Consider the following 227,195-nt stretch of genomic DNA (forward strand, 5'->3'; position numbering starts at 1 on the left):
GTTCATCACCCCGAAGCCGGGCCACGTCCACGTGTTCAACGCGGAGTCGGGCGAGCGCCTCGGCGGAGCTGTCGTCGACTAAGGTCCAAGAAGCGATTCCTCACTCTGCCGCAGTCCGGATCGGGCTGCGGCAGAGTGCTTTGCGCCAGACAACACCGCCCCACCACCGACCGGAGGACCACCGTGGCCGGATCCGTCAACATCACCGCAGCGACCGTCGACCCGGCGCTTCTCGACCTCCCGTGGAACGTGCCGCTCGACGAGTGGTCGAACGAGCACATCGCGGTGCTTCCGAAGGGCATCAGCCGTCACCTGGTGCGGTTCGCGAATCTCTCCGGCTACGTCATCGCCATCAAGGAGACGACGGCGGAGATGGCGCAGCGCGAGTACGACATGCTGCGGACGCTGCAGCGCCTCGACGTGCCCTGCGTCGATCCCGTCGCGGTGATCAAGAACCGGACCGACGACAACGGCACGCCCCTGAACGCGGCCCTGGTCACCCGGCACCTGAAGTTCTCGCTCCCCTACCGGGCGCTGTTCTCGCAGACGCTGCGGCCGGACACCGCGACCCGCCTGGTCGACGCCCTGGCCGTCCTGCTGGTGCGCCTGCACATCGTCGGCTTCTTCTGGGGCGACGTGTCGCTATCGAACACCCTGTTCCGTCGCGACGCGGGCGCTTTCGCCGCCTACCTGGTGGATGCGGAGACCGGTCAGCTGTACGAGGGCGGGCTCTCGAACGGCCAGCGCGAGAACGATCTCGAGATCGCGCGCGTCAACATCGCCGGCGAGCTGATGGACCTGGAGGCCGGCGGCCGGGTGGATGAGGAGCTCGACCCGATCAGCCTCTCCGACGGGATCGTGGCGGCCTACCGCAAGCTCTGGAAGGAGCTGACGGGCAGCGAGTCGTTCTCGTCGTCGGAGCGGTGGCGCATCAGCGAGCGCGTCGAGCGTCTGAACGAGCTGGGCTTCGACATCGAGGAGCTGGCGATCAAGACCTCGGAGGAGGGCACGAAGGTGCGCATCCAGCCGAAGGTCGTGGATGCGGGTCACCACCAGCGCCGCCTGCTGCGCCTCACCGGCCTCGACACCGGAGAGAACCAGGCTCGTCGCCTGCTGAACGACCTGGACTCGTACGCGGCGACCCTCGGCAAGGAGGGGCTGGACGAGGAGGCGATGGCCCACGAGTGGCTCATGCGCGTCTTCGAGCCCGTCGTCCGCTCGATCCCCGCCGACCTCAAGGGCAAGCTGGAGCCGGCGGAGGTCTTCCACCAGCTGCTCGAGCACCGCTGGTTCATGTCGCAGAAGGAGGGACGCGATGTTCCCCTGGCGGAGGCGCTGACCTCCTACATCAACGACATCCTGCGCCATCGGCGGGACGAGGCGACCGTGATCGCCCCGCCGACCGAGACCATCAGCATCCCGGTGCTGGGCAACGGGGCCGCGGCGGACGACGAAGACGAAGACGACTGGCGCTCGAAGGTCTGACGCCGGGCCCGTCCCCGGCTACTTCGCCGCGCGCGCCTCGGCTCGCAGCTTGGCGATCTCGTAGAGCGTGACGCTCGCCGCGATTCCCGCGTTGAGCGACTCGGTCGCCGCGCTGATGGGGATCGAGACGACCGCGTCGCAGGTCTCGGTCACCAGGCGCGACAGTCCCTTGCCCTCGCTGCCGACGACGATCACCACCGGCCGGTCGGCGAACGACAGACCGGGAAGGCTGACGTCGCCGCCGCCGTCGAGGCCGAGCACGAAGACGCCGGCCTTCTTGAAGTCTTTGAGGGTCTGCGTCAGGTTGGGCGCCATCGCGACGGGCGTACGCGCCGCCGCGCCCGCCGACGTCTTCCACGCCGCCGCCGTCATGCCGACCGACCGGCGCTGCGGCACGATCACGCCCTGCCCGCCGAATGCCGCCGTCGACCGGATGATCGCACCCAGGTTGCGCGGGTCGGTGATGCCGTCGAGCGCGACGAACAGCGGGGTCTCGGATGAGCGCAGAGTCCGGTCGAGCAGCTCGCCGGGGTGGGCGTACTCGTAGGGCGGTACCTTCAGGGCGACGCCCTGGTGGACCGCGTCGCGCCCGGCGAGCCGATCGAGCTCGGGCCGCATCACCTCGAGGATCGGGATGCCCCGGCCTGTCGCGATCGACAGGATCTCCTTCATCCGGTCGTCGAACTCCACCCGGGCCGCGACGTACAGGGTCGAGGCCGGGATGTCGGCGCGCAGGGCCTCGAGCACCGAGTTGCGGCCGGTGACGATCTCGCTCTCGTCTCCGCTCTTGGCCCGGCGCGACGCGCCGGAGGCGCCGCGCGGCGCGGTGTCGCGCCCGCTCCGCGCGGCCTTCGCCGCCGCGCGCTCGCGCAGCGCCTTGGCCTTGCCGGCGGGGTGATAGTCGCGGTCCTCCGCCTTCGGCGTCGGGCCGCGGCCCTCCAGCGCCTTGCGGCCGTGGCCGCCGGTGCCGACCTGGGCGCCCTTCTTGCTCTTGCGCACCGCCCCGGCGCGGGGCTTTCCACCCGAGTTCTTCATGATCCGATGCTCCAATGCGACCCCGTCGGGGTGTCTTCGATGGTGATTCCTGCCGCCGCCAGCTCGTCGCGGATGCGATCGGCTGCGGCGAAGTCGCGTGCGGCCCGTGCCGCCTGCCGGTCGGCGAGAAGCCGCTCGATGAGCTCGCCGAGCGCCGACTCGGCGACCGACGAGCCGCCGGTGCGCCACTGCGGCGACAGCGGGTTGATGCCGAGCACCTCCGTCATCGCGAGGACATGCCCGCGCGCGGTGGCCGCCGCCTCCAAGTCTTCCGCATCGAGCGCCGCGTTGCCTGAACGCACGGTGTCGTGCAGCACGGCGAGCGCTTGCGGCACGGCGAGGTCGTCGTCCATCGCCTCCGCGAAGGCCTCCGGAACGATCTCGACGCCGTGCCCGGCGAACCGCGTGCCGGACAGCCGCCGCTCGACCCGCTCGAAGAAGCCGGCGATGCGGTCGAGCGCCGCCTCGGCCTCGCTCAGCGAGCCGTCGTGAAAGTCGATCGTCGATCGGTAGTGCGCCGACCCGAGGTAGTAGCGCACCACCAGCGGGCGGGCGGCGCCCAGCAGATCGGCCGCGTAGACCGAGTTGCCGAGCGACTTGCTCATCTTCTGACCGTTGACGTTCACGAGGCCGTTGTGTACCCAGTAGTTCGCGAACGCGTCCCCCGCTGCCGTGGACTGCGCGAGCTCGTTCTCGTGGTGCGGGAAGCGCAGGTCGAGGCCGCCGCCGTGGATGTCGAACTGCGGCCCCAGATAGCGGCGCGACATGGCCGAGCACTCGATGTGCCAGCCGGGACGGCCGTCGCCCCACGGCGACGGGAAGGCCGCCGACGGCGGCTCGTCCTCTTTGCGGCCCTTCCAGAGGGCGAAGTCGCGGGGGTCGCGCTTCGCTCGCGGATCGGCGTCGGCCGCCGCCTCCATGTTGTCGATGCTCTGCCGGGTGAGCTCGCCGTACGACGGCCAGCTCTTCACGTCGAAGTACACGTCGCCCGAGCCGTCGGCCGCCGCATAGGCGTGGCCGGCGTCGATCAGGCGCTGGATGAGCTCCTGCATCTGCGGGATGCTGGCGGTCGCCCGCGGCTCGTACGTGGGCGGCTGGACGCCGATAGCACGGTAGGAGTCCGTGAACTCCAGCTCGAAGCGGTAGGCGAGCGCCCACCACTCCTCGCTGCCGCCCTCGGCCTGCCCGGCCGCGGCGTTGACCAGGATCTTGTCGTCGATGTCGGTGACGTTGCGCACCAGGGTGACGTCGAGCCCGCGGTAGCTGAGCCACCGCCGGAGCTGGTCGTAGACGAGGGCCGATCGCAGGTGCCCGATGTGCGGCGACGACTGCACGGTGGGCCCGCACACGTACATACCGACCTCGCCGTCCCGCAACGGGACGAAGTCGCGCAGAGCGCCCGCCTTGGTGTCGTAGAGCCGAAGAGTCACGGCATAAGCCTACGGGCCGCACCGCGGCCGCCGCTCCGCCGTGACCGAGTTGGGGAAAACAGCGCCTCACCGCGGGCTGTGGACGGATTCAGCCCAGCAGCAGCGCCGTCGCCTGCGCGGTGACGCCCTCGCCGCGTCCGGCGAAGCCGAGGCCGTCGGTCGTGGTGGCCCCGACCGACACCGGCGCCCCGAGGATCGCGGACAGCCGGTCCTGCGCCTCCTGCCGCCGCGGAGCGAACTTCGGCCGGTTGCCGACCAGCTGCACCGCCACATTGCCGATCCGGAAGCCGGCTCCCTCCACCAGCCGCCGCGCCTCTGCGAGGAACACGTCGCCGTGGGCACCGGAGAACCGAGGATCGCCCGTCCCGAACACCCCGCCGATGTCGCCGAGACCGGCGGCGGACAGCAGCGCGTCCACGATCGCGTGGGCGACAGCGTCGCCGTCGCTATGACCCGCGAGTCCCGGCTCCCCCGGCCAGTGCAGCCCGGCGAGCCACAGCTCCGCCGTCGGGTCGAAGGCATGCGTGTCGCTCCCCGTTCCCACCCTCGGGGTCACCGAGCCCGCGAGCAGCTCCTCGGCCCGCCGGAGGTCCCACGGCGTCGTCACCTTGAAGGCGTGCGCGTCGCCCGGAACCACATCCACCCGGAAGCCGGCGGCGGCCACGAGGCCGGCGTCGTCCGTCTCGTCGCTCTCGGCGAGCGCGTACGCCGTGAGCAGCTGCTCGCGTGGGAAGCCCTGCGGCGTCTGCACCGCCGACAGCGCCGACCGGTCGACGGTCTCGTGGACCTGACCGTCGCCGCCGATGCGCTTCACGGTGTCGCTCACCGGCAGACCGGGGACGACCCCGTATCCGCGCTCGACCACCGCATCCACGACGGCGTCGAACAGCGCGGAGGGAGCGAGTGCCCGCGCCGCGTCGTGCACGAGGACGATGTCGGCGTCCGCATCCACCACGACCAGCCCTTCGGCGACCGACGCCTGCCGGGTCGCACCGCCAGCGACCACGGCGACCGTGCGGCCCATCACCGCCGCCGCAAGGACTCCGGCCTCCTCCACCCGGTCCGCCGGAGCGACCACAATCGGGTCGGCGACGTGCCGCATGCCGCGGACGGCATGGAGCGACCGCTCCAGCAGGGTGAGCCCACGCAACGGCACGAAGGCCTTGGGGAGTTCCGCGCCCAGGCGCGTGCCCGATCCTGCTGCGACGACGACGACCGCGACGCGCGGTCCGGGGATGCTGTCCACCCGTCGAGCGTACCCGGCGGCCCGCCCTCCGGACACGACGAAGGCCCCGCCGCACGGAGCGACGGGGCCTTCGAATTCGTCAGGAGCGCCTAGGAGGCCAGCACCTCGTCGAGCAGGCTGGACGCCTTCTCGTCGTCGGTCTTCTCGGCGAGCGCGAGCTCGGAGATCAGGATCTGGCGGGCCTTGGCGAGCATGCGCTTCTCGCCGGCGGAGAGGCCGCGGTCCTGATCGCGACGCCACAGGTCGCGGACGACCTCGGAGACCTTGATGACATCGCCGGAGGCGAGCTTCTCCAGGTTGGCCTTGTAGCGACGGGACCAGTTGGTCGGCTCCTCGGTGAACGGAGCGCGCAGCACCTCGAAGACGCGGTCGAGACCCTCGCGGCCGATGACGTCGCGCACACCGACCAGATCGACGTTCTCGGCGGGGACCTCGATGGTGAGGTCGCCCTGCGTCACGTTGAGCTTGAGGTACAGCTTCTCTTCACCCTTGATGATTCTCTTCTTGACTTCGGTGATCGTTGCGGCACCGTGGTGCGGATAGACGACGGTCTCGCCAACCTCGAAAAGCATAGATTTGTTGTCCCTTCAGCAATGAATAGGATACCACACGAGGCACATGCTAAGGTTCGCCCTCACGCCTCCCGACGGCCGGGAAGACCCCTCCTCATGGGATAGAGTTGCAGGGGAAAATCACCGGGAGGGTCATTCAGTGAAAGCTCGAGTCGCGGCGTCCGTCGCCCTCGCCCTGGCCGTCGCGTTCGGCACCGCGGGATGCGGTTTCATCGCCCCACAGGCCACCACCAAGCACTACGACGCGAGCGATGGCGTGAGCGGGAACGTCGGCTCGATCGACGTCCGCAACGCGATCATCGTCACCGACGCGAAGAACGGCACGGTCGGCAACCTCGTGGTGACCCTCGTGAACACGGACACCAAGAGCCACCGCGTCGCCATCAGCGCAGGAGACCAGAGCTCCAGCGCGGCGTACGTCACCGTCCAGCCCGGCCAGGTCAAGCAGCTCGGCCAGGACCCGGAGAACGGCGGCCCGAGCAACGTGCTGATCCCCGAGTTCACGACGAAGCCGGGCGCGCTCTTCCCCGTCTACTTCCAGTACGGCGACGAGACCGGCGTCAACCTCAAGGTGCCGGTGCTCGACGGCCAGCTGCCCGAGTACTCCAGCCTCGTGCCGCCGACGATTCTTCCGGCCGCGCGGTAACCACCGCCCGGCGTCCCGGACAGCAGAAGCCGCCCCGCGCATCGCGCAGGGCGGCTTCTCTCGTCGGTGGCCCTCAGGCGTTGAAGCGGTACCCCAGCCCGCGCACGGTCACCAGCATCCGCGGCTCCGAGGGGCTCTCCTCGATGCGCGACCGGATGCGCTTGATGTGCACGTCGAGCGTCTTGGTGTCGCCGAAGTAGTCGCTCCCCCACACCCGGTCGATCAGCTGGCCGCGCGTGAGCACGCGTCCGGCATTCCGGAGCAGCAGCTCCAGCAGCTCGAATTCCTTCAGCGGCATGGAGATCTCGGCGCCGTTGACGGCGACGGTGTGGCGGTCGACATCCATGCGCACGGTGCCGGCCTCCAGCACGCCGTCGTCCTGCTGCTGCTCCTCGTCGACCCGGCGACGGAGCACGGCACGGATGCGCGCGAGCAGCTCGCGCGACGAGTACGGCTTCGTGACGTAGTCGTCGGCGCCCAGCTCCAGCCCCACCACGATGTCCACCTCGGAGTCCTTGGCGGTCAGCATGATGATCGGGACGTTGGACCGGGTGCGGATCTCGCGGCACACCTCGGTGCCCGGGATGCCGGGGAGCATGAGGTCGAGCAGGATGAGGTCGGCGCCGTCGCGGTCGAACGCGGCCAGCGCGGAGGGGCCGTCCTCCGCGATCTCCACCTCGTAGCCCTCCCGCTTCAGCAGGTACGCGAGCGGCTCGCTGAGCGAGGCCTCGTCCTCGACGAGCAGGATGGATGTCACTGGTTGTCTCCTATCGGGGGTCGGACACTGGATGCCTCGGGCAGCCGGATCGTGAACGTGGAGCCGCGGCCCGGCTGCGACCAGACGCGCACTTCGCCGCCGTGATTCTGGACGGCGTGCTTGACGATCGAGAGGCCGAGGCCGGTGCCGCCGGTGTTGCGCGACCGCGCCTGGTCGACGCGGAAGAAGCGCTCGAAGACGCGGTCGAGGTCCTCCTCGGGGATTCCCTCTCCCTGGTCGGTCACCGCGATCTCGACCACCCCTCCCGTGCTGCGCACGCCGATCCCGATGCGGGAGTCGTCCGGCGAGTACTGGATCGCGTTCGAGATCAGGTTGTGGACGGCCGTGACGAGCAGGTTCTCGTTGCCGATGACCTGGGCCTCCTTGTCGCCGCGCATGGCGATCTCGATGTTGCGGGTCTCGGCGGCCACGCGGTTCTGGTCGATGGCGGCTTTGACGACCTTGCTGGCGGACAGCTCGGTCGCATTGCCGAGCGCGTCCGTCGCCTGCAGCCGGCTCAGCTCGATGATGTCCTGGGTGATGCGGGCGAGCCGCTGCGCCTCCTCCGAGAGCCGCATGGCGAACCGGCGCACCTGCTCGGGGTCGTCGGATGCCCCGTCGAGCGCCTCGGCGAGCAGGCTGACGGCTCCGATGGGCGTCTTGAGCTCGTGGCTGATGTTGGCCACGAAGTCCCGGCGCACCGCATCCAGCCGGTACGACTCCGTGCGGTCCTCGGCGAGGAGCAGGATGTAGCGCGAGCCGAGGCGGGCGACCCGGACGCTCAGGTGGATGCCGGCGTCGCCGAACGGTCCGCGCGAGAGCTCGCACTCCTCGGTGAGCGACTCGCCGCTCCGTCTGACCCGGTCGACGAGGTCGACGAGGTGCGGATGCACGAGCGCGCCGTTCCAGACCAGGCCGATGGCGTGGGCGCCGGGCGACGCCTTGATAACGTTGTTGGACGGGTCGAGCACGACTCCGGCCGACTCGAGCGCGTCCAGCACCTGGTCGACGCCGTCGGGCACCGCCGGGTTCACCACCTCGGCGGCGTGGTGACCGCGTCGGGCTGCGATGTGCAGGATCCACACGAAACCGGCGCCGACGGCGAGCCCCAGGCCCAGCGACAGCAGCACCAACCAGGTGGAGTCCATGGCCCCAAGCGTAGGTGATGCCGATGCACGCGCATGGACGGATACCGCCACCGGCCGCGTGTTTTCGCGGGTACGTTAGACAGTGTTCAGCCGCGCGGCACCGTTTGTTAACCTGCCGCGGCGAACATGCAATACGGGGTCAGAAGGCCCCGACATCCCGCGTGCCCGCGCACGCCAGGAAGGACCACACCCCATGCGCGAAGTCTTCCAGCAGGAGCTGGCGGAAGTTCAGGACCGCCTCGTCGAGATCGCCGAGCTGGTCGTCCGCTCCATCCAGAATGCGACGGCTGCGTTCAACGAATCCGATGTGACGCTCGCCGAGGACGTCATCGCGAACGACCACCGCATCGACGAGCTGACGGTTCTGCTCGACGAGCTCTCCATCCAGATCCTCGCCCGGCAGCAGCCGGTCGCGCGCGACCTCCGCATCGTCGTGAGCGCGCTGCGGATCAGCGCCTCGCTCGAGCGGATGGGCGACATGGCCGAGCACATCGCGCAGCTCGCGCGGTACCGGTTCCCGGACAAGGTGGTTCCGAAGAGCCTGCGCTCGACGTTCGCCGAGATGGGCCGCCTCGACGTGCAGATCGCGCAGAAGCTGGCCGAGCTGCTCCGCTCGCAGGACATCCGGCTCGCCGACGAGATCCGCAATGACGACGACGACATCGACGAGCTGCACATCAGCGTGTTCGACAAGGTGCTCGGTGAGACGTGGAAGGGACAGGCGGTCGACACGGTCGACGCGACCCTCGCCTCCCGCTACCACGAGCGCTTCGCGGACCACGCGGTCTCGATCGCGAAGAAGGTGCAGTACCTCGCCACTGGCGACTGGGCTCCCGAGCTCGCCTCCTGACCTCACCACCTCGGCGACCCCCGTCGAGTACGCAAAAACTGCACGTCGACACGGCATGTCGCGTGCAGTTTTTGCGTACTCGACGGAGGGTGTGCGGGACTACTTCTTGCCCTGCGCGGCGACCGCGGCGGCACCGGCGGCGGCGGCCTCCGGGTCGAGGTAGTACGACGGCTCGAGCGGAGTGAAGTCCTCGCCGAGCTTGTAGACCAGCGGGATACCGGTCGGGATGTTCAGGCCGGCGATGTCCTCGTCGGAGATGCCGTCGAGGTGCTTCACCAGGGCGCGCAGCGAGTTGCCGTGGGCGGTGACGAGCACCGTCTTGCCGTCGGCGAGATCACGCGTGATGTCGGACTCCCAGTACGGCAGCATGCGGGCGATGACGTCCTTCAGGCATTCCGTCCGCGGGAGGTCGTCGCCGAGGCCGGCGTAGCGCGGGTCGCCGACCTGCGAGAACTCGCTGTCGTCCGGCAGGGGCGGCGGCGGAACGTCGAACGAGCGGCGCCACAGCTGGAACTGCTCCGGGCCGTACTTCTCCAGCGTCTCCGCCTTGTCGAGGCCCTGCAGCGCGCCGTAGTGGCGCTCGTTGAGGCGCCAGGAGCGCTGAACCGGGATCCAGAGGCGGTCGGCGACATCCAGCGCGTAGTTCGCGGTCTGGATCGCCCGCGTCAGCACGGACGTGTGCAGCACGTCCGGCGTGAGCCCGGAGTCGCGGAGCAGTTCGCCCGCCCGCTTCGCCTCGGCGACGCCGGTCTCGCTGAGACGCACGTCGACCCAGCCGGTGAACAGGTTCTTCTCGTTCCACTCGCTGCTGCCGTGGCGCAGGAGGATCAGGGTGTAGGGAGCGGCCATGCCCCCAATCTATCGCGTCGCGGATGGCCGCGAGCGCCGCGGGGACCGGTCCGCTGGCAGGATGGAAGCATGGCTTCCGGTGCGGTCGGCACGGTCACCCGCGGCACGACCAACACGAACCGGCTGCGCCGGGTCGACCGCTGGATCGCCGCGCAGCCGGCGCTGCGCCGCACCGCGGACCCGGTGGTCGTCGACCTCGGCTACGGTGCGAGCGGGGTCACCGCCCTGGAGCTTCAGCAGCGGCTGGCCCGGGTGCGCCAGGACGTCGAGGTGGTCGGGCTGGAGATCGAGCCAGGCCGGGTGCGGACGGCGAACGAGCAGCTGGCGGCGGTGCGCGACGGCCGCACGGGCTTCGCGACCGACGCGCGCATCCGGTTCGCCCTCGGCGGGTTCGAGGTTCCGCTGCCCGCCGGGCGGAAGGCCGCCGTGATCCGGGCGTTCAATGTGCTGCGGCAGTACCGCGAGGCGGATGTCGCCGGGGCCTGGGATCGGATGCGCGAGCGCCTGCAGCCGGCCGGCATTCTGGTCGAGGGCACGTGCGACGAGATCGGACGCATCTCGAGCTGGGTGGAGCTCGGCCCGGAGGGCGCCCGCACGCTGACCGTGTCGCTGCGGCTGCGCGATCTCGACGCCCCGTCGATCGTCGCAGAGCGGCTGCCGAAGGCGCTCATCCACCGCAATGTGCCGGGCGAGCGCGTGCACGACTACCTGGCGGAGCTCGACCGGCTGTGGCGCATCCACTCGCCGCTCGCCGCCTACGGCCCGAGTCAGCGCTGGATCGCGGTCGCCCAGGGGATGCGCGACGCCGGCTGGCCGGTGACCGGCGGCCGCTCGCGCTGGCGGCTGGGCGAGCTGACCGTGGCGTGGGATGCGGTGGCGCCGAACCCCTGAGCCCGCAGCGGCCGCGACCGGCCGGCACCTCCCCGCACCGGCTCGCTCACGCCTCCGCCCGGGACCTCCACAGCAGCCACAGGAAGTACGGCGCGCCGATCACGGCCGTGACGAGCCCGACCGGGATCTGGGCGGGGGCGATCAGCGTCCGCCCGACCGTGTCGGCCACGCTGACGAGGATCGCTCCGAGCAGCGCGGCGACGGGGAGCACGCGGGTGTGCCGCTGCCCCACCAGCGACCGGGCCGCATGCGGCGCGACCAGGCCGACGAAGGCGATGACGCCGACGGCCGCCACCGCCGCGGCGGTCAGCGCGACCGCGATGGCGAGCAGAGCGAGCCGTGTCCGGCCGAGCCGCACGCCGAGCACACGCGGGGTGTCCGGGTCGAGGCCGACGATGTCGAGTTCGCGGGTGGCCGCGGCGAGCAGGGGAACGGCGACGAGGAGCACCACCAGCACCGGGAGGACCTGCGGGAACGTGCGCCCGTAGGTCGAGCCGGAAAGCCAGACCAGCGCCTTCGCGCCGTTGAACGGATCGGTCAGCACGATGAACAGGCTGGTCAGGGCCGTCGCCCCGGAGGAGACCCCGATGCCGATCAGGATGAGGCGGTTCTGCTCCAGCCCCCGGCGCGCGGCGAGGCCGAACACCAGCAGGGCCGCCGCGGCAGCACCGGCGAAGGCGGCCCCGCCGACGAGCCAGAAGCTCGCCAGCGGCACAGCCGTGATGACGGCGATCGCCCCGACCCCCGCTCCCCCGACGACGCCGAGGATGGCGGGCTCGGCGAGCGGGTTGCGCGAGACGGCCTGCACGATCGTGCCGGCGAGCGCCAGCGCGGCGCCGGCCAGCAGCGCGGCGGCGACCCGTGGGAGGCGCGTGTCGAGCACGAACGACACCACCCGTCCGGCGCGGCCGGTGATGCCGTTCCACACGTCGCCGAGCAGGAGGCGCGCATCCCCCAGCAGGACGGCGGCGATCACGGCGGCGACGAGGGCCAGACAGCAGACGACGAGCGTGATGACGAAGGCTTGTCTGCTGCGCAGCCGCACGGCGGCGTTCGTGGCGGTGTTCGAGGACGAATCCCGCGATCGGTAGGCGAGGAAGACGAGCACTCCCGCTCCGAAGACGGTGGTCACGATCCCTGTGGGCACCGCGACCCCGGCCTGCCCGCCGAACACCGCGCGGAGCAGCACGTCGGCGATGAGGACGACGAGCATCCCCGCCACCGCCGAGGCCGGAAGGAACGCCCGATGGCGCGCCAGCCCGGGCACGCGGGGGGCGAGCAGCCGCACGATCGCGGGCGCGCACAGCCCGACGAACGCGACAGGGCCCGCGATGGTCACCGCCACCGCCGAGAGCAGGACGGCCAGGACGACGACGGCGGCCCGGGTTGTGCGCGGGTTCACCCCGACCGAGACCGCGCCGTCGTCCCCGAGCGCGAGGATGTCGAGCCGGCGACCGAGCACCAGCAGCCCGGCGAAGGCGACGACGGCGAGCGGAAGGAGCTGCACGACGCCCTCCATCCCGGTCTGGACGAGCGACCCGTTGCCCCAGGCGAAGAGGCCGGTCGTCTCCTGCGCGTAGAAGAGCAGCAGCATCCCGCTGACCCCGCTCAGGGCGAGCGTCAGCGCGGAGCCGGCCAGCACCAGCCGCACGGGCCCGGCCCCTCCGCGCGACAGCCCGAGGACGACGACAGCCGCGATCAGACCGCCGCAGAAGGCGACCGCCCCGGCCGGCAGCACGGGCAGGGAGACGCCGAACGCGGCGACGGCCACGACGGCCAGGTAGGCGCCGGCGTTCACCGCCAGGGTGTCCGGCGCGGCCAGTGGATTCCGCGAGACCGACTGCAGGGCGGCTCCCGCCGCGCCCAGGACGGCGCCGACGACGAGGCCGGCGACCAGCCGCGGCATCCGGGAGGCGGCGAGCACCGCGTCGGCCTGCCCGGAGCCCGCACCCGTCAGGGCGCGCCACAGGACGTCGGGCCCGAGCACTGCCGTGCCCTGCGAGAGGTGGATGAGCGAGAGCGCCACCACCGCGACCGCGGCCGCGCAGGCGAGCAGCGCGAGCCGCCCGCCGGCCCGGCGGCGGACGGCGACGGCCCCGCTCACGTCGTGAGGGCGTCGACCAGGGCCGCGACGTACTGCGTCATCGACGCGGGGCCTCCGAACATCCAGATGCCGTCGGGCAGCCGGTGCACCTGCCCTGACTTCACGAACGGGAGCGACGTCCACACGGCGTTGTCCGTGAGGGCGCCCAGGAACGGGTCGCTGCCGTCGACGTCGTTCGCGATGTAGGTGAACTGCACGTCGCCGAGCGAGGTCAGGCCTTCGACGTCGGTCGCGGCGAGGCCGTACGCCTCGTCGCCCTTGAGGGTCCACGGATTGGTCAGGCCGAGCTTCTCGTTGACGTCGGAGATCAGCGAGCCGGCCGCGTACGGCCGGACCGAGACACTGTTGCCCTGGACCCATCCATCGGCGAAGGCGACCTTCGCGCCGGCGAGTCCGGCGTCGGCGAGCTTCTGCTTGCCGTCGGCGAGGGCGGTGTCGAACGACGCCAGCTCCGTCTTCGCGCGAGCCTCCGTCCCGGTCGCCTCGGCGATCAGGTCGACGTTGTCGGTCAGCTGCTCCAGCTGCCGGGAGGCGTCCGCGGAGCGGACGACCAGGACCGGCGCCACACGCTCCAGCTGGTCGATGGCCGAGTCGGAGAGGTCGGTGGTCGCCACCACCAGGTCCGGCTTCAGCGCGGCGACCGTGTCGACGCTCGGCTCGCCGCGCGTCCCGATGTCCTTCACGCCCTTCGGCAGCTTCTCCGCGGTGTCCCAGGCGCTGTAGCCCTTGACATCCGCGGCCCCCACCGGCTCGACGCCGAGCGTGAGCAGCATCTCCACCACGTTCCACTCGGTGCCGACGACCTTCTTGGCGGGCCCGTCGAGGCGGACCTTCTCGCCGCGGGCGTCGGTGATCGTCAGGGCGGCGCCGCTGTTCGTCTCGCCGCTGGCGGCTTCGGTCGTGCCGCAGCCGCTCAGCGCGATCACGGCGGCGACCGCCAGGGCGGCCACGGGCAGGTGACGTCGGATGTTCATCGGGTCCTTTCGGTTCGGAGGTGGTGGGCGCCGACGGCCCGCGTTCGCGGGGCGCCGGAGATCGGATCGGTCTCGACCTCGATACGGATGCCGTAGACGTCGGTGAGGAGAGCGGGGTCGTACACCTCGGCGGCGGAGCCGGCGGCGACGACGCGGCCCTCGCGGAGGAGCACGACGCGGTCGGAGACGGCCGCCGCCTGGTCGAGATCGTGCAGCACGAGACCGACCGTGACGCCGTGGAGGTCGGCCAGCTCGCGGACCAGGTCGAGGATCTCCACCTGGTAGCGCAGGTCGAGGTACGTCGTCGGCTCGTCCAGCAGCAGAACATCCGTCTCCTGGGCGAGGCAGCAGGCGAGCCACACGCGCTGCAGCTGGCCGCCGGAGAGCGACTCGACGCCGCGGTCGGCGAACGGCGCGACGCCGGTGAGCTCGAGCGCCCGATCCACGGCGGCGCGGCCGTCGGGGTCGGTGGAGCGGAAGCGCCGGCGGTACGGGTGGCGTCCGAATCCGACGACCTCGCGGACGCTGAGGCCGGCAGGCGTCGGACGGCTCTGGGCGAGCAGGGTGACGCGGCGGGCGAACTCCGGGCGGGAGAGGGCGATGGCGTCGATCATGGCGTCCGCCTCGTCGGTGTCGCCGGTGACGCCGGCGGCGGCCTGGGCCGGCAGCAGCACCGACCCGCTGCGCGCATCCTTCAACCGGGCGATGGCGCGCAGCAGCGTCGACTTGCCGCTGCCGTTCGGTCCGATGAGGGCGGTCACGCGTCCCCGCGGGAGCAGGAGGTCGGCGCCGTGGACGACGTCGACACCGTCGTAGGCGATGGTCACGTCGGAGGCGAGGAGGCCGGCGGTCGCAGTCACGAAGGTTAGGTTAGCTTAACCTAACTCGGTCGCCAAGCGACCGCGGAGGACAGCGCTCTCCAGCGGCCCAGCGGCCCAGCGAGACGGCGGGACGGCGAGACGACGGGACGAAAGCGCCAGGGACGCTGGGCTCTAGGAGCGCGGCGTCCGCGTGACGGCGCCCAGGCGCGGGATGCGCGGCACCTGCGCGGCCGAGCCGGCCTCCGGCGGCACCACGATCTCCTGTCCGGCCGCGACCTGCACGCCGTCCGCCGCAACGGTCAGCGTCGCGTCGGGGTCGGTCGAACGCTTCACCACGGCGAGGGCGATCGGCCCGAGCTCGTAGTGCACCGCCGACGACGTCACGGCGCCGACCTCGCGGTCTCCGGCGGAGACGACGGCTCCGGATTCGGGGAGCACGCCCTCCGATCCGTCCAGGTGCAGCATGACCAGCCGGCGCGGCGGGTGGCCGAGGTTGTGCACCTTCGCCACGGTCTCCTGGCCGCGATAGCAGCCCTTGCTCAGGTGCACGGCCGTGCGCAGCCAGTCAAGCTCGTGCGGGATGGTGCGCTCGTCGACCTCGGTCGAGAACCGCGGGCGCCACGCGGCGATCCGCAGGGCGTCGGCCGCCAGCGTCCCTGCGGCGGAGAGCTCGCCCGAGCGGACCCGGGCGACGAGAGAGGGCAGCGCGTCGCGCGGGACGAGACGCTCGCTCCACGACCATCCCGCTCCGGGATGCTCGCCGTGGGCGTACTGGTGGCCGCCCGGGGTCACCGCGCGCCAGGGATCGTGCCACACCAGCGGGACGCCGTTCGGCGCGGCGAGCGGCAGCGGAGGGTCGCCGAGGGTGCCGATCGTAGCGAGCTCCGCGGTGCGGTCGGCGAGCTCGACGCGCAGCATGAACCGCATCGAGTCGAGCCAGCCGAGAAGGCCCTCCGCCTCCGGACGGTCGACGAGCAGCCAGAGCGTCTCGCCGTCGTCGGCCAGGCGGACGGCGTGCTCGACGCGACCCGTCACATCCAGCAGCAGGGTCTCCGACGACTCCCCCGGCCGCAGCCCGGTGAGCGCCTGGCTCGTGAGGGAGTTCAGCCAGCTGAGCCGGTCGGGGCCCTGGATGGTCAGCACCGCGCGGTCGGACAGGTCGACGATCGCGCCGCGTTCGGCCAGCGCGCGCTGCTCGGAGAGCGGGCTGCCGTAGTGCGCGGGAACGCCCGTGCCGTCGGTGTCGACCGCGCCGGGCAGGTCGAGGAAGGGCGAGCGCTGTTCGGGCTCCGGGTGGTCGGACATCGGCGGCGCCTCTCAGTCGACCTTGGCGAGCCGGGCGGAGGCGTGCGTGCGCAGCTCCTGGCCCAGGGCGGCGATGTCCCACGCCCACAGCAGGTGGCCGTCCACCAGACCGTAGAGGCGGGTGGCCGCCGTGTACTCCTTCGCCCCGGCCGTGCGCAGCACTGCGTCGGTCGCCAGGTCGATGCGCGGGCCGGCCACCTGCCCGACGTAGAGCTCGCTCACGCCGTCGGGATGGATGATCGACACGTCGATGTCGAAGGCGCCGTGCGAGTTACGCAGCGCTTCGACGGACTGCGCGGTGCCGAACGGACGGGCGCCGACGCCGGGCAGCATCGCCGGACCGGCGTCGCCCTCGATGAGCTTGCGGCGCAGCCGCCAGTAGCCGGTCTCGGCCGCGAGCGGCGTGTTCTCCTCGTCGAGCACCCACGAGGTCGCCGAGTAGTTGAGGTAGCCCAGCCCGTCGTGGCTGAAGCTGACGCGCTGGCCGAACTCCAGCTGCGTGTGCTCCTCGCCGGCGGCGTAGTCGAGCACGCCCGTGCCCTCCCAGACGCCGATCAGCCAGGAGAGGGGGACCAGCTCGGCGGGGAGATCGGTGGGGATCTCGATCATGACGTCGGCCTCAGGCTCAGCGCTGACCGCGGAACAGGTTGTAGACCACGAGGCCCGAGACGCCGAGGATGGCGAGAGTGGCCAGGCCCAGAAGGCCGATGAAGAAGAGTTCGAGAGCGACCAGCATGGTGCCAGTCTACCCAGCACCCGCCGACACCAGGGCCAGGATGCCGCCGAAGAGTCCGAGGATCGCGAAGCTGCCGGCGAAGGTCACCGCGAGGCGGTCGATGAAGCCGTCCTTCTGCTGCGTCGCCAGCTGCGCGACGAACCCCAGCAGCACCGAGACGCCGAGCGCGAGCGACAGCCACGAGGCGTACTCCGACGGATGCGCGACCGTGCCGATGAGGATGCCGAGCACCAGGGAGACCACCCAGACCGACCCGATGCTCGTCAGCGTCGCCCACCGCGGCAGCGGCGGCTGCACGGGGCCGGCCGCGGCAGCCGGACCCATCGCGTGCATCGGAGGGGTGTCCGGGGTCTCGTCGCTCACGCTCCCATTCTGCCCCGGCGCGGGGCCCCAGCGGCTGCCGGACGGGGCGGGCGGCTGTTTCCGGTAGCATTACGGCACGGTTTCCCGGCGGGTGAGGAGGAATGTGTGGCGCAGCTTCTGATCCTGACCTCTGCGCCGAGCACCACCGCGCCCCGCACTCCAGGGGCGACCTCCTCGGTCGGCGACGCCGCCGGTCCGGGTGCCGAGGTGCTGCCGTCGCTCGCGCTGCTCAGCCACCGGGTGCGCCAGATCCCGGCAGAGCCCGCCTCGCTCGTCAACGCCCCGAGCTGCGACCTCATCTTCGTGGATGCGCGGCGCGACCTGGCGAGCGCGAAGTCGCTCTGCAAGATCCTGACGACGACCGGGGTCACCGTCCCGCTGGTCCTCGTGCTCACCGAGGGCGGCCTCACGGCGGTCAGCGCCGACTGGGGCGTCAGCGACGTCGTTCTCGACTCCGCGGGCCCGGCCGAGCTGGATGCGCGCATCCGTCTCGCGATCGGCCGCCAGACGCAGGAGCACTCGCAGTCGAAGATCCAGGCCTCCGGCATCACGATCGACGAGGCCAGCTACTCGGCGAAGGCCCACGGCCGCCAGCTCGACCTCACCTTCAAGGAGTTCGAGCTGCTCCGCTTCTTCGCGACGCACCCGTCGCGCGTCTTCACGCGCGAGCAGCTGCTCAGCGAGGTGTGGGGGTACGACTACTTCGGCGGCACCAGGACGGTCGACGTGCACGTGCGACGCCTGCGGGCCAAGCTGGGCGACCTGGAGTCGCTGATCGGCACCGTACGCAACGTCGGGTACCGGTTCAACGTGTACGAGGAGGAGAACGACCGCCTCCCCACCTCCGTCCGCCCCTGACCTCCGCGACCCCGCGCAGCCCTTCTCTCCACAGCCAGCGTTTATCCACCGTTTACGCAGGCCCGTCACGAGGGCTCCCTCACGGTGCCATGATGGGGGGATGGACGAGCGGACGACTCTGGAGAACGGCCTTCTCGACACGGGGCTGGGCGGGAGCCTGGGCAGCGACTTCGACGACGACTTCGCCCCCTTCATCTACGAGCCCGACCCGACCCTGCCGGACGACCGCTACCTCGACCGCGAGCTGAGCTGGCTCGCGTTCAACCAGCGCGTGCTGGAGCTGGCGGAGGACCCGCTGCTCCCCGTGCTCGAGCGCGCCAACTTCCTCGCCATCTTCGCGAGCAACCTCGACGAGTTCTTCATGGTCCGCGTCGCCGGCCTGAAGCGCCGCATCGCCACCGGCCTCGCGGTGCCCACCAATGTCGGGCGCGCGCCGCAGGACGTGCTCGCCGACATCTCCGAGAAGGCGCACGAGCTGCAGCTCCGCCACGCACGGGCCTACCACGACCTGGTCCTCCCTGCGCTGCGCGATGCGGGCATCACCGTCGTCACCTACGACCAGCTCGACGACGCCGACAAGGTGCAGCTCCGCGAGATCTTCTCGCAGCAGATCTTCCCTGTGCTGATGCCGCTGGCCGTGGACCCGGCGCATCCGTTCCCCTACATCTCCGGGCTCTCGCTCAACCTCGCCGTGCGTGTGCGCAACTCGCGTACCGGCAAGGAGCAGTTCGCCCGCCTCAAGGTGCCGCAGATGCTGCCGCGGTTCGTCCGCATCGACCAGCGAGAGACCGTCGGCCAGGTGCGCTTCATCACCCTCGAGGAGCTCATCGCCAACCACCTCGGCGACCTCTTCCCCGGCATGGAGATCCTCGACCACCACGTCTTCCGCGTCACACGCAACGAAGACGTCGAGATCGACGAGGACGAGACGGAGAACCTCATCCAGGCCCTGGAGCGCGAGCTGCTGCGCCGCCGCTTCGGTCCGCCGATCCGCCTCGAGGTCACCGACGACGTCGACCCGGTCACCCTCGGCCTGCTGGTGCGCGAGCTCGACGTGACCGATCAGGAGGTCTACCGCCTCCCGGCCCCGCTCGACCTCGGCGGCCTCTTCGACCTCGCGAAGATCGACCGGCCCGACCTGCACTACCCGAACCACGTCCCGACCACGCCGGCGCAACTCATGCCGAGCGAGCCGAACGCCAAGCCCGACATCTTCGCGGCGATCACCCGGCAGGACGTCCTCGTCCACCACCCCTACGAGTCGTTCGCGACCAGCGTGCAGGCTTTCCTGGAGCAGTCGGCGGCCGACCCGCACGTCCTGGCCATCAAGCAGACGCTGTACCGCACGTCCGGCGACAGCCCCATCGTCGAGGCCCTGATCGACGCGGCGGAAGCCGGCAAGCAAGTGCTCGCCCTCGTCGAGATCAAGGCGCGCTTCGACGAGCAGAACAACATCTCCTGGGCGCGGAAGCTCGAGAAGGCCGGCGTCCACGTGGTCTACGGCCTGGTCGGGCTCAAGACGCACTGCAAGCTCGCCCTCGTCATCCGCGAGGAGAAGGGCGTGCTCAAGAGCTACAGCCACATCGGGACGGGCAACTACAACCCGAAGACCTCCCGCATCTACGAAGACCTGGGGCTCTTCACCGACGACGACCAGGTCGGCAAAGACCTGACGCGCCTGTTCAACGAGCTCTCCGGCTACGCGATCGAGAAGAAGTTCAAGCGGCTCCTCGTCGCACCCCTGCACCTGCGCAAGGGCCTGCTGAAGCGGATCGACACCGAGCGGGCCAACGCCGAGGCGGGGCGGCCGTCCGGCATCCGCATCAAGCTCAACTCGATCGTCGACGAGGCCATCATCGACGCGCTCTACCGCGCCAGCCAGGCCGGCGTCCCTGTCGACCTCTGGGTGCGCGGCATCTGCGGGGTCGTTCCGGGGCGCGAGGGGCTGTCGGAGAACATCCGGGTGCGCTCGGTGCTCGGCCGGTACCTGGAGCACTCGCGCATCTTCTCGTTCGTCAACGGCGGCGACCCGCAGGTGTACATCGGCAGCGCCGACATGATGCACCGCAACCTCGACCGCCGGGTCGAGGCGCTCGTGCGCCTCACCGAGCCGGAGCACCTGCGGGAGCTCGGCGACCTCTTCGACCTCGCATTCGACGAGCGGACCGCAACGTGGAAGCTCGACGAGGACGGCGTGTGGACGCGCCACCACCTCGACGAGAACGGCAAGCCCCTGGTCGACCTGCAGAACAAGCTCATCCAGCAGTACAGCCACCGCCCGCGCAGCACCCGTACGGGAACGAGGCGGTGAGCCCGGCCATCTACGCCGCGGGCGCCCTCTGCTGGCGCGTCGTGGACGATCGGATCGTCGTGCTCGTCGTGCACCGCACCAAGTACGGCGATGTCACCATCCCCAAGGGCAAGGTCGACCCCGGCGAGACGCTTCCGCAGACGGCGGTCCGCGAGATCGAGGAGGAGACGGGCCTGAAGATCGGGCTGGGCGTGCCGCTCGGCGTCTCGACCTATCCCCTCAGTAGCGGCCGCGAGAAGATCGTGCACTATTGGGCGGCCGAAGTCGGCGAGAAGGCCATCCTGCGCTCCACCTTCGTTCCGAACAGCGAGATCGCGGCCATCGAATGGGTCACGATCAAGAAGGCGCGCGGCTACCTGACCTACGAGCGCGATGTCGAGATCCTCGACGCGTTCGACGCGCTCGTCCACCAGGGCATCACCTCCACGTTCGCGCTGATCGCCCTGCGCCACGGTAAAGCGGCGCCCCGCGACCGCTGGGACGGCTCGGACGCATCGCGCCCGCTCACCGAGCGCGGCGTCAAGCAGGCCGCTGCCGACGTTGCGACGCTCCAGACCTGGCGCCCGAAGCGGATCGTGACCAGCGACGCCGTCCGATGCGTGACCACCGTCGCCCCGCTCGCGGCCGCGACCGGCATCAAGCCGCAGCGCGACCACGGCATCAGCCAGGAGGCCTACGAAGAGGGCCGCGGGGAGGTGCGGGGTGTCGTCGGAAAGCGCGTCCGCTCCCGCAAGACCGCCGTGCTGTGCAGCCACGGCCCGGTCCTGCCCGAGATCATGCGCGAGATCGCGCTGGCGACCGGCACGATGCCCGGCGCCTACCTCGACGATGCGGCCGATCTCGACACCGGCGGCTTCTCGATCGTGCACCTGTCGGCGACGAACCCCGCGTCGGGCATCGTGTCGATCGAAACCTACGCACCGGTCGAGACCGCACCGTGACACGGAGCGGGTGCGCCGGGTTCACCGGCTGACCCGCGGATTCACAGGAGCACGAGGACAAGAGGACGCCCGGCGTTAACCTCCCGTTTACCACCGCGGGGGACTCTGGACAGACACCGGGAATAGCGTCTCACGCGGGTCGCACCGACCCCGTCCTGTTGTTACTGATCCCCGAAGGGACAACTGTGAAACTCAAGCGCATCGGCGCTCCCGTGGCACTTCTCGCCGCAGCCGCCATCTCTCTCACCGCCTGTGCGGCGAACGAGGGCAGCACGCCGTCCACCACGACGGCCAAGGCCTCGAACCTGTCCGGCACGCTGAACGGCATCGGCTCGTCCGCCCAGGGCGCGGCGCAGACGGTGTGGGCCGCCGGCTTCCAGCAGGCCAACCCCAAGGCCACCGTCAACTACGACCCGCAGGGCTCCGGCGCCGGCCGCAAGAGCTTCATCTCGGGCGCCGCCGACTTCGCCGGCTCCGACGCCGCCCTCAAGACGGAAGAGCTCGCCTCCACGTTCGCCGGCTGCGCCGCGAACAGCAAGGGCATCGACCTCCCCGTCTACATCTCCCCGATCGCCATCGCGTACAACGTCGACGGCGTGAAGGACCTCAAGCTCGACGCCGCGACCATCGCCGGCATCTTCTCGGGCAAGATCACCACGTGGGACGACGCCAAGATCAAGGACCAGAACTCGGGCGCTTCGCTCCCGTCGGCTCCGATCACGGTCGTGCACCGCTCCGACGACTCGGGCACCACCCAGAACTTCACCGAGTACCTCGCCGCGAACGCCCCCGACGTCTGGACGGCCCCGGCCGCCCAGACCTTCCCGTTCCAGGTCGGTGACGCGGCCAAGGGCACCTCGGGTGTCGCGGACGCCACCAAGAACGCGAAGAACTCCATCACGTACATCGACGAGTCGGGCTCGGCGGGCCTCAGCATCGCCCAGCTCAAGGTCGGCAGCAACTACGAGAAGATCAGCGCCGACGGTGCTGCCGCCGTGGTCGCCGCCTCCCCCATCGCCGACGGCCGCGAGGCCAACGACCTGGCCATCCAGATCGACCGCAAGGACACCAAGAAGGGCGCCTGGCCGCTCGTCCTGGTCTCCTACGTGATCGCGTGCCAGGAGTACAAGGACGCCGCCAAGGCCGACCTGGTCAAGGGTTACGTCGACTACATCATCTCGAGCGACGCCCAGAAGGCCGCCGCGGAGCAGGCCGGTTCGGCCCCGCTCTCGAGCGACCTGGCCGACAAGGTCTCCAAGGCCGTCGCCAGCATCAAGTAACACAACGCCGCTCGGCCTGGGCTGCCACGCAGCCCGGGCCGAGCGGTGCTCCCGTCCTCAGCCGCCCCCCACGGCACACCCGATGAGAGAAAGCAACGAATGACCGCCGGAACCGTAGGAGCCATCAGGCCGAAGGCGAAGGTCCGCCTCGGCGACCGGGTCTTCTCGACCAGCACCATCGTGGCCGGATCGCTGATCCTCGCCACCCTCGCCGCCGTTGCGATCTTCCTGGTCGTGCAGAGCATCCCTGCTCTGTTCGCCCACGCCGGCCAGCTGCCCAACAACGCGACGAACTTCTGGTCGTGGGTGTGGCCGCTCGTCTTCGGCACCATCTGGGCGGCTCTGATCGCGCTGCTGATCGCGACCCCGCTGTCCATCGGCATCGCGCTGTTCATCTCGCACTACGCTCCGCGCCGCGTCGCATCGGTGCTCGGCTACATCATCGACCTCCTCGCCGCTGTCCCCTCCGTCGTCTTCGGCCTCTGGGGCATCGCGACGCTGTCATCGTTCGTCCAGCCCTTCTACGTCTGGCTGGGCGACAACCTCGGCTGGATCCCGTTCTTCGCGCCGCCGGTCTCCGGCACCGGCCGCACCATCCTCACCGCCGGCCTCGTGCTCGCCGTCATGGTCATCCCGATCATGACCGCGATCTGCCGCGAGATCTTCCTGCAGACCCCGCGCCTCCACGAGGAGGCCGCGCTGGCCCTCGGCGCGACGCGCTGGGAGATGGTCAGGATGGCCGTCCTCCCCTTCGCCCGCAGCGGCATCATCTCCGCCATCATGCTCGGCCTGGGCCGCGCGCTCGGCGAGACGCTGGCCATCGCGATGGTGCTCTCCCCCGCCCTGATCGTGAAGTTCGCGGTGCTGCAGGCGCAGAGCCCGAACACGATCGCCGCGAACATCGCCCTGCAGTTCCCCGAGGCGACCGGCCTCGGCGTGAACGCGCTCATCGCCTCCGGCCTCGTGCTGTTCGTGGTGACCCTGCTCATCAACATGCTCGCCCGCTACATCGTCAACCGCCGCAAGGCCTTCTCTGGAGCGAACTGATGGCCACCACCACCGCCACCGCCCCACGCCCGCTCGTGAACTCGTACACCGCGGGCAAGCTGCCGCGCTGGGCGCCGTGGACGATGCTCGTCGTCTCCTGGGTCGTCTTCGGGGCGATCTTCGCCATGCTGGCCGCGAGCGGCGCGACCAAGGACTTCAACATCGTCGGCGCGATCTTCTTCGGGACCGTGCTGTTCGACGTCGCGATCTACACGACCTCGCTGCTGGTCGAGGGGTCCCGCAAGGCCGTGGACCGGCTGGTCACCTCGCTGGTCGCCACCGCGTTCATCGTCGCCCTCCTCCCGCTGATCTCCCTCGGCTGGACGGTCGTCTCGCAGGGCCTCGCCCGCTTCGACATCGCCTTCTTCTCGGAGTCGATGCGCAACGTCATCGGCGACGGGGGCGGCGCGCTGCACGCGATCGTCGGAACGCTCGAGATCACCCTCATGGCAGCGGTCATCTCCGTGCCGATCGGCCTGCTCACCTCCATCTATCTGGTGGAGTACGGCCGCGGCACTCTCGCGCGCGGCATCACCTTCTTCGTGGACGTGATGACCGGCATCCCCTCGATCGTCGCCGGCCTGTTCGCGTACGCCCTGTTCGCGCTGTTCTTCGGCCCCGGCATCCGCAATGGCTTCATGGGTGCCGTCGCGCTGTCCGTGCTGATGATCCCGGTCGTCGTCCGCTCCAGCGAGGAGATCCTCCGGATCGTGCCGAACGAGCTGCGTGAGGCATCGCTCGCCCTCGGCGTCCCCAAGTGGCTGACCGTGCTCAAGGTGGTGCTGCCGACCTCGCTCGCCGGCCTCGTCACCGGCGTCATGCTCGCCATCGCCCGCGTCATCGGCGAGACGGCGCCGCTGCTCATCGTCGCCGGCTTCACCACGAGCATGAACTACGACCTCTTCAGCGACCGGATGATGACCCTCCCGGTCTTCGTGTACACCCAGTACACGCAGGCCGCGGGCCTCCACGCGCAGGCGCAGATCGACCGCGCCTGGACGGGCGCACTCGCGCTCATCATCATCGTGATGCTGCTCAACCTGGCCGGCCGCATCATCGCGAAGGCCTTCGCCCCCAAGTACGGCCGCTGAACCCGCACCCCTCCACCCGACAGCCAAGGAATCAAGTGTCCAAGCGCATCGAAGTCAACGACCTCAACGTCTACTACGGCAAGTTCCGCGCCGTCGAGGGCGTCTCGCTCACCATCGAGCCCCGCTCCGTGACGGCCTTCATCGGCCCGTCGGGATGCGGCAAGTCGACGTTCCTCCGCACCCTGAACCGCATGCACGAGGTTATCCCCGGCGCGTACGTCGAGGGCGAGGTGCTCATCGACGGCAACAACCTGTACGGCCCGGGCGTCGACCCCGTTCTCGTGCGCCGCCAGGTGGGCATGGTGTTCCAGCGCCCGAACCCGTTCCCGACCATGAGCATCCGCGACAACGTTCTCGCCGGAGTGAAGCTCAACAACCGCCGGATGTCGAAGAGCGAGGCCGACGACCTCGTGGAGAGCTCGCTGCAGGGCGCCAACCTGTGGAACGAGGTCAAGGACCGCCTGAACCTCCCCGGGTCCGGCCTCTCCGGCGGCCAGCAGCAGCGTCTCTGCATCGCCCGCGCGATCGCCGTCTCCCCCGACGTGCTGCTGATGGACGAGCCGTGCTCGGCCCTCGACCCGATCTCGACGCTCGCGATCGAGGACCTCATCGAGGAGCTGAAGAACGACTACACGATCGTCATCGTGACCCACAACATGCAGCAGGCCTCGCGCGTCTCCGACCGCACCGCGTTCTTCAACATCGCGGGCACCGGCAAGCCGGGCAAGCTCATCGAGTACAACGACACGAACCAGATCTTCTCCAACCCGACCGTGCAGGCCACCGAGGACTACGTCTCCGGCCGCTTCGGGTGATCCGGGAGCGACCGGATGGTCGCAGCGCCGACGAGAAACGCCGCCGATCCGTGCGATCGGCGGCGTTCGTCGTCTCGTGGCCCGAGCCTGTCGGGGACGGGTCAGGACGCGATCGCGACGATGGGCGGCGTGGTCGGCTTGTCCGACCCGCCGCTCGGTTCGACCGTGACGCCGACCGCGTCGCCCGCCGCCATCTCGCCGGTGAGCACCCGCCAGGTCGATCCGGACTCGGCCGGGGTCATCGTCCCGGCCGGGATGGCCTTGCCGTCGCGCAGGTACCAGAGCTCGTAGGTCTTGTCGCCGGGAAGGGCCGGGAGGTCGTTGGCGACGAGCGCGGAACGACCCAGCTCGCCCGACCACACCAGGGTCGCCGTGCCGCCGCCCTCGACCCGCGCGGTCGCCCGCTGGACGTCGGGGGCCGCGTTGATCTCGGCCAGAGCGGATGCCTGCTGCGACTGGTAGGAGTTGCCGCCCGAGAGCGTCGAGCCGACGACGGCACCGCCGACGAACAGCACGATCGCCGCGGCAGCGGCGCCGAGGAGCAGGCCGGGGCGCTGGAACCAGCGGCGCTGCGCAGCGCGCTCTGCACGGCCCTGCGCCGGCTCGGGTGCAGCGGTGGGCGCGGGTGCAGCGGTGGATGCGGAGGTCGCGTCGGATGCAGTAGTCGCGTCGGCGGCCGGAGGAGCGTCCGGTGCTGCGTCCGGCCGGGCGGCATCCTGAGCAGGCAGCTGCGGGGTGCTCTGCAGCTGCGCGAACAGCGCCGCCTTGAGCTCGGGGCGCGGCTGCACCGGCTCTGCGGAGAGCGCGAGCTCGGCGGCGACCTCCTCGAAGGTACGGGCCTCCTGCTCGTCGTCCGCCCCCAGGCGGTAGCCGAGACGCCCGGTGTCGGGGTCGTCCTCGCGGGTCATGTCGTCACCCCCAGTTCCTCTCGCAGCCGTATCATCGCATCGCGCAGCCGAGTCTTCGCTGTGCCGAGCGGGATTCCGAGTTCGGCTGCGACCTCGGACTGGCTGAGTCCTCCGTAATAGGCGAGGGTGACGGCGCGCCGCTGCGGCTCGCTGAGTTTCGCCATGGCCACCTCCACCCTCTCGTGCTCGACCCGGACCTCCACCGTCTCGGCCACCTGGTCGTAAGCGGTCGGGAGATCGCGGATGCCCACGGCCGTGTCCCGGTCGCGCGATGCCTGCGATGCCCGGATCCGGTCGACTGCGCGCCGGTGGGCCATGGTCATGATCCACGTCTGCGCTCGACCCTTATTCGGATCGAACCGCGGAGCGGATTGCCAGGCCTCGAGGAAGACCTCCTGGGCGACCTCCTCCGACTGCGCTGCGTCGATGAGGAGGCGGCGGATCAGCCCGAGGACGCGCGCGGCGGTCAGGTCGTAGAAGCGCGAGAACGCCTCCTGGTCGCCGGTCGCGGTGCGGACGAGGAGGTCGTCGAGGTCGACCGCAGGGGCGTCGTCCACGTCGTCTCCGCTCTCATCCGGTCCGCCGGGGTTCGACCCGCCGATGTTCGAGCGGGCCTCTCCCGACAGGAGAGTGCCGGGCCGCAGAACGCCTCTCGGCGCGAGGCCGCTCGAAGCGGCTAGTTTTGGAGCCCGGGGTTACTGCGGCCCGGCGACATCCAGTGTACAGGAGCGTCCGCGCGCCCTCTCGGCGTGGCGTTCGCAGCGGGAGAACGCGGATGCCGGATCGGGGGTTGACCGCGTCGCCGCCGTGGCTTCAGTCGAGCGAGTCCGACCGCCACAGCCGCGCGCACGCCGTCAGCTCCTCCGCGGTGCGGGTGAACCGCAGTGCGCGCGTCGTCAGCTCGCTCGCCCGCTCGGGGTCGAGCACGTCACGGTCGTCGGCGACGGAGGCGGCGCCGGCCGCCGCGACCCGGCAGAACGCCGCCGCCCGGTCGAGCGCGACGGCGAAGTCGCCCTCGAACAGGCCGCGGAGGATGCGGTCGGCCAGCTCCGTGATCTCGGCCGGTCCCGTCGGGTCCGGCGCGCCCGCGACGACGGCGTCGATGGACCCGAGCACCTCGGTGCCGCGCTGGAACAGGTACGCAGTGCCCTCCGCATCCTGCCGGATGAGCAGCCGGATCAGGTAGATGCGCCACAGGGCGCCTGGCAGGCTCTTGGCGTTCGACCGCGACCACAGCTCGGCGAGCGCGTCGATGCCGTGCGCGTCGGTGAACGCGACCAGCCGGTCGACGACCTCCGGGTCCGGGTTCTCGCGCACGCGGGCGAGGAGCGCACGCGCGGTCTCGTGGGCGACCCTGCTGATCTGCGCGGGATCCTCCCCGCCCATGAAGGCCTCGAACATCCCACTCGTGAACAGCGCAGGCTTGTGGAACCGGTCAGACATCCCCCTATTCTGCCCCTGCCACGGGACGGGGTGAATCCACGCTAGATTGGAGGTGAGGGCCTGTAGCTCAGTTGGCAGAGCATCGGACTTTTAATCCGCGGGTCGTGGGTTCGAGCCCCACCGGGCCCACCCTCGTTCGGCGTTGTCCAGTGGTACGATATCTTGTACCATTTGGAGGAATCATGGCCATCACGGCAAGCGAGGCTCGCAGCGACCTGTTCGGGCTCATCGAGCGCGTCAACCTCGACCAGACCGAAGTCGAGATCACGTCCAAGCGCGGTTCGGCCGTACTGATGTCGAAGGACGAGTACGACTCCCTGCTCGAGACGACCTACCTCCTGCGCTCCCCCAAGAACGCACGCCGCCTCATCGATGCCATCGAGAGCGCCCGCTCGGGAGACACCACCGAGCACGACCTGACCAGTGAGTGAGCGCAAGCTCGCGTGGACGGCCGGCGGGTGGGAGGACTACCTCTACTGGCAGGGCCAGGACCGGCGAACGCTCAAGCGGATCAACCTCCTGGTCGAAGACATCCTGCGCGACGACCCATTCGAGGGCGTCGGCAAGCCGGAACCGCTGAAGCACGCGCTGGCCGGGGCGTGGTCGCGTCGCATCGATGAAGCCAACCGTCTCGTGTACGTGGTGGACGACGCCTACGTGATAATCCTGCAAGCGCGTTACCACTACTGACCTGCAGACATCTGACGACGTTTCGACCCTTCTGCGTTTCCGACCAGTGCGACGGATCAGTAACGGTGCGGAATATGACCGGCTGGCGGGTCCGTTTCGGGGATCTGCGGTGGACTCGCAGAAACAGCGCCATCGCCTCAATGAGCGTGACAAGTCCGGTACACACGGCGATGGAGTACCAGACGGGCGCCCTCCGCATCCCTTGGGAGGGGATCGCGCATTGATCCGGCACCTCGTGCGGGCGATCGACTCATTCCACCAGCGCGGATATCCGACCATCATCGGCCCCGTGACCTTGGCCCGGGCTACCGGGAGAGCCAGCCCGGAATCCCCGATTCGCCCGAGGGCGAACTCTATTGTCTACCTGTCCAATCGGTCAGGGCGAAGGGCACTCCGAACCGATCGAGGTCTGCGAGCAACGCAGCCTTGAACTTGCCGATGCCCAACAAGCCTTTGACGGACCAACGTGCGGACATCGGGCCGCCGACCCGACCGGTGAGCATCAGCGGCAGGAACACGCCGTCTTCCAGCGCAACCACCATTACCGCCCCTGCCTGACGGACGTCAACGCCGACGGTCGCTACAGCGTCGGTTGGAATCCGACCGATCAATTGCCCGCCCGATAGAAGGAAGATACTTCGGGGCGCAAGCACGAGGCGGCGGCGAGTAAATGGGGAGTCACCAAGGAAGTAGACGCTCAACGACTGGCTTGCTGCTTTTGGAGCGAATTTCCGATCGATGAGAACCGGGATGGCTGTGGCGACATAGATAGCCAGGAATGGAAGAATGAGCGCGATCGCGGGAAGCACCATTCTTGCCTCCACCGGAAGGTTCGCGGCCGCCGCTGCTCCAATTGTCAACAGGGGCAAGAGAACGCCAAGCGCCGAGAGCCCTGCTATCCAGAAAAGAGCGATACGACTCGGAACTGCTGCGGCCTTCACAGCCTCCGACAAATCATCAAAGACAGTCAAAGAGTCGCCGAGCCGCACTTCGTTTTCTTCACCGCCATCGTCAGTGAGTTGCGCTAGGAGTTCGTCGCTGAGAGTTCCTAACATGTCTGCCCGATTCTGCAGCCGACGCCGCCCGACCCACCCATGTCAAAACCCTCCCCGTACCCGGCGGTGCCATATCCCACGACCATCCACACGTACTTGCCCATCCTTCGTCACTCCGCTAGCGCATGTCGCAACTACGCCGATGCCTCGCCCGAAGCTACCCTGAGCCCCCACGCTCGCCTCGAAGCACGAGACTAGGGCGTGTCTCCCATATCCGCTCCAAGGTGGCGACAGCCTTGTGGGATGAGTTCTACGGGGTCGCGGTGTCGGGTTTTCACTGACGAGCAGTGGGCGTGGATCGAGCCGCTGCTGCCGACGAACTCCGGTCGGCGCGGTCACCCGTTTGGCGTTGGCCATGGTAGTCACCGGCGGGCAACGCAATGACAGCGCGCGGGGAGGTCGTCCTCTCGGGAACGACAAGGTCGCATACGGTGACCGGAACGTCATCGAGGGATACTACGCTTTCGCCAAGCAATGGCGCGGCATCGCCACCAGGTTCGACAAGCTTGCGATCACCTACCGCGGCGGGGTCACGTTCTGCGCGATTCTCACCTGGGTTGGACGTTTCGGCCGAAAGCGCCGCAGGTGTCAGTGGTGCCGTTGGCAGAGCATCGGACCTTTGATCCGCGGGTCGTGGGTTCGAGCCCCACCGGGCCCACCCTTGTCGTGACGCGGCTAACCCGGAGCCCGAGCGATCCGACATGACAGTATGAACGCGTGACGTCGCGCGCGAAGATCCGCTCAAAACTGAAGGCCAGCGTCGGTCGCGAAAAGATCATGAAGATCCGTCGGCGATCGCGTCCCGGCTACACGATCGACGGGTTCGTCCTCGCTATCGGACGAAGGTGGGTACTGCTGTCACAGACCTCCGATAGCGGGCACATGAACGGCTACGCGGCAATTCGGATCAGCGATGTGCAGAGCATCAGACCGGACCGGTCGTTTCGGTCCGAGTTCGCCAAGACGAGGCCCGACTGGCCTCCGACGCTGCCTCCCGTGAGCACGGAACTCGACCTCGACAGCACTAAAGGGATGCTGCGATCGCTCCTCGTCCCGGGGCACCTGCTCGGCATCGAGCGGGACCGTCGACCTGACGCGATGTGGATAGGCGTACCGGACGGCTTGAAGAAGAAGTTCCTCTATCTCTGGGAGGTCACTCCCCGCGCGACCTGGAACGAAGGGGCCCTGGGTTACAGACTCAAGACCATCACAAGTGTGATTTTCGGCGATCAGTATCAGGCCGCACTCGCGGCGATGGCGGGGGAACCACCCGCCCAAGCGGCGAGCGACTGGCTGCATGATCTCGTAAAGATCGGCTGAGGGATCGGATCGTGACCCAATCTCACAGCGCCGCGATCGACGAGCTGTGGGCCCTCCCTCAGCGGTCGTGGGGTCAGATCGCTCTGCTGAGCTGTCTCGAGCGTCTCCGTTCGGGCGGCCCGACTTCCACGGAGGAGGTCACCGTCGTCGACGCGTGGGCGTTCGACGACGGCTTCTGCGTCGTGTACGGATCACCGTGGGGTCCCACCGTGGGGCTGCGTGTCACGGCAGACGGCGAGCAGTACGACGGTGCTTACACCGACGATCCGACAGCGGAGGAGTTCGGGACGGACATCGCCGACTTCAGCATCGGCGAGCCGCTAGGGCGCTTCGCCGACCAACTCGTCTTCGACGCCGGCGGTGTGGGCTGGTGGGGCGATCAGCCGTTTCCGCGGGGACAACGCTGAACCCCATGCCCCTCAGTACCGCGTGCCGCCCTCCTCTTCGGCGAGTTCAGCCCGGTAGTCGAAGAGTGTCCACATCTCGTCGTTGAACCTGCGCCCAGCGCGTAGCGGCAGGTGTGTCGTCCACCAGCTTTCGCCGCGCGCGACCGGCATCGGAGTGAGAAGCCGCCGGAATTGCTCATCCAAGTCATCGACCTGGCGCGCGAACTCTTCGAACTCCGGGAACCGTTGAGCGGTGGGATCGCGGAGGACCTGCTCGATAAAAGTCTCGGGGCGCGAGATCGTTGAAATACTCGGCAACGTAGTCGTCGTAGCCGTCTGCGACGTTGGTGATAATCGCGTAATAGCCGTGGAGCAAGCTAGCGGGGTCGCGCTTCCTGCCAGTCCCTGGGTACGGCGGCACGACGTTCTCCACGTAGGTCGCGAATTCAGACACGCGCAAACGATACCGGCGGCTCAGGCCGATTGAGGCGAGTCAGCGACCCTCTGAGAGGCGGTCAGGAACAGCGCCACCGCTGCGCCGGCGCAGAACCCGACACAGGCTGCGACGATGATCACGCCATCAGCCCACAGGTGGGAGAAGATCCCAGCGAACCCTCCGGCCACAAGAAGACCGCCGCCGAGCGACACAAGGATCCGCCCGCGTCGCGACGCTAGGACGTGCCGCCTCGACCATCGGATGGCGAGCCCTAATACCACACGGAGCGGCACCGAAGTGGGTAGCTTCCACAGGAACAGAACAGCGCATAAAAGGGGACGACCATGGGCGGGGTCCTTTCCACCGACGGTGCCATCGCGATGGCGTGGGATAGCGCGCCGAGACCGGTACACACGGTGACGGAGTGCCAGACGGACGCCCTGCGCGCTCTCCGAGGGCGGTCATTGTCCATGATCGTGTTCCTCGATAGGGAGGGCCCGTCCATTCCGGCTGGTCGCTTATCCGCCGCGGCGGCAGCTAAGCCGAAAGGGTGCGCGAAGAACAGAGCGCTCCCGTCAACCAGCTGTCATCAGGCGGCGCTGTCGGCTATGGCAGGGACAACCTGCCCTGCGCGTCGACAGAGACATTGTCGGCGTACCGCGCGGTGAAGGCGGTATGCCATGTCGGCACCGCTTGCTGAACGCTTGCCAAGCCAAGGCTCAGGTCGGGTATCTCATCAGTCGGAGTGCTCCCCAACAGCAGTTGCAAAGCATCGGCCCAAAGTTCGATCCTTCCGTTACGCGGATTCATAGCCGTCAGCGTGAGGTGAAGCTGTGCCTCATCCACCGCCACGTCCATGCCGCCCAACTCCCAGTTGAAGACATCGTGACTCGTTTGTCGGCTCACGGTAGTGCGACGCACACCATCCACCAAAAGCAGACCCGAGTTGCAATCTCGGAACTCTCCCCACGCGAGCAGGAACCCGACGCGCTTCCGGTAGAAAATGTGGCGAGACTCGATGACGGACCATTCGCCTAGATCGGCCGCCATGCCCCAGTCAATTCGTGCGGAAGGCAAATCGGCCCTCAATTCAGAAGCCATCAGTTCTAGGCCGAATGACGCCATCTCAACCCCCTAGCTGTATGTGAGCGAACGGGTCACTTGGTTTGACCGTTTGCCCGGTGTAGGGATTGATCTTTTGACCAATGTCGTTGTAGTAAGCGACATAACCATTTGGATAATCTACTTGACCGCTCCTTCCGGGCGGCATGATGCGAATGGAGACCACCCTATCGGAGAGCGGTCCCACCGGCCCAGCAGGGAAAATGGTTCCACCTCCCTTTTTGCTCGGCATTCCCGGTCCGACTCGGATTCCCGTGGGAATTGCTCCGTCACCGGTCGGGTGGGGCACACTCAGTGGAGGGTTCGACTCGGTAAGTCGCGCCAATTCGATGATCTTCGAACCAACCCGGACAATCTTCCATGCCGCTCCGCCCATCCAAAAGATGCTCACCACATCCAGGCCAATCAGAGTCGCCTCAGTGAGCCCGTCCCAGTCGACCATCTGGCCTTGGGCAAATTTCGAGGGGCTGTTTCCGTAAGTCAGAAAGTCAGTGTTGATCGATATCACGCCACTTGTTGAGAGCTGCTTCGCTTTGCGAGCGGCAGCCGCAATCTGTCCCTCGGCCCGCTCGGGTGCGTTCCACTTCGGGAAGTAGTTTGTGGGCTGCCCCTGCCCGCCAGCACTGATTTGGGGAGCAGCTCCGCCTTTCCCTCCGCCACAATTGTTGTTCATGTTTAGAGCATCCTTGGCGCCTGCTACATAGCAACGCCCGTCGGGATCGCTATTTGTCACCGGGCTATTTGCCGAGTAGGCGTACGCGTTGTTTTGGAGCGGGTTGTCCGGGGCGAGGACCGGATCGACACTCAGGAACCTGCCGGTCGCCGGGTCGTAAACTCGAGCTCCAAGTTGAATGAGGCCGGTCAGGGTGGATTTCGGCTTGTTCAGGTACCCATGCTGGTCGACCCAGGTGACCGACGGCCCGCGCTCCGAGCCATAGGGATCGGCGAAACGACGGACCACCTTGCCAGAAGCGCTGTCGATCGCCAGATCGCGCGTGTGATTGAGGTCGCCAGAGAGCCAGGTAAGCGTCGATCCTGACGTGTTCGCTTTTGTGGACCGTTCGGCGATCGGAATACCTTCGATCGAGTAGGTACGGCCTGCGGTCACGGCGGACGATGCGCTCGCGGAACTCACCTCCGACTCTTCGAGGAACAACGTGGAGCCTTGATTCGGATCCGTTCGCAACAGTAGTTCGCCGTCGGCATCATAAATGTTTGACTGGCTGACTCCCGCGGCGGTGATCGCGACGGGTTTGCCGCTTTCGTCATAGTCAAGAACCTGGCCGGGCCGAACGAGTGTGTTTCCCGACGCATCATATGAATACGCCCCACCCGAGACCGCGGCGACCGCATGCGGATGAGGCTGGCCGGCAGCCGGATAGTTGTAAATGGAGGTGCTATCGCCCGCCGCCGCGTGGCTGGTCGTAGAGGTACGGTTTCCCGTCGCCGCATCGACCGCGTACGAGGTCCAGTAGGGCGCCGCTCCGCCGAGTCCCGCCACTGTCGGATCGGCGGCACAGTCCGTGGTGCTGGGCGTCCACGCTTCGGTGAGTGCACGCATGGCGTCGTACCGGAAGCACTGCGTGTCCGTGCCGGTGAGGCCCGTTGTTTGGATGCTCGTGACATCCCCGGCCGGGTTGCGCTTGTAGAGCCGGTTCGCTTGGGTGCCGGAGCCGGTCGGCGTAGACGCCGTGTCGATAACCTGATTGCGCTGCCCGGTGCTCGGGTCGTAGCCGAAGGTGGTGTTCAACGTGTAGCCGCTGGTGCCGCGCGTGATTGCGGCCAGCTGACCGGTCGGACTGTAGGAGGTGACCCCGTACATGGTCGCGCCCTGAACGTTGTCGACGCTGCCGATGCCGTTGTACCCGATGCGGATGCGCTCAAGCGGCAGCCCTCCGATCGCCGGGAGAGTGCGCTGTTGCGGCAGACCGGCGCTGTTGTAGGTCATCGTCACCGTGTACGTGGTGCCACCGAAGGCCGGGGCTCCAGCCGGGATCTTCACCGTGGTGGACGTCGGGTTGTAGAGGTCGTCGTAGCCGTCGGTCGACGTCACATAGGCGAGTCCCGGAGCGGCCGCCGTCGAGCCCGTGTAACTGGTTGCCGACGCCGGCTTGCCCTTCGCCGCCGTGTCGTAGGTCCACGACGCCAGCAGAGGGCCGGTAGGCGATCCGGAACGCTTCTCGGTCTTGCGGTTGAGGTCGTCGTACTTGTACGCGAGAACCTGACCTCGAGCATCCGTGGTGGAGAGGACGTTTCCCGCGAGATCGTACGTGGAGGTGGTGTGGCCGGAGTCGGGGTCGTCGGCGACGATCTGGTTGCCTTGCAGGTCGTACTGCCACGCCCACGCGTTTCCTGCCGGGTCCGTCATCCGGGCGAGCTTGCCCGCCGGCGTGTATGCGTAAGAGGTGGTGAGTCCGCTACCGGTCGGAGTGGGAGCCTGGTACTGAGTGAGTGCTGTCCTCTGACCGGCCGAGTTGGTGATCGTGCTGGCCGGGGTACCGCCCGCGGGCGGGGTGACGTCCACCCGATCGGCTCCGGGATACGCGGTGGTGGTGCGGTAGCTCTCGTTGCCGTACGCATAAAGGATCGACGCGGTTGTGCGCCCGGCGGCGTCGTAGACCGTGTCCGTACGGGAAGGCACCTGCGCCATGCTGGTCGGAATGAACAGGCTGCTCGACGGGGCGGCCGTTGCCCAGTACGGCAATGTGCTCGAAATCGCCCTGCCTTGGGAGTCGTAGGCGGTGTCGGTCATCACACCCCCGCTCTGTACCGCCTTGGCCTGGTGCTGCACGATCCGGCCCAGACCGTCATACAGGTCGTAGGCGGTGATGGTGCTGCCCGGGATGGTGGACTCGGTGGCCACCGTCGAAGCGAGGCTCTGGGACAGGTTGTACGTGTATTTCGTCGACGGGGCACTCGGATAGGTCGTCTGGGACTTGTTGGGAAGCCACACCCCCGTGCGCCGGCCGAGGGCATCGTAGCTGGCGGACGTGATCTTGCTGTTCTCATCCGTCGCTTTGAGCACGGCGCCCCATGCGGGGTCGAACTCCGTGCTGGAGGTCCAGCCGAGTGGGTTGGTGACGACCACCTTGGTCGTCGGCCCGCCGGTGCCGGCCGGCGTGTACGCCGTCTTGGTGATCCGGTTGAGGGCGTCCGTGACCTGCAGAGTCCGGCCCATCGCGTCATAGCCGGTCGTGGCGATGGTCGACCACGTCTTCGAAGTTCCGGTCATCGACGTGACGGTTTCGACCGTGGTCGGGTCACCGGTCGTCGGAGCCGCTCCTGCAGCTTGGCCGTCATAGCTCGTGCGCACATCGCTGATGAGCCGGTCGGCCTCCGCTGTGGCTGCCTGGTCACACGTCCCTGCAGTCGTGAGAGATTCCGCCACGCTTCCGATGAGGTAGCGGCTGGTGTTCGCCGGCGCGTACGTGGTGGTGACGCACGTCGCCGGCGCGTCCGTGTGGGTGGTCTGCACGCTCGTCGGCAGCCCCCAGGTGGGGTCGTAACTCGTTGTCGTGGTCGTGGATCGAGTCCCGCCGGTCGATACGGGCTCGACCACCACGACTTGAGAGTCGCCGGTGTACCACGAAGAATGCACACCGTCATTGGCGGTCGGTGCGGACCCCCACGGCGTGGTGGTCGTCGTCGAGAGGACTGCTCCCCCGACGCCGAGAGTGGCGACCTGTTCGCGGACCTTTCCGGCGAACGGGCGGTAGTCGGGGACGCCACCCACCTGGACGGACTTCACTCCGCCCGCGGGTGACGCTTTGTCGCCATCCAATCCACGGAAGAAGGTGTACTTGGTGACGTTCTGCTCGGACGGCTTCGTCGCCTGTCCGACGCGAACTTCGGTGGTGTCGAAACCAGCGAAGATAGACCAGGTCCGCTTTTCCGCCGGAGCGAGCGGAGAATCGTTGTACCGCCATGCGGGCGTGCCGTAGACGTAGTACTTCTCGACGGCAGGCGCACCGGCTCCCCCGGTGTTGGGGTTGTCGATGACGCTGGTGACGACGTACTTGTGGAACAGATCCTGCTGGGGTGCCTGCGGGGGCGTCACCGACGGCGACCACCACTGCGGGTAGCAGCGTTTGATGTTCGATTGCGGTGCTGCGAAGATCGCTGCCCGGTCGGCGGGCACGCACTCCTGGGCCGAGTAGTTGACGCTGACGGTCGAGCCGAGCTCGGTCTTGATGGATCCGATCCGCCACTTGTCCAGCGGCGCGAGGCCGTCAACGGCCCAGACCCGGTTCTGGAGGACCGCGCCGCCGAAGCTCACCGTCGGCTCGGTCAAGGTGGCTGTACCGGAATAGCCGGTGTGGGTGACACTGTCCAGCCACAGCGCAGGCGACGTCCCATCGCCCGGAGCAGGGAAGGACTGCTTGAGCGCCCACGAGTCGACGTCCTTGTAGGCGCCGGCCGACAGGACCTGCGTCTTCACCGTCGACAGTTTCGACGTCGTCCAGAATGTCGGCGAGACCAGGCCTGCGCAGGTGCCGGACGCGCACAGCTGGTCGAACGGGATGTCGGGATAGGAGGCGGCGTTCGCCGGCTTGACGGCGTTGCCGGCGGCCGGCTGCGTGGTGCACTGTGCGCCGCTGCCGTCGGAGCAGCGCCCGTTCTTGTCGTAGCTGAAGAACACCTTGCCGGACGCGGCGTTGGCACCGAAGACGGTGGAAGCGCTGAGGCCGTATTCGATGTGCTCGAGCTCACCGCCGCGCACATAGGCGGTCGCCGTCGACCCGTTCTTCGCGTACATGTTCGTCTGCGCGTTGTAGTAATACGCTTCTGCGTTGCCATGCACGTCGACGACATAGTCGAGGTTCCACCGCCACGCCAGCTGGCACGACGACGCCGCGAAGGTGTCGGCATGGCACGGCTCGCCCGCGTCGTTGCCGAACACCGGCACCGTCCAGGCCGAATTGGTGGTCGGCTTCCCCGCGACGTATCCGGGGAGCTGGTTCAGCCCGAAGAAGTACTGAGTGCCGTCAGTAGTGACCATCTGCCAGCAGGCGGTGTCGGCGGTGCCGTTGGAGGCGCACGGCGCTCCCTTGTACTCCGTGAAACGCGTGCCGTCGTCGGCGGCGAGGCGGTACTGATTGGTGGCACCGACCCGGATCAGCTCTCCGGAGTGGCCTGCGAAGGAGACGGTGGCGTTCGCGTTCTTGAAGCACAGATCACCCGAGGTCTTCACAGGCCCCGACGCGCCGTCGTCCACCGCGCAGCCGACATAGGAGCGCTCGATGAATCCGCTTCCGGCGAGGGACCAGCCCTCACCGATCGCGGATGGCTGGTTGTTGGTCGAGCCCGTGAGCCCATCGACGGACTGAGAGTCGTACGACAGCGCGAGGTCGGGGGCCGGGCCGGCAGGCGCCGGCGGGATTCGCAGCGGATACTTCCAGCTGAATGTCCCGGTTTGCGCTGACACATCCCATGCCGCCGATGGCTTGAGCGACGTAGCCGTGAAATCCCCTGTCCCGGACGCGCCCGTCGCGGTGGCGAGGGCCATCATCAGTACTGGTGCGCGACCGATCGTCGGGGCCGCTGTCACGGTTCCGGACTCGGAATCCACTTCCGACGGAACAGAGGTGGCCTTCTTCCGCAGGTCCTTCCCGGACTTGGGCAGCGCCGTCCCGTCGAGCTGAACCCAGTGGGCGCGGGAGGCGAAGTCCGCGCCATACGCCGCAGCCAGAACCTTCGTCGGAATCCGAACCCCGATCGCCGCCTCGGTCGCAGAACCGTCGGCGCGGCTCAGTTGCACGATCGGGCCGGCCGCGCCGAGCTTCTCGGCACTCGCGGACGGGAGGAACTTCACAGAGACCTTCTCGGCCCGGTCTTTGGCCTCGGCCTTCGCGGTCCCCTTCTTGGAAGCTTCGAGCTGCTTGCGCGCATCCGGCGCGGACTGGGTGTCTCCGGCGCTGGCGACCGTGAGTCCGGTGTCGCCGACCGGATGCCACTTCCCGTCGACGACGACGGCGGATCGACCGGCCGTGTCGTCGACCGCGATCGACTCGCCCTTCGCCCCGCCGTCGATATCGACCTGATAGTCGCCGGTTGGCGCGGGGGCGGTGGAGATCGCAGCCGACTCCGGGGGTGTGCCGCCCTTGCCGACGTGCTCTTTCGCGGCAGAGCCGGGCACGACCTTCGCCCACGCCGGAGGTGTCGGCGCCTCAGCGGCGGAGGAAGGCGCGCCCTGCAGGGTGGCTGCGACCAGCGTGGCGATGACGAGGCCGCCGAGCGCCGAGCTGCGAGTTAACCAAGTGGAGAATGTCACGTCGAATCCTCAGTTTCGTTGCAGCGTGTCAGGGAGCGGGGACGGGGACTTGGGACAGCGCGGTCCGTGGCAACGCCACCGGATAGAGAGACACGTCTGCGATCTGCCCGTCGAGGATCTGCAACGGTGTGGATCCCGAGCCGGCGGCCCCGAACACCACCGCGCCCGTGGCCGCCTTGTCGTCGGCCGGTGGGGTGTAAGTGGTCGTGGTCGCCTCAGTGAGGTCCTCGTCGTGAACGACCAGCATGACCTGCTTGTTGATCGCATCCCACACGCCGGATACGGTCACGAACCGGGGCGTCGCCGGAATCGCCGCACCCTTTGCGCACGCTGTCATGAGTGTCGCGCCCTGAGAGCGGACACAGAACTGCCAATAGCCGCCCGAGTTCTGGAGATAGAACCCGGCGTTGGCAGCCCCGCTGGCCGAGACGATCGTCTGGGCTTCGCTTCCACCGTTTGCCTTCACCCGGGCCGAGACCGTGAACGATTTGGTGGTGTCCACCACGCCTGCCGCCGTGGTGGTGGGGACGTAGACCGCGACGAAGCCCCGGCTTCCTTCGACGGCTGCGCCACCCTCACAGGCCGGAACGACGCTCACGAAGTAGTCCGTCCCGATCCGGCAACGGAAGATCTCCCGAGCCTGATACCCCGACGGAACGTCCGCCGCGGTCTTCCAGTCGTACCCGATCGGGCGCCCCGTGAGCCCCGTCCCCTCGCAGGTGGCGGACGTGGAGAGCATGTTGCCCACGCCGTACTTGCACGCATAGAGCACTTGCGAGTTCACGGGTTGTTTGCTCCCCGCACCGTATCGGGCGACGTGCCCGAGCGTAAATTCGAGCGTGTATCCGGGCACCTGCCCCCCGTCGACCTCGGTGGCGTGCCCGACTCCCGGCTTGATGTATCGATTCAGGGCGGTCAGCCCGACCGACGTCAACTGAGGGTCGTTCTCGCCGGCATCATTTCCCCACCCGTTGAAGCTCCCCATCGTGACAGAGGCCGTCCCGATCACATCAGAAAACCCGACTGGTGGATCCGTGTCCGCCTTCCACAGGTGGCCACTGGACAGATCCAGCGGCAGGGTCGTGTCCACCTGCGCGCCTGCCGCAGAGGAGTTCGTTGACGCATCGAACGAGACGTTGCCGGCTTTGTCGTACGCGGCCACCCACAGCGTCGAGGGATTCGCGATCGGCGCAACGGTGACGGTTGCTCCTCCGGAAGCGGAGGCGCAGATCACGCGCACTGTCCCTACCACTCCTGCGGCGCACCCCGGCAACTCGGTCGTGTACGAGGTGACCGGCGCCGCCGGGCTGGAACTCGTCTTCGCGGTGTCCGTCCACCAGAGTTGATATCCGGCGATCTGCTCACCAGGTGCCGGCGTGATCGTCGCCGTCAGAGGCGATCCGATCTGGGCACCCCCTGACGTATCGATGGAGACCGTCGGTAGTGCCGGCGCGCTCGAGTCGACGACGAAATAGCACCACGGAGAATCTGTCGCGGAGTCCTGGATGTTGTCGCTTCCTCTCGCCGACCACGCGTATTTCTCGCCGTCGATGAGCTTCTCCACAGCGCTCAGCGTCGTGGAGGCCGGATCGATCGTGTAGGTCAAGTTCGCGCCCTGAGCCTGGAAGGACGTCGGGGTGGTCTTCACGGCACCGGTCGAGATCCTCTTGAGGAAGAAGTTGGCGGCCGTCGGCTGATCGGTGTCCGGGTCGGTGACGTTCACCTTCATCGTGATCTTCGCTTTCCCATACACGTAGGAGGGATTGTTCGGATCGGTGCTGCAGCCTCGAGACGGCGCGGTCATTGCGGGATTCACCGGCTGATTCGGCCGGGAGTTATAGGTGACCGTGAGTTTTGCATCCCAGCGGAAGTGCTTCCGGGACAACGAATTCCCTTCGTCCGCGGTCCTGAGCGCCAACACGATGAACGGAGCCGAGTAGATCGCGGCGTCCTGCGCGGTGGGAGTGGCGGAGAACCCGACCCACGCCGGGTTGGGGCTGCACGGACCGCCGTTGTTGTATGCCTGGGCATCGATCGCACGCACCCACAGTCCGGGGTCAGTGTTCCAGGTGAAGCCCACAGCCGAGCCACCGTACTGCCAGAGTTGGGTCCACGTGCTCGCGCAGCTGTTGGCCCAGTTCTGCACGACATCGAAATGAGCGCTCGAGACAGATTTCCCAGCGAGGAATGTCGTATCGAACCGGTAGAAGGCGCGCGACAGATAGCCGACCCCGTTTTGGATGCCGTACCCGACGCTGTTCTCCGGGGGATTCAAGTACGCCTGGTTCGGGTAGGCCCGGTCTGTATACCAGTCGTACTGCAGGTATGCGCTCCAGTCCGGGTCGACGTACAGCGGATACGTGACGTCCCCGTCAGTCACGGCTCCGACGTCCAGCACCGACTGCGAGCCGTCCACTGTCGCCTCGACGGCTTTCGGCTCGACAGCCCCCGCGGACTCCGCGCTGGCGCTTTCGTGTGACGAATCCCACCACAGCGGCGTCGCGGCGACCACGGGGTCCCCCGTCCCGGTGTGGGCCTGCATGGTGTCCGTCTCGGTCGCCATCACCAGCCGGGCGCCCTTGATCGTCAGGCGAACCTCGTCCAGCCGCGGGTCCGCTGCCGCATCCGCCGTCTTCACGACCAGGACTTCACGCATACCGGCCTTCGTCGCGGTCACCCGCAGGTCGACGTCCGGCAGGACATTCGCGAACACGGCGACGCTCTTGCTCACGGTCGGCACGGGAAGATCGCCGTACGGCCAGCTCTCACTGACCCAGTCGCCCGACTCCGACTTCACAGAGACGATGAGCGCGGAACCGCCTTTGCCGATTCGCACCGGGACGGCAGCGACCTTCGGTTCGTAGCCGCTTTCCTTCTCAACAAGTGTCGTATCCACGGCAGTCCAGACGCCGTCGACTTCCGCCTGTTCGGGCACCTGACTGCTCACGGCCTCCATGTACCCGTCAGGGCGTGCCTTGACGAGGACGTTCGGCGATGACTGGTCTGCGACGACGACATCGTGGTTGTGGGTTGCGGCCACTTCACGTGCCGCCGCCTCGGACTCGGCCTGCTGAGAGTCGGCAGGCGCTTCAGCGGCCGGCGCGCTGTCCATGGCTTGTGCCGGCTGTGGGGCGGCGAGCGACCCGGCCCCGAATGCAAGGCACAGGCCCGCGGCGAGCAGAAAAGCGGGCAACCGGTATGAACCGGCAGCAGAAAACAACTTCACGAATAATCCCCCCGAGACACTGGCCGCCCCGGCGGCCAAGCCACGCCCTAGCCGCCCGGCGAATTCCTAATCAATTCTCATCGAACTGTATGGACCATCGTGGTATGCCCCAGTTCGGGGGCTTGACCGGAGGGGGACGTTATCCCGCCGTGGAGAAGTCCCTACAGACAACGCGTTCACCCTCGGCGCGGCGCTCGGGGAGCTCGCACTAGCACCGCGGTGAGGACGATGGTCATCAGGACGCTGTAGAGCCAGCTTCCGACGACCGCGAGCAGCACGAGCCAGCGCTGGGGCGACGGCGTCGCCGCGACGGACCAGATGGCGGCGCCGAGGAAGGCGGACATGACCAGGGTTGCCGACCACCGTGCGGTCAGCCGCCAGGCCATCCCCCACGTGCTCACCGGCCGCGCGGGCATCGTGACACCCACCAGCCATCCGCCAGGCTGCACGATGCCCGGCGCTCGGCTCTCTTTCACGGGCTGACCGCCAGGCGCCGTCCCGTCAGCAGGCGCGCGACCGTGCGGTCCCATCGTTGCCGCCGGGCCGGGTAGCTCACACGCCAAAATCTACACCGGAGCACGCGGCGAGCACTCAGCGGGTGGGCCAGTGCCAGGTGGGACGGTCGAGGAGGCCCTCCTGGCCGCGCACGAGCGTCTCCCCGAGCTGCTTCTGCAGCTCGATGTGACGCAGATCGTCGGCGACATCGCGGTCGGCCGCCGAGCGCTGGATCGCATCCTGCAGCTCGTGCGAGTGCGTGACGACCACGAGCTGCGCGTTGGCCGACGCGGCGACGATCAGGGAGCCGAGCGCGGGGAGCAGGTCGGGGTGCAGGCTCGTCTCGGGCTCGTTGACGACGAGCAGCTGCGGCGGACGCGGCGACAGCAGAGCGGCCGCCCAGAGCAGGAAGCGCAGCGTGCCGTCCGACAGCTCTGCGCCCGCGAGCGGACGGAGAAGGCCGGGCTGCCGGACGGCCACCGAGAACTGGGCGCCGTCGACCACGATCTCGACCCGGCTGCCGGGGAAGGCCGCATCCACCGCCGCATCGAAGGGGTCGCCCCCGCCCGACTCCCGGATGGTCTGGATGGCCGCGGCCACGTCCGTCCCGTCGGCGGCGAGCACCGGCGTGCGGGTTCCGAGCTGCGGAAGCCGCGCAGGGGCCGCCGTGTCGGTGCGGAAGTGGTCGTAGAAGCGCCACGCGCGCAGGTTCTCGCGCACTCTCAGCACCTCGGGGGCGCGAACGGGATCGACGACCTCGGTGAGGATGCTCTCGAACGTGCGCAGAGACGTGCCCAGCTCCGTCCAGTCGCCCTCGTCACCGCGGACGCGGACATGGCCGCCGCGTCGCTCGGCCGCCAGACTCGACGGTCGAGGCGCCGGGCCCGTCCACACGGTCTCCAGCTTCAGCTCGGGATCGCGGCCGAACGCGGTGTCCGTGCTCGGCTGCGGCAGCCCGAGGTCGAGGGCGTAGCCGAGTCCCATGCCGCCGTCGTCGAGCTGAACGCCCAACCGCAGCGCGACCGGATCACGACGGACCGTTCCCTGGACGGGCGCGTCGCCCTGGAGCATCGCCCGCCCGAGCCGCTCCGGACCGGCCCACAGGGTGGAGTCGAGTCCGCCCTCGCGCGCGACCGCGACGACCACCGCATCCCGCCCGCAGGCCGCCAGCAGCCGCAGCGCCCGGTAGAGCGAAGACTTGCCCGCCCCGTTCGCACCGGTCACCACGGTCAGGCGCCCGAGCGGGACGACGAGGTCGCGCAGCGAGCGGTAGCCGGAGACGGCGACGGTGGAGATCACTCCGGGATCGTATCGGGGGCTACCGACGCGGTCACCAGCGCCCGCACAGTGAGGTCAGACCGCGTCGACCCACGGAACGAAAGGATCGCCGGACCGGGCGCGCTCCACACGCTCGAGGGCGGACCCTCCCACCACGACCACGGTGCCGCCGAGGGGAAAGCGCGAGACCGATGTCCTCGCCTCGTACACGCGCCCCTCGGCCGCCGTCGCGATGGAGGTGATCGTCCAGCCCTCCACCGTCTCAGCGAACCGCCCGGCCGCGGCCGCGGCGACGAGGTCGCGGAGGACGGCGATGCCCGATTCGTCGTCGGTCAGCGCCCACTCCGCGTACTCGATCTCCGCCGTGAGCTGATCGAGGTCGGCGTTCCACCGCACAGCGGCTGCCCCCTCGCGGCGCGGCTGCAGCGTGACGGAGGCGTCGTCGCGGCCGCGGAGCACGTCCACGGCGTCTCCGAACTCGGACGCTACGTCCGTGATCAGCTTCGTCAGCAGGGGCAGCATCCGCGGCGGCGGCGGGCCATCGATGTCGAGCGTGGGCGACAGCTCGACCTCGGGAGCCGGATCGGGAAGGAGCGTTCCGGAGGGGATGCGCAGGCGCACCCGGTAGTCCGGGCCGCCATAGCCCGCCGGATGGTCCTCGGTCGGCACCCGGTCGACGTCGCGTTCGATCCGATCGTCGGGATCGTTGGTGCGGTAGTGAGCGCCGGGGACCGGGACCATCCGCTCGTACGACGCGACGATCCGCTCGACGCGCCCGGTGACATCGGCGAGAGGGACACGGTCGTCATGCGGATGGAGCTCGTGCGCATACGTGGGCACGCCGTCCTGGGCAGGCGAATCCTGGGTGAGAGCGCGGACCGTGAGGGTCACCTCCTCGCCTGCTGCGAAGGGCGTGCCGCAGCAGGCGAACTCCGCGGAGAACACGAGTACGTCGATGGCGGAGACGGCGTCCATGGAGCAACGGTACCGGGACGCCCCTCACGCGACCCCGGTCACCCGCGTCCGCTCCAGCACGTAGCCGACGGCGACCGCCCCGTGGCACGGACTGTGGCGCTTCGTAAAAGTCGCGCGCGGTATGGGTTCGACGCAGCATTTTCAAGCGGGGCGAACCGGAGACCGCTCGTCGGTGCGAGCATGCCCGAAGTACATGAGCTCCCAGATCGCGTCGTCGGTGAACGACTCCACGAGTTTCGCGCCTGACCATCGTTCGATGGTGAGCTGCCCGACGAAGCGCAGGTAGGCGCCGTCGAAGCGGATGAGTCGTGCGGCGAGCTTTCGGAGGCCCCCCATCTGCTCGACGAAGGTGTTGGCAACGAGGTCGCGCTCGCGCTTGAACGTCACGACATACCGATCAGTCCCGTCGTCGTAGTAGTACGACGTGACGTTCGCAACGGGCTTGCCCGTCTTCGGGTCCGTGTGGGCGTCTTTCGCGAGGAAACGCACGAACCGTGCGTCGTCGGCCACGATCTGACCCTCGCGGGCGAGCATGAAGATCGGGATCGGATCGTAGCCGTACTTCTCGTGCGCGGTGATGTACGAGGCGATGACGGCGTAAGGGCCGGCCTGGCCGCGCGCCCAGTACCAGTCGTGGATGATCGACATCATCCCGACGTTGCCCCAGTTGTGGTCGTGATATCCGACGCCCGTCACCTCGGTGCGGACCCCGCCGACCTCGTATGAGCCTTGGACTGCGCCTTGCGGTACGGCGGGCAACCAGGAGAACTCCAGGTCGCGCTTCTCACCGAACACGAGGTATCCGGTCTCTGGACGCCAGGGTCGTATCTGCGCGTCGAGGGTGACATGAACCTTCACGTCGTCGACCTCCGCGTCGATCTCGTAGTGGGTCAGGTCGCCGGTGAAGCGGTTCTCGCCGATCCGCACGTCGGCGTGGTCTGTGGCCGCTGAGAACGAGTCCGCCGGGTAGTCGCGGATGAAGTTCAGGCTGCGTCCGTCCGGTAGGTCGAGGTTCATGCGGATCATGGGACTGAGGGGGCGCTTGGGTGCGGAGAGGTCCTTCGTCATGAAGATCACGACGAGCTTCGCGCCATTGTCGAGATGGGCGTCGAAGTACCACCACTCGTAGGTTCCGCTGCGGCCGTCGGTACGAGCGCCGTCCTCCCAGGGAGTGATCTCGTCTCGGCTGATGCCGATGCGCCGATAGTCCTGGTCCTGATTCGCGATGCTCGCGGTGTGCGTCGTAGCCACGCGCTGTCTCCAATCGCGGCGCGCGGAGAGGCGCCGTCGATGAACAGGACCGGATACACGGAGGAGATGTGAGGTTCAGTTCCAGAGCGTGAGCTTGTCCGGGTTCATCATCAGACGGACGTCGGTCACGAGGCCGGCAACGACGTCGAGGGTGACGACGCCGATGATGCGGCCTTCGTCCCAGAGTGCGAACCCGAGCCCGTCGGGGGTCTCTTGGTCCAGAACCGCGGCGTTCGGGTTCTTCCGCAGCGCGCCGAACAGGAATCGAGCCACCTTGTCCGCGCCGAAGACCGGGTTGCGGGCCGCGGTGACGATGCCGCCGCCATCGGAGCGGAGTACCACGTCCGGGTCGAGGACGGTGATGAGACTGGCGATGTCGCCTGTCCGTGCCGCATCGGCGAACGCTCGCACGATCTCGTCGTGCTCAGCACGGGACGCGCGGCGGCGGCGGCTCTGTTGCACACGCCGACGAGCCGAGGTCGCGAGCTGCCGACACGCCGCAGGGGTGCGTCCGACGATCTCGGCGATCTCGTCGAAGGGCATTGCGAACACGTCGTGCAGGACGAACGAGACCCGTTCCGCGGGTGTCATTGCTTCCAGTACGACGAGCAGAGCGGTGCTGATCGACTCGTCGAGGGTGACACGTTCGAGCGGGTCCACGGCGGCATCCGTCACAGCAGGGAACGCGTATGCCGGGACCGGCTCTGGAAGCCACGGACCGACGTATCGCTCACGCCTGCGGCGTGCGGAATCGAGGATGTTCAGGCAGACGCGGCTGGCGACGCGGGTCAACCAGGCTCGTGGCACCTCGATCGCATCGCGCTCCTCCTGACTGAGCCGGTACCACCGGATGTACGTCTCCTGCACCGCGTCTTCGGCCTCGGCGACGGTGCCGAGCATCCGGAATGCGAGGGAGACCAGGTGTCGTCGCTCGCCCAACACCTCAGCATGGAGCGCCTCACGTTCTTCGGGGGTCATCACGTCCTCCTTTCGACTATCTGACCGGGCTACCGACCGATCTGTGAGGCAGAACCTCACATCCGGGCCGCCTGCGCTGTCGTGGAGGGTATGAACGGAAAACCTCACTCCCATCATCTCCCGATCCCGAATCACGCCGAGGTCTGGGAGGTGACACGATGAAGATCGTCGTCGCCGGTGCGACCGGCTCCCTGGGAACACAGGTCGTCGAGGCGGTTCGCGCCGCGGGCCACGAGCCGGTGTCGATCAGCCGAGAGACAGGTGTCGACCTCATCAGCGGCGTCGGACTCACGGAAGCACTTCGGGGCGCATCCGCGATCATCGACGCGTCCGCGACGAGCAGCACCTCCACGAAGGCGTCCATCGAGTTCTTCACGACCGTGACGCGGAATCTGCTCGCCGCCGAACGTGCGGCGGGCGTACCCCATCACGTCGCGATCTCCATCATTGGCGCCGCAAAGGTCAACGCCAACTACTACGCGGGCAAGGCCGCCCAGGAGGAAATACTGCGAGCAGAGCCGGATGGCTGGTCGCTGCTGCGTACGACACAGTTCCACGAGTTCGCCAGGCAGCTCGTCGGCCACGGCAAACTCGGCCCGTTCCAGGGTGTGCCGCAGATGCGGTCGCAGCCGGTCGCGGCCACTGAGGTCGCTGCCGAGCTCGTGGCCATCGCCTCCGGTGATCCTCGCGGGATCGAACCCGAGCTCGCGGGGCCGCAGGAGGAGAAGATGTCCGACCTGGTACGGCGATACCTTGCCGCGACCGGCCAGCGCCGGCCCGTCATCGAGCTCTCGATCCCCGGAGCCTGGGGTCGTGGCATGCGGGACGGTTCTCTGCTGCCGAAGGCGGGGACGCGTCGTGGACGGCAGACCTTCGATGAATGGCTCGCCACGCAGAGCCGCTGACTCAACGAGACCCTCTAGAAAGGACGACCAATGCGCATCTTCCTCGCCGGTGGCTCCGGCGTCATCGGAATCCGACTGATCCCGGCGCTTGCCGAGGCGGGACACGACATCACTGCGACGACGCGTCGCGCGGAGAACATCGACTACCTCAGAGATCGAGGCGCCCGCCCCGTCGTGGTCGACGTCTACGACGCCCCGCATCTGACAGCCGCCATGGCGGACGCCGCGCCCGATCTCATCCTGCACGAGCTGACCGACCTGAGCGACTTCGACACCGAGGCCAACGCCCGGCTCCGACGGGCCGGCACCGCGAACCTGGTCGCCGCAGCGCAAGCCGCGGATGTGGGCCGCATGATGGTCCAGAGCATCGCGTGGGCCTATGAAGAAGGCAATGCGCCGGCCGTCGAGGACGACCCGGTCCAGGCCGGCTCACCGATCGAGGTGATGGAAGACCTCGTGTGTCGCCTTCCCCACGCGACGGTGCTCCGCTACGGCATGCTCTACGGGCCCGACACCTGGTACGCGCCGGGCGCCCGCATGGCGAACGCTGTCACAGCCGGGCTTGTCCCCGCCACGCCGGCGATCACCTCGTTCGTTCACATCGACGATGTGATCACCGCGACCGTTCAGGCCATCGAATGGCCCGATGGGGCGTACAACATCGTCGACGACGAGCCGGCGCCCGCTACCGAGTGGCTTCCCTCATACGCCGCCGGGCTCGGTGCCCCCGCGCCGACGGTCGCGGACCTGCCGGCAGGTTCCCCTTTGGGTCGAGGGGCCTCCAACACGAAGGCCCGCGCCGCCGGCTGGAGCCCGATGTACCCGACCTGGCGCGAGGGCTTTCCTCGGGTTTGACGCGAAGGAGGGCGGGAGCACGACTGAGCCGTGCTCCCGCCCTCCTTGTCTGTCACACCGCCGGACGCGGATGACGCAGGTGCGCCCGCTCGGCCAGCTCCTCGTCGCTCACGAAGGTGAGCATTTCCTGATCCGGCGCGCAGACCATCACGGCAACGAAGACGGTGCGGGCGTCGGTGAGGTTGTTGGCAGCCTGGTAGTGGATGACGTCGCCGCCAGGCTCCCAGAACGCCTCTCCGGCGCGGATGACGCGCTCCGCTTCGCCCTCCAGCTCGAAGACGAGTTCGCCCTCGATGAGATAGCCGAAAACCGGACCGGAATGCCGGTGTGGCGGCGAGCCGGCCGAACCGGGTTCGAGCTCGATGGTCACCGTCATGACGTGCGACGGGCCGAAACCCTGACCCAGATTGGCCTGATCCAGCAGGCGGATGTTGGGGGCAGAATCAGCCATTCCTGATGCTCCATTCTGGACGACCAGATGTCGTCCCTTTTGCGAGTGCGACGGGCTGTCGCGTTGATGGTGAGGCGAGCGTGGTCACGGGAACCTTTTCGCCTCAGGGCGTCTACTCGACGAGCTTCCCGACTGTGGAGACGTCTCGGATGAGTTCGGTGATCTCATCGGGAACGGGCGGGATCGCTTCGCGGGTCACGCCGCTCGTCGGTGACCAGACGAGGTTGACCTGGAGCGACGGGTCGAGGTCCGGGTAGTCGCTGCGGTTGTGGCATCCGCGGGTCTCGCGCCGCCTGCGGCGAGGATCACCGCGTCGGCATGGATCAGGTAGCGGGTGCCGTCGGCGACATCGAACCCATAGGCGCCGAACACCGCATTGTCGCGGACCAGAAGCCGCGTGATGTAGATGCCCTCGAAGATCGGCACGCGAAGCTGCTCGACGCGAGCGACGAGCGCGCGCTGAATCTCCAGGCCGGTGTAGTCGCCAGCGAGCGCGGTGCGCCGCCAGGTGTGGGCACCGAAGAAGCGTTGCGAGATGCGCCCGTCCGTCTCGCGCGCGAAGGCCATCCCGTACCGTTCGAGATCGCGGATGCCTTCCTCCGCGCCGCGGGTGACGACCTCGACGGTGTACGGGTTGGCGAGGAAGTAGCTCTCTGTGATCGTGTCGGCGGCATGCTGCTGCCAGGTGTCGGCCGGGTCAATCGTGCCGAGAGCGGCATTGATGCCGCCGGCTGCGAGGGAGGTGTGCGCGTCCAGGCGAGGGCGTTTGCCGACTGCGATCACATCGACGCCGGTCTCCGCGAGCTCGATCGCGGCCCGAAGCCCCGACCCGCCGGTGCCGATCACCAGGACGGCGGTCGCCAGTCGGCGCTCGGTGTTATTCATGGTGTATCTCCTTCTGGCCTATAGCGGCCTTCTTTTCGTGACGTCCGTAGACCGTGATGAGCCCGTAGGCCATGTAGACCAGCGGTACGCCGACGACGACGAACGCGCCCACGAGCGCCCAGGACGCATCCGTGGCCGTCAGTACCGTGTCGAGAGGATTGGTGTCCGCGACCGCGGTCCCAAGGGTGAACCTGAGGACACCCGACATCGGCGCGCCGTCGAAGGAGACGACACTCCATCGAATCTCGTACCGGCCATCCGGGGCATCGGGCTTCACTGTGGCGGAAACGACCGTCCCGTGCTCCACGACCGCGGCCCCCGCCGTCCAGTCGCCCCCGTGCTCGTCGGCCAGGACGACGGTCGCACCGGACTCCTGCACGGCTGCTCCGAAAGTCAGGTCAATCTGCGCCGGCATCGTCGCGATGCTCGCCCCCGCCTCGGGGGTGCTCGACTCCAGCGGGCTATGCGCCGAAGCACGCTGCGCGGGCGACAGGAAGATCAGCACGAGAGACAGCACGACAGCACCAGCACGTCCCCATCGAGAGTGTCTGTGGCTTGATCGCTCCGCGGTGTGCATCTGGCTTCCTTCGTGTGGCTTCGTCTGCCGGTCTCATCAGTCACGACCGGGCAGCGCCTCGCGATGTGAGGTCTTGCGGCAGCGTCCTCACGAAAGGACCCCATACGCGGTCATATCCAGTGACACCCGAGCACGGCGCGGAGCGCGGGCGTACTGACCGTGCCGCCCAGATCGAAGGAGAAACCCCCAATGACCGTCTTCATCCGAATCGGACTCGCGATCTTGTTCCTCGACGAGTTCGTGGTCGGCGCGTGGAACGCGATCTCACCGGAGACCTTCTACCGCTACTTCCCGACCGTCGACCTGACCCCGCCGTTCAGCGAGCACTACGCCCGAGACTTCGGCGGCGCGACCCTCGGCATCGCGCTCCTGCTCGGCATCGCCTTCTTCAAGCCGAAGGCACACTTCGTGATCCCCGCAGCGCTGGCCTACTCGATCTTCGCCGTGCCGCACTTCTTCTTCCACATCGCACATCTCGAAGGCGCCACTGTCGGTGAGGCCATCGCTCTCACCGCCGCGAACGCATCGGTCGCCCTGCTCGGCATCGCGATCATCCTCGTCACGATTGCGCGCGACCGGCGCATCGCTGTGCGTCAGACGGAAGCCGCGGCTCACCCGACCTACTGACAGCGAGGAGTCAGAGCATGTCCAGGATCGTTGTCGTCGGAGGCACCGGCACCGTAGGCGCTCGGGGAGTCAGGTTGCTTCGTGACCAAGAACGCCCAGCCGCAGCGCGACCGGATCACGACGGACCGTTCCCTGGACGGGCACGTCGCCTTGGAGCATCGCCCGCCCGAGCCGCTCCGGACCGGCCCACAGGGTGGAGTCGAGTCCGCCCTCGCGCGCGACCGCGACGACCACCGCATCCCGCCCGCAGGCCGCCAGCAGCCGCAGCGCCCGGTAGAGCGACGACTTGCCCGCCCCGTTCGCACCGGTCACCACGGTCAGGCGCCCGAGCGGGATGACGAGGTCGCGCAGCGAGCGGTAGCCGGAGACGGCGACGGTGGAGATCACTCCGGGATCGTATCGGGGGCTACCGACGCGCCACACGCACCTGCGCTGAGGGCGTCACGCCACGCCGGTCACCCGCGTCCGCTCCAGCACGTAGCCGACGGCGACCGCCCCGGCGATGCACAGCATCACCGGGACGAGGAGGTCGGGACCCTGGCCGGTGAACTCCATCGTCAGCAACAGGCCCGTCACCGGGGCGCGCATCGTGACGGCGAGGAAGGCGGCGGCGGCGATCAGCGCGAAGGCCGGCAGCTCGGCGCCCGGCCAGAGGAGGTTCCACGCGGCGCCGCCCGCGAGCCCCAGTCCGGCGCCGATGGCCAGAGACGGGGTCAGCGTGCCGCCCGCCGCCCCCGCGCCGATCGTGCCGAGGGTCGCCGCCGCCTTGACGACGGTGGTGAGCAGGATGAGCAGCACCGGCAGCGCCGCCGCGAACGCGAGCTGGCCGAGCGCACGCCCGTTGCCGAGGATTGCGGGCAGCCAGAGCGCCGCCACCCCGACCGCGAGGAACGTCAGCGGCATCACGATGAGGATGCCCCACGAGCGCGGGCGGTGAGCCTGGGCGAAGCGCGCGGCACGCACGAAACCGACCGCCGCGCATCCGATCAGCGGCCCGGCGAGCACGGACCAGACCACGATCGTCGGGCTCAGGTGCAGCTCGGGAAGGACGTACAGCGGGTTCGCCGGCACCCAGATGCGCGCGACGAGCGCCGCGATCGCTGAGGCCGCGAAGGCGGGCAGCACCGTGGCGAAGCTGATCTCGGCCAGCAGGATCTCGACGGCGAAGACCGCTCCGCCGAAGGGGACGTTGTAGACGGCCGCGAGCCCCGCCCCGGCGCCGCACGCGACGAGGATGCGCCGCTCGCGCGCCGAGAGTCCCGCCCGCTCGGCGAGCCATCCCGCCCAGAGCGCTCCGACCTCCCGCGGCGCGACCTCCCGGCCGATGGAGGCGCCGAGGCCGACGATGACCACCTGCAGCCCCGCGTTCAGGAGCGTCACGACCGGCGGCATTCTGCGGCCGTTCACCGACTGCTCCACGGAGACCACCGCGTGGGCCGGTGACCGCTGCCCCCAGCGGCGGAGAGCCCACCAGCCGACGGCGCCCACGACTCCGGCGACGGCGAGCGCCACGACCCGGTTGACCGGGGGCGCGTTCAGCAGCCCCTCGAAGAAGTCGCCTTCGGAGTAGCCGAAGGCGAAGTGCTGGAGGGCGTGCAGGCCCAGGGAGACGAGGCCGCCGCCGATGCCCGCCCCGACGCCGACCAGCGCCGTGACGACGACGAGCCGGACGATCCAGCGCGGCGTCGCGGAACCGGTCGCGGATCGGGCGGGAGGCACGGAACCCAGCGTATCCGGACTGCTTCGCAGGCAGCGACCCGCAGGAATCGTGCAACGAACTGTTCACCCGTCGGCTCTAGCGTTACGCCTGTGACCCTCTCGCGCCAGAGCGGACCCGACGTCGAGGCGGACGTGGACGCGGCCGTCCTCCCCGCGCAGCCCCGGCTGCTGGCACGGGCCGTTCGACTCTGGCCGGGAGCGGCCGCTCTCACGCTGGGGTGCGTCGCGGCCGTCGCGATGCTCGCCATCGCGGCGGGTTCCGAGTTCCCCCTCTTCTCCGAGGCGTCGGCCGAGCGCGGCCGCGACTGCACGGCCGTCCGGAGCGCGCGGCATGCCCTCGACGCCGCGCTGGATGCGCACGTCGCGGCGCTCGGCGCGCATCCTGTGGAAGCCGGCACGGCCATCCAGGAGGCGGTGACGTCGTTCCGCGCGGCCACCAGCGACATCGCGACGGATGCGGTGGCGCGTGCCCTCGCCCCGGTGGACCGCAGCCTGGAGGGCCTGCAGGGCGCCGTCGACGGGGAGGCCTTCGCCGACGACCCGCGGCGGGCGGTCGCCGACGCGAATGCGGCCGTGGCGGAGCTGCGATCGGGCTGGTCCGGGCCGCTCGCGCGCGTCTGCCAGTGAACGCGACCGTCGGTGAGAACCCCGACCGCCGGCGAGAACCCCGACCGCCGGCGAGAACCCCGACCGCCGGCGAGAACCCCGACAGCCGGCGGGTCAGCCGGCGACCAGCGCCCCCACGGTGAGCAGCGTCACGGAGTCCTTCGTGCACGCGGTCACGTTCGCATCCTTCACGAACAGCGACTCGGTCGAGCCCGGCGGGTACACGCGGAAGCCGTCCGCCTGCTTCGGCTGGCAGTCGGCCTCGGGGTAGTTCAGCGCCTGAGTGATGCGCAGCGGCGCCTGCGCGGTCCCGCCCGGCTGCAGCACCACGGTGGGATGCGGCTTGCTGCGGTCGAACTCGGCCGCGGCTCCGAGCTGCGTACCGTTCCCGTCCCCGACGAACGACACGCCCGGCCAGCCCTGCAGCGAGCATTCGCCGGAGCCGTTGTTGGTGAGCACGAGCGTCACCTCCACGCTACCGGCCGCCCCTCCGCCGCCCCGCCCGATGGTCCCCGACAGGTCGCCGGTGTCGCACTGGCCGTCGATGGGCGTCGCGGTCGTGGTCGCGGTGGAGGTCGGACGCGGTGTCGTCGTCGTGGATGCGGAGGGCGATCCGGTCGGCGACGGGCTCGGCGTGGCACATCCCGCCAGGGCGAGAGCGAAGGTGACGGCGACGGCGCTCGCGGAGGCGGCGCGGAGAGTCCTGTTCCCGGTCATGAGCCCATCCAAGCGGTGCGCGGCGCGAGAACCGGCGGGACCCGCCGATAGCCGCCGACGGAATGCGCCCGACTGCTCCGGAGGGGCGTGCTGGCAGGATGGACGCATGAAAGCGATCGGCTCCTGGCTCGCACGATGGTGGACGATCGGGGTGCCGGCGATCGGCGTCGTGGTCCTCGTGGCGTTCTGGGCGGTGGAGCTGAACGGTGTCGCCGTCGCGATCATCGCCGTCGTCCTGGCCGGGACGGTGCTGGCCGCCGTGCAGCACGCGGAGGTGGTGGCCCACCGGGTCGGGGAGCCGTTCGGATCGCTGGTGCTCGCCGTCGCCGTGACGATCATCGAGGTGGCGCTGATCGTGACGCTGATGACCACCGGCAAGGACTCGCCGGAGCTCGCCCGCGACACGGTCTTCTCCGCCGTGATGATCACCATGAACGGCATCGTCGGGCTGTCCCTGCTGCTGAGCGCATCCCGCCGCGAATCCACGGCGTTCAACGCGCAGGGCAGCGGAGCCGCTCTGGCGACCGTGACCGCTCTCGCCACCCTGACGCTGGTGCTGCCGAGCTTCACGTCGACGCCCGGTCCGGTGTTCTCCGGGCCGCAGCTGGTGTTCGCGGCGATCGCCTCTCTGGCCCTCTACGGGATGTTCGTCTTCACCCAGACCGTGGCGCACCGCGACTTCTTCCTCCCTGTCGGCCGGAAAGGCCAACCGTTGACCGAGGACGACCACGCCGAGGCGCCCTCCAAGCGTGCGGCACTGATCAGCCTCGGGCTGCTGCTCGTGTCGCTGGTCGCGGTCGTCGGGCTGGCCAAGCTGGAGTCGACGCCGATCGAGCGGGCGGTGACCGCGATCGGGCTGCCGCAGTCGTTCGTCGGTGTCGTCATCGCGCTGCTCGTGCTGCTGCCGGAGGGCATCGCGGCGGCCAAGGCGGCCTCCCTCAACCGCACGCAGACCAGCCTGAACCTCGCACTGGGGTCGGCCATGGCGAGCATCGGGCTCACGATCCCGGCGATCGCGGTCGCGTCGATCTGGCTGCCCGGCGCCCTGCACCTCGGGCTCGGGTCGAGCCAGATCGTGCTGCTGGTGCTGACGGTGCTCGTCAGCATCCTCACCATCGTGCAGGGACGCGCGGTGCGGCTGCAGGGCGGCATCCACCTGGTGCTGTTCGCGGCGTTCATCTTCCTGTCGATCGCGCCGTAGCCCGGCGGCCCACACTCGTGCCGAATGTGCGGTGTGACGGCGTCAAAGCGCACATTCGGCACGAATGGCGGGGAGTCAGGCGGCGGTCGCGGCGTCGAAGAGCTGGGCGGCGGCGAGGCGCGCGGCGTCGGGCGTTCCGCCGCGCATGGCGGCGCTCGCTGAGGCGCCGTCGAACAGCAGGGTCAGCTGGATGGCGAGGGTGCGGGGGTCAGCGGCTCCGGCCTCCGCGGCCTGACGCTCGAAGTAGGCGGTCAGCCTGTCCTTGAACCCGCGGGCGACGACCGCGGCGGGATGCTCGCGGTCGCGCAGCTCGGTCGCCACGTTGACGAAGGGGCAGCCGTAGAAGTCGCTCGCCTGCGCAGCCGCCTGCAGGGCGTCGAAGACATGCAGCACCCGATCCCGCGGGTCCCCCTCCGCATCGGACTCGAAGTACCCCGCGACGACGCTCGGCCCGTACTCCTCGAGCATCGTGGCGACGATCGCATCCTTGCCGTCGAAGTGCTGGTAGATCGAGCGCTTGGAGACCTCGGCCTCCTGCGCGAGCCGGTCCACGCCGACCGCGTTGACGCCCTCGCGCACGAACAGGCGCGCAGCGGCGGCCAGCACGCGTTCCCGCGGCTTGGGCCTTGGGGAAACGGTGGCTGTGGACATGCCTCGATCCTAATCGGGCGCTTGCAGAATGTAAACCGATCTGTGTACATTGCAGGTACACAGATCGGTTTACTTTCGGAAGGATCCTCTCATGACCGACATCACCGGCCGCGTCGCCCTCGTCACCGGCGCCAATCGCGGACTCGGCGCCGCCTTCGTCGCGGCGCTCCTGGAGCGCGGTGCGACGAAGGTCTACGCCGCCGCGCGCCGACCCGAGACCATCTCCGCCGGCGACCCGCGCGTCGTCCCCCTCGCCCTCGACGTGACGGACGCCGACAGCATCCGGCGGGCGGCCGAGATCGCGACAGACGTCACGATCCTCGTCAACAACGCGGGCATCGCCGTCAACGAGTCGCTCGTCACCGGTGACCTCGCCGAGATCCACCGCGAGTTCGACACGAACTTCTGGGGACCGGTGCTCGTCACGCGGGCGTTCGCCCCCATCCTCGAGGCGAACGGCGGAGGCGCCATCGTGAGCATGCATTCGGCGCTCAGCTGGCTCGCCTTCGGCTCCTACAGCGCCACGAAGGCGGCGCTCTGGTCGGCCAGCAACTCTGCACGTGTGGAGCTCGCTCCCGCGGGCATCCAGGTCGTCGGCGTCCACGTCGGATACGTCGACACCGACATGGCGGCGGACGCGGAGGGAGTGAAGGTCCCGCCGCGGCAGGTCGTCGACGAAGCGCTCGACACGGTGCAGGAGGGCGGCGCGGAGGCGATCGTCGGCGAGGTGGCGCAGCAGGTCAAGGCGCACCTCCACGAGGATGTGCGCGTGCTCTACCCCCAGCTGGCCAGATAGGCCTCTCCGCCGAACCCCTCCGGACGGACGCCCCAGCTCACCGACCAGGTCTCGCCCGGCTCCAGCCAGCGCAGCCCCCGGCCCGAGTTGAGGGCGTTCGCAGGGGCGGTCATCGGCTCGATCGCGAGCGCCACTCCCCCGGGCTTGGTCGCGAACGACCGGTGCGTGAACACCTGCACGTAGCGGAACGCCTCATCGGCCCAGAGCACGACACGGCGGCCGTCGTCGGCGGCGAGGACGTGCTCCACCGGCCCGTCCGGCAGGTCGGCGAAGCCGGTGTCGAGTTCCAGTTCGCTGACCCGGCGTCCGGCCGACAGGTCGTACGGCGTTCCGGCGACCGGCGCCTCGCCCGTGACGTTGCTGCGGTCGTCCGTCTCGAACCGCGTGCGCGCCGCCACGGTGACGGTCAGCTGCTCCGCCGGGACGTCCGCGATGCGGAGGTAGGGATGCGCGCCGACGGCCACCGGTGCGGCGCTTTCCCCCGCATTGCTGATCGTGTGGGTGACCTGCAGCCCCTCGGTGTGCAGCTCGTGCGTCACCGTGGTGTCGAGGAGGAACGGATACCCCGGCTCGGGGTAGACGGTCGCGGCCTGCGTGACCATAGAGTCGGAGCGATCGACCAGCTCGTACGGACGACGTCGCAGCAGGCCGTGGATGGCGTTCCGCTTCGCCGGTTCGGTCAGGTCGAGCTGCCGCGCCTCCCCGCCGAGCTCCCACCGGCCGTCGGCGACGCGGTTGGGCCAGGGCACCAGGACGATCCCGCACGCGGAGGGCGGCTGCTCCCCGACCGGATACGGCTCGGTGAGGTCGGATTCCGCGAAGCGGAGCGAGCGGATGCCCGCTCCCACCTGCACGATGGTGGCGCTCAGATCGCCGAAGTCGAGTTCGTACTGTTCACCGGTGGCGGGTCGCATGGCACAAGATTAGGCCTCAGGCGACGATCACCGGGAGCCCCGCATCCCGCAGGGCCGCCACCTCGGGCAGGGGCGCGGACTCCCCCGTGATCAGCTCGGCGACCTCGTCAACCGCGGCGATCCGGCCGAGGTGCGTCCTGCCCAGCTTGCTGCCGTCGGCGACCACGACGGCGCGCTCGGCCGATCCGACCATGACGCGCTTGAGGTCGGCCTCCGGCAGGTTGACGTTGGTGACGCCTCCGACGGGGTGGACGCCGGTGCAGCCGATGAAGGCGATGTCGGCATGGATGCGACCCAGCAGCGCGGCGGCCAGGGGCTCCACGAGCGAGTGCTGCAGCGGCCGCAGCGTTCCTCCGGTGACGACGACCTCGAACCGCGGGATCGCCCGCTCCAGCTCGAGGGCGATCGTGAGCCCGTTGGTGATCACGGTCACGTTCTCGAGGTCGTCGCGCTCGACCAGGGCGCGGGCGATCGCGGCGGTCGTCGTGCCGACATCGAGCAGCACGCTGCTGCCGGAGGCGACCATCGCGGCCGCGGCCTGAGCGATCCGGCGCTTCTCGTCAGCCGACGACTCCAAGGCCTCCTCGAAGCTCGGCTCCCGCATCCCCGCCGTCCGCAGCACGGCACCGCCGTGGACCCGCCGGATGCTCTGCTCGCGATCGAGCGCGTCGAGGTCGCTCCGGACGGTGACGTCGGAGACCTGGAACGCCTCGCTCAGATCCGACACCCGGGCGAAGCCGGCACGCCCGATCAGCTCGAGCATCCGTTCGCGCCGGAGCGCCGCGGGGAGGGCTTCGCTCATACGCCCATGCTGGAACGCTTGCGATTGCTTGTCAATACGAAAGAAGAGACGGTATTCTCGCTTTCGCAATCGAAAGGATGGCATGGCCTCGATCACGAAGCGTCCCACCCGTCTCTCCGACGGCCGGGACCTCATCTACTACGACGACGCCGACACGACGCTCGGCGCGGAGCGCAAGCCCGACCTGCGCGAGCCGGCACCCCGTCCGGCCACCGCGACGATGCGGCAGGACCCGCTCACCGGCGAGTGGGTGTCCATCGCGGCCGCACGCCAGAACCGGGTGATGCTCCCTCCGGCCGAGCTCGACCCGCTCGCCCCGGCCACTCCATCCAACCCGTCCGAGATCCCGGACCTCTACGACGTCGCCGTCTTCGAGAACAAGTCGCCGTCGTTCGGTCCGCTCCTCGTCGACGACAACGCCCCCGAGGGGCTCGACGATCTCGCGCGGGTGGGGCTCGGCCGCACCCGCACCTCCGTCGGCCGCTGCGAAGTCGTCTGCTTCAGCCCGGCGACCGCCGGCTCCTTCGGAAGCCTCAGCCCGTCACGTGCGCGGACCGTCATCGAGGCCTGGGCGGACCGCACCACCGAGCTCTCCGCGCTGCCCGGCGTGCGCCAGGTGTTCCCGTTCGAGAACCGCGGAGAGGCGATCGGCGTCACGCTGCACCACCCGCACGGGCAGATCTACGCCTACCCCTACATCACGCCGCGGACGACGGCCCTGATCCGCTCGCTCGACGCGTACGGGCCGACGCTGTTCCCCGACCTCCTGGAGCGCGAGCGCGCCTCCGAGCGCGTGGTGCTCGCCGGAGAGCACTGGACCGCCTACGTGCCCTTCGCCGCACGCTGGCCGATCGAGATCCACGTGCTTCCGCACCGCCACGTCGCCGACATCGCGGAGACGAACGCCGCGGAGCGGGACGAGCTGGCCACCCTCTACCTGCGGGTGCTGCGCGGGGTGGATGCGCTCTACGACACCCCCACCCCGTACATCGCCGCCTGGCACCAGGCGCCCGTCGGCGTGCGGCGGGACGAGATCCGCCTCATGCTGCAGCTGACCTCGCCCCGCCGCGGCGCGGATAAGCTGAAGTTCCTGGCCGGCTCGGAGTCGGCCATGGGCGCCTGGGTGGGCGACATCCCTCCCGAGCAGGCGGCCGCGGCTCTCCGCGACGCCGTCGCCCGCGCCGACCGCGACAACCCGGTCGGCGATCTGCCGGTCTCCGTGACCGGGCTCGTCACCGGGCCCGTCGTGGCCCCGGCGGGCACCGCATCCCCTTCCGACCGAGAGGCTGACCGATGACCGACCTGCGCACCGGCGTCCGCGACGACTTCGCCGAGGTGTTCGGCCGCGAACCCGACGGCGTGTGGTCGGCTCCCGGCCGGGTCAACCTGATCGGCGAGCACACCGACTACAACCTGGGATTCGTCCTGCCGTTCGCGATCAACCGGCGCACCGTCGCCGCGGTCGGCGCGCGCGACGACCGCGTCCTCCGCGTCGGGAGCACGTTCGCGGACGAGGTGGTCGAGGTCTCCCTCGACGAGCTCGCGCCCGAGGTCCTCTCCGGCTGGTCGGCGTACCCGCTGGGCGTCGCCTGGGCCCTCGGCCAGTTCGGCGCCGACCTGGCCGCCGTGCCGGGCGTCGACATCCTGCTCGACTCCAACGTGCCCGTCGGCGCCGGCCTGTCGTCGTCCGCGGCGATCGAGGGGGCCGTCGCTGTCGCGCTCAACGACCTGTGGCGGCTCGGCTTCGACCGCCGCACCCTGGCGCGTGTCGGCCAGCGGGCCGAGAACGTCGCCGTCGGCGCGCCCACCGGCATCATGGACCAGTCCGCGTCGCTCCTCGGCGAGCGCGACGCCGCCGTCTTCCTCGACTGCCGGTCGCTCGACTCCGAGGTCGTGCCCCTCGGGCTCGAGGCCGCCGGGCTCGAGATCCTCATCATCGACACCGGCGTGACGCACTCCCACGCCACCGGCGGCTACGCCGAGCGTCGCGCCTCGTGCGAAGAGGGCGCGCGCATCCTGGGCGTCGAGGCGCTCCGGGATGTGTCGGTCGGCGACCTGGACCGCGCACGCGAACTGATGGACGACGTGACCTTCCGCCGCGTCCGCCACGTCGTCACCGAGGACCAGCGTGTGCTCGACACCGTGCGCACCCTGCGCGAGCAGGGACCGGGCGCCATCGGCGGACTGCTGGACGCCTCCCACGTCTCCATGCGCGACGACTTCGAGATCTCGGTCCCGGAGCTCGACCTGGCGGTGGAGACCGCGCAGGCGAACGGCGCGATCGGCGCGCGGATGACCGGGGGCGGCTTCGGCGGCTCGGCGATCGCCCTGGTGCCGACGGACGCCCTCAGCCGCGTGCTCGTCGCGCTCGACGGCGCGTTCGCCGAGCACGGCTTCGGCCAGCCCGACCTCTTCACCGTGCAGGCGTCGGAGGGTGCGCGGCGCGAAAGCTGACCGCATCCCGGGCCGGTTCACCTCCCGGTCACCCGCGGGTGCCACACTGTGACGCGTGAGTGGACAGGGAGTGAACGATCCGGTCGTCGTCTGGCTCGACGCGGACACCGTCCAGCTGCGGCAGCCCAAGACGTCGCACTGGGAGGCGCCGTTCCTCTACCTGCTGTTCGGGCGGGAGCGGGCGCTGCTCATCGACACCGGGGCGACCGCCGACGAGGCGGTGTTCCCGCTGCGCACGACCGTCGAGGGCCTCATCGCGGAGTGGCTGCGCCGCAACCCGGCTGTGTTCGTGCGGCCGTATCCCCTGGTCGTCGCCCACTCCCACGGGCACGGCGACCACATCGCGGGCGACGCGCTCCTGCGGGACCGGCCGGGCACCACGGTCGTCGGCACCAGCCCCGCCGAGGTGATCGGGTTCTTCGGATTCCCGACCTGGCCGGACGCGACGGTCTCGTACGACCTCGGTCGCCGGGTCGTCGACGTCATCGGCGGGCCCGGGCACGAGCCGTCGGCCGTCGTGTTCTTCGACCGGCAGACGGGAATCCTGTTCACCGGGGACACCGTCCTGCCCGCCCGGCTGTACGTGCGCGACCTCGGGCAGTACAGGGCGACGATCGAGCGGCTGATCCGGTTCCGCGACGACCCGCCCGCGCCGGTGCGCGAGCTGCGCGGCGCGCACATCGAGATGTCGTCGGAGCCGGGCGTCGACTATCCGGCGGGGACGGTCGAGCAGCCGGACGAGGCTCCGCTGCCGCTGCGGCCGCGCATCCTCGACCGCGTGCTGGCCGCCCTCGGCGAGCTGCGCGGCGTGCCCGGCGAGCGCATCGTCGCGAAGCGCTTCATCGTCGTCGTCGACCGCTGACGCCCGTCCCCCGTCCCCCCGTCCCCACCGTCGAGTCCGCGATCTTTGCACGCCGCGGGGGCGTTTCGCGTGCAAAGTTCGCGGACTCGACGGTGGGGCTAGAGGAGGGGCGGCTCGACGGGGGTGGGCTCGCCGCCGGTGAGGCGGATGAGTTCGTCGAAGGTCGTCGGGAACACCGTGTGGGCGTGGCCGGCGGCCGCCCAGACCTCCGGGTAGTCCGCGAGCGCCACATCCACCACGGTGCGCAGCGGTTGCGGGTGGCCGACCGGCGCGACGCCGCCGATGGTCTGGCCGGTCGCCGCCTTGACGGTCTCCGCGTCGGCACGGCGGATGCGGCCGCCGAGCCGCTCGCCGAGGAACGCGGTGTCGACGCGGTGCGCGCCGGAGGTCATCACGAGGAGCGGCTCGCCGTCGATCGTGAAGACCAGCGAGTTCGCGATCGCGCCGACCTCGACGCCGAGCTCGGCCGCGGCGGACGCGGCCGTCGGGGTCGCCGACGCGAACCAGCGCACCCGCGGCTCGACGCCCGCGGCGAGCAGCGCCGCCTCGACGCGTTCGACCGCGGGATGCGTCCGCTCGGCCGCGGCGTCGCTCACAGCAGCTCCCGCTCCGCCGACTCGACGACGTTCTGCAGCAGCAGCGCGCGCGTCATCGGGCCGACGCCGCCCGGGTTCGGGGAGATCCAGGAGGCGACCTCGGCCACATCCGGAGCCACATCGCCCGCGACGACGCTCTTGCCGGTCACCGGGTCCTCCACGCGGCTCACGCCGACGTCGAGCACGATGGCGCCCGGCTTGACGTTCGCCGCCGTGACGAGGCCGGCGACGCCCGCGGCGGCCACGATGATGTCGGCGCGGCGGAGGTGCGCGTCGAGGTCGCGCGTGCCGGTGTGGGTGAGGGTGACGGTCGCGTTGTACTCGCGGCGGGTGAGCAGCGCGCCGATCGAGCGGCCGACGGTGACGCCGCGCCCGACGACCACCACATCCCTGCCGCGGATGTCGATGCCGTGCCGCAGCATCAGCTCGATCACGCCGCGCGGCGTGCAGGGCAGCGGAGAGGTGATCGGCCGGTTGACGTTGAGGACCAGGCGGCCGAGGTTCGTCGGGTGCAGGCCGTCCGCATCCTTCGCCGGGTCGACGAGCTCGAGGATGGCGTCGGTGTCGAGGTGCCCGGGCAGCGGGAGCTGCACGATGAAGCCGGTGCAGTCGGGGTCGGCGTTCAGCTCCTCGACCACGGCCTCGAGCTCGGCCTGCGAGATGTCGGCGGGCAGGTCGCGGCGGATGGATGCGATGCCCACCTCCGCGCAGTCGCGGTGCTTGCCGGCGACGTACCACTGCGAGCCGGGGTCGTCGCCGACGAGGATCGTGCCGAGCCCCGGGACGACGCCCTGCTCACGCAGCGCGCTCACGCGCTCCTTCAGCTCCGCCTTGATCGCGGCGGCGGTCGCCTTCCCGTCCAGAATCTGTGCGGTCACGGTGTCTCCTTGCGTTTCCTCCGTCGAGTACGCGAAAACTGCACGGCGAACGCCTCGCGAACGTGCAAAGTTCGCGTACTCGACGGGGGGGGTGGGGTCAGATGGAGGAGGGGAGCTCGACTTGGACGGCCTCGGCGCCGGAGGGCGTGAGGCCGGGGTAGAGCGGGAACGCGGCGGTCAGCGCGTCGACGCGAGCCCGCAGGGCGCGGGTGTCGGCGCCCGGACGCAGGGCCAGCGCGATGATGTCGGCCACCTCGGTGAACTCGGTGTCGCCGAAGCCGCGGGTCGCGAGCGCCGGGGTGCCGATCCGGAGACCGGAGGTCACCATCGGCGGCCGCGGGTCGAACGGCACGGCGTTGCGGTTCACGGTGATGCCGACCTCGTGCAGCACGTCCTCCGCCTGCTGGCCGTCGAGCTCCGAGGTGCGCAAGTCGGCGAGCACGAGGTGCACGTCGGTGCCGCCCGTGAGCACGTCGACGCCGGCGGCGCGGGAGTCGTCGGCCGTCAGGCGCTCGGCGAGCAGCTTCGCGCCGCGGATGGTCCGCTCCTGGCGGTCTTTGAACTCCTCGGTGGCCGCCAGCTTGAACGCGGTCGCCTTCGCGGCGATCACGTGCATCAGCGGGCCGCCCTGCTGGCCGGGGAACACGTTCGAGTTGAGCTTCTTGGCGAGCTCGGTGTCGCGGCTCACGATGAAACCGGAGCGCGGTCCGCCGATGGTCTTGTGCACGGTCGAGCTGACCACGTCGGCGAAGGGCACGGGCGAGGGATGCAGCCCGGCGGCGACGAGACCGGCGAAATGCGCCATGTCGACCCACAGCTTCGCTCCGACCTCGTCGGCGATCTCGCGGAACGCCGCGAAGTCGAGCTGGCGCGGGTAGGCCGACCAGCCGGCGATGATGACCTGCGGCTTGTGCTCGATGGCCTTGTCCCGCACGACGTTCATGTCGACGAGGAAGGTCTCCGGGTCGACGCCGTAGGAGACGGCGTTGTAGAGCTTGCCCGAGAAGTTGAGCTTCATCCCGTGGGTGAGGTGGCCGCCGTGGGCGAGCTCCAGACCGAGGATGGTGTCGCCCGGTGTCGCGATGGCGGAGAGCACTGCGGCGTTGGCCGAGGCGCCCGAGTGCGGCTGGACGTTGGCATACTCCGCGCCGAACAGGGCCTTGGCCCGGTCGATCGCCAGCTGCTCGGCGATGTCGACGTACTCGCAGCCGCCGTAGTAGCGGCGGCCCGGGTAGCCCTCCGCGTACTTGTTGGTGAGGACGGAGCCGACCGCTTCGAGCACCGCGCGCGGGACGAAGTTCTCGGAGGCGATCATCTCGAGGTAGTCGCGCTGGCGGCCGAGCTCGAGCTGCAGCACCTCCGCGATCTCGGGGTCGACCTCCGCCAGAGGGGCGGTGAACGTCGAGGGGAGGGTATCGGTCATTGCCGGCTCCTTCGTACAGGGATGGACCATTGCGTGGCGACCCAGGCGCGCGGCCGCATCCATCCGTGTTCTCGAGGTTCCGTGTCGCTCCCCGATGGTGACCATCTGAGCGCCAGTCGCGACGGGCCAAGCATAGCAAAGCGCACGCCGGGCGGAACCCTTGCTCAACGCCGGACGCGCTGCGATACTCGCTGGTGGCCGACGCACGCGGGGCGGGCGGAGTCGGTCTCCTCCGCTCTGCCCCGACCCGCAAGGGAGCCCACCGTGGTCGTGCCCCGCCCCGTTCTCACCCAGCCGTCGCCGGGCTCCCCCTTCGTGCTGGGGCCGACCGCCCGCATCAGCGTGGCCGGGCCGGGAGCGGACACCGTCGGACGCCTGCTGAGCGATGCGCTCGCCGGCGACTGCTCGCGCGACCTGCCGGTCGTCGCGGAGCCTCCCGCGTTCGGCGACATCGCCCTGGTGATCGCGCACGGCGAGGGGCCGCACGACGACGGGTCGGACAGTGCGGAAGGCTACACGCTGGAGGTCGCCGCCGAGGGCGTGCGGATCGGCGCCGCCACCCCGGCCGGTGCGTTCTGGGGCGTCCAGACCCTGCGTCAGCTGCTCCCGGCCGACGGCGACGGCGACGGCGACGGGCTGACGGTCGAGCAGGTCCGCATCCACGACCATCCCCGATACGCGTACCGCGGCGCGATGCTGGATGTCGCCCGCCACTTCTTCACGCCCGCCGAAGTGAAGCGGTTCATCGACGCGATCGTTCTGCTCAAGGTCAACCACCTGCACCTGCACCTGACGGACGACCAGGGGTGGCGCATCCACATCGAGTCGTGGCCGGAGCTGACCCGCATCGGCGGCTCGACCGGCAGCGACGGCAGCCGCGGCGGCTTCTACACGCAGGACGAGTTCCGCGACATCGTCGCCTACGCCGCCGAGCGGAACGTCACCGTCGTCCCCGAGCTCGACATGCCGGGGCATACGAACGCGGCGCTCGCGTCCTATCCCGTGCTCAACCCGGACGGCGTGGCCCGGCCGCTGTACACCGGGTCCGACGTCGGCTTCAGCACACTGCGGACGGGGGATGCGGTGACCCGGCGATTCGTGCGCGATGTCGTCCGCGAAGTGGCCGCCCTGACACCCGGTCCGCTGCTCCACCTCGGCGGCGACGAGTGCCTGAGCACCGCGCCCGACGACTTCGTCGCGTTCGTCGAGGAGGCGGCCCACGTCGTCGCCGAGAACGGCAAGACGCCGGTCGGCTGGCACGAGATGGGCAAGGCGCACGGACTGCCCGCCGGGACCGTCGGGCAGTACTGGGACTTCACAACGCCGCGCGATCGCTCGGCCGAGTACGCCGTGTCCTTCGTCCGCGGCGGCGGGTCGCTCATCCTGTCGCCGTCGGACGCCGCCTACCTCGACATCGTCTACGCCGAGGGCGACCCGATCGGCCAGGACTGGACCGGCAAGCCGACCACCCTGCGCGATGCGTTCGTGTGGGATCCGGCGCGGGTGATCCCCGGCGTCGGGGATGCGCACATCCTCGGCGTGGAGGCCGCCCTGTGGACCGAGACGGTCGGCACCATCGAGGAGGTCGAGGAGATGGTCCTCCCCCGGCTGGCCGCGGTCGCCGAGGTGGGCTGGTCGCCGGCACCGGCCGACACCGAGCCCGTCGAGGCCGCCCGCGATCTGGACGAGTTCGGCGCGCGCGTCGCCCGGCTCGCCGAGCACTGGGATGCGACAGGCACCCGGTACCGGCGCGTGCCGGACGTGCCGTGGCCGGAGCCCGTCGGCTGAGCCGCCTCCCGGCACGGTCTCCCGGCAGGTCGCCCGGCAGCTCGCCCGCTGATCACGACCGGATCAGGGGTAGCCGATGAACCAGAGCAGCACGATCGCCACCGGCTGCAGCGCGATGCCGGCGATCAGCACCGCCTTCCGCGCCGTGCGATGGCGGGTGAGTCCCCGCGCCCCCGCCAATGGAGCAAGGGGCAGCAGCAGCCGGAACGTGCTCTGCTGCGGGAGGAACACCGCGAAGAGGTACAGGCCGTAACTCGCCGCGTAGGCGACGGTCTCCGTCCCGAGCGCCCGGACGGACGGCCGCGTCAGCACCCACGCGAACCCGGCCACGATCGCGAGGACGATCAGAGCGCCCAGGATGCTCAGGTAGCGCCAGCTGAGCAGGAACCACGGGGTCAGCGGGATGAACGCGACGGTGCCGATGAATCCCGTCCACCAGGAGAGCTCGGTGGCCACATAGGCATCGCCCGTTCCCGTCACCACGGCCGCGATGATCGGCCAGGCGAGGCCGGCCAGCGCCATCAGCCCGCCGGTCAGCAGCATCGTCAGGCGCTCCCGCGGCCGGAACGCGTCCGCGCCGCGCCGGACGAGCACCATCCGGACCACGAGGACGATCGCGAGCGCGAGCGGCAGGGCCAGCGCACCGGGCCGGGTGAACGCGGCGGCCACACCGAACGGCAGCATCAGCCAGTACTTCCGCTGGAGCATGGCCAGCAGCGCCGCGAACATGAGGAAGAAGAACATGCTCTCGGCGTAGGCGATCTGCAGCACGAACGAGAGCGGTCCGAAGCAGAAGAACGCCGTCGCCCAGAACGCGCTCGAGACGCCCGCCCGTGCTGCGACGAGCCGGAACAGCACGACGCTGGCGGCAGCCCCGAAGACCAAAGCGACGGCGAACCCGGCGGGATAGAAGCTCAGCCCGGTGAGGACCATCACGACCCGCACGACCATCGGGAACAGCGGAAGGAACGCCCAGGGATTCTGCTGCACGGAGCCGTCGCTGTCGCGCGGCAGGCTGGTGGGGTACCCCTGCTCGACGATCTGGCTGTAGTAGGAGCCGTCCCACGATCCCGAGAAGGTGAAGAACGTCGGGTTCATCCGCGGGCTCGCGTAGTCCCAGTGCGCCACGTTGGCGGTGATGAACAACGCCAGCATGAGGGTCGTCGTGAGCAGCCGCGAGACGGCGTACAGCACGAGCACGGCCGCCCACCAGGGCACATCGCGGCCCGCGAACCGCAGCCGCCGCGGTACCGCCATCGGGCGGCCCAGAAGCTCCGGCCGCCTGGTGCTCGTGGTCCCCGCTGTCATCGTCCCGTCCGTCGCCCGCCGATCCCCGACCGAGGACCGCCCCTTGGGATGGTACCCGCCGGAAACGGTCCTCCGGCAGCCGCCCGACGTCGCCTGAGAGAGTCCTCATACGGCGGGAGACGACCGCGTCGCGCCACACGCGCGGCGCCTCCCGCCGGGTCCGGGGGTGCCCTACTTCACGCTGCCGGCGGTGAGTCCGCCGACGAGGCGCTTCTCGATGAGCATGAACAGGATGACGACCGGGATGACAGCGACCACCGAGACGGCGAAGACATACTGCCACGCCGCGTCGTACTGGCCGACGAACTTGGTGAGCGCCACCGAGAGCGGCTGGTTCGCATCCGTGGACAGGATCACGAGGCTGGCCGCGAACTCGTTCCACGACGCCACGAAGGTGTAGATGATCGCCGTGACGATGCCCGGCCAGACCAGCGGCAGCTGCACGCGGAACAGGACGGTCCACTTGCCTGCGCCGTCGAGCTGCGCCGCCTCGTCGACCTCCTTCGGCACGCCCGCGAAGAAGCTGTGCATGATCCAGATCGCGAACGCGAGGTTGAAGGCGGCGTTGACGAGGATCATCGCCAGCCAGGTGTCGTTGATCCCGAGCGCCACCATCTCCTTGAAGAGACCCGTCGCGAGCACGGTCGGCTGGAGCATCTGGGTCACGATGACGAGGAACAGGAAGATCCCGCGGCCCGGGAAGCGGAACCGCGCCGTGTAGTACGCAGCGGGAACGCAGACCAGCAGCACCAGCACCGTCGCGAACACGGAGATGACGATGGTGGAGATGAGGTTGTACGGCAGCGGCGTCTCGGGCGTCGACCACATCGTGAGGTAGTTCTCGGGATGCCACTGCTCGGGCAGGTAGGTCGGCGGGACGGCGAGGATGTTGTTCCTGCTCTTGAACGAGCCGATCAGCATGATCAGGTACGGCGCGATGAAGACCAGGGCGATCACGATGCCGGCGACGGTCTTCCCGGCGACGCGCCAGGAACCGCCGGCCGACCGGGGGCGGCGGCGGCGCGGCGTCGGCGCTCCGGCGAGGGCGACGGGGGCTGGCGCGGTCACGAGACCTCCTTCATCGGCTTCACGACCCACAGGTAGATGCCGACGACGACGAGCACGATCAGGAAGTTGATCACGCTGAGGGCGCTGGACAGGTCGATGCGCTGTTCGTTCTGGAGCAGCTTGAACACGTAGGTGGTCGTCGTGTCCGCTTTGTATCCGGGGATGGACCCGGTCATCAGTTTCAGGATGGGCAGCGAGTTGAACACGTTGATGATGTTGATCAGCGCCGCGAGGGCGATCGCGCTCCGCAGGTTCGGGAGAGTGACGCTGAAGTAGGCGCGGAACGCTCCGGCGCCGTCCATCTTCGCCGCCTCGAGCATGTCGCCGGGGATCCCGGCCAGCCCGGCGAGGATCGTGTACGTCGTGAACGGCAGCGAGACGAACACCGCGATGCCGATCGACGAGATGAACGCCGGAACCGGCTCCTTCGTGAAGCCGAAGGGCTCGGCGAGCAGGTGGATGTCGACCAGGAACTTGTTGATGATCCCGTAGAACGGGTCGAGGCCGTAGACGAACACGGTCGTGGTCATCACCACGCTGGCGGCCCACGGGACGATGATCGCCATCCGCACCCAGCGCCGGCCGGGGAAGTTCTTGTCGAGGAACTGGGCCAGGGCGAGCGAGATCACCACGGTGATCACGACCACCGAGACCACCCAGACCAGGGAGTTGAGCAGGATGCCGGGGAGCTCCGGCCGCGACAGCACCGTGATGTAGTTCTGCAGGCCGACCGATCCGTGGTCCACCCCGGCGATCGAGATCTTCCGGGTGGAGTTGTAGATCATGTAGCCGGCCGGGAACAGCACGACGCCGAAGATCAGGATGAGGGCGGGCAGCGTCCACGGCACGGCGTGCCAGAGATCGGACGCCCCGCCGGTGGGCTTGGGGGACGCCCCGCGGCGGGGACGGCCGGTGGCCGCCCCCGCGCGGGTCGCTTCAGCGGTGCTGGTCATCCGGGTTACTGGCCGTCGGCCTTCGCCTGGATGGACTTCAGCAGGTCTTCGGGCTTGGCGCCCTGACCGAGCTGCCCGATCTGGCTCTGGATCGCGCCCTGCGCGGCCGACCAGTTCGGGTTGGTGGACGGGTAGAACTTGGCGTTCGGCAGCAGGTCGAGGAACGGCTTGATGGTCTCGTCCGAGCCCATCGCCTCCGCACCGGACTTGGTCGTCGGCAGGAAGCCTTCGGCCGTGACCCACTTGGTGTAGACGTCCTTCGAGTAGAAGTAGTCGAGGAACTTCTTGATCGAGGCCGTCTTGTCGGTCTTGTTCTTGAACGCCATCAGGTGGTCCGCGACGCCGAGGGTGAACGGCGAGCCGTCCTTGGTCGGGATCGGCGCGATGCCGTACTGCAGCGACGGGTTCTTGTCCTTGATCTGACCGACGGTCGGCGGCAGGCCGACCTGCATGCCGAGCTGGCCCTGGATGAAGACGTTCAGCAGCGGGGTGCGGTTGGTCGAACCGGGGTTCGCCTCCGTGTAGCCCTGCGTGATGATCTTCTGCATCTCGGTGGCGCCTTCGACGTTCTCCGAGCTGTCGATGGTCAGCTTCTTGGCGTCGCCGTAGCCGCCGCCGGCCCCGTAGAACCAGAGCGCGGTCTCGGCCTGCGCCTCCTCGCTGCCGAGCGGCATGCCGTACGGCGTGATCCCGGCGGCCTTCAGCTTGGCGGCCGCGTCCTCGAACTCGGCCCACGTCTTCGGCGGGGCGGAGATGCCGGCCTTGGAGAAGTCGTCCTTGTTGTAGAACAGCGCGCGGGCGGACGCGATGAACGGGAGCCCGTACTGGGTGCCGTCGATGCTCGCGTTCTTCTTGAAGGCGTCCTGGAAGTCGTCGAGCGTCGCGGAGGAGACGATGTCCTTCGCCGGGTAGAGCAGGTCGTCGGCCGCGAAGCCGGCGAACGCGTCGATGTTCAGGATGTCGGGCTGCTTCTGCGCCTGGATCCGCGTCTTGATGACGTTGTTGATGTCGGTCCAGGATTCGACGTCGAGGTTGACCTTGATATCGCTGTTCTTGGCCTCGAAGTCCTTGATGATCTGCTGCCACTCGGTCTTGGTGTTGTCCGAGTAGCTGGCGACCATCAGGTCGAGCGTCTGCGCGCCGCCGGACGAGCCGCCGGACCCGCCGCTGAAGCCGCAGGAGGCGAGCGTCATGGTGGCGACCGCCGCGGTTGCGACCGCCGCTCCCCACCGCAGTGACTTCTTCATTGACTTCCTCACTTCTCAAAGGGAATACGCGAACCGTCACTGCCGATGGAACCTGCGCGACGATGCGTAGCTGTTGATGCTTAGTGATTTGTTTCAGCTTGAAACAAGCACTTGCACTCAATGGATGATCGAAATCATGACGCGTCAGCACCGTCCCGTCAAGAACAATGCACAAGATCGTTACACGGCGTTTACAGGATGGCGGCTCTCTCCGAGGTTCACCCCGTGAAACGATTGAACATGATCACTAGACAACCAGTTCGATCATCAGTGATCATTGTTGCCAGACCTACACGCATTTCAGCAGCCGACGGCGCAGAACAGGAGCGATCAGTGACGCACGCACCAACCGCAGGAGCCCACATGGAGGCCGAGCTGCGGTCGCAGCCGGAGACGTGGGCGACCGCGGCCGGACTGCGCGAGGAGCAGTCGCTTCTCCCCGCGGCCGGCGAGCGCATCGCCGTCGTCGGCTGCGGCACCTCGTGGTTCATGGCGCAGTCGTACGCGGCGCTGCGCGAGACCGCCGGGCACGGCGTCACCGATGCGTTCGCCGCTTCCGAGGCGTTCGTCGACCGGGACTACGACGCCATCGTCGCCATCACGCGCTCGGGAACGACGACCGAGGTGCTCGAACTGCTCGACGCGCTGCGCGGTTCCGGCAACCGGGCCCGCACCGTCGGCATCGTCGGCGACCCGGACACCCCGCTCGTCGGACTGGTGGATGTGGCCATCCGGCTGCCCTTCGCCGACGAGCAGTCCGTCGTGCAGACCCGGTTCGCCACCACGGCCCTCGCGCTCGTCCGCGCCTCGCTCGGCCACGATCTCTCCCCCGCGATCGACCAGGCCGCCGCGGCGATCGAGGAAGACCTCGATGATGAGCTCGTCACCGCGGATCAGTACAGCTTCCTCGGCGCGGGCTGGACGGTCGGGCTCGCCCACGAGGCGGCGCTCAAGATGCGCGAGGCGTCGCAGTCGTGGACGGAGTCGTATCCCGCCAAGGAGTACCGCCACGGACCGATCGCGATCGCCGCGCCCGGCCGGGTCACCTGGATGCTCGGCGAGGCGCCGGCCGGGCTGGCCGGTGACGTCGCCGCCACCGGGGCGCGCTTCGAGGACCGCCCGATCGACGGGATGGCCGACCTGGTGCGCGCGCAGCGGGTCGCTCTGGCCCGCGCCCGTCGCGCCGGACTCGACCCCGACAGCCCCCGCAACCTCACCCGATCGGTCATCCTCCCCTCGTGACCGCAGAGCCCCTGACCCCGCTGCCGGCCGCCGCTCCGCTGGGAGACGGCGCACCGGTGCTCGCGTTCGACGTCGGAGGGACGGACACCAAGGCCGCCCTCGTGGATGCCGCCGGCCGGCTGGTGCAGGTGGTGCGCATCCCGACCCCGCACGCCGGCGATGCGACCGGCGACGCGGTGGTGGCGGCGATCGCCGCCGTCGCCGAACGGTTCCGGGCGGAGCACCCGGGCGTCGTTCCGCAGGCGGCCGGGCTGCTGGTGCCGGGCCACGTGGACGACGACGCCGGGGTCGGCATCTTCGCCGAGAACCTGGGCTGGCGCGACTTCCCGTTCCGCGACCGCGCTGAGGCCGCGCTCGGCGTCCCGGTGGCGTTCAGCCACGACGTCCGCGGCGCCGGCGAGGCGGAGCACCGGCTGGGCGCCGCCGCACCCTACCGCGACGTGGTCGTGATGGCGATCGGCACCGGCATCGCCGGGGCGATCTTCCTCGACGGCCGGCTGCACACCGGCGGCGGCCTGGCCGGCGAGATGGGCCACTCCCGGGTCGCCGACGGACCGCTCTGCGCCTGCGGCGGCATCGGCTGCCTCGAGGCCGTCGCGTCGGCCGCGGCCATCGCGCGGCGGTACAACGCGCTCACCGGTGCCGACGTTCCTGGTGCCCGGGAGGTGCTCGCCCTGGCGCAGTCCGGGGACGAGGCCGCCCGCGCGGTCTGGGACTCTGCGGTGGATGCGCTCGCGCTCGATCTCTCGCACACCGTCGCGCTGCTGGCGCCCGAGGCGGTGGTGATCGGCGGCGGACTGGCGCAGGCCGGCCCTGCGCTGTTCGAGCCGCTGGCGGAGAAGCTCGACGCCATCCTCACCTTCCACCGGCGCCCCGTGCTGCTGCCGGCGAGCATCGGCGAGAACGCCGGGCTGATCGGGGCGGCGCTGCGGGCGCGAGACCGCAGTGCCGGTTCGGCGGCGCGGTCGGTCGAGCCCAGCGCAGAGGTGGCGTCGTGATCCTCACCGTCACGCCGAACCCGGCGCTCGATCTCACGTACCGGGTGCCGCGGCTGCTCCCCGGCGAGACGCATCGCGCGGCCGCCCCGGCCGTCCGCGCCGGAGGCAAAGGGCTCAACGTCGCCCGCGTGCTGGCGCAGACCGGGAGCGCCGCATTCATCCTCACCACCGCGGGAGGCGCCCCCGGACTCCGGCTCGCCGACGATCTGGAGGCGTCGCAGCTGCCCTCGGAGCTCGTGCCGGTCGCCGCGCCGACGCGCAGCAGCGTCGCCGTCTTCGACGAGTCGAGCGGCGAGACGACGGTGATCAACGAGACCGGCGGCCCGCTCACCCCGGCCGAGTGGACGGCCCTGCACGACGCCGTCGACCGGCTCGTCGTTCCCGCGACCTGCGTCGTCGGGTCGGGCAGCCTCCCGCCGGATGCGCCGGACGACGTGTACGCCCGCCTGGCCGCCGCCGCCGACGCGCACGGACTGCCCAGCGTGATCGACGCGGTCGGGGCGCCGCTCGTCCGCGCGGCCGAGGCCGGCGCCTCCGTCGTGAAGCCGAACCGCCGCGAACTGGCCGAGACGACCGGCCTGGACGACCCGGTCGCCGGGGCGCGCGTGCTCCTCGACGCCGGAGCCGGGCTGGTCCTCGTCTCGCTCGGCGCCGAGGGCATGCTCGCGGTGCCGCCCGAAGGCGAGCCCGTCCACGCCCGCCTCGGAACGCCGCTGACGGGCAATGCCACCGGGGCCGGGGATGCGGCCGTCGCCGCGGTCGCGAGCCTGCTCGCCGCCGGTGTCTCCGATCCGTCCGCCCTGGTCCGCCGCGCCACCGCCTGGTCGGCCGCCGCCGTGCTCGCCCCGCTCGCCGGCGAGCTCGCGCCCGGCTTCCGGGACGTCGAGTCCCGGATCGAGACCGGCTGAGCCGGAGATCGCCCGCCGCCATCCCGCCGCCATCCTGCCGTCGTCCACCTCTTCGCCCATCAGCCACCATCCCGGAGCCGCCGCCATGCCCCTCGTCCCCACCGCCGACCTGCTGCACGCGGCCGTCGGCCGCCGCACCGGGCTGGCCGCCTTCAACGTCATCCTGCTGGAGACCGCCGAGGCCCTCGTCGACGCGGCCGAGCAGACCGGGCTCCCCGTCATCCTGCAGATCTCGCAGAACTGCGTCGCGTATCACGGCTCGCTCGACCCCATCGCATCGGCGACGCTCGCCCTGGCCAGGGAGTCGACCGCGCACGTGGCCGTGCACCTCGACCACGCGGAGGACGAGCAGCTCGCCCGACGCGCCGTCGAGAGCGGATTCGGCTCGGTGATGTACGACGGCGCCGCCCTCGACTACGAGCACAACGTCGCCGCGACGGTGCGGGTGGTCGAGCACGCGCACGCCAACGACGTGCTGGTGGAGGCGGAGCTCGGCGAGATCGGCGGGAAGGACGGCGCCCACGCGCCCGGCGTCCGCACCGACCCGGACGAGGCCCGGCGCTTCGTCGAGGAGACCGGGGTCGACGCCCTCGCCGTCGCCGTCGGCAGCTCCCACGCCATGACCGAGCGGACCGCCTCCCTCGACCTCGACCTGATCGCCCGGCTGCGACACGCCGTACCGGTTCCGCTCGTCCTGCACGGCTCCAGCGGCGTCGCGGATGAGACGATCGAGGCGGCGATCCGCGCAGGGATCACCAAGGTCAACGTCTCCACCCACCTCAACCGGTTCTTCACGGACGCGATCCGGGCGTACCTCGCCGCGCATCCCGACGTCGTGGATCCGCGGAAGTACGTGCGGGAGGGACGCTCCGCGGTGACCAGGGAAGCGGCACGCCTGATGACCCTGTTCGATGTGGCAGGCGGAACGGAGAGCGCACAGCGATGAACAGAGCCGAACGGCTGAACGCCGTGCTCGACCTGCTGGCCGAGGCCGGCCAGATCGAGGTCGACGACATCGTGGCGAAGCTGGATGTGTCGGCGGCCACCGCGCGCCGCGACCTCGACGCGCTGGCCTCGCAGCAGCTGCTGACCCGCACCCGCGGCGGCGCGATCGGGCAGTCGGTCGCCTACGATCTGCCGATCCGCTACAAGCGCGAGCAGCACGCGCCCGAGAAGCTGCGGATCGCGCAGGCGGCGAGCGCCCTCGTCCCCCGCGGCGCCGTGGTCGGGTTGTGCGGCGGCACGACCAGCACCGCCGTCGCGACCGTGCTCGGGTCTCGCCCCGACCTCATGGAGCCCTCGCCGCATCCCAGCCTCACCGTCGTCACCAACGCCATCAACATCGCTGCGCAGCTGGTGATGCGACCGCAGATCAAGACCGTGATGACCGGCGGCGTCGTGCACGCGCGCTCCTACGAGCTCGTCGGCCCGTACAGCGACGTCGTGCTGGAGAAGATCACGATGGACATCGCCTTCATCGGCGTCAACGGCATCGACCCGATCGTCGGAGCGACCGTGCACGACGAGGGCGAAGCGAGCGTCAACTCGCTGATGGCGCGGCGCGCGACCCGGGCCGTCGTGGTGGCCGATTCGTCCAAGATCGGCCGCAAGGCGTTCGCGACCCTGGGCGGCCCGAAGGTGCTGACGACGCTCATCACCGACGACGGCATCACCGACGAGCAACGGGCCGCGTTCGTCGAGCACGGCATGGAGGTGATCGTCGCGTGAGCGACGACCGGCTCATCCACTCGACGCGACTGATCCACTCGGCACGGCTGGTCGACGGCGGCACGGTGGTCGAGAACGGCTGGGTGCGCTTCGACGGCGACACCATCGGCGCGGTCGGCACCGGCGACGGGTGGCGCGACGAGCCCGGGGCGATGGATGCGGCGGGAACGGCGTCCTCGACCGTGACCGACGCGGCCGGGGCCTGGCTCACGCCCGGTTTCGTCGACATCCACGTGCACGGAGGCGGGGGCGCCTCTTTCGACGACGGCCCGGACGCGATCGCCCGCGCCCTCGAGCTGCACCGCCGCCACGGCACCACCCGCTCGGTGCTGTCCCTGGTGACGGCGCCCGTTCCGGAGCTCGCCCGGCGCGTCCGGGAGGTGGCGGCGCTCACCGCGGCCGACCCGCGCATCCTCGGCTCGCACCTGGAGGGGCCGTTCCTCGACGTCGGCCACAAGGGCGCGCACGACCCGGCGCTGCTCCGCCCGGCCACCCGCGCCGACATCGACCTGCTGGTGGAGGCCGCCGCCGGCACGCTCCGGCAGATCACCATCGCCCCGGAGCTGCCCGGCGGGATGGACGCGGTGCGCGCCTTCTCCGCCGCCGGTGCGGCCGTCGCGGTCGGCCACACCGCCGCCGACTACGATCAGGCGCTGGCCGCCTTCGACGCCGGGGCGAGCATCCTCACGCACGCGTTCAACGCCATGCCAGGACTGCACCACCGCGCGCCGGGGCCGGTCGCCGCCGCTGCCCGCACGCCCGGCGTCACGCTGGAGATCATCAACGACGGCGTCCACGTCCATCCCGAGATGGTCCGGATCGCGTTCGCCGCGGCACCGGGACGGATGGCACTGGTGACGGATGCGATGGCCGCGGCCGGCTCGGCCGACGGCGACTACATCCTCGGCTCGCTCGACGTCGAGGTGCGCGACGGCGTCGCCCGTCTCGCCGGCGGCGGCTCGATCGCCGGCTCGACCCTCACGCTCGACGACGCACTGCGCCGTGCGGTGCTCGAGGTCGGCATCCCCGTCGCGGAGGCGGTCCGCGCGCTCACCGAGACGCCGGCGGCCGCCGTCGGACGCGGCGGCGACCTCGGCCGTCTCCTCCCCGGCTACGCCGCCGACGCCGTGCTGCTCGACGCCGACTTCCGCGTCGTCCGGGTGTGGGCTGCCGGCGCGCCCGTCTCCACCTCCGTCACCGCCTGATCCGTGGGGCGCGACATGCCGTCATCCCCGGCGGATGACGGCATGTTGCGACCCACGGACGGCGTCAGGCGCGGGCGAGGGCGGTGCGGGACATGCGGCCGACGACCAGCACCAGGGCGACGGACACCACCAGCAGGCCGACGTACGCCCACGGCAGCACCAGCAGGCCGCCCGCGTCGAAGATCAGCGACCCGACGAGCGCGCCCCCGCCGATCCCGACGTTGAAGGACGTCGTATACAGCGCGCTCGCGGTGTCGCGGAACGCCGGGGACGACGTGTGCAGCATCCGCGTCTGCAGCAGAGGAGGGAGGGCGCCGAAGGCGAGCCCCCAGAGGATGAACGCGATCAGGGCCAGCACGATCTGCCCGGCCAGCACGGCGAGCGCCGCGACCGCGATCCCGGTCACGACGAGCGCGAGGATGAGCCCCAGCTGCGGCCGCGGGCCGAACACCGACCCGGCGAGCACCAGGCCGCCCGCCCCGGCGATGCCGTAGATGAACAGCAGGGCCCCGACGTTGCCCGCGGGAACGCCCATCGGCCCGGTCAGGAACGGCACGACGAACGTGTAGAACGCGTAGTGCCCGACCATGGTGACGGCCGCGATCACGCACACCATGACGACGAGCGGGATGGTGCGGTCGCGCGGACGCGGAACCGTGCGGTCGCGCTCGCGCCTCCGCTTGCCGTCCGCCTCCCGCTCGACCGCGGGCAGGAACTTCCAGATCACCACCGCGCCGACGACCATCAGGGCGGCCAGCAGACCGAACGACAGCCGCCAGCCGAAGACATGCCCGGCGAACGTGCCGAGCGGCACACCGAGCACGAAGGCCAGCGTGCCCCCGCCGAGCGTGATGGAGACGGCCCGGCCGATCTGCTCCTTGGGGACGAGGTGACCGGCGTACGCGCCGACGATCGACCAGAACATCCCGTGCGCGACGCCCCCGAGCACGCGCGAGCCGACCACGAACGCGTAGTCCGGCGCGATCGCGGTGAGCGCGTTCGACACGGCGAGCACGAGCAGGATGCCGATCAGCAGACCGTGGCGCGGCCAGCGCCGCGTCAGTGCCGTGAGCGGGGCACTGCTGACCACCACCGTGAAGGCGAACACCGTCACGAGCAGCCCGATCTGGGCCTCGCTCACCCCCAGGGATGCGCTCATGTCCGGCAGCAGACCAGTCGGGATCATCTCGCTGGTGACGGAGAGGAAGGTGGCCGCGGCGAGGGCGATCAGCCCGGTCCACGGGAATTTCGGCGCGATGCGCGCCGGAGTCGTCGAAGTGGCAGTCATACGGATCTGTCCAACGGACGGCGTTCCCCGGCCATTCCGCCGCGAATGCGGGCCGCGGCGCCTGTGCCTGAAGCTGGCTGCCGGGAGGGGATGGCGGGTCGACTACGCGCCCATGTGCGCGCCCAGGGCCGTGCGGGAACCGCCGACCACCGACGATTCTACCGGAGGCCGCCGAGAATGGCAGTGCTGTCGGAGATCTCGATGAGCGGCGCGTACAGCGCCATCGCATCCAGGGCGCGCTGGTGATCGGCGTCGCTGAGACCGGCGCACGCGTCGGCCGCGACGCGGATGCGGACGCCGGCGTCCGCGGCTCCCAGTGCCGTGCTGAGCACGCAGCAGTCGGTGGAGACGCCGGCGAGCACCACATCCTGCGACCCGTCCAGCGCCTCCCGCAGCGCAGGACCCCACTTGCCGAACGTCGTCTCGGTCACCACCGGGTGCCCGGAGTCGCGGAACGAGAGCACCAGGTCGTAGATCGGATCGTCGGCCGGGACGAGCGCGAACGGCCACTGCTCGTAGTACGGCACCCAGGCGCCTTCCGGCCGCTCCGGCGCGACGAAGCGCGTGAACACGACGCGGTCGAACGCGGGCACCATCCCGGCGATGACGGCCTCCGCCTCCGCGAAGCGCGGGGTGAACCACGGGCTCGCCGGGGCGCCGAACACCTGCTGCATGTCGACGACCACGAGGGTCGGGCCGGTCATCGCTCCTCCTGGCGGCGCACGGCGCCGCGGGAGAACAGCAGGGTGCCGAGGTATCCGATCACCAGCGCGACGAGCACGCCGAGGTTCGCGAACGCCCAGTCGCCCTGCTTGCCGCCGATCGGGCCGAGCAGGTAGCCCTGCCAGCTGAGCCACGACGCGGAGCCGTTGGTGACGAGCCCCCAGCCGATCGCGGTCCCGACCACGATGAGGGCGATCGGCAGCCAGCGCACGGCGCCGTAGCGCCCGCGGCGGTCGTAGAGCTCGGCCTCCGCGTAGTCGCGGCGGCGCAGCTGGATGTCGGCGATGAAGATGCCGCACCAGGCGGCGATCGGCACGCCCAGCGTGATGAGGAAGCCCTGGAACGGCCCGAGGAAGTCGGTGGCGAAGAACACGACGTAGACCGCCCCGGCGGTCATGATGACGCCGTCGATGCCCGCCGCGACGTAGCGCGGGACGCGGACGCCGACGCTGAGCAGCGCCAGGCCGGAGGAGTAGATGTCGAGCACCGCACCCCCGACCAGCCCGAGCACCGCGACGATGACGAAGGGCACCAGGAACCAGGTGGGGAGCAGCGACGCGAGCGCGCCGATCGGGTCGGCGGCGATGGCCTCGCTCAGCTTCGACGAGGAGCCGGCCAGCAGGATGCCGAAGATCAGCAGGACGACCGGAGCCAGCGACGAGCCGAAGGTCGTCCATCCCACGACTCCCCCGCTGCGGGCGCTGCGCGGCAGGTAGCGCGAGTAGTCCGCCGCCGCGTTCACCCAGCCGAGCCCGAAGCCGGTGAGCATGAAGACGAAGCCGCCGATCACGTGCGGCGCGTCCCCCGCCGGAAGCGCCGCCACGGCTCCCAGGTCGATGTGGTTCAGGACCAGCAGGATGTACACGACGGTCAGCACGCCGGTCACGATCGTGATGATCATCTGCATACGCATGATCAGGGTGAAGCCGATCACGCCGCCCACGATGACGAGCGCGACGACGACGATCAGCGCGACCAGCTTGGTGACGACCCCGCCCTCCCAGCCGAGCTGCTGGAACACGGTCGCGGTGGCGAGCGCCGCGAGCGAGACCAGGACGGTCTCCCATCCGACCGTCAGCAGCCACGACAGCGCCGAGGGGAGGCGGTTGCCATCCACCCCGAACGTGGCCCGGCTGAGCACCATCGTCGGAGCGGAGCCGCGCTTGCCGGCGAGCGCGATCACGCCGCACAGCAGGAACGACGCGACGATGCCGATGACGCCGACGATCGTGGCCTGCCAGAACGAGATGCCGAATCCGAGCAGGAACGAGCCGTAACTGAGGCCGAACACCGAGACGTTCGCGCCGAACCACGGCCAGAACAGGTCGCGCGGCCGTCCCTTGCGCTCGCTTTCGTGGATGGTGTTGAGCCCGTTCAGCTCCACGTCGAAAGCGGACGCCGCGCCCGTACGGGTATCGGGCGCATCCTCACCGGTGCTGGTCATGCACCGATCGTGGTGCACGCCGCCCCGCACGTCAACATCGACGCGCCCGGGGCTGCCGGGTGGGCCGCGGCCTGGGCTCATCACGCCGACCGCTACCCTGAACGGGTGACCGACTCCTCCACGTCCAACCACTGGGTGCTCACCTTCAGCTGCTCCGACCGTCCAGGGATCGTGCACGCCGTCAGCGGCGCGATCGTCTCCGCACGCGGCAACATCACCGAGAGCCAGCAGTTCGCGAGCACCGACACCGGCCGCTTCTTCATGCGGCTGCAGGTGGAGTCCGAGGCAGGACGCGACGAGTTCGAGCGCGCGCTCGCCCCGGTGGTCGAGGAGTTCGGGATGACGCACCGGGTCGACAACGTCGGCCGGCCGCTGCGGACGCTCGTGCTCGTGTCGAAGGCAGCGCACTGCCTCAACGACCTGCTGTTCCGGCAGCGCGCAGGTCAGCTGCCCGTCGAGATCCCGTTGGTGCTCTCCAACCACGACACCCTGCGCGACCTCGCCGGCTTCTACGGCGTCCCGTTCGAGTCGCGCACCGTGAGCGGCCCGGAGGCCAAGGCGGCGTTCGAGCAGCGCATCCTCGAGGCGGTCGAGGAGCACGACATCGAGCTCGTGGTGCTCGCCCGCTACATGCAGATCCTCTCGCCGGAGCTGTGCGAGCGGCTGGCCGGACGCGCCATCAACATCCACCACTCCTTCCTCCCCGGGTTCAAGGGCGCCAACCCCTACCGCCAGGCGCACGCGCGCGGCGTGAAGCTGATCGGAGCGACCGCGCACTTCGTCACGAGCGACCTCGACGAGGGCCCCATCATCGAGCAGAACGTCGTGCGGGTGGACCACAGCAACACCGTGCAGGAGCTGGTCGCCATCGGGCAGGACGAGGAGAGCAGGACGCTGACGCAGGCCGTGAAGTGGTTCGCGGAGGACCGCGTGCTGCTCGACGGCGCGCGCACCATCATCTTCCGGTGAGTTCGGCTGGGGAATCGCCCGCTGCCGCCGGGCCGCACGGCCTCGGTAGACTGCCGTGGTGACCTCCGCACCCGACCAGCACGCCCGGCTCACGGTGGGGCCGAACGACATCCTGCGCTTCGTCCTCGAACTGTTCGCCATCGTCTCGCTCGGCATCTGGGGCTTCCTCGCCTGGCCGCTCCCGTGGAACATCCTCGTCGGCATCGGCGCTCCGGTCGTCGCGATCCTGCTGTGGGCGCTGTTCCGGTCGCCGCGGGCCGTGCTGCACGTCGACCCCTTCGTGAAGGCGATCGTCGAGATCGTCGTGATGGGTTCGGCGGCGTTCGCCTGGTGGGACCTCGGTCAGCCCCTCGTCGCCATCGTCTTCGCCGTCATCGCGACCATCAGCGGCGTGATCAACGGACGGCGCGAGTTCTCGTGAGCGGCCTCGTCATCCACAGCGCCCGCAAGGTGGATGCGGAGGGGCTGGTCGACGACTTCTGGCTTGTCGCCGAAGGCGCGCACATCACCGCGACCGGCACCGGCGCGGGGTGGCGCGAGGCGGTGCGGAGCGGCACGGACGACGACGCGGCGGGCCTCGGCCCGTCCAGCACCGACGTGCAGGTCATCGACGCCCACGGCCACTGGCTGACGCCCGGCTTCATCGACCTGCACTGCCACGGCGGCGGCGGGCACCCCTACGACGACGGCATCGACCAGATGCGCGCTGCCCTCGCGACGCACCGCGCGCACGGCACCACCCGGTCGCTGGTCTCGCACGTCGCGAACCCGCTGGCGTCGCTGCGCGAGAGCCTCGCGGTCGTCGCCGAGCTGACCGCGAGCGACCCGCTGGTGCTCGGATCGCACCTGGAGGGTCCCTTCCTCGCCGCCGAGCGGCGCGGCGCCCACGACGCACGATTCCTCCGCGACCCCGAGCCGGAGGCCGTGGAGGAACTCATCGCCGCGGCCCGCGGGACGCTCCGGACGGCGACGATCGCACCGGAGCTGCCCAACGCGCTGGAGGCGATCGGCGTCCTGATCGAAGCGGACGTCGTGGTCGGCGTCGGGCACACCGCCGCCGGGTACGCCCAGACGGCCCGCGCCTTCGAAGTGGGCGCGCGGCTGCTGTCGCACGCGTTCAATGCGATGCCGGGCATCCACCACCGCGCGCCCGGGCCCGTGATGGCCGCGATCGACCACCCCGAGGTGACGCTCGAGCTCATCCTCGACGGGCTGCACGTCGCCCCGACGGTCGGGGCACTGCTGTTCCGGGAGGCGCCGGGCCGTGTCGCGCTCGTGACCGATGCGATGGCCGCGGCCGGCGCCACGGACGGCGACTACCGTCTCGGCGGCCTCAACGTCACCGTCCACGACGGGCTCGCCGTGCTCTCGGGCACCGACACGATCGCCGGATCCACCCTGACCCAGGATGTCGCCCTCCGGAACGCGGTCACGCTCGCCGGGCTCGATCCGGTCGTCGCGGTCGCCGCCCTCACGCGCACGCCCGCTCGGGTGCTCGGCGAGGGCCACCGCCTCGGGCGGCTGCACGCCGGCTACGTCGCCGACGCGGTCCTCCTGGACCACGAGTGGAACGTCACCGCCGTCGTCGCCGACGGCGCCCCGCTCCCCCGCTGACCCGCCCGCCTCCCCGCCGTCGAGTACACGAACTCTGCACGCTCCGGCGGCGTGTCGTGTGCAGTCTGTGCGGACTCGACGGCGGTGCAGTCGGGGACGGGTCAGAGGGTCTGCCAGGAGGGCTTGTTCGCGTACGCGTAGCGGTAGTAGTCGAGGTTCTTCAGGCGCGACGCGGCCGCCTCATCCACCAGCACCGTCACGTGCGGGTGCAGCTGGATGGCCGAGCCGGGGTTCGAGGCCGACACCGGCCCCTCCACCGCACCCGCCAGGGCCTCCGCCTTGCCCTCGCCGAACGCGAGCAGCATCAGGTGCCTGGCGCGCAGGATGGTCGACAGCCCCTGCGTGATGCAGTGCATCGGCACATCGTCCTCCGAGGCGAAGAAGCGCGCGTTGTCCTTCCGCGTCTGCTCGGTCAGCGTCTTCACGCGGGTCACCGACGCGAACGACGAGCCGGGCTCGTTGAACCCGATGTGGCCGTCGGTCCCGATGCCGAGGAGCTGCACATCCACTCCGCCGGACTCGGCGATCGCCTTCTCGTAGTCGGCGCCGGCGTGCTCGATGCCGTCGAGCGACCCGTTCGGCACGTGGATGAGCGACGGCGTCAGCCCGAGCGGCTCGACGACCTCGCGCGTGATGACCGCGCGGTACGACTCGGGATGCCCGGCCGGAAGCCCCACATACTCGTCGAGCGCATAGCCGCGCACATGGGACACGTCCACGCCGCGCTCCCGGATGCCGCGCTCCAGGGCCCGGTAGACCGCCAGCGGGGTGGATCCGGTGGCCAGCCCCAGCACCGCGTCGGGCTTGGCGGCGATCAGATCGAGGATGCTGCGCGCGGCGAGTTCACCCGCGGCGTCCTGGTCGCGGACGACGACGATTTCGGCCATCAGTTCTCTCCTACGAGTGCCGCGCCCAGCGCGGCGACGGGGGTGTCTTCGGGGACGAGGCGCACCCTCCCGGGCAGGTCGAGCGACGCCAGGAACGGCGACGTGCGCTCCCAGTCGTGCAGCACCTCGTGGACCTCGCCCAGCAGGCGCTCCCCCAGGTGGCTCAGACCGCCGCCGATGACGACGGTGCCGACATCGACGGTGAGCACGAGGACGCGCACCGCGGAGGCGATGCCCGCAGCCAGCCTAGCCGTGATCGCCCGCGCGGCGGGGTCGCCTTCCGCCGCGGCGAGGAACAGCGCGCGCACGGGAAGCGGGTCGTCGGTCGGCCACTGGCGGGCGACGCCGGAGCCGCTCGCCACCGTCTCCAGGCAGCCGCGCTGACCGCAGGCGCAGAGCACGCCCTGCGGGTCGACGGGCAGATGGCCGATCTCGCCTGCGATGCCCGTGCTCCCGCGCCAGAGCCGGCCGTCGACGACGATGCCTGCGGCCATCCCCGTCCCGAGATTGAGGAACGCCATGGTGCCGGTCAGCCCGAGCAGGTGGTAGGCGCCGAGGGCGGCGGCCTTCACGTCGTTCTCGACGCGGACGCCGACGCCGAGCCGGCCGGCGAGCATCCCACCGAGCTCCAGCTGCTCGAGTCCGAGGTTGACCGCGTGCGCGACCTGCCCGGAGGCGGTGTCGACCATGCCGGGCACGCCGATCCCGATCGACTGGAAGCCGCCCGGTGCGAGCCCGGTGAGCTCGCCGATGCGCGCCACCGCCGCGACGGCGGTCTCGAGGACGGCGTCGTGCCCGAACCCGGTCGCCAGCCGCACCCTCTGTGTGAGCGCGCCGAGCTCATCGACGGCGACCGCGTCGGTCTTGGTGCCGCCGATGTCGATCCCGAGTCTCACGTCCGGCGCCCGAGCAGCTCGAGCAGCGCGCGTCCGACCAGCCGGGATGCGCCGAAGGTCGCGATGTCGGCGTAGGCGCGGTCGTCGCTCGGCCAGCCCATGTCGACGACGAGCACGCGCTCGCGTTCGGCGCGCAGCCGGTCGATGGCGGCGCGGGCGAAGGCGTGCCGGTGGTTGTCCTTGCCGATGACGAGCACCGGCGACTGCGCCGCGAGCACGAGATCGGGATGGTCGCTCTCGGTGAACACGACGGCCGGGTTCGCGGTGAACGCGGCCGCCCACGGGCTGCCGGGGTCCGCCTCCCCCTCGGAGAACGGTCCCCAGGGGGCCGTCCCGACCGCGATGTTGGCTTCGGTGTCGATGCGGACGACCGAGTACCGCCCTCCGCCGTTCTCCCGCAGCCACGCCCGCGCGTGCTCGCTCACATCGAACGCCCGCTCGGCCGCCACCACGTCCGCCGCCCGCACCCCGTCCGCCGCGTCCGCATCCCCCACCGTCGAGTCCGCGAATTTTGTACGCTCATCCGCCGTGTCGCGTGCAAAATTCGCGGACTCGACGGTGGGCGGGAGGGAGCGCGCGAGGGCACGGACGCGGGCGGAGGCGTCGGCGATGCGGGATGCGGCGAGACGTCCCGTCGCGAGCGCGTCGGCGATGGCCCGCTCGATCGCGGCGAGCTCGTCGTCGGTGTTCTCGGTGCCGATGCAGAGCAGATCGCAGCCCGCGGCGAGCGCGAGCACGGCCGCCTCCGGGATGCCCCGGTCGCCGCTCGCGCCCCGCATGTCCAGCGCGTCGCTGACGACGACGCCGTCGAAGCCGAGCTCGCCGCGCAGCATCCCTCCGATGATCGCGGGGCTCAGCGTCGCCGGGAGCACCGCGTCCAGCTGCGGGAGCAGGATGTGCGAGGTCATCACCGCTCGTGCTCCTGCGTCGATCACGGCCCGGAAGGGCACGAGCTCCCGCTCGCGCAGCTGCTGCGGCGACAGGTCGACGACCGGCAGTTCGAGGTGCGAGTCGGTCCCTGTGTCGCCGTGCCCAGGGAAGTGCTTGGCGGCGACCGCGACGCCCGCGGACTGCAGCCCGCGGGTCCAGGCCGCGCCGTGCTCCGCGACGACCTCGGGCGACGAGCCGAAGCTCCGCACGCCGATCACCGGGTTGTCCGGGTTGGAGTTGATGTCGATGTCCGGGGCGAAGTCGAGGTTCACGCCGGCCCGGCGCAGCTCCTCCCCGACCCGGCGCGCCACGCGCTCCGTGTAGCCGGGGTCGCCCAGGCGGCCGAGGATCGCGTTCCCCGGGTACGGCGAACCGCTCCCGTAGTAGAGCCGCGTGACGTCGCCTCCCTCTTCGTCGATCGCGACGACGGCGTCCGGATTCGCGGCGTAGATCGCGTCCGTCAGAGCGCGCAACTGCTCCGCCGTCGCGATGTTCTGCCCGAACAGGCACACCCCGCCGAGGCCGCCGCGCAGGCGTTCCTCGAGCCAGGCGGGCAGCGTCGTCCCGACGAACCCGGGCAGCAGCGTGGCGGCGATGCTGCGGCGGAGATCCGGATCGACGGCGGCGATGCTGCGGCGGAGATCCGGATCGACGGCGGCGGTGTGGGCGACGGAGGCGCCGCTCACCCCTTCACCGCCCCGCTGACGAGGCCGCTGGTCATCCGGCCCTGCACGATGAGGAAGAAGATGATGACCGGGACGGCGACCAGCGTGGAGGCGGCCATGACCTGTCCCCAGTCGGTCGCCCTGGATGCGGACTGCTGGACGAACCCGCGCAGCCACAGCGGAAGCGTCGCGCTGCTCGACTGCGGCAGGATGACGAGCGCCACCGTGAACTCGTTCCACGCCTGCAGGAACGCGTACACACCGGACGCGACGAGCCCCGGGGCCAGCAGCGGGAAGGTGATCCGCAGGAAGGCCTGCGTGCGGCTGAGGCCGTCGACCATGGCGGCCTCCTCCAGGTCGGCCGGGATGCCGGCGACGAAGCCCCGCAGCATCCAGATCGTGAACGGCACGACGGCGGCGATGTAGAGGATGCTGACCCCGACGACCGTGTTCAGCAGGCCCAGCGTGCCCATCAGCTTGTACTGGGCGATGAACAGGCCCTCGGCCGGAAGCATCTGGATCAGCAGCACCGCGAGCACGAAAGAGCGCCGACCGCGGAACTTGAAGCGGCTGATCGCGAGCGCCGCCAGGAAGGCGAACGCCAGGCAGCACACGACGGTGATGAGGGCGACGGCGACGCTCATCCCGAGCGCGGGGAAGAACGTCCCTCCCTCGACGACCGCCGAGAAGTTGTCGAAGGAGCCGCCGAACGGCAGCCACGTCGGCGTGGAGTTCTGCAGGATGACGTTCGGCAGCAGCGCCGAGTTCACCATCCAGTACACCGGGAACACCCACACCAGGGCGAGCACGACGGCGAGGGCGCCGAGCAGCACACGGGAGACGCGGATGCGGCGGCGGGGGCGGGGCCGGGGCCGCGCGGCGACGGCGGCGGGCCGGGTCGAGGTCGCGGTGGTCACGATTCGTCCTCCTTGAGCAGGGAGCGCACGTAGAACCAGCTGAGCGCGACGGTGAGCACGAGCACGAAGACGCTGACGGCGCTCGCCATCGCGAAGTCGCTCGAGCCGACGCCGAGCTGGTAGATGTAGGTGCCGAGCAGGTTGGTCTCGCTGGCGATGGAGCCCTTGTCCTGCAGCAGCTTGATCTGCGCGAAAACGCGGAGATCCCAGATGATCTGGAGCAGCAGCACGATGCCGAGAACCGGTCGGATGATCGGCAGGATGATGTAGCGCAGCCGCTGCCAGCCGCGAGCGCCGTCCATCTGGGCCGCCTCGACGACCTCCGTGGAGACCTGGGTCAGCCCGGCGTAGACGGAGAACGCGACGAAGGGCACGCTCATCCACGTCACGATCACCATCGCGACGAAGAAGAACGACAGCGGGTTCTGCAGCCAGTTGTGGTCCTGGAAGTCGAGCCCCCACGAGGTGAGCACGTAGTTGACGACGCCGCGGCGCCAGTCGAACAGCCAGTTCCACACCGTCATGGCCGCGACGACCGGCATCGCCCAGGCGAGCAGCAGGGCGACCTGCAGGATGATGCGGACGACCTTGTTCACCGCGTTCATCAGGAGCGCCATGCCGACGCCGATCACGACCGTGACGAAGGCCGTGACCAGGCAGAAGGCGATGGAACGGCCGACGACGACCCAGGTGTAGCCGTCGGAGAAGAGGGTGATGTAGTTCTCGAACCAGACGAAGTCGGCTGGCTTGCCGAACTGCTGCGCCAGTCCGAAATGCTGCATCGAGGTGATCAGCTGCCACACGATCGGGTAGCCGAGCGCGAGCAGCAGGATGAGGATGGCCGGGAGCAGCAGCGAGTACGGCGTCAGCTTTCCGCGGCGGCGGCGCGGTGCGTCCCGGGCCGGGGCCGGCGGGGCCACGGCGATGCGGGTGTCTTCGGTGGCGGTCACGTGCGGCCTCCTTCCGTGATTGTCATCGAGTCGACGCAACACGCCGTGCCGGTGCGTCCCGGCACGGCGCGTCGCGTCAATCGGGTGGAGAGCGCTAGCTCTTGACGTTGAGCAGCGCGTCGATCTTCTTGTCGTACTCCTGCGCCAGCGCCTTCAGGTCGGAGGCGTCGCGGATCTTGGAGAAGAACTCCTCCATCACGTTGCCGGCCTCGACCGAGGCCCAGCCGGGAGCGGCCGGGGTCAGCTTCGAGTTGGATGCCGACTCGATGAGCGCCTTCGCGAACTGGTCGTCGCCGAGCGAGGAGGTGTACTTCTCGTTCGCCGGGCCCAGGCCGTTCTTGCCGAGCATCTCCTGGTACTCCTTGGAGAAGATGATCTTCAGGAGCGTCTTGGACAGGCCCGGCTCCTTGGTCTTCGCCGAGATGCCGATGTTGGAGCCGCCCGCGAACACGGGGGCCGGCTTGCCGTCGTTCCCCGGGAGGACGAACGTTCCGAAGGTGTTGTCGTTCCAGGTGCGCGTCGGCTTGCCGTCTGCGCCCGTTCCGAGGTCGCCGATCGACCAGTGCGCCCATCCCGGAGCCATGATGGTGGCCGCCGCGAGGGAGGTGTCGCCGCTCTTGTTGCCGTCGGCGTCGAGCGTCTGGTCGGTGTCGTTCAGGTAGATGTACTGGTTCGAGTCCTTGGCGTCGTTCGGCGCTTTGGAGGCGTTCTTGTACAGGTCCTGGAGCTGCTGGAGACCCTTCAGCGACTCCTCCGACTCGAGCGTGGCCTTCCACTTGTCGCCGTCCTTCGTGGCGATGTCCCCGCCGTTGGCGAAGATCCAGGAGATGCCGTCGCGCCAGTCCTGGCCGCCGAGGAAGAAGCCGGAGAAGTTGTCGATCCCCTTCGGGTTCTTCGCCGTGATCTCGGCCACGTCGGTGTTGAACTGGTCCAGGGTCGTCGGCACGCTCACGCCGGCGGCCTGGTAGATGTCCTTGCGGTAGAACATGTAGCGCGAGCCGAAGTAGTAGGGCAGCGTGTAGTTCTTGCCGTCCACCTTCCCGGCCTCGACGAAGGACTGCAGCAGGTCGCTCCCGCCGAGGTCCTTGTACATGTCGGAGATGTCGAGGAAGGCGCCGACGTTGGTGAAGGTGGGCGACTGGGTGTTGCCCATCTCGGTCACATCCGGGGTGTTGTTGGCGTCCGGGAGGGCCGTGGTGAGCTTGGTGACGATGTCTCCCCAGTCCTGCTGCTCGATCTTGAGGGTCGCTCCGGTCTCCTTGGCGAACTCCGTCTTGAGGTAGTCGCGGAGCTTGTCCGGGGTGTCGGAGCCGACGAGCCACAGGGTGACCGTCTTGCCCTTGCCGTCGGTGCTCGCGGCGGTCGAGCCTCCCGAGGCGCATCCGGCGAGCACGAGAGCGGAAGCCGTTGCCACAGCGGCGAGGCCGACGAGCTTTCTCTTCATTGCTGGTTCCTTTCGTAGTGGTCAGTGGCTGCGGGCGCAGCACACCGTCGGTGCAGGGGTCGAGTTCGGGTGGTGCTGTGTCAAGAGACCCCGAGTTGTCCGGAGAGGACGAGTACGGCCGCGCCGCGGAGGACGATGTCCTGCCCCTGCGTGGTCATCCGGAGGGACAGGTCGGCATGGTTCTGAGCCATGGTCCGGTTCCGGAGCGTGTGGACGGTCGCCTCGGCCAAGGCGCCGTCGAGCAGTTCGGTCGGGCCGCTGAGCACGATCTCCGACAGGTTGAGGGCGCCGACGACGGGCGCGAGCGCGATGCCGAGCCGCTGGCCCGCTTCGCGCAGGATGGGCGTGGCGTCGGCGCCGGCGGCGTCGGCCTCCCGGATCCCGCGCTGCAGCTGCGGGACGCTGAGCCAGTGCTCCAGCACCTGGTCGCGGTTGTAGGTCGCATCCAGGCCCAGGTCGGTTCCGACCATGACCTGCCCGATCTCGCCGGCGGCGAAGTGACTCCCATAGACGAGGGCGCCGGCGACCAGGAGGCCCGCGCCGATTCCGTGACCGACGCGGATGAGCATCATGTCGCCCGCAGCGCCGCCGTACGTGTGCTCGGCGAGCGCCGCGGCGTTGGCGTCGTTCGCGACGACGACCGCCAGCCCGGTGCGGTCGGCGAGACGTCGCTGCAGCGGGAGGTCGTCCCAGCCGAGGTTGGGCGCCGTCAGGATCGTGCCGGTCAGGTCGACGACACCGGGCGAGCCGACACCCATTCCGAGCACGGGAGCGGTGGTGGAGGCGGTCAGCCGGTCGACGAGCGCGTCGACCTTCGCGGCCGCGGCCTCGCCTGTCGCGGACTCGCCGCCCTCGTCGTCGGCGAGCATGACCTCGGCCCGGGCGAGGATGCGCCCGTCGAGGTCCATCACCGCTCCGCGGAAGCGGTCGTGGTCGCTGAGGTCGATTCCGATGATCTGGTGCGCTGCACGGTCGATGTCGAGGAGGACGGCCGGCTTGCCCGGTCGCGCCGACTCCCGCTGCCCGAGTTCGACGACGAGCCCCTCGGCGAGCAGGTCGGCGACCAGGTCGGACACCGTCACGCGGGTGAGCCCCGTCTCCCGCGCGAGGTCGGCGCGGCTGCGCTGTCCATCCCGGTACAGGGTCTGCAGAACGAGCGACCGGTTGTGGCTGCGGGCGTGCTCGGGGAGCACCTTGGCGCGCGGACGGAGCGCCCGTCCCGGTGCCAGTCCCCCGGTGCCGCTCTGCACCTCGGTCGTCGTCATGTTTGTTAGTAAAGCTTACGAACAAATGAATTGCAAGAGACGAAACGAAGTCGTTACACAGACGCGTGAGCGCGCGTCGCGGCCGTCGCAGCCGGTCGGCCGTTCCGCGCACGGTTCGCCGGACGGCGGCGGGCTAGGCTCCCCCCATGGTCGCAGAAGCCGCCCCCGCCCCCGCCCGCACCCCGTTCGCGCTCACCGGATCGCGCGCGCTCGTCACCGCCGCCAGCCGCGGCCTCGGGCGTGAGATCGCGCTCGAGCTCGCCGGCCAGGGCGCCGACGTCGTGCTGGGCGTCCGCGATCCCGACGGCTCCGCCGGGCTGCTCGAGGAGCTGCGCGCCTTCGGCGTCGATGCTGCCGCGATCCGGATGGACGTGCTCGACCTGGCCGCCTGCCGCGCGGCCATCGACGCGGTCACCGAGCAGCGCGGTCCCATCGACATCCTGGTCAACAACGCCGGCGGCGGGATCGACGCACCGGCTCTCGAGGTCACCGAGGAGGCCTTCGATCACGTCTGGCAGCTCAACACCCGCTCGACGTTCTTCCTGTCGCAGCACGTCGCGAAGAGCATGCGCGAGAACGGAGGCGGCGCGATCGTGAACGTCGCGTCGCAGGCCGGGCTCGTGGCGCTGCCCGGCGAAGCGTCCTACTGTGCGGCGAAGGCCGCCGTCGTCCACCTGACCCGCTGCCTGGCCGTCGAGTGGGGACAGTACGGCATCCGCGTCAACGCCGTCGCGCCCACCTTCATCGAGACCGACGGCACGTCCGCCGCGCTCTCCGACGACGCGTTCCGTGCCGACACCGTCGAGCGCATCGCCGCCCTCCACCGCATCGGGGAGCCGCGGGAGGTGTCCGGTGCCGTAGCGTTCCTCGCGTCGCCCTCTGCATCCCTCATCACCGGTCAGACCCTGGCGATCGACGGCGGCTGGACCGCCCGCTGACCCGCGCCACCCCTTAACGATTCGTGCCGAATGCGCGCCATTCGTCACGAACGGCGCGCATTCGGCACGAATGCGGAGCGGGGATCAGGCCAGGCGCGCCTTCAGGTTCTCGCTGATGGCGTCCAGGAACTCCTCGGTGGTGAGGAACTTCTGCTCGGGACCGACGAGGAGCGCGAGGTCCTTCGTCATCTTGCCCTCCTCGACCGTCTTCACCACGACGTCCTCGAGGGTGTGCGTGAAGTCGATGAGGTCCTGGTTGCCGTCGAGCTTGCCGCGGTGCGCGAGGCCGCGCGTCCAGGCGAAGATCGAGGCGATCGGGTTGGTCGAGGTCGGCTTGCCCTGCTGGTACTGGCGGTAGTGGCGCGTGACGGTGCCGTGCGCGGCCTCCGCCTCGACGACCTTGCCGTCCGGCGTGGTCAGGACCGAGGTCATCAGACCCAGCGAGCCGAAGCCCTGCGCGACGGTGTCGGACTGCACGTCGCCGTCGTAGTTCTTGCAGGCCCAGACGTAGCCGCCCTCCCACTTGAGGCTGGAGGCGACCATGTCGTCGATGAGGCGGTGCTCGTAGGTGAGGCCGGCCGCGTCGAACTTCTCCTTGTACTCGGTGTCGAAGACCTCCTGGAACAGGTCCTTGAACCGGCCGTCGTAGGCCTTCAGGATCGTGTTCTTGGTCGACAGGTAGACCGGGTACTGGCGGTCGAGACCGTAGTTGAACGACGCGCGGGCGAAGTCGCGGATGGACTCGTCCTGGTTATACATCGCCATCGCCACACCCGCGCCGGGGGCCTGGTAGACCTCGAAGCTCTGCGCCTCCCCGCCGCCGTTCGGCTGGAAGCTGATGGTGAGGGTACCCGGGCCGTCGAAGGTGAAGTCGGTCGCGCGGTACTGGTCGCCGAAGGCGTGACGGCCGATGATGATCGGCTTGTTCCAGCCCGGGACGAGCCGCGGGATGTTGGAGATGATGATCGGCTCACGGAAGACGACACCGCCGAGGATGTTGCGGATGGTGCCGTTCGGGCTCTTCCACATCTTCTTCAGGCCGAACTCCTCGACGCGGGCCTCGTCGGGGGTAATGGTCGCGCACTTCACGCCGACGCCGTGCTTCTGGATGGCGTGAGCCGCGTCGATGGTGATCTGGTCGTCGGTCTCGTCGCGCTTCTGGATGCCGAGGTCGTAGTACTCGAGGTTCACATCGAGGTACGGGTGGATGAGAGAGTCTTTGATGGCCTTCCAGATGATGCGTGTCATCTCGTCGCCGTCGAGTTCGACGACCGTTCCGTCAACCTTGATCTTGTCCATGGTTCTCCTGGGGTGTCTGCCGTTTTACGCCGACGACAGCTTACCCGAGCGCGACAACTATCTTGACATCGAGACATTTTCTCTCGGCAGACGGTCGGCCGCCGCGCGACTATGCTGCGGTCGCCCGCGCACGTTACCCTTTCGTCATGGCTGAGTTGAGACTGGAAGAGTTGAGCGCGCGAACCGTGATCGCGGCGAACGCGCTCACGCTGAAGCCGGGCCAGGAGCAGTTCATCGCTCCGGTCTCCTACTCGGCCGCGGCCGCGGTCGCCGATCCGAACACCTCGTGGCAGCGCGTCGTGCTCGACGGCGACGAAGTCGTCGGCTTCATCATGGGCAACTTCGACCCGAACGCCGAGCACGAGGAGTTCAAGGCGATCCTCTGGCGCATCAATGTCGACGCCGACGACCAGGGCCGCGGGATCGGCACGTTCGCCGTCCGCGCGCTGGCCGATGAGGCGCGCGCCCGCGGGCACCAGCGCCTCTACGTGATCTGGGAGTCGGGCGAGCTCGGACCGGAGCAGTTCTTCCTGCGCAGCGGCTTCCAGCCGATCGGCGAGACGCAGTACGGCGAGACGATCGGTGCCCTCGAACTCTGACCGCGGGCCTTCTGACGAGGGACCCGCCCCGGACGACGGGGAGAGCGCATCCTTCGTCGAGCGGGTGCTCGACGTCGTCGACGCGATCCCTCCCGGACACGTCATGACCTACGGGGATGTGGCGGCCGCCCTGGGCTCCCGCGCCGCGCGCATGGTCGGGCAGGTGATGGCGTACTACGGCTCCGACGTGCCGTGGTGGCGCGTGGTGCGGGCGAGCGGGCATCCCGCCGTCCACCACGAGCACATCGCGCTGCAGCACTACCGCGCGGAGGGCACACCCCTGCTGGGCGGTGGGACGACGCCGTACCGGGTAGATTTACGAGCGGCCCGCTACGACGACGCGCGGAATCATCCCTCCGACCGATGAACCATTCAGTTCCGTAGTGTTCACTCGTAGGAGATCCTTGTCACCTTCCTCTGGAGCTGCCGTGCCCCGCATCCGAACCGTCGGAGTCCTCGCGACGACGTCCGCCCTGGCGTTGGCCCTGTCGGGCTGCTCGGTGCTGACGGCGTTCGAACCTCACGTGGACTCGGCGATCTGGGACACCGCGAAGGAGATGAAGGCGTCGAACACCGCGCTCATCGGCTCCCCGACGTTCGTCCCGGACGACGCGACGATCATCCGCGTCGACTACGACACCACGAACGGCTCGGCGATCATGACCTATTCGTCCAAGACCCTGTTGGCGCCGAACGTGTGCTCAGGCAACGTCGCGACGCCGAAGCCTCCGATCGAGGACAGCTGGTGGCCGGTCCAGGGCATCCCGCCGCAGGCCTCCAAGTGCCCCAACGGATGGGCCGCCTTCGCCATCGGCGAGCAGGTCTGGGCCGTGAAGTCGCCGGCGAAGTAGGCCGGCCCCCGCGCCACTGCGGCTGCGGGTGACTCAGTGGAACTGCGGGACGATGAGCCAGATCCCGAACAGCACCGCCGCGCCCGCGACGGCGAAGCCGACGGCCGCTCCGACCGTCGCGACCACCGGGCGTCGCGTCGTCCGGACGGCCACCGCTCCCCCGGCGTCGTCGGGCGGAGCGCCGACCGCCAGCAGCCGGAGCGCCACCGCGTAACCGATGACGACCACCGTGGTCGCGGCGAACGCGACAAGCAGCACCACCACGAACGAGCCCCAGTCGACGCCGAGGAAGGACCCCTCCGGCGCCGCCGCATGCAGGATCGGCTGTCGCATCCTCATCCCTCCTGTCCGGCGCCGACGGAGGCCGTCGAGCGCGCGCCGGCGGCGTCACGCCCGGTGTCGCCGCCCTCGTTGACGTTGTGGCGGGTGACCGGGTTGCGCCGGGACAGCGCGTACAGCCCGAGACCCGCGATGAGCCCGACCACGGCGACGCCGATGAGCCCAGCGATGCTGGCGGAGGCGATCCACGCCGCCAGACCGCCGACGAGCGCCGCGGCGGGAAGCGTCACCACCCAGGCCGTCGCGATGCGGCCGACGACGCCCCAGCGCACCGAGGCGAGCTTCCTGCCCAGCCCGCTGCCGACGACGGCTCCCGACGTGACCTGCGTGGTGGAGAGCGCGAAGCCGAGGTGCGACGAGACGAGGATGGTCGCCGCCGACGACGTCTCGGCTGCGAACCCCTGCGGCGCCTTCACGTCGGTGATCCGTTTGCCGACCGTCCGCATGATCCGCCAGCCGCCGAGGTAGGTGCCGAGCGCGATGGCGAGGCCGCAGGAGACGATCACCCAGAGCGGCGGAGCGCTCCCGGAGCCCAGGTAGCCGGCCGCGATCAGGGTCAGGGTGATGACCCCCATGGTCTTCTGGGCGTCGTTCGTGCCGTGTGCGAGCGAGACGAGGGAGGCGGACACGGTCTGGCCGTGCCGGAATCCGGTCTCCGCCCCGTGCACCCGCGCGTTGCGCGTGATGCGGTAGGCGGCGAAGGTGGCCACCAGGGCGACGCCGCCGGCCACCAGCGGCGACAGCAGCGCGGGCACGATGACCTTGCTCAGCAGCACGCCCCAGTCCACGGCGCCGAAGCCCGCGCCGATCACCGCTGCACCGATCAGGCCGCCGAACAGCGCGTGCGTCGAGCTCGACGGGAGGCCGAAGTACCAGGTGACCAGGTTCCACAGCACCGCGCCGACCAGCCCGGCGAAGATCATCGTCGGGGTGATGTCGACACCCGACGACCCCTCTTTGATGACGCCGCCGGAGATGGTCTGGGCGACAGCGGTCGACAGGAAGGCGCCGACCAGATTCAGCACGGCCGAGATGAGGACGGCCGTCCGGGGTCTGAGGGCGCCGGTGGCGACGGAGGTCGCCATCGCGTTCGCGGTGTCGTGGAAGCCGTTCGTGAAGTCGAAGACGAGGGCGACGACGATCACGGCGACGACCGTGACGATGATGTCCATCGGCGTTCCTTCCGGTGAGGCGGGCGCGCGCTGCGTCCATCCCCTGAGTACGCCGATCCCCGGCCGCGTTCGTGAACGGGGGATGAATTCTGGTCAGGGAGTCTGCACCGGGATGGTCAGCTCGATGATGGTGCCGAGCCCCTCGACCGAGCGCACCTCCGCCCGGCCGGACACGGCCTCCACCCGGTCGCGCAGCCCCTCCAGACCGCCGCCCGGCTCGATGCGGGCGCCGCCCTGGCCGTCGTCCTTGACGATGACCGTGACGGTCGAGTCGGAGCGCGTCACGCTGACCGTGCAGGTGCGCGCCCGCGCGTGCTTCGCCGCATTGGCGAGGGCCTCGGAGATGCAGTAGTAGATCGTCTCTTCGACGACCTCGGGCAGCCGCTCGGCGATGTCGACGTGGACCTCGACGGGCACGTGGCTCCGGAGTCCCAGCTCGTCGATCGCCGAACGGAGGTCGCCGTCGGTGAGCACCGTCGGGTGGATGCCGCGGGCGAGCTCCCGCAGCTCGCGCAGGGCGTCGGCGAGCTGACCGGACGCGCGCTGCAGGTCCTCCGCGAGCTCCTGGTCGCCGTGCGCCTCGGCCTTCGCCGTAGCGATGCGCAGGCTGATGGCCAGCGACACGAGCTGCTGCTGGCTGCCGTCGTGCAGGTCGCGTTCCAGTCGCCTGCGGGCCAGGTAGCCTTCCTCGACGATGCGCAGACGGGACTCGCGGAGCTCCTGGATGGTGTGCTCCAGCCTCCCGCGCAGCCGGTCGTTGTCGACCGACAGCAGCAGGGCGGAGGACACGGCATCGAGCAGGCGGTCGTCCTGGCTGAGCGCGACATCGTGCTCGATCAGGGCGATCGGTCCCTGGTCCGAGTCGATCGCGAGCACCGACCGCCCCGGCCGGTCGGCCGGGCCCGCCTCGGGCATCGGCCTCCCGTCGCTGGTCTGGTAGCTCTGCAGCGGTTCATCCCACCAGAACACGCGCAGCGAGCCGTCGTGCAGCATCCGGGCGAGGCTCGACTCCCACAGCCCGCGGTCGACCTTGTCGCGCGCGACGATGACGAGGTCGGCCATCCGCGAGCGCAGACCCCGCGCGTAGAGCACGCCTCCGACGAAGGCCGGAGGGATGAGCGCGATCGCCACCGGCGGGACGAACTGCAACCAGCCGCCGTCCCAGCCGAACGCGAAGCTCAGCGAGTCCTGCACGGTGCCGTAGCACCACAGCAGGATGGCGAGCGGCATCACGAATGCCACGCGGCGCGCCGGGAGCGAGCTGGTGAACCAGCGCGCGATCAGCCGGGCCGCGACGGTGAGCATGAGCGCGAGCCCGACGAACCGCCACGCGAGTCCCAGCCAGTAGTCGGCCGAGTCGCTCGGAAGAGCCGCGTACGGGTTCATCGCGCAGCCGCATTCGGCGGGGACGGGCGAGGAGAAGAGCAGGGTACCTCCGAGGCGCACGGCGAAGGCGATGGAGATGGCGAGCAGGATGGCCCGGTCGAAGCGCGCCGCCAGGCGTCCGGTCGGGTAGCAGAGCACGAGCAGACCGACGAACACCGCCCACAAGTCCGTCGCCCCTTGAACCCACGGCCAGACCCAGCCCCACGGCCGGAGCAGTGGATACCAGGCGCCCGCCGACCAGAAGAATGCGGCGCCGACCATGAGCCAGCCGGGGATCGGGCTCCGCACGATGCGCCAGGCGATGACCGCGCAGACCACATAGACGACCGCGACGGAGACGAAGACGATGGCCCACCCGACTCCCGACGGCCGCGGTCCGTAGTCGCCGGTGATCGCGCTCATCACCTGCGCGGTGACGTTGGAAGCGATCGTCACCGTGACGGCCAGCGCGCGCAGGATCAGCCGTGCCGCCCCCGGGCGTGCGGGCCTCGCATCCACGCCGCCGACCGCGGCCTCCGGACGCGCGGTGTGCGCGACATCCATGGGCTCAGGAGTCCCGGCCGAGGAAGCGCAGCACCGCGAGCACCCGGCGGTGACCCTCGGCGGAGTCCTCCACGCCCAGCTTCGCCATGATGTGCCCGATGTGCGACTCGACGGTGCGCAGGCTGAGGTGCAATTCGGTCGCGATGCCGACGTTCGATCGTCCTTCGGCCATCAGCCGCAGCACGTCGCGCTCCCGCGAGGACAGCGCTTCGACCGTCGCCTCCGACGAGCGCGCGGTGACGAGGAGCTGCACGACTTCGGGGTCGACGACGGAGCCGCCGCGCGCGACGGTCCGGACCGCGGTGACGAGGGTGTCCGCGTCGGCGACGCGGTCCTTCAGCAGGTACCCGGTGCCGCTGCCGGCGCTCATCGCCCGGATCGCGTACGACGCCGTGGTGTACATGGAGAGCAGCAGGATGCCGGCACGGGAGCCGTCGGCGCGCAAGCGTTCGAGCGCTCGCAGCCCCTCATCCGTGTGAGTGGGCGGCATCTTGATGTCGAGGACGATCGCGTCGACGTCCCCGTCGGACCCGACGGCGCGCAGGAGTTCCTCGGCGGTGTCCACCGAGGCGACGACCTCCATACCGCCCGCGCGCAGGATCTGTCCGATCCCCTCGCGCAGCAGGACTGCATCGTCGGCGACGGCCACTCTGAGCGCGCGAGACTCGACAGTCTGTCCCCCGCTCACGCGCTTACCTTAGCAGGGTGCGGATCGCCTCACCGGTCAGCTCGTCCTTGTTGATGAATCCCTCCGCACCGCTATCGGCGACGCGTCGTCCGTAGTCGGTCGCGGACCGGCTCGAGGTGAGCACGACGGCGGCTCCGGTCGCCCGCATCGCCGGCACGATGTCGAAGCCGCTGGCGTCGGGCAGGCCGATGTCGAGCAGCACGACGTCGGGGGCGAGACGGCGGCTCAGCTCGATGCCGCCGGCCGCGGTCGCACTGTCGCCGACCACCATGAAGCTCTCCAGGCGGAGCAGCTCCGCCGCCTGTTCGCGGAACCGCTCGTGGTCGTCGACGATCACAACGCGGAGGTACATGGCACCATCATCTCCGCACGCACCCCGAGGTTCATCCGTGCTTCCACGCAATCGGAATGAGGTGACCCCCCGGATGTGGGCCATCAGGGGCAGGACCAGGATGTGAGACAACCTCATCGACCCGAACGATGGGGTCGCCCGCCGCAGAGCGGGCCGCAGTTCCACCCGAGGAGATGGCGATGTCCACCGCGACCCGAACCGCCGACCCGACCGGCACCGCTGCCGTCCTCACGGACGCGGCGACCGGGGCGGTCGCGGTGGACGGCCGTCCCTCCGGGCGCGGGCGGCGCGGTGGCCCCGAACTGCCCGTCGTCGTCATCGACCTGGCGCGCGCTGCCCGCCGCTTCCGCGACCTGCGCGAGGCGTTCCCCTGGGTGGACGTGCACTACGACGTCAGCGCGCTCGCGCATCCTGCTCTGCTCGGCACCATCTCGGCGGAGGGCGCCGGCTTCACGATCACGCACGAAGCGGCCCTCCCCGCCCTGCGCCGGGTGGATGCCGACCTCGGCCGGGTGCTGCATGCGACTCCCGGCGCCCGCTGGCTGCAGCGGCGCTCCGCCTGGGCGGCCGGCGTCCGGCTGTTCGTCGTCGATGACCCGTACGACCTCGATACCTTCGTGTCCGCTCCGGCCGGAACGGCCGTGCTGCTGCGGGTCGACCCGGGCATCGCCGTTCCCGTCGCGCGACATGCGTCGGCTCTCGGAGTACAGGTGGCCGGGCTGTCGCTCCCCGTCGCCGCCGCGACGGGCGCATCCGACCTCGTCGCGCTGCTGCAGCGCGCCGTGCGGGCGAGCAGCGACGTCGCGGCGGCCACGGGCCGCCGCCTGGAACTCCTCGACCTCGGCGACACCTTCTCGGACGGCACCGCGATCCGCCCGGCGGAATGGCCGGCGCTGGCCCGCACCGTCCGCTCGCTCGTCGCGCCGGCGACATCCCGCACCACCGTGCTGGCGACGGCCGGGCGCGCGCTGGTGAGCGACTGCATCACCGTCTCCGCCGGTGGCGGCGAGCACTACGCGGACGGCGCGACGGCGAGCGCCTGCATCGACGCGGGCTGCGAGGTGGTCGTGCTGCGCGAGGGGATGCGCGACGGCATCCTGTCGCGCCTGCCCCTCTTCCGCACGGCACCGGCCCGCGAAGGCGCCACGATGCGCCGCACTCCGCACGCCCGCGGCGGCCACCGCACGCTGCGTCCCTCCCGGGCGCGTTCGACCTGGTCCCCGGCCGGCTGATCCAACCCCTCCCCGGCCGGAGAGCGGCGACGGGGACCACGGGAGCCTCCCGTGGTCCCCGCCGGAAATGGCTGCCGGTCGTCAGGAGTTATTGGCCGCACGAGACTCCCTGTTCTTGAGCAGCTTCCCAGAACGAGATCGGCGAAGTCGCTGCCCTGAGAAGTACAGGCCCGGCCAAAGCAGGCCGCCAATAAGCGTCCACGTGAAAGACGTAGCGAGCGCAACCTGTAAAGCAACAAAGGCCGCGCCTGAAAGCAACCCGACGACGAAGTCCTCTACAAGGTAATAGAGCGGAGACTTCGCGGCATCAGCATTTGACGTCATAGATCAACCCCGGTCCTACGTAGGGAAAATTCAACTGCATGCAGCGACCGGCTTTGGCGGCATTCCGCGCGGCAGTCGCCACGATATGCAGTCCGATCGCTGCAATCCCGCCGCAGACGGCAGCACCGGCAACGCCCCCGGCTATCGCACATGCAAAGCTCAGAGCCTGGGCATCACTAGTGAAATCTGCCATATGCCTTGTTTCCGATTTGTTGTACGTAATCGTGCGCCCCCACCACAACCACGTCACTGACGGGTCCGCTACAACAGGAAAAACCGTGGTGGCGGCGAAATCGATCACCTGTGTCAGCGCGCTTCCTTGTACCTCGTAGTGAGTCAGGACAGCGTTGCCGTTGGCGTCCTTCGCCCACGGGGCGGCGACGGCGAGCGACGGTACTCCGTCTGGCGTCACGACCGAAGCAGACCCGTCCTCGTTGAGCTGGAGGTGCTGGCCTGCCGGCACACTGATCGGGTAGTCATACCGCTTCGGTGCGGAAGCGTCCTCGATCACGGTGTTGATCTGCACGTTGCCGTCCCTTTGGACGACCGGGACAGTGGTCGAGCCGTTGTTGTTGTCGTACGACACGACACCCGATTTCTGCACACTCGCGTCACCAGCGTTCCGCGCGAACGGCAGGCCGATCGACACCACTTGCGAGCCGCTGCCGAGGGAGATACCTGCAGCCGGATCAACCGGCACCGTCACATCGGTACCAGCAATGGCCGCCGCCACCGCGTCCGTTCCTGTATCGGTTGTGGGCACCGACGCAGCGTTCGCGACAGTGTCCGGCGACGCCGCAGCAACTGCCGCCATCGGATCTGTCTCAGCAGCGTTCGCGGGCGTCACTCCCACCAACGCCACACCAACGGCGCATGCAATCGCAATTCCGGCCGAAATGAGCTTTCGCACATCCATAAACGTCGTCCCTTTCCTCGTTCAGCACTGAACGGCGACGACATATGTCCTCTACCCGGAGGAAGCCGGCGAGGTCGAAGCAGTCATCGACACGGAGAGAAAATCCCCCACCCGTTAAGACGCACTCGTGCTCCGAACATGACGCTGCTCGTCGCCAACCGGGACAGCCCTCCCCTAACGTGCGGAGGGGACCACGGGACCTTCCCCGTGGTCCCCTCCGGACCCGCGACCGCGGCCGCTACACGAGCGAGTCGCGCCAGGCGGCGTGCAGCTGGGCGAAGCGGCCGGTGCCCGCGATCAGATCGTCGGGCGTGCCGTCCTCGACCACACGGCCGTGCTCCATGACGAGCACCCGGTCGGCGATCGCGACCGTCGACAGACGGTGCGCGATGATCACGGCCGTCCGGTCGGCGAGCAGCGTCTGCAGCGCCTCCTGCACCAGGCGCTCGCTCGGGATGTCGAGCGAGCTCGTCGCCTCGTCCAGGATGAGCACGGCCGGGTCCGCGAGGAACGCCCGGGCGAACGAGATCAGCTGACGCTGACCGGCGGAGACGCGGCCGCCGCGCTTGTTCACGTCGGTGTCGTACCCGTTGGGCAGACCCTCGATGAACTCGTGCGCGCCGACGGCCTCCGCCGCCCGCACGATCTCGTCGCGCGTCGCATCCGGCTTGCCCAGGGCGATGTTGTCGGCGACGGAGCCGCTGAACAGGTACGCCTCCTGCGTCACCATCACGATCGCCCTGCGGAGATCCTTCGGGTGCAGGTCGCGCAGGTCGACGCCGTCCAGCTTCACCGCGCCCGCCGTCGGGTCGTAGAAGCGCGAGATCAGCTTCGCGAGCGTCGACTTGCCCGCGCCGGTCGAACCGACCAGCGCGACCGTCTGCCCTGCCGGGATGTCGAGCGTGAACTCCGGCAGGATGACGCGGTCCTTCTTGTAGGCGAACGACACCTCGTCGAAGCTCACGTGCCCCTGCGCCGACCACAGGTCGACCGGCCGCACCGGATCCGGAACGCTGGGCTCCTCCTCCAGGACGCCGGAGATCTTCTCCAGCGCCGCGGCGGCCGACTGGTAGGAGTTGTAGAACATCGCCATCTCCTCCATCGGGTCGAAGAAGCGCCGCGTGTACAGGAGCACCGCGAGCAGCACGCCGATCGCAAGCTGGCCGTCGGCGACGCGGAAGCCGCCCACCAGCAGCACGACGCCGACCGTCACGTTGCCGATCATCACGAGGCCGGGGTCGAAGATCCCGAACAGCTGGATGACGCGGGCGTTCACGTCGCGGTACTCCTCGACCAGACCGCCGAAGTCCTTCTCGTTGCGCTTCTCCTTGCGGAACGCCTTGACCGCACGGATGCCGGTCATGGTCTCCACGAAGTGCACGATCAGCTTCGCCGACGCCACCCGCGAGATGCGGAACAGCACCTGCGAGCGCTTCTGGAACCACCGCGTCAGCAGGTACAGCGGCACCAGCGACACCAGCAGCACGACACCGCTCACCCAGTCGATCGAGAACAGCGCGATCGCGATGAACAGCATGTACAGGAAGCCCTGGACCAGCTGGTTGATGCCCGAGTCGAGCAGCTCCCGGATGGAGTCCAGGTCGCTCGTCTGGCGCGAGATGATCCGGCCGGAGGTGTACGACTCGTGGAACTCCAGCGACAGCTTCTGCGTGTGCAGGAACACCCGCTTGCGCAGGTCGAGCAGGATGGCCTGGCTGATCCGCGCACTCAGCACCGTGTACCAGGCGATGAGCGCGGCGCCGATGACGCCGGTGACCAGGTAGGCGGCACCGGCGGCTGCCAGCGGGAACCAGTCCTGCTTCAGCAGCGCCGGGAGGCCGTTGTCGATGCCGAAAGCGATGATGGCGGGGCCGGCCACCTGGGCGGCCGTGCTCACGACGACCACGACGGCCGTCAGCGCGAGCCGCACCCGCAGCGGGTGCAGCAGGGAGCCCAGCAGGCGCAGCGAACGGCGCCGGACCTGCCTGCTCTCCTCCTTGCTGAGGTCGTTGCGCTCCTCGCCTTCGACACCCAGGACGGTCGTGGTGCTCACAGGTTCACCTCCTCGAGGATCTCTTCGTTCTGTTCGTCCTCCAGGCTGGAGATGACGAAGCGGTAGTGCTCGCTGGTCGCGAGCAGGTCGTGGTGGGTCCCCACCGCGGTGATGCGGCCGTCCTCCAGCAGCGCCACCCGGTCGGCGAGCATCACCGTGGACGGCCGGTGCGCGACGATGAGGGCCGTCGTGGATGCGAGCACCCGGCGCAGCGCGGCCTCGACGAGCGCCTCGGTGTCGACGTCGAGCGCCGACAGCGGGTCGTCGAGCACCAGGATGCTGGGGTTCGCGGCGACGGCACGCGCGAGGGCGAGCCGCTGGCGCTGGCCTCCGGACAGGCTGAGCCCCTCCTCGCCGACCTTCGTCTCGACGCCCTCCGGCAGATCGTAGACGAAGCCCGCCTGAGCCACCTCGAGGGCCTCGGTCAGCACGCGCTCGGCCTCCGCCGAGGCGGGATCGAGGTCGTCGCGGCCGAGCAGGACGTTGTCGCGCACGGACGCCGAGAACAGCGTCGCATCCTCGAACGCCATGGCGATCGCCTTGCGCAGGTCGTAGCGGGTCAGGTCGCGCACATCCACGCCGTCCACCTTCACCGCGCCGCCGGTCACGTCGTAGAGACGCGTCGTCAGCGCTGTGAGCGTCGACTTGCCCGAACCGGTCAGGCCCACCAGCGCCATCGTCTCGCCCGGACGGACGGTCAGACGGACGCCGTCGAGAAGGTCGGGGAAGCGCTCCGGCGAGTCCTGGTACCGGAAGTGCACGTCGTCGAAGACGAGCTCGCCCCGCGGCTCCGCGATGCGCTGGGGCTCGGCCGGATCGGTGATGGCGTTGACCTCGTCCATCACGTCGAAGTAGCGGTCCGCCGCCGTGCGCGTGTCGAAGGTCATCGACAGCAGGAAGCCGATCGACTCCACCGGGAAACGCAACACGGTCGCCGTGGCGAAGAAGGCGACGAGCTCGCCCACCGACAGCTGACCCTGAGCGGACAGCCAGACGCCGACGACCAGGCAGATGCCGAACGCGACATCCGGCACCAGCAGCAGCCACAGCCAGATGCCGGCGATGGCCTTCGCCTTCTCGATCTCGGTGCCGCGCAGTTCCTCCGCGCGCGACTCGAAGGTCTTCAGGGCGTGCTTTCCGCGTCCGAATGCCTTCAGCACGCGGATGCCGTGCACCGACTCCTCCACCGCCGTCGCCAGGTCACCGGCCTGGTCCTGGCTGCGCCGGGCGATCACCGAGTACTTGTTCTCGAACACGAACCCGTAGATCCAGAGCGGGATGGAGCACACCAGGAAGATGAGCCCGAGGATCCAGTTCCACCCGATCAGGATCGCGAACCCGACCACGATGGTGACGACGTTGACCACCAGCAGCACGATGCCGAAGGACAGCCACCGGCGGATCATGCTGAGGTCGCTCACCGCGCGCGACAGCAGCTGGCCGCTCGGCCAGCGGTCGTGGAAGGCGACGGGCAGGTCCTGCAGCTGCGCGTACAGCGCGTTGCGCATCTTGGCCTCGACGTGCGTCCCCGGGGTCAGCACGAACCAGCGCCGCAGCGAGATGAACACCGCTTCGGCAGCGCCCAGCCCGACCACGAGCAGCGCGGCGGGCCACACGGCCGACGGGTCGCCCGTCGACAGCGGGCCGTCGACCAGCCAGCGCAGCACCTGCGGGATGCTCAGCGCGACCAGGCTGGCGAACAGCGCGGCCACCATGCCGAGCACGATGCGGGGCGCGGCGGACTTCGCGTACGGGAGGATGCGCAGCAGGATGCGCGCGGTGCTCTTCCGCTTCGCGGCGGTCTTCGGAGTCCGAGTGTTCGGAGTCTGTGTGTTCGGAGTCTGTGTGTTCGGAGTCTGGGCGACAGACATGGATGATCCGTTTTCTGTGAGTGTCCGACGTCATGGAGCCGGCGGCGAGCACGCGGAGGAGTCGCCGAAGACACGCCGACGATGGCGGGTCTTGTGATGGGGATGCGAGGAGCGCCCGCGGACGCTCCCGGTGTCGTGCGCCGCGGCGCGCGGCGAAGGGCGGGGAGCTACCGCCCGGACGGTCGGGCGTCGGCCGCGAGGGCGGCGACGAACCCGGGCACGGTGATCTTTCGTGCGGTCTCGATCGTCGTCATGGCGTCCTCCCAGCCTCGATGTACACGTCCGTTGTGCCGCGACAAGGCAGCCCTACAGCTTATGCCCAGGTTCACAGGAAACGCAATACCCCGTCGAGACGTGAGTCGTTGCGGGAAATCGCGTCGAGTGGTGACGTGATGTCACCACTCGACGGGAGGGGGTCAGCGGATGCGGACCGAGAGGCAGGTGACGCAGCCCTCGAGCTTCTCGAACTCGGAGATGTCGACCTGGACGACCGTGTAGCCGAGGTCCTCGACGAGCGCCACCGACTGCGGGGCGGAGGACGACATCAGCACGGTGTCGTCGGAGAGCACGACGACCGCGGTGCCGTGGGCCTCGGGCACCGGGAGGAAGCGCTCGAAGACGCGCGTGTCGTCCACGATCGGCTCGTAGCCGATCACGGTTCCGTCGGGCAGGGCGGTCACGGCCGTCTTGAGGTGCAGTGCCTTGGTGACCGGCACGGCGACGACGGTGTACCCGAGCGGCGCCGCGATGGCACGGAGCTGGCGGATGCCCTCCGCGTTCGTGCGTCCGCCGCGGCCGACATAGACGGTCGAGCCGACCTTGAGCACGTCGCCGCCCTCGAGCGTCCCCGGCGCCTCGATGCGCTCCAGGTGCAGCCCCTGGGCGCGCAGCGCGGCCTCGGTGCCGACGACCTCCGCGCGGCGGGACTCCGCGCCGGGCAGGGTGATCACAGCGGTGTCGCCCAGGACGACGGCGGTGTCCTCCACGAACACCGAGTCGGCCAGCGTGTCGGCGCTCGCCACCTCGACGGTCTGCCAGCCGGCCGCGGACAGTGCGGCGACGTAGGCGTCCCACTGCGCGTCCGCGCGCTCCGCATCCACCGGCTGACGGTCGATGTGGGTGACCAGGCCCTCGGCGAGGTTGCCGGCGGGGATGCGGACGAGCGCGACCTTGCGGTCGGTCTCGAACCGGCTGCGGGTGCCCTCGACGATGCGGAACAGCCAGCGGCCGAAGGTCGGGGTGAGCGCGGTGATGGCGACGGCGTAGAGCAGGTTGATCCCCAGCAGGGTGCCGAGCACCGCGACGATCAGATCGCCGGTGAGCGGCGAGCCCGCCGAACCGGAGCTCCCCGCCGTCGCCGTGAGAAGCGTCCCGACCGCAGGCGCGAGCACACCGGTCAGCACGCCCGCGATCAGTGCCGTCCACCACCGGTCGAAGGCACCGACGAAGCCTGCGATCCAGAGCAGCACGAAGGCGATGACGCTGGTCAGCGAGAAGTAGTTGCTGACGGCGACGATCAACGCCCCCGACGGGGCCGACGACCCGGCGAGGCTCCCCACGTAGAACGCGGCGATCATCGCCGCGTGAACGACGAGGACCACCACGAGGGCAGCGACAAGGGATGCGATGAGCCGGCGGCCCCAGGAAGACGTCATGGGATCCAACCTAGCGGAGCGCTGCTATGCGTTCGCTGGCTCCCGGAGCCGGCCGAGCGCGAGCTCGTCCGCCGCCTGCAGCGTGGTGATGCCGCGCTGGTCGGCCGCGCGGAAGATCTCGGCGACCGTGTCGCCGATCCGCTCGACTCGCTCCTGCGTCGCCTCGGCCGTCACGCCGGGCTCGCCCGCCATCGACAGGAAGATCACACCACCCGCGTTGACGACGAAATCGGGGGCCCAGAGGATGCCGCGCTCGGCCAGGCGCTCCGCTCCGGAGCGGTGCGCGAGCTGGTTGTTCGCGGGACCGACGACGGCCGCGACCCGCAGCTCGTCGATCACCCGGTCGGTCAGCACGCCGCCGACACCGGCGGGGACGAACACGTCGCCCTCGACACGGTGGGCGTCCTCCGGCTCCACCCACGTGGCTCCGAGGGCGTCGGCGAGAGCGCGCTTCGCGGGGTTCACGTCGGTCACCGTCAGCACGGCTCCCTCACTGGCGAGACGCATCGCGATGAGCGACCCGACATGGCCGAGTCCGAGCACGATGACGTGGCGGCCGGCGACATCCCGGCTGCCGAACGCCCGCTCCATGGTGGCCTGCAGGCTGGCGTATACGCCCGCCGCGGTCGCATCGCTGGGCTCGCCGACACCGCCCTCCGACGGCGGGAGGCCGCAGACGTGGGCGGTGCGCGTCGCGACGACGGACATGTCCTCCGCGCTCGTGCCGACATCCTCCGCCGTCATGTAGCTGCCGCCGAGCGTCTCGACCGCGTCGCCGAGATCGAGCATGGCCTCGTAACGCTCGGTCGGCGTGAGCACCGTGCCCCGCGGCACGTAGACGACGGCCTTGCCGCCGCCGCGGTTGAGGCCCGCAGCGGCGTTCTTGAGCGTCATGCCCTCGGCCAGCCGAAGCGAGTCGGCGACCGCCTCCTGCCAGGAGTCGTAGGTCCAGACCCGGCAGCCGCCGAGGGCGGGGCCGAGGACGGTGGAGTGGACCGCGATGCTGATGGTGAGGCCGCTCCGCCTCCCCTTCACGACGTGCAGTGTTTCGTGCGGCAGGTCTGCGGGCAGGACGGACATCGGTGTCTCCTCGTGGGATCGCGGTGAAAAGGTGTGACGGTCTTGTGGACCGTCGTCCATTCTCCCGCGACCCGGCCGCGGAGGCAACGTCGCCGCGCGTTCTCCTAGTGGAAGAAGTGGCGCTCGCCCGTGAAGTACATGGTCACGCCGGCCGCCTTCGCCGCCGCGATCACGTCCTCGTCGCGGATGCTGCCGCCCGGCTGCACGATCGCCCGCACACCGGCGTCGATCAGGATCTGCGGGCCGTCGGCGAACGGGAAGAACGCGTCGGAGGCCGCGACGGACCCGACCGCGCGCTCTCCCGCCCGGCTCACCGCCAGGGTGCACGAGTCGACGCGGTTGACCTGGCCCATCCCGACCCCGACGGACGCGCCGTCGTGGGCGAGCAGGATGGCGTTCGACTTCACCGCGCGGCACGCCTTCCACGCGAACTCGAGATCGGCGCGGGTCGCAGCGTCCGCCTCCTCGCCGGCCACCAGCGTCCATCCGGCGGACGAGAACTCATCGAACCGATCCGAGTCCTGCACGAGCACGCCACCCGAGATCTGGCGGAACTCGGTCAGCGCCCGGGCGTACCCCTCGGGCAGCTGCAGGATGCGGAGGTTCTTCTTCGTCTGCAGAAGCTCCAGCGCCTCCGGCTCGTAGGCCGGGGCGATGAGCACCTCGGTGAAGATCCCCTTCACGGTCTCGGCCATGGCGAGCGTGACCGTGCGGTTGGCCGCGATGACCCCGCCGTACGCCGACACCGGGTCGCACTCGTGCGCCTTGCGGTGCGCTTCGGCGATGTCGTCCGCCACCGCGATCCCGCACGGGTTCGCGTGCTTGATGATGGCGACGGCCGGCTCGCGGAAGTCGTAGGCACTGCGCAGCGCGGCGTCCGCATCCACGTAGTTGTTGTACGACATCTCCTTGCCGCCGAGCTGGGTCGCCTGGGCGATGCCGGTGCCCTTCGGGTCGGCGTAGAGAGCGGCCGCCTGGTGGGAGTTCTCGCCGTAGCGGAGGGTCTGCTTGAGCTCGGCCCGCGCCTCCCAGCGCTCGGGGAAGTCGTCCGTGGAGGGGGCGTCACCGGCGAACCAGGCGGCGACGGCGCCGTCGTAGGCGGCCGTGTGCGCGAAGGCCTTCGACGCGAGCTCACGGCGCTGGTCGAAGGTCGTTCCGCCCGCGGCGACCGCCGCGACGATGCCGTCGTAGTCGGAGGGCGACACCACGATCGCCACGTTCGCGTGGTTCTTCGCGGCGGCGCGGACCATCGCCGGGCCGCCGATGTCGATCTGCTCGACGACATCGTTCCCGACCGCTCCGGAGGCCACCGTCTCGACGAAGGGGTACAGGTTGACGACGACGAGCTCGAACGGCTCGATGCCGAGGTCCTTGAGCTGCTCCTCATGCGACGCCAGGCGCAGATCGGCGAGCAGGCCGGAGTGGATGGCCGGGTGGAGCGTCTTCACGCGCCCGTCGAGCGACTCCGGGAAGCCGGTGACGCTCGCGACATCGGTCACCTCGTGGCCCGCATCGCGGATGGTCTGCGCCGTCGAGCCGGTCGAGACGATCTCGACGCCCGCCGCGGCGAGCGCCCCGGCCAGGTCGAGCAGACCGGTCTTGTCGCTGACCGAGATCAGGGCGCGACGGATCGGGACGATGTCCCGCTCGCGGTACAGGCTGGCGTCGTGACGGGGTCCGCTCATGCTCGGGCAAGCTCCTCGAGGTCGATGTGTCCGTTGGCGATGTCGAGCACGGCGTCGATGAGCAGCCGTCGCTCCACGGGTTTGATGCGCTCGTGGAGGGCGGCCTCGGTGTCGCCCGGCTCCACCTCCACGCGCTCCTGGCTGATGATGGGGCCGGCGTCCACACCGTTGTCGACGACGATCAGGCTGGCGCCGGTCTGGGTCACGCCGGCGGCGAGGGCGTCGCGAACCGCGTGAGCGCCCGGGAACTCCGGCAGGTACGCCGGGTGGGTGTTGATCAGCCACGGCGAGAGCGCCTCGACCACGCGCGGCGGAACCAGGCGCATGAAGCCGGACAGGATGGTCAGGTCGGGCTCCCACTGCCGGATCTGCTCGAGCAGGGCGTCGCCCCACTCCTCGCGGCTCGGGTACGAGGTGAAGGGCACCGTGAAGGTCGGGATGCCGAAGCGCTCCGCGTGCTCCAGGCCGTCCGCATCCCGGTCGGCGCCGACGGCCACAACGCGGGCGGGGAACTCGGCGTCCTCCGACGCCTCCAGCAGGGCACGCAGGTTGGAGCCGCCACCGGAGATCAGCACCACGATCGAGAGCACGCCACCAGCCTAGCGGCGCTCGGCGACCGCCTCGGTCACCGCCGGCCGCGCCCGGCCGCCGCCAACCCGATCGCCGAGGCGACCGCGACCTCCGCCGCCGCGAGTCCGGCGACGATCCACGGGTTCGGGCCGACGTCGTGCAGCCTTCCCGGACCGAGGGCGCCGGACGACCACCACGCCAGCAGCCCGAGCTGGATGCCCGCGACCGCGCCGATCCCCACGGCGATCAGCAGGAGCGCCCGCAGACCGTCCAGTCCGCGCACGGCCGTGCGGGAGCGGACGAGGACCCCGGAGACGAAGCCCGCAAGGATCGGGACGACCACGCCGACGAGCCCGAAGCTCCAGCCGCCGGCCGGGATGATGCCGAAGATCGGGAGCCCGGGCACCGGCCCCAGCGCTGTGCCGATCGGACTCACAGACGACCCCGTGCCGAGGGCGAATCCGGGCCCGACCAGCCAGGACGCCATCCACACGACCACGTTCGGGATGACGGCGAGCTGTCCGATGGTCAGCGCAGCACCGCCGGCGACACCGGTCTGGAGCTGCTCGTACAGGCTGATGATCGATCCGTAGTTGCCGAAGATGAGGAGCGCGACGACGAGTGCGGCGACGCCGATCACGATGGCGGTCGCCGCCGTCCCCGCCCGCAGGGCGGCACCCGCTCCGGTGCGCAGCGCGCCGGGGATCGGTGCGGTCGCCGTCCGCAGCACCGCGAGGACGGCCGGTGCGGCCGTCCGTCCGGACGTCGGGCCGCCGGAGCCGCCGTCGAAGGCGCCGGTCGCATCCCTGTCATCCGGGGACGACCGCGGAGTCTCGGAGAAAGCTCCTCCGCGCAGCGCCGCGAACCCGAAACCGGCCGCGATTCCGACCCCGTACACGAACGGCGGGAGGACGATGCCCTGCCAGATCGACGACTGCACCATCGGGGAACCCGCGGTCAGGACGACCAGGGTCGAGATCACGGCGAAGGTCACGAGCGCGCTGAGGGCGCCGACGAGACGCTGATCCGTCTCCGCCGCGCGCATCCCTGTCCGCACGCCCAGCCCGGCGGTGAGCGCGGCGAACCCCAGCAACGCGATCGTCACCTGGAACGGCACGGCCGCGCCGGGAAGCCCGAGCTGCGCGACCGTCTGCGGGTCGAGCGAGACGGTCAGGTTCACGCCGTGTCCGACCAGCCAGACATCGGCGGCCGAACGCCACACCACGGTGAAGTCGGCGCCCAGCTGATACTGCGCCGCCCAGAGGATGGTGATGGGGACGAGGCAGATCCCGATGCCGATGGCGGCGACGATGAGCGCTTCCAGCGCGGCGAGCAGGGCGACGGTTGTGCGACTCATGACCGAACGGAGCCTACCGGCGCGCAGACGGCTCAGGCCGCCGACACTTCGGCGCTCAGGAGACCGTGACGACCGGCGTCTCGTCGTCGGTCGTCTCCGGCGCGGTGATGGCCGGTCGTTGCACGAGCTCGAGCACCGCGACCACGAGCGCTGCGAGCACCAGGGTCCAGATGACCAGCGCGGGCGTCAACGGGCGGACGAACAGCACGACCGCCGCGGCGATCACCGCCACCGCGGCCCGCAGCAGCGTGCGCTGGGCGTACATCCACTCCCCCGCCCTGCCCGTCGTGATGCCGTGGCTCTCCGCGGACGCACGGACCCAGGAGACCCCCGCGCCGAAGAAGCCACGCAGCCGCCGGGGAACGGCGAACGGACCGGAGAACCACCCGACGACCGCGACCGCGATGGCGAGCACCAGCACGGCGACCGCGGTCGCGATCATCGCGTCCGTCACGGTCGAATACAAGGTCTGCGCCAGCCCGGACGGCACCAGCGACGGAGACACCGAGGAGACGAACACGATCCGCCCGATGCCGATCGCCGCCAGAGTGATTCCCATGGCGAGGGCGAGTGCGACCGCTGCCCAGACGAGCGCGAGAGCGCGTCGACGCGCCACGACGACACCGAGTGCGAGCAGGGCGATCGCGACCCAGGGCAGCCATGCGCCGGCGGCGACAGCCAGCCCGTAGAACAGCTGCAGTGTCGGGATGGAGGAGTTCTGGGCGACCGTGATCGTGCGATCCACCGACGGGATCTGCGCGGCGAAGCTGACGCCCTGCTCCACCAGCAGCTGTTTCACGCGGTCGATGATCGGGCCGAGTTGGATGCCGACCGAGCCGTCCGAGCCGACGGTGATCGCCGCATTCGGGTCGTTCTGCATGGTCGCGATCAGCTGGTCGTGACTCGTCCGGAGCGCCTGCTGCCAGACCTGTGCGAACGCCTCGGAGGCCACGAATCGCTGGACGGTCGACTGCAGCAGCGACACGATGCCCTGAGCCAGCGGCCCCTTCAGCGACTCCAGCGCCTTGGTGGCGACCGGGCCGGTGCCGAGGCCCGTGATGCCGTCGATCACCTGGGAGGTGAGCTGGTCGATGTCGACGTTGTCCTGCACAGCCTTCACGGCCTCATCGGTGACGAACGCCTGCACGCCCGGGTCGTGGGCGAGCGGGGCGTACGTCGCGACGAACGAGTCCGTGTCCGTCAGCTGCACCTTCGCCCACGAGGCGATCACGGCGACGGGCGCGAGGATCGCGCCAATGACGATCAGGACCGTCGCGAGCAGCGTCCACGCCCAGCTGCGCTGCCGCTTCACCGGCTCCGGCCGAGGGATCGGCACGGTGTCGCCGTCGGCCGTCGGCTCAGCGCTCCTGCGGAGGGCGGCGTTCTCCTCCTCCAGAGCGGCGATGCGCTGCAAGAGCTCGGTGTTCGTCGGACGAGCCATCGGCGCCTCCTTCCGGCACGGTGCGCTCACTGTAGCGCCGGGGCCGCGGTGTGCGGCAGGGAGTATCTGACCGGGTACGACGAAGGCCGGGACCGCAGTGGTCCCGGCCTCCGGTGTCCGTGCGTCGCGCGCTCAGAGCGCGGCGTAGACCTCGCGGAGCAGTTCGGCGGTCTCGGACGGCGTCTTGCCGACCTTCACGCCGGCGGCCTCCAGGGCCTCCTTCTTGGCCTGCGCGGTGCCGGCGGAGCCCGACACGATGGCGCCGGCGTGGCCCATGGTCTTGCCCTCGGGAGCCGTGAAGCCCGCGACGTAGCCGACGACCGGCTTGGTCACGTTCGCCTTGATGAAGTCGGCGGCGCGCTCCTCGGCGTCGCCGCCGATCTCGCCGATCATCACGATCGCCTTCGTCTCCGGGTCGGCCTCGAATGCGGCGAGCGCGTCGATGTGGGTCGTGCCGATGACGGGGTCGCCGCCGATGCCGATCGCGGTCGAGAAGCCGAGGTCGCGCAGCTCGTACATCATCTGGTACGTCAGCGTTCCCGACTTCGAGACGAGCCCGATCGGGCCCTTGCCGGTGATGGTCGCCGGGGTGATGCCGACCAGCGACTCGCCCGGCGTGATGATGCCGGGGCAGTTCGGGCCGATGATCCGGGTCTTGTTGCCCTTCTCCTTGGCGTAGGCCCACGCCTCCGCCGAGTCCTGCACCGGGATGCCCTCGGTGATCACGACGAGCAGCGGGATCTCGGCGTCGATCGCCTCGACCATCGCGTCCTTCGCGAACGCCGGCGGGACGAAGATGATCGACACGTCGGCGCCGGTCTTCTCGATGGCCTCGACGACCGTCCCGAAGACGGGGAGCTCGACGTCGCCGTGGGTGACGGTCGTCCCGGCCTTGCGGGCGTTGACGCCGCCCACGACCTGCGTGCCGGCCTTCAGCATCAGCGCGGTGTGCTTGGTGCCCTCGCCGCCGGTGATGCCCTGGACGATGACCTTGGAGTCCTTGTTGAGGAAGATAGACATTCTCGTTCGTCCTTCGCTTACTTCGCGGCCAGCTCGGCGGCCTTGTCGGCGCCCTCGTCCATGGTGAGCGCGAGGGTCACCAGCGGGTGGGCGGCCTCGGTCAGGATGCGGCGTCCCTCGTCGACGTTGTTGCCGTCGAGACGGACGACCAGCGGCTTGTTGGCCTCGTCGCCGAGGATCTCCAGCGCCTTCACGATGCCGTTGGCCACCGCGTCGCACGCGGTGATGCCGCCGAAGACGTTCACGAACACGCTCTTCACCTGCGGGTCGTTCAGGATGACGTCCAGGCCCGCCGCCATGACCTCGGCGGATGCGCCGCCGCCGATGTCGAGGAAGTTGGCCGGCTTGACGCCCTTGTGCTTCTCGCCCGCGTAGGCGACGACATCCAGCGTCGACATGACCAGTCCCGCGCCGTTGCCGATGATGCCCACCTGGCCGTCGAGCTTGACGTAGTTCAGGTTCGCCGCCTTGGCCTTGGCCTCCAGCGGGTCGGCCGCGTCCTTGTCCTCGAGGGCCTCGTGGTCGGGGTGACGGAAGTCGGCGTTCTCATCGAGCGAGACCTTGCCGTCGAGCGCGATGATGTCGCCCTCCTCGGTGAGGACGAGCGGGTTGACCTCCACCAGGGTCGCGTCCTCGCCGGTGTAGACCTCGTACAGCTTCACGAAGACGTCGGCGACCTTCTCGACGAGCTCATCGGGGAAGCCTGCGGCCTGGGCGATCTCGACGGCCTTGGCGTGGTCGATGCCACCGCGCGGGTCGACCTCGACGCGAGCGAGCGCCTCCGGCTTCTCGACCGCGAGCTGCTCGATCTCCATGCCGCCCTCGACGCTGGTCAGCGACAGGTACGAGCGGTTGGCGCGGTCGAGGAGCACCGAGAAGTAGAACTCGCGCGCGATCCGGGCGCCGCCCGCGACCATGACGCGACGGACCACGTGGCCCTTGATGTCCAGACCCAGGATGGCCTTTGCGGCCTCCTCCGCCTCGTCCGGGTTCTTGGCGACCTTGACGCCGCCCGCCTTCCCGCGGCCGCCGGTCTTCACCTGCGCCTTGACGACGGTGACGCCGCCCAGCTTCTCGGCCGCTGCGCGCACCTCCTCCGGAGTGTCCGCGACGATGCCCGGAAGGACCGGGACCCCGTACTTCTCGAACAGGTCTCTGGCCTGGTACTCGTATAGATCCACGGTTATCCAATCCGCTGATTGCCCGGTGCGCTCGTGGCTGCCGGCTGATTTCTCTCTGGCGGTCCGACGCGAGAATAGCTCGACGCCGAGATAATTTCGCCACGCAGAATCGTAGTCCCTCCGCCTGAACGAGCCGAAACCGGGAATGTGCTCACAGCGGCAGAGAAGCCTGCGTTCTCCACCGATCGGGCTGAAGCGGTCCTCTCGCCCGGCCTCCCGGCGACCGTGGATGCATGACGTATCGACCTCTCACTCTGATCACCGTGGTGAGCCTCGCCGGGCTCGCCGTCTTCTTGGGCGTCCTGCAGAGCCTGTTCACTCCGACGGCGGCTCGCGCGCTGACGGGCGACGGCCACGGCCCGGGCTACCTGTCCTCGGACGGCTGGTGGCTCGGCGCCTACCATTTCGACGACGGAGCCCTCGGCTTCTGCCTCCATCCCGGCAAGAAAGCGCCGACCGGCATCGGCTACCGGTATGCGGACGCCTCCGAGGTCGGCGGGTGGACACCGGAGCAGTCCGCGGTCTTCGCGTACATCGCTCGGACCTGGGCCGGAAGCGGTGACCGCATGACGGCCGCTGCAGGCCAGCTGGCGACCTGGATGCACGCTGGGCTGCCCGAGGCAGAGGCCCGGGATCGGGCGCGCCGGGCGGGCGCGGACGCCGATGCGGTCTACGCGCGAGCGCTCGAGATGGTGGCAGAAGCGAGCAGTCGCGCGTCGACGGGTGTTCGCGCCGCCGTCGTCGTCGAGCTCGCGGAGACAGGACCCGGCCGCGTGCGGGTCGAGCTGACCGTCGATCGCATCACCGGCCCCGAACTGCTGCCTGCCGGCGCCCACCCCGTCTCGGTGACGCTCGACGGAGCGGACTTCGACGACGGCGGGAGCACGGCGACCATCCGCTCGGGGACCGACGTGGCGATCCGGCCGACCGGAACGGAGGCGAGCGTCGCCGTGAGCGCCGCCGCGACGGCGGGGGATCTCCCCTACGGCAACCGCATCACCGTCGCCCTCCCGACGACGGATGCGCAGGCCGTGCTGATCGCGCAGCCGTCCACGGCGAGCGCTCGGGCCGAGGCGCACGTGACCGGTCCGTCCCCTCTGCCCTTCCAGCCGCGGGTGGGCACGCAGACGTCTCTGGCCGAGGCGCATCCTGGCGCAGACATCGCCGACCACCTCACCGTGAGCGTCGACGCGGGCGACGGCCTGCTGCCGACCTGGGGAGTGCGTTCCGGCGATGACGGCTTCACCCCCGTCGCGGCGGTCGTCGAGAGCACGCTGCACGGGCCGTTCGCCGACCCGATCGTGCGCACCGCCGGCCCGCCGGACGGATCGCCCACCGTCTGCACCGTCGAGACGGTGATCGACGGAGTGGGCGAGTACACCACACCGACGTGCACGCTTCCGGCCGACGGCTACTACGTCTGGACGGAGCGGATCGACCCGGCCCGCACCGAAACCGAGGGCGGCGGCATGCGCCTGCGTCCCTGGACCTCCGAGTTCGGGATCGCGACCGAGATCACCAGGGCCACGACCCCGGCCATCCCACTCTTGGACGCTGGACCCGCCCTCGCGCAGACGCGGCTCGCCGACACCGGCGCCGACACACTGCCGCCCGCACTCTGGGGGTCGGGAGCCGGCGCGGCCGGAGTGCTGCTGATGGTCGCCGGGCGGGTGCGCGCCCGGCGGGCGCGCCGGCCTCGCGGGCGGCGCGCGGCGCTGGAGGGAGCTTTCCTCGATCCGGCGGCGATCGGCCGTCCCGGTCGACGGCCGCGCGTCACCGGCCGACAGAATCTCCGGCCACGACGCGCCCGCTCGACCTGGGTCGCGCGGTGAGCGGCGCACAGGCGCGGCTCTCCGCTCCCTTGCAGGCCGCGGCGACAGGATGGCCGGGTGCGCAGGAACCCCCGCAACAGGCCGGTCGAGGCCGAGGACATCGTGTCCGAGGCACTGACCCTTGCGGGCGGAGGCCGGGCGCTTCTGCTGCAGATCGCGAATCCCGCGGTCGGGTGGGGCGTCGCGGAGCACAGCGACTTCGCCTCGCGGTTGATGGACCGGTTCGACGGCACGATGCTCTACCTCACGGCGACGATGTTCGGCTCCCCGGCGGAGCGCGCGGCCATGAGGAGGGTCGTGAACCGGGCCCACGCGCCCGTCCGCGCGGAGGGAACGCCGGGCGGCCCGGCCTACAACGCCTACGACCCGGAGCTCCAGCTCTGGGTGGCCGCCACCCTGTACCAGACGGTGATGGACCTGCACCGGCGTGTGTTCGGTCCGCTGACACCGGCGCAGGAGGACCGCGCGTACGACGAGCTCTCGCGGGCGCTGTCCAACCTGCAGCTCACGCCCGATCGGTGGCCGAGTGGACGCCTGGCTTTCGACACCTACTGGGAGCGGATGGTCGCATCCCTCCGGGTGGACGACGATGTGCGGGCGGTGTCCCGCCAGATCCTCTTCCCGCGGAGGGTCCCGTGGTGGCTGCGTCCGACGCTGCCTCTCGTCCGTCTCGTCACCGGGGGTCTCCTCCCCGGTCCTGTGCGGCAGGAGTTCGGGATCGCCTGGGACGACCGGCGGCAGCGCCGGTTCGACCGGGCGATCCGCTGGACGGCTGCGGTGTATCCGCGGCTGCCGCTCCGGCTGCGACACCTCCCGCGCGAGCGCTATCGGGCGAAGCTCCGGCGAGCCGTGCGCGCGGACCACGTCGGCGGCGGTGCGCCGCGGCCGTCCGGGGAGCGCTAGGCGGCGAGCCCTCGGCGACGCTCGGCGACGCGCGCGAGCAGCACCAGCGCGATGCCGACGCCCGCGCCGAGGACGGTCTCCAGCACACGGTCGACCACCAGGACGTTCAAGGGCGTCGGGCTCGCCAGGTGCGAGACCGACAGCGCCAGCGGCGTGATGAACACCAGAGCGGCGCCGTAGTGCCGCGCGACCAGGATCTCCGCGAAGAACTGGCACACCACGATGACGCAGATCACCACGAGGGCGGGAGGCGACCAGACGAGGAGCAGAGCAGTGACGGCGATGCCGACCACCGTCCCCACGATCCTGTGCACGGACCGCGAGATCGAATGGGCTGCGCGGGCCGGAGGGATCACGGCCACCAGGCTCACCACGGCCCAGTACGCGTGTCCGAGGCCGAAGCTCAGAGCCACCCCGCCGGCGATCAGCACCCCCACGACGTTCTGGGCGACCGTGAGCCAGACGCGCGGATCACGGACCGCGCCGATATCGACGCCCGGACGCCGGCGGAGCTCGGTCACGAACCCGGATCGGGCGAGCGGGCCGCGGGAGATCCCCGGGATGCGACGGAGGACCCACCCGGACATCGTCAGAGCCCAGGCGAACGCCGCCGTCGCGGCAGCCAGGCCGATGCGAGGAATGGCGTCCGCGGCCGGCGTCGGGACGGCGGCACAGACCAGCAGCGCGAACACGAAGAACAGGGCCTGCGGCGGCACCATCTGGAAGATCGTGACGAACAGGGTCCCGCCGCCGACGACCACGACGAGCGCGACCGCCAGCAGAGCGAGCGGTTCGCCGAGCACAGCGAGCCACACCCCGGCCGAGATGCTCAGCAGGAGCGCGACGGCCGCGACCGTGAGCGTCCGCACGCGCACCCGATACGGCTCGTTCCTTCCATAGAGAGCGGTGAACGCGCCGAATGTCGCGTATGCGGTCAGATCGAGACGACCGGCCGCGAACAGCAGGAACAGCGGAACGGCGACCGCGACGGCCGCCCGCATACCCACCTCGAGGTTGCGCGGCGCCCAGCCCTTCCGCTCTGCCGGGGCGGCCGCCGTCACAGCTTGTCGATCGGGGCGATCTTGATGAGGAGCTTCTTCGCGCCCACCTTGTCGAACTGCACGTGCGCGACGCGCTTCGCGCCCTGCCCCGTCACCTGGGTGACGCGGCCCTCGCCGAAATCGGCGTGGCGGATGCGGTCGCCGGGGGCGAGCTCCAGGTCGCCGTTGTCGCGGACCTTGCCCGTGACGCGGTTGGGCCACTCGGCCTTCGGCCGCTCCTGGCGGAACGTCGACGACGAGAGCGGGTCGTTCCAGCCGGTGCCACCCGAGCCCGCTCCGAGGCCGGGACGCCGGGCGTTGAGCGCGCGCGACTGCGTGCCGCCGCGGCCGTTCGCCGACCCCGGCGACTGGCGCCAGTCGATGAGGTCTGCGGGGATCTCTTGCAGGTAACGGCTCGGCATGGCGACCGCGGTCTCGCCGAACTGCGCGCGCGTCATCGCCAACGACAGGAACAGGCGCTTCTTGGCGCGCGTGATCCCCACGTAGAACAGGCGTCGCTCCTCCGCAGGACCGCCCGGCTCGTTCGCCGACATCCGGTGCGGCAGCAGATCCTCCTCGATACCGGTGAGGAACACGGCGTCGTACTCCAGACCCTTCGCCGTGTGCAGCGTCATCAGCGACACCGAGCCGCTCGAGTCGTCGATCTCGTCCGCGGCCGCGACGAGGGACACCTCGGTGAGGAAGTCGACCAGCGTGCCGTCCGGGTTGTTGCGCGCGAACTCCCGGGTCACAGCGACGAGCTCGTCCACGTTCTCGGCTCGCGCCTCGTCCTGCGGATCGCGGCTGTTGCGCAGCACGTCGAGGTAGCCGCTCCCGTCGAGGAGGAAGGTCAGGATGTCCGCGACCGGCGAGACACCGGCGGGGTTCGACGGATCGATCTTGGCCGCCGCCTCGTCCAGCAGGTTCGACAGCTGCAGGATCGCGTTCGTCACCTTCGGGCCGAGACCGAGCGAGCCGGCATCGCGCATGGCCGCGCGGAACGTGAGTCCGTTGTCCTCCGCATAGCTCGCCAGCTGCGTCTCCGTCGCCGGGCCGATTCCACGCTTCGGGGTGTTCAGGATGCGGCGGAGCGCCAGCATGTCGCTCGGGTTCGCCACCGTGATCAGGTACGCCATCGCGTCCTTGATCTCCGCGCGCTCGTAGAACTTCGTGCCGCCCATCACCTTGTACGGCAGGGCGGAGCGGATGAAGATCTCCTCCAGCGCACGGGTCTGGGCGTTGGTCCGGTAGAAGACCGCGATGTCCTTGTAGTCCATCCCGGCGCTGTGCAGCTTCTCGATCTCGTCGGCGACGAACTGCGCCTCGTCGTGTCCCGAGTACCCGGTGTAGCCGACGATCTTCTCGCCGTCGCCGACCGCGGTCCAGAGCTTCTTGTCCTTGCGGTCGAAGTTGTTGGCGATGACGGCGTTCGCGGCGCTCAAGATGTTCTGCGTCGAGCGGTAGTTCTGCTCGAGCAGGACCACCTTGGCGCCGGGGAAGTCGCGCTCGAACTCGACGATGTTGCGGATGTCGGCCCCGCGGAACGCGTAGATCGACTGGTCCGAGTCGCCGACCACCGTGAGCGAGGCGCTCGGGATGACGCCGGCGGCGTCGCGCAGCGGGCCGACGTTGCGGCCGTGCGCCTCCAGCTCGTCGGCGATGTCCGGCGCGACCGGCATCGTGAGCTCGCGGATCAGCGAGTACTGCGCGTGGTTGGTGTCCTGGTACTCGTCGACCAGGATGTGGCGGAAGCGGCTCTGGTACAGCGCCGCGACCCGTGGGAAGGCGCGGAACAGGAAGACCGTCTCGGCGATCAGGTCGTCGAAGTCGAACGCGTTCGCGCGCCGGAGCTCCCGCGTGTACTGGCGGAAGATCTCGAGGAACATGACCTCCTGCGGGTCGCTCAGGTTGGCCGAGCGCGCGTGGGTCTCCAGGTCGGTCAGCTCGTTCTTCAGCTTCGAGATGCGGTTCGCCGCGCTCCCGACGGTGAAGCCGAGCGTGTCGGCGTCGAGCTCCTTGATGATGCGCTTCAGCAGCGCCCGGGAATCGCCGGAGTCGTAGATGGTGAAGCTCGGCGTCTTGCCGATCGTCTCGGCCTCGCGACGGAGGATGCGGACGCACGCCGAGTGGAACGTGGAGATCCACATGCCCTGCGCCTTGCCGCCGAGGAGCTGCTCGACGCGCTCGCGCATCTCGTTGGCGGCCTTGTTGGTGAACGTGATCGCCAGGATCTCGCTCGGCCACGCCTCACGGCTCTCGATCAGGCCGGCGATGCGGCGCGTCAGGACACTGGTCTTGCCCGAGCCGGCGCCCGCGACGATCAACAGGGCCTGGCCGCGGTATTCCGCGGCTTCGCGCTGCTGCGGGTTGAGGCCGTCGAACAGGCGCTCGCTCGGGCCACGCCACGGGCCGGGGCCGCCCGCGCCCGCCGATCCGCGCGAGCCCCGCCCGCCCGCGCGGGCACCGGCGGTCGCCTCGATGTCTGTGCCGTCGCCCTGCCACCCGTCCAGGATGATCGGGACGGAGGAAGGGGTGGTCTGCGGGGCGTCGGGAAGGCTCGTCATGTCTGCAGTCGATTTTAGTCGCTGCCACCGTCATTCGGTCGCGAGCGCGGTCAGCGGCCGTCGCGGACGGCGACGGCCAGGTCGGGATGGTCGGCGAACACGCCGTCCACCCCGGAGTGCAGCAGGATCGAGAAGTGGCGCCGCCAGTCCCCCCAGGCCGCATCGGCGCCGGTGCCGCCGGCGGCGACGGTGCGGAACTCGGCGGGCAGCATGGCGTTCTCCGGGCGGAGCGTCCAGCAGAACACAGCGAGGCCCGCCGAGTGGGCGAGATCGACGAGGTCCGAAGTGACGGCGCCGACGTCGGCCGCGTCGTCCTCGCCGAACAGTGCCATGGACACGGAGCCGGACGACAGCACCAGGGAGGTCTCGACGCTGATGCCGTCCACCCGGTCGGCCGCCGAGGGAGCCGCCGAACCGAGCGCGTACAGGCCGCGCAGGCTGAGATCGCTGTCGTAGCCGGGCGCCGACGAACCGAGCGCGGCGACGCGGTCCGCCGGCGCGCCCGCGTCCTCCAGCAGGTACACCCGGCGCCCACGGAATCCGCGGTCGTGCAGCTTCACCAGCACGGTGCGCTCGAAGCTCTCCACCACCACTCCGGCGCGATCGGTCCAGCCCGCGTCCGCCAGATCGCGCAGCAGGAGCTCATCCAGCGGATACCCCGCCGCCTCGAAGTACGTCGCGTGCTTCAGCTCGGCCACGAGCCCGGGCGGCCGCGCAGAGCCCTCGCCCGCGCGGTCGATCAGATCGAGCAGGTCGCGGAGGCGGAGCAGCGGGTAGTGGCCGTCGAAGGTGGAGCTGTGCTGCCTCAAGCCCGGGATGCGCTCCCGCGCGCGCAGGGTCGACAGCTCGTCCCACGTGAAGTCCTCCGTGAACCAGCCGGTCTGCGCGACCCCGTCGACCTCCTTCGTCGTCCGGCGGTCGGCGAACTCCGCGCGGTCCGCGACATCCGTCGTGCCGGAGATCTCGTTCTCGTGCCGGAGGACGAGCACACCGTCCTTCGTCGCGACGATGTCGGGTTCGACGGCATCCGCGCCGAGCTGGAACGCCAGCTCGTACGAGCCCTGCGTGTGCTCCGGCCGGTACCCCGGTGCTCCGCGGTGGCCGATGACCACCGGAGCCGTTCGCGCGCGCATGGCCCGATCCTAGCCCGGAGGACGCGGTCCACCCCGGGCAGCGACATGCCGCGCCGCGGCCACCTCGGAGTGCCAGAATCGACGGGTGTCCGCCGATTCCAGCACGGCTCCCGCGCCCCGCGATCCCGCCGGGCCGGGTGCCGGCGCGCCCGGCCGCGGCGGCTGGACGGAACCCGCCTCCCTGCTCCCGCTCCGCTGGGGCGCGTACCGCCCCCGTCTGGTCGCGGGGCTCGCGATGCTCGTCGCCGGGACCGCATGCGTGCTCGGGACCACGACGTACAGCCTCACCCTCCTCCTCATCGGGTCTCTCATGCAGCCCGCTGGGTGGGCCGTGCTCCCGTCGACGATCGGCCGCCGGGTCGCGGTGCCGCTGCCCGTGCTCGGGTTCACGTGGCTCATGCTCGGCGGCTCGGGCTTCGCCTGGTGCTACGCGGTCGTCCTCGCGGCCTGGCTGCTCGTCCGCCTCCGACCGCTCCCGTCGTTCGCCGTGCTCCTCCTCCCGGCCGCCTGGAGCGCCCTCCTCCCCCTGTTCGTCCACGACTACGAGCACGGCTGGATCACGATCGTCACGAGCACGGCGGTCATCGTCGGGGCCGCCTGGCTGGCGAAATGGATCGCGATCCGATTCGATTCATGGCAATCTGTCAGAACTCTCAGAAAAGAACCCCGTAGATTTGACTGAAGACGACCGGTAACCGGTCCACCCATAGAACGAGGAGCTCATGGCACTCAACAACCCGGCCTTCTCTACGAACCCGGCGTTCTCCCCCAACGGTCAGGCGGCGACCGTCTCCGCCGAGAAGCTGGAGCAGATGTACCAGTCGCCGTCGGCGACGGCCGTGGACACCGACCGGATGACGGTCGAAGACACCATCACCAAGACGGCGATCTGCTTCGTCCTCCTGCTCGCGGGCGCCGGCGTCGGCTGGTTCGTCCCCGTTCTCGCCATCCCCGCCGCGATCGTCGGCTTCGTGCTGGCGCTCGTCAACATCTTCAAGCGCAAGCCCTCCCCCGGCCTCATCCTCGGATACTCGGCCGCGCAGGGCATCTTCCTCGGGGCCATCTCGATGTTCTTCGAGTCGCAGTGGTCGGGCATCGTCATCCAGGCGGTCATCGCGACGTTCGCCGTCGTGGGCGTCACCCTGGCGCTCTTCGCCTCGGGCAAGATCCGCGCCTCGGCGAAGGCCACGAAGATCTTCCTCATCGCGATGTTCGGCTACCTCGCCTACTCGCTGGTCAACCTGGTCCTGATGTGGACGGGCGTGACCGGCGGCAGCTTCGGCCTGAACAGCGTCGAGCTCGGCAACACCGGCATCAAGCTGGGCCTGATCATCGGCCTCCTGGTCGTCCTGCTCGGCGCCTACTCGCTGGTGCTCGACTTCGACGCGATCAAGCAGGGCGTCGCGAACCGCGCCCCGCGCATCTACGGCTGGTCGGGCGCCTTCGGCATCATGGTCACGGTCATCTGGCTGTACCTCGAGATCCTCCGCATGCTGGCGATCTCGCGCGACTGACGCCGCCGCTAACGCAGAAGGCCCGGGATGCTGTCTCAGCATCCCGGGCCTTCTGCGTTACCGGTGCGGGATCACTCCCACTCGATCGTCCCCGGCGGCTTCGACGTGACATCGAGCACCACGCGGTTCACGCCGTCCACCTCGTTGGTGATGCGGTTGGAGATCTTCGCGAGCAGGTCGTAGGGCAGTCGTGTCCAGTCGGCCGTCATGGCGTCCTCGCTGGACACCGGGCGGAGCACGATCGGGTGGCCGTAGGTCCGGCCGTCGCCCTGCACGCCGACCGAGCGCACGTCGGCCAGCAGCACGACGGGGCACTGCCAGATCTCGGCATCGAGGCCGGCGGCGGTCAGTTCCGCACGCACGATCGCGTCGGCGTCGCGCAGCAGGTCGAGACGCTCCTGCGTGACCTCGCCGACGATGCGGATGCCGAGCCCGGGGCCGGGGAACGGCTGACGCGAGACGATCGCCTCCGGCAGTCCCAGCTCGCGTCCGATGGCGCGCACCTCGTCCTTGAACAGTGTCCGCAGCGGCTCCACGAGCTCGAACTGCAGGTCCTCCGGGAGGCCGCCGACGTTGTGGTGGCTCTTGATGTTGGCGGTGCCCGTGCCTCCGCCCGACTCCACCACGTCCGGGTACAGCGTGCCCTGGACGAGGAACCGGATGGGGTCGCCCTCGCTCGCCGCCTCGGCGATCAGGTCGGCCTGCGCCTTCTCGAAGACGCGGATGAACTCGCGGCCGATGATCTTGCGCTTCGTCTCCGGGTCGCTGACGCCGGAGAGCGCGTCGAGGAACTGCTTCTGCGCGTTCACGGTCACAAGCCGGACGCCCGTCGCGGTGACGTAGTCCTCCTCCACCTGGCGCGCCTCGTCCTTGCGGAGCAGCCCGTGGTCGACGAACACGCAGACCAGCTGGTCGCCGACGGCCTCGTGGACCAGCGCGGCCGCGACGGCGGAGTCGACCCCGCCGGAGAGGGCGCAGATCACGCGGCCGGACCCGACCTGAGCGCGGATGGCCGCCACCTGGTCGGCGATCACGTTGCCGCTGTTCCAGTCGGCCGGGATGCCGGCCGCCCTGTGGAGGAAGTTCTCGAGCACGGCCTGGCCGTAGGCGGAGTGCTTGACCTCGGGATGCCACTGGACGCCATACAGCTTGCGCTCGTCGTTGGCGAACGCCGCGACGGGGGTTCCGTCGGTCGAGGCGAGAACGTCGAAGCCCTCGGGCGCGCGGGCGACCGAGTCGCCGTGGCTCATCCAGGCGGTTTGCTCGGCCGGCTGCCCCTCGAGCAGGACGCCGGAGTCGGAGATCCGGACGGCGGTCGAGCCGTACTCGCGCTGGCCGGTCTTCGCGACCTCGCCGCCGAGCGCGGTCGCCATGACCTGGAAGCCGTAGCAGATGCCGAGCACCGGGACGCCGAGATCGAGGATGGCCTCGTCGAGCTGCGGTGCGCCCTCCTCGTACACCGAGGACGGTCCACCGGAGAGCACGATCCCGGAGGGTCGCTTGGCGGCCACCTCGGCCGCGGTGACCGTGTGGGGCACGATCTCCGAGTACACGTTCGCCTCGCGCACGCGCCGGGCGATCAGCTGCGCGTACTGCGCGCCGAAGTCGACCACCAGGACCGGCCCGGACGGATTGGCGGAGTCGGCTCCGCCCAGAAGATCGGTGAACGCCGCATCCGTGCTCATCGGGTCAGGGCTCCTTGTCTCGCCGCTAATGTGCCGCCTCCACGAGGTCGGCTGCCTCGGCCTCACGGCCGGCCAGGTACGACTTCACCTGCTTGGTGATGCGGGCCTCCACGAAGAACGAGAGGAACGGGACGACGCCACCGAGGGCGATCATCACGAACTTCGTGAACGGCCAGCGCATCAGACTCCACAGGCGGAAGTCGGAGATCAGGTACACGACGTACAGCCAGCCGTGCGCGATGAGGATGCCCGTGCTCAGGTCCACGCCGGTCGGTGCGACGGCGGTCTGCACGGGGACGAAGGTGAGGGCTCCGTAGTTGCTGAAAGCGAAGAGCTCGTACCCGAGGCCGTACTTGACGATCATCTCGGCGCACAGGAGCAGCAGCATGATGCCCGTGACGTACGCGAACACCTGGTAGAACCGGAGCGCCCCGCGGATCTTCGGGAAGTCTTCGAGCTTGGGAGCGAGGGGCATGGGCCTATTCTAAAGGCTCGACCCGGGGGTTCTCCCCGGCAGCCGCATCCTGCTTCTCGCGCTCGAGCAGCTGCTCCTCGCGCAGCTCGTCCTCCCGCTGCTTGGCGTCCTTCACCAGGCGGTACCAGAGGAACACCGCGAAGCAGGCGAAGATGATCCACTCGGCCGCGTAGAAGATGTTGAGCCAGTTGAGCTCGGTCTGCGCGATCGGCGGCGGGGAGGAGATCTGGACGAGCCCGGCCGGCGCTCCGCGCTCGACGACGTACGCCGCGTACACGGGCATGTCGTCGACGCCGGTCCAGAGGTTGTAGAGGGCGCCGACGCCGAGCGTCCGCATCGCCGTGGGGTCCTTCTTGTCGGTCGGCACCTCGGGCTGCTCGTCGGGCAGGATGCGGCCGACGATGCGCTGCGGACCGGCATCCGGCTGCCGCGACAGCCGCTCGACCGCCGCCTGCGCGGCCGCCTTGTCCGGCGCCCACCCGCGCGCGACGGCGAGCGCCACCGGCCGGCCGTCCCGCTCCAGGTTCAGGTGGCCGACGACCCACCAGCCGCTCCGTCCGTCGTTGAGGCGGTCGTGGAGAAGCTGGTAGTCCTCCGGCACGAACGTCCCGGTGAACTCGACCAGCTGGCCGACGGCCACGTCGCGGAGGGGCGACGACGGACCGGCGACCTCCGCAAGCGGGAGCACCGTCTCGCTCGGCGCCTCGACGGCCTTGCCGGACTCGACAGCACGCTCGAGCTGCCACTGGCCGAGCCAGGCGAACCCGGCGGCGAGGAGCAGCGCGAACAGGAGCGCGCCGATCCACCGCGGGCGCCGCATCATCTGGAAGAGGGTGGTCTCGCCGGCGATCGGCTCGGCCCCCGTGGTCGTCTCGATGGTCAGTCCCGTTCCCGTTCGCCGCTGATGTCTTCCTGCATCGCCCGCTCGACCATCCGGTCGACGGCCCGCTGCGTCTCGTCGGCGCTCGTCGTCTCGCGCCGTGCGTCCGAGTCGAAGTCGGCGGTCGCTGCCTCGACCAGGGCGATCTCCTCGTCCAGCATGGGCTCGCGCTTCTTCTTCCTGTCCCGTCGGCGTGACGGCCCGGACCGTAGGATCATCGCACCGATCTTCTCGGAGTTCGCTGCGAGGATCGGCCCGATCACCGCCATCACGAGCACGTAGAGACCGGCGAACGGCTGGATGCGCTCGTCCAGCCCGGCGGCGAGCGACAGCGTCGCCAGGATGAGGGCGAACTCCCCGCGGTTCTGCAGGATGACCGTGGTGTTGATGCCCGCCTGCACGCCCATGCCGTTGATCCAGGCGACGAACTGGCCGGCCCCGATGTTGAGCAGGATGGTGAGCACCACCGCGATCCCGACGGGCAGCAGCACGGACGGGAACTTGGCCGGGTCGAGCGCGAGGCCGAAATTGAGGAAGAAGAAGGCCGCGAACACATCCCGCAGCGGGATGGCGATCTGCTCGATCTTCCTCCGGTACTTCGTCGCCCCGAGGACGAGGCCGATGAGGAAGGCGCCGATCGCGTCGGTCACGCCGAGCAGCTCGCCGATGCCGGCGAACAGCACGGCGAAGCCGAAGAACAGGATGGTGAAGAGTTCGTCGTCCTTGGTGCGGAACAGCCGCGAGACGAACCGGCCGCCCCAGCGCGCGACCGTGAACATCACGACCAGGAAGGCGAAGGCGATGGCGAGCTTGCCGACCACCGGCCAGAAGTCGGTCTCGCCGCTCAGCACGACGGAGACGATCGCCAGGTAGATGGCGATGAAGATGTCCTCGACGACGGTGACGCCGAGGATCATCGGGGTCTCGGTGTTCGCCAGCCGCCGGAGCTCGATCAGCAGCTTCGTCACGATCGCCGAGGACGACGTCGCCGTCATCCCGGCGATGATGAGCGCCTCCCGCGTTCCCCAGCCGACCATGAACCCGAAGATCAGGCCGACGCCCATGTTGATGACGATGTACGAGCCGCCGGAGACGATCAGCTTGCCGAAGTTGCCGAAGAACTCGTCCTGGTCGAACTCCAGGCCGAGATTGAACAGCAGCAGGATGAGCCCGAAGATCGCGATGAGCTCGATGTAGTCGCTCTCGAAGTTGAGCGGGAACCAGCCGGTGTGCGGACTGGCCAGCAATCCGACCAGCATGTAGATGGGGATCGCGGGGAGACTCACCAGCCTGCCGAGGCGCCCGAGCACGTACGCGACGAGCAGGAGGATGCCGAGAATGATGAGGTCTTCGCCGAGATGCATCGTCGATCAGCCTCCGGGCGGAGCGTCGGCGGTGACCCGGTGGGCGACCTCGCCCGTGCGGAAGAACGAGAACGCCTTCGCGACCTTCTCCGGCGTTCCGGCGACCACGAGCGTGTCGCCGGGGAACACCTTGAAGTCGGGAGCGGGCGCGGGGTTGGCGGAGTCCCCGCGCACCACGGCGACGACCGCGAGGCCGACGAAGCCGCGGTCGCCGGGCGCGCCGAGCTGCTGGCCGGCGATGTAGTCGTCGTAGTCGACGGTGAACCAGTCGATGCTGAGCCCGGGGATCTGGTCGAGCGCCGTCAGCGCCTCGGTGATCTGCGTGCCGCCGAGCAGCTCCGCCAGCGTGTGGGCCTCATCCTCGTTGAGCCGGAGCGACACCTTGGTGACGTCGCTGCCGTCCTCGTGGTCCGAGAAGGTGATCAGGTCGCTGTGGCCGGACCGGTGCGCGATGACGCCGACTTTGCCGCCATCGTCGGTCACGAAGGTGTGGAGCACTCCGACCCCGGGCAGCTTCACCCGTCGAACGTCTACCATCATCCGTCTCCATCCGCCGGGTGGGCCGGCATAAGGGGGGTATGCCTCCAGCCTACCGGAGGCGCGCGGAGGCCCTCCCGGAGAGCGGACTCCGGAAGGGCCTCGTGCGATGCCTCGCGTCGGTGCGGCGGCTAGCCGTCGGTCTGGGGTCTAGCCGTCGGTCTGGGGTCTAGCCGTCGGTCGGGGGTGCGTCCTCCGCGCCTGCGCCCTGCACGTGCTTCGGCGCCGCCTGGTCGGCGCTCGTCGGAGTGCCGGCCCGGGACGTGCCGGCCTTCGCCGTTCCGGCCTTCGCTGCGGCAGCCTTCGACGCGGACTTCGCGGCGGCGGCGTCGGCTTCGACGATGTCGGGCGCTTCGAGGCGGATGCGGTCGGCCGACTCGTCGTCGGGCTGCAGCTGGCTGGCGCGCTCCGCCTCGACCCGCCGCAGGTAGGTGCGCACTTCGCGCTCCTCCCGGTCGGAGTCCCAGCCGAGCACGCGCGCCATGAGCGACGCGGCGACCGGGGCGGCGGAGGCGCCGCGGTCCCACGCCTCGATGGAGATGCGCGTGCGCCGGGCGAGCACGTCCTCCAGGTGCAGCGCGCCCTCGTGCGTCGCCGCGTAGACGACCTCCGCGCCGACGTAGTCGTCCGCGCCGGGCAGCGGGTCGGCCAGCGACGGGTCCTCGCGGATGAGGGCGAGGATGTCCTCGGCGAAGGTGCCGTAGCGGTTGAGCAGGTGCTCGATGCGGGCGACGTGGAGGCCGGACTCCTGGGCGATCCGGTGGCGCCGGTTCCACGCGGCCTGGTAGCCCTCCGCGCCGACCAGCGCGATGTCCATCGTCGTGGATGCGGGCGTCTTGCCGTCGAGGGCGCTGACGGCGGCATCCACCGCGTCCTTCGCCATCACGCGGTAGGTCGTCCATTTGCCGCCCGCGATGACCACGAGACCCGGCACCGAGTGGGCGACCAGGTGCTCGCGGGACAGCTTCGACGTCTGCTCGGACTCTCCGGCAAGGAGGGGCCGGAGCCCCGCGTAGACGCCCTCGACGTCCTCCCGCGTCAACGGGATGTTGAGGATCTCGTTGACGTGGGCGAGCAGGTAGTCGATGTCGGCGGCGGTCGCTGCGGGGTGCGCCTTGTCGAGGTGCCAGTCCGTGTCCGTCGTGCCGATGAGCCAGTGCCGGCCCCAGGGGATGACGAAGAGCACGCTCTTCTCGGTGCGCAGCAGGAGGCCCATCGTCGACTGGAAGCGGTCCCGCGGCACCACCAGGTGGATGCCCTTGGACGCGCGCACCTTGAACTGGCCGCGCTCCCCCACCATCGACTGCGTGTCGTCCGTCCAGACGCCGGTCGCGTTGACGACCTGCTTGGCGCGGATGTCGAACCGCTCGTCGGTCTCGAGGTCGTGGGCCCGGACGCCGACCACCCGCTCGCCGACCTTGATGAAGCCCTCGACCCGCACGCGGGAGGCGATGTGGGCGCCGTAGTGCGCCGCGGTCCGCACCAGGTTGGCGACGTAGCGGGCGTCGTCGACCTGCGCGTCGTAGTAGGTGATGCCGCCGACCAGGGCGTCCTTGTTCATGGACGGAATGGCGTTCAACACCTGCCGCTTGCTCAGGTGCCGGTGGTGCGGGACGCCGGGAGGCCGACCTCCTGTGTACGAGAAGATGTCGTACAGCATCATCCCCGCGCCGATGTAGAAGCGCTCCCACACCCGCTTGTGCAGCGGGTACAGGAAGCGCACGGGCTTCACGAGGTGCGGAGCGATGCGCTGCAGCAGCAGCCCGCGCTCGATGAGGGCCTCGCGGACCAGGCGGAAGTCGAGCTGCTCGAGGTAGCGGATGCCGCCGTGGACCAGCTTGGACGACCGGCTGGAGGTTCCCGAGGCGAAGTCGCGCGCCTCCACGAGTCCGGTGGTGAGACCGCGCGTCGCCGCATCCACCGCCGACCCCGCGCCGACGATGCCGCCGCCGACCACCAGGATGTCGAGCTCGGTGTCCTTGAGCGCCGCGATCGCCGCCGCGCGCTCCGCCGGACCGAGCCGCGACGGGTAGGTCACGGCCGGGTTCGATGCGGGCGTCGCATGCCTGTCGCCGCCTGGGGCAGATTGGGACTTCACCATCGTTCTCTCCCTCTCCGGCCGCCATCGGCCGGCGCTGCTCTACTGCGTACGGTACGGCGCGACGACCACCTCGACGCGCTGGAACTCCTTCACGTCCGAGTATCCCGTCGTGGCCATGCTCCGGCGCAAGGCTCCCACGAGATTCGCAGAGCCCTCGGCCACGGGAGCCGGCCCGTAGAGGACCTCCTCGAGCGGCGCGACCTGGCCAACGGCGACGCGGTTGCCGCGCGGCAGCTGCGAGTGATGCGCCTCGGCGCCCCAGTGCCAGCCGCCCCCGGGGGCGTCGGTGGCGCGGGCGAGGGTGGTGCCGAGCATGACGGCGTCGGCGCCGCAGGCGATCGCCTTGACGATGTCGCCGGAGCTGCCGAGCCCGCCGTCGGCGATGACGTGCACGTAGCGGCCGCCCGACTCGTCCATGTAGTCGCGGCGGGCGCCGGCGACATCCGCGACGGCGGTGGCCATGGGCGCGTGGATGCCGAGGGTGGATCGCGTGGTGGACGCCGCGCCGCCGCCGAAGCCGACGAGCACGCCGGCCGCGCCGGTGCGCATGAGGTGCAGCGCCGCGGTGTAGGTGGCGGCGCCGCCGACGATGACGGGGACGTCGAGCTCGTAGATGAACTTCTTGAGGTTGAGCGGCTCGACGTTCTTCGACACGTGCTCCGCGGAGACCGTGGTCCCGCGGATGACGAACAGGTCGACGCCGGCGTCGACGACCGTCTCGTAAAGCTCCTGGGTGCGCTGCGGCGAGAGCGCGCCGGCCACGGTGACGCCGCCCTCGCGGATCTCGGCGAGCCGGCGGGTGACGAGCTCCGGCTTGATCGGCTCGGAGTAGATCTCCTGCATCCGGCTCGTCGCGCGCTCGGCCGGGAGCTCGCGGATCTCGGCGAGCAGCGGCTCGGGGTCCTCGTACCGGGTCCAGAGGCCCTCGAGGTCGAGCACGCCGAGGCCGCCGAGCTGGCCCATCATGATGGCCGTCGTCGGCGAGACCACCGAGTCCATCGGGGCGGCGATGAACGGGATGGAGAACTGGTAGGCGTCGATCGTCCACGACACGGAGACGTCCTCCGGGTCGCGGGTGCGGCGGCTCGGAACCACGGCCACGTCGTCGAAGGCGTACACACGGCGGGCGCGCTTGGCGCGGCCGATCTCGATCTCCATACTCACGCGCTTCAGTCTAGGCCGCGCACCTGTCCGGCGTCGGGGGCCTGTGGAAAGGTGGATGTCGTGACCGTCGAAGCCGAACCCCTCAGCCGTCTCCGTCAGCGCACCAGCGAGAAGTGGCGCGCGTATCCGGACGACGTCCTCCCGCTGTTCGTCGCCGAGATGGACTACCCGCTCGCTCCCCCGGTCGCCGCGGCGCTGCACGCGGCGGTCGACCGCAGCGACACCGGCTACATCGGGCCGGACGATCGCACGCAGCGCGCCTTCGCCGACTTCGCGCGCGACCGCTGGGGCTGGGAGGTCGACCCTGCGCAGACCCGGACCACCACCGACGTGAGCGTGGTGATCGTGGAGGCGCTGCGGATGCTGATCGAGCCAGGCGACCGGGTCGTCATCACCACCCCGGTCTACCCGCCGTTCTTCGAGCTCATCCCCGAGGCAGGCGGCGTGGTCGAGGAGGTGCCGCTGCTGGAGGGCGGCACGGACGGGCGCGGCTGGGCGCTCGACCTGGCGGGCCTGGAGCGGGCGTTCGCGGGAGGGGCGAAGGCGTTCCTGCTGTGCAATCCGCACAATCCGCTCGGGCTGATCCATCCGCGCGCCGAGCTGGAGGCCGTCGCGGCGCTCGCGGCCCACCACGGCGTGTTCGTTCTGAGCGACGAGGTGCACGCGCCGCTCACCCACTCCGACGCGACCTTCACGCCGTTCCTCAGCGTGTCGGACGACGCCCGGCGCATCGGCGTCGCCGCGCACTCCGCCAGCAAGGCCTGGAACCTGGCGGGGCTCAAGTGCGCGCTGTTCGTGACGGCGTCGCCCGAGCAGGCCGAGCGCATCCACGCTCTGCCCATCGAGGTGGAGGTGCGCACCAGCCACTTCGGCCGCATCGCCACCGAGGCGGCCTACCGGGACGGTCGACCCTGGCTCGACGACGTGCTGCGAGCGATCGAGACCAACCGCGAGCTCCTGTCCGTCTTGCTCACCGACCGCCTGCCGCGCGCCCGTTACCGCGAGCCGCTCGCCGGCTATCTCGCCTGGATCGACCTGCGGGAGCTGGGCTGGGGCGACGACCCGGCGGCGCGCATCCTCGAGGAGGCCCGCGTCGCGGTCAACCCCGGGATCGACTTCGGCGCGCCCGGCGCCGGCTTCATCCGGCTCAATCTCGCGTGCTCCCCGGAGGTGCTGACCGAGGCGATCGACCGGATCGCCGAGCTGGACCGCCGCTGACGCCGACCAGCCGTCACCGTGCCCGGCTGACCCTCCGCTCGTCCCACACCGGCTCGTCGGCCTCGTAGACCGCGCCGTCCGAGCCGAACACCAGGAACCGGTCGAAGCCGCGGGCGAACCAGCGGTCGTGCGTGACCGCGATGACCGTCCCCTCGAAACCGGCGAGACCCTCCTCGAGCGCCTCGGCCGAGACCAGGTCGAGGTTGTCGGTCGGCTCGTCGAGCAGCAGCAGGGTCGCACCGGAGAGCTCGAGCAGCAGGATCTGGAGGCGCGCCTGCTGGCCGCCCGAGAGCGACTCGAAGGTCTGCTCGGCGGCCCCGGCGAGCCCGTAGCGGTCGAGCACCCGGCTCGCCGCCTCCCGCGGGAGCCCGTCACGTCGTTCGTCCCCGCGGTGCAGGATCTCCAGCAGCGTGCGCCCGACCAGCTCGGGATGCTCGTGGGCCTGGGCGAACAGGCCGGGGGCGACCCGCGCGCCGAGTCTCGCGGTGCCGGTGTGCGGAACCGGCGCGCCGGCGGACTCCGCCGATGCGAGGTGGCCCGCCGCCGGGTCGGGGTCCGTGCCCCCGGCCGCGAGCAGCCGGAGGAAGTGCGACTTGCCGGAACCGTTCGACCCGAGCACCGCGATGCGCTCACCGAACCAGACCTCCGTGTCGAACGCGCGCATCAGCCCGGTGAGCTCCAGGTCGTCGACCTGGAGCACCCGGCGGCCGGTGCGGGACCCGGTCAGGCGCATCCGCACGTTCTGCTCGCGCGGCACCGCCTGCGGCGGCCCGGCGGCCTCGAAGCGCGCGAGGCGGGTCTGCGCGGCTTGATAGGCGCTCGCGAGATCGCTGTTGTACTTCGCCTTCTCCTTGAAGCGCAGCACGAGCGCCTTCAGCTTGGCGTGCTCCTCGTCCCACCGGCGGCGCAGCTCCTCGAGCCGGTCCATCCGCTCGCGCCGTGCCTCGTGGTAGCCGGCGAAGCCGCCGCCGTGCGTCCACGTCGTGTTCCCGGCAGCGCCGAGCTCCAGCGTGATGATCCTGTCCGCCGCGTTGGCGAGCAACTCCCGGTCGTGCGAGACGACCAGCACGGTCTTCTGCGTCGCGCGGAGCTGCTCCTCCAGCCAGCGCTTCGCCGGGACGTCGAGATAGTTGTCCGGCTCATCCAGCAGCAGCACTTGCTCCGGCCCGCGCAGCAACGCTTCCAGCACCAGCCGCTTCTGCTCACCGCCGGACAGGCTGCGGACCGCCCGATGGCGCGCACGCTCGAACGGCACGCCGAGCGCGGCGACCGTGCACTGATCCCAGACGACCTCCTGCTCGTATCCCCCGGCGTCGGCGTACTCGGCGAGCGCGGTCGCATAGCGCAGCTGCGTGTCGGTCTCGTCGCGTTCGATGATGGCGTTCTCAGCGGCCTCCAGCGCTTCGGCTGCGGCCTTCACCGCCTTCGGCGCCACTCCCACCAGGAGGTCGTGCACCGTCCGGTCGTCCCGGACGTGTCCGACGAACTGGTCCATCACCCCGAGACCGCCGTCGATGACGACGCCCCCGGCATCGGGCCGGAGCTCACCGCGGATGATCCGGAGCAGGGTCGACTTCCCCGCCCCGTTCGCGCCGATGAGAGCGCCGACGCGCCCCTCCCCGACCCGGAACGAGACGTCGTCGAGAAGCGGTCGGCCGTCGGCGAGCGTGTAGGAGACGCCGGAGACGTCGATGTGGCTCATGGGGGTGATCCTGATCTGGGAGGCGGGCAAAGCCTTCCAGAGTAGACGAAACCGCCGCCCGAGGGAACGGGCGGCGGTTTCTCAGACCTGGACCTGCGTGTCAGCGACGGTAATTGGGCGCCTCCACGACCATCTGCACGTCGTGCGGGTGCGACTCCTTGAGCCCGGCCGCCGTGATGCGCACGAACTTGCCGCGCGACTTGAGCTCCGGGATGGTGCGGGCGCCGACGTAGAACATCGACTGCCGCAGACCCCCGACCAGCTGGTACGCGACCGCGGACAGCGGGCCGCGGAACGGCACCTGACCCTCGATGCCCTCGGCGATCAGCTGCTCGTCGCTCGGCACGTCCGCCTGGAAGTAGCGGTCGCGCGAGTAGGACGTCTTCTTGCCGCGGGTCTGCAGGGCGCCGAGCGACCCCATCCCGCGGTAGTTCTTGAACTGCTTGCCGTTGACGAACACGAGCTCGCCCGGCGACTCCGAGGTCCCGGCCAGCAGCGACCCGAGCATGACGCTGTCCGCTCCGGCGACGAGGGCCTTCGCGATGTCGCCCGAATACTGGAGGCCGCCGTCGGCGATGAGCGGCACGTTCGCCTCGCGTGCGGCGAGCGACGCCTCGTAGACCGCCGTCACCTGCGGGACGCCGACACCGGCGACGACGCGGGTGGTGCAGATGGAGCCGGGGCCGACGCCGACCTTGATGGCGTCGGCGCCTGCGTCGATGAGCGCCTGCGCACCAGAGCGGGTGGCGACGTTGCCGCCGATGACGTCGACGTGCGACGCGCGGGGCTCTGCCTTGAGACGGCGGATGATGTCGAGCACGCCGGCGCTGTCGCCGTTGGCGGTGTCGACGACGATCACGTCGACGCCCGCGTCCACCAGCGTCATCGCGCGCTGCCAGGCGTCTCCGAAGAACCCGATCGCGGCGCCGACGCGCAGCCGGCCCTCGTCGTCCTTCGTGGCGTCCGGGTACTTCTCGCTCTTGTCGAAGTCCTTCACCGTGATGAGGCCGCGGAGCTTGCCGTCCGCATCCACCAGGGGCAGCTTCTCGATCTTGTGCTCGGCGAAGATGGCGACGGCCGAGTCGGGGTCGATGCCGACCGGGGCGGTGATGAGCGGCTGGCGCGTCATGACGTCGCGGACCTTGGTGGTCGACCGCTCGAACGGCGAAACGAACCGCATGTCGCGGTTGGTGATGATGCCGACCAGGGTGCCGTCGGGCTCGACGACCGGGAGACCGCTGACGCGGAACTGGCCGCAGAGCGCGTCGACCTCTTCGACGGTGGCCTCCGGTGTCGTGGTCACCGGGTTGGTGATCATGCCCGACTCGGAGCGCTTCACCTTGTCGACGTGCGACGCCTGGTCCTCGATCGAGAGGTTGCGGTGGATGATGCCGATACCGCCCTGGCGCGCCATGGCGACGGCCATGCGCGACTCGGTGACGGTGTCCATCGCGCTGGAGAGCAGCGGGGTCGCCATCGAGATGCGCTTGGTCAGGCGGGTGGTGGTGTCCGCCTCACTGGGGATGACGTCGGTATGCCCGGGGAGGAGCATGACGTCGTCGTAGGTCAAACCGATGAAACCGAACGGATCCGCCTGATCCATCTCACCCCTTCAAAGATGCATCCCGTGTGAGGACGCGCGACTGTGGATGCTCAATGGTAACGGCAGAATCTGGACGGATATTCCGGCCGGTGCGCGGTCAGTCGACCGGGGCCAGATCGAGCTCGGCCGCGCGCTTGCCCTGCCGTGCGGCGACGATCATGTCGATGCTCAGGATGAGCAGCGCGAGCCACACGATGGCGAACCCGACCCAGCGCTCCGGCGGCATCGCCTCGTGCAGTACGGCGACGCCGACGACGAACTGGATGAACGGCGCGAAGTACTGGATGAAGCCCATGTAGACGAGAGGGAGACGCCGGGAGGCCGCCGCGAAGAACAGCAGCGGGACGGCCGTGATGACGCCGGCCCCGACGAGCAGCACCGTGTGCCAGACGCCCGCCGTCCCGATCGTGAGCGCACCGGTGACGGCGACGACGACGAGCTGGATGATGGCGACCGGGGTCAGCCACATCGTCTCGAGGGTCAGGCCGGAGAGCGCATCCACCCGGTTGCCGACGCGCTTCTTGATCAGCCCGTAGAGGCCGAACGAGAAGGCGAGGATGAGGGCGATCCACGGCATCGAGCCGTAGCCGACGGCCAGGACGATGACGGCGACGACGCTCACGCCGACGGCGACCCACTGGGCGACGCGCAGCTTCTCCCGCTGAACGACGACGCCGAGGAATACGGTGACGATCGGGTTGATGAAGTAGCCGAGCGCCGCCTCGACGACGTGGCCGCTCACCGTCGCCAGCACGTAGGTCTGCCAGTTGACGTAGATGAGGGCTCCGGCGAGGCCCATGGTGAAGAGGACCCGCTTGTCGGTGAGCAGTGCGGTGAACGCCCGCCAGGAGCGCGTCACGGTGATCGCGATCGCGCAGAACCCGAGGGAGAAGATCACCCGCCAGCCGACGATCTCCCAGGCGCTGGCCGGCGCGAGCGCCAGGAAGTAGATCGGGAGGATGCCCCAGAGGACGTACGCGGAGACCGCGTAGACGAGTCCGGACGTGCGGTGGGAGCTGAGGTCGTCGGAGGGTGCCACTCGTCCGACTCTACCGCCGCGGCCGGGAACGACGACGGCCCGGATGCTCAGAGCATCCGGGCCGTCGGTGAAGGGTTCGTCAGCGGACGACGACCGCGAGCACGTCGCGGGCCGACAGGACGAGGTAGTCCTCGCCGCCGAACTTGACCTCGGTGCCGCCGTACTTCGAGTAGATGACCTTGTCGCCGACAGCGACGTCGAGCGGGACGCGGTTGCCGTTGTCGTCGATGCGACCCGGACCCACCGCGACGACCTCGCCCTCCTGCGGCTTCTCCTTGGCGGTGTCGGGGATGACCAGACCGGAAGCAGTGGTCTGCTCAGCCTCGACCTGCTTGATGACGATGCGATCCTCGAGCGGCTTGATGGAGACCGACACGTTGACCCCTTTCCTGTGAAGAACAGTGTCTCTACTAAGACTGATTAGCAAACTCGCAGTGAGAGTGCTAACACGAGTCTAGGGGGTGCGTTAGCAGTCACGCAACGTGAGTGCCAGGCCGGGCGGGCCGGGACGTCCGGGGTAGCGTTGAGCGCATGGAACGTTCCGAGCTGGTCGCCCTGCTGAGCCCGGAAGGGCTGCGCCTGCTCGACTCCCTTCCGCCATACAGCAGCGAGCGGGATGTGCTGGCCATCGTCAGCGATCTCCGCAAGCAGGGGCACTCCCCGGCCCTGGTCGCGGCCGTCCTGACCCAGTCGAAGCTCCGCAGGAAGGCCGTCGCCAAGTTCGGCGACTTCGCGTCGCAGATGCTGTTCACCGAGGCGGGACTGGAGCAGGCGACCCGGCTTCCGGTCGCCGCCCGCCACGCCGGACGGTTCCGTGCCGCCGGTCTCCGCCGCGTCGCCGACCTCGGCTGCGGCATCGGCGGCGATGCGCTCGCCATCGCCGCGCTCGACCTCGACGTCCTGGCGGTCGAGGCGGACGAGGTGACCGCGGCCATCGCCTCGTTCAACCTGGCCCCGTTCCCCAGCGCCCGGGTCGAACACCGACGCGCTGAGGACGTCGACCTGCGCGAGATCGACGGCGTCTTCCTCGACCCGGCCCGCCGCACGGCCGGCCACACCCAGACGGAGCGCCTCACCGATCCCGACGACTACACCCCCTCGCTCGGCTTCGCGTACGAGCTCGCCACCGGCCGGTCCGTCGGGCTGAAGCTCGGTCCGGGGTTCGACCGCGACCTCATCCCCTCGACGGCGGAGGCGCAGTGGGTGTCCGCCGACGGGCAGGTCGTCGAGCTCGGGCTGTGGTTCGGTGCACTCGCCCGCCCCGGCATCCGCCGCGCGGCGCTCGTGCTGCGCGGCGACCAGGCGGACGAGCTGACGGCCGACGCGGACAGCCCCGACGAAGAGGCGGGCCCCCTCGGCGAGTACCTGTACGAGCCGGACGGCGCCGTCATCCGCGCGCGGCTCATCGGCGACCTCGCGCGCAGGCTCGGCGGCCGGATGCTCTCGGAGCAGATCGCGTACATCACGACCGACCGGGCGACCGAGACGCCGTTCGCCGCCGGTTTCCGCGTGCTCGAGTCGCTGCCCTACGCCGAGAAGGACCTCAAGAAGGCGCTCCGTCAGCGCGGCATCGGCACCCTCGAGATCAAGAAGCGCGGAGTGGACGTCGACCCGGCCGCCCTGCGCCGCAGGCTCGGGCTCAACGGCGACCGCCCGGCGACCCTGATCCTCACCAGGGTCGCCGGGCGGCACACGGCGTTGCTCGCCGAACGGCTCTGAGGCCGCCGGCGGGCTGTTTCAGAGGGCGCTGATCAGTACGTGCCCTGGTAGCTCGCGATGCTCGCGAAGATGATCGCGAGGAAGATCCAGTAGATGATCGCGATCAGGATGCTCACGAATCCCAGGATGATACCGGTGAGCCAGAAGCCCTTGGCCTGCGGCTCCTTGTTGCGGCCGATGAAACCGAGCACGACCGCCGCGATGCCGAACAGGAACCCGATGCCCCAGGCGATGTTGAGCAGGATGCCCAGGATGCCGCCGACCAGGGACAGGATGCTCAGGATCGGCGACTTGGCGGCCGGCTGCCCGTAGGGCTGCGCGTAGCCGGGCGCGGGCTGACCGTAGGCCGGCTGGCCGTACGGCTGCTGACCCGGCTGGCCCGGCTGCTGACCGTAGGGCTGCTGGTACGGCTGGCCGTATCCCGGCGCCGGCGGCTGCTGACCGTATCCCGGTGCGGGCGGCTGCTGGCCGTATCCGGGAGCCGGCGGCTGCTGGCCGTAGTCCGGGGCAGGCGGCTGCTGGCCGTAGCCCGGCGCGGGCGGCGGGACGGCGCCGGTGTCGGACGCGGGAGGAGTAGGGGGCGGCGGCGGAACCGATCCGTTCTGCGAGTTCGGGTCCGTCGGTTCGACGGGGGCGTTCGGGTCGGTCATGAGACCCATCTCCTTCGGTGCGGAAGCTGGTGGTCGGCGCCTCGGCGGAAACACATTTCCTGAGAGAACGCTGTATCAGATCTATCGTGGCAGGGCCCCCGGAGGGTGTCAACGCACCACTCAGGCGGTGACCTGGATGTCCGTCACGGGGAGGGTGGAGTCGGCTGAGAAGGTGAGCTCGCTCGGGCGGTGGCCCGCCATGATGAGCTGCGCGCCCAGCGCGGCGATCATGGCGCCGTTGTCCGTGCAGAGCGACAGGGCGGGGATGCGCAGCGCGACACCGGCCTCGGCGGCCCGGGCGACGGCGAGCTGGCGCACGCGGGCGTTGGCCACGACACCGCCGCCGAGCAGCAGTCGCGGCACGTCGTGATCGCGGCAGGCGACGAGCGCCTTCGTGATCAGCACGTCGGCCACCGCCTCGCGGAACGACGCAGCGACGTCGGCGACGGGCACCTCCTCGCCCGCGTCCTGCCGCTGCTCGACCCACCGCGCCACCGCGGTCTTGAGGCCGGAGAAGGAGAAGTCGTAGCGGTGGTTCTCGAGGTCCTTCGGGCGGGTCAGCCCGCGCGGGAAGCGGATCGCCTTCGGGTCGCCGTCGGCGGCGACGCGGTCGATCTGCGGTCCGCCGGGATACGGGAGGCCGAGCACGCGCGCGACCTTGTCGAAGGCCTCCCCCGCCGCGTCGTCGATGGTCTCGCCGAGCAGCCGGACGTCCGAGACGAGGTCGCGGACGAGGAGCAGGGAGGTGTGCCCGCCCGAGACGAGCAGGGCGATGGTCGGCAGCTCCACCGGGTGCCCCGGTCCGCCCTGCGCGTCGAGCAGGTCGGCCCCGACGTGTCCGACGAGGTGGTTGACCGCGTACAGCGGCTTGCCGAGCGACACCGCGAGCGCCTTGGCCGCGCCGACGCCGACCATGAGCGCACCCGAGAGCCCCGGACCGCTCGTCACCGCGATGGCGTCGACATCGGCCAGCTCGATCCCGGCGTCCGCGACGGCCGTCCGCAGCGTCGGCTCGAGGGCCTCCAGGTGCGCGCGGGCGGCGACCTCCGGCACGACTCCGCCGTAGCGGGCGTGCTCCTCCATCGACGACGCGATCGTGTTGGCGAGCAGGGTCGTCCCCCGGACGATCCCGATCCCGGTCTCGTCGCACGACGTCTCGATGCCGAGCACGAGCGGCTCCGTCACGGATGCCGGATCGAGGCGAGTGGATGCTGCACTGGTCATGCGACGGTGGTCTCCGGGCTGGGGACGGCGAGACGCATGACGATCGCATCCACGCCGTCCGGCTGGTAGTACTTCGGGCGCACGCCGATCTCCTCGAAACCGAGGTCGCGGTAGAGGGTCTGGGCGCCCGGGTTGTCGGCGCGCACTTCGAGGAACACCTCGCGGGCGCCGCGTTTCCGCGCCTCCGCGATCAGCGCGAGCATGAGCCGGCGGCCCAGCCCGCGACGGCGGGCGTGCGGAGCGACGGCGATCGTCTGGATGTCGCCCTCCCCTCCCCCGTGCGGGGCGAGGAGGCCGGCGTATCCGTCGATGCGGTCCGGCGACTCCGGCTCGAAGGCGACCAGGTAGTAGCCGTGCTCCCCGGCGACCTCGGAGCGCATGGACCGCTCCGACCAGGCGTCGTTCTCGAAGATGCTGCGCTCCAGCTCCATGATCGCGGGCACGTCGGCGGGCGCGGCGCGACGCAGCTGGTGGACGGCACGGGCCGGATCGGTCACGCCGTCACCCGCTTCGGCCCGGCGGACGGCGTCACATCCGGCGAGCGCAGGTAGAGGGCGACATCGGCGTCCATCGGGAGCCGGTTCGCGTAGCGGAGCTCTGCGATCATCCCGAGCCGGCCGGCGGGGACCACGTCCGCGTCGAATCGCGTGACGTCCGGATGCGGCAGCTCGTCCGGCCGCGCGAGTCCGGGACCGTCGAGGCGGACCGGGAGTCCGAACTCGTCGACGCCGGAGTAGGCCGTCCAGTAGCGCTCGCGGCGGCGGGCGTCCGTGACGACGAGCAAGGGACCCGCGTGGCCGGCCTCATAGCGGTCGTAGGCGACCGCGTCGTGGCTGACGACCGGGACGAGCGGCTTGCCCGCGCCGATCGCGAACGCCTTCGCGGCTGCGATCCCGACCCGGAGTCCGGTGAACGGACCGGGACCCATCCCCGCCACGACGCCCGACAGGGAGCGCACCTCGATGCCGGCGACGGTGAGCGCCTCGTCGATCAGGGTGCCGATCACCTCGGCGTGGCGCATCGTGTCGGTCTCGATGACCTCCGAGAGGACTCCGCCCTCCCGGTCGACGACGGCGACGCTGGTCCCGGCGGACGTGTCGATGGCGAGGAGCATGCTTCCAGCCTAAGCGGGATCGACGGGTGACGGGCCCGCCGCCGATGCCCACCGCGGGCCGAACCCGGTCAGCGTGACGGTGCGCGGTTCGTCGGCGTCGTCGACCTCGGCGTCGGCTGCGTCCCCCTGGCCGGCCGCGCCCTCGGCCGCGCCCGTCGGCCGCTCGATCGCGACCTCGAGCCACGACTCGGCGACGCCGTCGAGCATCCCGGCGCCCCACTCCACCACGACGACGGACCGCGCGAAGTCGATGTCGAGGTCGTCGAGCTCGAGCGCACTCGACAGGCGGTAGGCGTCGACGTGCACGAGCGGTGCGCCGCCGGAGAGGCTGGGATGCGTCCTGGCCAGCACGAAGGTGGGGCTGGTCACCGGGCCGCGCACCTCCAGTCCCTCGCCGATCCCCCGCGTCAGCGTGGTCTTGCCCGCGCCGAGCGGACCGGACAGCACGACGAGATCGCCGGGGCGGAGCGCCGCGGCCAGCTCGCGCCCGAGGTGGTGCATCTCGTCGGCGGTGGCGATCCGCCGGACGGCGGGCACCTGCAGCGCAGCCGTCATCGGGCGCCTCCGGTGTAGCTCCGTCTCAGCCGGCCGCCCAGGCGGGTCACGATCTCGTAGTTGATGGTGTCCGCGGCCTCGGCCCAGTCGTCCGCGCCCGGCACACCGGTCGCGGGGTCGCCGAAGAGGACGACCTCGTCTCCGACCGCCACCTCCAGGTCGCCGACGTCGACCACGAACTGGTCCATCGCCACCCGCCCGCTGATGCGGAACGTGCGGCCGCCGATCGAGACGGGACCGCGATTCGACGCGTGACGCGGGATCCCCTCCGCGTACCCGAGCGGGACGAGCACGAGCGTCGTCTCCTTCTCGGTGCGGTACGTGTAGTCGTACGAGACGCCCTTCCCCGCCGGCACGCGCCGGACGGCGGCCACCCGGCCGCGCAGCGTCATCGCCGGGCGCAGTCCGAGCTCGACGGCCGACGCGCGACCGAACGGCGACAGCCCGTACACGGCGATGCCGAGGCGGACGAGATCGAAGCGGGACTCCGGCAGCGAGAGAGCCGCCGCACTCGCGGCGATGTGCCGCAGCTCGGGCTGGAGCCCGGCGACGGATGCGCGGTCGAGGGCGCGCTCGAACACCGCGATCGCCGCACGGTCGTCGTCCGGTGAGGCGTTGGACAGGTGCGAGAAGATCCCGCGCACGCGGATCAGCCCGGCGACCTCCAGCTCGCGCGCTCGCGCGACCACCGCATCCCACTCGGACTCCGGGATGCCGTTGCGGCTCAGGCCCGTCTCGATCTTGAGCTGCACGACGGCCGGCCGCGCGGGCGATGCCACGGCCGCCGCCGCCTCCAGCTGGGAGCGCGACGAGACGCCCAGGTCGAGGTCGGCGCGCACGGCTTCGGCGAACTCCTCCTCCGGGTCGTGCAGCCAGGCCAGCACCGGAGCGGTGATGCCGGCCTCGCGCAGCGCGAGGCCCTCGGCGATCTCGGCGACGCCGAGCCAGTCGGCCCCGCCCGAGAGTGCCGCGCGCGCGCACTCGACGGCGCCGTGGCCGTATGCGTCCGCCTTGACGACCGCCATCGCGTGCGGCGTCCCGACCAGCTCGCGCAGGCGTGCGACGTTGGCGCTCACCGCATCCAGGTCGACGACGCGCTCGCGGAACGCCGCGGTCACGGCGCGCACTCCGCCACGACGAACGCCGTCGCCACCCCCGCGTCGTGCGTCATCGACACGTGGATGCGGACGATGCCGCGCTCGCGGACCTGCGCCTCGACCACGTTGTGCAGCACGAAACCGGGGTTCCTCTCGGCATCCGGGACGATCTCCATGTCGTGCCAGCGCACGCCCTCGGAGCCGCCGAGCGCCTTGATCAGCGCCTCCTTCGCGGCGAACCGCGCCGCGAGGGAGTGCACGGGCAGCTGGCGCTCGTCCTCCGTGAACAGCCGGTCGCGCAGCTTCGGCGTGCGGGCGATCGACCGCTCGAAGCGGGCCAGATCGACCACGTCGACCCCGATGCCGGCGATCACGGCGTCACTCGACGGTGACGGACTTGGCCAGGTTGCGCGGCTGGTCGACGTCGAGGCCCTTGGCCGCCGACAGCTCCATCGCGAAGATCTGCAGCGGGACGACCGCGAGCAGCGGCTCGAACAGCGGAGCGGCCAGCGGGATCCGGATGACCTCGTCGGCGAACGGCAGCACGGCGGCGTCTCCGGCCTCCGCGATCGCGATGACGCGGGCGCCGCGTGCGCGGATCTCCTGGATGTTCGAGACGACCTTCTTGTGCAGCTCGTCCGACCAGCGCGGGCTCGGCACGACGACGAACACCGGCTGCCCGGGCTCGATCAGGGCGATCGGCCCGTGCTTCAGCTCGCCGGCGGCGAAGCCCTCGGCGTGGATGTAGGCGAGCTCCTTGAGCTTCAGCGCACCCTCCAGCGCGATCGGGTAGCCCACGTGACGACCGAGGAACAGCACCGCGCGGGTGTCCGACATCCACTTGGCCAGCTGAGCGATCTCGGCGTGCGACTCGAGCACCGTGGCGATCTTGGCGGGGACCTCCTGCAGCTCCTCGATCGCGTCGCGCTGCTGCGCCGCGCTCAGGGTGCCGCGCACGCGCGCCAGGTGCAGACCGAACAGGTACAGCGCGGTGATCTGGGCGACGAAGGCCTTCGTCGACGCGACGGCGACCTCCGGGCCGGCGTGCGTGTAGAGCGCGGCGTCCGACTCCCGCGGGATGGTCGCGCCCTGCGTGTTGCAGACCGAGATCGCCTTCGCGCCGCCCTCGCGGGCGTACTTGACGGCCATCAGCGTGTCCATCGTCTCGCCGGACTGGCTGATCGAGATGACGAGGGTGCCATCGGTGAGGACCGGCTCGCGGTAGCGGAACTCGTGGCTCAGCTCGACCGTGACGGGCACGCGCGCCCACTTCTCGATCGCGTAGCTGCCGACCAGGCCCGCGTAGGCGGCGGTGCCGCAGGCGATGATCGTGATGCGGTCGATGCCCGCGAAGTACTCGTCGCCGAGCGCATCGAGCTCGGGGATGTGCACGGTGCCGTCGACGAGACGGCCGCGGATGGTGTTGGCCACCGCATCCGGCTCTTCGGCGATCTCCTTGGCCATGAACGACGACCAGCCGCCCTTCTCGGCGGCGGAGGCGTCCCACGCGACCTCGAACGGCTCGACCTCGACCGGCGCGCCGGCGAAGTCGGTGACCGTCACGCTGTCCGGCGTGATGGTGACGATCTGGTCCTGCCCGATCGCCATCGCCCGGCGGGTGTGCTCGACGAACGCGGCGACATCAGAGCCGAGGAAGTTCTCGCCGTCGCCGAGCCCGATGACGAGCGGGGAGTTGCGGCGGGCGCCGACGACGACGTGCGGCTGGTCCTGGTGCATGGCGAGGAGGGTGAACGCGCCCTCGAGGCGCGAGACCACGCTCTGGAACGCCTCGGGCAGGTCACCCGTCCGCCGGTACTCGCGGCCGAGCAGCACGGCGGCGACCTCCGTGTCGGTCTCCGACGCGAAGGTGAAGCCGTCGGAGAGCAGCTCGTCCTTCAGCGTCGCGAAGTTCTCGATGATGCCGTTGTGGATGACGGCCAGGCGTCCGTCGTCACCCAGGTGCGGGTGGGCGTTGACGTCGGTCGGGCCGCCGTGGGTCGCCCACCGGGTGTGGCCGATGCCGGTCTGCCCGTTCGGGATGGGGTGCTCCTGCAGGTCTTCGGTCAGCACGGACAGCTTCCCGGCCTTCTTGGCGGTGCCGAGGGCCCCGTCCGGGCCGATCACGGCGATGCCGGCGGAGTCGTATCCGCGGTACTCCAAGCGCTTCAGACCGCCGAGAAGCACCTCGAGGCTCTTGTCGGTACCGACGTACCCCACGATTCCACACATGCACCCGAGTCTATCGTGGGTCATAGTGGGAGCCTGCTCGGAGCGCCCCCTAGAATTGGGGCCCTATGCTTCCGAACGGCGACTCCTCCACCCCCTTCGTCGAGCTGAGCAGGGCCGACTGGGCGGAGCTGGCGGAGAACACGCGGCTGCCGCTGCAGGAGACCGAGATCGTCCAGCTCCGCGGTCTCGGCGATCCGCTCGACATGCGCGAGGTGTCGGAGGTCTACCTCCCCCTCAGCCGCCTCCTCAATCTCTACGTGGGTGGCGCGAAGCAGCTGCACAGGGTCACGAGCGACTTCCTCGGCGAGCGGGCGGCCAGCACACCGTTCGTCATCGGCGTCGCCGGCTCGGTCGCGGTCGGCAAGTCGACGATCGCGCGCCTGCTCCGCGAGCTGCTGTCGCGCTGGGACGACACCCCCCGCGTCGAGCTGGTGACCACGGACGGCTTCCTGCTGCCGAACGCCGAGCTCGAGCGGCGCGGCCTGATGCAGCGGAAGGGCTTCCCCGAGTCGTACGACCGCCGCGCCCTGCTGCGCTTCGTCACGGCGATCAAGAGCGGCGCCCCGGAGGTCCGCGCCCCGTTCTACTCGCACCTCAGCTACGACATCGTGCCGGATGCGGAGATCGTCGTCCGGCGCCCCGACGTGCTCATCGTCGAGGGGCTGAACGTGCTCCAGCCGGCCGGAGGCGGCAACCGGCTCGCGGTGAGCGACCTGTTCGACTTCAGCATCTACGTGGATGCGCGCACCCGCGACATCGCGCACTGGTACGAGGAGCGGTTCCTCAAGCTGCAGCGCGGGGCCTTCGCCAATCCGAAGTCGTACTTCCACCGGTATGCCGAGCTGACCGAGGATGAGGCGCGCGCACGGGCCGCATCCATCTGGACGGCCATCAACGAGCCGAACCTGCTGCAGAACATCCGGCCGACGCGTTCCCGCGCCAAGCTGGTGCTGCGGAAGGACGTCGACCACGCGGTCAGCTCCGTGCTGCTGCGCAAGCTCTGAATCGGGTCTTTAGACCCGAGGCGCACAGGGGTGAGGTCGCGGCGCTCTGGCCATGCATGCATATATCCCGTAAGCATGAGGCATGCCAGCACCACGCTCCCGCGCAGCCGAGCTCTTCGGACAGCGCGTCCGCGAGGCGCGGATCGCGCTCGGGATGAGCCAGGAGGACATCGCCAACCTGGCCGACATGCACGTCACGAACTACGGGCGGGTCGAACGCGGCGAGGCGAACTCGGAGCTGCACACCATCGTCCGCATCGCCACGGCTCTCGACGTCGACCCGGGCACGCTGATGGCCGGACTGTACGGCACCGAGATGCTGCCCGACCGGTCACGCGCGTACTCGGTGGCGGACTTCATCGCAGCCCGCCGGGCGCACGAGACGCGCTGACGCACTGACACACTGACGCCGCGCGCCCACGCGCTGGATCGGCGCAGGCGAATGCTCCGCGCCTCCCGCTACAGGGCCAGGCGCTCTCGCACGACGTCCGCCAGCTCGTTCGCCAGGCGCTCGGCCGTGACCTGATCCGCGGCCTCCACCATGACGCGCACCAGGGGCTCGGTGCCGGACGGACGCAAGAGCACGCGCCCGGTGTCGCCGAGGGCGCTCTTCGCCGTCTCGACCGCGGTGCGCAGCCCGTCGTCGGTGTGGACGGCGTGGTGGTCGACGTTCTTCACGTTGACCATCACCTGCGGGTACACGGTCATGACCTTCGCGAGCTCCGCCAGCGACTTGCCCTGCCGGGCCATCTCGCTGAGGAGGTGCAGTCCGGTGAGGATGCCGTCGCCGGTCGTCGCGAACTCGCGCATGATGACGTGCCCGGACTGCTCGCCGCCGAGGGAGAAGTCGTGTTCGTTCATCTCCTCGAGGACATAACGGTCGCCGACCGCGGTCTCGACCATGCGGATGCCGTGATCGCGCATGGCGAGCTTCAGGCCGAGGTTGCTCATCACCGTGGCGACGAGGGTGTCGTCGCGGAGCTTGCCCCGCTCCTTCATGCCGACCGCCAGGATCGCCATGATCTGGTCGCCGTCGACCACGTTGCCGTCGGCGTCGATCGCCAGGCAGCGGTCCGCGTCGCCGTCGTGGGCGATGCCGACATCGGCGCCGGCCGCGAGAACGGCCTTCGCGAGGTTGTCGAGGTGCGTGGAGCCGACGCCGTCGTTGATGTTCATGCCGTCGGGCGCGTCGCCGATGACGGTCACGCGCGCTCCGGCGTCGGTGAACACCTCCGGCGAGATCCCGGCCGCGGCGCCGTGGGCGCAGTCGAGGACGACGTGGATGCCGTCGAGCCGGTGCGGGAGGCTGCCGAGGAGGTGGAGGACGTAGCGGTCCTCCGCGTCGGCGAAGCGGCGGATGCGGCCGACGTCGGCACCCGTCGGGGTCAGCTTCTCGAGGTCGAGGTGCTGTTCGATGCGGTCCTCGACGACGTCGGGGAGCTTGGTGCCGCCGCGGGCGAAGATCTTGATCCCGTTGTCCGGCGCCGGGTTGTGCGAGGCCGACACCATCACACCGAAGTCCGCGTCGAAGTCGGAGATGAGGAAGGCCGCGGCGGGCGTGGGGATGACTCCCGCGTCGTACACGTCGATGCCGGAGCTGGCGAGCCCGGCCGCGACGGCGGCGGAGAGGAACTCGCCGGAGACGCGGGGGTCGCGGGCGACGATGGCCGTCGGGCGCTTGCCCGCGGCACGCCGCGCCTCGGCGCTTCGGCCTTGCGTCAGTACAGCAGCAGCTGACTGCGCAAGGCCGAGCGCCAGGTCGGCGGTGAGACTGCCGTTCGCGAGACCGCGAACGCCGTCGGTTCCGAAAAGGCGGGGCATGGACCGGAGCCTAAACGCTGACGTGGGTTAGCGCTTGGAGAACTGCGACGCCTTGCGGGCCTTCTTGAGACCGGCCTTCTTGCGCTCGGTGACGCGGGCGTCACGAGTGAGGAAGCCGGCCTTCTTGAGAGTCGGGCGGTTGTTGTCGCGGTCGATCTCGTTGAGCGCGCGCGCGATGGCGAGGCGCAAGGCGCCCGCCTGGCCCGAGGGGCCGCCGCCGGTGATGCGGGCGACGACATCGTAGGAGCCGATGAGGTCGAGCACCTTGAACGGGTCGTTGATGAGCTGCTGGTGCAGCTTGTTCGGGAAGTAGTCGGCGAACTCACGGCCGTTGACCGTGATGGTGCCGGAACCCGGGACCAGGCGCACGCGCGCGATGGCCTCCTTGCGGCGGCCGACGGCCGCGCCGGGAACGGAGAGGACGGCGCGCGGGGCGGCCGGGGCCTCGGAGGCCGGGGTCTCGGTCGAGTAGGACTCGACGTTCGAGGTCTCGGCCGAGTCGATGCTGTCTGCGATCTTCGCCACGGTGGTGATAATCCTTTGTCTCTTTAAGTCGTGAACGTCTACGTCGTCGCGGTTACTGCGCGACCTGGCCGAGCGTGTAGGGCTTCGGCTGCTGGGCGGCGTGCGGGTGCTCGCTTCCGGTGTAGACCTTCAGCTTGCGGAGCTGGGCGCGGCCGATGGAGTTCTTCGGCAGCATTCCGCGGACGGCCTTCTCGACGGCGCGCACCGGGTTCTTCTCCAGGAGCTCCGAGTAGGTGGTCGCCTTGAGGCCGCCCGGGTAGCCCGAGTGGCGGTAGGCCTTCTTCTGCAGAGCCTTCTGACCGGTCAGCGCGACCTTGTCGGCGTTGACGATGATGACGAAGTCACCGCTGTCCATGTGCGGGGCGAAGGTCGGCTTGTGCTTGCCGCGGAGGAGGGCGGCGGTGTGGCTGGCGAGACGGCCGAGCACGACGTCGGTCGCGTCGATGACGACCCAGTCGCGCTGGATCTCGTCTGCCTTCGGGGAATAGGTGCGCGTCACAGTAGTGGCTGCTTTCTGTCTCGAACGGAGGTGTTCGTGAATCCCGCTCCGTTGGTGGTTCGCTCGCGATGGCGTCGAACCGGACCGGTGGAGGGCTCACGTTCGTGTGTCCGGCCGCAGGGGGCGCGGACACCAAAGAGCAATACTACGGGAGCGGGCGTACCCGGTCAAACCGGCAAGGGGACGCCGACCTGCTGCTCGGAGATCTCCCACACCCGGGCGGCCTCCTGCACGTCCCGGAGCGGCGCGTACAGGGCCTGCTCCGCCGGCGCGCCGCCCAGATGGCCCGGTCCGCTCGGCCCGTACATCCGCCCGCCCCGCGCATCCGGACCCGTCGCCGCGAGCAGCGCGGGCAGCGCCGCCGTTTCCGGCGTGCCGACCAGGATGCCGCGGGCGGACAGCCAGCGGATGACGCGGACGGCGCCGGTGTCCGCCGCGCGCCCGTACCCGGGCTGCGCCGCGAGCAGGTTGGTCGGAGCGACTCCGGGATGCGCGAGGTTGCTGCTGATCCCCCAGCCGCCCGCGGAACTCCGCCGGTCGAGTTCGAGCCCGAACAAGCCGAGCGCGATCTTCGAGGCGCTGTACGCCGCTTGGGCGCGGTACCTCCGCTCGGCGGCGAGGTCGTCCCAGTCGATCGCCCCGCTGCGCGCCGCCACGCTCACCTGCGAGGTGACCCGTGCGCGTCCGTCGCGGAGCAGCGGGAAGAGGGCGCCGAAGAGCGCGACATGGCCGAGGTGGTTGGTGCCCCACTGCAGCTCGAAGCCGTCGACGGTGGTGCGGCGCTCCGGCGGCGTCATCAGCCCGGCGTTGTTGATGAGGATGTGGACGGGGTCGCCGTCCGCGCGCATCCCCTCGCCGAACGCGGCGACCGAGTCGAGGGAGGCGAGGTCGAGGTCGCGCAGCACCAGGCGCGCCTCCGGGACGGCGGAACGGATCCGGTCCGCGGTCGCGTTTCCCTTCGCCCGGTCGCGCACCGGCATGACCACCTCCGCGCCCGCCCGCGCGAGCCGTGCCGCGATCACGGACCCCATGCCGTCGCTGGCCCCCGTGACGACGGCCCGCCGGCCGGTCAGGGCGGGGATGTGGATGTCGATCGTGCGTGCCACTGCGTCCTCCTTCACTCGGTGTCTCCACCCTGACCGTTCCGGCCGGCCGTAGCCACGGCCCGGCGATCCGTGGCTACGGCGCGCGCCACCCGGTAGACATGAGGGGTGATCGACCGCATCGGACTCGCCGAGTTCCTCCGGACACGGCGAGAGCTGCTGCAACCGGAGGACGTGGGCCTGCCGCGCGGCAGCCGACGCCGCACCTCCGGGCTGCGGCGCGAGGAGGTGGCCGCGCTGGCCCACATGTCCGTGGACTACTACGCGCGCCTCGAGCGGGAACGCGGCCCGCAGCCGTCCGAGCAGATGCTCGCCTCGATCGCCCAGGGGCTCCACCTCTCCCACGCGGAGCGCGATCACCTGTTCCGTCTCGCCGGCCACACCCCGCCGGCGCAGGGTTCGGAGAGCGAGCACGTGAGTCCCGGTCTGCTGCGTGTGCTCGATCGGCTGGACGACACCCCCGCCGAGATCGTGACAGAACTGGGAGAGACGCTGCGGCAGAGCCCGATGGGCGTCGCGCTCACCGGCGACACGGCGTCCCTGCGCGGGCCCGAGCGCAGCCTCGGCGTGCGCTGGTTCACCGCTCCCGCCTCTCGCCGCCTGTACGCACCTCGGGACCACGACTTCCTGAGCCGGATGTTCGCGTCCGGCCTGCGCGAGATCGCGACGGCCCGCGGCCCCGGATCCCGCGCGGCCGCGCTGGCGGAGCACCTCCTGGCCCGCAGCGACGAGTTCCGGACGCTCTGGGCGGCGCACGAGGTCGGGCTCCGGCCGACGGAGGTCAAGCACTTCCTGCACCCGGAGGTCGGCGAGCTCGAACTGCACTGCCAGCAGCTCGTCGACCCGGGCAACGCGCACTCGCTGCTCGTCTACACCGCGATCCCGGGCAGCGAATCCGCGGACAAGCTGCGGCTGCTGTCCGTCATCGGGGCCCAGACCCTGGGCTGAGCAGCGCAGGACTGAGCAACGCTGGGCCGTTCAGGAGCGGACGCATCCTGCAGCGGTGACGAAGCACCCCGTGCCGTCATTGCCGGGCGGGTAGCCCCATGACCTCCAGGACTGGCTCTCGGTCCACACGTGGTTCTGCACTGCCCAGGTCGGCACGAACGAGGTGTACCCGAAGCCGGCGCCCGTGATCCAGCCGTAGAGCTTGATGCCACCGGGAGCGTAGTCCCACACCGGTCCGCCGGAGTCGCCACCCGAGGCGGGCACCGAGAGCTGGCACTGAGTACTCGGCGGGGAGCAGTCGAAGCCCATGGTCCCGCACCGGTAGCCGCCCGCAGCCATCGTCTGCGGGGAGGTTCCGGAATGACACAGTGCGAGGCCCTGCGTGATATCGCCTGGATGGGCCACATCGATGACCATGGCGTTCGACCAGGTCGCCGACACGCGAACGGTCGGTGGGACGGGTGTGGTGCCGGTCGAGATCAGGCCGATGTCCGGAAGCGCCGGCTTCCCGTCGTAGGTGGTGTAGGCGACTCGCCCGAGCACGCCGGTACCGGTCTCCTTCTCTTCGCGCCAGGTGCCGAGCGGCTGATCGATGTGGCCGACGCCCGGGATGTAGTACACCCCGCGCCAGAGGTAGACGCCCCCGCCCGCTGTGCCCCAGCCGAGCGGGCCGATGGAGGCGGCGCCGGCCGGATGCGTCGCCGTGCTCCAGGTCCAGGTGTCGGCGGCCTGGGCCGGTGCCGCCCCCGCCAGCGCGTCCGAAGAGTCGTCCTTCGTGATGTCGTCATCTGCCCTCGTCCGTTCCGGCGGCAACGCTGACGCCTCTACTCAAGAAAGACGACGCGACGGGCCGGTCGTGACGCGCGTGATCGCAATCCGCTCAGGCCGCGCTCGTTCTGCGCGCAGGACGGACCGGCTGAACGGCACTCAGCCCCAGGGCTGAAATCCGGCGCGATGGCACCCGCGGCGGATCGACCCGCCCTAGCGTTGCCGTATGAGATCACTCCTGCGTCGCAGTCGGTGGCTCCTCGAGCCCGCCATCGCCGTGGCCTTCTTCGTCGTCCTGGCCATCGCCGAGACGGGACGCCATCAGCTCCTGCCCGGGGCACTGCGGTCGACCGTGCCGTTCTGGGCCGCTCTCCTCGTGCTCGCGTGCACCATCGGGGTCTCGAGGCTCAGTCCCATCGCCGCCATGGGAGGAGGGACCGCCGTGCTCATCGGGCAGCTGCTCTTCCCGTCCGGGATCTTCGAGAACGGGCTGATCTACCTCGGCTACGCGATCGTGATCGGCGTCGTCGCCGCCACGGTGCGCGGGCGGATGCGGGTCGTCGCCCTGGCCTTCGCGGTCGGCGCCGGCGTTTCCATCGCCGGCCTTCTGTCGTGGGCGCAGGGCATCGGCCACACCGACGCCGGCGCGCGGGCGCTGTTCTTCGTCCTCTGCGCCGGGGCGGGCGCATTCGCCTGGCTCCTCGGGACGCTCGCCGGTGTGTGGATGCGCACGCGGCGCAGCGAGAAGGAGCTGGCGCGCACGACGGCCGAACTCCGCAGCGCGGAGGCCGAGACGATGGTCGCAGGCGAGAGGGAGCGCATCGCCCAGGATGTCCACGACATCATGGCCAACTCCCTCGCGGTGATCCTCGCCCAGGCCGATGGCGCCCGTCTCCTCGCCGACGACCGTCCGGCGTCCGTCGCACCGTCGCTCACCACCATCGCGGACACGGCGCGGGCCTCGCTGACGGAGGTCCGGGTCCTGATCGAGACGCTGGTGGGCGAACCGGGCGGCCCGGAGCATCCCGGCCTGACCGACCTCGACGAGCTGATCGCGCGGATGTCCGACGCCGGCCTGTCGATCTCCGTCGAGCGATTCGGGGAATCCGCCGATGTGACGCCCGCCCAGGAGCTCGCCGTCTATCGGATCGTGCAGGAGGGCCTCACCAACGCCCTCAAGCACGCCGGGTCCGGAGCGCACGCACGACTGGCCCTGGATGAACGGGGAGACGGCATCGCCCTGTCCCTGGCATCCCGGCCCGCGGCTGCCGGGGTCGCGCCGCCGCCCAACCCGGCAGGCCGCGGAGTCATCGGGATGCGGGAGCGCGCCCGGTTCGCCGGAGGCTGGCTCGACGCCGGTGCGGACGAAGACCAGCCCGGCGGGTATCTGGTGACCGCCTACATCCCGGCGGTCGGGCGCAGCACGGTGACCGCATGATCCGAGTCGGGGTCGCCGACGACCAGCCCCTGTTCTGCGCCGGGTTGCAGATGATGATCGAGTCGCAGCCCGACCTCGAGTTCGCGGGAACCGCCGCCGACGGCCTTCAGGCCGTGCAGCTGGCGCGGTCCGCCCGCCCGGATGTGCTGCTCATGGACATCCGGATGCCCGGGCTGGACGGCATCGCGGCCACGGAGGCCATCCGGCGCGATCGGACGGGGCAGCTCCCGCGCATCGTCGTCCTCACGACGTTCGACCGCGACGAGGCCGTCGCCGCGGCTCTTCGAGCGGGGGCGGACGGCTTCCTGTTGAAGGATGCGACGCCGGACTTCATCCTCGCCGCGATCCGCACCGTGCACGACGGGCACTCGGTCATCGCGCCGAAGCAGACCACCGAGTTGTTCCGCGCGCTGGCCCGCCGCCGGCCGGAGGCCATCGACTCCCTGTCCGTACGGGAGAAGGAGGTGTTCCTTCTCGCGGCCCGTGGTTTGAACAACGGCGACATCGGGCGGACGGCCTTCATCTCCGAGGCCACCGTCAAGTCGCACGTCCGCAGCATCCTCGCCAAACTCGGGCTCGTGTCCCGCGTGCAACTGGTGGCGTTCGCCTACGAGAACGGGCTGGTCCGGTGAGCCGCGGTCACAGCTCTCGCATCGCCCGGGTGCGCTCCGCGCGCAGCGCGAGCTCCGCCCCTTCGGGGTAGCCGACCTCCATCAGCGTGAGCCCGCGGGCGGGCATCACCTTGAAGGCGCTCGTGCGCTGCTTCTCGTCGCGCAGCGCGATGAGATCGCCGGCGCCGAGCTTGCCCTCCCCCACTTCGACGCACGCGCCGACGAGGGCGCGCACCATGCTGTGGCAGAAGGCGTCCGCGGTCAGCTCGGCGACGAGCACGCCGTCCGGATCACGGCGCCAGGCGAACGCCTGCAGCGTCCTGATGGTCGTCGCACCTTCGCGCGCCTTGCAGTAGCTGGCGAAGTCGTGGAGGCCGAGGAGTCCGTGGGCGGCCATGTCCATCGCCTCGACGTCGAGGTCCGACGACACCCACGCCGTCCGGTGGCGCTGCAGCGGGTCGCGGAGGGCGAGACGATCGGCGACCCGGTACTCGTATCGCCGCCACAGCGCGGAGAAGCGTGCGTCGAATCCCTGGGGCGCCACCGTGGCGGACAGCACGACGACATCGGACACCGGCCCCAGGATGCCGTTGAGGCGGCGGCCCAGCGCCTCTTCCGCCGAGAGTGGCGGACGCTTGCCGTGCGGCTTCCGCAGCAGCGACACCTGTCCGGGAGTCAGGTCGACGTGCGCCACCTGCCCGATCGCGTGCACGCCGGCGTCGGTGCGCCCCGCGACCGTCAGCAGCGGCGGCTCCCCCGCCCGGCGGAAGATCGTGGCGAGCGCATCCTCCAGCGTGCCCTGGACCGTCCGGAGTCCGGGCTGACGCCCCCACCCGTTGAAGTCGGTGCCCTGGTAGGCGATGTCGAGCCGGTAGCGCGTCGTCGGGGCCGGAACGGACTCAGTAGGCACGGACCAGCCCCACCTCCTGCTGCGAGGTGACGAAGCCCATCCCGGTGTAGAGACCGAGAGCGCCGGTGGGGTTCTCGGCGTCCACATCGAGCACGACCTTCTCGAGACCGCGCGCCGCCGACGCCTCCAGCACCGCGCGCAGCAGTGACGGCGCGATCCGGCGGCCGCGGTAGGGGCGCGTGACGGCCACAGTCGAGACATACGAGCCGGTGAACCCCTGGCCGGGCCAGTCCTCCTCCGCGACGTCGGTCAGCACGATGCCGGCAACATCGCCGTCGATCATCGCGACGTACGAGAGGTCCGCGGCGAAGGTGCCGGAGACCAGCCCATGGAACTGCTCGTCCGACAGCGGCTGGCTGCCCCAGTGGTCGCGGAAGGCGTCGTCGCGGGCGGCATGCACCGCCGCGGAGAGCTCGTCGCGGTAGGGCTCGATCCGCACGTCGCCCACCGGCGTCACGTCCGGGACGGGGTCGGCCAGGTCGCGCTCCATCGTCTGGAAGAAGCGCACCACCTCGAAGCCGCCCGCCTCGAGCAGACGCTGCCGGCCTGGCGCGCGCTCGTCGGCGTACCCGACCAGCCAGCCCGGCAGCCGCTTGTCGGACGCAGCCAGCTTCTGCTCGCCGCGGGCGCGCTGCCACGCGAGCAGTTCGCGCCCGATCCCCCGCCCCCGGAATTCGGGATGGACGCCGCCGTTCATGAACTCGCGCACGAGGCTCTCCTGCCGCGGCGGCTCCATGACGATGCCCACAGCGGCGACGCGCCCGTCGGCGGCGATCGCGAGGAGGGTGTCCTGCTCGAGATCGATGAAGCTGAAGCCGAGCTCCTCCTCGACCTGCTCGCGATTCGTCAGGTAGTTCGGATGGTCCGCCGTGTCGATGGCGCGGTACACCTCGTGCACCGCATCCACGTCGGCCGAGGTGGCCGGGCGCCACTCGGCGATGAGGGGATGCTGCGGACGGTAGGTCGGCGGCGCGGCGACCCGCTCGCTGAGCGGGCTCAGAGTGTCGTCGGTCATCCCTTCACCCTAAAGCCTCGCCTTCCGGGCGTGCCCGGCATCCGTGGGTCGCAACACACCGCTTCCCGGCCCCCATAACGGCGTGTTGCGACCCACAGGCGGCCGGGGACGACGAAGGCCCCGCATCCGGGGATGCGGGGCCTTCGTGCGGACAGGGGAGGGCGTTACGCCTTCTCCGCCTCGCTCTCGGCGTCGGTCTCACCGGCGGCGTCGGCGTCGGCAGTCGCGGCCTCGACGGCCTCCGCCTCGGCGGCCGCGGTCTCGGTGCTGGTCTCCTCGGTGCTGGTCTCCTCGGCAGGAGTCTCCTCCGCCGGGGTCTCCTCCGCCGGGGTCTCCTCGACCGGCGCAGCCTTGGGGGCAGCGGTGGTCTTGGACGACTTCACCTTCGGGGTGACGGGCTCGAGCACGAGCTCGATCTGCGCCATCGGCGCGTTGTCACCCTTGCGGAAGCCGAGCTTGGTGATGCGGGTGTAGCCGCCCTCACGCTCGGCGACCAGCGGCGCGATCTCGGTGAAGAGCTCGTGCACGACGGTCTTGTCCTGAATCACGGCCAGAACGCGGCGGCGGGCGTGCAGGTCGCCGCGCTTCGCGAACGTGATCAGGCGCTCGGCCACGGGACGCAGGCGCTTGGCCTTGGTCTCGGTGGTCTTGATGCTCTTGTGCGTGAAGAGCGCAGCGGCCAGGTTGGCGAGCATGAGGCGCTCGTGCGCCGGGCCGCCCCCGAGGCGGGGGCCCTTGGTGGGCTTAGGCATGATCGGTTATCTCCAGTGTTGAAAAGGTCTGATGGCTGAGTCGGGCGACGTGCCTCAGATGGTGGTGGACTCGTCCTCGTCGTAGCCGCTGTAGAAGTGGGCGCCGTCGAACCCGGGAACCGAGTCCTTCAGCGACAGGCCCATCTCCGTCAGCTTGTCCTTGACCTCATCCACCGACTTCTGACCGAAGTTGCGGATGTTCATGAGCTGCGTCTCCGACAGCGAGACGAGCTCGCTCACGGTGTTGATGCCCTCGCGCTTGAGGCAGTTGTACGAGCGGACCGACAGGTCCAGGTCCTCGATCGGCATCGACAGCTCGGAGCTGAGGACGGCGTCGACCGGAGCCGGGCCGATCTCGATGCCCTCGGCGGCGCTGTTGAGCTCGCGGGCGAGACCGAACAGCTCGACCAGGGTGCGGCCGGCCGAGGCGATAGCGTCGCGCGGGCTGATCGCGGGCTTGGTCTCCACGTCGACCACCAGGCGGTCGAAGTCGGTGCGCTCACCGGCACGGGTGGCCTCGACGCGGTAGGTGACCTTGAGAACGGGCGAGTAGATCGAGTCGATCGGGATCTGGCCCGCCTCGCTGTACTCGTTGCGGTTCTGCTGGGCCGACACGTAGCCGCGGCCGCGCTCGATGGTCAGCTCGACCTCGAACTTCGCCTTGTCGTTGAGGGTCGCGATGACCAGCTCGGGGTTGTGGATCTCCACACCGGCCGGGGCCGAGATGTCGGCGGCGGTGACCTGACCGGCGCCGGTCTTGCGGAGGTACGCGGTGATGGGCTCGTCGTGCTCGCTGGAGACCACCAGACCCTTGATGTTCAGGATGATCTCGGTCACGTCCTCCTTCACGCCCGGCACGGTGCTGAACTCGTGCAGCACGCCGTCGATGCGGATGCTGGTGACAGCCGCTCCGGGGATGGAGGAGAGGAGGGTGCGGCGCAGGGAGTTGCCGAGGGTGTATCCGAAGCCGGGCTCCAGCGGCTCGATGACGAACCGCGAGCGGAACTCGGAGATGTTCTCTTCGGTGAGCGTAGGACGCTGTGCAATGAGCACTATTGATTCCTTTCGGCTAAGTGTCCGCTATATGACACTTGCTTCTACTGAGGGGGGTTCGTCACGCCGCCAGGCGGCGGCCCGGTCGGACCGCCGCCTGCGGCGGACGAGAAGAGAACTTAGACGCGACGACGCTTCGGCGGGCGGCAACCGTTGTGCGCCTGCGGGGTGACGTCGTTGATCGAGCCGACCTCGAGGCCTGCGGCCTGGAGGGAGCGGATCGCCGTCTCACGACCGGAGCCGGGGCCCTTGACGAAGACGTCGACCTTCTTCATGCCGTGCTCCTGCGCCTGACGCGCAGCCGACTCGGCGGCGAGCTGCGCCGCGAACGGGGTCGACTTGCGGGAGCCCTTGAAGCCCACGCCGCCGGACGAGGCCCAGCTGATCACGGCACCGGTGGTGTCGGTGATCGAGACGATCGTGTTGTTGAACGTGCTCTTGATGTGGGCCTGGCCCACAGCGATGTTCTTCTTTTCCTTTTTGCGCGGCTTGCGAGCGGCCGACTTGGGTGCTGCCATTTTTTCTCCTGAATCCTAAGAGCTACGGGCCGCGGGCCTTAGCGCGCCTTCTTCTTGCCGGCCACGGTGCGCTTCGGGCCCTTGCGGGTACGAGCGTTGGTCTTGGTGCGCTGGCCGCGGACCGGGAGGCCCTTGCGGTGGCGGATACCCTCGTAGCTGCCGATCTCGACCTTGCGGCGGATGTCGGCGGCGACCTCGCGGCGCAGGTCACCCTCCACCTTGAAGTTGCCCTCGATGTAGTCGCGGAGAGCGACGAGCTGCTCGTCGGTCAGGTCCTTGACGCGGATGTCGCCCGAGATCTCGGTCTCGCGCAGAGTCTGGAGGGCGCGGGTGCGGCCGACTCCATAGATGTAGGTGAGTGCGACCTCGACGCGCTTCTCGCGCGGGATGTCGACGCCTGCTAGACGTGCCATGTGTTGGCTTCTCCTGTGATGAGTGGAGGTCTGCAGCGATCCCGGTGCCCCGGCCTCCTCCGGGGGTGTCCCCCTCGCCCGTTTCCGGACGAGGGATCTGGCATCGCCTGTGTTCTTATTCGGTTATGACTGCGTTCAGCCCTGGCGCTGCTTGTGGCGCGGGTTCTCGCAGATGACCATGACCCGGCCGTTGCGTCGGATGACCTTGCACTTGTCGCAGATCCTCTTGACCGAGGGGTTGACCTTCATGAGTGTTTCTTACCTTTGTTCGCTGTCCTCGTACCTCACCCGGGGCTACCCGTTGGGTGGGGCCGTTACTTACAGCAGACCTTTACTTGTAGCGGTAGACGATCCGGCCGCGGGTCAGATCGTAGGGGCTCAGCTCGACGATCACGCGGTCCTCGGGGAGGATGCGGATGTAGTGCTGGCGCATCTTGCCGGAGATGTGGGCAAGAACCTTGTGACCGTTGGTCAACTCCACGCGGAACATCGCGTTGGGAAGAGCCTCGATCACGGATCCTTCGATCTCGATGACACCGTCTTTTTTGGCCATAGCCTCACTGTCGCTAAAAGTCGTGGTTTGCTGGTCGTGCGTTGATCGGCGGAAGGCTCGTCTGAAACGTGCCTAAGACACCAAGGATCTATCTTATGGGAAAGGGCGCGAATCCGCCAATCCGAGTGTATGATCCCCCGCCGCCCTGAGCGAACGCCGTCTCGCGGGCGCCCATCAGGCGATCGGAACCGGCGTGACGCCGAACTGCGCCAGGCCGGCGGCCCCGCCGTCCGTGGCGGTGAGCACCCAGATGCCGCCCGCGTGCACGGCGACGCTGTGCTCCCAGTGAGCGGCGGCCGATCCGTCCTCCGTCGCGACGGTCCAGCCGTCGTCCTTGACGTAGGTCTCCTGCGATCCGAGGACCACCATCGGCTCGATCGCGACGACGAGTCCCGGGCGCACCTCCGGACCCTTGGCGCGGACGCGGTAGTTGAACACCGGCGGCTCCTCGTGCATGCGGCGCCCGATGCCGTGGCCGATGTAGTCGGTCAGGATTCCGTAGTCGCCCTGCGCCGAGATGTAGTCCTCGATCGCCTCCCCCACGTCGTTGAGGTAGCGGGCCGAGGCCAGGGTCGCGATACCGCGCCACAGCGACTGCTCCGTCACCTCGGAGAGACGGGCGCGCTCGGCGACCGCCTCGGGATGCGCGGGATCGGGCAGCACGAAGGTGCGGGCTGCATCACCGTTCCAGCCTCCCAGGATCGCGCCGCTGTCCACGGACAGGATGTCGCCGGGCTCCAGGATGCGCGCACCCGGGATGCCGTGCACGACCTCGTCGTTCACCGACGCGCAGATCGTGTGGTGGTACCCGGGCTCCAGCTGGAAGTTCGACGCGCCGCCGGCCTCCACGATCGCCCGCTCGGCGATCGCATCGAGCTCGAGCGTCGAGACGCCGGGGCGGACCGCCGCGGCGACCGCCTCGAGGGATGCCGCCGTCGCGCGCCCGGGCGCGACCATGTCGCGCAGTTGGGCGGGCGTCTTGTAGATCGACCTCTTGAAGACCACTTCTAGGCCACGGACTCGCCGGCGGACGCGGACGCGCCCGCGACGGGGGTGATGCCGCGCTCGGCCAGAGCAGAGGCGATCCGCTCGGCGACCTCGTCCATCGCGCCCAGGCCGTCGACCGGGACCAGCAGGCCCCGCTCGCGGTAGACGTCGATCAGCGGGGACGTCTCACGCAGGTAGACCTCCTGGCGGTGGCGGATGGCCTCCTCCGAGTCGTCGGCGCGGCCCTGCTCGAGGGCGCGCTTGGTCAGGCGCTCCACGATCTCGTCCTGGTCGGCGGTGAGCTGGATGACCGCATCCAGCTTCTGTCCCTTGCCCGCGAGGAGCTCGTCGAGATAGTCGACCTGCGCGAGCGTGCGCGGATACCCGTCGAGCAGGAAGCCGTTCTTGGCGTCCTCCTCGCCGAGCCGGTCGGCGACCAGCTGGTTGGTGAGGGTGTCCGGGACGTAGTCCCCCGCATCCACGATGGCCTTGACCTGCTTGCCGAGCGGCGTCTCGTTCTTGATGTTGGCCCGGAAGATGTCGCCCGTGGAGATGTCGGGGATCCCGTAGGTGGTCGTGATGCGGGAGGCCTGGGTGCCCTTGCCCGCTCCGGGGGGTCCGACGATCAGCATTCGGGTCAACGCAGAAGCCCTTCGTAATGCCGCTGCTGGAGCTGGGAGTCGATCTGCTTGACCGTCTCCAGCCCGACACCGACGATGATCAGGATGGACGTGCCGCCGAACATGAAGTTCTGGCTTGCGCCGATCAACGCGAAGGCGACCAAGGGGATCAGCGCGATGATGCCCAGATAGAACGAACCGGGCAGGGTCACCCGCGTGAGCACGTAGTCGAGGTACTCGGCCGTCGGACGGCCCGCGCGGATGCCGGGGATGAAGCCGCCGTACTTCTTCATGTTGTCCGCGACCTCCTCCGGGTTGAAGGTGATCGCCACGTAGAAGTAGGTGAAGCCGACGATCAGGAGGAAGTACAGCAGCATGTACAGCGGGTGGTCGCCCTTGGTCAGGTAGTTCGTGATCCAGGTGACCCACGGCGCCGGGGCCTTGCCCGCGGCCGGCTGGTTGAACTGGGCGATGAGCGCCGGCAGGTACAGCAGCGACGAGGCGAAGATCACGGGCACCACGCCGGCCATGTTGACCTTGATCGGGATGTACGTGTTGTTGCCGCCGTAGGTGCGCCGGCCGACCATCCGTTTCGCGTACTGCACGGGGATGCGCCGCTGCGACTGCTCGACGAACACGACGCCCATGACGATGAGCAATCCGATCGCGATCACGACCAGCAGGATCTCGATGCCCTGCGACTGGCCGACCGCCCACAGGGAGGACGGGAACTGCGCGGCGATCGAGGTGAAGATGAGGAGCGACATGCCGTTGCCGATGCCGCGCTCGGTCACGAGCTCGCCCATCCACATGATGAGGCCCGTTCCGGCGGTCATGGTGACGACCATGAGCATGATCGCGTACCAGGAGTCGTCCGTGATCAGCTGCGTGCACTGCGAGACGGCAGTGGTGCCGAACAGGGCGCCGCTCCGGGCGACGGTGATGAGGGTCGTCGACTGGAGGACGCCCAGCGCGATCGTGAGGTAGCGCGTGTACTGCGTGAGCTTGGCCTGACCGGCCTGGCCCTCCTTGTAGAGGGTCTCGAAGCGCGGGATGACCACGCGCAGCAGCTGCACGATGATCGACGCGGTGATGTACGGCATGATGCCGAGCGCGAAGATCGAGAGTTTGAGGAGGGCACCGCCGGAGAAGAGGTTCACCAGCGAATACAGGCCGGAGGTGTCCTGATTGGCGTTCAGACAGGTCTGGACGTTGCCGAAGTCGACGAACGGCGCCGGGATGAAGGACCCCAGCCGGAACAGGGCGATGATGCCCAGCGTGAAGAAGATCTTCCGGCGAAGATCCGGGGTGCGGAAGATCCGCCCAACGGCGCTAAACAATCCTGCGTCCTGCTTTCCTAAGAGTCAGTCGGGTGGCCGGTTCCCCGGCCACCCGACTCAGCTGCTCTGCGGATGACTACTTGACGGAGCCACCTGCGGCGACGATCTTCTGCTCGGCAGAGCCGGAGACCTTGTCCACCGCAACGTTCAGCTTAACCGCAATGTCCCCGTTGCCGAGAACCTTGACCTTTTCGTTCTTGCGAACGGCACCCTTGGCGACCAGGTCGGCGACGGTGACGTCACCGCCGGACGGGTACAGCTCGGCGAGCTTCTCCAGGTTCACGACCTGGTACTCGACGCGGAACGGGTTCTTGAAGCCGCGCAGCTTCGGCGCACGCATGTGCAGCGGAAGCTGACCGCCCTGGAAACCGGGGCGCACCTGGTAGCGCGCCTTGGTTCCCTTGGTACCGCGGCCGGCCGTCTTGCCCTTGGAGCCCTCACCGCGTCCGACGCGGGTCTTCTCCTTCTTGGCACCGGCGGCGGGGCGCAGGTGGTGCACCTTCAGGACCTGCTCGCGCGGAGCGGCGACGTCCTTCTTGGCGGAGGACTTCGCGGCCGGCTTCGCGGCCACGGTGTCGTCCGTGCTGGAGGCGGCGGCCTTGTCGGCAGCGGCCTTCGCCGGTGCCTTCTTGGCCGGAGCCTTCTTCTCGGTGCTGGTCTTCTCGGCGGCAGCCTTCGCGGCGGCCGGCTTGTCGGCGGCAGCCTTCGTGGCAGTAGCCTTCGTGCTCGCGGCCTTGGTCGCGGGCTTCTTGGCGGCCGGCTTCTCAGCGGCCTCTGTTGTGGCCTTCTCTTCAGCCATTAGTCAATCTCCTCGACCTTCACCAGGTGAGCGACGGTGTTGACGTACCCGCGGTTCTGCGGGTTGTCCTCGCGGACGACGACGTCACCGATGCGCTTCAGTCCCAGACTGCGCAGCGTGTCGCGCTGGTACTGCTTCTCGCTCACTTTCGACTTGATCTGCGTGATCTTCAGACGCGCAGCCATCAGGCACCTGCCTTTGCGGTCGCGGCGGCCTCGGCCAGCGCTGCCTCGGTGCGAAGCAGGCGCGCCGGGGCGACCTGGTCGTAGTCGAGACCACGGCGAGCTGCGACGGCACGGGGCTCCTCGAGCTGCTTCAGCGCCTCGACGGTCGCGTGCACGATGTTGATCGTGTTGGACGAACCGAGCGACTTGCTCAGGACGTCGTGGATGCCGGCGCACTCCAGGACGGCACGCACCGGGCCACCGGCGATAACACCGGTACCGGCGGCGGCCGGACGCAGGAGGACGACACCGGCGGCGGCCTCACCCTGCACCGGGTGCGGGATGGTGTTGCCGACGCGCGGGACGCGGAAGAAGTTCTTCTTCGCCTCCTCGACGCCCTTCGAGATCGCCAGCGGGACCTCACGGGCCTTGCCGTAGCCGACGCCCACCAGACCGTTGCCGTCGCCGACGACCACGAGAGCGGTGAAGCTGAAGCGACGACCACCCTTCACGACCTTCGAGACGCGGTTGATGGTGACGACGCGCTCCAGGAACTGGCTCTTGTCGGCGTCACGGCTGCCACGGTCGCGGTTGGGGTTGCGCTCGCGGCCACCACGGCGCGGCTCGCGCTCGCTCCGGGTGTTGTTGTCGGTGCCCGCAGCGGTCTCCACCGGCTGCGCGCTGTCCGTTACCTGATCGGCCACGGTCTGCTCCTTGTTGTTCTCGTCGCTCACAGGTTCAGTCCACCCTCTCGAGCTCCCTCGGCGACAGCGGCGACGCGGCCCGCGTACTTGCTGCCTCCACGGTCGAACACGACGGCCTCGACACCGGCGCTCTTCGCGCGCTCGGCGACGAGCTCTCCGACCTTGCGGGCCTTGGCGGTCTTGTCACCGTCGAAGGTGCGCAGGTCCGCTTCCATGGTCGACGCGGACGCCAGCGTGTGGCCCTTCGCGTCGTCGACGACCTGCACGAAGACGTGGCGGGCCGAACGGGTCACGACCAGGCGCGGACGGACCGCGTTGCCCTCGATCTTCTTGCGAAGGCGGGTGTGACGGCGGTCGCGGGCGGCCGCCTTGCTCTTTCCTCTGGTACCCAGAGCCATGATTACTTACCAGCCTTTCCGGCCTTGCGACGAACGACCTCGCCGGCGTAGCGCACGCCCTTGCCCTTGTACGGCTCGGGCTTGCGGATCTTGCGGATGTTCGCGGCGACCTCACCGACGGCCTGCTTGTCGATCCCGGCCACGGTCAGGCGGTTGTTGCCCTCGACCGTGAACGTGATGCCGGCCGGCGGCTCGACCGTCACCGGGTGCGAGAAGCCGAGAGCGAACTCGACAGCCGAGCCCTTCTGGACGACGCGGTAACCGGTGCCGACGATCTCCAGGCCCTTGGAGTAGCCCTGGGTGACGCCGATGATCTGGTTGTTGATGAGGGTGCGGGTCAGGCCGTGCAGCGAACGCGAAGCGCGCTCGTCGTCCGGACGGGTCACCAGGACCTGGTTCTCCTCCAGCTTGACCTCGATGGGCTCCGCGACGGTGAGGCTGAGCTCACCCTTCGGGCCCTTGACGGTGACGGCCTGGCCGTCGATCTTCACATCGACCCCGGTCGGGATGTCGATGGGCAGTCTTCCAATACGCGACATGGCGGATTACCACACGTAGGCGAGGACTTCCCCACCCACGCCCTTCTTCTCAGCCTGGCGGTCCGTGAGCAGACCGGAGGAGGTGGACAGGATGGCGACGCCGAGCCCGCCGAGCACCTTGGGGAGCTCCGTGGACTTCGCGTAGACGCGAAGGCCGGGCTTCGACACGCGCTTGATACCGGCGATGGAACGCTCGCGGTTCGGACCGAACTTGAGCTGCAGGGTCAGCGTCTTGCCGACGCGGGCGTCGGTGACGTCCCAGCCCGCGATGTAGCCCTCCGTGGTGAGGATCTCGGCGATGTGGGCCTTGAGCTTCGAGTGCGGCATCGACACGGTGTCGTGGTGAGCCGAGTTCGCGTTGCGCAGTCTGGTCAGCATGTCTGCGACCGGATCTGTCATGGTCATTTCGGTTTTCCTTACGGTCACCAGGTTTCGTTCAGCCGGTACACGACTGACGACCTGTGGTGGAAGCGGGCCGGCCGGACGGCCGGCCCGCAGGTGGGCCTAGTTGGCCGCGTCGGTGGAACGGAACGGGAAGCCGAGCTGCTTGAGCAGCGCGCGGCCCTCGTCGTCGTTCTTCGCGGTGGTCACCACAGTGATGTCCATGCCGCGGACGCGGTCGATGCGGTCCTGGTTGATCTCGTGGAACATCGACTGCTCCGTGAGACCGAACGTGTAGTTGCCGTTCCCGTCGAACTGCTTGTCGCTGAGGCCGCGGAAGTCGCGGATTCGCGGCAGCGCGAGCGAGAGGAGACGGTCGAGGAACTCCCACATGCGGTCGCCGCGCAGCGTGACGTGCGCGCCGATCGGCTGGCCTTCGCGCAGCTTGAACTGCGCGATGGACTTGCGGGCCTTCGTGACCTGGGGCTTCTGACCGGTGATCAGGGTGAGGTCGTTGACCGCGCCGTCGATCACCTTGCCGTCACGAGCCGCCTCGCCGACACCCATGTTGACGACGATCTTCACCAGACCGGGCACCTGGTGCACGTTGGTGAAGCCGAAGTCGCCCTGGAGCTGCTGGGAGATCTCGTTCTTGTACTTCTGCTTCAGGCGCGGCTGGATTTTGCCAGCAGCGGTTGCAGTGTCGGTCATTACAGGTCCTTACCAGACTTCTTGGCGTAACGAACGCGGACCGTCTTGGTGACGCCGTCCTTCGTGACGCTCTCTTCGCGGAAGCCGACGCGGGTCGGCTTCTTGGTCTCGGGGTCGACCAGCGCCACGTTCGAGACGTGGATCGGGGCCTCGTGGGTCTCGATGCCGCCGGTCTTCGTGCCACGCTGCGTCTGGCCGACGCGCACGTGCTTCGTCACGAAGTTGACGCCCTCGACGATGACGCGGTTCTGCTCGACGAGAACCTCGATGACGCGACCCTGCTTGCCACGGTCACCACCGCGGGCCTGCGAACGGCCCGAGATGACCTGGACCAGGTCGCCCTTCTTGATGTTCGCCATGGGTTACAGCACCTCCGGTGCGAGCGAGATGATCTTCATGAACTTCTTGTCGCGGAGCTCGCGGCCGACCGGTCCGAAGATGCGCGTGCCGCGGGGGTCACCGTCGTTCTTCAGGATGACAGCGGCGTTCTCGTCGAACTTGATGTAGGAGCCGTCCGGGCGGCGGGTGTTCTTGCGAACACGCACGACGACCGCCTTGACGACGTCGCCCTTCTTGACGTTCCCACCCGGGATCGCGTCCTTGACCGTGGCGACGATGACGTCGCCGAGGCCGGCGTACCGACGGCTGGAGCCGCCGAGCACGCGGATCGCGAGGAGCTCCTTGGCGCCGGTGTTGTCGGCGACCTTGAGTCGGGATTCCTGCTGGATCACTTGGCCTTCTCCAGAATCTCAACCAGGCGCCAGCGCTTGCTGGCGCTCAGGGGACGGGTCTCGTTGATGAGAACGAGGTCGCCGATGCCGGCGGTGTTGTTCTCGTCGTGCGCCTTCACCTTGGAGGTGCGGCGGATGACCTTGCCGTACAGGGGGTGCTTCACGCGGTCCTCGACCTCGACGACGATGGTCTTGTCCATCTTGTCGCTGACGACGTACCCGCGACGGGCCTTGCGGTACCCGCGGACGAGGGCCTCGTCAGCCGCCGACTCCGCGGCCGCGGCCTTGGTGGTCTCAGCCATTACTTGGCCTCCTCATTCGTGGTGTCGACCTCGGCCTCGGCGGCCGGGGCCGCCTTCTTGGCGCGGGTCTTCTTCTTCTCGGCCGGCGCCGCCTCGGCCGGAGCCGGGGTGGCCCGGATCCCGAGCTCGCGCTCGCGGATCACGGTGTAGATGCGAGCGATGTCACGCTTCACGGCGCGCAGGCGGCCGTGGCTCTCGAGCTGGCCGGTGGCCGACTGGAAGCGGAGGTTGAACAGCTCTTCCTTGGCCTTCTTCAGCTCGTCGACGAGACGCTCGTCTTCGAAAGTGTCGAGCTCGCTCGAGGCAAGCTCCTTGGATCCGATCGCCATTACGCGTCGCCCTCCTCGCGCTTGATGATGCGTGCCTTGAGGGGCAGCTTGTGGATTGCACGGGTCATGGCCTCGCGAGCGAGCTGCTCGGAGACGCCGGAGACCTCGAAGAGGACTCGACCCGGCTTGACGTTGGCGACCCACCACTCCGGCGAACCCTTACCGGAACCCATTCGGGTCTCGGCCGGCTTCTTCGTGAGCGGACGGTCGGGGTAGATGTTGATCCACACCTTGCCGCCGCGCTTGATGTGACGCGTCATGGCGATACGAGCGGACTCGATCTGACGGTTGGTCACGTAAGCGGGCGTCAGGGCCTGGATGCCGAACTCGCCGAAGGAGACCTTCGTGCCACCGGTCGCCTGGCCGCTACGGCCGGGGTGGTGCTGCTTGCGGTGCTTGACTCTGCGTGGGATCAACATGGTTATGCCTCAACTCCTGCTGCGGCCGGCGCGCCAGCGGTCTCGGGGGCGTTGCCCCGGCCACCGCGACGCGGACGGTCGTTGCGCTCGCGCGACGGCTTCTGGTTGGCCTGCTCGCGAGCCAGTTCCTTGTTCGTGATGTCGCCCTTGTAGATCCACACCTTCACACCGATGCGACCGAAGGTGGTCTTGGCCTCGTAGAAGCCGTAGTCGATGTTGGCGCGGAGCGTGTGCAGCGGCACACGACCCTCGCGGTAGAACTCGGAGCGGCTCATCTCGGCGCCGCCGAGACGGCCGGACACCTGGATGCGGACACCCTTGGCGCCGGCGCGCTGGGCGCCCTGCAGGCCCTTGCGCATCGCGCGGCGGAACGCCACGCGGGCGGCGAGCTGCTCGGCGATGCCCTGGGCGACGAGCTGAGCGTCGGCCTCGGGGTTCTTGACCTCGAGGATGTTCAGCTGGATCTGCTTGCCCGAGAGCTTCTCGAGGTCGGCGCGGATGCGCTCGGCCTCGGCGCCACGACGACCGATCACGATGCCCGGGCGGGCGGTGTGGATGTCGACGCGGACGCGGTCACGGGTGCGCTCGATCTCGATGCGGGACACGCCCGCGCGGTCGAGCGACGTCTTCAGCAGGGTGCGGATCTTGACGTCCTCGGCGAGGTAGTCGCTGTAACGCTGACCCTTCTTGGTGCTGTCGGAGAACCAGCGCGACACGTGGTCGGTGGTGATTCCCAGACGGAAGCCGTACGGATTGACTTTCTGACCCATTACTTGCTCGCCTTCTTGCTGACGGGGGCGGCCTCGGCCTCGTCCGGCGTCGCGAGGACGACCGTGATGTGGCTGGTGCGCTTGTTGATGCGGAAGGCCCGGCCCTGTGCACGCGGCTGGAACCGCTTGAGGGTGGTCCCCTCGTCCACGAAGGCGCGGCTCACGTACAGGTCCTGCTCGTCCAGGTAGGTGTTGCTCTGGTCGGCCTTGACACGCGCGTTGGCGATGGCCGAGGCGACGAGCTTGTACACAGGCTCGCTCGCGCTCTGGGGGGCGAACTTCAGGATGGCCAGGGCCTCCTGAGCCTGCTTGCCGCGGATCATGTTGACGACGCGGCGGGCCTTCATGGGGGTAACGCGGATGTGTCGCACGCGGGCGATCGACTCCACCATTTCTCTCCTCCTTACGCCACCGCGATCAGCGGCGGCGACCCTTCTTGTCGTCCTTCACGTGTCCACGGAAGGTGCGGGTCGGCGCGAACTCGCCGAGCTTGTGTCCGACCATGGTCTCGGTGACGAACACCGGGATGTGCTTGCGACCGTCGTGCACCGCGATGGTGTGACCCAGCATGGCCGGGACGATCATCGAGCGGCGCGACCAGGTCTTGATCACGTTCTTGCTGTTGGCCTCGTTCGCGGCGACCACCTTGCGAAACAGGTGCTCGTCGACGAAGGGGCCCTTCTTGAGACTGCGTGGCATCTTCTCGAACTCCTACTTGCGCTTCTTGCCGGCGTTGCGACGGCGGACGATGAGCTTGTCGCTTTCCTTGTTGGGGTGGCGCGTACGGCCTTCCTTCTGACCCCACGGGCTGACCGGGTGGCGACCACCGGAGGTCTTGCCCTCACCACCACCGTGCGGGTGGTCGATCGGGTTCATCGCGACACCACGCACGGTCGGGCGGACGCCCTTCCAGCGCATGCGGCCGGCCTTGCCCCAGTTGATGTTCGACTGCTCGGCGTTGCCGACCTCGCCGACGGTGGCGCGGCAGCGCACATCGACGTTGCGGACCTCGCCCGAGGGGAGGCGCAGCTGGGCGTAGGGGCCGTCCTTCGCGACGAGGCGGACCGAGGCACCGGCCGAACGGGCGAGCTTGGCGCCACCGCCCGGCTTCAGCTCGATCGCGTGCACGACGGTACCGGTCGGGATGTTGCGCAGCGGCAGGTTGTTGCCCGGCTTGATGTCCGCGCCGGCACCCGACTCGACGACGTCGCCCTGCTTCAGGCCGGCGGGCGCCAGGATGTAGCGCTTGGTGCCGTCCACGAAGTGCAGCAGCGCGATGCGCGCCGTGCGGTTGGGGTCGTACTCGATGTGGGCGACCTTGGCGTCGACGCCGTCCTTGTCGTTGCGACGGAAGTCGATCACGCGGTACTGGCGCTTGTGGCCACCACCGATGTGACGGGTCGTGATGCGGCCCTGGTTGTTGCGGCCACCGGTCTTCGACAGCGGACGGAGAAGGGACTTCTCCGGCGTCGAGCGCGTGATCTCGGCGAAGTCGGCGACCGAGGAGCCGCGACGACCGGGGGTCGTGGGCTTGTAGTTACGAATTGCCATGTCTGTTTTCCTCTAGTCCTTCGCTCAGCCGACGGCCGTGAAGATGTCGATGGAACCGGACTTCAGCGTGACGATGGCGCGCTTGGTGTCCTTGCGCTTGCCGGTGCCGAAGCGGGTGCGGCGGGTCTTGCCCTGACGGTTCAGGGTGTTCACCGACGCGACCTCGACCTTGAAGATCGACTCGATCGCGAGCTTGATCTCGGTCTTGTTGGAGCGCGTGTCGACGAGGAAGGTGTACTTGCCCTCGTCGATCAGGCCGTAGCTCTTCTCGGAGACGACCGGGGCGATGATGACGTCGCGCGGGTCCTTGTTGACGGCCATTACGCGTCCACCTCTTCCTTCTTGGTCTTGGCGGCGATGAAGGCCTCGAGCGCGGCCTGCGAGAAGACGATGTCGTCACTCACCAGGACGTCGTAGGCGTTCAGCTGGTCGTACGTCAGCACGTGCACGGTCGGCACGTTGCGGACGCTCTTGAAGGTGAGCACGTCGTCGCGCTCGAGCACGACGAGCACGTGCTTCGAGGTCGCGATGCCGCTCAGCAGGTCGACGACCGCCTTGGTGGACGGCACGTCACCGGTCGTGAACGCCTGAACGGCGTGCAGACGGCTGCCGCGGGCGCGGTCCGAGAGAGCGCCGAGCAGAGCAGCGGCGATCATCTTCTTCGGGGTGCGCTGCGCGTAGCTGCGCGGCGTCGGACCGTGGACGATGCCACCGCCGGTCATCTGAGGAGCACGGATCGAGCCCTGACGAGCGCGGCCGGTGCCCTTCTGCTTGAACGGCTTGCGGCCGGCGCCGGAGACCTCGCCGCGACCCTTGGTCTTGTGCGTGCCCTGGCGCGCCGCAGCGAGCTGAGCCGTGACCACCTGGTGGATCAGCGGGATGTTGGTCTGAACGTCGAACAGGGCCTCGGGAAGCTCGATGGAGCCGGCCTTCTTGCCCTTGAGGTCGACGACGTCAATCGAGGTAGCCATTTACCTTAGGCCCCCTTCACTGCGTTGCGGACGAAAACGATGCGGCCACGAGCGCCGGGAACGGCGCCCTTGACCAGCAGCAGGCCCTTCTCGGCGTCGATGCCCTGCACCTTGAGGTTCAGGACGGTGACGCGCTCGCCACCCATGCGACCGGCCATGCGCATGCCCTTGAAGACACGGCTCGGGGTCGAAGAGGCGCCGATGGAGCCCGGCTTGCGGTGGTTGCGGTGCGCACCGTGCGAAGCGGAGACGCCCTGGAAGTTGTGGCGCTTCATCACACCGGCGAAGCCCTTGCCCTTCGAGGTCCCGACGACGTCGACCAGCTGGCCGACCTCGAAGGTCCCGTCGACGGTGAGCTCCTGGCCGGCCGCGTACTCGGCGGCGTCGGCGGTGCGGACCTCGGTGAGGTGACGACGCGGGGTGACGCCCGCCTTGTCGAAGTGGCCGGCGGACGGCTTGTTGACCTTGCGCGGGTCGATCTGGCCGTACGCGATCTGGACGGCGTTGTAGCCGTCGGCCTCGGGGGTGCGGACCTGGGTCACGACGTTCGGCGTGATCTCGATGACGGTCACGGGGATGAGCTTGTTGTTCTCGTCCCAGACCTGCGTCATACCGAGCTTCTTGCCGAGGAGGCCCTTGGAAGTCTTCGTGTCAGCGTTGGACATGGTGGCACTCCCCCTTAGAGCTTGATCTCGATGTTGACGTCGGCGGGCAGGTCGAGACGCATGAGCGAGTCGACGGCCTTCGGCGTCGGGTCGATGATGTCGATCAGCCGCTTGTGCGTGCGCATCTCGAAGTGCTCGCGGCTGTCCTTGTACTTGTGGGGCGAACGGATGACGACCACCACGTTCTTCTCGGTGGGAAGCGGCACCGGCCCGACGACGGTCGCGCCGGCACGGGTCACCGTGTCGACGATCTTGCGCGCCGAGGTGTCGATGACCTCGTGGTCATACGACTTAAGCCGAATGCGGATCTTCTGTCCCGCCATGTCTGACTCTCTCTCTTGTTATGGCGTCGTACGAGACGACCCTCTCGAGTCGTTCTTCGCATTGGACGCGGGCGACGTACGCGTGGAACGCCACTATTCTTCTGTCAACTCCTCGACCCCCGCGCTCGGGCGTGTCACCCTGCGCACGGCACAGAGTTAGCCCCTTGCCGCGTGTTGGTCGAATTGAGCGTGTCCTGCTGCCTGCGGCCTAACCTCGTCCCGCCGGTCGCCCTGCGCTGAACGCAGGAGACTCTCGCGATGGGCTATGCACTGCCTGGCAGTGATCCGGTTCGCGCGCACACCTGCACGCACATTCCGGAATGTTGAACTAGATAATCTTGCCAGATCGCGGCGAATGCTGCAACCCGGGCGTGTCGCGTCGGCGGGGCGCGAGGGGTGCATGGGGCGCCGGTGAGGCGCCATGAGCGTGATCGGGGGCGACGGGAAGGAGAAGGGGAAGAACGAAGAGAGCGGGGCCGGCGAAGCCGACCCCGCTCGAGTGGCGCCTCGCGCCGCCACTCAACTCATTGGTTCACGACCGCTATGCGGCTCCCGAACTTCCGTCACGAGATCCTGTCAGCGGCGTGGACTGGTTTGCGAGGCCGTTGGTATCCATAGGCACTCCTCTCATCGACGAACCGTCCGGTTGAAACGGTGCACCAATTCTGCGCCGTGTGCGCCGGGAGGTAAACCCCCGGCGGCCAACCCGCAGCACGTCGTCAGCCATCGAGCCGACGCGACCGTCGCAGGACTCCGCCTATTCCGAGCACGACCCCCAGCGTCAGAGCCGCCGCTCCCACGGCCACGGCCCAGCTGGCATCGGTGCCGGTTGCCGCCAACGCTGTGCTCCCGGCGGCCGCCGCCGTCTTCCCCTCCGCTGACGGGTCTCGGTCGCTCCGGTCGGCCACCCCGGTACCGCTCGCATCCGCCGGGGGATCGACGATGTCGATGGTGACGGTACCGGGAGCGCTCGTGACGCCCGAACGCGTGGCCGTGTAGCGGAAGCTGACGGTGCCCGTGAAGTCCGCGGCGCTCTGGTAGAGGTGGGAACCACCCTCAACGACGAGGAAGCCGGCAACCGGCGGCTGCACGATCTCGAACGTGGTCGACGCAGCGGGATCGTGCGGGGTCGCGGCCAGGGTGATCGGGACGGCGGCGCCCCGCACGATGGAGTGGTGCGCGTCGAGCGCCGACAGCACAGGTGTCTCTGGCGCCACGGGTGCCGTGACCAGCACGGTGACGGTGTAGGGAGGGGAGACGTCGACACCGTCCGACACGGTGTAGGTGAACGTGACGAGTCCCGAGAAATCCGCCGGGGCCGTGTAGACGACACCGGTGGGGCCGGACACGAGCGTTCCGTGCGCCGGCGGATCGAGCACCGTGTAGGTCAGCGGGTCGCCATCGCCGTCGGCGCCCGGATAGACGACCTCGCCGGACCCGCCCTGCGCGACGGTCAGTGCGACGTCGGCGGCGGTCGGCGGAGTGTTCGATCGCACGCTCCCGGCGGAGATGAGCACCGTGGAGTCGAGGCTATGGTCTCGCGCGTCGGCGATGACGAGCTTCGCATGATTGACCTCCCCCTTGTTCACCGGAGCCTCGCAGGTGAGCGGCGTCGTGAATCCGTTGAACGCCGTGCCGTCCCGCGGGGTGGTCGCGTTGTTCGCGATGTAGAACGCGGTGTTGACCTTGTGGTTGACCGACGCCACCGACACGGGCGTATCGCCGATCACCGCGCAGTTCGTGCCGTTGATGAAGAAGCGGAACGAGTCGTTGACCAGCCCGATCCAATCGGGGTACTCCTCGGACGCGAACACGTAGGTGAACGACACGGAGTCGGCACGTGGAGTGAAGTCGAACTCGAGGACGGCAGCGTCGAAGGTGTTCAGACCGATGGACGCTTCGATGTCGTCATCGCCCGGGGTGCCCAGATAGCCGCTCCGGTCGTCCGTGTGCACGCCAGGAAGGCCGACGACGCGTCCCGTGCTCAGCGCTACCCCTTCATCGATGCCCATCGTCGACATGCCCGAGAAGGTGCCGAGCGCCTGAGGGTCGCCGAGCATGGTGGCCCCCAGGATCTCGATCCCAGGACCCGCCAGTGAGGCGGCGAGCTCGCCGGCGGAGGAACCGGTCGCATCGGTCACCAGCCCGCCGCCGGCCGCCGCCGGCGACACGGCCAGGGTCGTGGTCGCGGCTACCGAAATGGCTGCGATGGCCCCGCAGATGATCGTGACATTCTGCATCGCAATTCCTTCTCTCCGATGATGTGTGTCAGCATATCTGCCGACCCCTCACCGTCGTCAAGGCTTGCAATAACACGAAAGAGGGCCGAGCCCGAAGGCCCGACCCTCTTCCGAGTGAAGTCGAAGGACTTACTTGATGATCTTCGTCACCGTACCGGCACCCACGGTGCGGCCACCCTCACGGATGGCGAAGCCGAGGCCCTCCTCCATGGCGATCGGCTGGATCAGCTCGACCGACATGTCGGTGGTGTCGCCGGGCATGACCATCTCGGTGCCCTCGGGCAGCGAGATGACGCCGGTGACGTCGGTGGTACGGAAGTAGAACTGCGGACGGTAGTTCGTGTAGAAGGGGTTGTGACGGCCACCCTCGTCCTTCGAGAGGATGTAGGCGGTGCCCTCGAAGTTGGTGTGAGGGGTCACAGAACCCGGCTTCGCGACGACCTGACCGCGCTCCACGTCCTCGCGCTTGGTGCCACGGAGGAGCAGACCACAGTTCTCGCCGGCCCAGGCCTCGTCGAGCTGCTTGTGGAACATCTCGATACCGGTGACCGTGGTCTTCTGCGTCGGGCGGATGCCGACGATCTCGACCTCGGAGTTGATGGCCAGCGTGCCACGCTCGGCGCGGCCCGTGACGACCGTTCCACGACCGGTGATGGTGAAGACGTCCTCGATCGGCATGAGGAACGGCTTGTCCTTGTCACGCACCGGGTCGGGGATGGAGTTGTCGACGGCGTCCATGAGGTCGAGGACCGACTGGACCCACTTCTCGTCGCCCTCGAGAGCCTTGAGGCCCGAGACGCGCACGACGGGGGCGTTGTCGCCATCGAAGTCCTGGCTGGAGAGCAGCTCGCGAACCTCGAGCTCGACGAGCTCCAGGATCTCCTCGTCGTCCACCATGTCGGACTTGTTCAGCGCGACGAGCAGGTACGGCACGCCGACCTGCTTGGCGAGCAGAACGTGCTCACGGGTCTGAGCCATCGGGCCGTCGGTGGCGGCGACCACGAGGATCGCGCCGTCCATCTGAGCAGCACCGGTGATCATGTTCTTGATGTAGTCGGCGTGACCCGGGGCGTCAACGTGCGCGTAGTGGCGCTTCGGCGTCTCGTACTCGACGTGCGAGATGTTGATCGTGATACCACGCTGACGCTCTTCCGGAGCCGAGTCGATCGACGCGAAGTCGCGCTGAACGTTGGTCGCCGACGGGTACTTGTCAGCAAGCACCTTGGAGATCGCCGCGGTGAGCGTCGTCTTGCCGTGGTCGACGTGACCGATGGTTCCGATGTTGACGTGCGGCTTAGTCCGCTCGAACTTGGCCTTAGCCACTGTGGGTCCTCCTCAGGACTCTCGTGTAGAGGCGCCGGTCGATGGATTTCGACCGGAAGCTCTACGGGATTGGTTTCTTATGTTACGGGATGTTGCCGAAGGCTTGAGACCCGAGGTCACTCGCCCTTGCTCTTCTGGACGATCTCGTCGGCCACAGCCTTCGGGACCTCCGCGTAGCTGTCGAACTGCATCGAGTACACCGCGCGGCCCGAGGTCTTCGACCGCAGGTCACCGATGTAGCCGAACATCTCCGACAGCGGGACGTTGGCACGCACCACCTTGACGCCGCTGGCATCTTCCATCGACTGGATCTGCCCACGGCGGGAGTTCAGGTCGCCGATGACGTCGCCCATGTACTCCTCCGGCGTACGGACCTCGACCGCCATGAGCGGCTCGAGGAGCACCGGGTTCGCCTTCCGAGCGGCCTCCTTGTAGGCCATCGAGCCGGCGATCTTGAACGCCATCTCCGAGGAGTCGACGTCGTGCGCTGCACCGTCGAGGAGCGTCGCCTTGACGCCCACCGTCGGGAAGCCGGCGAGGACGCCGACCTGCATCGCGTCCTGGATGCCCGCATCCACCGAGGGGATGTACTCGCGCGGGACGCGACCACCGGTGACGGCGTTCACGAACTCGTACGAGGTCTCCGGGGTGACCTCCATGGGCTCCAGGCTGATCTGCACCTTTGCGAACTGACCGGAACCACCGGTCTGCTTCTTGTGGGTGTAGTCGTACTTCTCCACCGTGCGGCGGATGGTCTCGCGGTAGGCCACCTGGGGCTTGCCGACGTTCGCCTCGACGTTGAACTCGCGCTTCATGCGGTCGACGAGGATGTCGAGGTGGAGCTCGCCCATGCCCTTGATGACGGTCTGGCCGGTCTCCTGGTTCTGCTCGGTGCGGAACGTCGGGTCCTCTTCGGCCAGCTTCTGGATCGCGGTGCCCAGCTTCTCCTGGTCGGCCTTGGTCTTCGGCTCGATGGCGACCTCGATCACCGGCTCCGGGAAGGTCATCGACTCGAGCACGACCTGGTTGTCCGGGTCGCTCAGGGTGTCACCGGTGGTGGTGTCCTTGAGGCCGATCACCGCGTAGATGTTGCCGGCGGTGACGAAGTCGACCGGGTTCTCCTTGTTGGCGTGCATCTGGAAGATCTTGCCGATGCGCTCCTTCTTGCCCTTGGTCGAGTTGATGACCTGGGCGCCGGAGTCGATGCGGCCCGAGTAGACGCGGACGTAGGTGAGACGACCGAAGAACGGGTGCACGGCGACCTTGAAGGCCAGCGCGGAGAACGGCTCGGTGGCGTCGGCGTGGCGCAGGATGACCTGCTCCTCGTCGCGCGGGTTGTGCGCCTCGATGGCGGGCACGTCGAGCGGCGACGGGAGGTAGTCGATCACGGCGTCGAGCATCGGCTGCACACCGCGGTTCTTGAACGCGGAACCGCAGAGGACCGGGTAGATCTCGTTGTTCACGGTGAGCTTGCGGATGGCCGCCTTGATCTCCGGAACGGTGATCTCCTCGCCGCCGAAGAACTTCTCGAGCAGCACGTCGTCGCTCTCGGCGACGGTCTCGATCAGCTTCGCGCGGTACTCCTCGGCCTTGGCCTGCAGGTCGGCGGGGATCTCCTGGACCTCGTACTTGGCGCCCATGGTGACATCACCCTTGGCGTCGCCGGGCCAGACCAGCGCGCGCATCTCGATCAGGTCGACGACGCCGACGAAGTCGGACTCCGAGCCGATCGGGAGCTGCATCACCAGCGGCTTGGCGCCGAGGCGGGAGATGATGGTGTCGACCGTGAAGTAGAAGTCGGCGCCGAGCTTGTCCATCTTGTTGACGAAGCAGATGCGCGGGACGACGTACTTGTCGGCCTGGCGCCACACGGTCTCCGACTGGGGCTCAACGCCCTCCTTCGCGTCGAACACGGCGACGGCGCCGTCGAGGACGCGGAGCGAACGCTCCACCTCGACGGTGAAGTCCACGTGACCGGGCGTGTCGATGATGTTGATCTGGTTCTTGTTCCAGAAACAGGTGACGGCCGCGGACGTGATGGTGATGCCGCGCTCCTTCTCCTGCTCCATCCAGTCGGTGGTCGAGGCGCCGTCGTGCGTCTCGCCGATCTTGTGGTTGACGCCCGTGTAGAACAGGATGCGCTCGGTCGTGGTGGTCTTGCCGGCATCGATGTGGGCCATGATGCCGATGTTGCGGACCTTGTTCAGGTCGGTGAGCACGTCCTGTGCCACAGGGTTCCTCCGAAGTGTTGAAAGTGAGGGGTGCCGTCCGGGCGCGGCACTATGAGGTATAACGCCCGGACGGCCAGATTTATTACCGGCGGTCGGTGCTTACCAGCGGTAGTGGGCGAAGGCCTTGTTCGACTCGGCCATCTTGTGCGTGTCCTCGCGACGCTTCACAGCGGCGCCGAGGCCGTTGGACGCGTCGAGGATCTCGTTGGTGAGACGCTCGGTCATCGTCTTCTCGCGACGACCCTTGGCGTAGCTGGTGAGCCAGCGGAGCGCGAGCGTGTTCGCGCGGTGCGGCTTGACCTCGACCGGCACCTGGTAGGTCGAGCCACCGACACGGCGGGAGCGGACCTCGAGGGTCGGACGGATGTTGTCGAGAGCCTTCTTCAGCGTGGTGACCGCGTCCTGGCCGGACTTGGTGGCGACGCCCTCGAGCGCGTCGTAGACGATGCGCTCGGCGAGGCCCTTCTTGCCGTCGAGGAGGATCTTGTTGACGAGCTGGCTGACGACCGGCGAGCCGTAGACCGGGTCGGCGACGACGGGGCGCTTAGGAGCGGGACCCTTGCGAGGCATTACTTCTTCTCCATCTTCGCGCCGTAGCGGCTGCGAGCCTGCTTGCGGTTCTTCACGGCCTGGGTGTCCAGGGCGCCACGAACGATCTTGTAGCGGACGCCGGGGAGGTCCTTCACACGACCGCCGCGGACGAGCACCATCGAGTGCTCCTGCAGGTTGTGGCCCTCACCGGGGATGTAAGCGGTGACCTCGGTCCCGTTCGACAGCTTCACACGGGCGACCTTGCGGAGCGCCGAGTTCGGCTTCTTGGGGGTGGTGGTGTACACACGCGTGCACACGCCGCGCTGCTGCGGGTTGGCCTTCAGGGCGGGGGCCTTGGTCTTGGTGACCTTCGGCGTCCGTCCCTTGCGGACCAACTGCTGAATGGTTGGCACTGAACTTCTCCTTATATGGACTGCACGGTGACAGTTGTTGCTTCTTCCCCATGAGCCACCCACCGGCTTCGCGCCCGCCATCGTGAACGATGGAGGCTGTCGTCGGGTGGAACGGCACTTGGGGGGAATCGGACGGCAGGGCCGGCCGATATGCCGTGGGGGCGGGGGTTCCGTGCGGTCTCCCTGCCCATCGGATGAGTACGTGCCAACCCGCTCGCTCCTCACCCGGAAACCGGGCACGAAGCAAGCGCGCGACAGAGCGCACACCCGATAAATAGTATCCGCCGGGGAGCGGTCGGTCAAATGAGCGCGGGTGCGGGCGGCCCCTGTCCGCGCACGGCGAAACCGGACGCCGCCCGGGCTCAGCCCTGGGTCGAGCCGTCGGAGAGCTGCGGGGTGAAGACGGCGCCGCCGGGGCCGAACGTCACGAACCCGAAGTACTCGAACTCGAACGGATCCGTCGAGGCCTGACCGGTCGAACCGTCGGAGGGGCTCGTCACCGTCGCGGAGGCCTCGATGCTCCCCCTGTCGCTCGACACCATCCATCCGCCGTGCGCCCAGGAGGAGTCGACCGCCACCAAGGGCCGGTCGTCCAGAGTCCAGTGGACGCCGCTCACGGTGTACCCGTCGTCTGTCGTGTCGTCGACGACGAAGGGGCAGCCGGCCGGGTCGGCGACGGTCGTCGCCACGCACGCGTCGAGCCACGCGTCGACTGCGGCGCGGGCCGCGGTGTCGCCGTCGGATGACAGCTGGGCCGGGAAGCGGGTGGTCTGCGGCCGGCCGGAGGGGCGGGAGGCGACATCCGCATCCCAGATCCGGTAGGCGGCGTTGGGCGACGTGAAGCTCATGGGGTAGCTGCCGGGGAGCGCACGCAGCGTGACGATCGTGCGCAGCGCCTGGTTCGCCGGCCGGATCCCGGCGATGGAGTAGGTCATCCCGTCCGGCGCCTGCACCTCGAACGAGACCGTGTCCGGCGCCACCTTCGCCATGCGCCAGAGCGGGACGCCCGGCAGCCCGCCGGTCCGCTCGAATGCGAAGGTACGGCGCTGCTCCTGGTCGCCCTGCGTGAGGACGGCCTCGACGGTCGTGCGCCCCGACCGGGTCACCGGGCGACCGACCGTGAACGAGGTGATGCGATGCGTCGCCGTGGCATAGACCTTGTCGGTCAGCAGGATGTCACCGGCCGAGCGGTGGATCCCGGCGATGCGCATCGCCTGTTCCGCCTTTCCGTGCTCCAACGCGGTCAGATAGCGCGCGACCAGGGTGCGCGGCAACTCCTGCGCCATGCCGATCGTGGCGATCGACATCACCGCGCCCGCAAGCGTGGCGAGCACCACGACCGTGACGCCCAGCCACAGCGCCGCCCGTGTCGACCTCCCCACGGTCAGCCCTGCGAGCCGTCACCGCGCGCGGGCGTGAAGACCGCGCCGTCGCCGGTGAAGGTGACCGTGCCCGAGTACGCGAACGGGATGTCGCCGGTCGTGACCTGCCCGGTGGCGCCGTCGGCGAGCCTGGTCACCTTCGCGGTCGCCGTGACCGAGCCGCCGGAGCCGCGCACATCCCACCCTCCGTCGTACCAGTCGCCGTACATGTCGACCTCGGGACGCGTCACCAGCGACCACCGCAGATCGCTCAGCCGGACGCCGTTCGCCGTCTCCTCCTTCACCAGGAACGGGCAGTTCGCCGGAGCGGCGTCCTGGGTGGCGAGGCACGCGTCCAGCCAGTCCTCGACGGCCTTCTTCGCGTCCGCGTAGCCCGTGTCCGAGAGTTCGGCGGCGAACACCGTCGGAGTGACGACGCTGCCGGCCGGGTGCGAGATGGCGACGCCGCTCTTCGCGGAGTAGTCGGCACTCGACGAGCTGACCTTCACCGGGTAGCTGCCGGGGAGCGCGCGCAGCTTCGCGACAGCGTCATGGCTCGACGGCGTGAGGCCTGCGATGGTGAAGCTCAGGCCGCTGGGCCCCGCGGTCTCGACCTCGACGGTGTCCGGCGTGACGGGCGCGAGCTTCCACAGCGGCAGGAACGGCAGACCGCCCGCGCGGACGACCCGGAAGGAGCGGTGGTAGGGGCGATCGCCCTCCTCGACCGTCGCATCCACCGTCGTCACGCCGTGGCGGGTGACCGGCGCGCCGAGCGTGAACGAGGTGATGCGGTCGGTCGCCGTGGCGTACGCCGCCTGGGTCAGCAGGATGTCGCCGGAGCGCGGCGTGATCGCGCCCAGCTTCATCGCCTCGCGGGCGTGGCCGTGGACGAGGGCGTCGAGGTAGCGCGCGACCACAATGCGCGGCATGCTCTGCGCCGCCGCGACCGTGGTGACGGAGAAGAAGGCGCCGGCGGCCGTGCACAGCACCGCGGCGGCGGCGAGGACCCACCAGAACCAGCGGACGCGGACGGTGCGCTTCGCGGGCGCGGCTTCGGACTCGGTGCTCACGTGGACTCCCCCAGACCGGCCGGATACCGATCGGCCGACAGTCAGCTTAGGGGCGGGACGCAGAAGAGCGCGGGCACCCGTTCGGGGTACCCGCGCTCCACTGTCGTGTGGGTCCGGCTCAGCCGCCGATGCCCTTGGCGAGCTCGCTGTCGACGTTCTGCAGGGCGTCGGCCGCCTTGGTGAGGAACTGCGACATCCCGTCGAGTCCGTTCACCGCCTCGGTGGTGCCCTTGGTGAACTGCTCGTACGAGGTGTGGAAGGCGCCGGACGCCTGGTCGGTGACGAAGCCCCCGTTCACGAGCCCGTTCACCAGGTTCTGCAGCTCGTGGAGCTTCGCGGTGATGTCGTCCTTGCCCGCGATCAGGCGGTTGGCGGCATCGGTCATCTCGCCGTACGTGACGTTCATGTTGGCCATGACGGTCCTTATCCCTTCGGTTCGAAAGAGGCCGTACCCCCGGGGCCGACCAGCTACGTCCACCTAACCAGGCCTGCGGAGTGGACGGAATGGGGAGCACTCCCCATGTCCCGGGGTTCACCCACGCCGGGCCAGCGGGATAGCGTGGCAGCCATGCCGTCGTACAGTCCGATGAAGCCGAACCCGAACTCCGCCGCTGCGCGCAGCTCCGGATCACGGCAGGACCGCTCCTCCACACCGCCGTCGCAGGCGGAGCGGGCTCTGCGCCCGTTCGGGTATCTGCTCGTCGCGCTCGTCTGGACGGTGCTCGGGGCCGTCACCCTCGCTCTCCCGGCTGCTCTGCCCTTCGGGCTCTGGAGCACGAACCCGGACTTCAGCTCGCGCGAGTTCGTCACCGGCGGCGACACCGTGATCACCGTGCTGTTCCTGGTGTTCGCCCTCGTGGTGCTCGTGCCGCTGCTCGGGTACGCGTTCGTCGCCCTGCCGCTCGGCTCCGTCTCGCTCGCCGTGCTGTCGTGGACGTACGTCGTCCGCAGCCTGCGACCGTCGTATGCGGGCGAGCGCCTGTCGAGCACGGGATGGTCGCGCAACGTCATCGGGCCGGTGACGGTCGGGAAGACGGCGCTGTCGCTGCTGCCCGTCCGGCTGACGCCCTGGACGACGTTCTGGACCGAGATCATGTTCCTCGGCTGGCGGCCGGGCCGCGCGGTCCTGGTCGCCGGCATCCCCTACGCGCTCGCGTCGTTCCTCGTCGCCGGCTGGCTGTTCTGGCCGGTCGGCCCGGTCGCGGCCGTGGTCTGGGTCGTCGTGACGGCGGCGCTCGTGGTGACGACCGTCGTCCTGATCGCCCGCGAATACCTCCGACGGGTCGGCGGAGGGAACGTCAGCGGCCGGAAGCCGGCTGCCCGAGCGGAGCGCGGAAGCTGATCGAGTCGATCATCGCGTCGAACAGCTCGAGGTAGAGCTCCGGAGCGGTCGCCATCGGGGCATTGATGCGCGCATGGATGAGGCGCGAGCCGTCCGGGACGGCGAACCGGTAGTCGGCGACCAGCTCGGGGGCCGACTGCTCGTCGTACGTGGTCTGGCGGACCTGCGAGCGACGCCGCACCGGCCCGATGGAGAACTCGAGCGCGTCGTCGTCGGGGAAGCAGCGCTGCAGGTGCGTGGCGGTGTCGTCATCCGGTCCCGGCGCGGTCGGCCACTCCTCGCGCGACAGCACGATGGAGGCGGGGAACGGCACGCCGGGCAGGATCTCCATCGAGAGCGCCAGCGCGAAGGCCGAGCTCTCGTCCGCCAGCGCGACCAGGTGCTCCAGCTCGGTCTTCGCGGTGCGGCGCACCCGGGCCAGCCGGTCGGCGCGGCCGACCCGCTCGGTCACCAGGCGCGCGATGCGCCGGGCGGCCGCCTCCTCGTCGTGCAGCGGGATCATCACCCACGTGCCGGGGAAGACGATGGTCAGCTCCTCATCGAGCGAGGTCAGGCGTGCGTCGGTCATGCGAACTCCCCCAGGGTGACGCGCAGCGAGTCGGCGATGGCCTGCGTATCGGTGACCATGTCGTCGAACCCGCCGATGAATCCCGACCGGAACACCGTGTGGAACGCCTGCGCGGACCCGACGGGGAAGATCGCGAACACCACCCGCTGCTCCAGGAGCGCGTCTCCCGCGTCGTCGTCGGCGAGCGCGGTGAGGTGCGTGAAGCCGACGAGCTCGCCGACCGCGTGCGCCGTCCGCCAGGAGCGGTAGCCGAGGGTCTCGTAGCCCGGCTCGCGCACCGCGGCGTCCGCATCGGTCGCGGCGAGGTAGCTCTCCGGGGTGTCGTCGACCTCGAGCTGCAGCAGCTCGAACGTCTGGTACGCGTTGAGCACGCCCGCCGACGGGATCGGAATGAACACGCGGGCCCGCGTCGCACCGCTCGGGTCCTCCGCGTGCAGCACCTGCTGCAGGGCGCGCAGCTGGGCGGTGAGCCCCGCGGCCTGCTCCCCCGCGTCGAGCGATGCGGCGAACCGCTCCGGCCAGTCCCCTCGCGGGTCCTCGCTCAGCAGCTCGACGTCGTACCAGCCCTCCGGGGCCTCGAACGTGAAGTCGACGATGTCGCGCGGGCGCAGCGTCATACCGGGTCAGCCTCCTCAGCCGTTGTGGCTCTTGTACGTCGGAACATACTTGTCCGCCTGGCCGAGCGCGAACTTCTGCAGGTCGATGCTGGGGATCTTCGGCAGGTCGGTGTGGTTGCCTCCGTCGAACTTGTTGGCGATCTCGTCCACCTTGCCCGGCGCGTTCACCAGCTCGATGCCCTTGTTGATCAGCGCGGAGCCCTGGTGGTACGCGGCGACGACGGTGAGCGGGTTGACCTCGCGGGCGCCGACGTCGTGCGAGACGGCGCGCACGACGTTCTGGTCGATGCCGAGGAGGGTCCGCATCGCCTTCGCCTTGTCGGCGCCGTCGGTCACCAGCGCCTTGTAGGCGGCGCGCTGGCCGGCCGCCGACTCGCCGGCGGCCTGCCAGATCTTGACCGGGTTGACGTCGTTGAGCGGCTTCTCGAACAGCTTCTTGGTCGCCGACTTCATCAGGCGCTTGCCGATCTGCATCTTGAGCATGGCGTTCGGACTGGTGCGGACACCGCCCACCAGACGGGGAGCACGGGCCAGCGCCTTGATGCGCGCGGCCTTGCCGAGGAACGCGAAGATACGGCCGCCGAACAGGCTGAGCGCGACGCCGACGGCGGCCCCGATGATGTCGAGGAAGGTGCCCTCGCCGTTCGCGAACTTCACGACCGCGTCGACGAGCTTGATGATGGATGCGACCAGCGCGATCACGACGAGCACCTGACCGAGGATGGGCACCCAGGAGAGGAAGATCGCCAGCACCCCGGCGATGTCGCCGATGGTCTCGATCACATCCATGACCTTGTCCCAGAAGCCCGGGTTCTTCAGGCCGTTGTTGTGGTGGTCGACGACGTCGACGATCGCGTCGACCGCCTTCTCGGCCGCGCGGTTCTTCTTGTCGCGGGCGTCGTACCAGGCCTGGTGGGCGGCCTGCAGCGCGGCGTTCGCGTCTCGGGCCGCGTCGTCGGCCTTGTCGGCCGACTTCCCCGCCGTCGCCGCATCCTCCGGCTTCGCCTTCTGCGCGTCGGTGTGCGCGGTCGTCGCCGCCTTGTGCGCGGCATCCGCCGCGTTCTGCTTCTGCTCGATCAGAGCGATCGCCTTGTCGGCGTCGTCCTTCGCCTCGCGCAGCTCGGCCGCGTACGTGATCAGCGCGTTGGCCGTCTTGGAGTAGCGGTCCTTGGCCTTGTTGATGTCTTCGGCGGTGTCCTTCGACATCTCCTGCAGCTTGGACACGGCCTGCGACTTGTACCCGTCGAGGTCGTGGATCTTGTTGAGCTCCTTCACGGAGCGCTGGATCGCCTCGCCGATCGCCTGGTAGTGCCGGGCCTTCGCCTCCAGCACATCGGGGTCGCCGGTCAGCGGCTGGAACTCCGTGTCGCTCACTTGTGGTCCGCACCCTTCTTCTCGTCCAGCGCCTTGGCGAGGTCGCCGTCCACCTTCACGAAGTTGTCCGCCACAGCGGCGATGACCTGCTGCACGTTCTTCACGTTCTCGGTCATCTCCTTGCGCTTCTCGTTCCACTTGTGGGCGAAGTCGCGGACATGGCTGTGCAGGTCGTCGTGCCCGGTCGCCTCGGCGACGGAGTCGCTGAAGTCGTCGGCGTTCTGGAACTCGCGCACGACGGCGTCGAGGTCGTCGCGCAGCTGCACCAGCTCGTCCAGCTTGAGTACGAGATCGGACACTTTTCCTCCCCTTCCGGTGGCGACCGCCGGAGTCCTCCGGTCATCCTGCCTTCAGCAACGTACCTGTGGACCAGCGGGGAAGCGATGGGGAGCGGTCCCCATCCACGTGAAGGCGAGGAGGTGGGTATGGTGCTGAAGTGCGACTGAAACTGACTCTCGCCCGCCCGTCCGGGACCAGCGATGACATCGTCGTCACCGCGGACGCCGCCGCCAGCATCGCCGAGGTCGCCTCGACCGTCGCGCGGATCGACCCGCGGCGGACCGGTCCGGTCGCCGCCCCCGGCGCGCTGACGCTGCGCGCGCAGCTCCCCGGGCAGGCCGACCCGCTCGTCCTCCCGCCGGACGCCCCGGTCGGCGAGGCCTGGATCGGGAGCGGCGCGACCGTCGCGCTGGCCGACGCCGGCCTCCACTACGTCTCCCCCGAGCTCGGCGACGTGCCGGTGGTCGCGACCCTGCGGGTGCTCAGCGGCCCGCAGGAGGGCGCGGAGTTCCCCCTGCGAGCCGGCAGCACCGTGCTGGGGCGCGACGAGTCGTGCGACATCGTGCTGCAGGATCCCCTCGTGTCGAAGCGCCACGTGCGCTTCGAGGCCGGCGACGGGGTGGAGGTCGTCGACCTGGGTTCGGCGAACGGCGTCGTCGTCGACGGCGGGCTGGTGACCCGGTTCACCGTCCGGCGCGCGGAGACCCTGCTGCTCGGCGACACCGAGGTGGAGCTGGAGGTGAAGGCGGGCTCGGAGCTGCCCGCCGCGCCTCCCACCGCGGGCCCGGTGTTCTTCAATCGGTCGCCGCGCGTCGAGCGCCGGTACTCCGGCCAGGTCTTCCAGGCACCCGAGGTTCCCGGCGAGAAGGACGACCCGCCCTTCCCGCTGCTCGCCATGATCACCCCGCTGCTGCTCGGTGGCGCGATGTTCTTCCTCACCAAGAACCCGACCAGCCTGCTCTTCATCCTGCTGTCTCCGGTGATGCTGGTCGGCAATTACATCAGCGGCCGCACCCGGGGCAAGCGCAAGCTCAAGAAGCAGATCGCACTGTTCGAGCAGCGGCTGGAGGCGCTCTCCACCAAGCTGGAGCAGGAGCGCCGGACGGAAGTCGAGCTGCGGCAGGCCGAGACGCCGACCACCGCGGACGCCCTGGCCGAGGCGGTCCGCCGCGGCCCGCTGCTCTGGACCCGGCGCCCGGAGCACTGGTCGTTCCTCAACCTGCAGCTGGGCCGGGGGACCATGCGCTCGCGCAACACCGTGCAGGCGGTCGACCGCGGCGAGCTCATCGTCGAGTTCCAGGAGCGCCTCGACGCGGTGATCGCCGACAACGCGACGGTGGACGACGTCCCCGTGCTCGACAACCTCTACGAGTCCGGTGCGCTCGGCATCGCCGGACCCACCGACCTGATCGCCGGATCGGTCAACTCGGTGCTGGTGCAGCTCACCGCGCTGCACTCGCCGTCCGAGCTGGCGGTCGCCGCGCTCGTCTCCCCGCGCTGGTCGCGCGAACTCGGCTGGCTCAAGTGGATGCCGCACACCTCCTCCCCGCACAGCCCGCTGGCCGGCGGCCACCTGGCCGACAGCGCCTCGTCCGCCGCCGGGGTGCTCAGCGCGCTCGAAGGTCTCGTGGAGGAGCGCCTCGCGTCCGCGAAGGCCGGCCCGCAGCGGCGCGGCGCCATGGAGCAGGAGAGCGCCGCCCTGGAGCGCGGCGCCGAGGTGGGACGCTCGCAGACCGGCAACGGCACGCCGTCCCCCGTCCCGGCCGTCGTGGTCGTCATCTCCGACGACGTCGCCGTCGACCGCGCCCGCCTCGTGCAGCTCGCGGAGGCGGCCGCCGACGCCGGCGTCTTCCCCGTCTGGATCTCGGACGACGTCGACCGGCTCCCGGCCGTCTGCCGCACCTTCCTGCAGCACACCGACCAGCCGCACCGCGCGCGTGCCGGGTTCGTCCGCATCGGCGAGACCGTGGAGGACGTCGTCACCGAGCCGGTCAGCGCCGCGACCGCGCTCGACTACGCCAAGCGGATGGCCCCCGTCATCGACGCCGGAGCCCTCGTCGCCGACGCCAGCGACCTCCCGCGCTCCGTGTCGCTGGTGACCCTGCTCGGACACGAGCTGGCCGAGTCGTCGAGTGCGGTGGTCGACCGCTGGCGGCAGAACGCCTCCATCCACGACCGCACGGCCGGGGCGAAGCCCGCGCGGCGGCGCCCGGGGACTCTGCGCGCGACGGTCGGCTCCGCCGGCGTCGACGCCATGCACCTCGACCTGCGCACGCAAGGGCCGCACGCCCTGGTCGGCGGCACCACCGGAGCCGGCAAGAGCGAGTTCCTGCAGGCGTGGGTGCTGGGGATGGCCGCCGAGTACAGCCCCGACCGGGTCACGTTCCTGTTCGTCGACTACAAGGGCGGGTCCGCCTTCGCCGACTGCGTCAGCCTCCCGCACTGCGTCGGCCTGGTCACCGACCTGAGCCCCCACCTGGTGCGCCGCGCGCTGACGAGCCTCCGCGCCGAGCTGCACTACCGGGAGCACCTGCTCAACCGGAAGAAGGCGAAGGACCTGCTGGAGCTGGAGAAGCGCGGCGACCCGGACAGCCCGCCCGCGCTCGTCCTCGTCATCGACGAGTTCGCCGCGCTCGTCGGCGAGGTGCCGGAGTTCGTCGACGGCGTGGTCGACATCGCCCAGCGCGGACGCTCGCTCGGCATCCACCTCATCATGGCGACCCAGCGCCCGGCCGGGGTCATCAAGGACAACCTGCGCGCCAACACCAACCTGCGCATCGCGCTGCGGATGGCCGACGAGTCGGACAGCCAGGACGTGGTCGGCGTCGCCGATGCCGCCCACTTCGATCCGTCCATCCCGGGCCGCGGCATGGCGAAGACCGGACCCGGCCGCCTGGTGCGGTTCCAGTCGGCGTACGCCGGTGGCTGGACCACGCGCGAGCCCGAGCGCGCGGGCGTCGAGGTCGCCGAGCTCCGCTTCGGCGGCGAAGTGCGCTGGGAGGAGGAGCGACCCGCAGAGGAGCCGGATCGCGACCTCGGCCCGACCGACCAGCAGCGGATGGTCGCCGCGATCGTCCGCGCGCAGTCCGCCGCCCACATCCCCGCTCCCCGGCGCCCGTGGCTCGACGAGCTCGCCGCCGCGTACGACCTGGGGCTGCTGCGGCAGCGCACCGACGCCGAGCTGCTGCTCGGCGTGTCCGACATCCCGGACCGCCAGGAGCAGCGTCCCGTCTACTTCCAGCCCGACGTCGACGGCAACCTCGCCGTCTACGGCACCGGCGGCTCCGGCAAGTCGACGGTGCTGCGCACGCTCGCCTCCGCCGCCGCGATCACTCCGCGCGGCGGGCCCGTGCACGTCTACGGCCTCGACTTCGGCGCCGGGAGCCTGCGGATGCTCGAGAAGCTGCCGCACGTCGGCTCGATCATCCCCGGCGACGACCCGGAGCGCATCATCCGGCTGTTCCGGATGCTGAAGCAGACGCTCGAGGACCGCGGCCCGCGCTTCGCCGAGGCGAACGCGTCGAACATCACCGAGTACCGGTCGCTGACCGGGCGGCAGGAGGAGCCGCGCATCCTGCTGCTCGTTGACGGCTTCCCCAGCTTCCGGGAGGACTTCGAGATCCCGGCCGGACGGTCGCAGTGGTACGACGTGTTCCGCGACCTGCTGGCCGACGGCCGACGGCTCGGGATGCACGTCGCGCTGACCGGCGATCGTGCCGGCGCCGTCCCGACCTCGATCGGATCGCTGGTCCAGCGCCGCGTCGTCCTGCGGCTCGCGGACGACGGCTACGGCATGCTCGACGTGCCCAGCGACATCCTGTCGCCCGCCTCTCCCCCGGGTCGCGCGATCGTCGACGGCTACGAGACCCAGATCGCCGTGCTGGGCGGCTCGCGCGCCGTCGCGGACCAGTCGGAGGCGGTGCGCCGTCTCGCCGAGGCGATGGAGCGCGCCGGCATCCCCACGGCGCCCGCGGTCGGCTCCATGCCGAAGGAGCTGGACCCGGCGTCGCTGCCGGACAGCGTGGGCGGACTCCCCGTGCTCGGCATCGGCGACATCGACCTCGGCCCGCTCGGCTTCGAGCCGTCCGGCACGCTGCTCGTCGCCGGCCCCCCGGCCAGCGGTCGCACGACGACGCTGACGGCGGTCGCGGACGCGGTGGCGCGGTTCGACGCCGAGACGCGCCTGTACTACGTGGGAAGCGCCCGCTCCCCGCTGTCCGCATCGTCGCTGTGGACGGACCGCGCCCTCACCCCTGCGGACGCGGCCGAGCTGGCGAAGGACCTCACCGTCGCCATCGCCGACCCGGACACCGAGGGCCGGATCGCGGTGTTCGTGGAGAGCATCGGCGACTTCCTGCAGACGCCCGCCGACTCGCCCCTCGTTGAGCTGATCCGCGCCGTCCGCCGGAGCGACCACCTGCTCGTCGCCGAGGCGGAGTCGAGCGCCTGGGGCACGTCGTGGCCGCTGCTCGGCGAGGTGAAGAACGGCCGGCGCGGGCTGCTGCTGCAGCCGGACTCGGTCGAGGGCGACATCCTGCTCAAGACGCCGCTCCCGCGGATGGGCCGGTCGGAGTTCCCCCCAGGGCGCGGCGTGTTCATCCAGAAGGGCGGCTTCACACGCGTGCAGGTGCCTCTGGTGGATGCGTCGCTGCCGGCGCGCGTCCGCGTCTGATCGGCCTCGGCGGCTACTGCTCGGCGGCTACTGGTCTTCGTCGCCCTCCCACGGCCAGCGCGGACGCCCACGCTGCCGGAACCGTCCGACGAGCACCAGCTGATAGAGCAGCGTCACCGCGAACGCCAGGATCGCGATCGTGATGGCCGGCCAGCGCACCAGCTGCGCGAACGCGAACAGGAAGTAATGGAACGGATCATTCGGATCGCCGGCCGCACCCGCGACCCCGCCCGCCGCGATGAAGACCGAGTAGCAGGCGACGCCGACGCCGAACGCGACCCCGGGCGAGATCCGCTGCCGCTCGGCAGGAACGCGGGTGCCCAGCACGATGAGGAACACCAGCAGCATGAGCGCCGACGCGATCACCATGACGGGCCCGACGATCGGCCCGACCTGGGGGTCGGCGACGACATCGCTGTCGGTCGCGAGGGAGACCAGCCCGAACACGGCGACGACCAGGGCGAGGTAGAGCCCCGTCGCGAAGAAGGCGACCACGGTCGCGTAGACGCGCTCGTCACGCATGGTCGGCTGAGCGTCCTCCCCGGTCAGTACCCCTGCTGCGCGTAGGCGGCGACGGCCTGGTTCTGCGCGTCGGCGACCTGCTGCTCGTAGTCGGCCTGCGCCTCGGCGTTGCGCGCCTTCAGCTTGCGGCCGCGCGCGGAGAGCCAGGCGCCCGTCCAGATCGACATCTCCCGCGCGATGACGCCGGCGAGCACCGCGAACGGGTTGACCCACGCGCTGCGGATGAGGATCGCGAACTCGTCCGGGTTGCGCTGCCAGTACTGCGCGTCGATCAGCCCGGCGCCGATGTAGACGAAGTACACGAACACCGCGACGAACAGCCCGCCGAGGATGTAGGCCCACCAGCGCGCACGGTTCAGGATCTGGATGAGGACGACCATCCCGATGAAGAATGCCAGCACCGGCGCCCACCCACGGAGCCCGAACGCGGGACCGCCGGTGAAGAACTGGACGAGCGCCGGGCCGAACTCGTTGCTCGGCGTCAACAGGGATCCGACGATAAGCACGGCGCCGGCCCACAGCACGGCGAACGCGACCGTGCCGACGAGCGCGATGAGGATGCCGATCCCGCGGTTGCTCTTCTTCTTCGGCGGCTCGGGGCGCTGCAGGTAGATCGGGGCGACCGGCTGCGGGGCGGGAGCGGCTGTCCCGTCGGCGGGCGGGGTGCCGTACGCGGTCGTGGGGGCCCCGGTCGTGGGGGCCCCGGTCGTCTCGGCCTGGCGGACGGTCGCTGCTTCGGCGGCGACGATCACCGGGGTCGCCGACTCGACGGGGGACGCGGTGTCGACCGTGGCGTCGCCGGCGGCGGTCGCACCCGGCTCGGAACTGGAGCGCGCGACGGCCGCGGCCACGTCGTCGTCGCTCGTCACGACGGGCTCCGGCTCGGCGATCGCGGCGGGACGCTGCGGCTCGGCGGCGGCCGGGACGGCGGCATCCTGCTCGTCGTCCCCGGCGGGACGGTTGATGTGTCCGCGCGCCGACACCGGGTTCGACGGCGGCTCGACGACCTGTGCTCCGGTGTCGGTGGCCGGCTCCGCGGCGGCCGATGCGCCCGGTGCCGTCGCGGCCGCGCCGGTCTGCTCGGCGGCCGCCTGCTCGGTCTCCGGCCGCGCGTCGTCCGGCCCGGGCTCGTAGGTCGCGCGCTTCGGCGCGTCCGGCGTGTCGCTCATCCTGGCTCCTCCATCGGCCCGGCGGGCCCGTTGCGCCCACTGTAGCAACGGGGGTGGCCGAGTCCAGGGAGGCGGGACCGGGGCGGGGTCACTTGGAGGTCTTGGCTCCCGTCCCCGTGTTCAGCACGTAGATGAAGCCGCTCACCTTCGCGTCGAAGGCACCCGGTCCGGACTGCGCCGTGTCGATGTTGAGGGCGTTCACGAGGAAGAGCCGCTTTCCGGTCTGGGCCGACGCGATGAAGGCGAAGATCTGGTCCTCCGTGCCACGCACGGTCACGCTCACCGGGATCACCGTGAAGTTCGACGCGTCGATCAGGTCGGTGGTGACCGGCGGGGCCCCGTCGGCGGGAGTGGGCGCGGGGGCCGGCGTCGGCGGCGCCGAGGGAGTCGGCGTCGGGGTCGGGGTGGCCCCCGTGCCCGAGCTCGACCCCGTCGATGCGCCGGCGGCCGCGGGCGCCCCGTCCGCCTGCGGAGGCGCATACGCTTTGCCCTCGCCCGCCGTGCTGGCGATGACCGTCACGCCCGCGGTGGCGGCGAATCCGCTCATCTCGTCGCTGAACGTCGGCCAGTCGGCCTGCGCGGGAACCGAAGCGGTCAGCTCGCTCAGCTTCTGCTTGAGCGACGGGAGGTTCTCGCTGTCCTTCTTCATCTTCGCGAGGATCGTCGCCTTCACGGCGTTCGCGCTCTCCACTTGGGAGGTCTGCGCGTTTGCTGCGGTCGCCTGGTCGAGCTGCGGCTGGATGCCGACGATCCAGCCCAGAGCGCCGACGATCACCATGACGAGGACGGAGCCGATGATCCAGAGCCTGGTCTTGTCCATGTCACTTGTCCTTCGTCTGGAACCGGTTCGTGTAGAGGCCGTCACCCACGTGGATGACGACGCTCGACGTGTAGATGCCCGTCTCGTCGCGGTTCACGGTGCCCGCGCTCACATCGACGACACCCGTGAGCTTCTGGACGGCGGCGACCCAGCTGGGCACGTCGGGGAAGCCGTTGCTGAGGGTGACGACGGTGACCGTCGCAATGCGCGGACCCTGGAGCGGGTCCGTCGACTGCTGGAAGACGGCGATCGGCGACGCGGCGTCGACCGTGATCGACTTCATCGTGAGACCCGCGGGCTCGGCTTTTCCGATCGCCCTGATGAACGGCTCCCACGCGACCTCGGTGGAATCGCCGACCTGCTGCGCGGCGACGGCGACATCGACCTGGTTCTGGACGGTCCGCACCTCGACGTACTTCTGCTGCTGAGCGAGGAGGTCGTTGGTCCGCGCCTGCGCCGCGAACAGCTGCGTCTGGGCCATCAGGTTGAAGCCGAAGGCGGTCGCGCTGGCCACCACGACCACCAAAAACACCGCGAGCACACCCCAGGTGAACCCGCGGCGGGTGCGCGCATCGCGCCGGGCCGAGCGCACCTCGGGAGGCAGCAGATCGACGCGGGGGTCGCCGCCGACCATCAGGCCCTCGACCGCAGTGGTCGTGGGACGCGCCGCCGTCTTGGACGACGCAGAGGACGTGGTCGCCTTGGACCGGCCCGTCCGTTTCAGCTGCTTGGGCTGCTTCGACGGTTTCGGCTGCTTCGATGGTTTCTGGTCGGCGACGTCAGGCGGTCCGGACGGGCGACGGAGGCTGATGCTCATGCTGCGCTCCCGAGGGCGAGGCCGAGCGCAGCGGAGAGCGCCGACCGGTTCTGCCGGAGCTGCGCTGCGTCGAGGTGACGGGACAGCGTGACGGCGTGGAAGGGATCCCCGGGCGCGACGGGCAGCCGGGTCATCTCGCTGAGCGCCTCGCCCATGCCGGGGAGCTGCGAGCCGCCGCCCGTGAGCATGATGCTCTCGACCGGCGTCGTCGGGCGGGTGTTGACGAAGTAGCTGATCGTGTTGCGCAGGCTGTTGAGAAGCTCGCCGGTGATGCGGTACACGATCTCGACCACCTGCTGCTCCTCCGGGGAGTTGACCTGCCTGGCGAGGCCGGTGACCGCCTTGATCCGCTCCGCCTCGCCGACGGAGACATCGAGGCCGGAGCGCAGGGCCTGCGTGAGCTCGGCGCCTCCCGCCGGGATGATACGGACGAACTGGGGCACGCCGTCGGTCGCGACCACCACGCTCGTAGTGTTCGCTCCGATGTCGACGAGGGCGACGGTGCCGCGGACACCGGCACGCGTGACCATCGCGCGCGTCAGGGCGAACGGCAGCAGGTCGACGTCGACCGGCGTGAGCCCCGCGAGCTGGACGGCCTTCACGTTGCCGAGTACCGCCTCCTTGACCGCCGCGATCAGCAGACCGTTCACCACCGGGCCGGTCTCGAGCATCCCCTCGGAGATCGGGTAGAAGTCCAGCAGCGCGTCCGCGACGGGCACCGGCAGCATGTCCTGCACGAGGAACGGCAGGCTCTCGCGGATGCGCGTCTGCGACATGCGCGGAACCGTCAGGTCGCGCGCGAGCACGCGCTGGTTGCCCATCCCGAGCACGACCTCCTTGCTCTTGAAGCCGCCCTGCTGCCACAGCTGCCGGAGCCCGGCGGCTATCGTGTTGGGCTCGAGGACCTCGCCGCGCGAGGCGGCGCCGTCGGGGATGGGCACCGCGTGGTGCCGCAGCAGCGTGGGCTTCGGCTTGCCGGGATCGGCGAGCTCCACCGCGCGAATGGTCGTGGTGCCGATGTCGATGCCGACGATGCTGGTGGCCATCCGTTCCTCCTTCTGTCGTTGTGATGCGTGGGTCTATGCGAGTCCGAGGAGCGCCAGGTAGGCTCCCCCGATGGTCGGTCCGGCCAGGATGCCGAGCCACGCGCCGGCGAGCATCCAGGGTCCGAAGGGGATGCCGCTGCTACGACCTGCGCGGCCGCCGGCGAGCAGGATCAGCGAGAACAGGCCGCCCAGGAGGAACGCGGCGAAGGCGCCCACGAGCAGCGGCGCCCAGCCGAGGAAGCCGAGGAACAGCCCGAGGACTCCGGCGAGCTTCACATCGCCGAAGCCCATCCCGCCGGGACGTACCAGTGCGAGGATCAGGTAGAAGGCGAAGAGCGCGCACGCGCCGATCGCTGCCCGCGCCACGGCGAACGGGTCGCCGCCGAGGAGGGCGGCCGCGCCGAGGAGCACGGCACCGACCGCGTAGGACGGGAGCACGATGGCGTTCGGCAGGCGGTGCGTGTCGAGGTCGATCAACGCCAGAGCGATCGAGATCGCCGTGAGGTAGAGGAATGCGACGACAGTCAGGACGCGTGCGGTCACGCCGGCGGCATCCGTCGCGGCCAATGCCTGCGGACCGGCCCAGAACCACCAGGCGACGAGCGCGAAGGCTGCGGCGGTGGCCGCCTCGACCAGCGGATAGCGCGCGGAGATCGCACTTTGGCAGGTCCGGCAGCGGCCGCGCAGCGCCAGCCACGAGACGACCGGGATGTTGTCGTACGGCCGGATCTCGGTGCCGCAGCTGCCGCAGGCGCTCGGCGGCGACACGATCGAGCGGCCGGCCGGGACGCGGTAGACGACGACGTTGAGGAACGATCCGATCAGCGCGCCGAAGACGCCCGCGCAGACGAGAGCGAGCACGAAGAAGGCGGGGGTCATGGCAGCGGCGCCCCCGTCGAGTCGAAGGCGGTCTTGACCTCGATCTCGGTGTTGACGTCGTAGGACGTCGTGCGCGGGGTCGGGAACTTCGGCGGCGGCGAGTTCAGCAGACGCGTGTCGTAGCTGTATCTCTTCAGGAAGCCGCTCGAACCGGAGCCCTGCCCGACCGGTCCGCGGAACTCCTGCGCGATCGACCCGGTCACGCACAGATAGCCGAGCGGGATCCCCGCGTCGTAGTTGTGCACCTCGAAGCTGTGGTTGTTGGAGAGGATGGCGGCGTTGATCGTGCGTGCGCAGTTCGAGCTCCCGGACGTCGCCTCGAACGTCAGGGAGGCCTTCTCGTTGCTGCAACTCGCGCCGTTGCTTGCCGGGTACGGAGTCGGGTTCGTGCACACGATCGGGTTCCACACCCAGACCGCGCCGGCGCCGACGAGGCCGAGGATGTCGTTGGCCGCATCCTGGTACACCAGCTTGCCGGTGATCCAGGCGAAGTGCTCGGCATTGATCGTCATCGAACTGTGCATCGTGCCCTCGACGAAGACGTCGCCTGCGCGGCAGTCGTACTTCGCGATCGAAGGGACCACCTCGTTCACGACCGGGTAGCCGAGCCCGTTGCCCGACGACTTGGTATCGGTGCCGACGCACGTGAACCCGTTCTGGTTCGGTGAGGCGGACGATGCCCAGTAGTTCGCGTTGGCCGAGTCACTGGGGACGCCCTGAACGTAGGCGAGGTTGTTGTAGAGCTGGGACGCCGGACCGATCGCGATCTTCTGCCCGCCGCCGGCGACGTCGGAGAGCGTCCCGGCGTTCTGCGCCTGCGTCTTGGTCGGGTCCCCGGGCGTCCCGCAGAACGCCGGAGCCGTTCCGGCCGTGGCCGCACCGTTCGACAGCTGGGTCTTCTTGGTCCACGGCGAGAGGACGGTCATGTACGCGGTGCTGCCCGACACCGAGAAGGTGATCTTGGTCGGCCCCGTGTAGAGGCAGCCGGGGATGGGCACCTTGACGGGGATGTCGGTGCGCACCTGGTCGAGCTGCGCCTGCGGCGGCGGCATGGTGATCTGTGCCGCGTTGACGGGCGCGCCCGACTGGAACGTCGGCGTCCCCGCGCCGCCCGAGCAGTTGGTCTGCGAGTAGAGCTTGCCGCCCACTGCGTTGGGGTTCGCCGTCGTGACCTTCTGCTTGAAGGTGCCGCCGCAGATGTTGAGGGTGTCGTTCGAGTGCACCTGCCCGTCGAACGTGTCCCCGGCGATGAAGTTGATCAGGCAGTTCTGGCTGCGGGTGGCAGCCCATGCGTACGCGACCGCGCAATTGATGTTGTTCAGCGTCGGGTCGAGCTCTTCGTAGTCGGTGAAGTAGACGTAGTTGGTGAATCCGGTCTGCTTGATGTTGGCCACGACGCTGCGGGTGACGGTGTCCACCTTGCCGGTCGCGCGCAGATGCAGGATGCCGTTGCTCGCGTACTTGGAGTTGTCCACCTCGTACCGGAACGAGGCGTTCGCCGGCAGCCCGTCCGTGAGCGGGACGGACGCCCAGCGGCCCCCCGCCGACGTCGGCTTCACATCGAAGGCGGGGTTGTCGCGGCTTGTCGGCGGCAGCGCGACCGAGGTCGCGGACCCGTTCGCGATCGTGAAGGTCGACGCCGGATTGCCGTACTGCTGGTAGCTCGGGTCGTTGGTCAGGCGGCCCTGGTAGTCGGCGACCCCCGCGAACGCCGCCGACATCGCGGCGTCCCAGTCGGCATCGTGGTTGGAGCGCACCAGGCCGGACACCGAGAAGGTCATGGTCACCGAGATGAGGAGCAGGAGCACGCTCGCGATGCCGACGACCATGGCGAGGGCGACACCGCGGTCGCGCTCCTGCCGGAGGAGCGCTATGCGCGTGCGAAGAAGAGTGAGCATCCCGACCCCTACCCGACGTTCGCCATGCCGATGGTGTTGGTGATGGAGACCGCGTTGGCCGCACCGGTCGGCTGGATGGTGATGGTCACCTGGATGGAGGCGATGGCTGCGCGCTGGGTATCCGTGGTGAGGCTGGCGGGCAGGAGCTCCGCGCGCGTCTTGTCGAAGTAGCGGAACACGACCGTCCCCGACGGAATGGAGTTGCACAGATTGCGGGTGGGTTTGGCTGCGCCGAAGTCCCAGTGACCGTTCGCGCCGGCGGTGTTGGAGGTCGCGGGGTACTGCGTCTCCTGCAGGATGCCACCGCTCACTCCGTACGCGACCATGACGGGGCTCTCCGCTCCGCTCAGGTTCACGTAGGCGTAGAACTGCACACTGGTCGCCGTGGCGGAGATGACGGCGGGCGCGTTGAGCGGGTTGCCGGGCGTGGGATTGGCGAGCGGGTTCGGCGTCGCCGCCCGGATCATGCGCGCCACCTGGTTCATGCCGTTCGACGCCTGACGGGTGCCCCCGTCGATCGACTGCGCGAGGCTGACACTGTGCGTGCCGGTGACGAACATCCACACGCCCAGCGTCATGATGAGCCCGGTGAGCATGATGGCGATGAGCAGCTCGATGAGGGACAGCCCGGACTCGCGCTTCGGGAGTTCGCGCAGCGCGGCGATCACGGCTGCCTCGGATCGATCGTGAAGATGTTCGCGCCCGTGAACGGCGGGCTGCCGGCCGGGAGCGTGATCTTCGTCGCGTCCACGAGGGCGGAACTCTGGAGCGCATCGTTCTGGTTGCTGAGGGCGTAGATCTTCCAGGAGCCGTAGGGCAGCGCGACGTTCGCGACGCCACCCGTAGCCGGCGACTGGCCGTAGCGGAGTGTCATGCCGGTCGCGCAGCCGGGGTCGCCGATCGCGGCTGACGCCACAGCGCTGACCGCGACGATCCACTTGCTGGACGTCGAGATGCGGATCACCGGCATCGGCACCGTGCCGGTCGAGCCCGGTGTGACGCCGACCGCAGGGGGCCGCTGACCGACGTTGCCGGAGGCGTTCGGGTTGACCCACTGGCCGGGATCGACGGAGAGGCACTGGGGCTGACCACCAGCGGCCGGCACGTACTGGCCGGCGAAGACGGAGTAACCGGAGGTGAAGGGGAAGAGGGGCGTGGTCGCGGTCGTCACGGCCGCCACCGTCAGCGGCGCGACGTTCGTCGAATAGGGATCGCCCTGCGGCGCGTAGGTCATCGGAAGCGCGGCGGGGAACATCGTGCCGGCCGGCGCCCCAGGCGACAGGGTCATGACGGGGTTCGCCGCGGTGTCGTACTGCACGTCGAGCACGGAGGACTGACCGGCGGTCACCGTGGTCTGCGCAGCCGGCACCTGCACCTGCTTGCTGCTGATGCGCCCATCGCCCGTCTTGCCCACGGTGACGACGTAGGTGCCCGGAACGACCTTCAGCACGTAGCTGCAGCCGTCGGAATCGGTGGGATCCGGTGCGGTGGAGACCGCGGTGGCGGTGTTCGGCGACACACTGGTGTCGACCTTGATGGCCACGGGAACGCCGGAGAGCGCCGCACCAGACGCTGTCGTCACGTGCACGATGATCGTGCCGGTCGTCGGATCGTTGATCGGGCCGGCCGGCGCGAGCAGCGTGCTCGCCTGCACCGGCGTCGTCGAGGGGTTCTTGCCGTCCCAGCTGACGGAGACGTTCAGCGTCTTGTTCTGCAGGATGCCGCTGCCGCTGCCGCAATCGGACGCCGCGCCGGCGCTGTTCACCCAGCCGACGGACTTGGTGATCGTGTAGGTGGTGCCGTCGAGGGTCTGCGTGACGATACCGCTCGTGACGTCGAAGATGTCCGGCGTCGCGCGAGCGACGTCGACCTGCTGGGCGGCGAGGTTGGCCGCGACTTCGCTGGCGCGGCTGGTGCGTGTGAGCGTCATCGAGAGCGTGAGCGAATACGCGACGACGACGGAGATGATCGCGAAGACCATCATCGCGACCAGGACCTCGATGAGGGTGAACCCGCTGTCGCGGGTCTCGTCCTGGCGGAGAAGGGTGTTGATGCGGTTCATGGGGGTTCACCTCCCTAGTCGGGTCCGGGAGTGGAGAGTGGATCGGGGGGCGCTGCAGAAGAGCGGAAGCGGGGCGTCGCCGGTGGGCGACGCCCCGCTGTCAGGAGTGGTTCAGGATCACGGGCAGGCGCCGCTCGCGGCGCCGTTGGTCTGGTCGATGTGGAAGATCGCCGTGGCGCCGCTAGCGCTGGTCTCCTGGATGCAGAAGGAGGTGGGCGACGGGGTGGAGCCGGACTTGAAGGCCGGCACCGAGTTCCCCGGGCTCAGGGTGTAGCCGTAGGTGTCGAGGCTGGTGGGCGAGCCGCTGTCGAAAGTCGGCTTCGTGGCGGTACTGCCCTTGTCGGTGTAGTACGCGACGACGGCCGTCTTGGCGTTGGCCAGGTCCGACTTGGCGGACGCATCCTTCGCGTTGTTCTGGACCCCGATGTAGATCGGGATGGCGATCGCGGCGAGGATGCCGATGATGATGACCACCACGAGGAGCTCGATCAGGGTGAAGCCCTTCTCGTCCTCCTCGAGCAGCCCCTGGCGGCGAGCGTTGAGCTTGCCCATGAGACGGAAGTACATTGCGGTGTCCAATCGGTCGGGTGCTGGATGCGAGGCGAGCGGTTGCGAGCACCGCTACGGGGATGACCATATTTCTCGGCGGATTTTGAGAAATATCCCCCGTCAGAGGGGTTTTCGGCCCTTTTCCGCCCCCAGTGCGGGGGCGGTTTGCGGCCGGTGGCCCCCGGCGGAGGGTCAGCCTCCGACCGCGGACGCGATGCTGAAGATGGGCAGGTAGAGAGCGACGACCATGCCGCCGATCACGACACCGAGGAAGGCGATCATGAGCGGCTCGATGAGCGCCGTCAGCTGCTCCGTGGTGGCCTCGACCTCCTGCTCGTAGAAGTCGGCGATCTTGTCGAGCATGGTCTCGAGCGACCCGGCGTCCTCGCCCACCGCGACCATCTGCGTCACCATCGACGGGAAGACCGATTGCTTCGACAGAGGCGTCGCTATCGCCTCACCCTGTCTCACGCCTTCGGCGACCTCCTCCAGGGCCTTCTGGATCACGTAGTTGCCGCTGGTCTCCCCCACGATCCTCAGGGCCTGCAGGATCGGCACACCCGCGCTGATCATGTTCGCGAAGTTGCGACTGAAGCGGGCGATCGCGATGCGTTTCATCAGCGACCCGAACACGGGCATCCGGAGCTTGAACGGGTCCAATCGCTTCCGCACGGATTCGTCGTTCTTGTGCTTCGGCCACCAGAAGGCGAAGAGGATCCCGGCGACGGCGACCACGGGCACGACGAAGACCATGGCGTGCGAGATCTGCACCAGGATCATCGTCGGAAGGGGCAGCGGCTTGCCGAGCCCGGCGAACATCTTCTCGAAGATCGGGACCACGAAGAGCAGCATCGCCGCGACTCCGACGATGGTCATGCAGAACACGATGACCGGATAGGTCAGCGCCGACTTGATCGCCGACCGGAGCTTGACCTCCTTTTCGAAGTTCTCGGCGACGGCCTCCAGTGCGCCGTCGAGGAATCCGCCGGTCTCGCCGGCCTTGACCATGTTGATCATCAGCGGCGGGAAGACAGCAGCGTGTCTTCGCATGGCGTCCGAGATTGCGATTCCGCTCTCCACCTGGTTCCGGACATCGGAGAGCACGGCGGTGAACTTCTTGTTCGGGTTCTGCTCGGCCAGGATGTTCAGCGTCCGGAGCAGGGAGAGTCCCGCTCCGATCATGGTGGCCATCTGCCGGCTCATGACGGCGAGCTCTTTGAGCTTCACCCCCGAGCCGGCAGAGAGCTTGATCTCGCGGTTGAGCCCGGTTCCTTCGGCCGCCTCCGAGATGGAGACGGGTGACAGTCCCATCGTTCTCAGCCGTGACGCGACGGCGGCCTCGCTCGTGGCATCCACCCGGCCCTTGACGATCTTGCCGGACGCGTCGCGGCCCTTGTAGGCGTACGGGGTGCTGATGGACATGGTCAGCCCACCGTCCCGGAGTAGCTGTCGCCGAAGTCGAGTCCGCTCGCGGCGATCGCCATGGCGGACGCCTCTGTCGGCGACTCGGCCCGCTGGATGAGACGGGTGATGCCTTCCTTGTCGTGCGCCTTCTCCATCGCGGCGCGGCGCGTGATGACACCGGCGTTCACCAGTTCGGCGAGATGCTGGTCCATCGTGCGCATGCCGGACTCCCGTCCTGCCTGCATCATCGAGGCGATCTGGTACGTCTTGCCCTCACGGATGACGTTGGCGATGGCGGGGGTCATCATGAGGATCTCCGTCGCGACCACCCGGCCCGTGCCGCTGGCGCGCTTGATGAGCGTCTGCGAGACGACGCCCTGCAGCGTTCCGGCGAGCTGGGCGCGAACCTGGTCCTGCTGGTGCGGGGGGAAGACATCGATGACGCGGTCGATGGTCTGCGGGGCGTCCTGGGTGTGCAGAGTGGCGAAGACCAGGTGGCCGGTCTCGGCGGCGGTCAGCGCGACCGAGATGGTCTCGAGGTCGCGGAGCTCGCCGATGAGGATGACGTCCGGGTCCTGGCGCAGGACGTGCTTCAGCGCGTTGTTGAAGCTGTGGGTGTCGTGGCCGACCTCGCGCTGGTTGACGATCGACTTCTTGTGCACGTGCATGAACTCGATGGGATCCTCGACCGTCACGATGTGGTCGGAGCGCGTGCTGTTGACCAGGTCGATCAGGGCAGCGAGCGTCGTCGACTTGCCCGAACCGGTGGGACCGGTGACGAGCACGAGTCCGCGGGGTAGCTGCGAGAACTGCCCGACCGCGTCGGGCACGCCGAGGTCGGCCAGCTGCTTGATCTCGGTCGGGATGAGGCGGAACGCTCCGCCGTACGAGCCGCGCTGCTGGTACAGGTTGACGCGGAAGCGGGCATTGGCGGAGATCGTGAACGCGAAGTCGAGCTCGTGCTCGCGCTCGAACTGCTGCAGCTGACGCTCGGTCAGCAGGCTGGTCAGAGCAGAACGCGTGCGTTCGTGGTTCCACGGCTCGGTACTCGCCGCGGGGCGCAGACCGCCGTCGATGCGCACCATCGGAGGGGCGCCCACGGTGATGTGCAGGTCGGAGGCGCGCTGGTACACGACCTCGTGCAGAGCGGCGACGAGCTCCCTGTCGGCCCTCGCGAGGGCTTCGCGTTCGGGATCGGTGAGGCTCTCATCGAAGCCGGGCGTGGTCGAGTGCGAGACCGCCTCCCGCTCCGGCTCGGGGGGCGGGGCGGCGGCGCGGCGGCCGGCCGGGATGAGCCGGCTGACGGGGGCCGGTGCGACTGGGTTCGACGCGGACTCGTCGAGCGACCACACCGGGGTGGCGGGCTCAGGCGCGGGCGGCGCGGGCGGCGGCGTGTACGCCACGGGGTCCAGCGGCTCCGGCGACACGTACGACACCGGCTCCGCCGGCTCCGCCGCCACGTGCGACACCGGCTCCGCCGCAGCGGGCGGCGACCACACCGGCGGCGCGCCCAGCGGCGCACCCGGACCCGGCGTCCATCCTGCCGCGGTCGCGCCGGGCGGGGTCACGGGGATCTCGTAGACCGGCTTGGCCGTCGGCGGCGGGAAGCCGCCCCAGCTGTCGTCGTTCGTCATGTGCCCTCCTAGGCGACCACTCGCAGGATCTCTTCGATGGATGTGAGGCCGAGTTTGACTTTCTCCCAGCCGTCCTCGCGCAGGGTGAGCATCCCCTGCTCGCGCGCGGCGCGGCCGATCTCGGCGCTCGACGCCCGCTCGACGGCGAGGCGCTCGATCTCCTCGGTGACCGCCATCACCTCGTGGACGGCGATCCGGCCGCGGTAGCCCGTGTTCGAGCAGGCCGGGCAGCCGACGGGCACGAACATCGCCGGCGGCGCATCGTCGGCAGGGACCGGGAACCGCATCCTCCGCAGGTCCTCCGGCGCGTACGCACCGGGCTGCTTGCAGCGGTCGCACAGGCGGCGGGCGAGCCGCTGGGCGACCACGCAGTCGAGGGCGGAGCCGACGAGGAACGGCTCGATGTCCATCTCGGTCAGACGCGTCACGGCGCTCGGCGCGTCGTTGGTGTGCAGGGTCGAGAGCACCAGGTGGCCGGTGAGGGAGGCCTCGATCGCGATCTGCGCGGTCTCGTGGTCGCGGATCTCCCCCAGAAGCACCACATCCGGGTCGGAGCGGAGGATACTGCGCAGCGCGCTCGCGAAGGTCAGCCCCGCCTTCGGGTTCACCTGCACCTGGTTGATGCCGGGCATGCGGTACTCGACCGGGTCCTCGACGGTGATCACGTTGATCTCGGGGCGCGCGACGGCGTTCAGAGTCGTGTACAGCGTCGTCGACTTGCCCGAGCCGGTCGGTCCGGTGACGAGGATCATGCCGTACGGCTTCGAGTACGACTCGCGGTAGATCTCGAAGTTGCGCTCGAGCAGGTTGAGGTCGGTCAGGGTCATGCCGGTGTTCGTGTTGTCGAGGATCCGCATGACGACCTTCTCGCCCCACACCGTCGGCAGCGTGGCGACGCGGAGGTCGATCTGACGTCCGCCGTGCACGACGGACATACGGCCGTCCTGGGGTTTGCGGCGCTCGGCGATGTCGATGTCCGACATGATCTTCAGCCGCGAGATGACGCCGTTCTGGATGCTCTTCGGCGCCGACTGCATGGCGTGCAGGACGCCGTCGATGCGGTAGCGCACCCGGACGTCGTGCTCGGCCGGCTCGATGTGGATGTCGGAGGCGTGGTCCTGGATCGCCTGGCTCACCAGCAGGTTCACGAACCGCACGATCGGGGCGTCGTCGTCGGACGACTCGGAGACGGCGGTGTCCTCGGAGGGCGCGGTCTCCTCTTCGAGGGTGGAGGTCAGGTCGCTGAGCTCGTCGTCGGCGCGGATGTAGCGGTCGATGGCCGAACGCAGGTCCGACTCCTCGGCCACGGCTGCCGCGACGTTCATCCGGGACGCCGCCCGGACGTCGTCGATCGCGAACACGTTGCCCGGGTCGGCCATGGCGACGACGATCATCCCGTCGGCCGTGGCGATCGGGAGGACGGTGTGGCGGCGGCAGATCGCGCCGGGGATGAGGGCGACGGCCGCGCGGTCGACCGGATAGTCGGCGAGCTCGACGAACGGGAGGCCGGCCTGCGCGGCGCGGGCACGCGCCAGCTGGGATGAGCTGATGGCGCCGCGCGCCATCAGCTCGCGCACGACGGACTCGTCCGCCGCCGGCTCGGTCGCCACGCGGTCGAGGTATTCGATCGGCAGGTGGCCGTGGAGGATGAGGATCTCGGTCATGGACGCCACGGGGACCTCCTACGGGAAGCGGCTGCCGACGGGGTCGGGTGAACGGCAGGCCCGCCGGTCGGAGGCGAGACTCCCCGGTCGGCTGGGCGTAGCCACCCTATTCAGCGGCCGGAACCGGCCGACAGACCCGCGAGAGGGTGCCACACGCGTGGGGGGCACCCTCTCGCGGGGCGTGCTTCCATCCTCCGGTGGAGGGTGCGGACGGGCCAGAGCCCCGACGCGCGATAATACGGACGAAGCCCGCGCGGGCTCAGCCGAGCTTGCCGCGGCGGCTCGCCAGGTAGACCAGGACGCCGGCGACGACCGCGCATCCCATCGTCGTGAGCCAGTACGGGAGGGTCGCTGCGGCGTGGCCGGAGACGGCCTGGGCGACGCCCACGACGAAGCTCACCACGGCGACCACCAGGAGCACGGCTCCGAAGCCGAGCATCGCCCGCCCGACGGTATCCGTGTACTGCAAGAGCTGGCGCCACATGCTCCCATTCTCCCAGGTCGAACGGGCCGGGAACGACGAAGGCCCCCGGCGCAGTGCGCCGGGGGCCTCGTCGTACGGGACCTTAGTTGTAGGTTCCGGGGGTGTAGTCGTCCGAGCTGAAGCTGTCGAAGTCGACGAAGCTCAGGTCGCTCTCGCTGAACGCGGAGTCATCGGCGAAGATGCGGTTGGGGTACCGCTCCGCCTTGGCCTCCTCGGTCGCCTCCACGGAGACGTTCCGGTAGCGTGACAGACCCGTTCCGGCCGGGATGAGCTTACCGATGATGACGTTCTCCTTGAGACCGATCAGCGGGTCGGACTTGCCCTCCATGGCCGCCTGCGTCAGGACGCGGGTGGTCTCCTGGAAGGACGCGGCCGACAGCCACGACTCGGTCGCCAGCGAGGCCTTGGTGATACCCATGACCTCCTGACGGGCGGACGCCGTCTTCTTGCCCTCCTGCAGCGCAGCACGGTTGATCTCGTTGTACCGCGAACGGTCGACGAGCTCACCCGGCAGCAGGTCGGTGTCGCCGTGGTCGACGACGGTGACCTTGCGGAGCATCTGGCGGACGATGACCTCGATGTGCTTGTCGTGGATCGGCACACCCTGCGAGCGGTAGACGCCCTGCACGCCGCCCACCAGGTGCTTCTGCACCTCGCGGACACCCTTGACCCGGAGGACCTCCTTCGGGTCGACCGTGCCGACGATCAGCTGCTGGCCGAGCTCGACGCGCTGTCCGTCCTCCACCAGGAGGGTCGAACGCTTCAGCACCGGGTAGACGTGCGGCTCGTCGCCGTTGTCCGGGGTCAGGATGACCTTGCGGGACTTGTCCGTCTCCTCGATGACGATGCGGCCGGCAGCCTCGGCGATCGGGGACGCACCCTTGGGGGTACGAGCCTCGAACAGCTCCTGGACGCGCGGCAGACCCTGGGTGATGTCGTCCGCGGAGGCCGAACCACCCGTGTGGAACGTACGCATGGTGAGCTGCGTTCCGGGTTCGCCGATCGACTGGGCGGCGATGATGCCGACCGCCTCGCCGATGTCCACCAGCTTGCCGGTCGCGAGCGAACGGCCGTAGCAGGCGGCGCAGACGCCGACCGCCGACTCACAGGTCAGCACGGAGCGGACCTTGATGTCGGTGACGCCGGCGGCGACCAGCTTGTCGATGAGCACGTCGCCCACGTCGTCGCCCGCCTTCGCGACCACGGTGCCGTCCGTGCCGACCGCGTCAGCGGCCAGCGTGCGGGCGAACACCGAGTTCTCGACGTTCGGGTCGCGGGTGAGGGCGCCGTCCGCACCGACCGTGGCGATCGGCAGGTCGAGGCCCTTGGTCGTGCCGCAGTCGTCCTCGCGGATGATGACATCCTGCGAGACGTCCACCAGACGACGGGTCAGGTAGCCCGAGTCGGCCGTACGGAGAGCCGTGTCGGCCAGACCCTTACGGGCACCGTGCGTCGCGATGAAGTACTCCGCCACCGACAGCCCCTCGCGGTACGAGGAGATGATCGGACGAGGGATGATCTCACCCTTCGGGTTGTTCACCAGACCACGCATACCGGCGATGTTCCGGACCTGCAGCCAGTTACCACGGGCACCGGACGTCACCATGCGGTTGATGGTGTTGTCCGCCGGGAAGTTGGCGCGCATGGCCTCGGCCACCTCGTTGGTCGCCTCGGTCCAGATCTTCACCAGCTCCTGGCGACGCTCGAGGTCGGTCGTCAGACCCTTCTCGAACTCGGCGGTGATCTTGGCGGCCTTCTTCTCGTAGCCGGCCACGATCTGCGCCTTGTTCGGCGGGGTCAGGATGTCGCTCAGCGACACCGTGACGCCCGAGCGGGTGCCCCAGTAGAAGCCGGCGTCCTTGATCCGGTCGAGCGCCGCGGCGACCTCCACCTTCGGGTACCGCTCGGCCAGGGCGTTCACGATCGACGAGATCGTGCCCTTGTCGGCGACCTCCTCCACGTAGGGGTAGTCCGCCGGGAGCGTCTCGTTGAAGAGGGCGCGACCCAGCGTGGTCTCCACGATGGCGGTGATCGGCTCGGCGCCGGTGTCGGCCGCGTCGGACGGAACGTAGTTGTCCAGACGGATCTTCACCTTGGCGTTGAGGTGCAGCGTGCCCTGGTCCTTCGCGAGGATCGCCTCGGAGACCGAGGAGAACGCGCGACCCTCGCCCACAGCGCCCTCGCGGACGGTGGTGAGGTGGTGCAGACCGATGATCATGTCCTGCGAGGGCAGGGTGACCGGACGGCCGTCCGACGGCTTCAGGATGTTGTTCGAGGCGAGCATCAGGATGCGGGCCTCGGCCTGAGCCTCCACCGACAGCGGCAGGTGCACCGCCATCTGGTCGCCGTCGAAGTCCGCGTTGAACGCGGCGCAGACGAGCGGGTGGAGCTGGATGGCCTTGCCCTCGACGAGCTGCGGCTCGAACGCCTGGATGCCCAGACGGTGCAGCGTGGGAGCACGGTTCAGCAGCACGGGGCGCTCGCGGATGATCTCCTCGAGCACGTCCCACACCTGCGGGCGCGAACGCTCCACCATCCGCTTCGCGGCCTTGATGTTCTGAGCGTGGCTCAGGTCGATCAGGCGCTTGATGACGAACGGCTTGAACAGCTCCAGCGCCATCTGCTTGGGCAGACCACACTGGTGCAGCTTGAGCTGCGGACCCACGATGATGACCGAACGGCCCGAGTAGTCGACGCGCTTTCCGAGCAGGTTCTGGCGGAAACGACCCTGCTTGCCCTTCAGCATGTCGCTGAGGGACTTGAGGGCGCGGTTGCCGGTACCCGTGACGGGACGACCGCGGCGGCCGTTGTCGAACAGGGCGTCGACGGCCTCCTGCAGCATGCGCTTCTCGTTGTTCACGATGATCTCGGGAGCACCGAGGTCGAGCAGGCGACGCAGGCGGTTGTTGCGGTTGATCACGCGGCGGTACAGGTCGTTCAGGTCGCTGGTGGCGAAACGGCCACCGTCGAGCTGGACCATCGGGCGCAGCTCCGGCGGGATCACCGGGACGACGTCGAGGACCATCGCGGCCGGCGAGTTGCCGGTCGCCAGGAACGACGAGACGACGCGCAGTCGCTTGATCGCGCGGATCTTCTTCTGGCCCTTGCCGGTGGCGATCTGCTCGCGGAGCAGCTCGGCCTCGGCGTTCAGGTCGAACGCCTGCAGGCGACGCTTGATCGCCTCGGCGCCCATGTAGGCCTCGAAGTACAGGCCGTAGCGGTCGACGAGCTCGTTGAAGTCCGCGTCCTCGGGCTTGAGGTCGCCGACCTTGAGGGTGCGGAACGACTCCCACACGCGCTCCAGGCGGGCGATGTCCTCGTCGAAGGACTTGCGGATCTGGCCCATCTCCTTCTCCGCCGTGTCCTTGACACGACGCTTCTGGTCGGCCTTCGCGCCTTCCTCCTCGAGCGCGGCGAGGTCGGTCTCGAGGCGCTGCAGACGCTCGGCGACGCGGGCGTCGCGCTGGTCGGACAGCGTCTTGATCTCGAGGCGCAGCTCGTTCTCGAGGCCGGGGAGGTCGGCGTGACGGCCGTCCTCATCCACCTCGATGACCATGTACGCGGCGAAGTAGATGACCTTCTCGAGGTCCTTCGGCGCCATGTCGAGCAGGTAGCCGAGACGGCTGGGCACACCCTTGAAGTACCAGATGTGCGTCACCGGGGCGGCGAGCTCGATGTGGCCCATGCGCTCACGACGGACGGAGGACTTGGTGACCTCCACGCCGCAGCGCTCGCAGACGATGCCCTTGAACCGGACGCGCTTGTACTTGCCGCACGAGCACTCCCAGTCGCGGGACGGTCCGAAGATCTGCTCGCCGAAGAGTCCATCCTTCTCCGGCTTCAGGGTCCGGTAGTTGATGGTCTCCGGCTTCTTGACCTCGCCGTAGCTCCAACGACGGATGTCGTCAGCGGTGGCCAGGCCGATACGCAGCTCGTCAAAAGTTGTTGCGTCGAGCAATGTTCCTTCTCTCCTATGGAAGATTCGTCAGTAGGTCTGGCTGCCGCTTAGATCTCGTCGATCGACGACGACTCGAAGCGGGAGGAGATGTTGATGCCGAGCTCCTCCGCGGCGCGGAAGGCCTCGTCGTCCGAGTCGCGCAGGCTGACCGCCTGGCCGTCGGCCGACAGGACCTCCACGTTCAGGCAGAGGGACTGCATCTCCTTGATGAGCACCTTGAAGGACTCCGGGATGCCCGGCTCCTGGATGTTCTCACCCTTGACGATGGCCTCGTAGACCTTCACGCGGCCGAGGATGTCATCCGACTTGATGGTCAGGAGCTCCTGCAGCGCGTACGCGGCGCCGTAGGCCTCGAGGGCCCACACCTCCATCTCACCGAAGCGCTGACCACCGAACTGCGCCTTACCACCGAGCGGCTGCTGGGTGATCATCGAGTACGGACCGGTCGAACGGGCGTGGATCTTGTCGTCGACCAGGTGGTGCAGCTTCAGGATGTACATGTAGCCGACCGACACAGGGTCCGGGTACGGCTCGCCGGAGCGGCCGTCGAACAGCTGCGTCTTGCCGGAGGAGCCGATCAGGCGGTCGCCGTCGCGGGTCGGGAGGGTCGCGTCGAGCAGACCTGCGATCTCCTCCTCCTTCGCGCCGTCGAACACCGGGGTGGCGACCTTCGTGTTCGGCTCGGCCGAGAACGCGGCCTCGGGGAGCTCAGCGGCCCACTTCGGCTTGCCCTTGATCTCCCAGCCGTTCTTGGCGATCCACCCGAGGTGGATCTCCAGGACCTGACCGAAGTTCATTCGACCGGGGACACCCAGCGGGTTGAGGATGACGTCGACCGGCGTCCCGTCGGCGAGGAACGGCATGTCCTCGACCGGGAGGATCTTGGAGATGACGCCCTTGTTGCCGTGACGGCCGGCGAGCTTGTCGCCCGCGGTGATCTTGCGCTTCTGGGCGATGTAGACCACCACGCGCTGGTTCACGCCGGAGCCGAGCTCGTCGTCGCCGTCCTGCGAGTCGAAGACCTTGACACCGATGACGGTGCCCTCCTCGCCGTGCGGGACCTTGAGGGAGGTGTCGCGCACCTCGCGGCTCTTCTCGTTGAAGATCGCGCGGAGCAGGCGCTCCTCGGCCGACAGCTCGGTCTCGCCCTTCGGCGTGACCTTGCCGACGAGGATGTCGCCGGGGCGCACCTCGGCGCCGATGCGGATGATGCCGCGCTCGTCGAGGTCGGCCAGGAGGTCCGGGCTGACGTTCGGGAGATCGCGGGTGATCTCCTCCTTGCCGAGCTTGGTGTCGCGGGCGTCGACCTCGTACTCCTCGATGTGGATCGAGGAGAGGGTGTCGTCCTTCACCAGGTTCTGGCTGAGGATGATCGCGTCCTCGAAGTTGTGACCCTCCCACGGCATGAACGCGACGAGCAGGTTCTTGCCGAGCGCGAGCTCGCCGTTCTCGGTCGCGGGACCGTCGGCGACGACCTCGCCCTGCTCGATGCGGTCGCCCTCGTCCACGATCACGCGGTGGTTGTAGGACGTGCCCTGGTTCGAGCGGTCGAACTTGCGCAGGTAGTAGGTCTGGTACGTTCCGTCGTCCGCCTGGACGGTGACCGCGTCGGCCGAGACCTCGGTGACGACACCGGACTTCTCGGCGGTGATCACGTCACCGGCGTCGATGGCCGCGTAGCCCTCCATACCGGTTCCGACGACCGGGCTCTCCGAGCGGAGAAGCGGCACCGCCTGGCGCTGCATGTTCGCACCCATGAGGGCTCGGTTGGCGTCGTCGTGCTCGAGGAACGGGATCAGCGACGTACCCACCGACACCATCTGGCGCGGGGAGACATCCATGTAGCCGATCTCCTCGGCGGGGATCAGGTCGACCTCGCCGCCCTTCTGACGGGCGAGGACGCGCTCCTCCACGAAGTGGCCGTTCGCGTCGAGCGGGGCGTTCGCCTGCGCGACGACGAAGTCGTCCTCTTCGGAGGCCGTGAGGTAGTCGATCTGGTCGGTGACCCGGCCGTCGACGACCTTGCGGTACGGCGTCTCGATGAAGCCGAAGGAGTTGATCCGCGCGAACGACGCGAGCGAGCCGATCAGACCGATGTTCGGGCCTTCCGGCGTCTCGATCGGGCACATGCGGCCGTAGTGCGACGGGTGGACGTCACGGACCTCGACGCCGGCGCGCTCACGGCTCAGACCACCGGGGCCGAGCGCGGAGAGGCGGCGCTTGTGGGTCAGACCCGCGAGCGGGTTGTTCTGGTCCATGAACTGCGACAGCTGCGACGTTCCGAAGAACTCCTTGATCGCGGCGACGACGGGTCGCACGTTGATCAGGGTCTGCGGGGTGATCGCCTCGATGTCCTGCGTGGTCATGCGCTCGCGGACGACGCGCTCCATCCGGCTGAGGCCCGTGCGGACCTGGTTCTGGATGAGCTCGCCCACCGCGCGGATGCGACGGTTGCCGAAGTGGTCGATGTCGTCGATGTCGAGGCGGATGTCCGTCTCGACGCCGTTGCGCAGACCCTTGATCGTGGTCTGGCCGTCGTGCAGGGCGACCAGGTACTTGATCGTGGCGATGATGTCCTGGACGGTCAGCACCGACTCCGACAGCGGGGCCTCGAGGCCGAGCTTGCGGTTGATCTTGTAGCGGCCGACCTTGGCGAGGTCGTAGCGCTTCGGGTTGAAGTAGAAGTTGTCGAGCAGCGCACGCGCGGCCTCGGCGGCGACCTGCTCGCCCGGACGCAGCTTGCGGTAGATGTCCTTGAGCGCCTCCTCCTTGGTGAGGATGGCGTCCTTCTCGAGGGTCAGCTCGATGGACTGGTACCCGGCGAACTCGGAGAGGATCTCCTCGCTGGTGAGGCCGAGGGCCTTCAGGAACACCGTGACCGACTGCTTGCGCTTGCGGTCGATGCGGACACCGACCTGGTCGCGCTTGTCGACCTCGAACTCGAGCCACGCACCGCGGCTCGGGATAACGCGTGCCGAGAAGATGTCCTTGTCGGACGTCTTGTCGGGGGTGGCCTCGAAGTACACGCCCGGCGAACGGACGAGCTGCGAGACGACGACACGCTCGGTGCCGTTGATGATGAAGGTGCCCTTCTCGGTCATCAGCGGGAAGTCGCCCATGAAGACCGTCTGGGTCTTGATCTCACCGGTGAGGTGGTTCATGAACTCGGCCTCGACGTAGAGCGGGGCCGCGTAGGTCTTGCCCTTCTCCTTGCACTCGTCGATGGAGTACTTCTTCTCCTCGAGGAAGGGGTTCGTGAACGAGAGCTGCATGGTCTCGCCGAGGTCCTCGATGGGAGAGATCTCCTCGAAGATCTCCTCGAGGCCCGTGTTGGCGGGAAGATCCTGACGGCCCTGGGCCTCGGCCTCGGCGACGCGAGCCTTCCACGCGTCGTTGCCGACCAGCCAGTCGAAGCTCTCGGTCTGCAGTGCGAGCAGATCGGGAACGGTCAGGGTGTCCGTGATCTTGGCGAAGGAGAGTCGGGATGCGGCTCGTCCGTTCTTGGGTGTCTTGTCGGTGTTGGTTGCGTTGCGCGCAGCAGCCAAGGAAATAACCTCCGGGGCCCCGTCGGGCCAGTTACTGTCGGTCGTGTATCTATCAGGACGAGTACTCCCAGTCACGTCGCGCTGCGTATCTGACCCGAAAGGACGGGCCCAGGCACACGCGGAGAAAGTCAGAGCCGACCGCAATATGAAGGCAGAAGTTTGACTGGGAGCGCAAAGAACAACTATATGTCAATCGGACGCGCCGTGTCCAGTCTTTTCTTGACCGGAGACACGTCCTGATGTATAACGCGGGTCAGGCGTCCCTATTCCCGGTCCCCGGCCGGAGCAGATCAGCGGCTGCGCGGGTGGTAGGTCGGGAGGGTGTCGACGGTGGCGATCACGGCCTCCTCGCGCGACCGCGGACTCCAGCCCAGCACCGTGATCGCCTTCTGCGAGGTGGCGCGGCGCACCGTGCCGATGTCGGGAAGGGAGTCGCGCACGCGCCGGCTGAAGGGTGCGACCGCCCGCAGCATCCACTCGGGCATCAGCTTGGTGCTCACCCGGCGCCCGGCGGCCTCGCCGAGGTGACCGCGGATGAGCAGCGCGACCTCCTGCGCCGACATGACCTCGCCGGCGATGGCGAGGAACCGCTCGCCCGCCGCCTCCGGTCGCGTCATGGCGAGGAGGTGCAGCGCGGCGACGTCGCGCACGTCGACGATGCCGAAGTGCACGTCGGGGAGGCGAGGGAGGCGTCCCTCCTTCACCAGGCGGATCAGCTCGACGGAGGTGGAGATGTCGGGCCCGAGCACCGGCCCGAGGATCCCGACCGGATTCACGGTCGCGAGCTCGAGTGCTCCGCCCTCGGCCGCGACGAACGCCCAGGCCGCCCGCTCCGCGATGGTCTTCGACTGCACGTACGGGCTCAGCGGGCGGCCGCTGTCGAGGTCGGTCCAGTCCTCCTCGGTGAACGGCCGGTCGGTCGGCGGGTGCCCGTAGCCGATGGCCGCGAAGGATGAGGTGAGCACCACGCGTTCGACGCCGGCGTCCCGCGCCGCCCGCAGCACGCGCAGGGCGCCGTCGCGGGCGGGAACGATCAGCTCGTCCGCATCCTTCGGCTGAGACGAAGGGAAGGGAGAGGCGACGTGCAGCACGAAGCGGCATCCGGCGACGGCATCCGCCCATCCGTCGTCGGAGGTCAGGTCGGCGATCGCGAACTCGAGCCGGTCGCCCGGGTCGTCGACGCCGCCCGCCGCGAGCTGCTGCCGGACGTCGGCGGCGCGGGCGGGCGTGCGGATCGTGGTGCGCACCCGGTGGCCCGCGTCGAGCAGGGCGAGGATGCAGTGGGCGCCGAGGAACCCGGAACCGCCGGTCACGAGCACGAGATCGGCGGAGGGCGGGGAGGGCGGGGTGGCCGCGTTCGGGTCGCTCACGCCCCCATCCTTCCCCGGCAGTGCGTCAGAGGGAAGCGGCGCAGCCGACCCCGTCAGGAGCGGACGAGCGCGATCGCCTGGGACCGGTCGCGCACGGCGAGCTTCGCGAAGATGGCGTTGATGTGCGTCTTGACCGTCGCGACGCTCACGAAGAGGGTCCGGGCGATCTCGGCGTTGCTCAGGCCGTCGCCGATCAGCGCGAGCACCTCCGCCTCCCGGCGGGTGAGCGAGGGGAAGCGGACCACGAGCGCACCCGCTGCATCCGGCGGCGCGACCTCCGCGGCGCGGGCCGTGCCGGTGAGCGCGCCGATCACCCGCGCGCCGACCTCGGGCGCCAGCGTGGTCTGGCCGCTGGCGACGGCCCGCACCGCCGCGGCGAGCTCGGCGCGGCCGGCATCCTTCGTCAGGTACCCGCGCGCTCCGGCCCGCAGCGCGCCGAGGATGGACTCGTCGTCGGCGTAGGTGGTCAGGATGAGCACGGCCGTGTCCGGCGCTGCCTGCCGCACGCGGGCGGTCGCCTCCGCGCCGTCGAGCACCGGCATCCGGAGGTCCATGAGCAGCACGTCGGGACGCGCGGCCACGGCGAGCGCGACCGCCTCCTCGCCATCCGCGGCCTCGCCGACCACCTCGATGTCGGGCAGCAGGCCGAGCACGGTGACCAGCCCGTCGCGGATGATCGCCTGGTCGTCGGCGACGGCGACCCGGATGCGCGCGTCGCCGGTCATCGGAGCATCGCCTCCGCCGTCAGGACGAATCGGCCGGCGACAACCGCAGCCGAGGCGGTGCCTCCGCCGGGAAGCGCGGCGAACCGCTCGCGCATCCCCTCGACCCCGTACCCGCCGCCGGATGCGGCCAGCGCCGACGCCGGGGTCCCGGTCGCGGGCAGCGGGTTGGAGACGACGAGGCGCACGCGGTCATCCTGCCAGACCAGCTCGACCGTGACGGGCCGTCCGGGCGCGTGCTTGCGGGCGTTGCTCAGCCCCTCCTGCAGGGCGCGCTGCAACGCCTCGGCCTGCTGCGCGGTGAGGGCCGCGGCGTCGCCGGTCACCCGCAGCTCCGCGCGGCCGCCGAGCGAGCGGTGCGCCGCCACGAGCTCGTCCACGGCGCCCGGGAACGCATCCGCGGTCACGGGCTCCGCGGCCACCGGGTCGCGCAGAGCGGCGACGGCACGTCGGGCCTCCCCCAGCCCGTCCGCCGCAAGCCCGCGGGCGGCGACCACGCGCGACCGGGCCGCGTCGGCGTCGCCGGATTCGAGGAGGGCGTCGACCGCATCCAGCTGGATGACGAGGCCTCCCAGGCTGTGCGCGAGCACGTCGTGCAAGTCTCGGGCGATGGCGATCCGCGACGCCTCCTCCTTCATCGCGACGGCACGCTCCCGCAGCAGCGCCGCCTGTTCCTCCGACACGCGGAACTGCCGCCGGCTCAGCCCGGCGAAGACCGCGAGCAGCATCCCGCCCATCTGGGTGAGGACGTTCGGGATGGCCGTGCCGGCGGGAACCGCGCCGAGGGCCACCAGGGCGATCCCGACGCCGCCGACGAGGAGCCCGACCCACAGCGGATCCCGCGGATCGCCGAGCACGACGAGCACGCCGATCGCGGCGGGGACGACGGTCAGGCCGTCGGTGGGCGCCGCGACGAGCGCGCCCAGGACGACGAGGACGACGGCGCACGCGAAGGCGGCGCGACGGAGGCCGGCCTTCGCGAGCGCGCCGCGCACCACCCACAGCGCCACCGAGACCAGCCCGAGGACGAGCACCCACACTGGGCGGTGTCCGGAGTCGGTGCGGATCAGCGCGTAGCCGACGGCCCCGGCGCCGACCACGGTCAGCGCCAGGGCGAGCCAGCTGGGGCGGAGGGAGACGTTCACCCGACCATCATGCTTCCCGCCGGCCGTGGACGACGCCCGCTCACGCGGCGAGCGCGGCGTGACGGTCGAGGCGCGCGGCGAAGACGGCAGCCCGAGCGAGACGGTTCGCCGCGAACACCAGCAGGATGATGCCGGTCGCGGCACCCAGGTGCGAGCCGGCCTGCGCGGCGAGCACGTCGACGCCCACACGCACCGCGATGACGACCATCCACAGCACCAGGCCGAGCACGCCGGTGCGCGACTCGTAGACGGCGATGTCGGACGGGGTCTTGCCGACGACGGGCTCCGGCAGCCGGCGGAAGTGCGCGATGCCGCCGATCCACGCGCCGATGGCGAGCGACAGGACGATCTCCCCGGCGACGACCGCGAGGTCGAGCGGAGTGATGGTCGCCGGCTTCACCTGCTGCACCAGCAGAACGGCGCCGACAACGGCGAGGATGCCGGGCATCCGCCACATCTTCGCGATCACCACCGGGCGCCAGGTCAGCTGCCGGTAGCCGACCCATCCGATGAGCAGCAGGATGAGGAGCGCGTTGCCGAGGGTCTGGACGGTCATGATCGCCTTTCCGGGACGGAGTGCGGCCGGAACCTCCGGCACACCACCAGCGTCGTGTCCCGCCACGCCGGGCGGGACCGCCCGCGGGTGGAGACCGGGTGGGCGCGCGGGTGGAGATCGCGCCGCACCGGCTCGCACGCGCCGCGACTAGGCTGCCGGTGTGTCTCCGAACCCGACCCCCCAGAACCCCTCGGTCGTCCTGTCGGAGAGCGGCTACCTGGCGATCGTGGAGCCCGACCGGTTCGTGCCGGGCGCCTACCAGCTCGTCGTCGACGGCACACCGCAGTCGCACGTCAACCTCGACGACCCGTCCCAGCTGTTCTTCGAGTACATCCAGCGGATGGGCAACGTCATCGACCTGATCGGCGAGCCCGGTCAGCCGATCACGGCCGTGCACCTCGGTGCCGGCGCGCTGACGCTCCCCCGCTACATCGCATACACGCGACCCGGCTCGCGTCAGCAGGTGGTCGAGCTGGAGAGCCGCCTGGTGGACCTCGTGCGCGAGCAGCTCCCGCTGCCGCGCTACGCGCAGATCCGCATCCGCCACGGCGACGCCCGCGAGGTCGTCGGCAAGCTCCCGAACGGGCTGCGCGGCGAGGTCGACCTGCTCGTGGTGGACATCTTCAGCGGCTCGCGGACCCCGGCGCACGTCACGAGCGCCGAGTTCTACCGCTCGGCGGTCTCTCTGCTGAAGCCGGACGGGATCGTGCTCGTGAACGTCGCGGACGGTCCGCCGCTGAGTTTCGCCCGCAGCCAGGTGTCGACGCTCGGCTCGGTCGTCGAGAACGTCGCTGCGCTCGCCGAGACGCAGGTGCTGAAGGGCCGCCGCTTCGGGAACGTGGTGCTGGTCGGATCGAACTCGCCGCTGCCGCTGGAGTGGCTGCCGCGCCTGCTGGCGAGCGGTCCGCATCCCGCGAAGGCCGTGGCCGGTGAGGAGCTGCGGACGTTCGCGGCGGGCGCGCCGATTGTGACGGACGCGACGAGCGTCCCGTCGCCGCCCCCGGCGCGCAGCATCTTCCAGAGCGGCACCCGCCGCGACTAACGCCCCGCGAGGTGCTCGCACCTGCGAGCGACACGCCGCGGACGGCGACCACGACGAGCACTTCGCGGGCGGGGAGGTGGGGCAGAGGGGGGGTCAGGCGTGGCGGAAGGTCAGGGTCTGACCGGGCCGCAGCTGCGCGAACGTGTCCAGCGCGGCGTCGGCGACCACGGCGATCACCGGGTATCCGCCGGTCACGGGATGGTCGGCGAGCAGGACCGTCGGACGGCCGTCGGGCGACACCTGCACGGCGCCGGCGACCATCGGCTCGCTGGGAAGCTCGTGCCGCACCGCCCGCTCCAGCAGCGGATCGGGATGCGGCGTCACGCCCGCGGCGTGCGCCGGCGCCCGCACGGGGTCGAGCCGCGCGCCGATGCGATCGCTCTCGGGTGCGACGCGCCACTCGACGGAGAAGAAGGCCTCCAGCGCGGCCGGGGTGAACCAGTCCGCGCGGGGTCCCCGGTGGGCGCGCACCTCCACGGCTCCCGGCGCCGGGTCGGCGACGGGGACGAAGTCCAGCAGCGGCAGGTCGGAGCCGGGATGCTCGCCGACCGGCACGCGGTCGCCCGCGCGCAGCGGAGCGGGGCCGAGGCCGGCCAGGGTGTCGCGCGAGCGCGACCCGAGGACGGCCGGCACCGCGACCCCGCCGCGCACGGTCAGATACCAGTGGAGTCCGGCGGTCGCCGATCCGATGCGGAGGACCTGCCCGGGGTGCGCGCGCACCGGCTGGTGCGCATCCACCGGCCGGTCGTCGAGGAGCAGCGGGCCGGTCGCTCCCGTCACGGCGAACCAGGCGTCGTGCTCGAAGACGGCCTCGAACCCACCGAGGAGCACCTCGATGCCCGCGTCGCCCTCGTCGTTGCCGAGCAGCCGGTTGCCGAGCCGCAGCGCCGCGCGGTCGAGGGCGCCCGACCGGCCGACACCGAGGGCGGCGAAGCCCGGCCGCCCGAGGTCCTGGACGAGCGCGAGCGCGCCCGGGCTCAGGATGCGCATCCCGCTCATCGCGCCTCCCGGAACCGCACGACGGTCCCCGGCCGGAGCAGCGCGGGCGGATCGGCGTTCTCGTCCCAGAGCGTCGCGTCGGTGCGGCCGATCAGCTGCCAGCCGCCCGGGCTCGACCGCGGGTAGACGCCGCTGAACGTTCCCGCCAGCCCGACCGAGCCCGGGGGCACCGCGGTGCGCGGCGTCGCGCGGCGCGGCACCTCGAGCGCGTCGGCCGCGCCGCCGTCCACGGTCCCGTCGCCGACGAGGTAGGCGAAGCCGGGAGCGAAGCCGCCGAAGGCGACCCGCCACCGCGTGCCGGTGTGGACGGCGACGACCTCCGCCTCGGTGCGTCCGGTCAGGCGCGCGACGTCCGCGAGGTCCTCGCCGTCGTAGCGGACGTCCAGCTCGACGACGCGCTCCGCGACCGCGTCCGCGGGCAGCGGACGCGTGCGCTCGATCCAGCCGCGGGCGGCGCTCAGCGGCAGGATGCGGGGGTCGACCACGACCGCGATCGTGCGGGCCGCCGGCACCAGCTCGACGACGCCGTCCGGCCATGCGGCCTCCAGCCCGCGGAACAGGGCGAGCACCGCATCCAGCCCGTCCAGCTCCACGAGCAGGGCGTGGTCGCCGTACGGCAGGATGCGGCCGGTCACGCGAACGGCTCCACCCGCACACCGGCAGCGGCGAGCGCGTCGCGCACCCCGCGGGCCATCGCGACCGCCCCGGGGGTGTCGCCGTGGACGCAGAGCGAGTCCACCTCGACGGCGAGGTCGGTGCCGTCCGCCGCGACGACGCGGCCCTCGGTGACCATGCGGAGGGCCCGGGCCGCGATCTCCCGCTCGTCCGAGAGCAGCGCTCCCGGCTCGGTGCGCGGAACCAGCGTGCCGTCCGGGCGGTAGCCGCGGTCGACGAACGCCTCGCGGACGAACCGGACGCCGGCCTCGTCGGCCGCCCGCTCGACGGCGGATCCGGCGAGCCCCAGCAGAGCGAGCGTCGGATCGAAAGCGACGACCGCGTCCACCACGGCCCGCGCCTGGCCCGCGTCGTGCACGATGCGGTTGTAGAGCGCGCCGTGCGGCTTCACGTAGCGCACCGCCGTCCCGGCCACCCGGGCGATGCCCGCGAGGGCCGCGAGCTGGTACAGCACCTCGTCGCGCAGCTCGCCGGCGGGAATCTCCATCGGCCGTCGCCCGAATCCGGCGAGGTCGCGGTAGGAGACATGGGCGCCGACGGTCACACCGTTCGCGGCGGCCTCGCGGCAGGTCGCGAGCATCGTCGACGGGTCGCCCGCGTGGAAGCCGCAGGCGACGTTCGCGCTGGACACGACGCGCAGCAGCGCGGCGTCGTCGCCCATCGACCAGGCGCCGAACGACTCCCCCAGGTCGCTGTTGAGGTCGACGGAACCGCTCATGCTCCTATTGTGGCGTGCGAGCCGCGCGGGCACGGTGCGCGCGCACCTTCGCGCGGTTGCCGCAGCGCTGCATCGAGCACCAGCGCCGGGTTCCGCTGCGGGAGGTGTCGAGGTAGACCAGCTCGCAGTCGTCGGCCGAGCACTCGCGGATGCGGCCGTCGACGTCCGGCCCGAACAGCCGCACCGCGTCGCGCGCGATGGTGCCGAGCGCCTGGTGCGGGCGGGCGTTGGTGCGGCCCGCCTGACGGCCGCCCCCGGCGAGCACCGGAGGGATGTCGGGGGTCGCGGCGAAGAGGTTCACCACGTCGATGTCGTCGGGCGAGAGCTCCTCCGATCGGCTGGCCTGCCGGGCGAGGCGGGCGATCGCCGTGCGGAGGGTCCGGGCGTCGCGGAATTCGCGGTCGCCCGCGGTGGGCGCCACCTCCGGGAACCGCTCGACCAGCCACGCGTTGAGACCCGTGGCGTCACGCACCGCGTGCCGCTCATCATCGGAGCCGGCGGGGTCGTCGGCGTGGGCGAACTCGCCCGTGTAGGCGAAGTCGAGCGCAAGCGATCCGGAGTCGAACCACCAGCGCTGGCCGTCGACGGGTTCCATCCACTGGCCGGTCCCTCGGGTGAGTATTGCTTCGGTCGCCATGTAACCAACATAGTCGGTTACGGCACCCTCATCCGCCGCCGCCTCTCCCCCCAGCCTACCGACCCGGCACTTCCCCCATCCATGGGTCGCGACACGCCGTTCTGAGACGCCGGCAACGGCGTGTTGCGACCCACGGATGGCCCGCGGACGGGCTGGCATACTGGGCGGATGACCGCCACCCGACCGGATGCCGACGTCCCGCTGGAGGGGGCGACCGTCCGCCTGCGCGCCCTCACCCTCGACGACCTTCCCGACCTGTTCGACGCGATCGGGCACCCCGAGGTATTCGCCGGCGGCTGGGGCGGCGGGCCGGCCGCCTACCGCGACACCTATGAGGAGTGGCGGGAGTTCATGCTCGGGTACCTCGCCTGGGGCACCGGGAACGTGACCGCCGTCGTGCTCCGGGACGGCGACCGCCTGGTGGGCACCACCACGCTCGGCGACTTCGACCTCGGCAACCGCTCGGCCCACATCGGCTGGACGGCGTACGCGCCGGAGACCTGGGGCACGCGCGTGAACGCCGAGACGAAGCGGCTGCTGCTCGGGACGGCCTTCGACCACGGGTTCGAGCGGATCAAGCTGCAGGCGGATGTCCTCAACGCGCGCTCGCGCTCCGCCATCCTGCGCCTCGGCGCGCAGTTCGAGGGCGTCCTGCGGCACACCCAGCTGCGCGCGGACGGGACCTGGCGCGACACGGCCGTGTACTCCATCCTCAGCGAGGAGTGGCCCGCCGTGCGGGACGGACTGGACGCTCGGCTCGGGGTCGCGCACGCCTGACCGCGGCGCGGCGGCTACTCGGTGGCCGCTGCGGCGGCGGTGCGCCGCTGCGCCGGCGACACCTCGCGGTGCTGCCACGAGATGAGGTTCGCGGCGTCGAAGCGGCGGCTGCACGCGCCGCAGGCGAGCGCCCGCGCCGGCTTCCGGTAGCGGTAGTGCGTGTGCCCGTTCGGGCAGGTGCCCACCCAGGGCGCCAGATCGTCGGCGATCGCGCCGCCGTGCAGCCGCTTGCCCTCGTACCCGAGGTCGAGCGCGATGGCCCGCCAGCGCGGTCCGTGCCCTGCGCGGGAACCGGCGAGCGCGTGCGCCACCTCGTGGAGCAGGATCTGGTGGATCTCGTCGTCCTCGTATCGCGCCGCCAGATACCGCGACACGGTGATCCGCTTCGACGTGTAGTTGCACAGGCCGGCGCGCGTCTTGGCGTTGTCGAAGCCGAAGCTCCAGACGGCCGGGTCGAGATGCAGGGCGATCAGGGCATCCGCCCAGCGCCGCACACGGTCGAGCTCGGCCATCAGCGACGGGTCCCGTCCGGAGCGCTCCCTACCTCCATGACGTGCATCCTACGCGTGATCGGAGCCGCCCTCGCCGCGGTCGGCACGCGCCGATCCGCGCTGCGCGTCGAGCGCGGACTGCACGACGGCGACCGCGGTCAGCGCCGCCTGGATCTCGGCCGGGGACGCGCCCAGCTTCTCGCGCAGGAAGACGGCGGCGGTCATGTCGGCGAGAGCGCTTTCGTAGTCGCCGGTATCGAACGAGACCTTGCCCCTGCTCTGGATGGCGAACGCCTCCAGCGCGGTCCACTCCCGGCCGCGGGCCTCGTCGACGCAGCTCGTCAGCTCCACGATCGCCTCGTCCGTCTTGCCCTGGTACTGCAGCACCTGAGCCCGACGGATGCGCGCGCCGAGCAGCTGCTCGCGGTCGCCGGTGAAACGCGCCTGCCGAACCGCCTCGTTGCCGATCTCGATCGCCTCGTCGAGGCGCCCCAGCAGTCGCAGCAGCACCGTCTTCTCGTTGAGCGCGCTGAGGCTGCGCAAGCTGCCCAGCTCCTCCAGACGCTCGCCGGCAGCGCGCAGATCGACGCGTTCGCGCAGGGTGGTCGGATCGTATCCGAGGATGATGCTCAGGGTTCTGCTCCCGATCGGTGGTTCCCCCCAAGACTACCCGCAGGAGCGCATCCACCCGGGTGAGGTCAGCCCGGGCGTTTGACGGACTGCGCGGGCACGAGCGGCGCCGCGATGAGCCGGTCGTCGCCGGAGCGGGGCGACCCGCGCCCGTCGGTGTTGTTCGTGAGCAGCCAGAGACGGTCCCCGACGGCGACGACATCCCGCAGCCGGCCCAGCTCTCCCTCGAAGAAGGGTGCGGCCGTCACCGGCGCCGCGCCGTCGGTCGACCACGCCGTCCACAGCCGTTCGCCGCGCAGCGCCGCGAGGAACACGGTGTCGCCGACGACCGCCAGACCGCTGGGGCTCGCAGCGTCGGTCGGCCACTGGTACACCGGGTCGGTGTACTTCGGGTCGCCGCCGACGCCCTCCACGATCGGCCAGCCGTAGTTCGAGCCAGGACGGATGATGTTGAGCTCGTCCCAGGTGTTCTGGCCGAACTCGCTCGCCCACATCGTTCCGCGGGAGTCCCAGCCGATCCCCTGCGGATTGCGGTGGCCGTACGACCACACCGGCGACCCGGGGAACGGGTTGTCGCCTGGCACCTGCCCCTCGGGGGTCACGCGCAGGATCTTGCCGCCGAGAGACGCGACATCCTGCGCGTTTCCGGGGGTGGACGCGTCCCCGGCGGTCACGTAGAGCATCCCGTCCGGGCCGAACGCCAGCCGGCCGCCGTCGTGGTTCGACGCCTTCGGGATGCCGGTGAGCACCGGTTCCGGCGAACCGATCGCGTAGCTGCCCGGTACCCCGGAGAGCGGCAGTCGCACGACGCGGTTGTCGTCAGCGGTGGTGAGGTACGCGTAGAGATACTTCGGTGCGGACTCCGCCTGCACGGCGAGCCCCAGCAGACCGCTCTCGCCGGTGTGGACGACGCCCGGCACGGTGCCCGCCGTGCGGAGCCCGCCCTGCGGAAGGCGCTCGACGATCGTGCCGGAGTCGCGCTCGCTGATGAGCGCCGACCCGCTCGGCAGCGGCGCCACCGACCAGGGCGCCTCCAAGCCCGTCTCGAGCACGGTCGTCTGCCCGCTCGGCTGCCACGGGATGGCGGCGACCGCGGCCGAGGCGCCGGTCGGCCGGGGCGTCGATGTCGGGGTGCGCGTCACCGTCGGCGTCGGAGGCGAGGCCGAGCAGCCCGCCACCACGAGCACGGCCGCCGCCAGAGCCGGGAGGCTCAGGCGGCGGCCGAGACGGATCATCGCGGTCTCCGGTCGTCAGTCGACGACGCGGACGTCCTTCCAGAACGCCACGTAGTTGCTGTAGTCCTTGCCGACCCGGTCGAAGGAGCTCGGGTACGGCGTCGGATAGCTCCACGCGCGGTCCTGCAGCAGGCCGTCGTCCGACTTCACGGAGAAGTACTGGCACTCGCCCTTCCACGGACACGTGTACGGGGTGTCGCTCTCCACGAGGTACTCGGACTTGACGCTCGCCGGAGGGAAGTACCAGTTGCCCTCGATGCGGATGAGGTCCTCCTGCGGGGCCTCGGCGATCACGGTGTCGTTCAGCACGGCTTTCATCGATAAAACCTCCTGTGCACGGCAACGTACGCCGGCGGGCGATCATTCCGCCGCGGGCGCACCGTTCTGCCGGGGAGCTCGGAGCACCGTCACAGCGTCCGACGCGTCGAGACGCCCGGCGGGGGCGATGTCGGCGGGAACGGCGCCGGCGGCGACCCGCTCCTGGCCGGACACCGACGCCGTCAGCAGGTGCGCGACGGCACCGCGCAGACCGGTGAACGCGGCGCAGGCCGCCGCAGCCTCCGGAGAGGAGTAGTCGATGCCGACGGAAGCGAGCGCATCCACCACGGCGCCGGCGGCGAGCAGGTCCTCCACGGCGAAGCGGGTCGCGCCCGACGGTGTCGCACCGCCCGCGGCGACGAGAGCGATCATCGCGCGGCGGCCGAGACGGACCTGCTCGGCCAGGATCCAGCGGGCGACGGCGGAGGCATCGGTCAGTCCGGCGGCCAGCACGGCCCCATCGCCGGGCAGCTCCGGCGCTGGGGCGTCGGCCAGCGCATCCACCCACACGACCACATCGGCGTCGGCCGCGACGGCCGCCGCGCCCTCGGCGGACCAGTCGAAGCGCACCTGGTACTTGGCCTGGCGGTGGGCGGCCGGAACGGCGCCGTCGATCGCGCTGCGGATGGTGTCGGAGTCGAGAGAGGCCGGCTGAGTCACCGGGCCATCGTAATGCGGCGGCTCGCGGCCGACGGCCGTGTTTCGCCCGGTGACGGCCGCATCTGCCGCCGGATCAGCTCGAAGTCGTGGCGGGTGAGCTCGATGAGTCCGCGCCGCAGCTGGTAGCCCCAGTCGGGTCGATCGCGCGTGAAGTCCAGCGCGCCCAGCAGCGGGCGGACGGGCGTCGCCACGGCGTCATGGTCCCACTCGACCCGTCGCCGCCACGGCTTGAAGTCGGACGCCGGACCCTGCATCGCCGGCCCCTGCGTCACCTGGAACACCTCGTCGTCGGCGAGACGGCCGACCGCCGTGAACTGCTTGAGCGGCTCGCCGTCCGGGTACGACGCCCGCGGCGAATAGAACACGAAGCCGTCGGCCGCGCCCATCCGCTCGAGCGGCGCCCGGGCGCCGTGGTTGACCTGCGCGAAGCCGCCCGCCACGCCGCGGAGAACGTGATCGAGCTGCACAACGCCC

Annotated in this window: 222 protein-coding genes, 1 tRNA gene, 2 pseudogenes and 1 riboswitch (2 of these 226 only partly in view); of the genes and pseudogenes, 56 read left to right on the plus strand and 169 right to left on the minus strand. The window is 69.7% G+C overall.

Annotated features, from left to right (window positions below; translation table 11 throughout):
• Positions 1-82 carry the 3' end of an ABC transporter ATP-binding protein gene (locus BJ963_RS09020; protein WP_179456091.1) on the plus strand. 1,013 nt of this gene lie to the left of the window's left edge, so the window shows 82 of its 1,095 coding nt (coding positions 1,014-1,095); its start codon lies off the left edge, out of view; the stop codon is at positions 80-82.
• A gap of 101 nt (positions 83-183) precedes the next feature.
• The gene (locus tag BJ963_RS09025; protein WP_089908960.1) at positions 184-1,485 is read left to right on the plus strand and encodes a DUF4032 domain-containing protein; all 1,302 of its coding nucleotides are present in this window, start codon (positions 184-186) and stop codon (positions 1,483-1,485) included.
• An 18-nt stretch (positions 1,486-1,503) separates the two neighbouring features.
• Here the strand turns inward: BJ963_RS09025 and rlmB are convergent, their stop codons facing one another.
• The 4 genes from rlmB to BJ963_RS09045 all read right to left on the minus strand — a co-directional run bounded on the left by rlmB (position 1,504) and on the right by BJ963_RS09045 (position 5,768).
• Entirely contained in the window at positions 1,504-2,520 is a 1,017-nt protein-coding gene (gene rlmB / locus BJ963_RS09030) for a 23S rRNA (guanosine(2251)-2'-O)-methyltransferase RlmB (RefSeq protein ID WP_179456093.1), read from the minus strand.
• Positions 2,517-3,950 carry a cysteine--tRNA ligase gene (gene cysS, locus BJ963_RS09035; protein WP_179456095.1) on the minus strand — a complete coding sequence of 478 codons (1,434 nt, stop codon included), beginning with the start codon at positions 3,948-3,950 and terminating at the stop codon, positions 2,517-2,519. Before cysS ends, rlmB begins: the two co-directional genes overlap by 4 nt.
• 88 nt (positions 3,951-4,038) lie before the next feature.
• Positions 4,039-5,196, minus strand: coding sequence for a 2-C-methyl-D-erythritol 4-phosphate cytidylyltransferase (ispD, locus tag BJ963_RS09040; protein WP_179456097.1), 1,158 nt, complete (start codon positions 5,194-5,196; stop codon positions 4,039-4,041).
• Positions 5,197-5,285: 89 nt separating this feature from the next.
• Positions 5,286-5,768, minus strand: a complete 483-nt coding sequence (locus tag BJ963_RS09045) for a CarD family transcriptional regulator (RefSeq protein ID WP_018191799.1) — start codon at positions 5,766-5,768, stop codon at positions 5,286-5,288.
• Between the two features lie 139 nt (positions 5,769-5,907).
• Between BJ963_RS09045 and BJ963_RS09050 the strand changes: the two genes are divergently transcribed.
• Positions 5,908-6,414 carry a hypothetical protein gene (locus tag BJ963_RS09050; RefSeq protein WP_089908946.1) on the plus strand — a complete coding sequence of 169 codons (507 nt, stop codon included), beginning with the start codon at positions 5,908-5,910 and terminating at the stop codon, positions 6,412-6,414.
• A 73-nt stretch (positions 6,415-6,487) separates the two neighbouring features.
• On the opposite strand, the gene BJ963_RS09055 is transcribed toward BJ963_RS09050, so the two are convergent.
• Complete coding sequence (locus BJ963_RS09055; RefSeq protein WP_179456099.1) at positions 6,488-7,171, minus strand: response regulator; 684 nt, start codon at positions 7,169-7,171, stop codon at positions 6,488-6,490.
• On the minus strand, positions 7,168-8,319 hold the full coding sequence (locus BJ963_RS09060) for a sensor histidine kinase (protein WP_179456101.1): 1,152 nt from the start codon (positions 8,317-8,319) through the stop codon (positions 7,168-7,170). Before BJ963_RS09060 ends, BJ963_RS09055 begins: the two co-directional genes overlap by 4 nt.
• A 193-nt stretch (positions 8,320-8,512) precedes the next feature.
• On the opposite strand from BJ963_RS09060, the gene phoU reads away from it, so the two are divergent.
• Entirely contained in the window at positions 8,513-9,169 is a 657-nt protein-coding gene (gene phoU, locus BJ963_RS09065; protein WP_089908937.1) for a phosphate signaling complex protein PhoU, read from the plus strand.
• Between the two features lie 99 nt (positions 9,170-9,268).
• On the opposite strand, the gene BJ963_RS09070 is transcribed toward phoU, so the two are convergent.
• On the minus strand, positions 9,269-10,018 hold the full coding sequence (locus tag BJ963_RS09070) for a phosphoglyceromutase (protein WP_089908934.1): 750 nt from the start codon (positions 10,016-10,018) through the stop codon (positions 9,269-9,271).
• A gap of 69 nt (positions 10,019-10,087) precedes the next feature.
• Here BJ963_RS09070 and BJ963_RS09075 point away from each other — a divergent pair, with 69 nt between their 5' ends.
• Positions 10,088-10,909 carry a class I SAM-dependent methyltransferase gene (locus BJ963_RS09075; protein ID WP_089908931.1) on the plus strand — a complete coding sequence of 274 codons (822 nt, stop codon included), beginning with the start codon at positions 10,088-10,090 and terminating at the stop codon, positions 10,907-10,909.
• A 46-nt stretch (positions 10,910-10,955) separates the two neighbouring features.
• On the opposite strand, the gene BJ963_RS09080 is transcribed toward BJ963_RS09075, so the two are convergent.
• From BJ963_RS09080 to BJ963_RS09105, 6 genes are all read right to left on the minus strand, one after another.
• Positions 10,956-13,013 carry a Fe(3+)-hydroxamate ABC transporter permease FhuB gene (locus BJ963_RS09080; RefSeq protein ID WP_179456103.1) on the minus strand — a complete coding sequence of 686 codons (2,058 nt, stop codon included), beginning with the start codon at positions 13,011-13,013 and terminating at the stop codon, positions 10,956-10,958.
• Positions 13,010-13,987 (minus strand): ABC transporter substrate-binding protein, encoded by a 978-nt coding sequence (locus BJ963_RS09085; protein WP_218857049.1) that lies wholly within the window; start codon positions 13,985-13,987, stop codon positions 13,010-13,012. The genes BJ963_RS09080 and BJ963_RS09085 overlap by 4 nt, the downstream gene beginning before the upstream one ends.
• Positions 13,984-14,847, minus strand: coding sequence for an ATP-binding cassette domain-containing protein (locus tag BJ963_RS09090; protein WP_179456105.1), 864 nt, complete (start codon positions 14,845-14,847; stop codon positions 13,984-13,986). The genes BJ963_RS09085 and BJ963_RS09090 overlap by 4 nt, the downstream gene beginning before the upstream one ends.
• A 132-nt stretch (positions 14,848-14,979) precedes the next feature.
• Positions 14,980-16,113: a CAF17-like 4Fe-4S cluster assembly/insertion protein YgfZ gene (ygfZ, locus tag BJ963_RS09095; RefSeq protein ID WP_179456108.1), complete on the minus strand. Its 1,134-nt coding sequence runs from the start codon at positions 16,111-16,113 to the stop codon at positions 14,980-14,982.
• Between the two features lie 12 nt (positions 16,114-16,125).
• Entirely contained in the window at positions 16,126-16,722 is a 597-nt protein-coding gene (locus BJ963_RS09100; RefSeq protein ID WP_179456110.1) for a heme-binding beta-barrel domain-containing protein, read from the minus strand.
• A gap of 136 nt (positions 16,723-16,858) precedes the next feature.
• Positions 16,859-17,212: a hypothetical protein gene (locus BJ963_RS09105; RefSeq protein ID WP_179456112.1), complete on the minus strand. Its 354-nt coding sequence runs from the start codon at positions 17,210-17,212 to the stop codon at positions 16,859-16,861.
• Positions 17,213-17,317: 105 nt separating this feature from the next.
• Here BJ963_RS09105 and BJ963_RS09110 point away from each other — a divergent pair, with 105 nt between their 5' ends.
• The 7 genes from BJ963_RS09110 (at position 17,318) to pstB (ending at position 25,555) form a co-directional block, all read left to right on the plus strand.
• Positions 17,318-18,070 carry a response regulator transcription factor gene (locus BJ963_RS09110; RefSeq protein ID WP_089908911.1) on the plus strand — a complete coding sequence of 251 codons (753 nt, stop codon included), beginning with the start codon at positions 17,318-17,320 and terminating at the stop codon, positions 18,068-18,070.
• Positions 18,071-18,170: 100 nt separating this feature from the next.
• The gene (locus tag BJ963_RS09115) at positions 18,171-20,381 is read left to right on the plus strand and encodes an RNA degradosome polyphosphate kinase (RefSeq protein ID WP_179456113.1); all 2,211 of its coding nucleotides are present in this window, start codon (positions 18,171-18,173) and stop codon (positions 20,379-20,381) included.
• Positions 20,378-21,322: an NUDIX hydrolase gene (locus tag BJ963_RS09120; protein WP_089908905.1), complete on the plus strand. Its 945-nt coding sequence runs from the start codon at positions 20,378-20,380 to the stop codon at positions 21,320-21,322. The genes BJ963_RS09115 and BJ963_RS09120 overlap by 4 nt, the downstream gene beginning before the upstream one ends.
• Before the next feature lie 185 nt (positions 21,323-21,507).
• A complete protein-coding gene (gene pstS / locus BJ963_RS09125; RefSeq protein ID WP_179456115.1) occupies positions 21,508-22,602 on the plus strand; it encodes a phosphate ABC transporter substrate-binding protein PstS in 1,095 nt (364 codons plus the stop codon).
• Between the two features lie 99 nt (positions 22,603-22,701).
• Positions 22,702-23,649: a phosphate ABC transporter permease subunit PstC gene (gene pstC / locus BJ963_RS09130; RefSeq protein ID WP_179456117.1), complete on the plus strand. Its 948-nt coding sequence runs from the start codon at positions 22,702-22,704 to the stop codon at positions 23,647-23,649.
• Positions 23,649-24,740: a phosphate ABC transporter permease PstA gene (gene pstA / locus BJ963_RS09135; protein ID WP_179456119.1), complete on the plus strand. Its 1,092-nt coding sequence runs from the start codon at positions 23,649-23,651 to the stop codon at positions 24,738-24,740. Before pstC ends, pstA begins: the two co-directional genes overlap by 1 nt.
• Positions 24,741-24,775: 35 nt before the next feature.
• Positions 24,776-25,555 (plus strand): phosphate ABC transporter ATP-binding protein PstB, encoded by a 780-nt coding sequence (gene pstB / locus BJ963_RS09140; protein ID WP_018191823.1) that lies wholly within the window; start codon positions 24,776-24,778, stop codon positions 25,553-25,555.
• A gap of 101 nt (positions 25,556-25,656) precedes the next feature.
• Here pstB and BJ963_RS09145 read toward each other — a convergent pair whose 3' ends face one another.
• The 3 genes from BJ963_RS09145 to BJ963_RS09155 all read right to left on the minus strand — a co-directional run bounded on the left by BJ963_RS09145 (position 25,657) and on the right by BJ963_RS09155 (position 27,906).
• A complete protein-coding gene (locus BJ963_RS09145; protein ID WP_179456121.1) occupies positions 25,657-26,463 on the minus strand; it encodes an anti-sigma factor in 807 nt (268 codons plus the stop codon).
• Positions 26,460-27,020, minus strand: a complete 561-nt coding sequence (gene sigK / locus BJ963_RS09150) for an ECF RNA polymerase sigma factor SigK (RefSeq protein ID WP_089908891.1) — start codon at positions 27,018-27,020, stop codon at positions 26,460-26,462. Before sigK ends, BJ963_RS09145 begins: the two co-directional genes overlap by 4 nt.
• A gap of 256 nt (positions 27,021-27,276) precedes the next feature.
• Positions 27,277-27,906 carry a DNA-directed RNA polymerase subunit beta gene (locus BJ963_RS09155; protein ID WP_089908888.1) on the minus strand — a complete coding sequence of 210 codons (630 nt, stop codon included), beginning with the start codon at positions 27,904-27,906 and terminating at the stop codon, positions 27,277-27,279.
• A gap of 56 nt (positions 27,907-27,962) precedes the next feature.
• On the opposite strand from BJ963_RS09155, the gene BJ963_RS09160 reads away from it, so the two are divergent.
• From BJ963_RS09160 to BJ963_RS09170, 3 genes are all read left to right on the plus strand, one after another.
• A tRNA-Lys gene (locus BJ963_RS09160) sits at positions 27,963-28,035 on the plus strand.
• Between the two features lie 53 nt (positions 28,036-28,088).
• Positions 28,089-28,337: a type II toxin-antitoxin system Phd/YefM family antitoxin gene (locus BJ963_RS09165; RefSeq protein ID WP_089908869.1), complete on the plus strand. Its 249-nt coding sequence runs from the start codon at positions 28,089-28,091 to the stop codon at positions 28,335-28,337.
• Positions 28,330-28,596, plus strand: a complete 267-nt coding sequence (locus BJ963_RS09170; RefSeq protein ID WP_089908866.1) for a Txe/YoeB family addiction module toxin — start codon at positions 28,330-28,332, stop codon at positions 28,594-28,596. Before BJ963_RS09165 ends, BJ963_RS09170 begins: the two co-directional genes overlap by 8 nt.
• Positions 28,597-28,949: 353 nt before the next feature.
• Here BJ963_RS09170 and BJ963_RS09175 read toward each other — a convergent pair whose 3' ends face one another.
• The gene (locus BJ963_RS09175; protein WP_179456123.1) at positions 28,950-29,651 is read right to left on the minus strand and encodes a hypothetical protein; all 702 of its coding nucleotides are present in this window, start codon (positions 29,649-29,651) and stop codon (positions 28,950-28,952) included.
• A 717-nt stretch (positions 29,652-30,368) separates the two neighbouring features.
• Here BJ963_RS09175 and BJ963_RS09185 point away from each other — a divergent pair.
• Together BJ963_RS09185 and BJ963_RS09190 are read left to right on the plus strand one after the other, a co-directional pair.
• A complete protein-coding gene (locus BJ963_RS09185) occupies positions 30,369-30,971 on the plus strand; it encodes a hypothetical protein (RefSeq protein ID WP_179456127.1) in 603 nt (200 codons plus the stop codon).
• Between the two features lie 11 nt (positions 30,972-30,982).
• A complete protein-coding gene (locus tag BJ963_RS09190) occupies positions 30,983-31,378 on the plus strand; it encodes a hypothetical protein (RefSeq protein WP_343037248.1) in 396 nt (131 codons plus the stop codon).
• Between the two features lie 12 nt (positions 31,379-31,390).
• On the opposite strand, the gene BJ963_RS09195 is transcribed toward BJ963_RS09190, so the two are convergent.
• The 9 genes from BJ963_RS09195 to sigJ form a co-directional block, all read right to left on the minus strand.
• Complete coding sequence (locus tag BJ963_RS09195; RefSeq protein ID WP_246298019.1) at positions 31,391-31,675, minus strand: hypothetical protein; 285 nt, start codon at positions 31,673-31,675, stop codon at positions 31,391-31,393.
• A 724-nt stretch (positions 31,676-32,399) separates the two neighbouring features.
• Positions 32,400-32,918 (minus strand): hypothetical protein, encoded by a 519-nt coding sequence (locus BJ963_RS09200; RefSeq protein WP_179456129.1) that lies wholly within the window; start codon positions 32,916-32,918, stop codon positions 32,400-32,402.
• Between the two features lies 1 nt (position 32,919).
• The gene (locus BJ963_RS19515) at positions 32,920-39,186 is read right to left on the minus strand and encodes an RHS repeat-associated core domain-containing protein (protein WP_179456131.1); all 6,267 of its coding nucleotides are present in this window, start codon (positions 39,184-39,186) and stop codon (positions 32,920-32,922) included.
• 28 nt (positions 39,187-39,214) lie between these two features.
• Positions 39,215-42,412 carry a LamG-like jellyroll fold domain-containing protein gene (locus BJ963_RS09210; protein ID WP_179456133.1) on the minus strand — a complete coding sequence of 1,066 codons (3,198 nt, stop codon included), beginning with the start codon at positions 42,410-42,412 and terminating at the stop codon, positions 39,215-39,217.
• 176 nt (positions 42,413-42,588) lie between these two features.
• Entirely contained in the window at positions 42,589-42,888 is a 300-nt protein-coding gene (locus BJ963_RS09215) for a hypothetical protein (RefSeq protein WP_246298020.1), read from the minus strand.
• A gap of 115 nt (positions 42,889-43,003) precedes the next feature.
• A complete protein-coding gene (locus tag BJ963_RS09220; RefSeq protein WP_179456135.1) occupies positions 43,004-44,206 on the minus strand; it encodes an AAA family ATPase in 1,203 nt (400 codons plus the stop codon).
• A gap of 54 nt (positions 44,207-44,260) precedes the next feature.
• Positions 44,261-45,160 carry a DUF6578 domain-containing protein gene (locus BJ963_RS09225; protein WP_179456137.1) on the minus strand — a complete coding sequence of 300 codons (900 nt, stop codon included), beginning with the start codon at positions 45,158-45,160 and terminating at the stop codon, positions 44,261-44,263.
• Between the two features lie 141 nt (positions 45,161-45,301).
• Positions 45,302-46,411: a lipocalin-like domain-containing protein gene (locus tag BJ963_RS09230; RefSeq protein ID WP_179456139.1), complete on the minus strand. Its 1,110-nt coding sequence runs from the start codon at positions 46,409-46,411 to the stop codon at positions 45,302-45,304.
• A 75-nt stretch (positions 46,412-46,486) separates the two neighbouring features.
• Positions 46,487-47,389, minus strand: coding sequence for an RNA polymerase sigma factor SigJ (gene sigJ, locus BJ963_RS09235; protein WP_179456141.1), 903 nt, complete (start codon positions 47,387-47,389; stop codon positions 46,487-46,489).
• Between the two features lie 158 nt (positions 47,390-47,547).
• Here sigJ and BJ963_RS09240 point away from each other — a divergent pair, with 158 nt between their 5' ends.
• Positions 47,548-48,294, plus strand: coding sequence for an SDR family oxidoreductase (locus tag BJ963_RS09240; protein ID WP_179456143.1), 747 nt, complete (start codon positions 47,548-47,550; stop codon positions 48,292-48,294).
• A gap of 30 nt (positions 48,295-48,324) precedes the next feature.
• Positions 48,325-49,149 (plus strand): NAD-dependent epimerase/dehydratase family protein, encoded by an 825-nt coding sequence (locus tag BJ963_RS09245; RefSeq protein WP_179456145.1) that lies wholly within the window; start codon positions 48,325-48,327, stop codon positions 49,147-49,149.
• A 52-nt stretch (positions 49,150-49,201) separates the two neighbouring features.
• Here the strand turns inward: BJ963_RS09245 and BJ963_RS09250 are convergent, their stop codons facing one another.
• The 3 genes and pseudogenes from BJ963_RS09250 to BJ963_RS09260 form a co-directional block, all read right to left on the minus strand.
• A complete protein-coding gene (locus BJ963_RS09250) occupies positions 49,202-49,600 on the minus strand; it encodes a cupin domain-containing protein (RefSeq protein ID WP_179456147.1) in 399 nt (132 codons plus the stop codon).
• Between the two features lie 201 nt (positions 49,601-49,801).
• A pseudogene (locus BJ963_RS09255) lies at positions 49,802-50,485 on the minus strand (FAD-binding protein); the annotation flags it as partial.
• The gene (locus tag BJ963_RS09260) at positions 50,478-50,990 is read right to left on the minus strand and encodes a copper resistance protein CopC (protein WP_179456149.1); all 513 of its coding nucleotides are present in this window, start codon (positions 50,988-50,990) and stop codon (positions 50,478-50,480) included. The pseudogene BJ963_RS09255 and the gene BJ963_RS09260, both read right to left, overlap by 8 nt.
• Before the next feature lie 261 nt (positions 50,991-51,251).
• Between BJ963_RS09260 and BJ963_RS09265 the strand changes: the two genes are divergently transcribed.
• Entirely contained in the window at positions 51,252-51,689 is a 438-nt protein-coding gene (locus BJ963_RS09265) for a hypothetical protein (RefSeq protein ID WP_179456151.1), read from the plus strand.
• A gap of 78 nt (positions 51,690-51,767) precedes the next feature.
• Here BJ963_RS09265 and BJ963_RS09270 read toward each other — a convergent pair.
• Positions 51,768-52,076 (minus strand): annotated as a pseudogene (locus tag BJ963_RS09270) (AAA family ATPase); the annotation flags it as partial.
• 54 nt (positions 52,077-52,130) lie between these two features.
• Positions 52,131-53,408, minus strand: coding sequence for a chloride channel protein (locus BJ963_RS09275; RefSeq protein WP_343037250.1), 1,278 nt, complete (start codon positions 53,406-53,408; stop codon positions 52,131-52,133).
• Positions 53,409-53,498: 90 nt separating this feature from the next.
• Between BJ963_RS09275 and BJ963_RS09280 the strand changes: the two genes are divergently transcribed.
• Positions 53,499-54,035, plus strand: coding sequence for a transporter (locus tag BJ963_RS09280; RefSeq protein ID WP_179456153.1), 537 nt, complete (start codon positions 53,499-53,501; stop codon positions 54,033-54,035).
• A 93-nt stretch (positions 54,036-54,128) separates the two neighbouring features.
• Here the strand turns inward: BJ963_RS09280 and BJ963_RS09285 are convergent, their stop codons facing one another.
• Complete coding sequence (locus BJ963_RS09285) at positions 54,129-54,731, minus strand: DUF4232 domain-containing protein (protein ID WP_179456155.1); 603 nt, start codon at positions 54,729-54,731, stop codon at positions 54,129-54,131.
• A 106-nt stretch (positions 54,732-54,837) separates the two neighbouring features.
• On the opposite strand from BJ963_RS09285, the gene BJ963_RS09290 reads away from it, so the two are divergent.
• A complete protein-coding gene (locus BJ963_RS09290) occupies positions 54,838-55,932 on the plus strand; it encodes a calcium:cation antiporter (protein WP_179456157.1) in 1,095 nt (364 codons plus the stop codon).
• Between the two features lie 75 nt (positions 55,933-56,007).
• Here the strand turns inward: BJ963_RS09290 and BJ963_RS09295 are convergent, their stop codons facing one another.
• A complete protein-coding gene (locus BJ963_RS09295; protein WP_179456159.1) occupies positions 56,008-56,583 on the minus strand; it encodes a TetR/AcrR family transcriptional regulator in 576 nt (191 codons plus the stop codon).
• Positions 56,584-56,674: 91 nt separating this feature from the next.
• On the opposite strand from BJ963_RS09295, the gene BJ963_RS09300 reads away from it, so the two are divergent.
• Positions 56,675-57,379: an SDR family oxidoreductase gene (locus tag BJ963_RS09300; protein WP_179456161.1), complete on the plus strand. Its 705-nt coding sequence runs from the start codon at positions 56,675-56,677 to the stop codon at positions 57,377-57,379.
• On the opposite strand, the gene BJ963_RS09305 is transcribed toward BJ963_RS09300, so the two are convergent.
• Positions 57,358-58,293: an aldose 1-epimerase family protein gene (locus BJ963_RS09305; RefSeq protein ID WP_179456163.1), complete on the minus strand. Its 936-nt coding sequence runs from the start codon at positions 58,291-58,293 to the stop codon at positions 57,358-57,360. The genes BJ963_RS09300 and BJ963_RS09305 overlap by 22 nt on opposite strands.
• A 16-nt stretch (positions 58,294-58,309) precedes the next feature.
• Positions 58,310-59,095, minus strand: a complete 786-nt coding sequence (locus tag BJ963_RS09310) for a DeoR/GlpR family DNA-binding transcription regulator (protein WP_179456165.1) — start codon at positions 59,093-59,095, stop codon at positions 58,310-58,312.
• A gap of 82 nt (positions 59,096-59,177) precedes the next feature.
• On the opposite strand from BJ963_RS09310, the gene galT reads away from it, so the two are divergent.
• The 3 genes from galT to BJ963_RS09325 are packed head-to-tail and all read left to right on the plus strand — an operon-like array spanning position 59,178 to position 62,411.
• Positions 59,178-60,392 carry a galactose-1-phosphate uridylyltransferase gene (galT, locus tag BJ963_RS09315; RefSeq protein ID WP_089908838.1) on the plus strand — a complete coding sequence of 405 codons (1,215 nt, stop codon included), beginning with the start codon at positions 59,178-59,180 and terminating at the stop codon, positions 60,390-60,392.
• Positions 60,389-61,549 (plus strand): galactokinase, encoded by a 1,161-nt coding sequence (gene galK / locus BJ963_RS09320; RefSeq protein ID WP_179456167.1) that lies wholly within the window; start codon positions 60,389-60,391, stop codon positions 61,547-61,549. The genes galT and galK overlap by 4 nt, the downstream gene beginning before the upstream one ends.
• Before the next feature lie 55 nt (positions 61,550-61,604).
• Positions 61,605-62,411 carry an MBL fold metallo-hydrolase gene (locus BJ963_RS09325; protein ID WP_343037251.1) on the plus strand — a complete coding sequence of 269 codons (807 nt, stop codon included), beginning with the start codon at positions 61,605-61,607 and terminating at the stop codon, positions 62,409-62,411.
• Between the two features lie 98 nt (positions 62,412-62,509).
• On the opposite strand, the gene BJ963_RS09330 is transcribed toward BJ963_RS09325, so the two are convergent.
• The 3 genes from BJ963_RS09330 to glyA all read right to left on the minus strand — a co-directional run bounded on the left by BJ963_RS09330 (position 62,510) and on the right by glyA (position 65,308).
• Positions 62,510-63,007, minus strand: a complete 498-nt coding sequence (locus BJ963_RS09330; protein ID WP_089908828.1) for a YbaK/EbsC family protein — start codon at positions 63,005-63,007, stop codon at positions 62,510-62,512.
• The gene (locus BJ963_RS09335; protein WP_089908826.1) at positions 63,004-63,885 is read right to left on the minus strand and encodes a bifunctional methylenetetrahydrofolate dehydrogenase/methenyltetrahydrofolate cyclohydrolase; all 882 of its coding nucleotides are present in this window, start codon (positions 63,883-63,885) and stop codon (positions 63,004-63,006) included. The genes BJ963_RS09330 and BJ963_RS09335 overlap by 4 nt, the downstream gene beginning before the upstream one ends.
• Positions 63,886-63,982: 97 nt before the next feature.
• Positions 63,983-65,308, minus strand: a complete 1,326-nt coding sequence (gene glyA, locus BJ963_RS09340; protein ID WP_179456169.1) for a serine hydroxymethyltransferase — start codon at positions 65,306-65,308, stop codon at positions 63,983-63,985.
• 32 nt (positions 65,309-65,340) lie between these two features.
• A riboswitch (ZMP/ZTP riboswitch) is annotated at positions 65,341-65,438 on the minus strand.
• A gap of 134 nt (positions 65,439-65,572) precedes the next feature.
• On the opposite strand from glyA, the gene BJ963_RS09345 reads away from it, so the two are divergent.
• Positions 65,573-67,096 (plus strand): family 20 glycosylhydrolase, encoded by a 1,524-nt coding sequence (locus tag BJ963_RS09345; RefSeq protein ID WP_179456171.1) that lies wholly within the window; start codon positions 65,573-65,575, stop codon positions 67,094-67,096.
• A 63-nt stretch (positions 67,097-67,159) separates the two neighbouring features.
• Here the strand turns inward: BJ963_RS09345 and BJ963_RS09350 are convergent, their stop codons facing one another.
• From BJ963_RS09350 to BJ963_RS09365, 4 genes are all read right to left on the minus strand, one after another.
• Positions 67,160-68,404: a glycosyltransferase family protein gene (locus BJ963_RS09350; RefSeq protein ID WP_246298021.1), complete on the minus strand. Its 1,245-nt coding sequence runs from the start codon at positions 68,402-68,404 to the stop codon at positions 67,160-67,162.
• Between the two features lie 171 nt (positions 68,405-68,575).
• The gene (locus tag BJ963_RS09355; RefSeq protein ID WP_089908815.1) at positions 68,576-69,472 is read right to left on the minus strand and encodes a carbohydrate ABC transporter permease; all 897 of its coding nucleotides are present in this window, start codon (positions 69,470-69,472) and stop codon (positions 68,576-68,578) included.
• A complete protein-coding gene (locus BJ963_RS09360; protein ID WP_089908813.1) occupies positions 69,469-70,425 on the minus strand; it encodes a carbohydrate ABC transporter permease in 957 nt (318 codons plus the stop codon). The genes BJ963_RS09355 and BJ963_RS09360 overlap by 4 nt, the downstream gene beginning before the upstream one ends.
• A 5-nt stretch (positions 70,426-70,430) precedes the next feature.
• On the minus strand, positions 70,431-71,672 hold the full coding sequence (locus BJ963_RS09365) for an extracellular solute-binding protein (RefSeq protein WP_089908810.1): 1,242 nt from the start codon (positions 71,670-71,672) through the stop codon (positions 70,431-70,433).
• Between the two features lie 363 nt (positions 71,673-72,035).
• Between BJ963_RS09365 and BJ963_RS09370 the strand changes: the two genes are divergently transcribed.
• From BJ963_RS09370 to nagA (BJ963_RS09395), 6 genes are all read left to right on the plus strand, one after another.
• On the plus strand, positions 72,036-72,914 hold the full coding sequence (locus BJ963_RS09370; RefSeq protein ID WP_179458088.1) for an SIS domain-containing protein: 879 nt from the start codon (positions 72,036-72,038) through the stop codon (positions 72,912-72,914).
• Positions 72,911-73,912, plus strand: a complete 1,002-nt coding sequence (locus BJ963_RS09375) for an ROK family protein (RefSeq protein ID WP_343037252.1) — start codon at positions 72,911-72,913, stop codon at positions 73,910-73,912. The genes BJ963_RS09370 and BJ963_RS09375 overlap by 4 nt, the downstream gene beginning before the upstream one ends.
• Positions 73,909-74,820 (plus strand): hexose kinase, encoded by a 912-nt coding sequence (locus tag BJ963_RS09380; protein ID WP_179456173.1) that lies wholly within the window; start codon positions 73,909-73,911, stop codon positions 74,818-74,820. The genes BJ963_RS09375 and BJ963_RS09380 overlap by 4 nt, the downstream gene beginning before the upstream one ends.
• Positions 74,821-74,905: 85 nt before the next feature.
• On the plus strand, positions 74,906-75,766 hold the full coding sequence (locus tag BJ963_RS09385; protein WP_179456175.1) for a class II fructose-bisphosphate aldolase: 861 nt from the start codon (positions 74,906-74,908) through the stop codon (positions 75,764-75,766).
• On the plus strand, positions 75,763-76,548 hold the full coding sequence (locus BJ963_RS09390) for a DeoR/GlpR family DNA-binding transcription regulator (RefSeq protein ID WP_179456177.1): 786 nt from the start codon (positions 75,763-75,765) through the stop codon (positions 76,546-76,548). Before BJ963_RS09385 ends, BJ963_RS09390 begins: the two co-directional genes overlap by 4 nt.
• Positions 76,545-77,753, plus strand: coding sequence for an N-acetylglucosamine-6-phosphate deacetylase (nagA, locus tag BJ963_RS09395; RefSeq protein ID WP_343037253.1), 1,209 nt, complete (start codon positions 76,545-76,547; stop codon positions 77,751-77,753). The genes BJ963_RS09390 and nagA (BJ963_RS09395) overlap by 4 nt, the downstream gene beginning before the upstream one ends.
• Positions 77,754-77,817: 64 nt before the next feature.
• On the opposite strand, the gene BJ963_RS09400 is transcribed toward nagA (BJ963_RS09395), so the two are convergent.
• From BJ963_RS09400 to BJ963_RS09410, 3 genes are all read right to left on the minus strand, one after another.
• Positions 77,818-79,041, minus strand: coding sequence for an MFS transporter (locus tag BJ963_RS09400; RefSeq protein ID WP_179456179.1), 1,224 nt, complete (start codon positions 79,039-79,041; stop codon positions 77,818-77,820).
• A gap of 158 nt (positions 79,042-79,199) precedes the next feature.
• Positions 79,200-79,745, minus strand: a complete 546-nt coding sequence (locus BJ963_RS09405; protein ID WP_179456181.1) for a cysteine hydrolase family protein — start codon at positions 79,743-79,745, stop codon at positions 79,200-79,202.
• Positions 79,742-81,208, minus strand: coding sequence for a purine-cytosine permease family protein (locus BJ963_RS09410; RefSeq protein ID WP_179456183.1), 1,467 nt, complete (start codon positions 81,206-81,208; stop codon positions 79,742-79,744). Before BJ963_RS09410 ends, BJ963_RS09405 begins: the two co-directional genes overlap by 4 nt.
• A gap of 105 nt (positions 81,209-81,313) precedes the next feature.
• Here BJ963_RS09410 and purU point away from each other — a divergent pair, with 105 nt between their 5' ends.
• From purU to nagA (BJ963_RS09425), 3 genes are read left to right on the plus strand one after another with little or no spacing between them, the layout of a single operon-like run.
• Positions 81,314-82,177: a formyltetrahydrofolate deformylase gene (gene purU, locus BJ963_RS09415; RefSeq protein WP_179456185.1), complete on the plus strand. Its 864-nt coding sequence runs from the start codon at positions 81,314-81,316 to the stop codon at positions 82,175-82,177.
• A gap of 58 nt (positions 82,178-82,235) precedes the next feature.
• Positions 82,236-82,598 (plus strand): YrdB family protein, encoded by a 363-nt coding sequence (locus BJ963_RS09420; RefSeq protein WP_343037254.1) that lies wholly within the window; start codon positions 82,236-82,238, stop codon positions 82,596-82,598.
• Positions 82,595-83,791 (plus strand): N-acetylglucosamine-6-phosphate deacetylase, encoded by a 1,197-nt coding sequence (nagA, locus tag BJ963_RS09425; RefSeq protein ID WP_179456190.1) that lies wholly within the window; start codon positions 82,595-82,597, stop codon positions 83,789-83,791. The genes BJ963_RS09420 and nagA (BJ963_RS09425) overlap by 4 nt, the downstream gene beginning before the upstream one ends.
• Positions 83,792-83,892: 101 nt before the next feature.
• On the opposite strand, the gene nagB is transcribed toward nagA (BJ963_RS09425), so the two are convergent.
• From nagB to BJ963_RS09460, 7 genes are all read right to left on the minus strand, one after another.
• Entirely contained in the window at positions 83,893-84,678 is a 786-nt protein-coding gene (nagB, locus tag BJ963_RS09430) for a glucosamine-6-phosphate deaminase (RefSeq protein ID WP_089908778.1), read from the minus strand.
• Positions 84,678-85,574: an ROK family protein gene (locus BJ963_RS09435; protein ID WP_179456192.1), complete on the minus strand. Its 897-nt coding sequence runs from the start codon at positions 85,572-85,574 to the stop codon at positions 84,678-84,680. The genes nagB and BJ963_RS09435 overlap by 1 nt, the downstream gene beginning before the upstream one ends.
• Positions 85,571-87,190 carry a glycoside hydrolase family 3 protein gene (locus tag BJ963_RS09440; protein ID WP_343037255.1) on the minus strand — a complete coding sequence of 540 codons (1,620 nt, stop codon included), beginning with the start codon at positions 87,188-87,190 and terminating at the stop codon, positions 85,571-85,573. The genes BJ963_RS09435 and BJ963_RS09440 overlap by 4 nt, the downstream gene beginning before the upstream one ends.
• Positions 87,187-88,086 (minus strand): ABC transporter permease subunit, encoded by a 900-nt coding sequence (locus BJ963_RS09445; protein WP_179456194.1) that lies wholly within the window; start codon positions 88,084-88,086, stop codon positions 87,187-87,189. The genes BJ963_RS09440 and BJ963_RS09445 overlap by 4 nt, the downstream gene beginning before the upstream one ends.
• Positions 88,083-89,036, minus strand: coding sequence for a carbohydrate ABC transporter permease (locus tag BJ963_RS09450; RefSeq protein ID WP_089908766.1), 954 nt, complete (start codon positions 89,034-89,036; stop codon positions 88,083-88,085). Before BJ963_RS09450 ends, BJ963_RS09445 begins: the two co-directional genes overlap by 4 nt.
• A 94-nt stretch (positions 89,037-89,130) precedes the next feature.
• Positions 89,131-90,480, minus strand: a complete 1,350-nt coding sequence (locus BJ963_RS09455) for an extracellular solute-binding protein (RefSeq protein ID WP_089908762.1) — start codon at positions 90,478-90,480, stop codon at positions 89,131-89,133.
• Between the two features lie 80 nt (positions 90,481-90,560).
• Positions 90,561-91,745: an ROK family transcriptional regulator gene (locus BJ963_RS09460; RefSeq protein ID WP_089908760.1), complete on the minus strand. Its 1,185-nt coding sequence runs from the start codon at positions 91,743-91,745 to the stop codon at positions 90,561-90,563.
• Between the two features lie 146 nt (positions 91,746-91,891).
• On the opposite strand from BJ963_RS09460, the gene BJ963_RS09465 reads away from it, so the two are divergent.
• Positions 91,892-92,683, plus strand: a complete 792-nt coding sequence (locus tag BJ963_RS09465) for an SDR family NAD(P)-dependent oxidoreductase (RefSeq protein ID WP_179456196.1) — start codon at positions 91,892-91,894, stop codon at positions 92,681-92,683.
• A gap of 84 nt (positions 92,684-92,767) precedes the next feature.
• Here BJ963_RS09465 and BJ963_RS09470 read toward each other — a convergent pair whose 3' ends face one another.
• Complete coding sequence (locus BJ963_RS09470; RefSeq protein ID WP_089908754.1) at positions 92,768-93,982, minus strand: NADP-dependent isocitrate dehydrogenase; 1,215 nt, start codon at positions 93,980-93,982, stop codon at positions 92,768-92,770.
• 146 nt (positions 93,983-94,128) lie between these two features.
• Here BJ963_RS09470 and BJ963_RS09475 point away from each other — a divergent pair, with 146 nt between their 5' ends.
• From BJ963_RS09475 to BJ963_RS09485, 3 genes are all read left to right on the plus strand, one after another.
• Entirely contained in the window at positions 94,129-94,581 is a 453-nt protein-coding gene (locus tag BJ963_RS09475; protein ID WP_179456198.1) for a GNAT family N-acetyltransferase, read from the plus strand.
• Positions 94,565-94,948, plus strand: coding sequence for an MGMT family protein (locus BJ963_RS09480; RefSeq protein ID WP_089908752.1), 384 nt, complete (start codon positions 94,565-94,567; stop codon positions 94,946-94,948). The genes BJ963_RS09475 and BJ963_RS09480 overlap by 17 nt, the downstream gene beginning before the upstream one ends.
• Positions 94,949-95,009: 61 nt before the next feature.
• Entirely contained in the window at positions 95,010-95,432 is a 423-nt protein-coding gene (locus BJ963_RS09485) for a hypothetical protein (protein WP_089908749.1), read from the plus strand.
• Positions 95,433-95,465: 33 nt separating this feature from the next.
• On the opposite strand, the gene BJ963_RS09490 is transcribed toward BJ963_RS09485, so the two are convergent.
• From BJ963_RS09490 to BJ963_RS09510, 5 genes are all read right to left on the minus strand, one after another.
• Entirely contained in the window at positions 95,466-95,765 is a 300-nt protein-coding gene (locus tag BJ963_RS09490) for a hypothetical protein (protein WP_179456199.1), read from the minus strand.
• Between the two features lie 2 nt (positions 95,766-95,767).
• Complete coding sequence (locus BJ963_RS09495) at positions 95,768-96,943, minus strand: inorganic phosphate transporter (RefSeq protein WP_179456201.1); 1,176 nt, start codon at positions 96,941-96,943, stop codon at positions 95,768-95,770.
• Between the two features lie 93 nt (positions 96,944-97,036).
• Positions 97,037-98,872 (minus strand): sensor histidine kinase, encoded by a 1,836-nt coding sequence (locus BJ963_RS09500; RefSeq protein WP_179456203.1) that lies wholly within the window; start codon positions 98,870-98,872, stop codon positions 97,037-97,039.
• Between the two features lie 4 nt (positions 98,873-98,876).
• Positions 98,877-99,521 (minus strand): LuxR C-terminal-related transcriptional regulator, encoded by a 645-nt coding sequence (locus BJ963_RS19520; protein WP_089908738.1) that lies wholly within the window; start codon positions 99,519-99,521, stop codon positions 98,877-98,879.
• Positions 99,522-99,564: 43 nt separating this feature from the next.
• Positions 99,565-99,912 carry a response regulator gene (locus tag BJ963_RS09510; RefSeq protein ID WP_089908735.1) on the minus strand — a complete coding sequence of 116 codons (348 nt, stop codon included), beginning with the start codon at positions 99,910-99,912 and terminating at the stop codon, positions 99,565-99,567.
• Positions 99,913-100,091: 179 nt separating this feature from the next.
• Between BJ963_RS09510 and BJ963_RS09515 the strand changes: the two genes are divergently transcribed.
• Complete coding sequence (locus BJ963_RS09515) at positions 100,092-101,144, plus strand: type III PLP-dependent enzyme domain-containing protein (protein ID WP_179456205.1); 1,053 nt, start codon at positions 100,092-100,094, stop codon at positions 101,142-101,144.
• Positions 101,145-101,451: 307 nt separating this feature from the next.
• Here the strand turns inward: BJ963_RS09515 and BJ963_RS09520 are convergent, their stop codons facing one another.
• The 11 genes from BJ963_RS09520 to sucC all read right to left on the minus strand — a co-directional run bounded on the left by BJ963_RS09520 (position 101,452) and on the right by sucC (position 116,297).
• Positions 101,452-102,384, minus strand: coding sequence for a hypothetical protein (locus BJ963_RS09520; RefSeq protein ID WP_179456207.1), 933 nt, complete (start codon positions 102,382-102,384; stop codon positions 101,452-101,454).
• A gap of 238 nt (positions 102,385-102,622) precedes the next feature.
• The gene (locus tag BJ963_RS09525) at positions 102,623-104,437 is read right to left on the minus strand and encodes an ABC transporter transmembrane domain-containing protein (protein ID WP_179456209.1); all 1,815 of its coding nucleotides are present in this window, start codon (positions 104,435-104,437) and stop codon (positions 102,623-102,625) included.
• The gene (locus tag BJ963_RS09530) at positions 104,434-106,308 is read right to left on the minus strand and encodes an ABC transporter ATP-binding protein (RefSeq protein WP_179456211.1); all 1,875 of its coding nucleotides are present in this window, start codon (positions 106,306-106,308) and stop codon (positions 104,434-104,436) included. Before BJ963_RS09530 ends, BJ963_RS09525 begins: the two co-directional genes overlap by 4 nt.
• Before the next feature lie 416 nt (positions 106,309-106,724).
• On the minus strand, positions 106,725-107,963 hold the full coding sequence (gene ddaH / locus BJ963_RS19390) for a dimethylargininase (RefSeq protein ID WP_179456213.1): 1,239 nt from the start codon (positions 107,961-107,963) through the stop codon (positions 106,725-106,727).
• Between the two features lie 24 nt (positions 107,964-107,987).
• Complete coding sequence (locus BJ963_RS09540) at positions 107,988-109,043, minus strand: Glu/Leu/Phe/Val dehydrogenase family protein (protein ID WP_179456215.1); 1,056 nt, start codon at positions 109,041-109,043, stop codon at positions 107,988-107,990.
• Between the two features lie 104 nt (positions 109,044-109,147).
• Positions 109,148-110,728 (minus strand): bifunctional phosphoribosylaminoimidazolecarboxamide formyltransferase/IMP cyclohydrolase, encoded by a 1,581-nt coding sequence (gene purH, locus BJ963_RS09545; RefSeq protein ID WP_179456217.1) that lies wholly within the window; start codon positions 110,726-110,728, stop codon positions 109,148-109,150.
• Positions 110,725-111,318 (minus strand): phosphoribosylglycinamide formyltransferase, encoded by a 594-nt coding sequence (purN, locus tag BJ963_RS09550; RefSeq protein WP_089908714.1) that lies wholly within the window; start codon positions 111,316-111,318, stop codon positions 110,725-110,727. The genes purH and purN overlap by 4 nt, the downstream gene beginning before the upstream one ends.
• Positions 111,319-111,353: 35 nt before the next feature.
• Positions 111,354-112,655: a cell division protein PerM gene (locus BJ963_RS09555; protein WP_179456219.1), complete on the minus strand. Its 1,302-nt coding sequence runs from the start codon at positions 112,653-112,655 to the stop codon at positions 111,354-111,356.
• A 55-nt stretch (positions 112,656-112,710) separates the two neighbouring features.
• Entirely contained in the window at positions 112,711-114,096 is a 1,386-nt protein-coding gene (locus BJ963_RS09560; protein ID WP_179456221.1) for a hypothetical protein, read from the minus strand.
• A gap of 132 nt (positions 114,097-114,228) precedes the next feature.
• Positions 114,229-115,116, minus strand: coding sequence for a succinate--CoA ligase subunit alpha (gene sucD / locus BJ963_RS09565; protein ID WP_018191900.1), 888 nt, complete (start codon positions 115,114-115,116; stop codon positions 114,229-114,231).
• Between the two features lie 17 nt (positions 115,117-115,133).
• The gene (gene sucC / locus BJ963_RS09570; protein WP_179456223.1) at positions 115,134-116,297 is read right to left on the minus strand and encodes an ADP-forming succinate--CoA ligase subunit beta; all 1,164 of its coding nucleotides are present in this window, start codon (positions 116,295-116,297) and stop codon (positions 115,134-115,136) included.
• Positions 116,298-116,530: 233 nt separating this feature from the next.
• On the opposite strand from sucC, the gene BJ963_RS09575 reads away from it, so the two are divergent.
• Together BJ963_RS09575 and BJ963_RS09580 are read left to right on the plus strand one after the other, a co-directional pair.
• Positions 116,531-118,129, plus strand: coding sequence for a hypothetical protein (locus BJ963_RS09575; protein WP_179456225.1), 1,599 nt, complete (start codon positions 116,531-116,533; stop codon positions 118,127-118,129).
• Positions 118,130-118,186: 57 nt separating this feature from the next.
• Positions 118,187-119,032: an oxygenase MpaB family protein gene (locus tag BJ963_RS09580; RefSeq protein ID WP_179456227.1), complete on the plus strand. Its 846-nt coding sequence runs from the start codon at positions 118,187-118,189 to the stop codon at positions 119,030-119,032.
• On the opposite strand, the gene BJ963_RS09585 is transcribed toward BJ963_RS09580, so the two are convergent.
• From BJ963_RS09585 to BJ963_RS09595, 3 genes are read right to left on the minus strand one after another with little or no spacing between them, the layout of a single operon-like run.
• Positions 119,029-120,093, minus strand: coding sequence for an FUSC family protein (locus BJ963_RS09585; RefSeq protein WP_179456229.1), 1,065 nt, complete (start codon positions 120,091-120,093; stop codon positions 119,029-119,031). The two genes, BJ963_RS09580 and BJ963_RS09585, sit on opposite strands and share 4 nt — an antisense overlap.
• Positions 120,090-122,636 carry an ATP-dependent helicase gene (locus BJ963_RS09590; RefSeq protein ID WP_179456231.1) on the minus strand — a complete coding sequence of 849 codons (2,547 nt, stop codon included), beginning with the start codon at positions 122,634-122,636 and terminating at the stop codon, positions 120,090-120,092. Before BJ963_RS09590 ends, BJ963_RS09585 begins: the two co-directional genes overlap by 4 nt.
• Before the next feature lie 50 nt (positions 122,637-122,686).
• Positions 122,687-123,769 (minus strand): glycerophosphodiester phosphodiesterase family protein, encoded by a 1,083-nt coding sequence (locus tag BJ963_RS09595; protein WP_179456233.1) that lies wholly within the window; start codon positions 123,767-123,769, stop codon positions 122,687-122,689.
• 85 nt (positions 123,770-123,854) lie between these two features.
• Between BJ963_RS09595 and BJ963_RS09600 the strand changes: the two genes are divergently transcribed.
• Positions 123,855-124,451 carry a hypothetical protein gene (locus BJ963_RS09600; RefSeq protein WP_179456235.1) on the plus strand — a complete coding sequence of 199 codons (597 nt, stop codon included), beginning with the start codon at positions 123,855-123,857 and terminating at the stop codon, positions 124,449-124,451.
• 40 nt (positions 124,452-124,491) lie between these two features.
• On the plus strand, positions 124,492-125,283 hold the full coding sequence (locus BJ963_RS09605; protein WP_179456237.1) for a Bax inhibitor-1/YccA family protein: 792 nt from the start codon (positions 124,492-124,494) through the stop codon (positions 125,281-125,283).
• A 71-nt stretch (positions 125,284-125,354) separates the two neighbouring features.
• On the opposite strand, the gene guaA is transcribed toward BJ963_RS09605, so the two are convergent.
• The 7 genes from guaA to BJ963_RS09640 all read right to left on the minus strand — a co-directional run bounded on the left by guaA (position 125,355) and on the right by BJ963_RS09640 (position 133,483).
• Positions 125,355-126,968 carry a glutamine-hydrolyzing GMP synthase gene (guaA, locus tag BJ963_RS09610; protein WP_246298022.1) on the minus strand — a complete coding sequence of 538 codons (1,614 nt, stop codon included), beginning with the start codon at positions 126,966-126,968 and terminating at the stop codon, positions 125,355-125,357.
• A 25-nt stretch (positions 126,969-126,993) separates the two neighbouring features.
• Entirely contained in the window at positions 126,994-127,443 is a 450-nt protein-coding gene (locus BJ963_RS09615) for a DUF3817 domain-containing protein (RefSeq protein ID WP_089908678.1), read from the minus strand.
• Positions 127,444-127,447: 4 nt separating this feature from the next.
• The gene (locus BJ963_RS09620; RefSeq protein ID WP_179456239.1) at positions 127,448-128,266 is read right to left on the minus strand and encodes an SURF1 family protein; all 819 of its coding nucleotides are present in this window, start codon (positions 128,264-128,266) and stop codon (positions 127,448-127,450) included.
• A gap of 56 nt (positions 128,267-128,322) precedes the next feature.
• Positions 128,323-129,687, minus strand: coding sequence for a cation:proton antiporter (locus BJ963_RS09625; protein WP_179456241.1), 1,365 nt, complete (start codon positions 129,685-129,687; stop codon positions 128,323-128,325).
• Between the two features lie 6 nt (positions 129,688-129,693).
• On the minus strand, positions 129,694-130,224 hold the full coding sequence (locus tag BJ963_RS09630; RefSeq protein WP_179456243.1) for a cation:proton antiporter regulatory subunit: 531 nt from the start codon (positions 130,222-130,224) through the stop codon (positions 129,694-129,696).
• Between the two features lie 169 nt (positions 130,225-130,393).
• Positions 130,394-132,262, minus strand: coding sequence for an FAD-dependent oxidoreductase (locus BJ963_RS09635; RefSeq protein ID WP_179458093.1), 1,869 nt, complete (start codon positions 132,260-132,262; stop codon positions 130,394-130,396).
• Positions 132,263-132,364: 102 nt separating this feature from the next.
• Entirely contained in the window at positions 132,365-133,483 is a 1,119-nt protein-coding gene (locus BJ963_RS09640; RefSeq protein ID WP_089908665.1) for a GuaB3 family IMP dehydrogenase-related protein, read from the minus strand.
• 66 nt (positions 133,484-133,549) lie between these two features.
• Between BJ963_RS09640 and BJ963_RS09645 the strand changes: the two genes are divergently transcribed.
• Positions 133,550-134,707, plus strand: a complete 1,158-nt coding sequence (locus BJ963_RS09645; RefSeq protein ID WP_179456245.1) for an aminotransferase class I/II-fold pyridoxal phosphate-dependent enzyme — start codon at positions 133,550-133,552, stop codon at positions 134,705-134,707.
• 13 nt (positions 134,708-134,720) lie between these two features.
• Here the strand turns inward: BJ963_RS09645 and BJ963_RS09650 are convergent, their stop codons facing one another.
• From BJ963_RS09650 to groES, 4 genes are all read right to left on the minus strand, one after another.
• The gene (locus BJ963_RS09650; RefSeq protein WP_179456247.1) at positions 134,721-136,409 is read right to left on the minus strand and encodes an ABC-F family ATP-binding cassette domain-containing protein; all 1,689 of its coding nucleotides are present in this window, start codon (positions 136,407-136,409) and stop codon (positions 134,721-134,723) included.
• Positions 136,410-136,509: 100 nt separating this feature from the next.
• Positions 136,510-138,012 carry an IMP dehydrogenase gene (gene guaB, locus BJ963_RS09655; protein ID WP_089908659.1) on the minus strand — a complete coding sequence of 501 codons (1,503 nt, stop codon included), beginning with the start codon at positions 138,010-138,012 and terminating at the stop codon, positions 136,510-136,512.
• Between the two features lie 97 nt (positions 138,013-138,109).
• Positions 138,110-139,051: an EamA family transporter RarD gene (rarD, locus tag BJ963_RS09660; protein ID WP_179456249.1), complete on the minus strand. Its 942-nt coding sequence runs from the start codon at positions 139,049-139,051 to the stop codon at positions 138,110-138,112.
• A gap of 79 nt (positions 139,052-139,130) precedes the next feature.
• Positions 139,131-139,427: a co-chaperone GroES gene (groES, locus tag BJ963_RS09665; RefSeq protein WP_055894868.1), complete on the minus strand. Its 297-nt coding sequence runs from the start codon at positions 139,425-139,427 to the stop codon at positions 139,131-139,133.
• Between the two features lie 155 nt (positions 139,428-139,582).
• On the opposite strand from groES, the gene BJ963_RS09670 reads away from it, so the two are divergent.
• Entirely contained in the window at positions 139,583-140,770 is a 1,188-nt protein-coding gene (locus BJ963_RS09670) for a class I SAM-dependent methyltransferase (protein WP_179456251.1), read from the plus strand.
• A gap of 32 nt (positions 140,771-140,802) precedes the next feature.
• Here the strand turns inward: BJ963_RS09670 and BJ963_RS09675 are convergent, their stop codons facing one another.
• From BJ963_RS09675 to glmS, 8 genes are all read right to left on the minus strand, one after another.
• Positions 140,803-141,420 (minus strand): DUF4190 domain-containing protein, encoded by a 618-nt coding sequence (locus tag BJ963_RS09675; RefSeq protein ID WP_179456254.1) that lies wholly within the window; start codon positions 141,418-141,420, stop codon positions 140,803-140,805.
• A gap of 120 nt (positions 141,421-141,540) precedes the next feature.
• Complete coding sequence (gene tsaD, locus BJ963_RS09680; protein ID WP_179456256.1) at positions 141,541-142,644, minus strand: tRNA (adenosine(37)-N6)-threonylcarbamoyltransferase complex transferase subunit TsaD; 1,104 nt, start codon at positions 142,642-142,644, stop codon at positions 141,541-141,543.
• Complete coding sequence (gene rimI / locus BJ963_RS09685; protein WP_089908647.1) at positions 142,641-143,141, minus strand: ribosomal protein S18-alanine N-acetyltransferase; 501 nt, start codon at positions 143,139-143,141, stop codon at positions 142,641-142,643. Before rimI ends, tsaD begins: the two co-directional genes overlap by 4 nt.
• Positions 143,138-143,758 carry a tRNA (adenosine(37)-N6)-threonylcarbamoyltransferase complex dimerization subunit type 1 TsaB gene (gene tsaB, locus BJ963_RS09690; protein ID WP_179456258.1) on the minus strand — a complete coding sequence of 207 codons (621 nt, stop codon included), beginning with the start codon at positions 143,756-143,758 and terminating at the stop codon, positions 143,138-143,140. The genes rimI and tsaB overlap by 4 nt, the downstream gene beginning before the upstream one ends.
• Positions 143,759-143,767: 9 nt before the next feature.
• The gene (tsaE, locus tag BJ963_RS09695) at positions 143,768-144,313 is read right to left on the minus strand and encodes a tRNA (adenosine(37)-N6)-threonylcarbamoyltransferase complex ATPase subunit type 1 TsaE (protein ID WP_179456260.1); all 546 of its coding nucleotides are present in this window, start codon (positions 144,311-144,313) and stop codon (positions 143,768-143,770) included.
• Positions 144,310-145,440, minus strand: coding sequence for an alanine racemase (gene alr, locus BJ963_RS09700; RefSeq protein ID WP_179456262.1), 1,131 nt, complete (start codon positions 145,438-145,440; stop codon positions 144,310-144,312). Before alr ends, tsaE begins: the two co-directional genes overlap by 4 nt.
• Positions 145,428-145,784 carry a holo-ACP synthase gene (locus tag BJ963_RS09705; protein ID WP_089908634.1) on the minus strand — a complete coding sequence of 119 codons (357 nt, stop codon included), beginning with the start codon at positions 145,782-145,784 and terminating at the stop codon, positions 145,428-145,430. Before BJ963_RS09705 ends, alr begins: the two co-directional genes overlap by 13 nt.
• Before the next feature lie 4 nt (positions 145,785-145,788).
• Positions 145,789-147,639, minus strand: a complete 1,851-nt coding sequence (gene glmS / locus BJ963_RS09710; RefSeq protein ID WP_089908631.1) for a glutamine--fructose-6-phosphate transaminase (isomerizing) — start codon at positions 147,637-147,639, stop codon at positions 145,789-145,791.
• A 65-nt stretch (positions 147,640-147,704) separates the two neighbouring features.
• Here glmS and coaA point away from each other — a divergent pair, with 65 nt between their 5' ends.
• Positions 147,705-148,643, plus strand: a complete 939-nt coding sequence (gene coaA, locus BJ963_RS09715; protein WP_179456264.1) for a type I pantothenate kinase — start codon at positions 147,705-147,707, stop codon at positions 148,641-148,643.
• Positions 148,644-148,725: 82 nt separating this feature from the next.
• Positions 148,726-149,034 carry a helix-turn-helix domain-containing protein gene (locus tag BJ963_RS09720; protein ID WP_089908623.1) on the plus strand — a complete coding sequence of 103 codons (309 nt, stop codon included), beginning with the start codon at positions 148,726-148,728 and terminating at the stop codon, positions 149,032-149,034.
• A gap of 68 nt (positions 149,035-149,102) precedes the next feature.
• Here the strand turns inward: BJ963_RS09720 and glmM are convergent, their stop codons facing one another.
• From glmM to BJ963_RS09740, 4 genes are all read right to left on the minus strand, one after another.
• Positions 149,103-150,464, minus strand: coding sequence for a phosphoglucosamine mutase (gene glmM, locus BJ963_RS09725; RefSeq protein WP_089908619.1), 1,362 nt, complete (start codon positions 150,462-150,464; stop codon positions 149,103-149,105).
• A 27-nt stretch (positions 150,465-150,491) separates the two neighbouring features.
• Positions 150,492-150,989 (minus strand): 30S ribosomal protein S9, encoded by a 498-nt coding sequence (gene rpsI / locus BJ963_RS09730; protein ID WP_089908616.1) that lies wholly within the window; start codon positions 150,987-150,989, stop codon positions 150,492-150,494.
• Positions 150,990-151,041: 52 nt separating this feature from the next.
• Positions 151,042-151,488, minus strand: a complete 447-nt coding sequence (gene rplM, locus BJ963_RS09735; protein ID WP_018191935.1) for a 50S ribosomal protein L13 — start codon at positions 151,486-151,488, stop codon at positions 151,042-151,044.
• 167 nt (positions 151,489-151,655) lie between these two features.
• Positions 151,656-152,594, minus strand: a complete 939-nt coding sequence (locus tag BJ963_RS09740) for an SDR family oxidoreductase (RefSeq protein WP_179456266.1) — start codon at positions 152,592-152,594, stop codon at positions 151,656-151,658.
• A 105-nt stretch (positions 152,595-152,699) separates the two neighbouring features.
• On the opposite strand from BJ963_RS09740, the gene BJ963_RS09745 reads away from it, so the two are divergent.
• Entirely contained in the window at positions 152,700-153,539 is an 840-nt protein-coding gene (locus BJ963_RS09745) for an MmyB family transcriptional regulator (protein WP_179456268.1), read from the plus strand.
• A 30-nt stretch (positions 153,540-153,569) separates the two neighbouring features.
• Here BJ963_RS09745 and BJ963_RS09750 read toward each other — a convergent pair whose 3' ends face one another.
• The gene (locus BJ963_RS09750; protein ID WP_179456270.1) at positions 153,570-154,352 is read right to left on the minus strand and encodes a chymotrypsin family serine protease; all 783 of its coding nucleotides are present in this window, start codon (positions 154,350-154,352) and stop codon (positions 153,570-153,572) included.
• A 181-nt stretch (positions 154,353-154,533) separates the two neighbouring features.
• On the opposite strand from BJ963_RS09750, the gene BJ963_RS09755 reads away from it, so the two are divergent.
• A complete protein-coding gene (locus BJ963_RS09755; protein ID WP_179456272.1) occupies positions 154,534-155,745 on the plus strand; it encodes a sensor histidine kinase in 1,212 nt (403 codons plus the stop codon).
• Complete coding sequence (locus BJ963_RS09760) at positions 155,742-156,377, plus strand: response regulator transcription factor (protein WP_179456274.1); 636 nt, start codon at positions 155,742-155,744, stop codon at positions 156,375-156,377. The genes BJ963_RS09755 and BJ963_RS09760 overlap by 4 nt, the downstream gene beginning before the upstream one ends.
• 7 nt (positions 156,378-156,384) lie before the next feature.
• On the opposite strand, the gene truA is transcribed toward BJ963_RS09760, so the two are convergent.
• From truA to BJ963_RS09955, 39 genes are all read right to left on the minus strand, one after another.
• Complete coding sequence (truA, locus tag BJ963_RS09765; protein WP_179456276.1) at positions 156,385-157,266, minus strand: tRNA pseudouridine(38-40) synthase TruA; 882 nt, start codon at positions 157,264-157,266, stop codon at positions 156,385-156,387.
• The gene (locus BJ963_RS09770) at positions 157,256-158,281 is read right to left on the minus strand and encodes a GNAT family N-acetyltransferase (protein WP_179456278.1); all 1,026 of its coding nucleotides are present in this window, start codon (positions 158,279-158,281) and stop codon (positions 157,256-157,258) included. The genes truA and BJ963_RS09770 overlap by 11 nt, the downstream gene beginning before the upstream one ends.
• Positions 158,282-158,445: 164 nt before the next feature.
• Entirely contained in the window at positions 158,446-159,033 is a 588-nt protein-coding gene (gene rplQ / locus BJ963_RS09775) for a 50S ribosomal protein L17 (protein WP_179456280.1), read from the minus strand.
• Positions 159,034-159,087: 54 nt separating this feature from the next.
• Positions 159,088-160,086 carry a DNA-directed RNA polymerase subunit alpha gene (locus BJ963_RS09780; protein WP_018191943.1) on the minus strand — a complete coding sequence of 333 codons (999 nt, stop codon included), beginning with the start codon at positions 160,084-160,086 and terminating at the stop codon, positions 159,088-159,090.
• Between the two features lie 119 nt (positions 160,087-160,205).
• On the minus strand, positions 160,206-160,604 hold the full coding sequence (gene rpsK / locus BJ963_RS09785; RefSeq protein WP_018191944.1) for a 30S ribosomal protein S11: 399 nt from the start codon (positions 160,602-160,604) through the stop codon (positions 160,206-160,208).
• A gap of 38 nt (positions 160,605-160,642) precedes the next feature.
• A complete protein-coding gene (gene rpsM / locus BJ963_RS09790) occupies positions 160,643-161,017 on the minus strand; it encodes a 30S ribosomal protein S13 (protein ID WP_018191945.1) in 375 nt (124 codons plus the stop codon).
• A 135-nt stretch (positions 161,018-161,152) separates the two neighbouring features.
• Positions 161,153-161,266, minus strand: coding sequence for a 50S ribosomal protein L36 (rpmJ, locus tag BJ963_RS09795; protein ID WP_018191946.1), 114 nt, complete (start codon positions 161,264-161,266; stop codon positions 161,153-161,155).
• Between the two features lie 82 nt (positions 161,267-161,348).
• A complete protein-coding gene (infA, locus tag BJ963_RS09800) occupies positions 161,349-161,570 on the minus strand; it encodes a translation initiation factor IF-1 (protein WP_011186713.1) in 222 nt (73 codons plus the stop codon).
• A 174-nt stretch (positions 161,571-161,744) separates the two neighbouring features.
• A complete protein-coding gene (map, locus tag BJ963_RS09805; RefSeq protein WP_179456282.1) occupies positions 161,745-162,575 on the minus strand; it encodes a type I methionyl aminopeptidase in 831 nt (276 codons plus the stop codon).
• Positions 162,576-162,577: 2 nt separating this feature from the next.
• On the minus strand, positions 162,578-163,198 hold the full coding sequence (locus BJ963_RS09810) for an adenylate kinase (RefSeq protein ID WP_179456284.1): 621 nt from the start codon (positions 163,196-163,198) through the stop codon (positions 162,578-162,580).
• On the minus strand, positions 163,195-164,517 hold the full coding sequence (gene secY / locus BJ963_RS09815; RefSeq protein WP_018191949.1) for a preprotein translocase subunit SecY: 1,323 nt from the start codon (positions 164,515-164,517) through the stop codon (positions 163,195-163,197). The genes BJ963_RS09810 and secY overlap by 4 nt, the downstream gene beginning before the upstream one ends.
• 76 nt (positions 164,518-164,593) lie before the next feature.
• The gene (rplO, locus tag BJ963_RS19025) at positions 164,594-165,316 is read right to left on the minus strand and encodes a 50S ribosomal protein L15 (protein WP_218857053.1); all 723 of its coding nucleotides are present in this window, start codon (positions 165,314-165,316) and stop codon (positions 164,594-164,596) included.
• On the minus strand, positions 165,316-165,501 hold the full coding sequence (gene rpmD / locus BJ963_RS09825) for a 50S ribosomal protein L30 (RefSeq protein ID WP_018191951.1): 186 nt from the start codon (positions 165,499-165,501) through the stop codon (positions 165,316-165,318). The genes rplO and rpmD overlap by 1 nt, the downstream gene beginning before the upstream one ends.
• Positions 165,501-166,214, minus strand: a complete 714-nt coding sequence (gene rpsE, locus BJ963_RS09830; protein WP_018191952.1) for a 30S ribosomal protein S5 — start codon at positions 166,212-166,214, stop codon at positions 165,501-165,503. Before rpsE ends, rpmD begins: the two co-directional genes overlap by 1 nt.
• Positions 166,211-166,582, minus strand: a complete 372-nt coding sequence (gene rplR, locus BJ963_RS09835) for a 50S ribosomal protein L18 (RefSeq protein ID WP_089908578.1) — start codon at positions 166,580-166,582, stop codon at positions 166,211-166,213. Before rplR ends, rpsE begins: the two co-directional genes overlap by 4 nt.
• 2 nt (positions 166,583-166,584) lie before the next feature.
• Entirely contained in the window at positions 166,585-167,121 is a 537-nt protein-coding gene (gene rplF, locus BJ963_RS09840; protein ID WP_018191954.1) for a 50S ribosomal protein L6, read from the minus strand.
• A gap of 6 nt (positions 167,122-167,127) precedes the next feature.
• Positions 167,128-167,526 (minus strand): 30S ribosomal protein S8, encoded by a 399-nt coding sequence (rpsH, locus tag BJ963_RS09845; RefSeq protein ID WP_089908575.1) that lies wholly within the window; start codon positions 167,524-167,526, stop codon positions 167,128-167,130.
• 99 nt (positions 167,527-167,625) lie between these two features.
• A complete protein-coding gene (rplE, locus tag BJ963_RS09850; RefSeq protein WP_089908572.1) occupies positions 167,626-168,213 on the minus strand; it encodes a 50S ribosomal protein L5 in 588 nt (195 codons plus the stop codon).
• Complete coding sequence (rplX, locus tag BJ963_RS09855) at positions 168,213-168,572, minus strand: 50S ribosomal protein L24 (protein WP_018191957.1); 360 nt, start codon at positions 168,570-168,572, stop codon at positions 168,213-168,215. The genes rplE and rplX overlap by 1 nt, the downstream gene beginning before the upstream one ends.
• A gap of 3 nt (positions 168,573-168,575) precedes the next feature.
• Positions 168,576-168,944: a 50S ribosomal protein L14 gene (rplN, locus tag BJ963_RS09860; protein WP_018191958.1), complete on the minus strand. Its 369-nt coding sequence runs from the start codon at positions 168,942-168,944 to the stop codon at positions 168,576-168,578.
• Positions 168,941-169,246 carry a 30S ribosomal protein S17 gene (gene rpsQ, locus BJ963_RS09865; RefSeq protein ID WP_018191959.1) on the minus strand — a complete coding sequence of 102 codons (306 nt, stop codon included), beginning with the start codon at positions 169,244-169,246 and terminating at the stop codon, positions 168,941-168,943. Before rpsQ ends, rplN begins: the two co-directional genes overlap by 4 nt.
• Positions 169,246-169,575 carry a 50S ribosomal protein L29 gene (gene rpmC / locus BJ963_RS09870; protein WP_089908569.1) on the minus strand — a complete coding sequence of 110 codons (330 nt, stop codon included), beginning with the start codon at positions 169,573-169,575 and terminating at the stop codon, positions 169,246-169,248. Before rpmC ends, rpsQ begins: the two co-directional genes overlap by 1 nt.
• Positions 169,575-169,994 carry a 50S ribosomal protein L16 gene (rplP, locus tag BJ963_RS09875; protein WP_018191961.1) on the minus strand — a complete coding sequence of 140 codons (420 nt, stop codon included), beginning with the start codon at positions 169,992-169,994 and terminating at the stop codon, positions 169,575-169,577. The genes rpmC and rplP overlap by 1 nt, the downstream gene beginning before the upstream one ends.
• A 2-nt stretch (positions 169,995-169,996) precedes the next feature.
• A complete protein-coding gene (rpsC, locus tag BJ963_RS09880; protein WP_089908567.1) occupies positions 169,997-170,764 on the minus strand; it encodes a 30S ribosomal protein S3 in 768 nt (255 codons plus the stop codon).
• Positions 170,764-171,156 (minus strand): 50S ribosomal protein L22, encoded by a 393-nt coding sequence (rplV, locus tag BJ963_RS09885; RefSeq protein ID WP_018191963.1) that lies wholly within the window; start codon positions 171,154-171,156, stop codon positions 170,764-170,766. Before rplV ends, rpsC begins: the two co-directional genes overlap by 1 nt.
• A gap of 25 nt (positions 171,157-171,181) precedes the next feature.
• Positions 171,182-171,463 carry a 30S ribosomal protein S19 gene (gene rpsS, locus BJ963_RS09890; protein ID WP_018191964.1) on the minus strand — a complete coding sequence of 94 codons (282 nt, stop codon included), beginning with the start codon at positions 171,461-171,463 and terminating at the stop codon, positions 171,182-171,184.
• Between the two features lie 12 nt (positions 171,464-171,475).
• Positions 171,476-172,315: a 50S ribosomal protein L2 gene (gene rplB / locus BJ963_RS09895; protein ID WP_179456288.1), complete on the minus strand. Its 840-nt coding sequence runs from the start codon at positions 172,313-172,315 to the stop codon at positions 171,476-171,478.
• 24 nt (positions 172,316-172,339) lie between these two features.
• A complete protein-coding gene (gene rplW / locus BJ963_RS09900) occupies positions 172,340-172,636 on the minus strand; it encodes a 50S ribosomal protein L23 (RefSeq protein WP_018191966.1) in 297 nt (98 codons plus the stop codon).
• Positions 172,636-173,286, minus strand: coding sequence for a 50S ribosomal protein L4 (gene rplD, locus BJ963_RS09905; protein ID WP_179456291.1), 651 nt, complete (start codon positions 173,284-173,286; stop codon positions 172,636-172,638). Before rplD ends, rplW begins: the two co-directional genes overlap by 1 nt.
• A gap of 5 nt (positions 173,287-173,291) precedes the next feature.
• A complete protein-coding gene (gene rplC / locus BJ963_RS09910; RefSeq protein WP_020076939.1) occupies positions 173,292-173,951 on the minus strand; it encodes a 50S ribosomal protein L3 in 660 nt (219 codons plus the stop codon).
• 14 nt (positions 173,952-173,965) lie between these two features.
• Positions 173,966-174,274, minus strand: coding sequence for a 30S ribosomal protein S10 (gene rpsJ, locus BJ963_RS09915; RefSeq protein ID WP_018191969.1), 309 nt, complete (start codon positions 174,272-174,274; stop codon positions 173,966-173,968).
• 719 nt (positions 174,275-174,993) lie between these two features.
• Entirely contained in the window at positions 174,994-176,514 is a 1,521-nt protein-coding gene (locus BJ963_RS09920) for a choice-of-anchor L domain-containing protein (protein WP_179456294.1), read from the minus strand.
• A 129-nt stretch (positions 176,515-176,643) separates the two neighbouring features.
• A complete protein-coding gene (gene tuf, locus BJ963_RS09925) occupies positions 176,644-177,837 on the minus strand; it encodes an elongation factor Tu (protein ID WP_018191971.1) in 1,194 nt (397 codons plus the stop codon).
• 116 nt (positions 177,838-177,953) lie between these two features.
• Positions 177,954-180,068 carry an elongation factor G gene (gene fusA, locus BJ963_RS09930; protein ID WP_018191972.1) on the minus strand — a complete coding sequence of 705 codons (2,115 nt, stop codon included), beginning with the start codon at positions 180,066-180,068 and terminating at the stop codon, positions 177,954-177,956.
• A gap of 99 nt (positions 180,069-180,167) precedes the next feature.
• Entirely contained in the window at positions 180,168-180,638 is a 471-nt protein-coding gene (gene rpsG, locus BJ963_RS09935; RefSeq protein ID WP_089908555.1) for a 30S ribosomal protein S7, read from the minus strand.
• Entirely contained in the window at positions 180,638-181,012 is a 375-nt protein-coding gene (gene rpsL / locus BJ963_RS09940) for a 30S ribosomal protein S12 (RefSeq protein ID WP_011186743.1), read from the minus strand. The genes rpsG and rpsL overlap by 1 nt, the downstream gene beginning before the upstream one ends.
• A gap of 362 nt (positions 181,013-181,374) precedes the next feature.
• Entirely contained in the window at positions 181,375-182,394 is a 1,020-nt protein-coding gene (locus BJ963_RS09945) for a hypothetical protein (protein ID WP_179456297.1), read from the minus strand.
• A 2-nt stretch (positions 182,395-182,396) separates the two neighbouring features.
• Positions 182,397-183,443, minus strand: coding sequence for a hypothetical protein (locus BJ963_RS09950; RefSeq protein WP_179456299.1), 1,047 nt, complete (start codon positions 183,441-183,443; stop codon positions 182,397-182,399).
• A gap of 118 nt (positions 183,444-183,561) precedes the next feature.
• Positions 183,562-183,858 (minus strand): WXG100 family type VII secretion target, encoded by a 297-nt coding sequence (locus BJ963_RS09955; RefSeq protein ID WP_018191976.1) that lies wholly within the window; start codon positions 183,856-183,858, stop codon positions 183,562-183,564.
• A 153-nt stretch (positions 183,859-184,011) separates the two neighbouring features.
• On the opposite strand from BJ963_RS09955, the gene BJ963_RS09960 reads away from it, so the two are divergent.
• Positions 184,012-184,785, plus strand: coding sequence for a hypothetical protein (locus tag BJ963_RS09960; protein ID WP_179456301.1), 774 nt, complete (start codon positions 184,012-184,014; stop codon positions 184,783-184,785).
• Here BJ963_RS09960 and BJ963_RS09965 read toward each other — a convergent pair.
• Genes BJ963_RS09965 through BJ963_RS09980 form a run of 4 tightly spaced genes read right to left on the minus strand, consistent with a single transcriptional unit; the run spans position 184,742 to position 187,643 of the window.
• Complete coding sequence (locus BJ963_RS09965; protein WP_179456303.1) at positions 184,742-185,353, minus strand: hypothetical protein; 612 nt, start codon at positions 185,351-185,353, stop codon at positions 184,742-184,744. The genes BJ963_RS09960 and BJ963_RS09965 overlap by 44 nt on opposite strands.
• Complete coding sequence (locus BJ963_RS09970; protein WP_089908538.1) at positions 185,350-185,970, minus strand: hypothetical protein; 621 nt, start codon at positions 185,968-185,970, stop codon at positions 185,350-185,352. The genes BJ963_RS09965 and BJ963_RS09970 overlap by 4 nt, the downstream gene beginning before the upstream one ends.
• A 15-nt stretch (positions 185,971-185,985) precedes the next feature.
• Positions 185,986-187,344 carry a putative T7SS-secreted protein gene (locus BJ963_RS09975; RefSeq protein ID WP_089908533.1) on the minus strand — a complete coding sequence of 453 codons (1,359 nt, stop codon included), beginning with the start codon at positions 187,342-187,344 and terminating at the stop codon, positions 185,986-185,988.
• Positions 187,341-187,643 carry a hypothetical protein gene (locus BJ963_RS09980; protein ID WP_018191980.1) on the minus strand — a complete coding sequence of 101 codons (303 nt, stop codon included), beginning with the start codon at positions 187,641-187,643 and terminating at the stop codon, positions 187,341-187,343. The genes BJ963_RS09975 and BJ963_RS09980 overlap by 4 nt, the downstream gene beginning before the upstream one ends.
• Before the next feature lie 137 nt (positions 187,644-187,780).
• Between BJ963_RS09980 and BJ963_RS09985 the strand changes: the two genes are divergently transcribed.
• Positions 187,781-192,295, plus strand: coding sequence for an FtsK/SpoIIIE domain-containing protein (locus BJ963_RS09985; protein WP_179456305.1), 4,515 nt, complete (start codon positions 187,781-187,783; stop codon positions 192,293-192,295).
• A 27-nt stretch (positions 192,296-192,322) separates the two neighbouring features.
• Here the strand turns inward: BJ963_RS09985 and BJ963_RS09990 are convergent, their stop codons facing one another.
• The 20 genes from BJ963_RS09990 to BJ963_RS10085 form a co-directional block, all read right to left on the minus strand.
• Positions 192,323-192,817, minus strand: a complete 495-nt coding sequence (locus BJ963_RS09990; protein WP_179456312.1) for a DUF6121 family protein — start codon at positions 192,815-192,817, stop codon at positions 192,323-192,325.
• A gap of 23 nt (positions 192,818-192,840) precedes the next feature.
• Entirely contained in the window at positions 192,841-193,986 is a 1,146-nt protein-coding gene (locus tag BJ963_RS09995) for a hypothetical protein (protein WP_179456314.1), read from the minus strand.
• Positions 193,987-194,074: 88 nt separating this feature from the next.
• A complete protein-coding gene (locus BJ963_RS10000) occupies positions 194,075-194,806 on the minus strand; it encodes a hypothetical protein (RefSeq protein WP_179456316.1) in 732 nt (243 codons plus the stop codon).
• A gap of 1 nt (position 194,807) precedes the next feature.
• On the minus strand, positions 194,808-195,623 hold the full coding sequence (locus BJ963_RS10005; RefSeq protein ID WP_179456318.1) for a hypothetical protein: 816 nt from the start codon (positions 195,621-195,623) through the stop codon (positions 194,808-194,810).
• Positions 195,620-196,669, minus strand: coding sequence for a type IV pilus assembly protein PilM (gene pilM / locus BJ963_RS10010; RefSeq protein ID WP_179456320.1), 1,050 nt, complete (start codon positions 196,667-196,669; stop codon positions 195,620-195,622). Before pilM ends, BJ963_RS10005 begins: the two co-directional genes overlap by 4 nt.
• Positions 196,670-196,702: 33 nt before the next feature.
• Positions 196,703-197,548, minus strand: a complete 846-nt coding sequence (locus tag BJ963_RS10015; RefSeq protein WP_179456322.1) for a prepilin peptidase — start codon at positions 197,546-197,548, stop codon at positions 196,703-196,705.
• Positions 197,545-199,446 (minus strand): phage holin family protein, encoded by a 1,902-nt coding sequence (locus BJ963_RS10020; RefSeq protein ID WP_179456324.1) that lies wholly within the window; start codon positions 199,444-199,446, stop codon positions 197,545-197,547. The genes BJ963_RS10015 and BJ963_RS10020 overlap by 4 nt, the downstream gene beginning before the upstream one ends.
• An 8-nt stretch (positions 199,447-199,454) precedes the next feature.
• Positions 199,455-200,114 (minus strand): prepilin-type N-terminal cleavage/methylation domain-containing protein, encoded by a 660-nt coding sequence (locus BJ963_RS10025; protein ID WP_179456326.1) that lies wholly within the window; start codon positions 200,112-200,114, stop codon positions 199,455-199,457.
• Complete coding sequence (locus BJ963_RS10030) at positions 200,111-201,508, minus strand: prepilin-type N-terminal cleavage/methylation domain-containing protein (RefSeq protein WP_179456328.1); 1,398 nt, start codon at positions 201,506-201,508, stop codon at positions 200,111-200,113. The genes BJ963_RS10025 and BJ963_RS10030 overlap by 4 nt, the downstream gene beginning before the upstream one ends.
• 117 nt (positions 201,509-201,625) lie before the next feature.
• On the minus strand, positions 201,626-202,075 hold the full coding sequence (locus BJ963_RS19395; RefSeq protein WP_281363848.1) for a type II secretion system protein: 450 nt from the start codon (positions 202,073-202,075) through the stop codon (positions 201,626-201,628).
• 174 nt (positions 202,076-202,249) lie between these two features.
• A complete protein-coding gene (locus BJ963_RS10040) occupies positions 202,250-203,479 on the minus strand; it encodes a type II secretion system F family protein (protein ID WP_179456330.1) in 1,230 nt (409 codons plus the stop codon).
• A 2-nt stretch (positions 203,480-203,481) separates the two neighbouring features.
• Positions 203,482-205,095, minus strand: coding sequence for a PilT/PilU family type 4a pilus ATPase (locus BJ963_RS10045; protein ID WP_281363849.1), 1,614 nt, complete (start codon positions 205,093-205,095; stop codon positions 203,482-203,484).
• 8 nt (positions 205,096-205,103) lie between these two features.
• Positions 205,104-206,768 (minus strand): ATPase, T2SS/T4P/T4SS family, encoded by a 1,665-nt coding sequence (locus BJ963_RS10050; RefSeq protein WP_179456332.1) that lies wholly within the window; start codon positions 206,766-206,768, stop codon positions 205,104-205,106.
• Positions 206,769-207,018: 250 nt separating this feature from the next.
• Positions 207,019-207,243 carry a hypothetical protein gene (locus tag BJ963_RS10055; RefSeq protein ID WP_179456334.1) on the minus strand — a complete coding sequence of 75 codons (225 nt, stop codon included), beginning with the start codon at positions 207,241-207,243 and terminating at the stop codon, positions 207,019-207,021.
• A gap of 82 nt (positions 207,244-207,325) precedes the next feature.
• A complete protein-coding gene (gene rpoC, locus BJ963_RS10060; protein ID WP_089908500.1) occupies positions 207,326-211,201 on the minus strand; it encodes a DNA-directed RNA polymerase subunit beta' in 3,876 nt (1,291 codons plus the stop codon).
• 47 nt (positions 211,202-211,248) lie between these two features.
• Entirely contained in the window at positions 211,249-214,746 is a 3,498-nt protein-coding gene (gene rpoB, locus BJ963_RS10065; protein WP_179456336.1) for a DNA-directed RNA polymerase subunit beta, read from the minus strand.
• A 290-nt stretch (positions 214,747-215,036) separates the two neighbouring features.
• Positions 215,037-216,116, minus strand: a complete 1,080-nt coding sequence (locus BJ963_RS10070; RefSeq protein ID WP_179456338.1) for an NAD-dependent epimerase/dehydratase family protein — start codon at positions 216,114-216,116, stop codon at positions 215,037-215,039.
• 53 nt (positions 216,117-216,169) lie between these two features.
• Complete coding sequence (locus BJ963_RS10075) at positions 216,170-216,841, minus strand: response regulator transcription factor (protein WP_179456340.1); 672 nt, start codon at positions 216,839-216,841, stop codon at positions 216,170-216,172.
• Positions 216,838-217,983, minus strand: a complete 1,146-nt coding sequence (locus BJ963_RS10080; RefSeq protein ID WP_179456342.1) for a histidine kinase — start codon at positions 217,981-217,983, stop codon at positions 216,838-216,840. The genes BJ963_RS10075 and BJ963_RS10080 overlap by 4 nt, the downstream gene beginning before the upstream one ends.
• A 40-nt stretch (positions 217,984-218,023) precedes the next feature.
• A complete protein-coding gene (locus BJ963_RS10085) occupies positions 218,024-218,539 on the minus strand; it encodes a hypothetical protein (protein WP_179456344.1) in 516 nt (171 codons plus the stop codon).
• Positions 218,540-218,699: 160 nt separating this feature from the next.
• Here BJ963_RS10085 and BJ963_RS10090 point away from each other — a divergent pair, with 160 nt between their 5' ends.
• Positions 218,700-219,581 (plus strand): spermidine synthase, encoded by an 882-nt coding sequence (locus BJ963_RS10090; protein ID WP_089908482.1) that lies wholly within the window; start codon positions 218,700-218,702, stop codon positions 219,579-219,581.
• 93 nt (positions 219,582-219,674) lie between these two features.
• Here the strand turns inward: BJ963_RS10090 and BJ963_RS10095 are convergent, their stop codons facing one another.
• Genes BJ963_RS10095 through BJ963_RS10110 form a run of 4 tightly spaced genes read right to left on the minus strand, consistent with a single transcriptional unit; the run spans position 219,675 to position 222,610 of the window.
• Entirely contained in the window at positions 219,675-220,571 is an 897-nt protein-coding gene (locus tag BJ963_RS10095; RefSeq protein ID WP_246298023.1) for a 5-oxoprolinase subunit C family protein, read from the minus strand.
• Positions 220,572-220,576: 5 nt separating this feature from the next.
• Positions 220,577-221,215, minus strand: a complete 639-nt coding sequence (locus tag BJ963_RS10100; RefSeq protein WP_179456348.1) for a carboxyltransferase domain-containing protein — start codon at positions 221,213-221,215, stop codon at positions 220,577-220,579.
• The gene (locus BJ963_RS10105) at positions 221,212-221,973 is read right to left on the minus strand and encodes a LamB/YcsF family protein (protein WP_179456350.1); all 762 of its coding nucleotides are present in this window, start codon (positions 221,971-221,973) and stop codon (positions 221,212-221,214) included. The genes BJ963_RS10100 and BJ963_RS10105 overlap by 4 nt, the downstream gene beginning before the upstream one ends.
• A gap of 4 nt (positions 221,974-221,977) precedes the next feature.
• Entirely contained in the window at positions 221,978-222,610 is a 633-nt protein-coding gene (locus BJ963_RS10110) for a CGNR zinc finger domain-containing protein (protein ID WP_246298024.1), read from the minus strand.
• Positions 222,611-222,778: 168 nt separating this feature from the next.
• Here BJ963_RS10110 and BJ963_RS10115 point away from each other — a divergent pair, with 168 nt between their 5' ends.
• Positions 222,779-223,387, plus strand: coding sequence for a GNAT family N-acetyltransferase (locus tag BJ963_RS10115; RefSeq protein WP_089908471.1), 609 nt, complete (start codon positions 222,779-222,781; stop codon positions 223,385-223,387).
• Positions 223,388-223,401: 14 nt separating this feature from the next.
• Here the strand turns inward: BJ963_RS10115 and BJ963_RS10120 are convergent, their stop codons facing one another.
• The 6 genes from BJ963_RS10120 to BJ963_RS10145 all read right to left on the minus strand — a co-directional run.
• The gene (locus tag BJ963_RS10120) at positions 223,402-223,899 is read right to left on the minus strand and encodes a SprT-like domain-containing protein (protein WP_089908469.1); all 498 of its coding nucleotides are present in this window, start codon (positions 223,897-223,899) and stop codon (positions 223,402-223,404) included.
• Positions 223,900-223,947: 48 nt separating this feature from the next.
• The gene (locus BJ963_RS10125; RefSeq protein ID WP_179456352.1) at positions 223,948-224,421 is read right to left on the minus strand and encodes a tetratricopeptide repeat protein; all 474 of its coding nucleotides are present in this window, start codon (positions 224,419-224,421) and stop codon (positions 223,948-223,950) included.
• A gap of 155 nt (positions 224,422-224,576) precedes the next feature.
• Positions 224,577-225,743, minus strand: coding sequence for a PQQ-dependent sugar dehydrogenase (locus BJ963_RS10130; protein WP_179456354.1), 1,167 nt, complete (start codon positions 225,741-225,743; stop codon positions 224,577-224,579).
• Positions 225,744-225,758: 15 nt separating this feature from the next.
• Positions 225,759-226,061 (minus strand): DUF427 domain-containing protein, encoded by a 303-nt coding sequence (locus BJ963_RS10135; RefSeq protein WP_179456356.1) that lies wholly within the window; start codon positions 226,059-226,061, stop codon positions 225,759-225,761.
• Positions 226,062-226,103: 42 nt separating this feature from the next.
• On the minus strand, positions 226,104-226,721 hold the full coding sequence (locus tag BJ963_RS19135; protein ID WP_179456358.1) for a 2-phosphosulfolactate phosphatase: 618 nt from the start codon (positions 226,719-226,721) through the stop codon (positions 226,104-226,106).
• Positions 226,718-227,195, minus strand: partial view of an EVE domain-containing protein gene (locus BJ963_RS10145; RefSeq protein ID WP_218857054.1) — the 3' portion only. Its footprint extends 20 nt past the window's final position; 478 of the gene's 498 nt are visible here — the last part of the coding sequence; its start codon lies off the right edge, out of view — the gene reads right to left on this strand; the stop codon is at positions 226,718-226,720. The genes BJ963_RS19135 and BJ963_RS10145 overlap by 4 nt, the downstream gene beginning before the upstream one ends.

Source organism: Leifsonia soli (assembly GCF_013408745.1).
Classification (GTDB): domain Bacteria; phylum Actinomycetota; class Actinomycetes; order Actinomycetales; family Microbacteriaceae; genus Leifsonia; species Leifsonia soli.

What these genes read in the sequence shown, in the direction of transcription:
- rlmB (WP_179456093.1), bottom strand. Translation starts at nt 2,520, where the DNA reads ATGAAGAACTCGGGTGGAAAGCCCCGCGCCGGGGCGGTGCGCAAGAGC.
- BJ963_RS09045 (WP_018191799.1), bottom strand. Translation starts at nt 5,768, where the DNA reads ATGCTTTTCGAGGTTGGCGAGACCGTCGTCTATCCGCACCACGGTGCC.
- BJ963_RS09060 (WP_179456101.1), bottom strand. Translation starts at nt 8,319, where the DNA reads ATGGACTCCACCTGGTTGGTGCTGCTGTCGCTGGGCCTGGGGCTCGCC.
- phoU (WP_089908937.1), top strand. Translation starts at nt 8,513, where the DNA reads ATGCGCGAAGTCTTCCAGCAGGAGCTGGCGGAAGTTCAGGACCGCCTC.
- BJ963_RS09070 (WP_089908934.1), bottom strand. Translation starts at nt 10,018, where the DNA reads ATGGCCGCTCCCTACACCCTGATCCTCCTGCGCCACGGCAGCAGCGAG.
- BJ963_RS09075 (WP_089908931.1), top strand. Translation starts at nt 10,088, where the DNA reads ATGGCTTCCGGTGCGGTCGGCACGGTCACCCGCGGCACGACCAACACG.
- BJ963_RS09085 (WP_218857049.1), bottom strand. Translation starts at nt 13,987, where the DNA reads ATGAACATCCGACGTCACCTGCCCGTGGCCGCCCTGGCGGTCGCCGCC.
- ygfZ (WP_179456108.1), bottom strand. Translation starts at nt 16,113, where the DNA reads ATGTCCGACCACCCGGAGCCCGAACAGCGCTCGCCCTTCCTCGACCTG.
- BJ963_RS09100 (WP_179456110.1), bottom strand. Translation starts at nt 16,722, where the DNA reads ATGATCGAGATCCCCACCGATCTCCCCGCCGAGCTGGTCCCCCTCTCC.
- BJ963_RS09115 (WP_179456113.1), top strand. Translation starts at nt 18,171, where the DNA reads ATGGACGAGCGGACGACTCTGGAGAACGGCCTTCTCGACACGGGGCTG.
- pstC (WP_179456117.1), top strand. Translation starts at nt 22,702, where the DNA reads ATGACCGCCGGAACCGTAGGAGCCATCAGGCCGAAGGCGAAGGTCCGC.
- pstA (WP_179456119.1), top strand. Translation starts at nt 23,649, where the DNA reads ATGGCCACCACCACCGCCACCGCCCCACGCCCGCTCGTGAACTCGTAC.
- BJ963_RS09145 (WP_179456121.1), bottom strand. Translation starts at nt 26,463, where the DNA reads ATGACCCGCGAGGACGACCCCGACACCGGGCGTCTCGGCTACCGCCTG.
- BJ963_RS09155 (WP_089908888.1), bottom strand. Translation starts at nt 27,906, where the DNA reads ATGTCTGACCGGTTCCACAAGCCTGCGCTGTTCACGAGTGGGATGTTC.
- BJ963_RS09165 (WP_089908869.1), top strand. Translation starts at nt 28,089, where the DNA reads ATGGCCATCACGGCAAGCGAGGCTCGCAGCGACCTGTTCGGGCTCATC.
- BJ963_RS09175 (WP_179456123.1), bottom strand. Translation starts at nt 29,651, where the DNA reads ATGTTAGGAACTCTCAGCGACGAACTCCTAGCGCAACTCACTGACGAT.
- BJ963_RS09200 (WP_179456129.1), bottom strand. Translation starts at nt 32,918, where the DNA reads ATGGCGTCATTCGGCCTAGAACTGATGGCTTCTGAATTGAGGGCCGAT.
- BJ963_RS09225 (WP_179456137.1), bottom strand. Translation starts at nt 45,160, where the DNA reads ATGGACGCCGTCTCCGCCATCGACGTACTCGTGTTCTCCGCGGAGTTC.
- sigJ (WP_179456141.1), bottom strand. Translation starts at nt 47,389, where the DNA reads ATGACCCCCGAAGAACGTGAGGCGCTCCATGCTGAGGTGTTGGGCGAG.
- BJ963_RS09240 (WP_179456143.1), top strand. Translation starts at nt 47,548, where the DNA reads ATGAAGATCGTCGTCGCCGGTGCGACCGGCTCCCTGGGAACACAGGTC.
- BJ963_RS09245 (WP_179456145.1), top strand. Translation starts at nt 48,325, where the DNA reads ATGCGCATCTTCCTCGCCGGTGGCTCCGGCGTCATCGGAATCCGACTG.
- BJ963_RS09250 (WP_179456147.1), bottom strand. Translation starts at nt 49,600, where the DNA reads ATGGCTGATTCTGCCCCCAACATCCGCCTGCTGGATCAGGCCAATCTG.
- BJ963_RS09265 (WP_179456151.1), top strand. Translation starts at nt 51,252, where the DNA reads ATGACCGTCTTCATCCGAATCGGACTCGCGATCTTGTTCCTCGACGAG.
- BJ963_RS09285 (WP_179456155.1), bottom strand. Translation starts at nt 54,731, where the DNA reads ATGACCGGGAACAGGACTCTCCGCGCCGCCTCCGCGAGCGCCGTCGCC.
- BJ963_RS09290 (WP_179456157.1), top strand. Translation starts at nt 54,838, where the DNA reads ATGAAAGCGATCGGCTCCTGGCTCGCACGATGGTGGACGATCGGGGTG.
- BJ963_RS09295 (WP_179456159.1), bottom strand. Translation starts at nt 56,583, where the DNA reads ATGTCCACAGCCACCGTTTCCCCAAGGCCCAAGCCGCGGGAACGCGTG.
- BJ963_RS09300 (WP_179456161.1), top strand. Translation starts at nt 56,675, where the DNA reads ATGACCGACATCACCGGCCGCGTCGCCCTCGTCACCGGCGCCAATCGC.
- BJ963_RS09305 (WP_179456163.1), bottom strand. Translation starts at nt 58,293, where the DNA reads ATGCGACCCGCCACCGGTGAACAGTACGAACTCGACTTCGGCGATCTG.
- BJ963_RS09310 (WP_179456165.1), bottom strand. Translation starts at nt 59,095, where the DNA reads ATGAGCGAAGCCCTCCCCGCGGCGCTCCGGCGCGAACGGATGCTCGAG.
- galT (WP_089908838.1), top strand. Translation starts at nt 59,178, where the DNA reads ATGGCCTCGATCACGAAGCGTCCCACCCGTCTCTCCGACGGCCGGGAC.
- galK (WP_179456167.1), top strand. Translation starts at nt 60,389, where the DNA reads ATGACCGACCTGCGCACCGGCGTCCGCGACGACTTCGCCGAGGTGTTC.
- glyA (WP_179456169.1), bottom strand. Translation starts at nt 65,308, where the DNA reads ATGACCGATACCCTCCCCTCGACGTTCACCGCCCCTCTGGCGGAGGTC.
- BJ963_RS09350 (WP_246298021.1), bottom strand. Translation starts at nt 68,404, where the DNA reads ATGACAGCGGGGACCACGAGCACCAGGCGGCCGGAGCTTCTGGGCCGC.
- BJ963_RS09360 (WP_089908813.1), bottom strand. Translation starts at nt 70,425, where the DNA reads ATGACCAGCACCGCTGAAGCGACCCGCGCGGGGGCGGCCACCGGCCGT.
- BJ963_RS09365 (WP_089908810.1), bottom strand. Translation starts at nt 71,672, where the DNA reads ATGAAGAAGTCACTGCGGTGGGGAGCGGCGGTCGCAACCGCGGCGGTC.
- BJ963_RS09370 (WP_179458088.1), top strand. Translation starts at nt 72,036, where the DNA reads ATGGAGGCCGAGCTGCGGTCGCAGCCGGAGACGTGGGCGACCGCGGCC.
- BJ963_RS09385 (WP_179456175.1), top strand. Translation starts at nt 74,906, where the DNA reads ATGCCCCTCGTCCCCACCGCCGACCTGCTGCACGCGGCCGTCGGCCGC.
- BJ963_RS09390 (WP_179456177.1), top strand. Translation starts at nt 75,763, where the DNA reads ATGAACAGAGCCGAACGGCTGAACGCCGTGCTCGACCTGCTGGCCGAG.
- BJ963_RS09400 (WP_179456179.1), bottom strand. Translation starts at nt 79,041, where the DNA reads ATGACTGCCACTTCGACGACTCCGGCGCGCATCGCGCCGAAATTCCCG.
- BJ963_RS09405 (WP_179456181.1), bottom strand. Translation starts at nt 79,745, where the DNA reads ATGACCGGCCCGACCCTCGTGGTCGTCGACATGCAGCAGGTGTTCGGC.
- BJ963_RS09410 (WP_179456183.1), bottom strand. Translation starts at nt 81,208, where the DNA reads ATGACCAGCACCGGTGAGGATGCGCCCGATACCCGTACGGGCGCGGCG.
- nagB (WP_089908778.1), bottom strand. Translation starts at nt 84,678, where the DNA reads ATGGCCGAAATCGTCGTCGTCCGCGACCAGGACGCCGCGGGTGAACTC.
- BJ963_RS09455 (WP_089908762.1), bottom strand. Translation starts at nt 90,480, where the DNA reads ATGAAGAGAAAGCTCGTCGGCCTCGCCGCTGTGGCAACGGCTTCCGCT.
- BJ963_RS09460 (WP_089908760.1), bottom strand. Translation starts at nt 91,745, where the DNA reads ATGACGACGACCGAGGTGCAGAGCGGCACCGGGGGACTGGCACCGGGA.
- BJ963_RS09465 (WP_179456196.1), top strand. Translation starts at nt 91,892, where the DNA reads ATGGTCGCAGAAGCCGCCCCCGCCCCCGCCCGCACCCCGTTCGCGCTC.
- BJ963_RS09470 (WP_089908754.1), bottom strand. Translation starts at nt 93,982, where the DNA reads ATGGACAAGATCAAGGTTGACGGAACGGTCGTCGAACTCGACGGCGAC.
- BJ963_RS09475 (WP_179456198.1), top strand. Translation starts at nt 94,129, where the DNA reads ATGGCTGAGTTGAGACTGGAAGAGTTGAGCGCGCGAACCGTGATCGCG.
- BJ963_RS09490 (WP_179456199.1), bottom strand. Translation starts at nt 95,765, where the DNA reads ATGCGACAGCCGATCCTGCATGCGGCGGCGCCGGAGGGGTCCTTCCTC.
- BJ963_RS09495 (WP_179456201.1), bottom strand. Translation starts at nt 96,943, where the DNA reads ATGGACATCATCGTCACGGTCGTCGCCGTGATCGTCGTCGCCCTCGTC.
- BJ963_RS09500 (WP_179456203.1), bottom strand. Translation starts at nt 98,872, where the DNA reads ATGGATGTCGCGCACACCGCGCGTCCGGAGGCCGCGGTCGGCGGCGTG.
- BJ963_RS09510 (WP_089908735.1), bottom strand. Translation starts at nt 99,912, where the DNA reads ATGTACCTCCGCGTTGTGATCGTCGACGACCACGAGCGGTTCCGCGAA.
- BJ963_RS09515 (WP_179456205.1), top strand. Translation starts at nt 100,092, where the DNA reads ATGTCCACCGCGACCCGAACCGCCGACCCGACCGGCACCGCTGCCGTC.
- BJ963_RS09520 (WP_179456207.1), bottom strand. Translation starts at nt 102,384, where the DNA reads ATGGATGTGCGAAAGCTCATTTCGGCCGGAATTGCGATTGCATGCGCC.
- BJ963_RS09530 (WP_179456211.1), bottom strand. Translation starts at nt 106,308, where the DNA reads ATGTCTGTCGCCCAGACTCCGAACACACAGACTCCGAACACACAGACT.
- ddaH (WP_179456213.1), bottom strand. Translation starts at nt 107,963, where the DNA reads ATGACGTCTTCCTGGGGCCGCCGGCTCATCGCATCCCTTGTCGCTGCC.
- BJ963_RS09540 (WP_179456215.1), bottom strand. Translation starts at nt 109,043, where the DNA reads ATGTCCGTCCTGCCCGCAGACCTGCCGCACGAAACACTGCACGTCGTG.
- purH (WP_179456217.1), bottom strand. Translation starts at nt 110,728, where the DNA reads ATGAGCGGACCCCGTCACGACGCCAGCCTGTACCGCGAGCGGGACATC.
- BJ963_RS09555 (WP_179456219.1), bottom strand. Translation starts at nt 112,655, where the DNA reads ATGAGTCGCACAACCGTCGCCCTGCTCGCCGCGCTGGAAGCGCTCATC.
- BJ963_RS09560 (WP_179456221.1), bottom strand. Translation starts at nt 114,096, where the DNA reads ATGGCTCGTCCGACGAACACCGAGCTCTTGCAGCGCATCGCCGCTCTG.
- sucD (WP_018191900.1), bottom strand. Translation starts at nt 115,116, where the DNA reads ATGTCTATCTTCCTCAACAAGGACTCCAAGGTCATCGTCCAGGGCATC.
- BJ963_RS09575 (WP_179456225.1), top strand. Translation starts at nt 116,531, where the DNA reads ATGACGTATCGACCTCTCACTCTGATCACCGTGGTGAGCCTCGCCGGG.
- BJ963_RS09590 (WP_179456231.1), bottom strand. Translation starts at nt 122,636, where the DNA reads ATGACGAGCCTTCCCGACGCCCCGCAGACCACCCCTTCCTCCGTCCCG.
- BJ963_RS09595 (WP_179456233.1), bottom strand. Translation starts at nt 123,769, where the DNA reads ATGCGCGCGCGAACGGCTCCGGTGGTCATCGGCCACCGCGGAGCACCG.
- BJ963_RS09605 (WP_179456237.1), top strand. Translation starts at nt 124,492, where the DNA reads ATGGCACTCAACAACCCGGCCTTCTCTACGAACCCGGCGTTCTCCCCC.
- guaA (WP_246298022.1), bottom strand. Translation starts at nt 126,968, where the DNA reads ATGAGCACGGATGCGGCGTTCACCGATCTTCTGGGCGGAGCCGACTCC.
- BJ963_RS09615 (WP_089908678.1), bottom strand. Translation starts at nt 127,443, where the DNA reads ATGCCCCTCGCTCCCAAGCTCGAAGACTTCCCGAAGATCCGCGGGGCG.
- BJ963_RS09620 (WP_179456239.1), bottom strand. Translation starts at nt 128,266, where the DNA reads ATGATGCGGCGCCCGCGGTGGATCGGCGCGCTCCTGTTCGCGCTGCTC.
- BJ963_RS09625 (WP_179456241.1), bottom strand. Translation starts at nt 129,687, where the DNA reads ATGCATCTCGGCGAAGACCTCATCATTCTCGGCATCCTCCTGCTCGTC.
- BJ963_RS09630 (WP_179456243.1), bottom strand. Translation starts at nt 130,224, where the DNA reads ATGGTAGACGTTCGACGGGTGAAGCTGCCCGGGGTCGGAGTGCTCCAC.
- BJ963_RS09640 (WP_089908665.1), bottom strand. Translation starts at nt 133,483, where the DNA reads ATGGAGATCGAGATCGGCCGCGCCAAGCGCGCCCGCCGTGTGTACGCC.
- BJ963_RS09650 (WP_179456247.1), bottom strand. Translation starts at nt 136,409, where the DNA reads ATGAGCCACATCGACGTCTCCGGCGTCTCCTACACGCTCGCCGACGGC.
- guaB (WP_089908659.1), bottom strand. Translation starts at nt 138,012, where the DNA reads ATGGATCAGGCGGATCCGTTCGGTTTCATCGGTTTGACCTACGACGAC.
- BJ963_RS09670 (WP_179456251.1), top strand. Translation starts at nt 139,583, where the DNA reads ATGGAACGTTCCGAGCTGGTCGCCCTGCTGAGCCCGGAAGGGCTGCGC.
- BJ963_RS09675 (WP_179456254.1), bottom strand. Translation starts at nt 141,420, where the DNA reads ATGACCGACCCGAACGCCCCCGTCGAACCGACGGACCCGAACTCGCAG.
- tsaD (WP_179456256.1), bottom strand. Translation starts at nt 142,644, where the DNA reads ATGACCAGTGCAGCATCCACTCGCCTCGATCCGGCATCCGTGACGGAG.
- tsaB (WP_179456258.1), bottom strand. Translation starts at nt 143,758, where the DNA reads ATGCTCCTCGCCATCGACACGTCCGCCGGGACCAGCGTCGCCGTCGTC.
- tsaE (WP_179456260.1), bottom strand. Translation starts at nt 144,313, where the DNA reads ATGACGGCTGCGCTGCAGGTGCCCGCCGTCCGGCGGATCGCCACCGCC.
- glmS (WP_089908631.1), bottom strand. Translation starts at nt 147,639, where the DNA reads ATGTGTGGAATCGTGGGGTACGTCGGTACCGACAAGAGCCTCGAGGTG.
- coaA (WP_179456264.1), top strand. Translation starts at nt 147,705, where the DNA reads ATGCTTCCGAACGGCGACTCCTCCACCCCCTTCGTCGAGCTGAGCAGG.
- BJ963_RS09720 (WP_089908623.1), top strand. Translation starts at nt 148,726, where the DNA reads ATGCCAGCACCACGCTCCCGCGCAGCCGAGCTCTTCGGACAGCGCGTC.
- glmM (WP_089908619.1), bottom strand. Translation starts at nt 150,464, where the DNA reads ATGCCCCGCCTTTTCGGAACCGACGGCGTTCGCGGTCTCGCGAACGGC.
- BJ963_RS09755 (WP_179456272.1), top strand. Translation starts at nt 154,534, where the DNA reads ATGAGATCACTCCTGCGTCGCAGTCGGTGGCTCCTCGAGCCCGCCATC.
- BJ963_RS09760 (WP_179456274.1), top strand. Translation starts at nt 155,742, where the DNA reads ATGATCCGAGTCGGGGTCGCCGACGACCAGCCCCTGTTCTGCGCCGGG.
- BJ963_RS09770 (WP_179456278.1), bottom strand. Translation starts at nt 158,281, where the DNA reads ATGACCGACGACACTCTGAGCCCGCTCAGCGAGCGGGTCGCCGCGCCG.
- rplQ (WP_179456280.1), bottom strand. Translation starts at nt 159,033, where the DNA reads ATGCCTAAGCCCACCAAGGGCCCCCGCCTCGGGGGCGGCCCGGCGCAC.
- rpsK (WP_018191944.1), bottom strand. Translation starts at nt 160,604, where the DNA reads ATGGCAGCACCCAAGTCGGCCGCTCGCAAGCCGCGCAAAAAGGAAAAG.
- rpsM (WP_018191945.1), bottom strand. Translation starts at nt 161,017, where the DNA reads ATGGCACGTCTAGCAGGCGTCGACATCCCGCGCGAGAAGCGCGTCGAG.
- rpmJ (WP_018191946.1), bottom strand. Translation starts at nt 161,266, where the DNA reads ATGAAGGTCAACCCCTCGGTCAAGAGGATCTGCGACAAGTGCAAGGTC.
- infA (WP_011186713.1), bottom strand. Translation starts at nt 161,570, where the DNA reads ATGGCCAAAAAAGACGGTGTCATCGAGATCGAAGGATCCGTGATCGAG.
- rplO (WP_218857053.1), bottom strand. Translation starts at nt 165,316, where the DNA reads ATGGCTGAAGAGAAGGCCACAACAGAGGCCGCTGAGAAGCCGGCCGCC.
- rpmD (WP_018191951.1), bottom strand. Translation starts at nt 165,501, where the DNA reads ATGGCTGCGCGTCTGAAGATCACGCAGATCAAGTCGAAAGTGAGCGAG.
- rplR (WP_089908578.1), bottom strand. Translation starts at nt 166,582, where the DNA reads ATGGCTCTGGGTACCAGAGGAAAGAGCAAGGCGGCCGCCCGCGACCGC.
- rplF (WP_018191954.1), bottom strand. Translation starts at nt 167,121, where the DNA reads ATGTCGCGTATTGGAAGACTGCCCATCGACATCCCGACCGGGGTCGAT.
- rpsH (WP_089908575.1), bottom strand. Translation starts at nt 167,526, where the DNA reads ATGACCATGACAGATCCGGTCGCAGACATGCTGACCAGACTGCGCAAC.
- rplE (WP_089908572.1), bottom strand. Translation starts at nt 168,213, where the DNA reads ATGACCGACACTGCAACCGCTGCTGGCAAAATCCAGCCGCGCCTGAAG.
- rplX (WP_018191957.1), bottom strand. Translation starts at nt 168,572, where the DNA reads ATGGCGAACATCAAGAAGGGCGACCTGGTCCAGGTCATCTCGGGCCGT.
- rpsQ (WP_018191959.1), bottom strand. Translation starts at nt 169,246, where the DNA reads ATGGCTGAGACCACCAAGGCCGCGGCCGCGGAGTCGGCGGCTGACGAG.
- rpmC (WP_089908569.1), bottom strand. Translation starts at nt 169,575, where the DNA reads ATGGCGATCGGATCCAAGGAGCTTGCCTCGAGCGAGCTCGACACTTTC.
- rplP (WP_018191961.1), bottom strand. Translation starts at nt 169,994, where the DNA reads ATGTTGATCCCACGCAGAGTCAAGCACCGCAAGCAGCACCACCCCGGC.
- rpsC (WP_089908567.1), bottom strand. Translation starts at nt 170,764, where the DNA reads ATGGGTCAGAAAGTCAATCCGTACGGCTTCCGTCTGGGAATCACCACC.
- rplV (WP_018191963.1), bottom strand. Translation starts at nt 171,156, where the DNA reads ATGGTGGAGTCGATCGCCCGCGTGCGACACATCCGCGTTACCCCCATG.
- rpsS (WP_018191964.1), bottom strand. Translation starts at nt 171,463, where the DNA reads ATGCCACGCAGTCTCAAGAAGGGCCCCTTCGTCGACGAGCACCTGTTT.
- rplB (WP_179456288.1), bottom strand. Translation starts at nt 172,315, where the DNA reads ATGGCAATTCGTAACTACAAGCCCACGACCCCCGGTCGTCGCGGCTCC.
- rplW (WP_018191966.1), bottom strand. Translation starts at nt 172,636, where the DNA reads ATGGCCGTCAACAAGGACCCGCGCGACGTCATCATCGCCCCGGTCGTC.
- rplD (WP_179456291.1), bottom strand. Translation starts at nt 173,286, where the DNA reads ATGGCTACCTCGATTGACGTCGTCGACCTCAAGGGCAAGAAGGCCGGC.
- rplC (WP_020076939.1), bottom strand. Translation starts at nt 173,951, where the DNA reads ATGTCCAACGCTGACACGAAGACTTCCAAGGGCCTCCTCGGCAAGAAG.
- rpsJ (WP_018191969.1), bottom strand. Translation starts at nt 174,274, where the DNA reads ATGGCGGGACAGAAGATCCGCATTCGGCTTAAGTCGTATGACCACGAG.
- BJ963_RS09920 (WP_179456294.1), bottom strand. Translation starts at nt 176,514, where the DNA reads ATGCAGAATGTCACGATCATCTGCGGGGCCATCGCAGCCATTTCGGTA.
- rpsG (WP_089908555.1), bottom strand. Translation starts at nt 180,638, where the DNA reads ATGCCTCGCAAGGGTCCCGCTCCTAAGCGCCCCGTCGTCGCCGACCCG.
- BJ963_RS09955 (WP_018191976.1), bottom strand. Translation starts at nt 183,858, where the DNA reads ATGGCCAACATGAACGTCACGTACGGCGAGATGACCGATGCCGCCAAC.
- BJ963_RS09960 (WP_179456301.1), top strand. Translation starts at nt 184,012, where the DNA reads ATGCCGTCGTACAGTCCGATGAAGCCGAACCCGAACTCCGCCGCTGCG.
- BJ963_RS09965 (WP_179456303.1), bottom strand. Translation starts at nt 185,353, where the DNA reads ATGACCGACGCACGCCTGACCTCGCTCGATGAGGAGCTGACCATCGTC.
- BJ963_RS09970 (WP_089908538.1), bottom strand. Translation starts at nt 185,970, where the DNA reads ATGACGCTGCGCCCGCGCGACATCGTCGACTTCACGTTCGAGGCCCCG.
- BJ963_RS09990 (WP_179456312.1), bottom strand. Translation starts at nt 192,817, where the DNA reads ATGCGTGACGAGCGCGTCTACGCGACCGTGGTCGCCTTCTTCGCGACG.
- BJ963_RS09995 (WP_179456314.1), bottom strand. Translation starts at nt 193,986, where the DNA reads ATGAGCGACACGCCGGACGCGCCGAAGCGCGCGACCTACGAGCCCGGG.
- BJ963_RS10000 (WP_179456316.1), bottom strand. Translation starts at nt 194,806, where the DNA reads ATGGACAAGACCAGGCTCTGGATCATCGGCTCCGTCCTCGTCATGGTG.
- BJ963_RS10005 (WP_179456318.1), bottom strand. Translation starts at nt 195,623, where the DNA reads ATGAGCATCAGCCTCCGTCGCCCGTCCGGACCGCCTGACGTCGCCGAC.
- pilM (WP_179456320.1), bottom strand. Translation starts at nt 196,669, where the DNA reads ATGGCCACCAGCATCGTCGGCATCGACATCGGCACCACGACCATTCGC.
- BJ963_RS10015 (WP_179456322.1), bottom strand. Translation starts at nt 197,548, where the DNA reads ATGACCCCCGCCTTCTTCGTGCTCGCTCTCGTCTGCGCGGGCGTCTTC.
- BJ963_RS10020 (WP_179456324.1), bottom strand. Translation starts at nt 199,446, where the DNA reads ATGCTCACTCTTCTTCGCACGCGCATAGCGCTCCTCCGGCAGGAGCGC.
- BJ963_RS10030 (WP_179456328.1), bottom strand. Translation starts at nt 201,508, where the DNA reads ATGAACCGCATCAACACCCTTCTCCGCCAGGACGAGACCCGCGACAGC.
- BJ963_RS19395 (WP_281363848.1), bottom strand. Translation starts at nt 202,075, where the DNA reads ATGTACTTCCGTCTCATGGGCAAGCTCAACGCTCGCCGCCAGGGGCTG.
- BJ963_RS10040 (WP_179456330.1), bottom strand. Translation starts at nt 203,479, where the DNA reads ATGTCCATCAGCACCCCGTACGCCTACAAGGGCCGCGACGCGTCCGGC.
- BJ963_RS10045 (WP_281363849.1), bottom strand. Translation starts at nt 205,095, where the DNA reads ATGACGAACGACGACAGCTGGGGCGGCTTCCCGCCGCCGACGGCCAAG.
- BJ963_RS10055 (WP_179456334.1), bottom strand. Translation starts at nt 207,243, where the DNA reads ATGTGGCGCCAGCTCTTGCAGTACACGGATACCGTCGGGCGGGCGATG.
- BJ963_RS10075 (WP_179456340.1), bottom strand. Translation starts at nt 216,841, where the DNA reads ATGACCGGCGACGCGCGCATCCGGGTCGCCGTCGCCGACGACCAGGCG.
- BJ963_RS10085 (WP_179456344.1), bottom strand. Translation starts at nt 218,539, where the DNA reads ATGACCGTCCAGACCCTCGGCAACGCGCTCCTCATCCTGCTGCTCATC.
- BJ963_RS10095 (WP_246298023.1), bottom strand. Translation starts at nt 220,571, where the DNA reads ATGCGCATCCTGAGCCCGGGCGCGCTCGCGCTCGTCCAGGACCTCGGG.
- BJ963_RS10105 (WP_179456350.1), bottom strand. Translation starts at nt 221,973, where the DNA reads ATGAGCGGTTCCGTCGACCTCAACAGCGACCTGGGGGAGTCGTTCGGC.
- BJ963_RS10110 (WP_246298024.1), bottom strand. Translation starts at nt 222,610, where the DNA reads ATGGCGACCGAAGCAATACTCACCCGAGGGACCGGCCAGTGGATGGAA.
- BJ963_RS10115 (WP_089908471.1), top strand. Translation starts at nt 222,779, where the DNA reads ATGACCGCCACCCGACCGGATGCCGACGTCCCGCTGGAGGGGGCGACC.
- BJ963_RS10120 (WP_089908469.1), bottom strand. Translation starts at nt 223,899, where the DNA reads ATGGCCGAGCTCGACCGTGTGCGGCGCTGGGCGGATGCCCTGATCGCC.
- BJ963_RS10130 (WP_179456354.1), bottom strand. Translation starts at nt 225,743, where the DNA reads ATGATCCGTCTCGGCCGCCGCCTGAGCCTCCCGGCTCTGGCGGCGGCC.
- BJ963_RS10135 (WP_179456356.1), bottom strand. Translation starts at nt 226,061, where the DNA reads ATGAAAGCCGTGCTGAACGACACCGTGATCGCCGAGGCCCCGCAGGAG.